This window comes from Fusobacteria bacterium ZRK30 (assembly GCA_024628785.1).
Classification (GTDB): domain Bacteria; phylum Fusobacteriota; class Fusobacteriia; order Fusobacteriales; family Fusobacteriaceae; genus Psychrilyobacter.
In genome coordinates this window covers 57,672-288,357 of sequence record CP102404.1, presented here as the reverse complement: position 1 = coordinate 288,357, position 230,686 = coordinate 57,672, and the positions used below count along the sequence as shown (strand labels likewise).

221 protein-coding genes, 6 tRNA genes, 2 rRNA genes, 6 pseudogenes and 5 riboswitches (2 of these 240 only partly in view) are annotated in these 230,686 nt (G+C 32.3%); of the genes and pseudogenes, 128 read left to right on the top strand and 107 right to left on the bottom strand.

Features of this window, described 5'->3' with window-relative positions; all coding sequences use genetic code 11:
* Positions 1-816: the 5' portion of an alanine racemase gene (locus NRK67_01450; GenBank protein UUV17523.1), read on the bottom strand. 297 nt of this gene lie to the left of the window's left edge; the window shows 816 of its 1,113 coding nt (coding positions 1-816); its start codon is at positions 814-816; the stop codon falls past the left edge of the window.
* Between the two features lie 175 nt (positions 817-991).
* Here NRK67_01450 and NRK67_01445 point away from each other — a divergent pair, with 175 nt between their 5' ends.
* Entirely contained in the window at positions 992-1,546 is a 555-nt protein-coding gene (locus NRK67_01445) for a helix-turn-helix domain-containing protein (GenBank protein UUV17522.1), read from the top strand.
* A gap of 122 nt (positions 1,547-1,668) precedes the next feature.
* Here the strand turns inward: NRK67_01445 and NRK67_01440 are convergent, their stop codons facing one another.
* Positions 1,669-2,601 carry an SAM-dependent methyltransferase gene (locus NRK67_01440; GenBank protein ID UUV17521.1) on the bottom strand — a complete coding sequence of 311 codons (933 nt, stop codon included), beginning with the start codon at positions 2,599-2,601 and terminating at the stop codon, positions 1,669-1,671.
* A gap of 114 nt (positions 2,602-2,715) precedes the next feature.
* Positions 2,716-3,480, bottom strand: a complete 765-nt coding sequence (locus NRK67_01435) for a GTP pyrophosphokinase (protein UUV17751.1) — start codon at positions 3,478-3,480, stop codon at positions 2,716-2,718.
* A gap of 176 nt (positions 3,481-3,656) precedes the next feature.
* Between NRK67_01435 and NRK67_01430 the strand changes: the two genes are divergently transcribed.
* From NRK67_01430 to NRK67_01405, 6 genes and pseudogenes are all read left to right on the top strand, one after another.
* Positions 3,657-3,753, top strand: a tRNA-Sec gene (locus NRK67_01430).
* 391 nt (positions 3,754-4,144) lie between these two features.
* On the top strand, positions 4,145-4,585 hold the full coding sequence (locus NRK67_01425; GenBank protein ID UUV17520.1) for a GNAT family N-acetyltransferase: 441 nt from the start codon (positions 4,145-4,147) through the stop codon (positions 4,583-4,585).
* Positions 4,586-4,973: 388 nt separating this feature from the next.
* Positions 4,974-5,051: transfer RNA gene (locus NRK67_01420), tRNA-OTHER, on the top strand.
* Positions 5,052-5,272: 221 nt separating this feature from the next.
* The gene (locus NRK67_01415; protein UUV17519.1) at positions 5,273-6,265 is read left to right on the top strand and encodes a hypothetical protein; all 993 of its coding nucleotides are present in this window, start codon (positions 5,273-5,275) and stop codon (positions 6,263-6,265) included.
* Between the two features lie 347 nt (positions 6,266-6,612).
* Positions 6,613-7,068, top strand: coding sequence for an SHOCT domain-containing protein (locus NRK67_01410; GenBank protein UUV17518.1), 456 nt, complete (start codon positions 6,613-6,615; stop codon positions 7,066-7,068).
* A 697-nt stretch (positions 7,069-7,765) separates the two neighbouring features.
* Positions 7,766-7,975: pseudogene (locus NRK67_01405) on the top strand (hypothetical protein).
* A 326-nt stretch (positions 7,976-8,301) separates the two neighbouring features.
* Here the strand turns inward: NRK67_01405 and NRK67_01400 are convergent.
* Positions 8,302-9,219: a DMT family transporter gene (locus NRK67_01400; protein UUV17517.1), complete on the bottom strand. Its 918-nt coding sequence runs from the start codon at positions 9,217-9,219 to the stop codon at positions 8,302-8,304.
* Positions 9,220-9,379: 160 nt separating this feature from the next.
* Between NRK67_01400 and NRK67_01395 the strand changes: the two genes are divergently transcribed.
* The 3 genes from NRK67_01395 to NRK67_01385 all read left to right on the top strand — a co-directional run bounded on the left by NRK67_01395 (position 9,380) and on the right by NRK67_01385 (position 12,715).
* On the top strand, positions 9,380-9,817 hold the full coding sequence (locus NRK67_01395) for a MarR family transcriptional regulator (GenBank protein UUV17516.1): 438 nt from the start codon (positions 9,380-9,382) through the stop codon (positions 9,815-9,817).
* 2 nt (positions 9,818-9,819) lie between these two features.
* Positions 9,820-11,181, top strand: a complete 1,362-nt coding sequence (locus NRK67_01390) for an MATE family efflux transporter (GenBank protein ID UUV17515.1) — start codon at positions 9,820-9,822, stop codon at positions 11,179-11,181.
* 184 nt (positions 11,182-11,365) lie between these two features.
* The gene (locus NRK67_01385) at positions 11,366-12,715 is read left to right on the top strand and encodes an alanine:cation symporter family protein (GenBank protein ID UUV17514.1); all 1,350 of its coding nucleotides are present in this window, start codon (positions 11,366-11,368) and stop codon (positions 12,713-12,715) included.
* Positions 12,716-12,827: 112 nt separating this feature from the next.
* Here the strand turns inward: NRK67_01385 and NRK67_01380 are convergent, their stop codons facing one another.
* Positions 12,828-13,265, bottom strand: a complete 438-nt coding sequence (locus tag NRK67_01380) for a YaiI/YqxD family protein (GenBank protein ID UUV17513.1) — start codon at positions 13,263-13,265, stop codon at positions 12,828-12,830.
* Between the two features lie 570 nt (positions 13,266-13,835).
* On the opposite strand from NRK67_01380, the gene adhE reads away from it, so the two are divergent.
* Positions 13,836-16,484 carry a bifunctional acetaldehyde-CoA/alcohol dehydrogenase gene (gene adhE, locus NRK67_01375; protein ID UUV17512.1) on the top strand — a complete coding sequence of 883 codons (2,649 nt, stop codon included), beginning with the start codon at positions 13,836-13,838 and terminating at the stop codon, positions 16,482-16,484.
* Positions 16,485-16,549: 65 nt separating this feature from the next.
* Here the strand turns inward: adhE and crcB (NRK67_01370) are convergent, their stop codons facing one another.
* Both crcB (NRK67_01370) and crcB (NRK67_01365) read right to left on the bottom strand, forming a co-directional pair.
* A complete protein-coding gene (crcB, locus tag NRK67_01370; GenBank protein UUV17511.1) occupies positions 16,550-16,924 on the bottom strand; it encodes a fluoride efflux transporter CrcB in 375 nt (124 codons plus the stop codon).
* A 2-nt stretch (positions 16,925-16,926) separates the two neighbouring features.
* A complete protein-coding gene (gene crcB, locus NRK67_01365; protein UUV17510.1) occupies positions 16,927-17,337 on the bottom strand; it encodes a fluoride efflux transporter CrcB in 411 nt (136 codons plus the stop codon).
* Between the two features lie 271 nt (positions 17,338-17,608).
* Between crcB (NRK67_01365) and NRK67_01360 the strand changes: the two genes are divergently transcribed.
* The 9 genes from NRK67_01360 to NRK67_01320 all read left to right on the top strand — a co-directional run bounded on the left by NRK67_01360 (position 17,609) and on the right by NRK67_01320 (position 26,343).
* Positions 17,609-18,745 carry a (Fe-S)-binding protein gene (locus tag NRK67_01360; GenBank protein ID UUV17750.1) on the top strand — a complete coding sequence of 379 codons (1,137 nt, stop codon included), beginning with the start codon at positions 17,609-17,611 and terminating at the stop codon, positions 18,743-18,745.
* 125 nt (positions 18,746-18,870) lie between these two features.
* Positions 18,871-20,400 (top strand): rhodanese-like domain-containing protein, encoded by a 1,530-nt coding sequence (locus NRK67_01355; GenBank protein UUV17509.1) that lies wholly within the window; start codon positions 18,871-18,873, stop codon positions 20,398-20,400.
* Between the two features lie 708 nt (positions 20,401-21,108).
* Complete coding sequence (locus tag NRK67_01350; protein ID UUV17749.1) at positions 21,109-21,783, top strand: TVP38/TMEM64 family protein; 675 nt, start codon at positions 21,109-21,111, stop codon at positions 21,781-21,783.
* Positions 21,784-21,795: 12 nt separating this feature from the next.
* Complete coding sequence (locus NRK67_01345) at positions 21,796-22,617, top strand: rhodanese-like domain-containing protein (GenBank protein ID UUV17508.1); 822 nt, start codon at positions 21,796-21,798, stop codon at positions 22,615-22,617.
* Between the two features lie 3 nt (positions 22,618-22,620).
* Entirely contained in the window at positions 22,621-22,743 is a 123-nt protein-coding gene (locus tag NRK67_01340) for a rhodanese-like domain-containing protein (protein UUV17507.1), read from the top strand.
* Between the two features lie 249 nt (positions 22,744-22,992).
* The gene (locus tag NRK67_01335) at positions 22,993-24,114 is read left to right on the top strand and encodes an ABC transporter substrate-binding protein (GenBank protein ID UUV17506.1); all 1,122 of its coding nucleotides are present in this window, start codon (positions 22,993-22,995) and stop codon (positions 24,112-24,114) included.
* On the top strand, positions 24,083-24,958 hold the full coding sequence (locus NRK67_01330; GenBank protein ID UUV17505.1) for an ABC transporter permease subunit: 876 nt from the start codon (positions 24,083-24,085) through the stop codon (positions 24,956-24,958). The genes NRK67_01335 and NRK67_01330 overlap by 32 nt, the downstream gene beginning before the upstream one ends.
* 26 nt (positions 24,959-24,984) lie before the next feature.
* Positions 24,985-25,737: an ABC transporter permease subunit gene (locus NRK67_01325; GenBank protein ID UUV17504.1), complete on the top strand. Its 753-nt coding sequence runs from the start codon at positions 24,985-24,987 to the stop codon at positions 25,735-25,737.
* A 24-nt stretch (positions 25,738-25,761) separates the two neighbouring features.
* Positions 25,762-26,343, top strand: a complete 582-nt coding sequence (locus tag NRK67_01320) for a CDP-alcohol phosphatidyltransferase family protein (GenBank protein UUV17503.1) — start codon at positions 25,762-25,764, stop codon at positions 26,341-26,343.
* Positions 26,344-26,423: 80 nt separating this feature from the next.
* On the opposite strand, the gene NRK67_01315 is transcribed toward NRK67_01320, so the two are convergent.
* Positions 26,424-27,206: a substrate-binding domain-containing protein gene (locus tag NRK67_01315; GenBank protein ID UUV17502.1), complete on the bottom strand. Its 783-nt coding sequence runs from the start codon at positions 27,204-27,206 to the stop codon at positions 26,424-26,426.
* A gap of 76 nt (positions 27,207-27,282) precedes the next feature.
* Complete coding sequence (fdhD, locus tag NRK67_01310; GenBank protein UUV17501.1) at positions 27,283-27,990, bottom strand: formate dehydrogenase accessory sulfurtransferase FdhD; 708 nt, start codon at positions 27,988-27,990, stop codon at positions 27,283-27,285.
* 250 nt (positions 27,991-28,240) lie between these two features.
* On the opposite strand from fdhD, the gene fdhF reads away from it, so the two are divergent.
* Positions 28,241-30,913, top strand: coding sequence for a formate dehydrogenase subunit alpha (fdhF, locus tag NRK67_01305; GenBank protein UUV17500.1), 2,673 nt, complete (start codon positions 28,241-28,243; stop codon positions 30,911-30,913).
* Positions 30,913-32,619 (top strand): [FeFe] hydrogenase, group A, encoded by a 1,707-nt coding sequence (locus tag NRK67_01300; GenBank protein ID UUV17499.1) that lies wholly within the window; start codon positions 30,913-30,915, stop codon positions 32,617-32,619. The genes fdhF and NRK67_01300 overlap by 1 nt, the downstream gene beginning before the upstream one ends.
* A gap of 92 nt (positions 32,620-32,711) precedes the next feature.
* On the opposite strand, the gene NRK67_01295 is transcribed toward NRK67_01300, so the two are convergent.
* Entirely contained in the window at positions 32,712-33,434 is a 723-nt protein-coding gene (locus NRK67_01295; protein ID UUV17498.1) for a sulfite exporter TauE/SafE family protein, read from the bottom strand.
* A 222-nt stretch (positions 33,435-33,656) separates the two neighbouring features.
* On the opposite strand from NRK67_01295, the gene NRK67_01290 reads away from it, so the two are divergent.
* Entirely contained in the window at positions 33,657-33,857 is a 201-nt protein-coding gene (locus NRK67_01290; protein ID UUV17497.1) for a hypothetical protein, read from the top strand.
* Between the two features lie 69 nt (positions 33,858-33,926).
* Here NRK67_01290 and NRK67_01285 read toward each other — a convergent pair whose 3' ends face one another.
* From NRK67_01285 to NRK67_01275, 3 genes are all read right to left on the bottom strand, one after another.
* Positions 33,927-35,348 (bottom strand): monomeric [FeFe] hydrogenase, encoded by a 1,422-nt coding sequence (locus tag NRK67_01285; GenBank protein ID UUV17496.1) that lies wholly within the window; start codon positions 35,346-35,348, stop codon positions 33,927-33,929.
* A 230-nt stretch (positions 35,349-35,578) separates the two neighbouring features.
* Positions 35,579-36,025, bottom strand: a complete 447-nt coding sequence (locus tag NRK67_01280; GenBank protein ID UUV17495.1) for a GNAT family N-acetyltransferase — start codon at positions 36,023-36,025, stop codon at positions 35,579-35,581.
* A gap of 3 nt (positions 36,026-36,028) precedes the next feature.
* Entirely contained in the window at positions 36,029-36,481 is a 453-nt protein-coding gene (locus tag NRK67_01275; GenBank protein ID UUV17494.1) for a MarR family transcriptional regulator, read from the bottom strand.
* Between the two features lie 194 nt (positions 36,482-36,675).
* On the opposite strand from NRK67_01275, the gene NRK67_01270 reads away from it, so the two are divergent.
* The gene (locus NRK67_01270) at positions 36,676-37,566 is read left to right on the top strand and encodes a nucleoside hydrolase (protein UUV17493.1); all 891 of its coding nucleotides are present in this window, start codon (positions 36,676-36,678) and stop codon (positions 37,564-37,566) included.
* A 120-nt stretch (positions 37,567-37,686) separates the two neighbouring features.
* On the opposite strand, the gene NRK67_01265 is transcribed toward NRK67_01270, so the two are convergent.
* The gene (locus tag NRK67_01265) at positions 37,687-38,046 is read right to left on the bottom strand and encodes a winged helix-turn-helix transcriptional regulator (GenBank protein UUV17492.1); all 360 of its coding nucleotides are present in this window, start codon (positions 38,044-38,046) and stop codon (positions 37,687-37,689) included.
* 220 nt (positions 38,047-38,266) lie between these two features.
* Here NRK67_01265 and NRK67_01260 point away from each other — a divergent pair, with 220 nt between their 5' ends.
* Positions 38,267-38,815 (top strand): nitroreductase, encoded by a 549-nt coding sequence (locus NRK67_01260; protein UUV17491.1) that lies wholly within the window; start codon positions 38,267-38,269, stop codon positions 38,813-38,815.
* 347 nt (positions 38,816-39,162) lie between these two features.
* On the opposite strand, the gene NRK67_01255 is transcribed toward NRK67_01260, so the two are convergent.
* The 9 genes and pseudogenes from NRK67_01255 to NRK67_01215 form a co-directional block, all read right to left on the bottom strand.
* The gene (locus NRK67_01255) at positions 39,163-39,714 is read right to left on the bottom strand and encodes a molybdenum cofactor guanylyltransferase (protein ID UUV17490.1); all 552 of its coding nucleotides are present in this window, start codon (positions 39,712-39,714) and stop codon (positions 39,163-39,165) included.
* Between the two features lie 83 nt (positions 39,715-39,797).
* Positions 39,798-40,463 (bottom strand): 4Fe-4S binding protein, encoded by a 666-nt coding sequence (locus NRK67_01250; protein ID UUV17489.1) that lies wholly within the window; start codon positions 40,461-40,463, stop codon positions 39,798-39,800.
* Between the two features lie 28 nt (positions 40,464-40,491).
* Positions 40,492-41,877, bottom strand: a complete 1,386-nt coding sequence (locus NRK67_01245) for a sodium:proton antiporter (protein ID UUV17488.1) — start codon at positions 41,875-41,877, stop codon at positions 40,492-40,494.
* A 62-nt stretch (positions 41,878-41,939) separates the two neighbouring features.
* A complete protein-coding gene (locus NRK67_01240; protein UUV17487.1) occupies positions 41,940-42,380 on the bottom strand; it encodes a MarR family transcriptional regulator in 441 nt (146 codons plus the stop codon).
* 85 nt (positions 42,381-42,465) lie between these two features.
* The gene (locus tag NRK67_01235; GenBank protein UUV17486.1) at positions 42,466-42,843 is read right to left on the bottom strand and encodes a VOC family protein; all 378 of its coding nucleotides are present in this window, start codon (positions 42,841-42,843) and stop codon (positions 42,466-42,468) included.
* A 67-nt stretch (positions 42,844-42,910) separates the two neighbouring features.
* On the bottom strand, positions 42,911-43,231 hold the full coding sequence (locus NRK67_01230; protein ID UUV17748.1) for a (2Fe-2S)-binding protein: 321 nt from the start codon (positions 43,229-43,231) through the stop codon (positions 42,911-42,913).
* Between the two features lie 15 nt (positions 43,232-43,246).
* A pseudogene (locus NRK67_01225) lies at positions 43,247-43,474 on the bottom strand (cupin domain-containing protein).
* Between the two features lie 53 nt (positions 43,475-43,527).
* Positions 43,528-43,842, bottom strand: coding sequence for a cupin domain-containing protein (locus NRK67_01220; GenBank protein ID UUV17485.1), 315 nt, complete (start codon positions 43,840-43,842; stop codon positions 43,528-43,530).
* A gap of 36 nt (positions 43,843-43,878) precedes the next feature.
* Complete coding sequence (locus NRK67_01215; GenBank protein UUV17484.1) at positions 43,879-44,694, bottom strand: AraC family transcriptional regulator; 816 nt, start codon at positions 44,692-44,694, stop codon at positions 43,879-43,881.
* Between the two features lie 336 nt (positions 44,695-45,030).
* Here NRK67_01215 and msrB point away from each other — a divergent pair, with 336 nt between their 5' ends.
* On the top strand, positions 45,031-46,044 hold the full coding sequence (msrB, locus tag NRK67_01210) for a peptide-methionine (R)-S-oxide reductase MsrB (GenBank protein UUV17483.1): 1,014 nt from the start codon (positions 45,031-45,033) through the stop codon (positions 46,042-46,044).
* Positions 46,045-46,064: 20 nt separating this feature from the next.
* Here the strand turns inward: msrB and NRK67_01205 are convergent, their stop codons facing one another.
* A complete protein-coding gene (locus NRK67_01205) occupies positions 46,065-46,355 on the bottom strand; it encodes a hypothetical protein (protein ID UUV17482.1) in 291 nt (96 codons plus the stop codon).
* 192 nt (positions 46,356-46,547) lie between these two features.
* Between NRK67_01205 and NRK67_01200 the strand changes: the two genes are divergently transcribed.
* The 8 genes from NRK67_01200 (at position 46,548) to NRK67_01165 (ending at position 55,578) form a co-directional block, all read left to right on the top strand.
* A complete protein-coding gene (locus tag NRK67_01200; GenBank protein ID UUV17481.1) occupies positions 46,548-47,510 on the top strand; it encodes an IS30 family transposase in 963 nt (320 codons plus the stop codon).
* Between the two features lie 197 nt (positions 47,511-47,707).
* Positions 47,708-48,730, top strand: coding sequence for a selenide, water dikinase SelD (selD, locus tag NRK67_01195; GenBank protein UUV17480.1), 1,023 nt, complete (start codon positions 47,708-47,710; stop codon positions 48,728-48,730).
* A 22-nt stretch (positions 48,731-48,752) separates the two neighbouring features.
* Positions 48,753-50,156, top strand: coding sequence for an L-seryl-tRNA(Sec) selenium transferase (gene selA / locus NRK67_01190; GenBank protein UUV17479.1), 1,404 nt, complete (start codon positions 48,753-48,755; stop codon positions 50,154-50,156).
* Positions 50,153-52,051 (top strand): selenocysteine-specific translation elongation factor, encoded by a 1,899-nt coding sequence (gene selB, locus NRK67_01185; GenBank protein UUV17478.1) that lies wholly within the window; start codon positions 50,153-50,155, stop codon positions 52,049-52,051. Before selA ends, selB begins: the two co-directional genes overlap by 4 nt.
* A gap of 52 nt (positions 52,052-52,103) precedes the next feature.
* Positions 52,104-52,697, top strand: coding sequence for a sulfurtransferase-like selenium metabolism protein YedF (yedF, locus tag NRK67_01180; protein ID UUV17477.1), 594 nt, complete (start codon positions 52,104-52,106; stop codon positions 52,695-52,697).
* Positions 52,698-52,781: 84 nt separating this feature from the next.
* Positions 52,782-53,054 (top strand): DUF3343 domain-containing protein, encoded by a 273-nt coding sequence (locus NRK67_01175; protein ID UUV17476.1) that lies wholly within the window; start codon positions 52,782-52,784, stop codon positions 53,052-53,054.
* Between the two features lie 13 nt (positions 53,055-53,067).
* Positions 53,068-53,165, top strand: a riboswitch (purine riboswitch).
* Between the two features lie 135 nt (positions 53,166-53,300).
* Positions 53,301-54,584 (top strand): NCS2 family permease, encoded by a 1,284-nt coding sequence (locus tag NRK67_01170; protein ID UUV17475.1) that lies wholly within the window; start codon positions 53,301-53,303, stop codon positions 54,582-54,584.
* A 358-nt stretch (positions 54,585-54,942) separates the two neighbouring features.
* Entirely contained in the window at positions 54,943-55,578 is a 636-nt protein-coding gene (locus NRK67_01165) for an HAD-IA family hydrolase (GenBank protein UUV17474.1), read from the top strand.
* Positions 55,579-55,660: 82 nt separating this feature from the next.
* On the opposite strand, the gene NRK67_01160 is transcribed toward NRK67_01165, so the two are convergent.
* From NRK67_01160 to NRK67_01135, 6 genes are all read right to left on the bottom strand, one after another.
* Entirely contained in the window at positions 55,661-57,262 is a 1,602-nt protein-coding gene (locus NRK67_01160; GenBank protein ID UUV17473.1) for a hypothetical protein, read from the bottom strand.
* Positions 57,259-58,842: an AAA family ATPase gene (locus NRK67_01155; protein ID UUV17472.1), complete on the bottom strand. Its 1,584-nt coding sequence runs from the start codon at positions 58,840-58,842 to the stop codon at positions 57,259-57,261. Before NRK67_01155 ends, NRK67_01160 begins: the two co-directional genes overlap by 4 nt.
* A 165-nt stretch (positions 58,843-59,007) precedes the next feature.
* The gene (locus NRK67_01150; protein ID UUV17471.1) at positions 59,008-60,723 is read right to left on the bottom strand and encodes an NADH-dependent [FeFe] hydrogenase, group A6; all 1,716 of its coding nucleotides are present in this window, start codon (positions 60,721-60,723) and stop codon (positions 59,008-59,010) included.
* A gap of 40 nt (positions 60,724-60,763) precedes the next feature.
* Entirely contained in the window at positions 60,764-62,026 is a 1,263-nt protein-coding gene (locus tag NRK67_01145) for an SLBB domain-containing protein (GenBank protein ID UUV17470.1), read from the bottom strand.
* Positions 62,019-62,498, bottom strand: coding sequence for an NAD(P)H-dependent oxidoreductase subunit E (locus NRK67_01140; protein UUV17469.1), 480 nt, complete (start codon positions 62,496-62,498; stop codon positions 62,019-62,021). The genes NRK67_01145 and NRK67_01140 overlap by 8 nt, the downstream gene beginning before the upstream one ends.
* Positions 62,499-62,887: 389 nt before the next feature.
* Positions 62,888-63,577 carry a YjjG family noncanonical pyrimidine nucleotidase gene (locus tag NRK67_01135; GenBank protein ID UUV17747.1) on the bottom strand — a complete coding sequence of 230 codons (690 nt, stop codon included), beginning with the start codon at positions 63,575-63,577 and terminating at the stop codon, positions 62,888-62,890.
* A 451-nt stretch (positions 63,578-64,028) separates the two neighbouring features.
* Here NRK67_01135 and NRK67_01130 point away from each other — a divergent pair, with 451 nt between their 5' ends.
* Entirely contained in the window at positions 64,029-64,955 is a 927-nt protein-coding gene (locus NRK67_01130) for a DMT family transporter (GenBank protein UUV17468.1), read from the top strand.
* A gap of 63 nt (positions 64,956-65,018) precedes the next feature.
* Here the strand turns inward: NRK67_01130 and clpB are convergent, their stop codons facing one another.
* The 4 genes from clpB to NRK67_01110 form a co-directional block, all read right to left on the bottom strand.
* Positions 65,019-67,610: an ATP-dependent chaperone ClpB gene (gene clpB / locus NRK67_01125; GenBank protein ID UUV17467.1), complete on the bottom strand. Its 2,592-nt coding sequence runs from the start codon at positions 67,608-67,610 to the stop codon at positions 65,019-65,021.
* A gap of 317 nt (positions 67,611-67,927) precedes the next feature.
* A complete protein-coding gene (locus NRK67_01120; protein UUV17466.1) occupies positions 67,928-71,365 on the bottom strand; it encodes a pyruvate carboxylase in 3,438 nt (1,145 codons plus the stop codon).
* Between the two features lie 93 nt (positions 71,366-71,458).
* Entirely contained in the window at positions 71,459-72,547 is a 1,089-nt protein-coding gene (locus NRK67_01115) for an alanine--glyoxylate aminotransferase family protein (protein ID UUV17465.1), read from the bottom strand.
* A gap of 148 nt (positions 72,548-72,695) precedes the next feature.
* Complete coding sequence (locus NRK67_01110; GenBank protein ID UUV17464.1) at positions 72,696-74,087, bottom strand: PLP-dependent aminotransferase family protein; 1,392 nt, start codon at positions 74,085-74,087, stop codon at positions 72,696-72,698.
* Positions 74,088-74,198: 111 nt separating this feature from the next.
* On the opposite strand from NRK67_01110, the gene pdxS reads away from it, so the two are divergent.
* Entirely contained in the window at positions 74,199-75,071 is an 873-nt protein-coding gene (gene pdxS / locus NRK67_01105) for a pyridoxal 5'-phosphate synthase lyase subunit PdxS (protein UUV17463.1), read from the top strand.
* Position 75,072: 1 nt separating this feature from the next.
* Positions 75,073-75,642 carry a pyridoxal 5'-phosphate synthase glutaminase subunit PdxT gene (gene pdxT / locus NRK67_01100; protein ID UUV17462.1) on the top strand — a complete coding sequence of 190 codons (570 nt, stop codon included), beginning with the start codon at positions 75,073-75,075 and terminating at the stop codon, positions 75,640-75,642.
* A 365-nt stretch (positions 75,643-76,007) separates the two neighbouring features.
* Here the strand turns inward: pdxT and NRK67_01095 are convergent.
* From NRK67_01095 to NRK67_01080, 4 genes and pseudogenes are all read right to left on the bottom strand, one after another.
* Positions 76,008-76,706, bottom strand: a pseudogene (locus tag NRK67_01095) (peptidylprolyl isomerase).
* A gap of 23 nt (positions 76,707-76,729) precedes the next feature.
* Positions 76,730-77,320, bottom strand: coding sequence for a peptidylprolyl isomerase (locus tag NRK67_01090; GenBank protein UUV17746.1), 591 nt, complete (start codon positions 77,318-77,320; stop codon positions 76,730-76,732).
* A gap of 160 nt (positions 77,321-77,480) precedes the next feature.
* Positions 77,481-78,149 carry a hypothetical protein gene (locus tag NRK67_01085; protein UUV17461.1) on the bottom strand — a complete coding sequence of 223 codons (669 nt, stop codon included), beginning with the start codon at positions 78,147-78,149 and terminating at the stop codon, positions 77,481-77,483.
* 38 nt (positions 78,150-78,187) lie between these two features.
* A complete protein-coding gene (locus NRK67_01080) occupies positions 78,188-79,405 on the bottom strand; it encodes an NAD(P)/FAD-dependent oxidoreductase (GenBank protein ID UUV17460.1) in 1,218 nt (405 codons plus the stop codon).
* A gap of 189 nt (positions 79,406-79,594) precedes the next feature.
* Here NRK67_01080 and NRK67_01075 point away from each other — a divergent pair, with 189 nt between their 5' ends.
* From NRK67_01075 to NRK67_01050, 6 genes are all read left to right on the top strand, one after another.
* The gene (locus tag NRK67_01075; GenBank protein ID UUV17459.1) at positions 79,595-80,146 is read left to right on the top strand and encodes an NADH peroxidase; all 552 of its coding nucleotides are present in this window, start codon (positions 79,595-79,597) and stop codon (positions 80,144-80,146) included.
* 464 nt (positions 80,147-80,610) lie between these two features.
* A 16S ribosomal RNA gene (locus NRK67_01070) occupies positions 80,611-82,128 on the top strand.
* Positions 82,129-82,218: 90 nt separating this feature from the next.
* A tRNA-Ile gene (locus NRK67_01065) sits at positions 82,219-82,295 on the top strand.
* A gap of 4 nt (positions 82,296-82,299) precedes the next feature.
* Positions 82,300-82,375: transfer RNA gene (locus tag NRK67_01060), tRNA-Ala, on the top strand.
* 185 nt (positions 82,376-82,560) lie between these two features.
* Positions 82,561-85,503 (top strand): 23S ribosomal RNA (locus NRK67_01055).
* Together the 16S and 23S rRNA genes with 3 tRNA genes alongside form the textbook arrangement of a ribosomal RNA operon.
* 79 nt (positions 85,504-85,582) lie before the next feature.
* Positions 85,583-85,658, top strand: a tRNA-Trp gene (locus NRK67_01050).
* 71 nt (positions 85,659-85,729) lie between these two features.
* On the opposite strand, the gene NRK67_01045 is transcribed toward NRK67_01050, so the two are convergent.
* Entirely contained in the window at positions 85,730-86,053 is a 324-nt protein-coding gene (locus tag NRK67_01045) for a hypothetical protein (GenBank protein ID UUV17458.1), read from the bottom strand.
* A 295-nt stretch (positions 86,054-86,348) separates the two neighbouring features.
* On the opposite strand from NRK67_01045, the gene NRK67_01040 reads away from it, so the two are divergent.
* The 11 genes and pseudogenes from NRK67_01040 (at position 86,349) to NRK67_00990 (ending at position 100,431) form a co-directional block, all read left to right on the top strand.
* Positions 86,349-88,019 carry a formate--tetrahydrofolate ligase gene (locus NRK67_01040; GenBank protein ID UUV17457.1) on the top strand — a complete coding sequence of 557 codons (1,671 nt, stop codon included), beginning with the start codon at positions 86,349-86,351 and terminating at the stop codon, positions 88,017-88,019.
* Positions 88,015-88,112: riboswitch (purine riboswitch) on the top strand. (Overlaps the previous gene by 5 nt.)
* 97 nt (positions 88,113-88,209) lie before the next feature.
* Positions 88,210-91,962, top strand: coding sequence for a phosphoribosylformylglycinamidine synthase (locus NRK67_01035; protein UUV17456.1), 3,753 nt, complete (start codon positions 88,210-88,212; stop codon positions 91,960-91,962).
* An 88-nt stretch (positions 91,963-92,050) separates the two neighbouring features.
* A pseudogene (gene purE, locus NRK67_01030) lies at positions 92,051-92,539 on the top strand (5-(carboxyamino)imidazole ribonucleotide mutase).
* 129 nt (positions 92,540-92,668) lie between these two features.
* Positions 92,669-93,379 carry a phosphoribosylaminoimidazolesuccinocarboxamide synthase gene (locus NRK67_01025; GenBank protein ID UUV17455.1) on the top strand — a complete coding sequence of 237 codons (711 nt, stop codon included), beginning with the start codon at positions 92,669-92,671 and terminating at the stop codon, positions 93,377-93,379.
* Positions 93,379-94,770 (top strand): amidophosphoribosyltransferase, encoded by a 1,392-nt coding sequence (purF, locus tag NRK67_01020; GenBank protein UUV17454.1) that lies wholly within the window; start codon positions 93,379-93,381, stop codon positions 94,768-94,770. Before NRK67_01025 ends, purF begins: the two co-directional genes overlap by 1 nt.
* Positions 94,771-94,804: 34 nt before the next feature.
* Entirely contained in the window at positions 94,805-95,806 is a 1,002-nt protein-coding gene (gene purM, locus NRK67_01015; GenBank protein UUV17453.1) for a phosphoribosylformylglycinamidine cyclo-ligase, read from the top strand.
* The gene (gene purN / locus NRK67_01010) at positions 95,794-96,369 is read left to right on the top strand and encodes a phosphoribosylglycinamide formyltransferase (protein ID UUV17452.1); all 576 of its coding nucleotides are present in this window, start codon (positions 95,794-95,796) and stop codon (positions 96,367-96,369) included. Before purM ends, purN begins: the two co-directional genes overlap by 13 nt.
* Before the next feature lie 32 nt (positions 96,370-96,401).
* Positions 96,402-97,895 carry a bifunctional phosphoribosylaminoimidazolecarboxamide formyltransferase/IMP cyclohydrolase gene (purH, locus tag NRK67_01005; GenBank protein ID UUV17451.1) on the top strand — a complete coding sequence of 498 codons (1,494 nt, stop codon included), beginning with the start codon at positions 96,402-96,404 and terminating at the stop codon, positions 97,893-97,895.
* 147 nt (positions 97,896-98,042) lie between these two features.
* Positions 98,043-99,293: a phosphoribosylamine--glycine ligase gene (purD, locus tag NRK67_01000; protein UUV17450.1), complete on the top strand. Its 1,251-nt coding sequence runs from the start codon at positions 98,043-98,045 to the stop codon at positions 99,291-99,293.
* 202 nt (positions 99,294-99,495) lie between these two features.
* On the top strand, positions 99,496-99,735 hold the full coding sequence (locus NRK67_00995) for a hypothetical protein (GenBank protein UUV17449.1): 240 nt from the start codon (positions 99,496-99,498) through the stop codon (positions 99,733-99,735).
* A gap of 108 nt (positions 99,736-99,843) precedes the next feature.
* Positions 99,844-100,431, top strand: coding sequence for a class I SAM-dependent methyltransferase (locus tag NRK67_00990; GenBank protein UUV17448.1), 588 nt, complete (start codon positions 99,844-99,846; stop codon positions 100,429-100,431).
* 230 nt (positions 100,432-100,661) lie between these two features.
* On the opposite strand, the gene NRK67_00985 is transcribed toward NRK67_00990, so the two are convergent.
* The 3 genes from NRK67_00985 to NRK67_00975 form a co-directional block, all read right to left on the bottom strand.
* Complete coding sequence (locus NRK67_00985; protein UUV17447.1) at positions 100,662-100,871, bottom strand: hypothetical protein; 210 nt, start codon at positions 100,869-100,871, stop codon at positions 100,662-100,664.
* Positions 100,872-101,000: 129 nt separating this feature from the next.
* Positions 101,001-102,386: a sodium:alanine symporter family protein gene (locus NRK67_00980; protein UUV17446.1), complete on the bottom strand. Its 1,386-nt coding sequence runs from the start codon at positions 102,384-102,386 to the stop codon at positions 101,001-101,003.
* Positions 102,387-102,480: 94 nt separating this feature from the next.
* Positions 102,481-102,574: riboswitch (glycine riboswitch) on the bottom strand.
* 432 nt (positions 102,575-103,006) lie between these two features.
* The gene (locus NRK67_00975) at positions 103,007-103,150 is read right to left on the bottom strand and encodes a hypothetical protein (protein ID UUV17445.1); all 144 of its coding nucleotides are present in this window, start codon (positions 103,148-103,150) and stop codon (positions 103,007-103,009) included.
* A 255-nt stretch (positions 103,151-103,405) separates the two neighbouring features.
* On the opposite strand from NRK67_00975, the gene NRK67_00970 reads away from it, so the two are divergent.
* The 6 genes from NRK67_00970 to NRK67_00945 all read left to right on the top strand — a co-directional run bounded on the left by NRK67_00970 (position 103,406) and on the right by NRK67_00945 (position 107,426).
* Positions 103,406-104,092, top strand: coding sequence for a phosphatase PAP2 family protein (locus tag NRK67_00970; protein ID UUV17444.1), 687 nt, complete (start codon positions 103,406-103,408; stop codon positions 104,090-104,092).
* 107 nt (positions 104,093-104,199) lie between these two features.
* Positions 104,200-104,481 carry a DUF1540 domain-containing protein gene (locus NRK67_00965; GenBank protein UUV17443.1) on the top strand — a complete coding sequence of 94 codons (282 nt, stop codon included), beginning with the start codon at positions 104,200-104,202 and terminating at the stop codon, positions 104,479-104,481.
* A gap of 82 nt (positions 104,482-104,563) precedes the next feature.
* Positions 104,564-104,851, top strand: a complete 288-nt coding sequence (locus NRK67_00960) for a hypothetical protein (GenBank protein ID UUV17442.1) — start codon at positions 104,564-104,566, stop codon at positions 104,849-104,851.
* Positions 104,852-104,942: 91 nt separating this feature from the next.
* Positions 104,943-105,344, top strand: coding sequence for a DNA-binding protein (locus NRK67_00955; GenBank protein ID UUV17441.1), 402 nt, complete (start codon positions 104,943-104,945; stop codon positions 105,342-105,344).
* 27 nt (positions 105,345-105,371) lie between these two features.
* A riboswitch (purine riboswitch) is annotated at positions 105,372-105,471 on the top strand.
* 73 nt (positions 105,472-105,544) lie between these two features.
* Positions 105,545-106,537, top strand: a complete 993-nt coding sequence (gene add / locus NRK67_00950) for an adenosine deaminase (protein UUV17440.1) — start codon at positions 105,545-105,547, stop codon at positions 106,535-106,537.
* Between the two features lie 262 nt (positions 106,538-106,799).
* Positions 106,800-107,426, top strand: a complete 627-nt coding sequence (locus tag NRK67_00945; GenBank protein ID UUV17439.1) for an MBL fold metallo-hydrolase — start codon at positions 106,800-106,802, stop codon at positions 107,424-107,426.
* A gap of 56 nt (positions 107,427-107,482) precedes the next feature.
* Here NRK67_00945 and NRK67_00940 read toward each other — a convergent pair whose 3' ends face one another.
* Positions 107,483-108,169, bottom strand: coding sequence for a TetR/AcrR family transcriptional regulator (locus tag NRK67_00940; GenBank protein UUV17438.1), 687 nt, complete (start codon positions 108,167-108,169; stop codon positions 107,483-107,485).
* Between the two features lie 765 nt (positions 108,170-108,934).
* On the opposite strand from NRK67_00940, the gene NRK67_00935 reads away from it, so the two are divergent.
* From NRK67_00935 to NRK67_00895, 9 genes and pseudogenes are all read left to right on the top strand, one after another.
* Complete coding sequence (locus tag NRK67_00935; GenBank protein ID UUV17437.1) at positions 108,935-110,260, top strand: glycine/sarcosine/betaine reductase component B subunit; 1,326 nt, start codon at positions 108,935-108,937, stop codon at positions 110,258-110,260.
* Positions 110,261-110,275: 15 nt separating this feature from the next.
* The gene (grdH, locus tag NRK67_00930) at positions 110,276-111,589 is read left to right on the top strand and encodes a betaine reductase selenoprotein B (protein ID UUV17436.1); all 1,314 of its coding nucleotides are present in this window, start codon (positions 110,276-110,278) and stop codon (positions 111,587-111,589) included.
* Positions 111,590-111,648: 59 nt separating this feature from the next.
* A complete protein-coding gene (locus NRK67_00925) occupies positions 111,649-113,220 on the top strand; it encodes a BCCT family transporter (protein ID UUV17435.1) in 1,572 nt (523 codons plus the stop codon).
* 576 nt (positions 113,221-113,796) lie between these two features.
* Complete coding sequence (gene trxB / locus NRK67_00920; GenBank protein UUV17434.1) at positions 113,797-114,738, top strand: thioredoxin-disulfide reductase; 942 nt, start codon at positions 113,797-113,799, stop codon at positions 114,736-114,738.
* Positions 114,739-114,751: 13 nt separating this feature from the next.
* Positions 114,752-115,072 carry a thioredoxin family protein gene (locus NRK67_00915; GenBank protein ID UUV17433.1) on the top strand — a complete coding sequence of 107 codons (321 nt, stop codon included), beginning with the start codon at positions 114,752-114,754 and terminating at the stop codon, positions 115,070-115,072.
* A 130-nt stretch (positions 115,073-115,202) separates the two neighbouring features.
* Positions 115,203-115,673, top strand: a complete 471-nt coding sequence (gene grdA / locus NRK67_00910; GenBank protein UUV17432.1) for a glycine/sarcosine/betaine reductase complex selenoprotein A — start codon at positions 115,203-115,205, stop codon at positions 115,671-115,673.
* Positions 115,674-116,099: 426 nt separating this feature from the next.
* Positions 116,100-117,634: pseudogene (gene grdC / locus NRK67_00905) on the top strand (glycine/sarcosine/betaine reductase complex component C subunit beta).
* Positions 117,635-117,647: 13 nt separating this feature from the next.
* On the top strand, positions 117,648-118,817 hold the full coding sequence (gene grdD / locus NRK67_00900) for a glycine/sarcosine/betaine reductase complex component C subunit alpha (protein UUV17431.1): 1,170 nt from the start codon (positions 117,648-117,650) through the stop codon (positions 118,815-118,817).
* A gap of 954 nt (positions 118,818-119,771) precedes the next feature.
* A complete protein-coding gene (locus NRK67_00895; GenBank protein UUV17430.1) occupies positions 119,772-119,942 on the top strand; it encodes a hypothetical protein in 171 nt (56 codons plus the stop codon).
* Positions 119,943-120,268: 326 nt separating this feature from the next.
* Here the strand turns inward: NRK67_00895 and NRK67_00890 are convergent, their stop codons facing one another.
* The 3 genes from NRK67_00890 to NRK67_00880 all read right to left on the bottom strand — a co-directional run bounded on the left by NRK67_00890 (position 120,269) and on the right by NRK67_00880 (position 123,094).
* Positions 120,269-120,451: a hypothetical protein gene (locus NRK67_00890; GenBank protein ID UUV17429.1), complete on the bottom strand. Its 183-nt coding sequence runs from the start codon at positions 120,449-120,451 to the stop codon at positions 120,269-120,271.
* A gap of 1,712 nt (positions 120,452-122,163) precedes the next feature.
* Complete coding sequence (locus tag NRK67_00885) at positions 122,164-122,487, bottom strand: DUF2321 domain-containing protein (GenBank protein UUV17428.1); 324 nt, start codon at positions 122,485-122,487, stop codon at positions 122,164-122,166.
* A 316-nt stretch (positions 122,488-122,803) separates the two neighbouring features.
* Positions 122,804-123,094 (bottom strand): hypothetical protein, encoded by a 291-nt coding sequence (locus NRK67_00880; protein ID UUV17427.1) that lies wholly within the window; start codon positions 123,092-123,094, stop codon positions 122,804-122,806.
* 172 nt (positions 123,095-123,266) lie between these two features.
* Here NRK67_00880 and NRK67_00875 point away from each other — a divergent pair, with 172 nt between their 5' ends.
* The gene (locus NRK67_00875) at positions 123,267-123,545 is read left to right on the top strand and encodes a hypothetical protein (GenBank protein UUV17426.1); all 279 of its coding nucleotides are present in this window, start codon (positions 123,267-123,269) and stop codon (positions 123,543-123,545) included.
* 381 nt (positions 123,546-123,926) lie between these two features.
* Here the strand turns inward: NRK67_00875 and NRK67_00870 are convergent, their stop codons facing one another.
* Complete coding sequence (locus tag NRK67_00870; protein UUV17425.1) at positions 123,927-125,090, bottom strand: replication initiation protein; 1,164 nt, start codon at positions 125,088-125,090, stop codon at positions 123,927-123,929.
* A 297-nt stretch (positions 125,091-125,387) separates the two neighbouring features.
* Here NRK67_00870 and NRK67_00865 point away from each other — a divergent pair, with 297 nt between their 5' ends.
* From NRK67_00865 to NRK67_00825, 9 genes are all read left to right on the top strand, one after another.
* The gene (locus NRK67_00865; GenBank protein UUV17424.1) at positions 125,388-126,908 is read left to right on the top strand and encodes a glutathione ABC transporter substrate-binding protein; all 1,521 of its coding nucleotides are present in this window, start codon (positions 125,388-125,390) and stop codon (positions 126,906-126,908) included.
* 146 nt (positions 126,909-127,054) lie between these two features.
* Positions 127,055-127,975 (top strand): ABC transporter permease subunit, encoded by a 921-nt coding sequence (locus NRK67_00860; protein UUV17423.1) that lies wholly within the window; start codon positions 127,055-127,057, stop codon positions 127,973-127,975.
* A gap of 13 nt (positions 127,976-127,988) precedes the next feature.
* Positions 127,989-128,837 (top strand): ABC transporter permease subunit, encoded by an 849-nt coding sequence (locus NRK67_00855; protein UUV17422.1) that lies wholly within the window; start codon positions 127,989-127,991, stop codon positions 128,835-128,837.
* 10 nt (positions 128,838-128,847) lie between these two features.
* Positions 128,848-129,822: an ABC transporter ATP-binding protein gene (locus tag NRK67_00850; GenBank protein ID UUV17421.1), complete on the top strand. Its 975-nt coding sequence runs from the start codon at positions 128,848-128,850 to the stop codon at positions 129,820-129,822.
* Positions 129,823-130,800: a dipeptide ABC transporter ATP-binding protein gene (locus tag NRK67_00845; protein UUV17420.1), complete on the top strand. Its 978-nt coding sequence runs from the start codon at positions 129,823-129,825 to the stop codon at positions 130,798-130,800.
* A gap of 9 nt (positions 130,801-130,809) precedes the next feature.
* The gene (locus NRK67_00840) at positions 130,810-132,294 is read left to right on the top strand and encodes a M81 family metallopeptidase (GenBank protein ID UUV17419.1); all 1,485 of its coding nucleotides are present in this window, start codon (positions 130,810-130,812) and stop codon (positions 132,292-132,294) included.
* Between the two features lie 141 nt (positions 132,295-132,435).
* Complete coding sequence (locus tag NRK67_00835; protein ID UUV17418.1) at positions 132,436-133,737, top strand: PTS transporter subunit EIIC; 1,302 nt, start codon at positions 132,436-132,438, stop codon at positions 133,735-133,737.
* Between the two features lie 81 nt (positions 133,738-133,818).
* On the top strand, positions 133,819-134,439 hold the full coding sequence (locus NRK67_00830; GenBank protein UUV17745.1) for a copper homeostasis protein CutC: 621 nt from the start codon (positions 133,819-133,821) through the stop codon (positions 134,437-134,439).
* A 62-nt stretch (positions 134,440-134,501) separates the two neighbouring features.
* Positions 134,502-135,458 (top strand): ROK family protein, encoded by a 957-nt coding sequence (locus NRK67_00825; protein ID UUV17417.1) that lies wholly within the window; start codon positions 134,502-134,504, stop codon positions 135,456-135,458.
* 277 nt (positions 135,459-135,735) lie between these two features.
* On the opposite strand, the gene NRK67_00820 is transcribed toward NRK67_00825, so the two are convergent.
* Positions 135,736-136,491 (bottom strand): Cof-type HAD-IIB family hydrolase, encoded by a 756-nt coding sequence (locus tag NRK67_00820; GenBank protein UUV17416.1) that lies wholly within the window; start codon positions 136,489-136,491, stop codon positions 135,736-135,738.
* Between the two features lie 441 nt (positions 136,492-136,932).
* On the opposite strand from NRK67_00820, the gene NRK67_00815 reads away from it, so the two are divergent.
* The 9 genes from NRK67_00815 to NRK67_00775 all read left to right on the top strand — a co-directional run bounded on the left by NRK67_00815 (position 136,933) and on the right by NRK67_00775 (position 145,119).
* A complete protein-coding gene (locus tag NRK67_00815; protein ID UUV17415.1) occupies positions 136,933-137,973 on the top strand; it encodes a LacI family transcriptional regulator in 1,041 nt (346 codons plus the stop codon).
* 10 nt (positions 137,974-137,983) lie between these two features.
* Complete coding sequence (locus NRK67_00810) at positions 137,984-138,862, top strand: N-acetylneuraminate lyase (protein ID UUV17414.1); 879 nt, start codon at positions 137,984-137,986, stop codon at positions 138,860-138,862.
* A 29-nt stretch (positions 138,863-138,891) separates the two neighbouring features.
* Positions 138,892-139,893: a sialic acid TRAP transporter substrate-binding protein SiaP gene (locus NRK67_00805; GenBank protein UUV17413.1), complete on the top strand. Its 1,002-nt coding sequence runs from the start codon at positions 138,892-138,894 to the stop codon at positions 139,891-139,893.
* A gap of 54 nt (positions 139,894-139,947) precedes the next feature.
* Positions 139,948-140,427 (top strand): TRAP transporter small permease, encoded by a 480-nt coding sequence (locus NRK67_00800; protein ID UUV17412.1) that lies wholly within the window; start codon positions 139,948-139,950, stop codon positions 140,425-140,427.
* A 1-nt stretch (position 140,428) separates the two neighbouring features.
* Positions 140,429-141,709, top strand: coding sequence for a TRAP transporter large permease (locus NRK67_00795; protein ID UUV17411.1), 1,281 nt, complete (start codon positions 140,429-140,431; stop codon positions 141,707-141,709).
* Positions 141,710-141,766: 57 nt separating this feature from the next.
* Entirely contained in the window at positions 141,767-142,210 is a 444-nt protein-coding gene (locus NRK67_00790) for a YhcH/YjgK/YiaL family protein (GenBank protein ID UUV17410.1), read from the top strand.
* A 19-nt stretch (positions 142,211-142,229) separates the two neighbouring features.
* On the top strand, positions 142,230-143,162 hold the full coding sequence (locus NRK67_00785; protein ID UUV17409.1) for an ROK family protein: 933 nt from the start codon (positions 142,230-142,232) through the stop codon (positions 143,160-143,162).
* 123 nt (positions 143,163-143,285) lie between these two features.
* On the top strand, positions 143,286-143,945 hold the full coding sequence (locus tag NRK67_00780) for an N-acetylmannosamine-6-phosphate 2-epimerase (protein UUV17408.1): 660 nt from the start codon (positions 143,286-143,288) through the stop codon (positions 143,943-143,945).
* 868 nt (positions 143,946-144,813) lie between these two features.
* The gene (locus tag NRK67_00775; protein ID UUV17407.1) at positions 144,814-145,119 is read left to right on the top strand and encodes a type II toxin-antitoxin system HicB family antitoxin; all 306 of its coding nucleotides are present in this window, start codon (positions 144,814-144,816) and stop codon (positions 145,117-145,119) included.
* Between the two features lie 168 nt (positions 145,120-145,287).
* Here the strand turns inward: NRK67_00775 and NRK67_00770 are convergent, their stop codons facing one another.
* Positions 145,288-145,485, bottom strand: coding sequence for a hypothetical protein (locus tag NRK67_00770; protein UUV17406.1), 198 nt, complete (start codon positions 145,483-145,485; stop codon positions 145,288-145,290).
* A gap of 549 nt (positions 145,486-146,034) precedes the next feature.
* On the opposite strand from NRK67_00770, the gene NRK67_00765 reads away from it, so the two are divergent.
* On the top strand, positions 146,035-146,580 hold the full coding sequence (locus tag NRK67_00765; GenBank protein ID UUV17405.1) for a GNAT family N-acetyltransferase: 546 nt from the start codon (positions 146,035-146,037) through the stop codon (positions 146,578-146,580).
* Positions 146,581-146,643: 63 nt separating this feature from the next.
* On the opposite strand, the gene NRK67_00760 is transcribed toward NRK67_00765, so the two are convergent.
* Together NRK67_00760 and NRK67_00755 are read right to left on the bottom strand one after the other, a co-directional pair.
* On the bottom strand, positions 146,644-147,093 hold the full coding sequence (locus tag NRK67_00760) for a thioesterase domain-containing protein (GenBank protein UUV17404.1): 450 nt from the start codon (positions 147,091-147,093) through the stop codon (positions 146,644-146,646).
* Between the two features lie 297 nt (positions 147,094-147,390).
* The gene (locus tag NRK67_00755) at positions 147,391-148,113 is read right to left on the bottom strand and encodes an SDR family oxidoreductase (GenBank protein UUV17403.1); all 723 of its coding nucleotides are present in this window, start codon (positions 148,111-148,113) and stop codon (positions 147,391-147,393) included.
* A 169-nt stretch (positions 148,114-148,282) separates the two neighbouring features.
* Between NRK67_00755 and NRK67_00750 the strand changes: the two genes are divergently transcribed.
* Positions 148,283-148,636 (top strand): hypothetical protein, encoded by a 354-nt coding sequence (locus NRK67_00750; GenBank protein ID UUV17402.1) that lies wholly within the window; start codon positions 148,283-148,285, stop codon positions 148,634-148,636.
* Positions 148,637-149,194: 558 nt separating this feature from the next.
* Here NRK67_00750 and NRK67_00745 read toward each other — a convergent pair.
* Positions 149,195-149,842 (bottom strand): GntR family transcriptional regulator, encoded by a 648-nt coding sequence (locus NRK67_00745; GenBank protein ID UUV17401.1) that lies wholly within the window; start codon positions 149,840-149,842, stop codon positions 149,195-149,197.
* A gap of 229 nt (positions 149,843-150,071) precedes the next feature.
* Between NRK67_00745 and NRK67_00740 the strand changes: the two genes are divergently transcribed.
* The 9 genes from NRK67_00740 (at position 150,072) to NRK67_00700 (ending at position 157,873) form a co-directional block, all read left to right on the top strand.
* Complete coding sequence (locus NRK67_00740) at positions 150,072-151,181, top strand: pyridoxal-phosphate dependent enzyme (protein ID UUV17400.1); 1,110 nt, start codon at positions 150,072-150,074, stop codon at positions 151,179-151,181.
* Positions 151,182-151,310: 129 nt separating this feature from the next.
* The gene (locus tag NRK67_00735) at positions 151,311-152,693 is read left to right on the top strand and encodes a Na+/H+ antiporter NhaC family protein (GenBank protein ID UUV17399.1); all 1,383 of its coding nucleotides are present in this window, start codon (positions 151,311-151,313) and stop codon (positions 152,691-152,693) included.
* A gap of 84 nt (positions 152,694-152,777) precedes the next feature.
* Positions 152,778-153,506 carry a sulfite exporter TauE/SafE family protein gene (locus NRK67_00730; GenBank protein ID UUV17398.1) on the top strand — a complete coding sequence of 243 codons (729 nt, stop codon included), beginning with the start codon at positions 152,778-152,780 and terminating at the stop codon, positions 153,504-153,506.
* 35 nt (positions 153,507-153,541) lie between these two features.
* A complete protein-coding gene (locus NRK67_00725) occupies positions 153,542-153,922 on the top strand; it encodes a RidA family protein (protein UUV17397.1) in 381 nt (126 codons plus the stop codon).
* A 202-nt stretch (positions 153,923-154,124) separates the two neighbouring features.
* Complete coding sequence (locus NRK67_00720; protein ID UUV17396.1) at positions 154,125-154,337, top strand: hypothetical protein; 213 nt, start codon at positions 154,125-154,127, stop codon at positions 154,335-154,337.
* Between the two features lie 440 nt (positions 154,338-154,777).
* Positions 154,778-156,388, top strand: a complete 1,611-nt coding sequence (locus NRK67_00715) for a nitrite/sulfite reductase (GenBank protein ID UUV17395.1) — start codon at positions 154,778-154,780, stop codon at positions 156,386-156,388.
* Positions 156,389-156,426: 38 nt separating this feature from the next.
* Positions 156,427-156,825 carry a hypothetical protein gene (locus NRK67_00710; GenBank protein UUV17394.1) on the top strand — a complete coding sequence of 133 codons (399 nt, stop codon included), beginning with the start codon at positions 156,427-156,429 and terminating at the stop codon, positions 156,823-156,825.
* Positions 156,826-156,924: 99 nt separating this feature from the next.
* The gene (locus NRK67_00705) at positions 156,925-157,278 is read left to right on the top strand and encodes an SH3 domain-containing protein (GenBank protein UUV17393.1); all 354 of its coding nucleotides are present in this window, start codon (positions 156,925-156,927) and stop codon (positions 157,276-157,278) included.
* A gap of 445 nt (positions 157,279-157,723) precedes the next feature.
* Positions 157,724-157,873 carry a hypothetical protein gene (locus tag NRK67_00700; protein UUV17392.1) on the top strand — a complete coding sequence of 50 codons (150 nt, stop codon included), beginning with the start codon at positions 157,724-157,726 and terminating at the stop codon, positions 157,871-157,873.
* Positions 157,874-158,150: 277 nt separating this feature from the next.
* Here NRK67_00700 and NRK67_00695 read toward each other — a convergent pair whose 3' ends face one another.
* Positions 158,151-159,959, bottom strand: a complete 1,809-nt coding sequence (locus NRK67_00695; protein UUV17391.1) for an ATP-dependent endonuclease — start codon at positions 159,957-159,959, stop codon at positions 158,151-158,153.
* Between the two features lie 484 nt (positions 159,960-160,443).
* Between NRK67_00695 and NRK67_00690 the strand changes: the two genes are divergently transcribed.
* The 3 genes from NRK67_00690 to NRK67_00680 are packed head-to-tail and all read left to right on the top strand — an operon-like array spanning position 160,444 to position 161,535.
* On the top strand, positions 160,444-160,755 hold the full coding sequence (locus tag NRK67_00690) for a hypothetical protein (GenBank protein ID UUV17390.1): 312 nt from the start codon (positions 160,444-160,446) through the stop codon (positions 160,753-160,755).
* Between the two features lie 19 nt (positions 160,756-160,774).
* Positions 160,775-161,173, top strand: coding sequence for a hypothetical protein (locus tag NRK67_00685; GenBank protein ID UUV17389.1), 399 nt, complete (start codon positions 160,775-160,777; stop codon positions 161,171-161,173).
* A gap of 8 nt (positions 161,174-161,181) precedes the next feature.
* A complete protein-coding gene (locus NRK67_00680) occupies positions 161,182-161,535 on the top strand; it encodes a hypothetical protein (GenBank protein UUV17388.1) in 354 nt (117 codons plus the stop codon).
* An 87-nt stretch (positions 161,536-161,622) separates the two neighbouring features.
* Here NRK67_00680 and NRK67_00675 read toward each other — a convergent pair whose 3' ends face one another.
* The 29 genes from NRK67_00675 to NRK67_00535 form a co-directional block, all read right to left on the bottom strand.
* On the bottom strand, positions 161,623-162,084 hold the full coding sequence (locus NRK67_00675; protein UUV17387.1) for a hypothetical protein: 462 nt from the start codon (positions 162,082-162,084) through the stop codon (positions 161,623-161,625).
* Positions 162,085-162,092: 8 nt separating this feature from the next.
* Complete coding sequence (locus NRK67_00670; protein ID UUV17386.1) at positions 162,093-162,467, bottom strand: M15 family metallopeptidase; 375 nt, start codon at positions 162,465-162,467, stop codon at positions 162,093-162,095.
* Positions 162,464-162,763: a hypothetical protein gene (locus NRK67_00665; GenBank protein ID UUV17385.1), complete on the bottom strand. Its 300-nt coding sequence runs from the start codon at positions 162,761-162,763 to the stop codon at positions 162,464-162,466. The genes NRK67_00670 and NRK67_00665 overlap by 4 nt, the downstream gene beginning before the upstream one ends.
* 15 nt (positions 162,764-162,778) lie before the next feature.
* Positions 162,779-163,306, bottom strand: a complete 528-nt coding sequence (locus tag NRK67_00660; protein UUV17384.1) for a hypothetical protein — start codon at positions 163,304-163,306, stop codon at positions 162,779-162,781.
* A 37-nt stretch (positions 163,307-163,343) separates the two neighbouring features.
* Complete coding sequence (locus NRK67_00655; protein ID UUV17383.1) at positions 163,344-164,147, bottom strand: hypothetical protein; 804 nt, start codon at positions 164,145-164,147, stop codon at positions 163,344-163,346.
* Positions 164,148-164,687 (bottom strand): YmfQ family protein, encoded by a 540-nt coding sequence (locus NRK67_00650; GenBank protein ID UUV17382.1) that lies wholly within the window; start codon positions 164,685-164,687, stop codon positions 164,148-164,150.
* A complete protein-coding gene (locus NRK67_00645; GenBank protein ID UUV17381.1) occupies positions 164,680-165,771 on the bottom strand; it encodes a baseplate J/gp47 family protein in 1,092 nt (363 codons plus the stop codon). The genes NRK67_00650 and NRK67_00645 overlap by 8 nt, the downstream gene beginning before the upstream one ends.
* Positions 165,768-166,208, bottom strand: a complete 441-nt coding sequence (locus tag NRK67_00640; protein ID UUV17380.1) for a DUF2634 domain-containing protein — start codon at positions 166,206-166,208, stop codon at positions 165,768-165,770. The genes NRK67_00645 and NRK67_00640 overlap by 4 nt, the downstream gene beginning before the upstream one ends.
* Entirely contained in the window at positions 166,209-166,688 is a 480-nt protein-coding gene (locus tag NRK67_00635) for a DUF2577 domain-containing protein (GenBank protein ID UUV17379.1), read from the bottom strand.
* Positions 166,688-167,638 carry a hypothetical protein gene (locus NRK67_00630; protein ID UUV17378.1) on the bottom strand — a complete coding sequence of 317 codons (951 nt, stop codon included), beginning with the start codon at positions 167,636-167,638 and terminating at the stop codon, positions 166,688-166,690. Before NRK67_00630 ends, NRK67_00635 begins: the two co-directional genes overlap by 1 nt.
* The gene (locus NRK67_00625) at positions 167,638-168,045 is read right to left on the bottom strand and encodes a hypothetical protein (GenBank protein UUV17377.1); all 408 of its coding nucleotides are present in this window, start codon (positions 168,043-168,045) and stop codon (positions 167,638-167,640) included. The genes NRK67_00630 and NRK67_00625 overlap by 1 nt, the downstream gene beginning before the upstream one ends.
* A complete protein-coding gene (locus NRK67_00620) occupies positions 168,046-170,214 on the bottom strand; it encodes a hypothetical protein (protein UUV17376.1) in 2,169 nt (722 codons plus the stop codon).
* Positions 170,215-170,346: 132 nt separating this feature from the next.
* Positions 170,347-170,727 (bottom strand): hypothetical protein, encoded by a 381-nt coding sequence (locus NRK67_00615; protein UUV17375.1) that lies wholly within the window; start codon positions 170,725-170,727, stop codon positions 170,347-170,349.
* Between the two features lie 75 nt (positions 170,728-170,802).
* Positions 170,803-171,210: a phage tail tube protein gene (locus NRK67_00610; GenBank protein UUV17374.1), complete on the bottom strand. Its 408-nt coding sequence runs from the start codon at positions 171,208-171,210 to the stop codon at positions 170,803-170,805.
* Positions 171,211-171,283: 73 nt separating this feature from the next.
* Complete coding sequence (locus tag NRK67_00605) at positions 171,284-172,387, bottom strand: phage tail sheath protein (GenBank protein UUV17373.1); 1,104 nt, start codon at positions 172,385-172,387, stop codon at positions 171,284-171,286.
* 32 nt (positions 172,388-172,419) lie between these two features.
* Positions 172,420-172,869: a hypothetical protein gene (locus tag NRK67_00600; GenBank protein ID UUV17372.1), complete on the bottom strand. Its 450-nt coding sequence runs from the start codon at positions 172,867-172,869 to the stop codon at positions 172,420-172,422.
* A gap of 13 nt (positions 172,870-172,882) precedes the next feature.
* Positions 172,883-173,308 carry an HK97 gp10 family phage protein gene (locus NRK67_00595; GenBank protein ID UUV17371.1) on the bottom strand — a complete coding sequence of 142 codons (426 nt, stop codon included), beginning with the start codon at positions 173,306-173,308 and terminating at the stop codon, positions 172,883-172,885.
* Between the two features lie 6 nt (positions 173,309-173,314).
* Positions 173,315-173,650, bottom strand: coding sequence for a phage head closure protein (locus NRK67_00590; GenBank protein UUV17370.1), 336 nt, complete (start codon positions 173,648-173,650; stop codon positions 173,315-173,317).
* Positions 173,643-173,924 carry a head-tail connector protein gene (locus NRK67_00585; protein ID UUV17369.1) on the bottom strand — a complete coding sequence of 94 codons (282 nt, stop codon included), beginning with the start codon at positions 173,922-173,924 and terminating at the stop codon, positions 173,643-173,645. Before NRK67_00585 ends, NRK67_00590 begins: the two co-directional genes overlap by 8 nt.
* 18 nt (positions 173,925-173,942) lie before the next feature.
* Positions 173,943-175,142, bottom strand: a complete 1,200-nt coding sequence (locus NRK67_00580; GenBank protein ID UUV17368.1) for a phage major capsid protein — start codon at positions 175,140-175,142, stop codon at positions 173,943-173,945.
* 13 nt (positions 175,143-175,155) lie between these two features.
* Positions 175,156-175,860, bottom strand: coding sequence for a Clp protease ClpP (locus NRK67_00575; GenBank protein UUV17367.1), 705 nt, complete (start codon positions 175,858-175,860; stop codon positions 175,156-175,158).
* A 3-nt stretch (positions 175,861-175,863) separates the two neighbouring features.
* On the bottom strand, positions 175,864-177,132 hold the full coding sequence (locus NRK67_00570; protein UUV17366.1) for a phage portal protein: 1,269 nt from the start codon (positions 177,130-177,132) through the stop codon (positions 175,864-175,866).
* A 20-nt stretch (positions 177,133-177,152) separates the two neighbouring features.
* Positions 177,153-178,886: a terminase large subunit gene (locus NRK67_00565; protein UUV17365.1), complete on the bottom strand. Its 1,734-nt coding sequence runs from the start codon at positions 178,884-178,886 to the stop codon at positions 177,153-177,155.
* A gap of 15 nt (positions 178,887-178,901) precedes the next feature.
* Positions 178,902-179,354, bottom strand: coding sequence for a phage terminase small subunit P27 family (locus tag NRK67_00560; GenBank protein ID UUV17364.1), 453 nt, complete (start codon positions 179,352-179,354; stop codon positions 178,902-178,904).
* A 127-nt stretch (positions 179,355-179,481) separates the two neighbouring features.
* The gene (locus tag NRK67_00555; GenBank protein ID UUV17363.1) at positions 179,482-179,895 is read right to left on the bottom strand and encodes a hypothetical protein; all 414 of its coding nucleotides are present in this window, start codon (positions 179,893-179,895) and stop codon (positions 179,482-179,484) included.
* 14 nt (positions 179,896-179,909) lie between these two features.
* Positions 179,910-180,587: a hypothetical protein gene (locus NRK67_00550; protein ID UUV17362.1), complete on the bottom strand. Its 678-nt coding sequence runs from the start codon at positions 180,585-180,587 to the stop codon at positions 179,910-179,912.
* A gap of 209 nt (positions 180,588-180,796) precedes the next feature.
* Entirely contained in the window at positions 180,797-181,918 is a 1,122-nt protein-coding gene (locus tag NRK67_00545) for a hypothetical protein (protein ID UUV17361.1), read from the bottom strand.
* 247 nt (positions 181,919-182,165) lie between these two features.
* Positions 182,166-182,348, bottom strand: a complete 183-nt coding sequence (locus tag NRK67_00540; GenBank protein ID UUV17360.1) for a hypothetical protein — start codon at positions 182,346-182,348, stop codon at positions 182,166-182,168.
* A 10-nt stretch (positions 182,349-182,358) separates the two neighbouring features.
* Positions 182,359-182,652 carry a hypothetical protein gene (locus tag NRK67_00535; protein ID UUV17359.1) on the bottom strand — a complete coding sequence of 98 codons (294 nt, stop codon included), beginning with the start codon at positions 182,650-182,652 and terminating at the stop codon, positions 182,359-182,361.
* Positions 182,653-182,707: 55 nt separating this feature from the next.
* On the opposite strand from NRK67_00535, the gene NRK67_00530 reads away from it, so the two are divergent.
* Complete coding sequence (locus NRK67_00530; GenBank protein UUV17358.1) at positions 182,708-182,908, top strand: hypothetical protein; 201 nt, start codon at positions 182,708-182,710, stop codon at positions 182,906-182,908.
* Positions 182,909-183,169: 261 nt separating this feature from the next.
* On the opposite strand, the gene NRK67_00525 is transcribed toward NRK67_00530, so the two are convergent.
* The 4 genes from NRK67_00525 to NRK67_00510 all read right to left on the bottom strand — a co-directional run bounded on the left by NRK67_00525 (position 183,170) and on the right by NRK67_00510 (position 186,646).
* Complete coding sequence (locus tag NRK67_00525) at positions 183,170-184,048, bottom strand: helix-turn-helix domain-containing protein (protein UUV17357.1); 879 nt, start codon at positions 184,046-184,048, stop codon at positions 183,170-183,172.
* A gap of 143 nt (positions 184,049-184,191) precedes the next feature.
* Positions 184,192-184,392 (bottom strand): hypothetical protein, encoded by a 201-nt coding sequence (locus NRK67_00520; GenBank protein UUV17356.1) that lies wholly within the window; start codon positions 184,390-184,392, stop codon positions 184,192-184,194.
* Between the two features lie 408 nt (positions 184,393-184,800).
* A complete protein-coding gene (locus NRK67_00515) occupies positions 184,801-185,880 on the bottom strand; it encodes a hypothetical protein (protein UUV17355.1) in 1,080 nt (359 codons plus the stop codon).
* Between the two features lie 85 nt (positions 185,881-185,965).
* The gene (locus tag NRK67_00510) at positions 185,966-186,646 is read right to left on the bottom strand and encodes a LexA family transcriptional regulator (protein UUV17354.1); all 681 of its coding nucleotides are present in this window, start codon (positions 186,644-186,646) and stop codon (positions 185,966-185,968) included.
* A 171-nt stretch (positions 186,647-186,817) separates the two neighbouring features.
* Here NRK67_00510 and NRK67_00505 point away from each other — a divergent pair, with 171 nt between their 5' ends.
* Genes NRK67_00505 through NRK67_00495 form a run of 3 tightly spaced genes read left to right on the top strand, consistent with a single transcriptional unit; the run spans position 186,818 to position 187,709 of the window.
* Positions 186,818-187,273, top strand: coding sequence for a hypothetical protein (locus NRK67_00505; protein ID UUV17353.1), 456 nt, complete (start codon positions 186,818-186,820; stop codon positions 187,271-187,273).
* A 16-nt stretch (positions 187,274-187,289) separates the two neighbouring features.
* Positions 187,290-187,505, top strand: coding sequence for a hypothetical protein (locus NRK67_00500; protein UUV17352.1), 216 nt, complete (start codon positions 187,290-187,292; stop codon positions 187,503-187,505).
* 3 nt (positions 187,506-187,508) lie between these two features.
* Positions 187,509-187,709, top strand: a complete 201-nt coding sequence (locus tag NRK67_00495; protein ID UUV17351.1) for a hypothetical protein — start codon at positions 187,509-187,511, stop codon at positions 187,707-187,709.
* 128 nt (positions 187,710-187,837) lie between these two features.
* Here the strand turns inward: NRK67_00495 and NRK67_00490 are convergent, their stop codons facing one another.
* Positions 187,838-188,164 carry a YjcQ family protein gene (locus NRK67_00490; GenBank protein UUV17350.1) on the bottom strand — a complete coding sequence of 109 codons (327 nt, stop codon included), beginning with the start codon at positions 188,162-188,164 and terminating at the stop codon, positions 187,838-187,840.
* Between the two features lie 90 nt (positions 188,165-188,254).
* Between NRK67_00490 and NRK67_00485 the strand changes: the two genes are divergently transcribed.
* On the top strand, positions 188,255-188,422 hold the full coding sequence (locus NRK67_00485) for a hypothetical protein (protein ID UUV17349.1): 168 nt from the start codon (positions 188,255-188,257) through the stop codon (positions 188,420-188,422).
* 154 nt (positions 188,423-188,576) lie between these two features.
* Here the strand turns inward: NRK67_00485 and NRK67_00480 are convergent, their stop codons facing one another.
* Positions 188,577-189,143, bottom strand: coding sequence for a hypothetical protein (locus NRK67_00480; protein ID UUV17348.1), 567 nt, complete (start codon positions 189,141-189,143; stop codon positions 188,577-188,579).
* A 134-nt stretch (positions 189,144-189,277) separates the two neighbouring features.
* Here NRK67_00480 and NRK67_00475 point away from each other — a divergent pair, with 134 nt between their 5' ends.
* The 4 genes from NRK67_00475 to NRK67_00460 all read left to right on the top strand — a co-directional run bounded on the left by NRK67_00475 (position 189,278) and on the right by NRK67_00460 (position 192,609).
* The gene (locus tag NRK67_00475) at positions 189,278-189,448 is read left to right on the top strand and encodes a hypothetical protein (protein ID UUV17347.1); all 171 of its coding nucleotides are present in this window, start codon (positions 189,278-189,280) and stop codon (positions 189,446-189,448) included.
* Positions 189,448-190,164 (top strand): ParA family protein, encoded by a 717-nt coding sequence (locus NRK67_00470; GenBank protein ID UUV17346.1) that lies wholly within the window; start codon positions 189,448-189,450, stop codon positions 190,162-190,164. Before NRK67_00475 ends, NRK67_00470 begins: the two co-directional genes overlap by 1 nt.
* Positions 190,165-190,854: a hypothetical protein gene (locus NRK67_00465; GenBank protein UUV17345.1), complete on the top strand. Its 690-nt coding sequence runs from the start codon at positions 190,165-190,167 to the stop codon at positions 190,852-190,854. It begins immediately after the preceding gene.
* 354 nt (positions 190,855-191,208) lie between these two features.
* On the top strand, positions 191,209-192,609 hold the full coding sequence (locus NRK67_00460) for a recombinase family protein (GenBank protein ID UUV17344.1): 1,401 nt from the start codon (positions 191,209-191,211) through the stop codon (positions 192,607-192,609).
* 66 nt (positions 192,610-192,675) lie between these two features.
* Here the strand turns inward: NRK67_00460 and NRK67_00455 are convergent, their stop codons facing one another.
* From NRK67_00455 to NRK67_00445, 3 genes are all read right to left on the bottom strand, one after another.
* Positions 192,676-194,829, bottom strand: coding sequence for a PHP domain-containing protein (locus NRK67_00455; protein ID UUV17343.1), 2,154 nt, complete (start codon positions 194,827-194,829; stop codon positions 192,676-192,678).
* A gap of 195 nt (positions 194,830-195,024) precedes the next feature.
* A tRNA-Leu gene (locus tag NRK67_00450) sits at positions 195,025-195,110 on the bottom strand.
* Positions 195,111-195,208: 98 nt separating this feature from the next.
* Positions 195,209-196,642 (bottom strand): sodium:proton antiporter, encoded by a 1,434-nt coding sequence (locus NRK67_00445; GenBank protein ID UUV17342.1) that lies wholly within the window; start codon positions 196,640-196,642, stop codon positions 195,209-195,211.
* A gap of 223 nt (positions 196,643-196,865) precedes the next feature.
* Between NRK67_00445 and NRK67_00440 the strand changes: the two genes are divergently transcribed.
* Positions 196,866-197,210 carry a hypothetical protein gene (locus tag NRK67_00440; protein ID UUV17341.1) on the top strand — a complete coding sequence of 115 codons (345 nt, stop codon included), beginning with the start codon at positions 196,866-196,868 and terminating at the stop codon, positions 197,208-197,210.
* 73 nt (positions 197,211-197,283) lie between these two features.
* Here NRK67_00440 and NRK67_00435 read toward each other — a convergent pair whose 3' ends face one another.
* The 4 genes and pseudogenes from NRK67_00435 to NRK67_00420 form a co-directional block, all read right to left on the bottom strand.
* Positions 197,284-198,651, bottom strand: a complete 1,368-nt coding sequence (locus NRK67_00435) for an MATE family efflux transporter (protein ID UUV17340.1) — start codon at positions 198,649-198,651, stop codon at positions 197,284-197,286.
* A gap of 21 nt (positions 198,652-198,672) precedes the next feature.
* Entirely contained in the window at positions 198,673-199,086 is a 414-nt protein-coding gene (locus tag NRK67_00430; GenBank protein ID UUV17339.1) for a MarR family winged helix-turn-helix transcriptional regulator, read from the bottom strand.
* A gap of 386 nt (positions 199,087-199,472) precedes the next feature.
* Positions 199,473-200,111 (bottom strand): MATE family efflux transporter, encoded by a 639-nt coding sequence (locus NRK67_00425; protein ID UUV17338.1) that lies wholly within the window; start codon positions 200,109-200,111, stop codon positions 199,473-199,475.
* Positions 200,071-200,580 (bottom strand): annotated as a pseudogene (locus tag NRK67_00420) (MATE family efflux transporter). The gene NRK67_00425 and the pseudogene NRK67_00420 overlap by 41 nt, the downstream one beginning before the upstream one ends.
* Positions 200,581-201,039: 459 nt before the next feature.
* Here NRK67_00420 and NRK67_00415 point away from each other — a divergent pair.
* The 4 genes from NRK67_00415 to mnmA all read left to right on the top strand — a co-directional run bounded on the left by NRK67_00415 (position 201,040) and on the right by mnmA (position 204,548).
* Entirely contained in the window at positions 201,040-202,428 is a 1,389-nt protein-coding gene (locus NRK67_00415) for an amidohydrolase (GenBank protein UUV17337.1), read from the top strand.
* Positions 202,429-202,485: 57 nt separating this feature from the next.
* Positions 202,486-202,725 carry a hypothetical protein gene (locus tag NRK67_00410; GenBank protein UUV17336.1) on the top strand — a complete coding sequence of 80 codons (240 nt, stop codon included), beginning with the start codon at positions 202,486-202,488 and terminating at the stop codon, positions 202,723-202,725.
* A gap of 72 nt (positions 202,726-202,797) precedes the next feature.
* Entirely contained in the window at positions 202,798-203,409 is a 612-nt protein-coding gene (locus tag NRK67_00405) for a LysE family translocator (protein UUV17335.1), read from the top strand.
* Positions 203,410-203,450: 41 nt separating this feature from the next.
* Entirely contained in the window at positions 203,451-204,548 is a 1,098-nt protein-coding gene (gene mnmA / locus NRK67_00400; GenBank protein ID UUV17334.1) for a tRNA 2-thiouridine(34) synthase MnmA, read from the top strand.
* A gap of 76 nt (positions 204,549-204,624) precedes the next feature.
* Here mnmA and NRK67_00395 read toward each other — a convergent pair whose 3' ends face one another.
* A complete protein-coding gene (locus NRK67_00395) occupies positions 204,625-204,795 on the bottom strand; it encodes a hypothetical protein (protein ID UUV17333.1) in 171 nt (56 codons plus the stop codon).
* 268 nt (positions 204,796-205,063) lie between these two features.
* A riboswitch (FMN riboswitch) is annotated at positions 205,064-205,176 on the top strand.
* A gap of 181 nt (positions 205,177-205,357) precedes the next feature.
* On the opposite strand from NRK67_00395, the gene ribE reads away from it, so the two are divergent.
* From ribE to NRK67_00375, 4 genes are all read left to right on the top strand, one after another.
* Positions 205,358-205,822 carry a 6,7-dimethyl-8-ribityllumazine synthase gene (ribE, locus tag NRK67_00390; GenBank protein ID UUV17332.1) on the top strand — a complete coding sequence of 155 codons (465 nt, stop codon included), beginning with the start codon at positions 205,358-205,360 and terminating at the stop codon, positions 205,820-205,822.
* A gap of 62 nt (positions 205,823-205,884) precedes the next feature.
* On the top strand, positions 205,885-206,979 hold the full coding sequence (gene ribD, locus NRK67_00385; protein UUV17769.1) for a bifunctional diaminohydroxyphosphoribosylaminopyrimidine deaminase/5-amino-6-(5-phosphoribosylamino)uracil reductase RibD: 1,095 nt from the start codon (positions 205,885-205,887) through the stop codon (positions 206,977-206,979).
* Positions 206,980-206,990: 11 nt separating this feature from the next.
* A complete protein-coding gene (locus NRK67_00380) occupies positions 206,991-207,647 on the top strand; it encodes a riboflavin synthase (GenBank protein UUV17331.1) in 657 nt (218 codons plus the stop codon).
* A gap of 119 nt (positions 207,648-207,766) precedes the next feature.
* Positions 207,767-208,963, top strand: coding sequence for a bifunctional 3,4-dihydroxy-2-butanone-4-phosphate synthase/GTP cyclohydrolase II (locus tag NRK67_00375; GenBank protein ID UUV17330.1), 1,197 nt, complete (start codon positions 207,767-207,769; stop codon positions 208,961-208,963).
* A 67-nt stretch (positions 208,964-209,030) separates the two neighbouring features.
* Here NRK67_00375 and gltB read toward each other — a convergent pair whose 3' ends face one another.
* Both gltB and NRK67_00365 read right to left on the bottom strand, forming a co-directional pair.
* On the bottom strand, positions 209,031-213,266 hold the full coding sequence (gene gltB, locus NRK67_00370; protein ID UUV17329.1) for a glutamate synthase large subunit: 4,236 nt from the start codon (positions 213,264-213,266) through the stop codon (positions 209,031-209,033).
* 169 nt (positions 213,267-213,435) lie between these two features.
* Positions 213,436-213,894 (bottom strand): FUSC family protein, encoded by a 459-nt coding sequence (locus NRK67_00365; GenBank protein UUV17328.1) that lies wholly within the window; start codon positions 213,892-213,894, stop codon positions 213,436-213,438.
* A 231-nt stretch (positions 213,895-214,125) separates the two neighbouring features.
* Between NRK67_00365 and NRK67_00360 the strand changes: the two genes are divergently transcribed.
* The 3 genes from NRK67_00360 (at position 214,126) to NRK67_00350 (ending at position 216,900) form a co-directional block, all read left to right on the top strand.
* Positions 214,126-215,067 (top strand): ABC transporter ATP-binding protein, encoded by a 942-nt coding sequence (locus NRK67_00360; protein ID UUV17327.1) that lies wholly within the window; start codon positions 214,126-214,128, stop codon positions 215,065-215,067.
* A complete protein-coding gene (locus NRK67_00355) occupies positions 215,064-215,807 on the top strand; it encodes an ABC transporter permease (protein ID UUV17326.1) in 744 nt (247 codons plus the stop codon). The genes NRK67_00360 and NRK67_00355 overlap by 4 nt, the downstream gene beginning before the upstream one ends.
* A 136-nt stretch (positions 215,808-215,943) precedes the next feature.
* Positions 215,944-216,900, top strand: a complete 957-nt coding sequence (locus NRK67_00350; protein ID UUV17325.1) for a MerR family transcriptional regulator — start codon at positions 215,944-215,946, stop codon at positions 216,898-216,900.
* Positions 216,901-216,943: 43 nt separating this feature from the next.
* Here NRK67_00350 and istB read toward each other — a convergent pair whose 3' ends face one another.
* The 3 genes from istB to NRK67_00335 are packed head-to-tail and all read right to left on the bottom strand — an operon-like array spanning position 216,944 to position 219,037.
* Entirely contained in the window at positions 216,944-217,678 is a 735-nt protein-coding gene (istB, locus tag NRK67_00345; GenBank protein ID UUV17324.1) for an IS21-like element helper ATPase IstB, read from the bottom strand.
* Entirely contained in the window at positions 217,678-218,505 is an 828-nt protein-coding gene (locus tag NRK67_00340) for a hypothetical protein (protein ID UUV17323.1), read from the bottom strand. The genes istB and NRK67_00340 overlap by 1 nt, the downstream gene beginning before the upstream one ends.
* The gene (locus NRK67_00335; GenBank protein UUV17322.1) at positions 218,471-219,037 is read right to left on the bottom strand and encodes an NUMOD1 domain-containing DNA-binding protein; all 567 of its coding nucleotides are present in this window, start codon (positions 219,035-219,037) and stop codon (positions 218,471-218,473) included. Before NRK67_00335 ends, NRK67_00340 begins: the two co-directional genes overlap by 35 nt.
* Before the next feature lie 152 nt (positions 219,038-219,189).
* Here NRK67_00335 and NRK67_00330 point away from each other — a divergent pair, with 152 nt between their 5' ends.
* The 4 genes from NRK67_00330 to NRK67_00315 all read left to right on the top strand — a co-directional run bounded on the left by NRK67_00330 (position 219,190) and on the right by NRK67_00315 (position 223,605).
* On the top strand, positions 219,190-219,465 hold the full coding sequence (locus tag NRK67_00330) for a hypothetical protein (protein UUV17321.1): 276 nt from the start codon (positions 219,190-219,192) through the stop codon (positions 219,463-219,465).
* Positions 219,466-219,583: 118 nt separating this feature from the next.
* Positions 219,584-220,819, top strand: coding sequence for an MFS transporter (locus NRK67_00325; protein ID UUV17320.1), 1,236 nt, complete (start codon positions 219,584-219,586; stop codon positions 220,817-220,819).
* Between the two features lie 221 nt (positions 220,820-221,040).
* The gene (locus tag NRK67_00320) at positions 221,041-222,054 is read left to right on the top strand and encodes an MFS transporter (protein UUV17319.1); all 1,014 of its coding nucleotides are present in this window, start codon (positions 221,041-221,043) and stop codon (positions 222,052-222,054) included.
* Positions 222,055-222,615: 561 nt separating this feature from the next.
* Positions 222,616-223,605: a YhdH/YhfP family quinone oxidoreductase gene (locus NRK67_00315; protein UUV17318.1), complete on the top strand. Its 990-nt coding sequence runs from the start codon at positions 222,616-222,618 to the stop codon at positions 223,603-223,605.
* A 79-nt stretch (positions 223,606-223,684) separates the two neighbouring features.
* Here the strand turns inward: NRK67_00315 and NRK67_00310 are convergent, their stop codons facing one another.
* The 5 genes from NRK67_00310 to NRK67_00290 all read right to left on the bottom strand — a co-directional run bounded on the left by NRK67_00310 (position 223,685) and on the right by NRK67_00290 (position 229,445).
* Complete coding sequence (locus NRK67_00310) at positions 223,685-225,277, bottom strand: diguanylate cyclase (GenBank protein ID UUV17317.1); 1,593 nt, start codon at positions 225,275-225,277, stop codon at positions 223,685-223,687.
* Positions 225,278-225,700: 423 nt separating this feature from the next.
* On the bottom strand, positions 225,701-226,576 hold the full coding sequence (locus tag NRK67_00305; protein ID UUV17316.1) for an alpha/beta fold hydrolase: 876 nt from the start codon (positions 226,574-226,576) through the stop codon (positions 225,701-225,703).
* A 184-nt stretch (positions 226,577-226,760) separates the two neighbouring features.
* Entirely contained in the window at positions 226,761-227,027 is a 267-nt protein-coding gene (locus NRK67_00300; protein ID UUV17315.1) for a DUF2087 domain-containing protein, read from the bottom strand.
* Positions 227,028-227,296: 269 nt separating this feature from the next.
* A complete protein-coding gene (locus NRK67_00295; protein UUV17314.1) occupies positions 227,297-228,604 on the bottom strand; it encodes a rhodanese-like domain-containing protein in 1,308 nt (435 codons plus the stop codon).
* A 541-nt stretch (positions 228,605-229,145) separates the two neighbouring features.
* Positions 229,146-229,445 (bottom strand): PTS lactose/cellobiose transporter subunit IIA, encoded by a 300-nt coding sequence (locus tag NRK67_00290; protein UUV17313.1) that lies wholly within the window; start codon positions 229,443-229,445, stop codon positions 229,146-229,148.
* A 428-nt stretch (positions 229,446-229,873) separates the two neighbouring features.
* Here NRK67_00290 and NRK67_00285 point away from each other — a divergent pair, with 428 nt between their 5' ends.
* Entirely contained in the window at positions 229,874-230,185 is a 312-nt protein-coding gene (locus NRK67_00285; protein ID UUV17312.1) for a hypothetical protein, read from the top strand.
* A gap of 82 nt (positions 230,186-230,267) precedes the next feature.
* Here NRK67_00285 and NRK67_00280 read toward each other — a convergent pair whose 3' ends face one another.
* Positions 230,268-230,686, bottom strand: the 3' portion of a protein-coding gene (locus NRK67_00280) for a prepilin-type N-terminal cleavage/methylation domain-containing protein (GenBank protein UUV17311.1). Its footprint extends 124 nt past the window's final position; only the last 419 of its 543 coding nucleotides appear in the window; its start codon lies beyond the right edge, outside the window; its stop codon occupies positions 230,268-230,270.

Genomic DNA, 230,686 nt, shown 5'->3' with positions numbered 1-230,686 from the left:
ACAATCTAAAATAAACAAATCTTCAGTTGGATGAGAAACTATGGTACTCATAACTGTAAGGGAGCACTCCTCCACTGTGGCAGCTCCTAATGCTACCTGTATCGCATCACAGAATACATAATTTCCAGGTCTGGATGCTGTTATATATGGTGATTTTATAGTTTCAGAGAATGTAGGGGTGGTTCCTGTGGCTACAATATCACATTCATAGTCTGATTTTTTCAGATTTTCAACAGCCATCTCAGTGGAATTAAGCTCCATCTCGATTATAGAACCTACTTCTTTTTCCCCTGAAACTCCATAAACCTGGCCTGTATGTGTACAAATCCCTGAAAATTTTAAATTTTTATAACTATCTATTATTTTTACTGCTGAAACTACTTTATCAGCTTTTACTCCAAACCTTCCTAATCCTGAATCTAAGATGAGGAGGTAGTTTATTTTGTTACTGCCTAAAGCTTCTGAGATCTCTCTGGCTCCCTCTTTTCCGTCAAGAGCTATATAGACCTCAGCTTTATTTTTTAATTGAACTATCCTCTTTATATTAGCTTCCCCTAAAACCGGATAAGCTAACATTACTTTTTTTACACCAGATTTTTCAACTACAGCTTCTGCTTCATCGATGGTTCCTGTGAGTACACCAGTGGCACCTGCTTCTATCTGCATCCTAGTTATCTCTGTGCTTTTATGAGTTTTGAGCATAGGCCATAATTGTGTTTTAGTTTCATCGGCTAACCTTTGAAATTTTTGGATATTTCCCTCTAAAATATCCAAATTCAATAAAAAACAAGGTGTCGTTAAATTATCTATATTCATAATTTTCATCTCCTAAATTAAATGTGATTAAATATAATTTGATTAGTTTAATTATATTTAATGTATTGTAATCTAAAAGATGTTTTTTTTCAACTATCTTTTGAAATTTAATTTTTATTGCTGACTATATTTTTATGATATAATATTTTATAGATGGTTATATTTGGAGGGAAAAGTGAGCGGTATAAATATTGGAAATAAAATAAAAGAATTTAGAAATTTAAGGGGAATGAGTTTGAAATCACTGGCAGAGATAACGGAAGTTTCATCTTCTCTTTTGAGTCAGATAGAAAAAGGCAGTGCTAATCCATCGATCAATACGATAAAAAATATATCGGAAAAATTAGATATTCCTTTATTTTTATTTTTTAAAGAGGAGGCTCCGAAAGATGATTTTATAGTAAGAAAAAACAGCAGGAGAAGGATGACATTTTCAAAGGAAGAGGGGATATCCTATGAACTTCTGACTCCTGACCTTTCAGGAAGTATTGAATTTATGATCCTTACCCTGACTTCGGGGATGGAGTCCTCTGAAAAAAGAAGGGAACACAAGGGGGAAGAGGTGGCCTATATATTGGAAGGAGAAGTTTCATTAGACTTAGAAGGGGATAATTTTACCCTATCCAAAGGAGACAGTGCCAAGATAAATTCATATATGAAACATAGATGGAAAAACAACGGGAAAAAAACAGTGAAGATAATTTTTGCTATCAACCCTCCGTGTTTTTAAAAATTAGATAAAAAAGCAATGTGACGGTTGCATCCAGGGATACAATCTAAATTTTTATAAATTTATAGATTATAAGAATAAAAGCCTCCTATAACTTAATTAAGTTATAGGAGGCTTTTATTCTATTCACAGACTAAGATATATCTTTTAAAGCTGCCCTTGGTAACGGCACATCGGTCAACTATCTTAAAACCTGATTTTTCAACCATATAATCCAGATCTTCAAAGGTTATAAGGATCATTTTTTTAGAGATTCGTCTGGCAGTGTCTATTATATCCTGCTGCTGGTCTTTGGTAATATGACTGAATAATCCATAGGGAATATCCACTATAGAACTGTCATAACTTTCTTTTATTGTATGCATATCCTGGTGGGTAACTCTGGGTTCCAGATTAAAAAATCCTAAGTTTCTTTTGGCATTATTGGTGTTTTTTTCACTGATTTCAGTTCCCTGAATTTCATAACCCATAGACAGCCCTTCTACAATTGTAGTTCCTACACCGCAGCATGGATCTATAATCTTTATATTTTTATCTCCGTTAGATGCTATATTTACTACACTTTTGGCGACTCTTACACTGAGAGAATTGGAGTAGCTGCAAGGTTTTTTTTCATGGGTAATCCACAGGTTATCGTTTTTTTCATGGATACCAAAGACCCATTTTTCATTGTGTTTACCTAAGGCTAGAACCAGTTTAGGAGATTTAATATCTGGGATTCCCATAATTTTATCTCCAATTTTACTGAGATATCCAAATCTTTCACTGAAAGGAACATCTGCTTTTAAGGCTTTTATAAACTCCAGCCTAAAATCATCTAATGTTATTATATCTTCTTCCAATGCTTTTAAAATATCTTCAAAATTTTCTTCCTCATGGAAAACTTCCAATCGACTTTTAATAAATGTGCTATCAGAGGGATTAAATTCTAGATGAGATATTAAAATTTTGTCCTTTGGCTCGGTATTAAAAATAGATCTCATCTCTAACATACAAAGTTCTTCTTCAAATGTAGGATAGTTAATAATATATATAAATTTTTTTGATTTTTTCATTCTGTTCAACTCCATTTGGGGGTAATGTCCCATTGCTTTTTATTTGTATAGTATTATATCATAGATATAAAAAAAGAGCTTTTAATTAAAAAGCTCTAATCTATAAAATATTTTTTATTTAAATTTTAAATCTAGTTCCCTTTTACCGCTGTTTCCCACTTCAGATTTTAATTTTTTTATAAACATCCCCATCTCATCAGCACTTCCGGCAATTCTGTTAAAAATGGCAAGATATTCAGTGAGGATAGGGTTATCTGTATCGTATGGATATCTGATAATGTGATCGATCTCACTCCAAGCCTCCTCAAATACTGTTCTGGCTTGGATCTCTATAAAAGTCTCTTTAGATTTTGAGATATGGGCTCCGATAAGGTAGTGTACAGATCTATAACCGTATTCCCTTATAATAACTTCACAGTCGATATCTTTTAATTGATCCTCTAAATTTTCCATATTGTAGTCGCCACGTCTAACGTTTAGCTGTGGGATCTCTTTGGTTTCCCAAATATCTGTGATACTCCTGTGTAAGTTTATCCAGTCATCTTTGAATAGGTGTAAAACTCTTATACCGATTAGATCGGTAACTATTTTTATGTAGTTGGTTACGTCGATATTCAGGTCATGATATTTTTTACCTTTTCTAATGATCTTTTCAACTAGATGGCTGGGCTCTTTGACCCTTCTTCTAACAGAATGAACTAAAGGTACATCTATTAATTTAGAAACTATATGTTCGGCTTCTTTTTCTAATAGAGGCACTATTCTGCAATAATCAGCATAGATTTCATTTAAATTATCCCACTCTAATCCTGTAGAGGTAAAATATTCATCTGAAATCTCAAAGGTTTTAAAAAATTCTTCTTTATTTAATTTATGTATTTTTACTTTTTTCATTAATTTTTCACCCCATAATAACTTTTTTTAAATTTATTTGAAGCTATCCACCCCTTGTTTTGTCTAGCTTTCAGCTTGATTAAACGTCAACTTACAACTAAAGTATAGCATAAATCAAAAAAAAGGGTGCATTTTTTTAGATTATGTAGTATAATCTTTTTGGAAGTAGATAGGTAACTGGTGTGCCTACCGGTCTTCAAAACCGAGTTTTGGCGTTTAGTCGTCATGGGTGGGTTCGATTCCCACATACTTCCGCCAATATAAATTGTAAACATCCTACGGGATGTTTTTTTTATAAAAAAGTCCCTAAGAAGCATTTTTAGGGGCTTTTTCTGTAAGTTTTATTTTAAATAGATTATGTTTTGAGAAAAAATAAAGTATCATTAAAATATGAAAGAACAATTATTTGGAAGAATAGAGAAAATGTTGGTGTTATTAGGGAAAAAGGGGAGAAAAAAATGATATTAGAGACAAAAAGTGATAGATCGAGTTAATATGAAAAAATATGATGAAGATGTTGAATATATCTGGTTTAGAGTTGATAAAAGGTAAAGTTTTATATTTAACGTAGTTAATAACAATGCCTAATAGACTAGTTAGTAAAATTTGTTTTCTAGTATTGAATATTAAAAAATGATGGGGGTATGACATGAGAATTCAAAAATTAGATGAAAAGCATTTGAAAGAGTGCTCAAGAATGTATGTTCAGACATTTAATAGGGAACCATGGAATGACAATTGGAATGAAATTACATCGTATAAGAGATTGAAAGACATTTATGATACTCCGGGATTTTTAGGACTAGTAGTACTTGATCAAGATCAATTAAAAGCGGCTGTGTTAGGAAATATAGAACAGTGGTACAAAGGAGATATGTATAATTTGAGAGAGATGTTTGTAAATCATGAGGATAAAGGTAGTGGAATTGGAAGTTATTTAATTGTGGAATTAGAGAAAAGGATAAAAGAACTAGGAGTAAATTCAATAAGTTTATTTACCAGCAGGGGCGATTTCACTGAGAAGTTTTATATAAAGAACGGCTTTATTACCGAAGAAGACATGATAATGATGTATAAAAATATCTGGTAATTACAAACTGAATTATTAACGGTATATAAAAAATGCTAGAAGAGGTAAAGTGTATTTACACTTCTTTTTGCATATAAAAGTGATTCTGATTTTCTAACAAATCCTAAAATTAAAACACGACTTCAAAATCGACACTTGAAAAATACATACTGCCCAATAAAAAAGAAAATAGCTTAAAAATTTATACAGAAGTAGTTCAGGATATGTTTGGAAATACAAGTTATACTAATATTGATTTTAATGGATATAAAGATGTTAAGTTGAATGGGAAGTATAGCTACAGTATTCAACTAAATGAAGATGGTAATAACAAAATAGAAATTTATCCTAGTACTTATTAAACAAGTTAATCTTTATTACTTAATACTAATAATTCTAGATAGGTTTTGGAAATTAAGCTTTCTTCAAAACCGAGTTTTGGCGTTTAGTCGTCATGGGTGGGTTCGAATCCAACATACTTCCGCCAATATAAATTGTAAACATCCTACGGGATGTTTTTTTTTATCCGAAAATAAAAGCCTATAATAGGCGGTTTCCTCCAAACTCATGAAAGATCCTATGAACACCGTATATCCCCTAAACTTTACTTGACAGTGTTAAATTTATAATGAAAGATATATTATGAGATATATCTAAAATTAAAAAATAGTAATAACATAATAAATTATATTGGGGAGGGCAGATTATATGAAAATATCTTTTCGAACATGGTGGAGAAATTGCGCCCTGGAAGCTGATTCGGAAATTATGGACATAGATAAAATGGAAGACCGTATAGCTCCCATTGATCCAAACATAGCGAGGGTTCGAGAACTCATTTCAAGTCTCGAGCTATGCCACCACAAAGCCGAGCGATGGGTCGAGAACATCATCGAAGCTATCGGAGAGGGAGAAACAAATAAGGGGTTGGGTACCCGTTCGCTTGGTCAGCCGCACCCCGTTGAAAAAACCTGGCAGAATGCCTGCGTTGCTCTCTCAGCATGGTGTGCAGGATGTCCCAGTACAAAGGTTGATTTGTGTATCGGTACCGTACCGGCCTCTCAACTCCTTGCTAGACTTGGGGAAAGGTCACCTTTGAAGGAATGGCAGGTCCAACGGGTGATTGAAAAAATCCGTAGCATAATCCATTGGCTACAATCGCGTGATGATCCAACAGCCCGGTATATATGGCTTCTCTTAAGTGGAGGTGAATATGAATGTACTTATCGCAATGACTGCCCTGAGGACTACAAGGAACATGAAGATTTCTGGCTGAGAACAGTTCGAACGATCCTTCATGACACTGAAAATGAGCATGGGGCAGAACTCTCCTTGGGTCTTGCCATCGATATGCTTATGCCCTGCCACTGGAGGTTTATGACAAATCTTCAAATTGTTCTAGAGGCAATAGGAGGAAAACTCAATTTGGATAAGCCCTTTGCTGCGTGTGGGAGAAACATCGCTCTGGTACCGATTCGCAGCCGGATGACAATTGTTTCTAACACTCTAAAGGTGTTCTGTGGAGACCCGGAGTTAAGCCAGGAAGTTGATAGGGATTTGCTAGCCTTACTTGGGGAACCCACAGAAGTAAAAAGGTGGCTTGCCTCTTCCTTGGATAAAACCATAAGGCTTCAACTGGATCCGCCGGCTGAACTACAGGCAATCTCTGCCCTAGCTGGACCTGGCTGGATAAAACTGTAAAACTCCAGTTAAACTTATGAACAGTTGTAAGGAGACCACCCAACAAGGTACTGTGCTTGATCACAATTTTGAATAAATTTAGATTAGTGACAGCTCGCTTCCACCAACAAATATATGACTGCAAAATTTACGGTTGTTTAGATAAGAAAAAGAACTAAGATTTACCTTAGTTCTTTTTTATTTTATATTTAAAATAGATTTTTTTTGAAAGAAAATGAGGTAAAACATTAGATCTGTTATTATATACACTTGATTTTTTTACCTTTTTAAAGTACTATTTTAAGGAATTATTAAGATTCGTCAAGTTTTTTAATTTTTAAAAATGATTTATTACATAAGGAGGGGATATGATTTTTTTAGTAAAAAATGGAGGGACAAAAGAAATTCCAACAGGCTTTTCATGGACAACATTCTTTTTTGGTTTTTTTCCTGCACTTATAAGAGGTGACATCAAATGGGGAGTTATAATGTTAGGACTAGCATTAACAACAGGCGGATTGAGCTGCCTTATTTTCCCTTTTATCTACAATAAAATTTATATAAAAAGTTTAATCGAAATGGGGTATAGACCTAAGGGATCAAGTGATGAGAAAATACTAAAAGATATGGGAGTATATGATGAAGACTTTTTAGATAATGCAATAAAAACAGTTTCAAATATTGGAACTAACAATACAACTATTCAAAAAACAGAGTCACTTCATCCTGTAGATGAATTAAAAAAATGGCAGGAGCTTTATAAGGATGGAGCTATAACAGAGGAAGAATTTAAATTAAAGAAGTCGCAAATTTTAAATTTATAAATATTTTAATCGATATAAAAATAGATAGAAAAATTCAGATACTTTTAATTTTTATTGAATCTCAAAAAAAATTTAAATTTAAACTACAGGAGGAACTACCATGTTTTTAGCAAATGTTACTTTAATAGCTTTTATAGGAACAATAAGCAGCATATTTCCATTATACAGGTTTTTAGATATTCCGGATAAGTTGAGGTCTTTTATTTATGCTATTCCTCAGCTCACATTAGTTTTCTGGTTAATTACTGTATCCATAAAAAATAAGGATAAGGATAATTTGAAAAAAATGAATATAGCGGCAATGTGCAGTGCTTTAATTTTTTTGGTTATGAGAGGTTATTATATTTTAGCGGATTCATTTGAATCTTTAAGATATATTTTTTCTTATCAGCTGCTAAATTTTGTGTATGATATTGGTTATATAGGCCTTATATTTTTCTTATACTGTATTTACAGAGGAGTAAAAAATAAAAGGCTGGAAATATTAATTATAATAAATATTATAATAAAAATTATTTTATTAGTATTAAACAATTTAAATAATTATTTATTTTATTATAGCTTTACAAATGTAATAAATTTTATTTATATAATAGAAGCAATTTCCTTTGCTGTTTTACTGTTTTATATACATATCCTAGTGAAAGAAGACGGGACTTTAAAAATAACAGAAGATAAAGAAAGTGTTAAAATTAATCTGGAAAAAAATGGAATACTTAAAGAAGCTCCTGTGGGGTTTTCATGGACAACATTCTTTTTTGGTTTTTTACCTGCACTTATAAGAGGAGATATCAAATGGGGAGTTGTAATGCTGGTAGGATCTGTATTTACCAGTGGAATAAGTTCCCTTGTATTCCCCTTTATCTATAATAAGCTCTATATTAAAAACTTGATAGAAAATGGTTATATACCAAAAACTGAAGAAGATGTTGACTTATTAAACCAAATGGATATAAGATATCAAAAAGAGGGGAAACAAAAATCAGAAGCTTCTATTATAAATTCTGAAAAAGAAAATAATACAATCCATAGGGCTGATGAACTAAAAAAATGGATGGAACTTTTTAAAGATGGCAGTATAACTAAAGAGGAGTATGACTCAATAAAAGCAAAAATCCTTCAAAATAATTAGATATTATAACTAGGATAGATTCTACAAAATAAAATTCCAAACATCCTGTGTGGATGTTAAAAAAGTCCCTAAATATTTTTTAGGGACTTTTTCTATAAGATTTATTTCTTACTTTTTAAGGTTATGATTACTCCTGATATGATCATAAAACCTGCTAAGACCTTTGGAAGTGTAATAACTTCTCCTAAGATAAAGTATGCCATTATCATGGAAAACAGAGGAACTAAGTTAACGTACAGGGAGGTCTTGGAAGGGCCGATCCTTTTTACCGATACCTGCTGGATTAAATATGCTATAACCGAAGCAAAGATAGACATATATATTAAACTGCTCCATCCTGTCCAGGTAGTTTTAGGTAAAAAACTCATTGGATTCTCATAGATTACCATGGGTATCAAAAGGATTACACAGAATAAAAATACATAAGATGTAAGTTTTATAGGTGCTACACGTCCTACGATTCCCTTTAAAACTATAAAATATAGGGAAAAAGACAGGACAGCCAGGAGCATATAGATATCTCCTACATTAAAATTCATATTTTTAATAACATCGATAGAACCGTTGGTAACGATCATAGCTACTCCTAAAAAGGAGATAAGTATTCCCCCCACTGCTTTTTTAGGAAATCTTTCCTTTAAAATCAGGGATGCCATAATAGTAGTCATAATTGGATTCGTAGCTGCTATAAGAGATGTGTTTACGCTGCTTGTATACTTTAACGCTGTAAAAAAGAATACATGGTAGCCTACCATACCAAGGAGGGATAGGAGGAGTATTCTGGGAATATCTGTTTTTTCCAGAGTTAAATCTTCTCCTTTTTTCCACATGATTAAAAATAAAACCACAGCTGCTATTAAAAATCTAAAAAATGTCAGAGAATATACCGGAAATTCCGCTATGGAAAATTTACCTGCTATAAAAGCCCCTGAAAAAAATACAGTTGCAATTACCATTAAATTCTTATCTATCAATTCTTTCATCTTATTTTTATTTAAACTTATAACCTCGTTTTTCATCTCACTCCCCCCTGAATTTATTGTAATTAGATATATTCTAGCAATAATAATTTTTTTTTACAATAGTCTTTAAAATTAATATAGTTGACTTACCAACTATATCGTGTTATTATACTTAAATGAATAAAGTTGGTTGACCAACTATTTTAGGAGGAGAGAGATGAAAAAACCATTGGGAAAAGAGATAAATGAACTGGCAAGAGACATAAAAAAGTTTCTTCACTACCATTTAGACGGATATTCTTTAGGAGACGGGCAGTTTGGGATATTGTATGATGTTTTCCATAATCCGGGAATATCCCAGGAAAAACTGAGTAAAACAAGAAATGTAGATAAAACAACCATAGCCAAAGCTGTAAAAAAACTAATAAATAATGGATATATTCAGAGGGAAAAAGATAAGACAGATAAAAGAGTTTACTGTCTTTTATGTACTGAAAAAGCCGTTGAATTAATGCCGAAAATAGAAAGAGTTATAAAATTAGAAACTGAGGTGTTAACTGAAGAGTTTTCTGAAGATGAAGTGAAAATTTTCAGGAAAATGATGGAAAAAATGACAAAGAATATTGACAGACATTTAAAGAAAATGGAGGAATAATTATGGGAGCCTTGAGAAGATTGGAAACAGAGAAGATCTCAAAACTTTTAATGGAATTTTCTATTCCTGCCATAGTGGGAAGTCTTGTATTTGCCCTATATAATATTGTAGACAGGATCTTTATTGGAAAGGGAATAGGAGCATATGCTATGACAGGGTTAAGTATTACTTTTCCTATATTTACACTTTATATTGCTATAGGGATGCTTATAGGCCAGGGGGGAGGAAGTATTGTATCTCTGAGGCTGGGTGAAGGCAGAAAAGACAAGGCAGATAAAGCTTTGGGTAATACGGTTACCTTATTTACCATATCCAGTATCCTCCTTATGATCATAGGAAGGATATTTTTAGATGACCTGCTTCTTTTGTTTGGAGCTACTGAAAATACCTTAAGCTATGCCAGGGATTATATGAGTATAATAAATTTACTTGTGTTTTTTAATTTTATGGCAATGGGAATGAATAACCTCATGAGGTCAGAAGGTTGTTCTAAACTGGCTATGAAATATATGGTTACAGGAGCGGTTATTAATATTATTTTAGATCCTGTTTTGATATTCTGGTTTGACATGGGGATAAAAGGGGCTGCCATAGCCACAGCACTTTCAAATGTTATTGTAACAATTGCTGTATTTTATCACTTTATATATAGTAAAAACAGTCATATAAAATTAAAAAAAGAAAATCTTATTTTGGATAGTGAAACTGTAAAAGAAATATTTAAAATAGGGGTATCTCCATTCACTTTGCAGGTTACTACAAGTTTAGTGGCAGTGGCATGTAATAAAACTCTCCTTGCATATGGAGGAGACCTGGCAGTAGGAGCAATGGGGATAGTAAACAGCATATATATGTTTATGTCTATGATTATTTCAGGGATCAGGGCAGGGAGCCAGCCTATTATCGGCTATAATTATGGTGCCGGTAAATTTGACAGGGTAGTTGAAACACTAAAAATATCTCTGGTGGGATCTATGCTTATCGCTGGTTTTATTACCCTGATTGCATTTTTCAGAGGAGATGTTTTAATCAATTTATTCAATGACGGGAATGAAGAGATCCTTCGTATAGGAGAAAGGGGATTAAAGATATGCCTGTCTATGGGAATTCTTAATGCCTTCTATATAATAGGAGCAAATTATTTTCAGTCTCTAGATCAGGCTGTAAAATCTGTTATTTTAAATCTCATAAGACAAGTCGTACTTTTTGTACCGCTATTTATAATTTTGCCAAAATATTATGGGATTGATGGAATATGGTTAATTTGGCCCATCAGTGATATTGTTGTATTTTTCTTTACAGGATATTTTATAAGGAAAAATATTAGAGAGCTAAAGGCAAGACAGGTAGGGATAGTTTATTAATTTTCTAGAATTTTATTTTAATTATTTACAATACAACTGAATTGTATTGTATTTTCTTAACGGATATGTTAACATTCTAGGACGGTATGAAGGGCCGTAATTTCCTAATCGATTTTGGAAGATGTTTGGGAATAAAAACATCTTCCTTTTTTATATTAGGAATATAATTAAGGAGTGTGGTAGTGTGGAAATGTTGAAGAGAGTAATTGATAGTCTCAATGGTTTTTTATGGGGGACTAATTTACTGGTTGTAATGTTGTTAGGTGTAGGGATCTATTTTACGGTAAAGACCAGGTTTGTGCAATTTAGGTTGTTTAAACACATGGTGAAACTGCTGGTAGATAAAAGTGAAAAAACTACAGGAGGAATTTCATCCTTTCAGGCTTTTTGTATAAGTACAGCCTCTAGGGTAGGAACAGGAAATTTAGCAGGAGTAGTAGCGGCTATCTCCGTAGGAGGACCGGGAGCTATATTCTGGATGTGGATAGTTGGAATGTTAGGAGCTTCTACAGGTTTTGCAGAGGCAACTTTAGCTCAACTATATAGGACAAGGAAAAAAAATGGAGATTTAACAGGTGGATCGGCTTATTATGTTGAAAAAGCCCTGGGAAACAGAAAATTTGGAATATTGTTTGTATTAGCTGCAATTTTTTGTTTTTCAGGAGTAAGTGCAATTACAGCTAACTCTGTGACTGTATCTTTTAACAATGCTTTTGGAATAGATAAAACTATCATGAGTTTTTTATTGATAGCATTTACCGGGATACTTACCTTTGGTAAAGCCAGTAAAATCCCTCAGATTTTGGAAAAACTGGTACCTATAATGGCTGCAATCTATCTATTGCTGGTATTTGTGATAATGTTTAAAAACATAGGGATTATACCTAGAGTTTTAGGAGAGGTTGTTCAAGGAGCTTTTGGTTTTAAACAAGCTATCGGCGGGGGAATTGGTGCAATAGTCATGGCCGGTGTAAAGAGAGGATTGTTCTCTAATGAGGCAGGACTTGGAACTGCTACAGCAGTAGCAGCAACAGCAGAGGTAAGTCACCCGGTAAAGCAGGGACTGACCCAGGGCTTAGGAGTTTTTGTGGATACTTTGGTAATCTGTACTTCTACAGCTATGATTATGCTATTAGCTGATAAGGGAGCCGTAGAAGGTTTATCCGGGATGGAACTTTTACAGGGAGCTATGAGCTATCATTTTGGAGCTTTTGGGGTAAACTTTATAGCCTTGATCTTATTTTTATTCTCATTTAGTACGATTTTGGGGATTGGATATTATGCCCAGACAAATTTAAACTATATCAGTGATAAAAACTATTTGAAGATAGGATATAAGATTTTAGTTTTGATCATGATCTTATTTGGAGGAGTCAGTCAGAGTGCCATAGTATGGTCTTTAGCTGATTTGGGATTAGGATTTATGGGAGTTATTAACTTAACCGCTTTATTTATCTTGAGAGGACAATGTTTGGAATCTTTAGAAGATTATGATCTAAATATATTATCTAAGAAAAAATGGGTAGTGAACTAAAAGGTCGCGGCGACACTTTTAAAGGCAGAGAAAATTTCTCTGCCTTTTTTTTTATTACTATAAATATAATAAATAAGTGATTATATAGTAAAGGATTATAATCACTTATTTATTATAAATTTTGGAGAAGATTTAAAAGAGTTTCTCTAAATTCTGCGTCATTGTTGGCTTTTCTTTTTTTAGGACCCTTGGTTCTTCCTCCGGAAGCTCTGATCTTCGCACTCATATGTCTGGAGAACATCAAGGAATCGATGTTGAACTTATTGTAGATAAATCCATTGGGATGGATAACACTATGGGTTTTTTCTAGGATAATAGTGGCTAAACCGTAATCTTGAGTAACGACTATATCTTCCTTTGTGGATATTTTCATAATTTCTAAATCTACAGAATCATCTCCTTTTTCTACTTGGATAACTCTAAAGTTCCCCTTTAACTCATGGGCTGTGTCTACCACCATGATCAATTCTAAACTATATTTTTTAGATAACTCCATACATATTGATTTAACACCCTTTGGACAGGCATCAGCATCTATTATTATTCTCAATTTTGTTCCTCCTACATCAATATTATCTATCTAAATAATATCATATTATAGAAAATAATCAAAAGTTGTAAAATGGTTCTTACTTTATCATCACTTATTAACTATAAGATTGAAACTATATAGAGATCAACCTTATTTTGAGTTATACATATATAGAAAAAGTTATTTTGAACTGAAAGAAGTTTAATTTTAAATTTTTTTCCAGCAGTTCTTGATTAGAAATCTTGTCTGAAGACAGATAAACTTTAACAGGAGAAAAAGGGGGAACTATTTTTCTGTTAAAAATTAACCATATAAAAGTTAAAAATTTCTCATACTTTGACCGTTACAATTTATATGGAATATAGTTTAAGGAACGAATAAAAAATAAAAAATATTTTTTATAAATATTTTTGTGTTTCAATTATATTCAATAAATTTAGTTGTTGAATCTGGTGTTCTGATTTGATATGAAATTCACATAGAGTTTTAGAGGAGATCAAAGATTCATCGAAATAGTCATTTGACATAAAAAAAAGTAGTTGCTATACTCAACCCATGAGAAAAAAATAACTAACTCGGAGGATTTTTATGAAGATAACAAACGTAAAAGAATTACAAGAGTATTTAAAAACTATGAAAAAAGCTCAAGAGGAATTTGCTACTTTCCCTCAGGAAAAGGTAGATGAAATTTTTAGAGAAGCAGCATTAGCTGTAAATAGACAAAGAATAGAATTAGCTAAAATGGCTGTTGAAGAAACTAGAATGGGAATAGTTGAAGATAAAGTAATCAAAAACCATTTCGCTTCAGAGATAGTATATAACAAATATAAGGATACAAAAACTTGTGGAGTTGTTGAAAAAGATGCAGCTTACGGTATTGAAAAAATAGCTGAACCTATCGGAATCGTAGGAGCTGTTATACCAACTACTAACCCTACATCAACAGCAGTATTTAAAGCATTAATAGCTTTAAAAACTAGAAATGCTATCATATTCTCACCACATCCAAGAGCTATGAAGTGTACTGCAAAAGCTGCCGAGATAGTTATGGAAGCTGCAATAAAAGCTGGAGCACCAGAAGGAATAGTGGGTTGGATAACTAAGCCATCTATGGAATTATCTACTTACCTTATGCAAAATGTAGATATTATATTAGCTACAGGAGGACCGGGAATGGTTAAGGCTGCTTACTCTTCAGGAGTACCTGCAATTGGAGTAGGAGCTGGAAACACACCTGTAATCATCGACGAAAGTGCACACATCAAGATGGCTGTAAGTTCTATCTTAATGTCTAAAACATTTGATAACGGAGTTATCTGTGCATCTGAGCAAGCCGTATTAGCACCTGCTTCAATCTACGAAACAGTAAAAAAAGAGTTTGCTGATAGAGGAGCATACTTCTTAAAGGGAGAGGAGTTAGATAAAGTAAGAAAGACTATCGTAATAGATGGACACTTAAACTCTGAAATAGTAGGACAAACAGCTCATAAGATAGCACAATTAGCTGGTGTAGATGTACATGTAGATACAAAAGTATTAATCGGAGAAGTTGAATCTGTAGAATTAGAGGAGCCATTCTCACATGAAAAATTATCTCCAGTATTAGCTTTCTATAAGACAACTGGATTCGAAGAATCTTTAAAGAAAGCAGATAGATTGATTCAATTAGGTGGGATGGGACATACTTCTATCATGTATGCTAACGAATTAACTGCTACTGAAAGATTAGAAAAATTTGGTAAAACAATGAAAACAGGTAGAACTTTAGTAAATATGCCGGCTGCCCAGGGTGCAATCGGAGATGTATTTAACTTCAAACTAGCTCCTTCATTAACTTTAGGTTGTGGATCATGGGGAGGAAACGCAGTTTCTGAAAACGTTGGAGTAAAACATCTTTTAAACATAAAAACTGTAGCGAAAAGGAGAGAAAACATGCTTTGGTTTAGAATTCCAGAAAAAGTATACTTTAAATTCGGTTCATTACCTGTAGCTTTAGAAGAATTAAAGGGAACTAAGAAAAAAGTAATGATAGTTACTGACTCAGTACTAGCTTCATTAGGTTATACAAACCATATCACAGATGTATTAGATGAAATCGGTGTAGATTACAGAATATTCTCTGACGTACAAGCTGATCCTACATTAGCTACAGTAAGAAAAGGTGCAGAGATGATGAAGTCATACCAACCAGATGCTATCTTAGCATTAGGTGGAGGATCTCCAATGGACGCGGCGAAAATCATGTGGGTTATGTATGAGCATCCAGAAGTAGTGTTCGAAGATCTTGCTATGACATTTATGGATATCAGAAAAAGAATAGTACAATTCCCTAAGATGGGTAAAAAAGCTGATTTCTGGGCTATTGCTACATCAGCAGGAACAGGATCTGAAGTTACTCCATTCGCAGTAATCACAGATGAAAAGACTGGAACAAAGTATCCGTTAGCTGACTACGAATTAACTCCAAATGTAGCTATCGTAGACCCTCAATTAATGTTAACAATGCCGGCTTCATTAACAGCTGCATCAGGATATGATGTATTAACTCATGCATTAGAAGCATTTGCGTCTGTATTAGCATCAGATTATACAAACCCATTAGCTTTAGAATCATTAAGATTAGTATTTAAATACTTACCTGAATCTGTAAAAGGTGGAGCTACAGCATTAAAAGCAAAGGAAAAGATGGCCAATGCATCTTGTATGGCTGGAATGGCGTTCTCAAATGCATTCTTAGGTATTTGTCACTCAATGGCACATAAATTAGGAGCAGCTTTCCATATTCCACATGGAACAGCCAATGCACTATTAATAGAGGAAGTAATCAGATTTAACGCTACAGACAGACCAAATAAGATGGCTGGATTCGCTCAATATAAGTATCCAAATGCTAAGGCAAGATATGCTAAAGCAGCAGATTTCTTAAGCTTAACTAAAGGAAATGAAACTCCAGAAGAGAAGGCTAAGTTACTTAGAAAGGCTTGTGTAGAGTTAAGAGAAGCAGTAGGGATCAAGCATACTATCGCTGACTATGGAGTATCTGAAGCAGAATTCTTAGGTAAATTAGACCAAATGGTAGAGGAAGCTTTTGATGATCAATGTACAGGAGCTAACCCGAGATATCCATTAATGAAAGAATTAAAAGAGATGTATTTAAGAGCATACTATGGTGCAGAAAAATATCAAAATATGAAAAAAAATGAAACAGCTAAAAAAGTTAAAGAAAAGAAAAACTAATAGGATCTTATAACTAATGGTCTATATAAAAAACTGGGAAATTTTCCCAGTTTTTTTTAATTTTATTATAAAAACTTCCCTAACTCCGATCCAGCCAATGCCATCAACATCCCTAAAATATTATTTAGAAGAATATTTAAAAACCCTTCTTTTGTCTTTCCTTTTTCAAATAATTGAAATGTATGAAGGGCATAACTGGAAAAAGTAGTGAGAGCTCCTAAAAATCCAATAACAATAAAATGTTTTAGATCTTCAGCTACTATATGGTGTTCAAAGATTCTGTAAGAAAAACCGATTATAAATAAACCCAGAAGGTTTACTCCTAAAGTCCCAAAGGGGATACTGTGCTTTATTACACTGGAAATTTTCCTATCTATTTTATATCTGGAGATAGCTCCAATGCTTCCTCCAACAGCTACCAAGATAATATTTAAAATCATAGTTATTCATCTCCTTTAAATTTATGATTGAAATGTTTTTTGACAACAAAATCAGTGACCTTAGCCCCTAAAAATGCAAATAAGATACCCAAAACATTATTTCCCAATAAATTAGAGCCTGCCAGGAGATATTTTCCTTTTTCGAGGAGGATCAAGGTAGTGTAGGCATAACTGGAAAATGTAGTCAATGCTCCTAAAAAACCTGTAACAATAAAAGGATTGAATCTAGTATGGACAATTTCGTGATAAAATATTTTAAATGCAACTCCAATGATAAAGCAGCCGATAAGGTTAACAGTTAGTGTTCCCAGTGGAAAATGCATAGGATAGTATTTGGTGATAATAAAATCAATAAGGTATCTAGAGAGAGCCCCAATGGCTCCACCTGTTCCGATAAAAATTAGTCGCGACATAAGACCTCCTAAAAATTATAATTATTGTGATATAATTTATTCTACCAAATTTTTATAACTTTTATTTACTTTATATAAATTTATCTATAAGTTATGAAGATTATCACATGAAAGCTATAACTGAATTGCAATTTAAAATTTACTGTTGCTGATGAAAAAGTTGACACTTTGTATTCAAAGTGTTATGTTTTTGAATAAACAGACAGGTAAAAAATATAAATAAAAGTCAGGAATTTAAGACATTATAATCAGGATAAAGAAGGTGAAAATTATGATTTCTAAAGAGATCAAAGAAAAAATGGAAGAAATAATTGAGGGATGTTTAGAGTGTAAATCTAAACCCTGTATGAAAAATTGTGCTATGTTAAATGATTTTGGGAAAGATCCAAAATCAATTTTCAAGGGGTGTATAGAGAAAAATAAAATATTAGATAAATTATCATATTCTTGTAATATGTGTAGTCAATGTACCATTGCCTGTCCAAAAGATTATAAGATACAGGATATATTTATGGAAAGCAGGAAGCTGAAGGTAGAAAAAAATAATGGGAGATCACCTATGAAGGGTCATAAAGTAGTTGAAGCTCACCAATATTTGGGGAATTCTAATTTTTTTAATACTTCCAATAAAGCTTTAGGAGATAAAAAGACTGTGAGAGTCTTTCTTCCGGGGTGTTCCCTGTCATCATATAACCCAAAAGCTGTGGGAAATATCTTAGATTATCTCCAGGAAAAATATGAGGGTGAGGTAGGTTCGATCTTAAAATGCTGTGGGAAACCAACCAAGGATTTGGGACAGGAGGAGAAATTTAAGAAAAGATATACCTCAGTCCAGAGATCTATGGATGAATTAGGTGCAGAGGAGATCATCGTAGCATGTCAGTCATGTTATGAAGTTTTTAGAAAAAATAGTCCCAATCAAAGGGTAAGATCTCTATGGGAGGTCCTTCCTGAATTAGGATTACCTGAACATGCCAAAGGAATAGGGAAAGATTCAGATGTAATATTTGGTATTCATGACTCATGCCCTACCAGGTACAACAAGAAGATTCAAGATGGGATCAGATGGATCCTAGCTCAAATGGAATATGAAACTGAAGAGCCGTTGCACACAAGGGAAGATACAAGGTGCTGCGGGTTTGGCGGGATGGTAGGGCCAGCCAACCCTAAAATGACTCATACAATTAGAAATAAGAGAGCAGCAGAATATAACACAGACCATATAGTAAGTTATTGTGCTGCGTGCAGAGGAGCTATGGAAAGTGCAGGAAAAGATTCAGTACATATTTTAGACTTAATATTTGGAGAAAGATATACTAAAGATTCTGCAACTAAAAGAACTCAAGGGACAAGTGTGCAATGGATGAACAGATTTAAATCTAAAAAAGAACTGAATAAAAGGAAATAATAGAATACAGCATATATTTACTGTGACTATAATAAATTAATTTTATAAAGATTATATTAGGAATAAAAAATAATGTTAAAGAGTGAAGACCTGTACTTCCTCTGAATATAAAAAGGGAGAATATAATGAAAAAACTGCTAACCGTTATAATGTTTATAGCAATTTTTATGGTTGGAATGGCTAGTTCTCCAATCTCAAAAGATAACTCCGTATATGCAGGCAGTACCTTAGTAAATCCAGAGATGGCAAAAAAGATGGTAGAGTCTGAAAATGATTTAGTAATTTTAGATGTAAGAAAACGAGAAGATTTTGAAAAAGAACATATAGAAGGGTCCTATCAGATTTGGGAATCTGATTTTTCTGCTGATAAAGGGGAGTATAAATATGATGGTATGAGAGCTGCTCCTCAAAAGATAGCCGAAACATTGGGTTCATATGGAGTTACGACTAATACCCACATCCTGTTATTAGGTGGAGGGGAAGGCAGCGAAGCATATAGATTATGGTGGATATTGGATATGTATGGGCATAGGAATATATCCATGATCAACGGTGGGATAGACGGGTGGAAGTCAGCTGGACTAAAGGTAGTAGAGGGAGCTATGGCAAAACCAATGATTCCTGCAGTATATGAATTTGCGAATTCGGTAGATCTGTCTAAGTCGGCAAATTTAGAAGAAGTTAAAGCTGCCATAGCAGATGGTGGAGTGATATTAGATACAAGAACCTACCTTGAATCTGACGGGTTCATTCAAGAGGAAAAAATATTTGCTGTGGGAAGAATCCCAGGTTCATATAACATTCCCTGGGATTTGACGATAGATAAGGATAAAACATTTAAATCATATAAAATGATAAAAGGAATTTTTGATGAACAGGGAATTACTAAAGATATGCCGATTATTTTATATTCTCGATCAGGGATAGAGTCTGCCCGTATGGTTTTTGTATTGAGAGAGTTATTGGGATATAAAGATGTTGAAAATTATGATGGTTCATGGATCCAGTGGTCCTACGAATTGGCCCGGGGAAACGTTGAGATTGAGAAAGATAATACTTTTAAAGTTTTATTCAGCTACCTTGCAAAGAGGGAAAAGTTAGAAAGTGTAATTACTATGCTGGGAGTATGGGGACCCCTTGCTTATATATTGATGTATATCTTTATAACCCTTACGATTTCACCTGCTTTGCCTATAACAATAGCCGGAGGGATAATCTTTGGACCAGTAATGGGAGTTGTCTATACGGCTATTGGGGCAGGTATAGGACTTTCCTTATCTTTCTTAATCGCGAGATATGTTGCAAGGGAAGCTATTGAGAGAAAGTTTGGAAACACAGCTGTCTTTAAAAAGATAGATGAAGGGGTAAAAAAGGATGGATGGTTTATTTTAGCTGTAACGAGATTAATACCTATCTTTCCCTTTGGAATTCAAAATTATGTATATGGATTAACTTCTATTGGATTTATAAAATATGTTGTATTATCTATAATATTTATCCTTCCGGGAAGCTCTGTATATGTTATGTTGGCAGGAGCCTTTACATCTGGGGATAAGGCTATAGTTTTAAGATATTCAATCACAGCATCACTTATCTTTATGGGACTTATGGTGGTAACTAAGATTATCAAAAAAAAGATAGAACTTCAAAATTAAATAATTAAAATTTTGAGATATTAGATCTATTGAAAGTTAAAGAATTGTCTGCCTTTGGTAGGCAATTTTTATTTGTTGATAAATTAGATAAAAAATGGTATAAGTTATGTAAATAAATTTTTAAAGGAGAGGAATTATGTTTAAATTAAGATCTAATTGAGCCTGAGCAGCCGAGAAACTTCTGGATGAAGTTATAATGGAACTTTTAGAATCTGAAAAAGGATATATTAGGTAGTTTTTACTGCTTCAATATTATGAACATTTATTCTAATTCACTCTTTAACTTCCAACCTATTTTAAAATTATGATGGATATAAATAAACATATTAACGAGATATTTTGACCTTAATATTTTATCTATTCCTAAATAATTACTTTCGGAACTGTTCTGTTCCAACTAACAATCATTGTAAAAAATCAAGAAAATAAAAATTTAATTCTTAATGTATAAATATAATCTCCTTGATAAAGCAGGGGGACATTTGTGGTGTATTAAATTTGAAGTATTTTTAAAATTATTGATTAAAAACCTTCAAACCACAGATAATTCTAGAAAAAGGGAGATAAGATAGATTAAATTTAATGAGCCTTAAATGATGACAGGCATATAAATTTACATAAAATAAAGATGATTAATATATATAATAAAAATTATACTGGTATATGGAGGTTAATTAATTGAAGTATAGAAAAGAAAAGGGTATAAAAATAGGAGTTTTGATAGTCGTAATAGGGCTGTATTTATTAATACCAGCAGTTAAAATAAACGTCAATCAAGCTGTTTTTATCCTTAAAAATGTAGATGTTGATTTGGCAAGAGGTTATATCTTAGGATTTGGAATATGGGCACCAGTTGTATCATTTTTACTGATGATTCTTCAATCTATAGCAGCTCCTCTTCCTGCCTTTATAATAACTTTTGCAAACGCGGGTTTATTTGGGTGGGTAAAAGGGGCTATTCTTTCTTGGACAAGTTCTATGGCAGGGGCAGCTCTTTGTTTCTTTATTGCAAGGTTTTATGGTAGAGCAGTTGTAACAAAATTAACTGGTAGATATGCACTAGATAGTGTAGATGATTTTTTTGATAGATATGGGAAATATACAATATTAATAGCACGTTTATTACCATTTATTTCTTTTGATATTGTCAGTTATGCTGCCGGATTAACTTCTATGAGTTTTTTCAGCTTTTTTGTTGCAACGGGTATAGGACAACTTCCAGCAACGATAGTTTATTCGTATATTGGAAGTATGTTAACAGGGACAACTAAAACAATAGTAGTGGGACTACTTATGTTATTTGCAATAAGTACATTGATCTTTTTACTTAAAAAAGTTTGGAACGACAAAAAAGAAGCAAAAGATATAATTGATCTAAATTAAAAGGGGGAAGAAATGAAGAAAAATTACATCAAATTTGGACTGCTTATTTTATGTACGTTAACATTTATTTTGTTTAGTAGTTGTAATAAAACATCGACTGAGAAAATAAAAGAAATAGATCTATCGATATATGAAAAAGGAGATTATTTTATCAGTCCGCAAGAACTCAAGCCATTGTTGGGATCAGAAAATTTAATATTATTAGATTGTAATAATCCTAAAATATATGCTAAAGAACATATAAAGGGAGCAATCGGAATCGGGTTCCATGCTTTTTCAGAAAAAGTTGGGAAACCAGGAGACCCAGGTTGGGGGACTATAAAATCAAATGAGGAGTTAACTAAAAAACTTATTTCATTGGGAATAGATAATGAAAAAACAGTGGTACTTTACTCAGATCTATTTAAAGGTCCTGGTGCAGATGGCCGTGCAGTCTGGCAGTTAAGGTTAGCAGGACTGAATAACGTTAAAATCCTTCATGGAGGATCTAGTTATTGGAAAGAACTTGGCTATGAAATGACAAATGATATTACAGTTAAACCAAATCCTAGTTCGGGTATAACTTTAAAAGATTATGATAAAAGTTTTATGATAACAAAAGATGATCTTTTTGAAAATTTAGATAAAAAAATAGTTATTGATGTAAGAACTAAAAAAGAATTTGATGGGTCTCAAAATGCAGGGGAACCTAGAGGTGGTCATATAAAAGGAGCGAAGCATCTTGTTTGGACAGATCTATTAAATAAAAATGGGACTTTAAAGACACCAAAAGAAATAGAAGAGATAATGGGTAAGATGGGAATTTCTAAAAAAGATGATTTTACACTTTACTGAACTATGGGAATAAGATCGGGTTATGCAACTATGATCCTCAGAGCCGGGGGCTTTGAAAATGTGAAAAACTATGAAGGTTCTATCTATGAATGGAGTGGTGATAAAACTATGCCAATGGAAAAATAGAATTTAATAAGCTACTTTTGATATTTGGGCTGTAGATATATTTCTACAGCTTTTTTCTAACTTATCTCTAATAATCAGGCGTAGATATATTAGGTATGAAATTAAAATATCTAAAAAAATTATTAATAAATATTATGTTACTGATACAGTCTAAATATTTATTTAAAGGGGAATAAACACTCAGAATAGAAGGTATAATTATGGTATAATAGTGGAAAGAGCACAATTATTTAAAGGGGGAGAAGAGAAATGAAAAAATTAATGTTTCTATTAATATTAGTGAGTTTTTTATTGATAGGTTGTGGGAAAGAGGAAGAAGTATCCAAAAAAGACGTTTTGAACATGAGCTGGGAAGAGATTGAAAAAAATGCCGATGGACAGAGTGTTTCCATAACAATGTGGGGAGGAAGTAAGGAGATCAATAAATATTATGATGAATTTATAGCTCCTAATCTGAAAAAAGAATATAATGTAACTTTAAAGAGGGTACCGGTTACAGATATCAGACAGCCTCTGAATAAACTGGTTATCGAGAAAGAAGCCAATAAAATAAATGGAAGTACCGATGTTATCTGGCTCAATGGAGAAAATTTTAAATTTGCTAAAACCAATGGGATTTTATTGGGAGATATCAACTCTAAGTTACCAAATATAGAGGGAGTAGACCCAAATGCCTTAAGAAGTGATTTTGGTGAGCCGGTAGATGGACTGGAAGCACCTCTGGGACAGGCTAACTTTATAATGATAACAGAGGTAAAGAATCCTCCTAAAACAGCAGCAGAACTCCGATCATGGGTAATAAAAAATCCGGGAAGATTTACCTATTCCAACCCCAATGATTTTGTGGGAAATGCTTTTATAAGGACATTGGCTGTAGATATATTGGGAAGAGATGATTTTACAGTGGATGAGATGGGACCAGTATGGGATTACTTAAATGAAATAAAGCCCTATCTATGGAGGGAAGGAAAAACATATCCTGAATCTTCAGAAAGAAACCATGAATTATTTGTCAGTGGAGAGGTTGATTTTTCCATCAGCTACACTCCTAGTATTGTAGAGAATAAAGTGGCTTTAGGGGAGTTTCCTAAGGATACATATCCATATGTAATGAATGTAGGGAGTTTTACAAACAATCACTATCTGACTATAGCTAAAAATACACAAAATCCAGAAGCAGCTTTGGTTTTTATAAACTATATGATCTCCAATGCCCCTCAAGAGGAAAAGATGAAGTCTTCAGTCTGGGGAGACGGTGCAGTTACCAAAAAATTGAAGGAAGAGTTGTTTACACCTCAATTGGAGGAGTTATCTCCAGAGGTAACAGAAGGGATAAAAGATGAATGGTATGAAAAAGTGGCAAAGGGTTAAGAAACATCTGGGAATCCTGCCCAGCATCATTGTGATGTCGGTATTATTTTGGAGCGGAATATTGAAGTCTTTTCAGCAGATATTTAACTATAAATTGCTGGAAAAAGTAATAAATAAGGGAGAATTTTTAAATTCTCTGGTTTATACAGCTAAATTAAGTCTGTGCTCCATAATTTTAGTGGGAGTAATATCTCTTTTGGGGATATATGTACTCTACCTTCTCAGTACAGAGGTCGATCTGGCAAAATTAAATGGGATTAAGATGTTTATTCTGTCACCTATGTATATTCCCTATCTCTTAGGAGGATATATGATCTCGACCCTGATTGGCCAGAGTGGTATGATCTCTACTCTATGTTATAGATTGGGATGTATTCATAAGATGGATGAATTTCCGATTTTGGTCAATGAGAGTCATGGATATTCAATCATATTAACCTATGGGTGGAAGGCCAGTCCCTTTGTGATCCTTATGGTTTATTCAACGATGATAAAGATAAACAATGAGTGGCTGGATGTAGCTAAAGTGTATGGGGTAAATAGATATCATTTTTTTAAAGAGGTAGTATTTCCAATAATTTTCCCTATCTATTTGAGTTCATTGTTTGTAGTTTTTGCTCATATATTTGCTTCATTTGAAGTTCCATATCTTTTGGGAGTAACGTACCCTAGGACTCTTCCGGTTTTAGCCTATGAAAAATATGCAAGAAATAGTATAGTTCACAGGGGAGAGGTAATGGTCATAAATAGTATAATCATATTGTTAACAGTCGGTGTGGCACTAATTATCTATAAACTAAATAGATCACTGGGAGAAAGGGTGGAATTAGAATTAGAAAAATAATTATAATAGCAGGACTGGTATTTATATTGGTAGTTTTATTCCCGTTTATCCCCTTGGTTCTAGGTTCTGTATCTAGCGGATGGAGATTTGGAGAGATACTGCCTTCTAATTATTCCATGGATGGATATGAATATGTATTAAAAAATAGATCCACGTGGGTTGGGATGGGATATAACTTATCCATTGCCTATACAGTGGCTGTAATCAATCTGTTTCTGGCTATACCTGCAGCTAGATTTTTATTCAGAAAAAAAAGCAGATTTAAAGGAATTTATATGGTAATTTTATTTGCCCCCCTAATAATCCCATCTCTGTCATCTGTGTTGGGAATCCATTACAGTATGATAATTTATGGATTAACAGACAACTTATTAGGAGTGATCCTGGTCAACATAATACCTAGTTTTCCCTATGTACTTCTAAGTCTTTATGGGAGTTTTAAAGGATTTCCCAAAAGACTGGAAGAATCGGCACTTATTGATGGTGTCTCGAAATTTCAGATGTACAGGTATATTATCCTGCCCATATTGCTTCCCGGGATATTGATCGGTTCAACAATATCGATATTGATATCTCTGTCAGAATATATACTGACCCTTCTAATAGGAGGAGGAGAGATAATTACTCTGCCAATCTTGATGTTTCCATATTTAAGCAGCGGAGATAAGGTTGTGGGGGCGGTATATGCTATCCTATTTATCCTATTTAATGTTATTGGGATTTTAGTGTTTGAATTGGGAATAAGGTTTGGATTGAAAAAAATTACAAAGGTAAGGTAGTAGAAAGTTATTGAGGGAGGAAAGATGTTAGATACACACGGAAGAAAATATGTACAACCAATAATTAAATCTTTTGCAGCTGGATTTATAAAGGCAGGGGTCAGTGCCAATCAAGTTACGGTTATGGCTCTAGTATTGGGGCTTAGTGTCCCCCTGTCTATATACTTAGGTTATTCATTGGTAGGAGTGACTCTGTTATGGATGTCGGGACTTTTAGATGCTGTAGATGGGACCATTGCCAGATCAAAGGGATCCAACCTTTTTGGAGCACTTATGGATATTACCTTTGACAGGATAGTGGAGATTGGAATAATGTTAGCCCTAGCCATGAAATATCCAGAAAGTAATTTTTTATTTTTTCTCCTTGCATCTAGTATCATAATCAGTATGACTATATTTTTAACGGTGGGAACGCTGTCTACAAAAATAAGTGAAAAATCTTTTTATTATCAGGCTGGTTTAGCAGAAAGAACGGAAGGTTTTATATTTTTTTCAGGGATGATCTTATTTCCCCAATACTTAAATATCATAATAACTATATTTATCTTGATAATAATTTTTACTGCCGGCCAGAGGATGGCAGAAGCCAGAAAGATATTAAAATAAGTAAATTAAAATATAAAAAAGAGGAGTATCTATCCAAAAATTTGGGAGATACTCCTCTTTTTTATATTTTTTTTTAAAATCTATTCAACTATGAATAGAGGCATTTTGAATTCTTCTACCCCGTATGTAGAGATAAGTTTTTTAGTTTCCTTAGATGTGATCCAGTTCATAAATATTTTAGCATTTTTATAGTTGATCATCTTATTTTTATCTGGATTTATAGTAATAACACTGTATTCATTTATTAAGTTTTTGTCGTTGTTTACTTTGATATCTAAATTTAACTTGTCCTTAAGGTGAAGGTAAGTAGACATGTCTGTAAGGGTATAACATCCTTTTTCACTGGCAATTTTAAGGGTAGCAGCCATACCATTTCCACTTGACATATACCAGTCTTTATCTGTATTTATACCTTCGTTTTTCCAAAGAGAAATTTCTTTTTTATTTGTACCTGAGTCATCTCCTCTAGATACAAATTTATATTTATTTTTATCTATCTTATTAAGTGCATCGTGTAAATTTTTGAATTCTTTTCCATCTTCAGGTCCTACAACAATGAAAAAGTTGTGCATGAATTGAATTCTATCTATTCCATGTCCGGCTTTGATAAATTTAAGTTCAGATGTTTTAGCATGAACAAGAAGAGCATCTACTTCACCGTCTTCTCCCATCTTAAGAGCACGACCTGTACCAACTGCTACAAATTTAACATCAATTCCAGTTTCTTTTTCAAATTCAGGTAATATATAGTCTAAAAGACCACTATCTCTAACACTGGTAGTAGTTGCTAACAGAAGTTGATCTGAAGCTCCAAAACTAGCTAGTGATATTAATAACAAAAGTGTAAAAATAATTTTTTTCATGGTATCCTCCAATAAAATAAGTACGACAATAAAATGGCAGAAATATTTTTGACTGTATCTATAAATTTAGTTTGTACTACTTTAATATTCGATCTTCATTTACATAGATAATGGGTTCGCTGGCCATTATTCTTCCAATGACTGTAATCCCATTTTGCCTGGCTAATTCTAAAGCTGAACTTGTAGGAATACTCCTGGTTACAACTACAGGAATTTTTGCACCGGCACATTTTAATACCATATCGGTAGATATTCTGCCGGTAGAAATGATTGCACTATTTTCTAAATCATAGTTTTTAATGAGACAAGCTCCTATGATCTTATCTACGGCATTATGCCTGCCTACATCTTCAATAGCTATTATATCTTTTTTTGCATTGTACACAGCGCAGCTGTGCATCCCCCCTGTTTCCTGGTGTTTTACTGCTAATTTAAACATTTTTATGGTTGCATTTTTTAATGCTTTCAGATCAAAGGAGGTATGGGATTCTACAACTTGATCTAGTTTCAGATTAAAGTTTGGGGAACTGCCGCATGAGCTCGATAATACCGTGCTTAAAGAAAGATCCTCCTTCAAAGAGATAAATTCAGATGTGATATAGATATTTTTTAAACTATTACAAACTCTGATAGAATCGATATCATCGATATCTGCAATAAGATTTCGTGTGTACAGGTGACCTATAGCCAATGCCTTTAAATTATCGGGAGTACACATAAAGGTTATAAATTTTGTATTGTTTATAAACATGGTGACATTGATTTCTTCGCAAACTGGATACATAGTTTTATTTTCCCCTTTTTTATTTTTGGTAATTATACCATTTTTAAGGTATGAATGTTAAATTAAATTAAAATAATCTTAAAAAATACGAAAAAGTGTTAAGCTGTATGCAAAAAATGTTAATCTATATGCAAAAAAATATTGATTTATTTTAGTCTAGGAGGTAAACTTATCTCTGTGAATGTGAAATTTTTAAGTAGCAAAGGAAAAATTAAATTGTTTTTTAAGTTTTATAGGAGGATATCTTAAGATGGTTAAGATTAATATCAATGGTCAAGAAGTAAAAACTTCAAAAGATACGACCATTTGCCAGGCGGCAGAATCAGCAGGACACATTATACCAACATTCTGTTATGATGAAAGATTTGAAACAGAAGATAAGTGCGGGATATGTGTTGTAGAGTGTAATGGTGAAATAGTAAAGGGATGTTCTGTAGAAGTAGAAGAGGGATTAGAGATAAAAACTCATACTCCGGAGATCATAGAAAAGAGAAGAGAGATATTAGAATCGATAATAGTAGATCATCCATTGGACTGTCTGGTATGTAAAAAATCAGGGCATTGCAAATTACAGGATTACTGCTATGAATATGGGGTAGAACAAAGACATAATGAATGCAGAGAGGAACTTTCTTTAGATAGAAGTAATCCATTTTATGATATAGATCCAAATAAATGTATCTCATGTGGAAAATGTGTAGAGGTATGCAAAACACAACAATGTAACGATGTATTAACTTTAGATAGTGATAAAAAGAGGGTAAAGGTAGCAGGAGGCACAGTAACAAATAATTCTGACTGTGTATTTTGCGGGAACTGTGTAAGTGTCTGTCCTGTAGGGGCTCTTCAGGCCAAGGAAAAGACAAAATATAGAAATTGGGAAGTAAAAAAAACCCAGACAACTTGTTCATACTGTGGAGTCGGGTGCCAATTTGATCTTATTACCAAAAAAGATAAGGTAGTAGGAGTAGAACCGGTACTTGCCAGCCCCAACGATGGATTATTGTGTGTAAAGGGGAAATTCGGGTATAAATTTATAGATCATCCAGAGAGATTAAAGACACCTTTAATCAAAGAAAATGGTGAATTTAGAGAGGCTACCTGGAAGGAAGCATATGAATTATTCGTATCTAAGGCCAATGGAATAAAGGAAGAATTCGGTCCCGAAGCACTTGGAGGATTAGCTTCTGCCAGATGTACCAATGAAGATAACTTTTTATTTCAAAAATTAATGAGAGTTTCAATGGAAACCAATAATATAGATCACTGTGCCCGTCTCTGACATTCTGCAACAGTTGCCGGGCTTGCAACTACATTAGGAAGTGGAGCTATGACAAATAGTATCCAGGAAGCAAAAGATTCGGATTTAATCTTTATAATTGGATCAAACCCAAGGGAAAATCATCCTGTAATAGGAGCTAAGATAAAACAAGCAAAGAGAAATGGATCCAAAATAATATTGGCTGATCCGAGGGAAATAGACCTGTCGGAAGAGGCTGACGTATATATGCAGGTAAATGTAGGAGCTAATATAGCTCTTATAAATGGAATGATTCATGTAATTATTTCAGAGGATTTAGTTAATAATGACTATATTAAAAACCATACAGAAGGGTATAAAGAGTTAAAGGAAATGGTGAAAAAATATACTCCTCGTATGGCTTCAGAAATATCTGGAGTAGCTCCTGAAAAAATAGTAGAAGCTGCCAGACTGTATGCAACAGGGAAAGCTTCTTCAATATATTATGCCATGGGGATAACTCAGTTTAAAACTGGTACAAATGCTGTAATAGCACTATCAAACCTGGCTTTAATAACAGGACAGATAGGAAGACCTGGAACAGGAATCAACCCTTTGAGAGGACAAAATAATGTACAGGGATCATGTGATATGGGTGCATTCCCAGATACGCTCCCTGGATATAAGAGTATTAAGGATGAAAAGTTCAGGAAATTATATAAAGAAGAGTGGGGTGTTGAACTACCTTCGAAAGTAGGGTTAACTATAACGCAAATCATGGATGCAGCTCATCATAAGGATCTTAAATTCTTATTTATTATGGGGGAAAACCCGGTTGTATCTGATCCGGATACAACTCATATCATTCAATCCTTAGAATCTTTAGATTTTTTGGTAGTTCAGGATATCTTTATGACAGAAACTGCTAAATATGCAGATCTTATCTTACCGGCACTGTCATTTGCTGAAAAAGACGGTACATTTACAAATACCGAAAGAAAGGTACAGAGGGTAAGAGCTGCTGTAAAAGGCCGTGGAAAAGCCAAGGCTGACTGGTTAATATTTATGGAGCTTATGAATGAATTTGGATATGATGTTCATTATGACAGTCCCGCAGATATTATGGATGAGATGGCCAGACTGATACCTCAATATGCAGGAATATCTTATGACAGGATAGAAAAAGAAGGATTACAATGGCCTGTAAAGGATAAAAATCATCCTGGGACGCCTATCCTTCATGTAGACGGACCTATGAGAGGTAAGGGATTAATAGTTCCTGTAGAATATGATCTGCCAGCAGAGATAGTAGATGAGAAATATCCATATGTATTGACTAATGGTAGAAATCTATATCACTATCATACTAGAACTATGACTGCCAAAACTGAAGGGCTCCATGAAAAATCACCGGAATCTTATATCGAGATAAACCCGTTAACTTGTGAAGAGATAGGGGTAAAAGACGGGGAGATGGTAACTGTAACCTCTAGAAGGGGTGCTGTTCAGACAAGGGTTCTTGAAACTAAAAAGATCTTAAAGGGAACTGTATTTATGCCTTTCCATTTTGCAGAAGGGTCAGCAAATATGTTAACAGGAACAGAAGCTTTAGATGAAAAATCCGGTGAACCGGAATTAAAATTAGTAACTGTATCTATAGAAAAATATGAGGTGAAAAAATAATGGAAGTAAAAGTTATAATAAATCAAAAAAAATCTATATTTGATACAGAAAAAACTCTTCTACAAAATATAAATGAAATGGGAATAGAGATCCCCACTCTATGTCATCATGAAGACATAAGTCCTGCAGGAGTATGTAAGGTCTGCTCGGTAGAGGTTGTAGGAAGAGGACTAGTTACAACTTGTGATAACTACCCTGAAGCCGGAATGGAATTAAACACTCATTCAGATGAGGTGGAAGAATATAGAAAAGACAGGATTAAAGAGATCTTGAAGGATCATTCCAATGACTGTCTGACTTGTGAAAAAGCAATGGGAGACTGTGAGTTACAAAATATATCCTATGAATATGGTGTAGAAAACAGGGGAGACGGAACCCGTGAAAAGTTAGCTATAGACAATTCATCAGATGCATTTGTCAGAGATATGAATAAATGTATAAAATGCCAAAAATGTGTAAAAGTATGTGATGAGATCCAGGGAATTGGAGTTTATTGTGTAGAAGAGGACGGATCTATAGGAATGACCCACGGGAAAGTGGCTGAAACTGATTGTATCTCATGCGGGCAGTGTGTCAAAATATGTCCAGTAGGAGCACTTCATGAAAAGATAGATCTAAAGAATTTAAACTATGATCTTAAAAATCCTATGAAACATATAGTTGTTCAAATGGCACCGGCTATTAAAAATACCATAGGAGAGGAATTTGGTATCTTACCGGGGACTGATATAACTAAAAGAATGGTGGCAGCTCTAAAAGATCTGGGATTTGACAGAGTTTTCTCCACAGATTTTAGTGCTGATGTAACTATTATGGAAGAGGGGACAGAGTTTTTAGACAGGTTTACAAATGGCGGAAAATTACCTATGTTTACATCTTGCTGTCCAGGGTGGATAAATTATGCTGAGATCAACCATCCTGAATTTTTAGATAATTTATCTTCTTGTAAGTCTCCTCAGCAAATATTCGGGGCTCTGTCTAAAAGTTATTATTCAAAGATATCAGGAGTAGAGCCTTCTGAGGTATATTCAGTATCTATAATGCCTTGTACTGCTAAAAAAGATGAAATTATAAGGGATACAATGGTAGATCATGATGGAAATAAAGATGTTGATATGGTAATAACAACAAGGGAACTGGCAAAATTATTCAGATTGAACAAAATAAATTTAGCTGACTATGAAAAGGAAGAGGAATTTGATCAGCTCCTTGGAGAGGGAACAGGAGCGGCTAGGATATTTGCTTCCACTGGTGGAGTAATGGAAGCAGCTCTTAGAACAGTTTCCGATGTATTGGGAGAAACCACTCATTCATTGGAATATAGAGAGGTAAGAGGATTTGAAGGGGTAAGAAGAGCAAACCTTGTCTTAGCAGGGAAAGAAGTAAATGTTGCAGTAATAAATGGAATTAAAAATGCAACTCCATTTTTAGAATCAATAAAAAAAGGTGAAACAACAGTTGATTTTATTGAAGTAATGGCCTGTGTCGGAGGATGTTTAAATGGGGGAGGAGCCCCTGCCCCAGACAATATGAGAGTTGTTGCAGACAGAAAAATAGGGTTATATGATTCAGATGAAAAATCTGCTTTAAGAAAATCTCATGAAAATATAGAGGTAAAAAAACTTTATGAGGATTATTTGGGTAAACCTGGGGGACATAAGAGTCACCACCTGTTACATACCCACTATAAACCTAGAAATAAATAAATTTATTGAAAGAGGGCTATATAATATAGCCCTCTTTTGATTATATATATTTCCATCTCTATTTTTTAAAATAAGTGTATTGAATTTACTATCTATCCAAATAACTTCCATACTATATTCAATCCCATCACTGGTATAGCAAAGTTAATTACTCTCTTAAAGAGTCTTTCCTCCACTTTTGTTGAGGCATATACCCCTATTGCAGTGCCAATAATCACATGGGGAAGATAGGTCCAAATTATCTTAAGATTTTCAGGAGTATAAAACCCCTTATAGACATAGGTAAGGATAGCTACGATATTTAGAGTAAAAAAGTAAGATGACAGTGTTGCCTTAAACTGGGATCTGTTTAGATCTATATTTGACAGGAATACCAGAACCGGAGGTCCTGAAATACCGCCAATTCCATTTAAAACTCCAGAGACTGCTCCTACAGGGAGATAGTACTTTTCTGGTTTTTTAAAATTAATTCTTATTCCGAAGTTATTGATGATCCCTACTATTATAAGTAATACCCCGATAACCAGCTTCAAAATATACTCATTTATAATCTGAAGGTAGGATACCCCTAGAAAGGTAAAAATAATTGCTGAGATTAACAGGGGAACTATCTTTTTCAACTTAGTATCTCTATAGTATTTTCTAACGATAATTCCATTTATTACAAGGCTGTAGGTCACAGTTATAATTATGATTAACTTGGTATCTAAAAATAGTGAAAGTAATGGAATTGCTACTAAAGAAAACCCAAAACTGGTAAATCCCTGAACAAAGGTTGAAAAAAAGAAGGTTGCTCCAATATATACAAATTCCATAATATCCTCCCAAACAATTTAATTAAGATAAATTATATCATATTCGTTTAATTTTTTATATTTCTTTTGCCTCTGTAAGTTTCTAAATGAAATTTTCTAGTAGTTTTTAAACCCAGTTAATTACACAATTTAAAATTGGAATAATTTATATATTTAAATGAAAGGAAATAGAATATATATGAATATAATAGCACTAGAAAATTATATTAAGGGGGGGGATATATGTTTTATTTTATCAATGTAAATAACCAGGAGGTGCATCGAAAGGACTATAGTTGTCTGCTTATAGGTAATAAGGTAATTTTAAGTGAGTTTGCATCTTTAGGTGAAGCGGTTACGGGAGCAAAAAAACAGGGATATCATAGGGCAAAAAGTTGTTACTTTTGCTCCGATACACCTATGATAAAAGCAAAATTTCTCTGATAGGAAAATTAGAAATTTAGAATACAAAAGAGGCTTCCATATGGAAGCCTCTTTTGTATTCACTAATATCTATCTTTTTAATTTTGTAAGCATTGCTTTTGCCACGAGAGGTTTTTGAATTACACTTGGTCCGCATATACATCCACCTTTACATCCCATACCCTCCAACAATGTATTTGACTTAGCTAATCTAAATTGTTTAAAGGCTTGAGCACCTTCCTTAATTCCATCCATTTGAATTAATTGAAGTTCCTTTTCACACTTGTTTACCACAGCCTGTGCAACTCCTCCACTTTTAGCAAAATTCCAACCATCGTAACTTCCTTCAATTTTATCACTTGCCAAAGTTTTAATATCAATTCCTCTGGCATCTGTCCATGATAATATATCTGTAAAAGTTAACACGTTGTCTACTACCCCATATTTTACAGCCTCTACCTTTTTAGCAGTACAAGGTCCTATAAATACTATCTTATATTTAGGATCTTCCTCTTTAAGTTTTTTAGCCAGAGCCATCATAGGAGAATCTACATGTGATATGTATTTTGCCATATCCGGCTGATGGAGTTTTATATATTCATAGAAAGCCGGGCAGCAAGAAGTAGTCATTTTTTCCTCTCTTCTCTCCATTTCACTGGCTTCTTCATCAATGACCATATCTGCACCCAGTGCTACTTCAACTGATTTGGTAAATCCAAGCTCTAGAAATAATGATTTTATTTTTTCTAAAGTAATACCTGCACCAAATTGTGTAATTATTGAAGGTGCAAACATTGCAACAACTTTATTGTTATTTTTTATATGAGATACAACATCTATCAGATGGGTTGGGGACTCTATAGCACCAAATGGACAGGCAGAATGGCATGCTCCACATGAAACACATTTGCTTCTATCTATACTAGCTACACCTTTTTCGTTAGCTTTTATAGCTCCCACACCGCATGCTTTTTCACAAGGTCTTGATAGTTTAACTATTGCAGAATAATCACATGCTTTTTCACAAAGTCCGCAGCCAACACATTTTTCTGCATCTATTATAGCTCTTCCATTAGAAAAGGTAATTGCATCTTTAGGACATACTGCGTCACAAGAGTGAGCTATACAATTTCTACAAAGATCTGTTGCATAATATTGACCACTTGGACATTGATCGCATGCCTCTTCTATAACTTCCACAGCGTGGTCTCTTCCTTCATACTCAGCAGGAATTTTTTCACAATTAAACTTCTTTTTTAAAAGGTCTAATAACTCAAAAAGTTCCATATCTCTAACTTTATAGATATTGAGATTTAAATATACTTTTATTCTCTGTTTTAAAACCTCTCTTTCTCTGTAAATTGAATCTCTATAGGTTGGTTTTTCCCCACTTAACAGCATCTTAGGCAATTTAGTAAGTTCTTCTAATAACACTCCATTTTCATAAAGATCTACGATTGCCTGCAGAGTAAGCTTCCTTAACTCCTTAACTGAATTTAATTTTATGCTCATATTTCCTCCCAATTATTAAAATATTTGTATTTATTGTAATTATATACTCATTTAAGAGTTGTGTAAAGTAAAATTAAAAAATAATTAAGTCAGACTTAAATGGTTAAAGGGAGAAGTTTTTAAGTGTTGTATTTTTTTAATAAAAAAAGACCTCTTTACGTTAAGAAATCACCATTTTGGTCACAACTTAATATGAAGAGGCTTGGATAGATCTAATTAAAAATTAGAGTTTATTTCTTACTATACGTCATATCTAAATGGGGAATCCCATCCTCTGAATAAACTTCAGAAACGGCTTTAAAACCTAAACTTTCATAGAAATTTTTCAAATAATTTTGGGCTCCTATGGTTATTTTATCTTCATTCCAGTTATTGATTATATAATCTATTCCGGCACAAACAATTTTTCTGGCTAAGCCTCTATTCCTTGCTTCAGAAGTTACTAAAACTCTTCCTATAGAAGCGTCGTTATATGAAATTCCTGGTTTTATAATCCTTAGATAGGCTATAATTTTATCATCTTCTTCGATCATAATATGAATAGATTCGATATCTTTACCATCTTCATCGTTGTAGACGCAATTTTGTTCCACTACAAAAACTTCTGATCTTACCCTTAGTATTTCATATACTTCCCTTCCTGTAAGTTCGTCAAATTTTTTAATCTTTAAATTCATCTTTTAATACCTCCTTTTATTTCCCTTCTTTATATCTTTCCATTCTTTTTCAATATTTACTCTCATCCTATGGAGAAGTTCAAAAATCATCTCTTTTTCCTCTGTACTCATTCCTTCCATGGCTGACTCTACTGTATATTCTTCCTCTCTTTGAAGAAAGGGATAGATCTCCTTTCCCTTGGAGGTACAATAGAGTTTTAGTTCCTTTTTATTGTTTTCACTTTTTGTTTTTTTTACTAATTCCATTTCTACCAGTTTTTTTATTGCTTTGGCTGCAGTGGTCCTGTCCACTTTGAGCATATCGGCCACCCTTTCCTGAATAATCCCCGGATTTTCATATATCCTCACTAGATACAGGTACTGTCCCTTGGCAAGATTGATCTCCTTAAATTCAATATCGCTAATGGTTGCGGTGCATCGGGCTATCATTCCGATCTCTCTAAATATTTTTTTCATGAAATCTCCTTTCTATTTTTTATTTATTAAAATAAGATATCATATTTTTGTTGAATTTTCAACAAAAAAGTTTTTTTAATATAAACATTTGAGGAATATAAAAATAGAATTTTTTAAATTAAAATCTGAATCTGGATTTATTGAGAAACAAACTTTGATATGATACTATGTTATAAAAGAAAGAGGAGGATTATATGCAAAAAATAATATTAGACTGTGACCCTGGGATGGATGACGCCTTAGCCATTATAATAGGCTTAGCAGATAAGAGTATAGACATGCTGGGAATAACTACGGTGGCAGGGAATGTAGAACTTTCTCATACAACAAGAAATGCATTAAATCTTTTGGAATATTTAAATGAAGATATAGATGTGTACAGTGGATCAAAAAAACCATTGACAAGAGATCTACATACTGCGACTGAATTTCATGGGGAAACAGGGATGGGAGATATAGAACTGCCAAATTCATCTAAAAGAGTCTTTGAAGGATATTCGGAATTTTATTTGAAGTGTGCCAAAACATATCCTCAGGAGGTTGAACTAGTTGCAGTGGGTCCACTAACAAATGTTGCCAATGCATTGGTTAAATATCCGGAATTAAAAAAACTTTTAAAGGGTATAACTATTATGGGAGGATCCCTTTGTGGCGGAAACATAACTCCCTATGCAGAGTTTAATATATTTGTCGATCCAGAGGCGGCTAATATAGTATTTAATTCAGGATTAGAAGTAAAGATGATTGGATTAGATGCTACTATGAAGGGGCAGTTTGCAGCTGATGAATTGGAGGAGATCAGAAAATCTGATTCTAAATACAGCAGGGTAACTATGGAAATTTTTGACTCAATGTTTAGAGTGAGGGAAAAAATTGGGATGACAAGTGTGGTATTCCACGATACTATAGCCTTGATTGCACCTATATATAATGAGGCTTTTAAGTTTGAAGAGAAAAAAGTATTAGTTGGAATAGAGGAAAAGAGGGGAGAAACTGCTGAAAATTTTAAAGGTGGGAAAATACAGGTAGCAGTTGATTTTAATAAAGACTGGTTTAAAAAATATTTAATTGAAACATTAAAATAAAAAAAAGGTAGTTTTTGTATTCTGCAGAAACTACCTTTTTTTATATACAGCAATATGGTATTTTGTAAAATCATCTTACTATATTTAAAAATTAAATAAGTTATGATACTGTTTCTGATTTTACGATTTTATATCATTGTCAGTTACTTCAACTCCATTCTTGATCATATGCCTAAATGACCATTCGTGCATTTGTTTAATGAATGGAATGACTGTTTTCCCGTACTCTGAAATTGAATACTCGACTCGGGGTGGCACCTCGTCATAAGATTTTCGTGTAATCAGTTCGTCCTGCTCAAGTTCTTTTAGCTGTTGTGCCAGAACCTTAGCAGAAATTTTAACGCAACGTCTTTTAAGTTCTCCAAACCGCTGGCTACCATCCATCATAAGTGTCCATAACAAACGCATTTTCCACTTTCCGCCGATAATATCCATCATAAGATCGATAGTACAGTTATAATCTTTTCCACGTATATGCATTTATTTCACCTCCTATTAACAGCAGATCAGGTAAAACTCTACTTGCATGCAGAGCTTGATTTTATTGTGTTAGATCCATTTGTCCGACCTATGGCTTGGCCTTATAAGTTACTTTGAGGTAACTTAATTACTCTATTGTGCCTACTTGTCAAAATTATATCATAGGTATATGATAATTGTAACGAACAACATTATAGTTTGAAAAATTTGGAGGATAATTATGAATAAGGTGATCGAAAATATTAAGAGTAGAAGAACAACACGTAAATTCACAGACACACCTGTAGAGAGAGAAAAATTGGAGATTATTATCGAAGCTGGTATGTGGGCTCCTAGTGGTAACAACAAGCAATCGTGGCATTTTACAGTTGTTCAAGATGAACAATTGTTGAAGCGTTTAAACATGGCTTCCAAAGAAAATGCATCAAAAAGTGAGGATGAATATATTCGTAACGCGGCAAAGAATATGCCAGATGTTTTTTATGGTGCTAAAACCGTTATTGTCGTATCGGCGTCAGAAGATGCCCATACTCCAATTGAGGATATTTCTGCTGCAACACAAAATATGCTATTAGCTGCAGAAAGTATGGGGGTAGGTACATGTTGGAATGGTATGAGGTTTTTATTTAATTTTATGCCTGAGCACGATGTTATTAAAGACCTTCAACTTCCAGAAGGTGTTAAACCATTTCATGCAGTGGTCGTAGGTTATAAGGGAATTGAGGGAAAGGCGCCTAAGCGTAAAGAGGGTGTTGTTCAATTCTTGTAAAGTCATACGGATGAAAATGGAAACCTTAGTATATTTATTACAATGAAAGACGGATATACAGCACTTATATCTCAAAACAAAAATTATATTATAATTTTATAAGAGATTACCCTGTAGTGGAGAGCCTTATAAATCTTTGTAAGTTGGATTTATGTAAAATAAAAGCTGCTGTTTTATAGTATAATCCCTCTTAAGTAGATACAATAAAAACATCTACGATTTAATAGCTTAAAAATGTTTGCTTAGGAGGGGATTTTGTCTGAAAAATGTAATAAATATACTAAAGAAGTTAAAAAATATTTTTTGAAAAATCTGACTATATTTTATATCTACCTAATAATAAAAAACTAAATAGTCAATGCCCTGTATTCTTCCGGAGTATTTATATTTACAAATAACTTATCGTCATCTATCTCTACAAATTTAACCCTGGCTTTTTTTAAAGGGATCATTATCTTGAGGTCATCGTTGTCTATAGCATCTTTTATATATTTGAGAACACTTATATTATAAAGAGCACAGAGAGGCTGGGGACGATTTTTGTAGATTGGGATTACAGCATCATAATTATCTAAGTCGTTGTAGAAATTTAAAATCTTTTCCTGACTTAAAAATGGCATATCACAAGCCACAATAAAACAGCTGTCATTAATAGATGAAAGAGCTGTGTAGATCCCTCCTAATGGCCCCTTGTCTTTTACAAGGTCTTCAAATGTCTCAATTTGATATTCTTTATATAGTTTTTTTTCATTGGATATGATTACTGTCTTATGGAAATCATTGAATTCATTCAAAACTCTTTGTAGAAAATACTCATTTTTAAATTTTAAAAAAGATTTAGTAAATCCACCCATACGGGAGTTTTTCCCCCCTGCAAGAAGGGCAATATTTTTTTTCATAATCAGGTACTCCTAAAATTATAGATTTTATACCTTCTATAATATCATATGGAGTTTTAAAGAGATACCCTTAATAAAGATAATTACCTTTCTTTGATGGCATCTACAGGACAGACTGTAACACAGTCTCCGCATATATCGCACTTTTTGCTGTTTATAGTATAATCTTTGTTGATCTTTTCGACGGCTTTAAAGGAGCATCTTTTAAAACACTTTCCACATCTTATACAGTTATTCTTAATTTCCAGACCAAAGACCTTATCACAAAAATCGTTAAAGGAAAAATTTGTCCGCAATAATTTATGATCACGGAACTTAGTCTCAAAATCAAAATCGAAAACCTCTCCCTTACCTCTATATAAAACAAAAATTCTCATTGCAGGGTACTTTTCCACATCTTTTATTCCCACATCAAAAAGCTCTTTATTTATAGATTTTTTTTTAATTTCTTCTAAAGAAACTTCCTTAATATCACCTGTTACTCTAATAGTATATCCAGGTTCAAACTCCGGCAACCCATCTTCTCCATGAGTTACTTCTGTAGACCCGTATAAACCGCATACAGATATTTTTTTTATCTTCTTTAATTGCTTATAAAAAGGTTTTGGAAACATTGTTCTGAAATATAAACCATCCTCATCGTGAGCAAAAAAATGTGCTATTCTTGTTTCTGGATATCCTTCATTGATTGTAGCAAATGTCAATGATCCGATTGCATCAAATTTTTCATAAATTTCTTTGATATTCATTTTATCCTCCTATTTTAATTTATATATTTTATATGAGAAGTACTCCCATTATTAAAAATCCTGCCATTGAAGCTCCCCCTGAAATAAGGGCATAGGGTATCTGAGTTTTTACATGGTTCATCACAGGGACTTCTGAGATCATGGAAGCTAAGATTGTAGAGTCCGATATGGGGGAACAATGATCTCCGAAAACAGCACTGGATACGACAGCTCCTATTGTCAGGTGGATATCGACTCCTAATTTTGCAGCCATGGGGATAGCGATGGGGATAAGAATTGCAGCTGTTCCACCGCTGGTCCCAGTAGCAAAAGATATAATGGATCCCATGAGAAAGATCACTGCCGGTAAAAGCACGGGATTCATATCTGTACTCATTTCGGCTATATAGGAGCCTAAATTTAATTTTTCCATTAGACTACTTAAGGCAAAGGCTAAAACCAGTATAATTGTGATTTGAAGGAAATTGGCCATTCCTTCTATACACCAATCTATATATATTTTGGGTTTTACTATTCCCTGAAAAACATAGTAGATACCGGTTAAGATCAAGGTTATTATTATCCCATTAAATATTGCTTCGGCTCCGTCCCCGGAAGATATATTACCTTTTCCGGTGATATACAAAATTCCAAAAATACTGGCGATTAAAAGAAATGTAGGTAAGATCATGTTTCGTGCCCTTGGTTTTTTAAAATGATCATGTTTTTTTGAAACGGTCTCTATAGTTGTTAAATCATCAGCTGTGAAACTGCTCATAACCTTAAGGTCTTTTCCTGTAATAATTGTGATTCCAACCAGGATTATTGCAAAGATACTATAAAGCTGAAAGGGCATTGATTTTAACACATAAACAAAGGGATCTCCTGTAATAGTCCCGGCAGAAATTTGAGATCCTATCATGGTCATAAGAAACGCCCCTGCGGCATTTATAGGGAAAAGCCAGGCTACAGAAGCAGATGTAGAGTCTGTGATATAGGCCAGTTTTTCCCGGGGGATACCGTATTTATCAAAGAAAGGTTTAGCAGATATACTGGATATAACTGTAGAACTGGTTGCTTCTATGAAGATGAGCAGTCCGATTATATAGGCTATGAGTTCAGCTCCCCTTCTGGATTTTACTACTTTTTTTTCCTCTGCTAAAAATATGAGAAGACCTCTTATTCCTCCGGAAGCTTCTATTGTGTGTACAAATGATCCGATCATTAGGCAGAACAATATTGATCTGACAGCCCAGCCGTTTAGGAAAACACCTGCTATACTATTCAATCCTATAAAAATACTTTCTCCGTGATAACTTAGGATCAAGCCGGAAGAAATAATACCGGATAGTAGGGCAGTAAAAACATCTTTTGTGATAAAAGCTAATGTAATAGCGATAATTATAGGCAGGAGTGAAATCCATCCATAATCCATAAATTCAACCTCCAAGTACTTGGATATCCAAGTATATTTTTAAAAAAATAGAATTAGTATCACTAATTCTGATTTTCTTGTTTAAAATTATTATATATTTTGATTAAAATATTTCTAAAAATTTCTTTTTCTTCCTCTTTTAGTCCTTTAAATTGAACGTTGTATAATTTTTCAGAAATTTGATTAAAACCTTCCTCTAACTCCTTCCCCTTAGGTGTAAGAAATACGAAATTTGATCGCTGATCGTTTTCGTTTTTCTTTGTGGCTGTAAAGCCAATTTTATTCAACTTTTTTACCAAGGTAGTAACGGTTGAACGGTCTTTGTTGATTTTTTCTGCAATTTCAGTCATGGTCAGTTCCCTATGTTTTATCAGTGTGACTATAATGTCACCGTGGGAAGGGACAATTCCTATTATTCCTAATTTTTCTAATTCAGAAATAATAAACATGCTGGAAATCTCTCTGATTTTACTTATTAAATTAATCGTATTATCATATCTCATAAATCTATTTTACTTGGATATCCAAGTAATGTAAAGAAAAAAATTAAAATATATCATCTTATAATAAAACTATTAATTTAAATTTTTACCCTCTAAATTCTATTAATTCTCCATCAGGACCGATAAAGACTACTCTACGCCATCCTTCTTCTCTTGCCTCTCTTGCTTCAACAGGGTGAGGTTCGGTATCTACAGGAACACCGGCATTTATCAGACGGGTATAGTCTTCGTCAAAATTATCACTTTCAAGACAGAAATGAAACCCTTGATTTGTTGAATCGGTGTTTAGGTGCACCATCTCTAAAATAGTATCCCCTAGTTTAAGATAAACTATTTTTTCTACTGCAGGCACAGGTGCATCGTGTTCAAAATATTTTTTAAATCCAAAATTTTCTTCATAAAAATGTATAGATTTGGCTCTATCCTTAATGGTAAATGCGATATGGTCGATTCGTTTAAACATAGGTTGTTCCTCCTAATAATATTTAATATATATTTTATTTTATCTTTTATACAAGAGCAAAGCTCTATTACTTCTTTGTGTCAATTATGTTTTGCAATAGAGCTTTGCATTTTCTGCATCCACTACCTGCCCCTGTTGCTTTCTCAACTTTTTCAATTGTATCTGCTCCACCTTTAACTGTGTTAACTACTGCTTCTATAGAAACCCCTTTGCATCCACAGGCTACTGCTAATATTTTTTTTACTTCTTCAATGCATCCGCCGCAACCTGTCCCTGCTCCTGTGATTTCTTGTATCTTCTCTACAGTACGAGCGCCGCCGACCATCGCTCTCCTGATATCACCAAAACTCACTTGTTTACAGTGACAAATAATTTTATCTACAGGGATAAGAATAGCTACCACATATAAATCTTTATCACTTCTCATAGAATGCATTGTCCCGGCAGGAACAACAAATGTATCTCCTACATTTAATTCTACTTCCCCATCTTCTAAAATCCCAAAACCGGAACCTTTTATACAATAAAATATTTCATCTTGATCTGCATGTTCATGCATAGGAACCTTTGTATCCAAATGGATCTCATATACCTTTGTCTCAATAGATTCTTTAATTAAATTTAAATTCATGTCTTTACTCCTTTTGTTCTTTTTTTATTATATTCAATGTTATTTAACTCCTGTCAAATTTGCCGCTCATCTACGACGGGAATAAGAAAAGCTGTAACATAGAGATCTCCATCACTTCTAAGGGAGTGCATTATTCCGGCAGGGGCAATAAAAGGTTTGCCTACCGTTAACTCCACTTCTCCGTTCTCTAGTACGCCAAAACCAGAACCTTTTATGCAGTAAAAGATTTCGTCCAGATCTTCATGTTTGTGCAGTGGAACCACTGCTTTGGAAGAGATGTGATATACATTTTCCTCGATAGATTCGGCAATACTATTTAATTCTATATTTTTGCTATTTAACCAGCTGTTTTTGTCATGTCTTACCATATTTCTAAATTCACTGGGGCTGGTTTTTGTATTCTTTTAAAAAAACCTAGTCATGTTTGATGGTTCTGTAAACCCTATTGTATAAGCAATCTCATTGATGCTTTTTTGTTCGAAACTGAGTTTAAGTCTTATTTTTAATATTAATTGCTGAATAATATACTGTTTAGCCGACATATCAATAGCTTTTCTTGTCATTAAATTAACCGTTTTTTTTGAGACATGCATCATATCGGCATACTCTTTCACAGTTTTGATATTATTGATATTTTTTTCAACTAATTCAGTGAACTGTACAAATGTCTCATTTTTTTTATATCTGGATCTGCTTTCTCCTAAACCACTGTTGGACAGTATTTGTGTAAAGGTGTTAAAAGCTGAAGCAATTACCTTGTTATCTATAAATTCATAAGCATTTTTATACATATCATTTATTACATTTAAAAGTGTTATTAATGTTTCTGTGTATAAATCCAGGTAATCAATATGCGGATTTAAATAACTCAGTTTAAATAAATCCTTTACCTCAGAAGTTTGACTGCTTAAAAATTCACATAAAAACCCCTCTGTAAACATGATTAAGTATCCCTCTAAGTTTTCGAATTTACTATATCTATGAACACGATCTCTGGATACTATTAAAAGATCACCTGCTTTAATGGTGTATTCTAAGAAATCAATTTCATGGGATCCCCTGCCTTTAGTGATAAATATTAAATTGTAAAAAGAGGTACGGTATGGTGTTTTAATAAAAGATTCATCCACAGATTCAAAATAACTCTTCAATGATGTGATCTCAAAACCTTTGATTTGACCCTTCTTATTAATAAACTCAATCTGCTCTATATTACTCATAATACCTCCCATAAACCTATATAATTTTAAAATATACTGAATACAAGTAACTATAATTAGTATAAATCCAATTTCAAGATTTTACAATGTTATACCTAGACCAAAAACATTCATAATGAAACCTTTAATTATTTTGGCAGGATATGGATAATTTCCTTTTTTTAGGAGTATTGACTGTTCTCTCTACATTTAGTAACTGTTCTAGTAACTTTTTTTGTTTTTTATCAGATTATTTTAAAGGTTTTATTTACCTTTTTCGGTATTTAGTATATTAGATATTAAATAAGTTATTTTAGTTACTTTAAGTCGATAAAACCTATTGAAGGAGAGATGGTTATGAAAAAACTGATAACACTATTAATTACTTTAATGAGCTTCGCCCTGTATGGAGCCCAGTATGAAAAAGCTGTCTTTGCAGGGGGATGTTTTTGGTGTATGGAATACCCTTTTGAAAAGATGGAAGGGGTTAAATCTGTAATGTCTGGATACACAGGGGGAACTACCAGCAACCCAACCTATGAGAACTATGGTTCAGGAGGGCATATTGAAGTTGTAGAGATTATCTATAATCCATATGAGATCACTTATGGGGAGCTTTTAAAGATCTATTGGAAGCAGGTAGATCCAACAGATTCAGGGGGACAATTTACAGACAGGGGGCATGGATATACTACAGCAATCTTTTATTTTAACGATAACCAAAGAAAGGAGGCTGAGTTGTCCAAAAAAACCCTGGAAAAAAGAGGGGTGTATAAAGGTAAAATAGTGACTCCTATCCTGCCTGCTGTTGCTTTTTATAGAGCTGAAGAGTATCATCAGGATTATTATAAGAAAAGTTCATTGAAGTACAAATATTATAGGAGAAGATCTGGAAGGGATAAATTTTTAGATGAAATTTGGGGAAAAGACAGAAAAGACTGGGGGAGGTATGAGTTGAAGAAAAAATTAACGGATTTAGAGTTTAAGGTAACACAGGAAGAGTTTACAGAACCACCATTTAACAATAAATATTGGGATAATAAAAAAGATGGGATCTATGTAGATCTTATCTCTGGGGAAGCGCTTTTTAGTTCTATAGATAAATACAAGTCTGGAACAGGGTGGCCTAGTTTTACCAAACCACTGGTTCCAGAAAATATTGTAGAAAAAGAGGATACTAAACTTTTTCAAAAAAGAACAGAGATTAGGAGTAAGGCCGGAGATGCTCATTTGGGGCATCTGTTTAATGATGGTCCTGAGCCTACTGGTCTGAGATATTGCCTGAATTCAGCATCCCTAAAGTTTATCCCTGTAGAAGATTTAGAAAAAGAAGGGTATGGGGAATTTAAGAAGTTGTTTGAAGGTAAGTAGGATTAAAATAAATCGTAATATTATTTAGGGATATGTGGTGTGAATGGTGGAGTTACCTGATTAACTGCTGAAGTAGAAATAATAGACATTCCTATGGGAGTTGTATTTATATCAGGTTCTATGGAAGGATCTGGAGTTTTATTGTCTATATCTTCAGCAGTTTCAACTTTCATACCAAAGGCAGTCATAAAAGAATTTGAAAGGTTATCTGGTGAGATAGCAGTTGGAGTAGTAATGCTTTCTTTCTCTTGACCATTTACCAAAATACTCATTAAAATAATAAAAGTAATAATTAAAATTTGTTTTTTCATAATAATTACCTCCTCTTATAAACTCAAAATATGAAACTTATTGCCGATACACTAAAAAAATTAATAGAACCTTCTTTTTTTCTCCCTTTCTCTTTTTTTACAACTTGAATTGTATAATTAAATGCAACAAAAAAAATTCATAAATATTTCCTTGGTATAATGTAAGTGCGACCAAACATTAAAGGAGTATTTATGAATCATAAACATTTTACCATTGAAGAAAGAGAAAGTATATTTAAATTTTTAGCGCAAAAAAAATCAATTAGTTTTATTGCAGCTAAATTAAAGAAAAATAGAGTTAGTATTTATAGAGAAATTAATAGAAATTCAGTTGATGGTGAGTACACTCCTAATAAAGCCCAGTTTTTATACAAAAAAAGAAAACAACTTTGTGGAAGAAAGCACAAATTAAGAGATTCGATCCTTTTGGTAGATATTCAAGAAAAGTTAGAATCAGGTTGGAGTCCAGAACAAATATCAGGAAGAGCTAAATTAGACAACCAATATTCTATTTCATTTAAAACAATTTATAGAGCAATATATCTTGATTTTCTTACGGAGAGTACTAAATACCTTTTAACTAGAAAAGGCAAACAAAAGCCTAGAGGATTGAAAGAAACAAGGGGTAAAATCCCTAATAAAAAGATGATAGAAGAAAGGTCTGAAGAAGCGAATGATAGAAGTGAGATTGGTCATTTTGAAAGCGATACTATCGTTGGCGCAGGAAAAAAAGGTGCTATGATGACTTATGTTGATAGGAAATCAAGATATCTTGTAGCGGAGCTAATGATTAATAGAAAATCAGATACTTTTAATGAGGCAACAATAGAGAATTTTAAATATATACCTAAAGAATACATAAAAACATTTACATCGGATAACGGGAAAGAATTCTCTAAATTTAAAGAATTAGAGGAAGCATTAGGTATTAAAGCTTATTTTGCTAACCCTTATCACTCATGGGAGAGAGGAACAAATGAGAATACAAACGGTTTATTAAGGAGAACTTTCCCTAAAGGGACTATTTTTAGTAAGATAAAGAGATGTGAATTTTATAAAGCGGTAAACAAAATTAATAATAGACCAAGGAAGTGTTTAAATTGGAAAACCCCAAAAGAAGTATTTTGGGGTGAAATTGAAAAGTGTTGCATTTAATTTGACAACGTAAGCAAAATAATAATAGAATTTTATCTCTATGGAAATTATTTTATGCCAATGTGTTTTTATTAATTATTTTGGCAGGATATAGATAATTTCCTTTTTTTTTTTGGATATTGACAGCTTCTACCACTCTTACATTGAATAAACATGGGAAAAATGTTAAAATGAAAAAAAATATGGGAGGTAATAAGATGAACAAATTTGAAAAATTTTGCAGTGGTGGAGGCTGAACTTCTAAAATAGGACCGGGTGTTCTATCTGAAGTATTGGCTCATATTCCAAAAGTATACGACGAAAATCTGCTTATCGGGTTCGATAGTGCTGATGACGCTGCAGTATATAAGGTGAGTAAGGATATGGCCTTGATTCAAACGTTAGACTTTTTTACTCCCATAGTTGAAGATCCATATACATATGGAAAGATAGCGGCAGCTAACTCTCTCAGTGATGTATATGCAATGGGTGGGGATGTTCTTACAGCATTGAATATAGTATGTTTTCCAGAAAAATTAGATCCTAATATATTGGGGGAAATTTTACGTGGTGGAGCTGAAAAAGTAATGGAATCAGGTGGTATTTTAAGTGGGGGACATTCTGTTAATGATGAAAATCCAAAATATGGATTATCTGTAACAGGAGTAGTTCATCCTGATAAGGTAATAGCCAATAATACATGTAAGGCAGGAGATAAATTAATTCTGACAAAACCCCTTGGGATAGGTATAGTGACTACAGCTCATAATGTGGGAGAAGCCAACGAACGTTCTTATAAGGAAGCAATAAAACTTATGGAAACACTGAACAAATATTCAGCTGAAAAGATGAAGAAATATGAAGTAAATGGATGTACAGATGTAACTGGATTTGGATTTTTAGGACATCTATCTGAGATGTTAAATGACGAAATCAGTATAGTGGTAGACAGTAAAAAAGTACCTTATATTGAGGAAGCTTATGAATATGCAGAAGAATTCTTGATTACCTCTGCCGGACAAAAAAATAGAAAACATCTGGGAGATAAAGTAGTCTTAGAGGGAGTTCCATTTCCTATGGAGGAGATATTGTTTGATCCGCAAACTTCAGGAGGATTACTCATAAGTGTAGCAGGTGAAGATGCAGATAAATTTTTAGCTGACTTGGAGGAACTGGATATAAAATCTAGTCTTATAGGAGAAGTCGTGAAAAAAAGTACGTTTAGAATGAAAGTTATATAGGGAATAAAGGGGGATTTAAAAAGTGAAAAGATTGTTATCTAATCTACCTAAGGTAGATGAATTTTTAATAAGTAAAAAGTTAGAAGCATATAAAGACAGTGTTCCATATAATATTTTAATAAAATCTATTAGGGAAGGAATTTCATTCTACAGGGAAGAGATTTTAAATCAAAGATTTACTGATATGGAAATAGCTAAGGAAGATCTAAAATTGGAGATTACCAATAAGATAATAAAATTAATTGAATCAAAGAACCAATTAAACCTTAAAAGGGTAATAAATGCCACAGGAACAATCATTCATACTAACTTAGGAAGATCTAAGTTGATAGAGAGTAGTGTAAAAAACATAGTAAATATAGCTAGTAACTATAATAATTTGGAATATGATATATCTACCGGTAAGAGGGGAAGCAGATATTCTCATATTGAAAAATTAATCTGTGATATAACAGGAGCAGAAGGTGCTATAGTAGTAAATAACAATGCAGCAGCTGTATTATTAGCCTTAGATACATTGACTAAAGATAGTGAAGTAATAGTATCTAGAGGGGAATTAGTAGAGATAGGTGGATCATTTAGAATACCTGCTATAATGGAATATAGTGGTTCTAAGCTGATAGAGGTAGGAACAACTAATAGAACTCATAAGAAGGATTATTTAGAGGCTATAACACCTGAAACGAAAGCACTTCTAAAAGTACACACTTCTAACTATAAGATAATGGGATTTACGAAGGAAGTAAAAAATGAAGAGTTATCTAAGATGGCCAGAGATAAAAAATTAATCTCCATTGAAGATTTAGGCAGTGGAGTATTGATCGACTTCGCTAAATATGGATATAAGAAGGAACCTACAGTTCAGGAGAGTTTAAAATCTGGTATAGATGTAGTTACATTTAGTGGGGACAAACTTTTAGGAGGACCTCAGGCTGGAATCATAGTTGGAAAAAGACAATATATTGAAAAGATGAAAAGAAACAATCTTTTACGTACTTTAAGAGTCAGTAAGTTGACTATAGCTGCCTTGGAAGTTACTTTAAGGGAGTATTTAGATGAAGCGGAAGCTGTAAAGAATATTCCAACCCTTAGAATGATATTAGAGGGGAAGGATGAGGTTGAGAAAAGAGCTCATATTTTATATGAAAAGTTAAAAACTTTAGAAACTTTAGAAGCGGATCTGGTTGAAACTAATGCAATGATCGGAGGAGGTTCTATGCCTACGGAACTTATGGATAGTTTCGGGGTAGCGATATCTTATAAAGGACATAGTATTGTCAAATTAGAAAGAACTCTTAGAAATAATCCACTATCTATAGTTGGTAGAATTCAAGGGGGAAAACTAGTTTTTGACTGCAAAACTTTGAATGAAAATGATATGGATAGTATTTATGAAATTTTAAGTAAAGGGATTGATAAAATATGAGTATAGTAATTGGAACGGCAGGACATATAGACCATGGTAAAACTACGTTGATAAAAAACCTTACAGGGGTAGATACCGACAGATTACCTGAGGAGAAAAAAAGGGGGATCTCTATAGATCTAGGATTTAGTTACCTCAATCTAAAGGGAGAAAAAGTAGGAATAATAGATGTTCCGGGACATGAGAAGTTTGTAAAAAATATGATGGCAGGAGCTACAGGAATAGATATAGTTATGTTAGTAGTAGCTGCTGATGACGGGATAATGCCTCAGACTCGTGAGCATTTTGATATAGTTAGACTTTTAGGGATCCATCACGGAGTTGTAGTTATCACTAAGTGTGATAAGGCAAGTAAAGAAAGGGTATTAGAAGTAAGAAATGAAATAGAAGAAGAATTAGGAGGGAGTTTTTTAAGTGGAGCTCCTATGATTGAAACCTCTATAGATAACCCGGATTCTTACCAAGAGGTAAGGGACTCATTGAGTGATTTAGTAAAAACTATCAAAGATGAAGAGCAGGAAAAAATAGTTTTTAGAATGTCGGTAGACAGATCATTTAGTGTAAAGGGATTTGGAACAGTTATTACAGGAACATCTCAGGGAAAAGATCTGAAAGTAGGAGATTCACTGCAGATATATCCAGGTGACAGGGTAGCTAAGGTCAGAGGGATCCAAAATCATGGTATAGGTGTAGACACTCTCAGTGCAGGGAATAGATGTGCTATAAACCTTGCAGGGATAGATAAGGAAGATATAAAGAGGGGAAGTGTAGTAGCTACTCCTAACTCTCTTTCTGTAACTAGACTTATGGATGTAGAGATAAATTACCTGTCTTCTAACACCAAAGTTCTAAAGAACAACCAAAGGGTTAGATTTCATCATGGAACCAAGGAGATCATCTGCCGTATAAAATTGCTGGATCAGCAGGAATTAAAAGCCGGGGACAGCGGTTATGCACAATTGATCTTAGAGAAGGAATTGGTTGGATTTACTGGAGACTTAGGGATACTTCGTAATTATTCCCCTATGTTTACCATTGGAGGAGTAACGATTCTAAATCCGTTGGCTACAAAGGCTAAGAGATTTGATGAAAAATTAATCCAAACATTAAAGGGTGGAAAGAGCGATAACAGTGTTAAACTATCCAGTGTAATTGAGGAATTAAGTTCTAAATATCCATCTTTTGAAGATATCAAATTAAATTTTGGAAGTGCTGAAGATATAACTGAATCTTTGAAAAAGTTGGTTAAGAATAAGGAAGTTTTAGAGTTAACAGCTTTAAGCGAAACTATATATATGCATAAAAATTTCTTAGAAGGTAAAAAAGGGGAACTTTTAGCAATCCTAGAGGATTTCCACAGTAAAAACCCACTGTTAATAGGAGAAAATACTTCTACTATTAGAAATAAGATTTTTTCTAAAAAATTTAAGAATAAAAATTATTTAGAAGTTTTATCAAAATTAGAGGATGATAAAGTTATTAAGGTAAATTCTAGTTTAGTTTCCCTCTTTGATTTTGAGATAAAACTAAGTAAAAATCAGGAAAAAATTAAAGAGACAATCTTGAAAACTTATAAAAATAATGGTTACAAACCTCCTAAATATGAGGAACTATCAAAATTAGCCGGGGATCCTAAAGAATTAAAGAGGGTTTTCGATATGATGGTATTGTTAGGAAAATTAAAGTTTATAGAAAAGGATGTTTTCCTATTGGAATCAGATTATAATAATCTAATGATGGTAATAAATCAGTTGGGAGAAGGTGGCAAGGAAATAGCGCTTCCTGATGTTAAAGCTAAGATAGAAACCAGTAGGAAATATTTAGTTGCCTATTTAGAACATTTAGATAAGGTAGGAGTAACTAAGAGGGTAGATAACTCAAGAGTATTAGTGTAAGTTAAACAAAAAGTATTATTAGTTTCGCTGTAAGCGATAAGGGGGATTAATTTTGATAAAAATAGATGCTATGGGACTGGCTTGTCCATTACCTGTAATTCAAACTAAAAAAGCGTTAAGAAATATAGAGGAAAACGGTAGTGTAGAAACTATGGTGGACAATGAATCTTCTATGGAAAATCTACTAAAAATGGCTAAAGAGATGGGATTGGAATCCAGCCACGAAAAAATAGAGGATCACAAGTACAGAGTAGTAATCACTAAGGGTGAAGGTGGAGTAGTAGCTGATTCAAATGATGCGGCATCAAATGAAAAGATGGTTATAGCTGTCTCTTCAGATAAGATGGGAGAAGGGATCGATGAATTAGGAGATGTATTGATGAAGGGATTTATCTATACATTGACTGAGATGGACCTTATGCCTGCTACGGTTTTATTCTATAATGGAGGCGCTAAACTGACAGTAGAGGATGCTCCTACACTGGAAGATTTAAAAACTTTAGAGGAGATGGGAGTAGAGATATTAACTTGTGGAACATGTCTGAACTACTATAATTTAGGAGATAAATTAGCAGTAGGAGAGGTAACTAATATGTACACTATTATGGAAAGACTGCAGGGTGCAGATAAATTAATAAGACCATAGAATTCGACCCTCTTTCTTTTTATATTTTCTCCCTACCAGGGAGAAAATATAAAAAGTTTGAAAGGGTAAAAAAGAGAGGATAAAATGAAAAAAACAGAAGAATTTAACCTTATCTCCTTTGAGTCCACTCATATGGCGATAAAGAGTGAAAAATTATTGAAAGAAGTAAATTTAGATATAAGAATAATTCCTGTACCTAGGGAGATAACGTCTAGTTGTGGTCTATCACTACGTATAAATCCTACGGATTACAAAAGGTCTAGAGAGATTTTGGACGAAAATAAGATAGAATTTTCAGGATGTTATATAGTAAAAAAAACAGGATTGAAAAAAGAAATTCTTGACATCACCAATTAAGTTATTGTAATATTAGTTATAAAATATTTGAACCCATATATTCTCATAATTTGGTTGAGAGTTTCTACGAGTCACCGTAAATGGCTTACTATGGGGTTAATTAATTGTAATTTCTTCCATGGTTTTGTTAAAGCTTTCAGAAGTTTTTCTAACTATTATGATTGGATTATAAATAATGAACCCCTTGTGTATAGCATGGGGTTTTTGTATTTTTAACAATTATATTATTAAAAAAGGGAGAAACATATGAAATTTTTTCAATTGGAAAAGCATGGAACAAACGTAAAACAGGAAGTAGTAGCTGGAACAACTACGTTTTTAACGATGGCTTACATTATATTTGTAAATCCTGGGATATTAGGTGAAACTGGGATGGATAAGGGAGCATTGATTACTGTTACTTGTTTGGCGGCTTTTATAGGAACTATGATAACTGCTCTTTGGGTTAACGCACCACTAGCTATGGCACCTGGGATGGGATTAAATGCATTCTTTACTTATACCTTGGTATTTGGAATGGGAGCCACTTGGAATGTAGCTTTGGGAGTAGTATTTATATCAGGAATCGCATTTTTATTACTTACAATGACTGGATTTAGAGAAAAAATAATAGATGCTATACCTATTCAGCTTAGATTAGCTGTAGGAGCGGGAATTGGATTATTTATTGCATTTATTGGAATGCAAAACTTAGGATTGATTGTAGCTAACCCGGCAACACTAGTAGGATTAGGACCTCTAAGACCTACTGTAATCTTAGGATTGATAGGACTTGTAATTATGGGTGGATTAGAAATAAAACAGGTAAAGGGTGGAATCTTAATAGGAATAGTTATAACAACTGTCTTAGGGATGGTTTTAGGGTATGTAGAGTTACCAAGCGGAATAATGTCTACTCCTCCAAGTATAGCACCAATAGCCTTTAAATTAGATATATTAGGAGCGTTAAAAGTTACTATGATAGGACCTATATTTTCATTTATGTTTGTAGACTTATTTGATTCAGTGGGAACTATTGTAGCTTGTGCAAATGAAGCTGAGATGATAGATGAAAAAGGAAAGATTGAAAATGTAAGTAAGATATTAGAAGCTGATGCAGCAGCTACTGTAATAGGATCATTATTGGGAACGAGTACTACTACTACATTTGTAGAATCTGCTTCAGGGATTGCCCAAGGTGGAAGAACAGGACTTACATCTGCTACAACAGCAGTATTATTTTTCTTAGCTATGTTTTTCACTCCGGTAATAGGAGTAGTTCCGGCATTTGCTACAGCACCAGCACTAATCATTGTAGGAGTGTACATGTTTAAAAATCTTATAGATATTGACCTGCACAAGATAGAGGTAGCTATACCAGCATTTTTAACAATAATTTTAATGCCACTAACATATAGTATCAGTACAGGTATTACCTTTGGATTTATTTCATATGCAGTTATAGAGATTTTATCAGGAAAGGTAAAAACAGTAAGACCTACTATGTGGGTAATTGTTGCACTATCTACAGTAGAATTATTATCTAAATAAATTTAATAGATGGCAGTTTTAAAGGGAGAGTCCTTTAAAACTGCCTTTTTTATTACCTAGAAAAGTATAGCTGCAAAGGTGTCACTAAAATACTATCAGCGAGCAGCATTATCAATACTTCTACTCGATAAAGGGGATCACCAAAGTATCTAGAAATTTGCGATGTAAATTAAGAACTTTGGGCTAGTAGTATACTTAGTAAACAGAGAATTTTGTGATAAAATTTATCGATAAATTAAAGGTTATAATTTTTTTATTATGACTGATTGGATACAGCATCATGTTGCTTTTTTATTCTAAAAAAAAACGTTTTTTATGTGGTATAATTATGTTAGGGAATAGAGAAGGGGGAATGATTATGAAAAAAACTATGTTTGTATTCGATTTTGACGGAACCATAGCAGACTCTTTACATATGGGAATAGATCTATACAACAACCATATAGCTAAAAAACTAAAATGTAAGAAGATAGAAAAAGATGAAATAGAAGATTTAAAGGGAAAACATATCTATAAATTATTAAAAGATCATGATATTACTCTGATTAAATTTCCGATTCTTCTGTACAAATTAAAAAAATTGATGTCCCAGAAAATGGAGGAGATTCCTCTTATAGATGGAATGAAGGAAGCCTTGATATCACTCAATAAAATGGGATATAAAATAGGAGTACTGACTTCTAACAACAAAAAAAATGTGGATGCTTTTTTGAACCACTATGAGTTAAGGAATTTATTTGAATTTATCTATTCTGAAAAAAATGTATTTGGAAAGGATAAAGCTATAAATAAGATGATGAATATAGAAAAATTAGACAGAATCATATATGTAGGAGATGAAACGCGGGATATAGAGGCATGTAAAAAAGTAGAAGTGCCTATTATCTCTGTAGGATGGGGATTTAATACATCTGCTAACTTAAAAAAGCATGATCCGGATTACTTTATAGAAGAGCCAAAGGAACTTCTTGAGATAGCTAAGACTTTGGTGTAGAATAAAAAAAGATGACTTTTGTTGAATACACAAGTCATCTTTTTTTATCTATTGATTTTTATTATTCCTAAAAGAGTTAACTTTATTTATTGAATTTTTTTTCTCTTCGGTGAATGGTATTGAATTTTTCTACCCACCTGCGACCGGTTAACTCTATCTTATAATTAACTATTTTATCACTATAAGAATCATTTTCCATACGATGGCTGATAGCCAGTGTATAGATTTTAAAATTTAAAGTATCTCTTTTTGTATTTAAATATACTAAAAAAGGATTATCTATTTTAGAGAGACCATCTGTAATCATTAAAATATCAGCCAAAGAATAATTATTTTTTTCAATTAAACCTATAGCTTTTTTCAATGGAGAAGTATAGTCTGTCCCGCCTGAAAACCCTTGTTGTAAAAATTTTATTAAAACAGAAAAATTAGTTTTTTTAGTGATCTCCATCTCTATTAATTCATCGGTACTGCTAAATATTATAAGGTAGAGTTTTCTTTTCTCCTTCTTGCATATGTTATATAGCTTGATGATGACTCCCTTACTGATTTCCTCTGGGATACCCTCCATACTGCTGGAAGTATCGACACAGGCTATAATAGGACCCTTCTCATCCTTTAAATTTAACTTTCCAACTCTTTCATCTTTGTCATTTTCTCCAGAGAGTTGATATTGAATTAGTTTTTTTTCCAATAATTTAGAATAAAAGAGATTTTTTAGGTTTTTATTTTTTAAATTAACTAATTCAGAGGGCAAAATTCTCGAAAGATCATATCCCTGGTTGATACCTAAGAGTTCTTTAGGAGAATCATTTTTATTTTCAAGATATATGGGGTTGTCTTTATTTATTCCGTGATATTTTGTTATGTGGTTATGATTTGAACTTCTTCCTAATTGATCGATTAAAGCAGTCAGTTCTGGTTTGTTTTTTAGAGACTGACTTATTTCCAGAAATTTATTTAGATCTCTTTGAGACAACTTTCCCTTTCCTAAATCCCATCCTAATCCAGGGATTAGATTGGGATCATTGAAAAGCTCTTTTGCAATTTTTAGCTGGTGAAAGTAATCATAAAAATAATCTTCCATTGTTTTTTGAAGTTTTGCCCAATGTGCCTTATATTTCTCTATCTCTTTTAGAGTAAGGTCCAATTTAGAACGACTCTCTATATTATCTGTAGAATTTTTATAAGATTGAAGAATACTTTTTAATAGGTCAAGTTCATTTTCACTGAGTTTTTTTTGAGATTTTATTAGATCGCTCTCCTGGTGTTTATAGAGATTTTTTTTTCTTTTTAACTGTCTGAGTTTAGTCTGGAGTTTGTCTATTCCAAATTTTTTAATTGGGATATTTTTCATAGCAAGATTTTCAGCATCTTTTTTTATGTCTTTTAAAGGAATTATCCCATTCCAATTTTCTCTCAATTTCAAGAAAAAATCTCCTACAACTTTAGAAGTAAGAGCAGAATTATTTTGGGTGAATTCCTTAAATGGCAGGAGTATTTCCATACTATCCTCCAAAGAAGAAGAAGTTATTACTTTTTTGTATGTTCTCTCCTCATAGTATAAAAACTCCCAAATATTTTTAGCAATTTTTTCCCTTATCTCTTTTGTTTCTGGATAATTTATCCAAATCAACTCCATAAATAAAAAATCTTTTAAGACTTTGGTAGTGAATATATTCATAGATTATCCCCTAGTAGAGCAATGATTTTGTTGAAGAGGATAGAATATTTTTCTACCAAATTTTGGGTGACGTTTATAAATTTATCTAGTTTTTTTAATAGTTCAGTTTTTTCAGAGCAGCAGATCCAAATATTATCTTCATTTTGAAGGAGTGCCAATTTTGTTTTACTTAGGTTTTTCAGATAATTCTGAAGAGATGTTAATTCTGTTTCTAAATTAGATTTTATATTTTTAAAATCAACTAAGTTATCGACCTTTACTGTATCTTTTTTTTCTAAAAATTCCTCAAAATCATCGATAATAACAGGTGGAAGATCTCCATTAACGGAAAGGGGACTCCATCCTTCTAAAGTTCTTTCAGAGGAAGAAGTAACCTTAGTTGATGAAGATTCATAGTACCAGATCTTCTTTTCGTCTTTTAACTTATACCCGGTTTCTATAAATCCTAAGTTCCATTCACTCTGAGAAAATGAAGCAGTGATGTATTCCCTATGCCCCTTAAAAAATAAGAAGTTACCTTTGGAATCCTGCAGGTGGATCTCTCCATTGGTAGCAGTGACTTTATTTTTATCTATATCATAGTAGAGAAGTTCATTATTGCTGCTTCTTTCTTGAATTTTAAATTTTTCATCGAAGATCTCTTCCCACCTTTTATAGATTTTATTGGAAAGATTGATTCTTTCAGAATCTATACCTAGTATTTCCCCCTCTAAAATATCTACTATGGAAGAAAAATTTTCAAAATTATTCCAAAGAGTATGCTTTAAAAGGAGAAGATCGATAACCTCTACCTTGTCTTTTCCCGAAGTATAGGCTGCTGTTTTTAATAATTTACCTAATTTCATTAATTTTCTATCTGAAATATTTTCTGGAAAGAGAGAATCTGTCGGAAGGAGTTCAATCTTATTTTTAATTTTTAAAATTTTAGGTAGGATCTCAGGAGAAAAAACTATATTATTACTTTTTTTTGTGATTTCCTCAAACTCCATAGTCGAAAACTTTAATTTTTTATCTATTCCTTCATAGACAGAGTGATTTAAGAAAAGTAAACTAGGGTCTTTTACATAGTCTATCTGAACCTTAGTTAAAAACCTGTCATAGAGGGCATAGAGTTCCGATTCTTTGGTAGGAAGCTCATTAGAGGCTCCTATGATGCTTCTTGTGCTTGCTTTTTCTCTAATAGAGCCATTATGGTAGACCCCTTCATTGATAATCGTCAGAAGAGAATTTAGGATGGAAGAATTAGCTTTAAAGATTTCGTCCAAAAATCCTATTTTAGATGTAGGAAGATATCCTATGGTATTTCTCTTGAATATATCATTTTCTAATTCCTTTAAAGAGATAGGGCCAAATATTTCTTCCGGAGTGGTAAATTTAGTCAATAAATATTCAAAATATTCATTTTCTGAGAATATATCTGAAATTCTTCTGGCAACTTCTGATTTAGCGGTTCCAGGAGGACCTATAATAACCATATTCTCTCCTGTCATTAGAGTTAACAGGCAAGTTTTGATAACTTCTTCCCTCTCAATTAACCCTTTATTTAATTCATTTAGTAAGTTTTTTATTTTGTTTTTCATGTCGCACCTCTATTCTTTACTTTGTTTGTAAAGTATTGTACTACAAACGACTCTGTTTGTAAACTTTATAAAGATGAAATGATTTCAAAGAAATGAAAAAACAGGAGAAAATCTCCTGTTTTTTAGTAATTATTTTTAATGTCTATAATATATCAAATTGAGATATTATAATTTTATTCCCTTATATGTTGTATGTAAGAGAACATGAGCTTTATGCCCGTTAGGCTCTCCTAAGAATTCCTCATATAGTTTAGTTATTGTTGGGTTCTTATGGGAAGATCTATGTTCCTTACCATTATCTATAGTGTATAGTGCATCCATTCTTTTTTGTTTTGTTTCTTTAGTTTTTTCTATTGGCTGACCACCGCCACCGATACATCCTCCGGTACACCCCATTATTTCAACGAATGTATAGTCAGATTTTCCTTCTCTGATCTCTTCCATTACTTTTTTAGCATTTCCTAGCCCATGAACAACTGCCACCTTTACTTCGTTGCCATTTATATTTACAGTCGCTTCTTTTATTCCCTGCATACCTCTTACTTCTTCAAATTCTAATTTTTCTAATTCTTGTTTAGTAAGTATTTCATATACACTTCTAAGAGCAGCTTCCATTACTCCTCCACTGGCTCCAAATATTGCCCCTGCTCCTGATGCTATTCCAAATGGAGCATCAAATGCTTCTTCTTCAACATTTGCAAAATCTATTCCCTGAGATTTTATTAGTCTACCTAATTCTCTAGTTGTTAATACAGCATCTACATCTGGGAATCCGTATGAATTCATCTCTTCTCTGTTAGCCTCAAATTTCTTTGCTGTACATGGCATTATTGATACTGTAAATATCTTAGATGGGTGAATACCTAATTTTTCTGCATAATAAGTCTTAGAAATTGCCCCGAACATTTGTTGGGGAGATTTACATGTAGATAAGTGTCCTAATAGGTCTTCTCCATGTCCTTCTACATAGTTTATCCAACCAGGACTGCATGATGTAATCATAGGTAGTTTCCCGCCATTTGTGATTCTGTCGATCAATTCATAACCTTCCTCAATGATAGTCAGGTCTGCCGAAAAATTGGTATCGAAAACCCTTTCAAACCCTATTCTTTTAAGACTTGATACTATCTGTCCCTCTGTTATACTTCCAGGTTCTAAATTAAATAGTTCTCCTACACTGACCCTTACTGCAGGCGCTATCTGAACTATTACATGTAATGCTTCATCATCTATAGCAGTCAATACTTTATCTATACTAGACTTTTCATAGATTGCTCCAACTGGACAGACCTTTATACATTGACCACAGAATACACATTCTGTTTCATGTAATTTTCTATCGAATCTAGGTATAAATTCATATTCTGCCCCTCTGTTAGTTGCAGCTAAAACATCTACATTTTGCACTTCTCTACAGACATCGGCACATCTTCCACATTTTATACATTTAGAATAATCTCTTACGATAGAACAGTTAAAGTCATCTATTTCATGAGCTTCTACTATATTTTCATCTAAACTGTTGTTTGAAATATTAAATCTCTCACATAGATCCTGTAATTCACAGTTACCATTTCTATCACATTTTAGACAGTCTTGATTATGATTTGCTAATATTAACTCTAAAACACCTTTTTGAGTATCTCTTACAAATTTTGTATTTGTCTTTATCTTCATTCCCTCTGATACTTTTGTAGAACAAGCTGCTACCAATTTACCCCAGTCATTTTCAACTAAACATATTCTACAATTTCCTTTTACAGTTTGATCTGGATGGTGACATAGGCTAGGTATTTTGATATGTATTTTCTTTGCTGCTTCTATTATTGTTGTACCCTTCGGTACTTGAACTTCTTTATTATCTATAATAAGGTTTACCACTTATTAGACCCCCTTGGTTTATAATTAACTTAATGTAAATTTATAATGCCTTCATTTCATCTATCGAACTACAAAGTTCCGGTGAAAAATATTTTATGGCTGTAAGCATTGCAGTAGCTGCTGTTTGTCCCAACCCACAGAAAGATGCATCTGTCATTATCCTGGAGATTTTTTCTATATTTTTTAGATCTTTAGTTGTTGCAGTTCCTTTAGACATTTTATCTATTAATTTTTTCATCTGTCTTTTTCCCTCTCTACATGGAGTACATTTTCCACAAGATTCATGGAAGAAGAAGTAACTAACTGATTCTAAAAATTTAATAACACTTTTAGTCTCATCGGCTACTAAAATAGCTCCTGATCCAATCCCAAATCCTTTGGCTTCTAAATCTTCATAGGTATATCTTGTATCCAGGTATTGTTTAGGCATTAATGGTCCTGATACTCCACCTAGTTGTAAGAATTTAATGTCTTTATCTCCTACAATTCCTCCACCGATATCGTATATTATCTCTCTTAGACTCATTCCAAAAGGAATCTCATATGATCCAGGTTTCTTTACATTTCCGCAAAGACTGATCATCTTAGTTCCTATACTTTTTTCTGTTCCATATTTTGCATAATTAGAAGCTCCCATCTTTAAAACGGTAGCAACTATTGCTAATGTTTCAACGTTGTTAGATTGAGTTGGTTTTCCCATATATCCCACAACACCTATTCTTGGTGGTTTCATTCTAGGTCTACCAGCTTTACCCTCCATAGACTCTATTAAAGCTGATCCTTCACCACATACATATGCACCGGCACCTGAAAATACTTTTATGGAGAAATCAAATCCTGTACCTAAGATATTTTTTCCTAAATATCCATTTTCTTCTGCTAATTTTATAGCTTTTCTTATCTTGTCATGTAAGAATTCATATTCTTCCCTTATATAGATAAACCCTTCACGAGCTCCAAATGTATATCCGGAGATAGTCAGTCCTTCGATTACCTTATATGGGTCTCTAACCAATAACTCTCTGTCTTTAAAAGTTGCCGGTTCTCCCTCATCTGCATTACAAAGCACATATTTTACATCAGCGTGATTTTTTCTTCCGCCATTCCACTTTTTACCTGTAGGATATGCTGCTCCTCCCCTTCCACGAAGTCCGGAAATATTAAGTTCATCTATTATGAAATCTTTTCCTTTTTCCAAGGCGTTTTTTAATCCTTGAAATCCGCCATTTTCAATATATTTCTCAATTTGATCCACTTTATATGTATTAAAATTTTCAGTAATTACTTTCTGAATTCTATTCATGGATATCACCTCTTAATTTGCTAACTATACTTTTTATCTTACTTTCTGTTAAGTTTCCATAGACAACTTTATTGACTCTCATAGCTGGTGAAACATCACAGGCACCGAAACAAGGTGTATACTCCAATGTAAACATCTTATCTTGAGATGTTTCCCCTACTTGAATTCCAAGTTCATTTATCAAAGAATTTTCAATAGTTTCCTTATCTGTTATCTCACATACTGTACTGTTGCAAAGTTGTATGAAATATTTACCCTTAGGCTTGTCATTTAATGCAGAAAAGAATGTTATCACTTCATAGATTCTAGTCTTAGAAATTTCCATTTCGGTAGCTACATATTTTGCCATCTCTTCAGAAATATACTTTTCCTCATTAAGTTTTTGTACTTCTTGTAATATAGGTATTAAAGAACTATCTTTATACTCATATTTTTTTAATATTTTGTTTACGTCTTGAATATCTGCTGTCACTTGCTGCCCCCTTGGTTAAACTCTTTATTTGATATCTTGCACAATAAAATAATTTAAGATTAAAATTTAGTCTTTTTTTATTCTGGAAAACACTAAAACGACTCTTTTTGTTTCATAATAGATCGGTAAGAACGAAAATAAGAGTGAATATTAGTCGAATTTTAATATTTCTACTTTCTGTTATATACCATGAAAATAAATTTGTCAACTACGATTATGTTTTATTTGAAAACTTTTTGTCTTATTAGTTGGTATAGGCAGTGATTTTTTTTAAGTTTATTTTTAGAAATAAAAGTCTTTGCATACTTATTATCACAGGGGATTGCAAAATAAAAAAAGCTTTCTGTCATCTGGATAAATCCAGTTGAAAAAAGCTTTTTTTTATAAATTTATTTTTTTAATATATCTTTTAGTTCCATTAAATCAGAGATAACGTAGGTCGGTTCTATCCCTACATTGTTTAAGTTCATTGTTGGGTTAAACCAGCATGTATCTATGCCAAAATTTATTCCACCCTGGATGTCAGATGTCAGGCTGTCTCCAACGATTAATACCTTATTTTTATCGGTATAGTTAATATTATTTAAAGCATGTTGAAATATTTCCGGATTTGGCTTGGATATACCAATCTCTTCAGAAACTACTATATCCTCAAAATATTCGGCAATGATAGATTTTTTTATCCTATTATCCTGGACTGCACTAAGACCATTTGTAATGATAGTGAGTCTGTAGTTTTTAGTTAAGTTTTTAACAAGCTCCTCACTCTCCTCATATAAAAAAGATGCCTGTGACAGGTATTTCATAAATAATTTTGCAAAGTCAACTTCATTAAATTGAATATTTAATTTTTTTGATAACCGTTTAAATCTTTCTGTTTTTAATTTTTTCTGTGTGATAAGTCCATCCTCAAGCTCCTTCCAGATGGCTGTATTTATTTCCTTATATATTTTAAAGTGGTAATTCTCCTCGTATTCTATGCCAAAATCAATGATAGTACTTTCAAAAGCTTTCTTTTCGGATTTTTTAAAGTCAAATAAAGTTTCGTCTGCATCAAATATTATAATTTCATATTTTATGATAATCACCCCATATAGTTATTTTTATAAATTATAACATAATAAGGATTGAAAAGAAAAATTAAGATTTCTAAGCCGGTAACTAAAGTTACATATATATATAGTAGAAGATTGTGTAATTTATAACAACATTGGAATGTCGAAGGAAAAGTCTGACCGATTGCATCTAGTTACAATGTCTAAAATTTGTTTTGTATAGGAGTGTTCTTTACGGAGTAAAAATAAAACTTAAGACCCTTCATTAATTATCATTGGTTTTTATAATTTAATAAAAAAGCCAAATTTAAATATTTATTGTCATACTGCTATCTAAATCTCTAAAGATGTTATATAATCTAAATTAAATTATTTTATTTTTTAAAAATAAGGCTATATATTATATCAAAATAATATTTTTACTTTTCTGAAATAGAGAATAAAAAGCTATAAAGGAGATGGGAGGAAATTTAAGATGGAAGAGAAGGGTTATGGGTTTGCATTTTTAGCGGGGATAACTTGGGGAACTATTGGGATCATATCATATTATTTGGGACAAACAGGAGTCGGCCCCTTTGAAATAACATTTTTAAGATTATTTTCTGCATTTCTTCCCATGTTTATTTTTTATATGGTCAGAGATAAAGAAAAATTAAAGATAAAAAAAGAAAGTATTAAACATGCTCTTTTAATTGGAATAATAAGTCAGGGCATAATGGGGATAGGAATGTATCAGTGCATTGTGAGGACCTCTGTAACTGTTGGTGTAATAATGTCATGTACAGGTCCGCTTTTTACAGCTCTCCTATCCAGGATATTTTTTAATGAGAAAATAACTTTATTTAAAGGGATATCCTTAACTCTGGGATTTTATGGAGCATTTTTAATTGTCACAGGGGGAGATATATCAGTTTTAAATACAAATGGATTTGGCCTTCTTATGGGGGCAATCTCGGGGTTGTCCTATGGTTTTTTTCCTATATTAAGTAAAAGAATCCCTAAAGGTTCCAACTCTTTAGGAATTCTCATATATAGTTTCTTGATTGGGGCTGTTTTTGTAGTCCCTATGTTGGATATAAAAATTTTAATAAAAGCATTAAGCTTTGAAATGATAGGCTTTTCTCTCATGTTAGGTATTATTTCCACTATTTTAGCTTATGTTTTTTATACTAAAGCACTCCAATTTATCAGCCCTACAAAGGCAGCTATTGTATCTTTAGTAGAACTTCCTACTGCTGCTGTTATAGGTCATTTTTTCTTAAAAGAGTACCTTTATCCTATAAATATTCTGGGAATATTTATTTTATTGACAGGGGTAATAATTTCTAAAATAAAATTTCCTGCAAGAAAAAACATTAAAAGGAAAAGTTTTTTTCATACCCTGATGATCATATTTCTATAATATACAATTTAATTTGTATAAATTTAAACCCTATATTTGCTGTAGAATCATTAATTTAAATTTTTAAGAAGAAATTTTATCTTTTTTGAGAACTTTAAAAGTTAAAATTTCTTCAACAACACTTACCATCACTGTATCCCCTTCTGCCACATCTCCCTGTAGGATCAGTTTAGCCAAGTTGGTTTCTACTTCTCTTTGGAGGAATCGTTTGACAGGCCGGGCTCCAAATGTCAGATCATACGATTTTTCTATAATATAATCCACAGCCTCTCCTTTAAATCTCAGCTGAATATATTTATCTTTGAGTCTTTCATTGATCTCTTTTATCAATAACTTTATTATATTTCTTACACTGTCTTTATCTAGTGCTTTAAACACTATGATATCATCGATCCTATTTATAAACTCAGGTTTAAAGCCTGCCTTCAATCTGTCGGTTACAATTTTTTTAGTTTCTGTTCCTACCTGAGGATCTTTGACTATATATTCACTTCCTAAATTACTTGTCATTATAATAAGGGTATTTTTAAAATTAACAACCTTTCCCTTACTGTCGGTGAGACGACCGTCGTCTAACAGCTGGAGGAGGATATTAAATACATCTGGATGCGCTTTTTCTATCTCATCCAACAATATCACAGAATACGGCTTTCTTCTGACTGCTTCTGTGAGCTGTCCCCCCTCCTCATACCCCACATAACCCGGAGGAGCTCCTATAAGCCTGGTTACAGAAAACTTATCCATATATTCACTCATATCTATTCTGACTATATTACGCTCATCATCAAATAGATTTAAAGCCAGAGTTTTGGCCAAATAGGTTTTTCCCACACCTGTAGGACCTAAAAATATAAATGACCCCAGAGGTCTGTTAGGGTCATTGAGCCCTGCTCTGGCTCTGATAATAGATTCGGAAACACTTTTTATAGCTTCTGACTGTCCAATTACCCTTGATTTAATACTGTCTTCTAAATGAAGGATCTTTTCTTTTTCCCCCTCCATCAATTTTTTTACCGGAATACCAGTCCAAAAGCTTAAAGTTTCTGCTATTTCATCTCTATCCAAGACCTCTTTGACCATCCTGCTGCTTGTTTTTTTACTGGCCTCCATCTTTTCTTCTTCTGCTTTTAAATCTTTCTCCAACTGAGGCAGTTCTCCATACTGTAATTCAGCCAGCTTCTGTAAATCGGCTTCCCTGTTGGCTTTATCTATCTCCAGTTTTGCCGCTTCTATCTGCTCTTTTATTTGCTGCACCTTGGTTACATCATTTTTTTCTAAATTCCACTGAGCTTGAAGGACCGATTTTTTGTCATTTAATTCAGCCAGTTCCCTCTGAAGATTATTTAGTCGTTCCTGACTGCCTTTGTCTTTTTCTTTTTTTAGTGCTTCCTTTTCTATCTCATACTGCATAGCTTTTCTGGTGAGTTCATCTAATTCTACAGGCATAGAATTCATCTCTGTTTTTATTTTACTGGCGGCCTCATCGATTAGATCGATTGCTTTATCTGGTAGATTTCTATCTGTGATATATCTGTCACTAAGTATTACAGCCGATACAATGGCACTGTCGCTTATTCGAATTCCGTGATATACCTCGTATTTTTCCTTCAATCCCCGAAGTATAGATATACTGTCTTCTATTGTCGGTTCATTAACCAGGATCGTCTGAAACCTTCTTTCCAGTGCACTGTCTTTTTCTATATATTTTCTATACTCATCTATGGTAGTGGCACCTATTACATTTATTTCCCCCCTGGCCAGCATGGGTTTTAATAGGTTCCCCGCATCCATGGCTCCCTCTGTTTTTCCGGCTCCCACAATGGTATGGATCTCATCTATAAAGAGTATAATGTTCCCCTCACTGGCGTCTAGTTCTTTAACCACAGCTTTCAATCTCTCTTCAAATTCACCTCTAAATTTTGCTCCGGCTATTAGTGCTCCCATATCCAGGGAAAACACAGTTTTTTCCTTTAAGTTATCGGGGACATCTCCCTTTACGATTCGCTGTGCCAGACCTTCTACCAGAGCTGTTTTTCCAACACCGGGATCTCCAATAAGCATTGGATTATTTTTAGTCCTTCTAGACAAAATCTGTATGGATCTTCTTATCTCAACATCTCTTCCTATTATAGGATCTATCCTGCCTTTTCTGACTTCTTCACATAGGTCACTGCCATATTTGTTGAGAACGTCATAGATACCTTCAGGGTTTTGACTATTTACTTTTTGATTTCCCCTGACTTCTTTAAGGGTTTCTTTAAAATTTTCAATGTCTATCCCCTCTTCTTTTAGTATTTTATTTTTAATCAACGCCATAAACAGATGCTCAACACTTATATAACTGTCTCCCATATCTTCTGCTATTTTTTCTGCTTTGTTGAGGTTAGCAGTCAGATCTCTATCCATATAGATATTACCTGGGTTGACTGTATCTACAGTGGGGAAATGATTGAGGTTTTCCTCGACCTTGTTTATTAATGCTGAGTTATTTTTCCCCATCTTTTCCAATAACTTTGGTATAAGTCCATTCATCTGGCTGATTAGAGCCAAGATCAGATGCTCATTTTTTATATTGGTATGTTTATACTTCAATGCAAATTCATGGGCTGCTGACAGTGCTTCTAGACTTTTTTGTGTAAATTTTTCTGAATTCATGTTCTGACCTCCGTAAACTTTAAAACATCTTATTAATTTTATTTCTAAAAAAAACCTCCAATTTTTTTGTACTCTCATTGAAGTAAAAATCCTTTTCTTTTTTACCTTTTTTAGATTTTAAAAGGGGTGTGAAAAGGTGGAAACCTCTTTCATGTATAGGTATAGATGAGGTAAAAAATTGATGTTAGTATAAAACAAGTTTAACGATAGATAAAAATAGATGAAAAAAAGTATAAGTATAAGAAAAATAAAAATGACGTAGAAATTAATCTACGTCAAAATATTTAAGAATATGTGTTTTTTAAATTATTTTAGTTTTATTTAGAAAGCTGAATGAGAAGCTCACCTGATTCTACTATTTTACCCTTTTCTATGAAAATTTCTTCTACAATTCCCCCTGTTTTTGCGGTGATGGTTGTTTCCATCTTCATAGCTTCCATAATAACTAATTTTTGATTCTCCTCTACCTTATCCCCTTTGTTAACAAGTACCTCTATGATAGCCCCAGGGATACTAGCCCCTATTTGCAATTCGTTGTCAAGATCTACCATTTTTGTAATTTCAGTGGACATAGAAGAAGCTGACTGAGTTTTATCCTTGATCCTTGTTTCCCTTCTGTTACCATTTACTTCAAATGTTACAGTTCTATAACCTTCGTTGTCAAGTTTAGATATCTGTAGGAGTGTTACAACCATTATTTTACCCTCTTTAAGGCTGATTTCACAAGTTTCTCCCTCTGCAAGACCATGGAAGTATATATCGCTTCCTAGTTTGCTGAAATCACCATGTTCTTTTATGTATTTTAAGTAATCTTCAAATACAGTTGGATAGAGAGCATAGCTCAGTGCATCCTGCATAGTGGGTTCTATTTTATGTTTTGTTTTTAGATATTCTTTGATTGCATTAAAATCTTCAGAAGGTAAAAGTTCACCTGGTCTGCATGTTATGGGTTCTTCACCTTTAAGAACTATTTTTTGAAGACCTTTAGGGAAACCGCCTTCTGGCTGTCCCATCATACCTTTGAAGTATGCAAATACTGAATCAGGGAAAGCAAGATCTTTTCCTTTTTCAATAATATTTTCAGGAGTAAGGTTATTTTGAACCATAAATATAGCAAGGTCACTTACCATTTTTGATGATGGAGTTACTTTTACTATGTCACCTAGGAGCAGATTAACGTTCTTAAACATCTTCTTGATCTCACCGAATCTATGTCCAAGACCAAAACTTTCGATTTGAGGTTTTAGATTTGAGTATTGTCCTCCAGGGATCTCATATTTATAAATCTCTGTAGAACCGGATTTCAATCCAGACTCAAATTGGGCATATACAGGTCTCACTACATTCCAATAATTAGAGATCTGTTGAACATCATCCAGATTTATTTTTGTATCTCTTTCGGTATTTTCTAGAGCTGCAACTACAGAGTTTAGAGAAGGCTGACTTGTCAGTCCAGACATAGCGTCAAAAGCGGTGTCTATGATATCTACCCCTGCTTCGGCTGCCATTAGGACAGTTGCTACTCCATTTCCTGTAGTATCATGTGTGTGCAGATGGATAGGAATAGATATATTTTCTTTAAGTGCTTTTATAAGCTTTTCTGCTGCATATGGTTTTAATAGAGCTGACATATCTTTGATCCCAAGGATATGTGCTCCCATAGCTTCTATCTCTTTTGCTTTTTTTATATAGTAGTCAAGGGTATACTTAGTTTTGGATTTATCCAGGATGTCTCCTGTATAACAGATACATACTTCAGCAATTTTACCATTTTTAATAACTTCTCTGACGGGAACTTCCATCCCTTTAATCCAGTTTAAAGAATCAAATATTCTGAAAAGGTCGATACCACTGTCAGAAGCTTCTTTTATGAACTCTTCAACTACGTTGTCAGGATAGTTTTTGTATCCCACTGCGTTGGATCCTCTTATAAGCATTTGAAGAAGTACATTTGGGACTCTTTTTCTTATTTCTTTTAATCTTTCCCAAGGAGATTCCTTTAAAAATCTGTATGAAACATCAAAAGTAGCTCCTCCCCACATCCCCAGAGAGAAAAGGTCTTTTCCAAGTATAGATGTATCCCTTGCTATTTTTAGCAGGTCAGTTGTTCTTACACGGGTAGCCATTAACGATTGATGAGCATCCCTCATTGTTGTATCTGTAAGAAGCAGTTTGTTTTGGTTTTTAATCCACTCAACTACACCTTTTGGACCTTTTTCTTCAAGTATTTGTTTTGTGCCAGAAAGTTTTTCAGGTTTAGGAGCGTTAGGGATATGTGGTACGTCGAACTCTGTTTTAACACCATGGGTTTCATTTACAACTTTTTCAGCTATAAACTTAAGGAAATTTCCTTCATTGTCTCTTTTTACAGAGATATCGAAAAGTTCCGGGTGTTCAGGTATAAATCCTGTTGTGAAGTCCCCCCTTGCAAAGTTAGGGTGATTCAATACATTTACTAAGAAAGCGATATTTGTTTTTACACCGGTAATTTTAGACTCTTTTATAGAACGAAGAGCTTTTCTGATGGCATCTTTAAATGAATTTCCATGAGATATGACCTTAACAAGTAAACTGTCGTAATAAGGACTTATAACGGCACCAGCATATCCATTTCCACCGTCAAGACGGATACCTATTCCAGATCCAGTTCTGTAAATGTCTATTTTACCTGTGTCAGGTGCAAAATTATTTACAGGATCTTCAGTGGTTACCCTGCACTGGATAGAGTATCCTCTAGTTTGAATAGCATCTTGAGAAGGGATTCCTACCTCTTCTGAAGTTAATGGATATCCTTCAGCAATAAGTATTTGGCTTTGAACTAAGTCGATACCAGTAACCATCTCAGTGATTGTATGCTCAACCTGGATTCTGGGATTCATCTCGATGAAATAATGGTTTCCGTGTTTATCAACTAAGAATTCCAAAGTACCAGCGTTTACGTAACCGACTTCTCTTGCGATTTTTAGTGCATCGTTGCATATTTCCTGCCTTTTTTCTTCGGCTAATGTAAGTGCAGGAGTTATCTCAATAACTTTTTGGTGTCTTCTTTGTATAGAACAATCTCTTTCAAAAAGGTGGAATATATTCCCGTGTTTGTCCCCGAGAATTTGAACCTCAATATGTTTAGGCTGTTCAACATATTTCTCTATAAACATATCATCTATACCAAAAGCTTTTTTAGATTCACTTTTGGCACTTCTGTAAGAAGAGATAAGCTCTGATTCCTCCCTTACTATACGCATTCCACGTCCGCCTCCACCGGCGGCAGCTTTTAGCATTATAGGGTATCCACAAGTTTCTGCAAATTCAATTGCTTCATCTTCGGAACCTACAGGTTTATCTACACCAGGAATAGTAGGAACTCCAGCTCTTGCAGAAACTATTTTTGATTGTATTTTATCTCCTAAACTTTTCATCATTTCAGCAGTTGGTCCTATAAATTCTATCCCTGCTACAGTACATTTCCTTGCAAATTCAGGATTTTCAGAGAGGAAACCGTATCCAGGATGGATTGCGTCTACCCCTTTTTTTAGAGCAAGTTTAATTATTTCATCCATATCAAGGTATGCCTCGATAGGTCCCTTACCTTTACCTATTTGATAAGATTCATCTGCTTTTGTTCTGAAAAGAGATGTTTTATCTTCTTCAGAATAGATAGCAACAGTTCTTATTCCCAGTTCTTTACATGCTCTTATAACTCTTATTGCAATTTCACCACGGTTTGCAATTAAGACTCTTTTAAATCTTCTACTCATTCCAACCTCCATCTATAATAAAACTTTTATTATTGTCTAGGAAATTATAAATTAATATATAACCTAAATTTTATCAAATCTTTAAATTAATGTTTATCTAGATGCAACGTCACGTTGCTTTTTTATCTCTTTTATCGTTCTATCTATATCTGTTTTCGTTATTTTCCCAAGACATCCTATTCGAAGGAGTTTTCCGGAATATTTCCCTTGTCCCCCTGCGATGCTGACTCCATTTTTATCAATTATTCCCCTAAATTCATCCATATCTTCAATTTCTTTATGGGTCACTGCAACCAAGGTATTTCCTCTGGCATTTTCATCTTTTACAAAATATTCAAACCCCAGCTTTATAAGTTCTTCTCCTAGATATTTTCGAAGTTTTGTATGCTTTAATTGGATGGAATCTAAGCCCTCCTCCAAGAGCATATCACAGGCACATTTAAGACCAACCACCAATGAAATGGCAGGTGTATAAGGGTTTTGTTGTTTCTCTTTTAAAAATTTGATATATTTTTTTAGATCAAAATAAAATTTAGGTAAGTTTGATATTTCCATAGCTTTTTTTGCTTTCTCACTAAGAGCTACAAATGCCAGACCTGGAGGGAGTAAAAAACCTTTTTGACTTCCGGCAATGACGCAGTCAAGGGACCAATCGTCAAATTCCAGTGGGTTTACAACCATACCGCTGACAGAATCTACAACTAAAAGGATATCTGTATCCTTTGTAAGAGCTCCGATACTCTGAATATCGTTTAAAACCCCGGTAGAAGTTTCACTGTGGGTAATGAAGATTCCCTTTAGATTGGGATTACTAAGGATTATCTCCTTGACATCCTTTAGATCATAGGTAGAACCCCATTCATATTTTAAGTCAATAACGTCAAGGTCGTAAGTAGTTGCAATCTCTACAAATCGCTGTCCAAAATTTCCTGTATTTATTACCAGCACTTTTTCTTTCTTTGAAAATAAATTTACAACAGCAGCTTCCATAACTCCGGTACCTGAACAGGTTAAAGTAAGAACTTCCTGTTTGGTTTTAAAAAATTGTTTCAGATCTTCACTGACATCGTTAAATAGTTTTTTATAGTCTGCCATCCTGTGGTGGATGACATCTTCAGCCATTTTTTTTCTGATCTCTTCAGGAACATTGGTAGGTCCTGGTGTCATTAAAAGTTTTTTCAATATGATCTCCTCCAAAATAAAATATATAATAAATGATGTTCACTTATAGTTCAATTAAATTCATTCTTATTATACTAAAAAAAAAATGGTAAGAAAAATATCTAAATAGTCTAATATTTAGACGAAAAAAATATAAATTATAGAAAAATTATAAATTATAGAGCTCTTCTACAGATTCTTTTAAAATCTTTAATCCTTTTTTTATCTCCTCTATTTCTACGTCGGCAAAACAAAGTCTTACCCACCCATCGCTTTTTTCATCCAGTTTAAATATAGATCCAGGGAGGATTCCTACTTTTTTTTGCAGAGCTTTCAAAAAAAGAGCTTCACTGGAGACTTTATCCAGTTTTACCCAGAAATACAAGCCTCCCTGGGGAACTGCAAATAATTTAAGATGCTCAATTTTCTTGAGTAGATCGTAGGCTACTTCGAATTTTTTCTTATAGATAGATCTTAATTTTTTAGTATGTATCTCCCATGAATCTGAGCTCAGGTAGTGTTCAAAAGCTCTCTGAATCAAACCAGGAGTCGATATATCTGTATGAAATTTAGTAAATGAGATATATTTTAATTTATCCTTGGGAGCGATGAGAAATCCTAATCTGAGACCTGGCATAAATATTCTGGAATAACTTTTGATGTATATTACCCTTTCATCTATATCCATAGATTTTAGTGAAAAAGGTTTATCTTTATAGTAAAGATCTGAGCTGGAGTCATCTTCAATTATATAAAAATCATGTTTTTCTGCTAATTCTAAAATTTTTAATTTCTTTTTTTTAGAGTAGGAGATCCCAGTGGGGTTATGAAAATTTGTCATGAGATATAGATATGATATTTTTTCTTTAGCCAGTATTTTTTTTAGACTCTTTAGGTCTATACCATCTTCTAATAGTGGGACATCTATAACCTTGGCTCCTCCTCTTTTAAAGGATGTAATAGCTCCGGAATAACTGGGATTTTCAATGATTACATTGTCTCCCAAGTGAATTAAAGACTTGGTTATGAGATCGATTCCCTGCTGGGCTCCAGAGATTATTTGAATATCTTCAGGATGGGTCATTATTTTTTCACCTTCTAAATGTTTCGAGATAATATTCCTTAATCCTGCATAACCCTTTGGATCTTCGTAGGCAAATATTTTTTCCTGATCTCTGTCTATTACAAAATTTATGCAATTTTTAAACTTTGTAATGGGGAAATAATTCCCGTTGGGATTACTATTGGCGAAGTTAATCTCCCCCTCTACATCTAATTTACCATATTTAAAGGTTTCCATAAGGATCTCTTCCTCTAAGATGTTTTTTTTTATATTGAGGTTGTTTACATAGACCCCGCTCCCCCTTTTTTTATAAACATATCGGTCTTTTTCCAGGGTATCATAGGCTTTTACAATGGTTATATTGTTGACTCCTAATTTTTTAGCCAAATTTCGAATAGATGGGAGTTTTTCGTGTTCTGCATATTTATTTTCGATAATATCATGTTTGATTGTTTCGTATATCTGAAGGTACAGTGTCTGCTGATTATCTAAATTCATCTTATCTCCTCCTTAATTGTATCGGTACACTTTTTATAGTTATGATTGAATATATTATATATGAGGCGTATGATAGTGTCAAAGAAAAAACATTATAAAGGGGGATAAAGTATGAGATATGAATTGAATAAAAATTTAGCACAGATGTTAAAGGGCGGAGTTATAATGGATGTAACCAATGCCGAGGAAGCAATAATAGCTGAGCAGGCAGGAGCTTGTGCGGTAATGGCCCTTGAGAGAGTTCCGGCGGACATCAGAAAGGATGGAGGAGTAGCTAGAGCCTCAGATCCTGATATGATCAAAAAAATTCAAGCTGCTGTATCTATACCTGTTATGGCCAAGGTAAGAATTGGTCACTTTGTAGAAGCACAGATCTTAGAAGCGTTAGAAGTTGACTATATCGATGAGAGTGAAGTGCTGACACCTGCTGATCCTGCACTTCATATAAATAAATCAAACTACAGTGTGCCATTTGTTTGTGGAGCCAAAAATCTTGGAGAAGCTCTCAGGAGAATCAGTGAAGGGGCATCAATGATCAGGACTAAAGGTGAGCCTGGAACGGGAGATGTTATAGAAGCTGTAAGACATATGAGGATGATGAATAACGAGATAAGCAGAGTTCAGGGACTTTCAAAAGATGAACTTTACAACGCAGCCAAGGAACTGGGGGCTCCCATAGATCTGGTGGAATATATCCATGAAAACGGTAAACTTCCAGTTGTAAACTTTGCTGCTGGTGGTGTAGCTACACCTGCCGATGCAGCTATGATGATGCAGTTAGGTTGTGACGGAGTATTTGTAGGATCGGGGATATTCAAATCTGGTGATCCGAGAAAGAGAGCTGCTGCTGTAGTTAAGGCTGTAACTCATTATAATGATCCTAAAATTTTAGCTGAAATTTCTACCAATCTTGGAGAAGCCATGGTGGGGATAAATGTTTACTCTATAGATACCAATGAATTAATGGCTCACAGGGGATATTAAGGTGAAGTGTATAGGTGTTTTAGCACTCCAAGGTGCTTTTCGTGAACATATAGATATTATAAAAACTCTTGGCTATAAAGGGGTTGAAGTTAGAAAAATTGAAGATTTAAACTCTGTAGATGCTCTTATTCTTCCTGGTGGGGAGAGTACCGCCATGGGTAAACTTTTGGTAGATTTTAACCTGAAAGAAATTTTGATTCAAAAGATCAGAGGGGGACTTCCTGTTTGGGGAACCTGTGCCGGGATGATCTTATTGGCTAAAGAGATAGCTGATGATAAGGTAATCCATCTGCCCCTTATGGATATTGTGGTGAGGAGAAATGGTTATGGTAGACAGCTGGGAAGTTTTAAGATAGACGGTATTTTTAAGGGGATAGAGAATAAAATTCCCATGGTCTTCATACGGGCACCCTATATAGAGAGTGTGGGAAAAAATGTAGAAATACTAGGGAAAGTAGATGGAAGGATAGTGGCTGCAAGAGAAAATAATTTGCTGGTAACATCTTTTCACCCTGAATTGACAGATAATTTAGAGATGCATAGATATTTTATAGATATGCTAGGTAGATAGTAAAAAAGGAAAAGAGCTTTCTTAATTGAAAGTTCTTTTCCTTTTTATAAAATTTATTACTTTGTTTCTGGTTCTTCAGGTTTATCTGAAGATTCAGAACTGCTCTCTGTAGAAGTTTCAGTAATAGTACCTGTGTCATCACTGGTAACTACAGATACATCTTCGCTTGTTACGTTGTCAGATTTACTGACAGTAACAGAAGTAGCTATAACGGAGAGGTTGTCTTCGTTACGTTCTTCTAATCTTTCGCTAGAAGAAACTTCTTCTTTCTTTTTAGCAGCAGTATACTTATTATCTATATATCTTATCCAAGCTGGAATAAATTTTGGATCATAAGGTTTAGATGTTTTTAATTTTGTCTCTTGGATTCTTTCTAGTTCATCCTTATAGTTAGTATAAGTTTCAGTAAAAATTGGATCAGTAATATCTTTTACCGGATATTTTTTTAAATCTGGAAAATTTCTGTCTAAAGTCTCATTCCAAAAATCAACTCTGTCTTTTTCAAGTGCCAAGAAGAAATCTATATCTCCTTCGAACCTGATCTCTCTGATCCTGTCTCCTATTTCCAACTTTCTAATAACACCTAGATCAGCATCGGAGATAACTTCTCCAAATACTGTATGTTTCTGATTTAACCAGTCAGCTGCGTACATTGTCATGAAAAATTGAGAACCACCAGTATTAGGACCTGCATTTGCCATAGCCAACATACCTGTCTGGTAGAAATCCAACCACTCTACAAATTCATCTTCAATCTGATAACCGGGGCCACCTAAACCTGTTTCTAAAGGGTCTCCTCCCTGAGCCATAAAGTTATCTACAACTCTATGGAATTTTAGGTCATCATAAAAACCTCTTTTAGCTAGGTTTATAAAGTTTGCTACTGTAACAGGAGCAGCTTCTGGATAAAGATAGAAGTTGATATCCCCTTGAGTAGTAACTATTGTTGCTTTGATATTATTGATTTTTGCGACTTCTCCGGCTCTCATGGCTCTTCTGATAGATGAGCACCCTCCTAAAACTAGAAGTAGGAGGAGTGCAGAGATAAGTGATATTTTTTTCATGTGTATACCTCCGAATTTTAGAATTATTTTAAGTTAGGGAAATCTTTAGCTAACTCTTTATTTAATTCAGCTAAAAGTTCCTTGTTTGCTTCTAAAAATGCATCTACATCTCCAGTGATCTCAATAGTTTCTATGATATCATTTTGAGCTACTTTGTTAACTACATCTTGATCTTCAGAAGATACAACTTCTCCGAAGATAGTATGCTTATGGTTTAACCAAGAAGTTTCTGTATGAGTGATGAAAAATTGAGAACCATTTGTATTTGGACCAGAGTTAGCCATAGCTAAGATTCCAGGCTTATCGAATACTAATTCTCTTACGAATTCGTCTTTGAAGTTATATCCAGGACCACCCATTCCTGTACCTTGTGGGCATCCACCTTGAATCATAAAGTCAGCGATAACTCTATGGAATTTTAAGTTGTTGTAGTACCCTTTCTTAGATAAGTTTACGAAGTTAAGTACTGTAAATGGTGTTTCATTTGGAAATAATTTTATATTGATATCTCCCTTATTAGTTTTGATCTTTGCAATTAAATTTGTGTTTGACACGATTGTTGCCTCCTTTTGTATTGTAGTTGAATTTTTTACGTTGTTTGCTCTTCTTTTCATTACAAAAAATATGATGATTAAGATAACTATCACATTTATTGCTATTCTAGTTCCTGTATTCATATCGAAATATACCTCCATTTTAACATAGTAATTTGACTTGTGCAATATCTAGTGAAAACTAGATTAATCCATCTTTTTACTGTGAATATTAGTAATTTTATTTATTTTTCATTTGAGCACTGAAAACTTTTTTAAGTTCTTCCTGAGGGATAGTACCGTAGATATCATAGGTCCATTTTTTTATCAGAGAGTCCTTTAACCCGTCCAATGCTGATTTACACTGGATGGTTTTCTTTTCCAGAGTACTCCACTTACTTCTAACAACAACTAGTTGATCTAAGATCTTCATCTGATCATCCTCTTGGATGGCGTCCCTTAACTCTGCTTCTAGTTTTCCTTCATTGTCTAAGATGGTATCGGCTTGTGTTAATAATTTTTCCATCTTTGATTCTAATTCTTTGATTTGATATTTAAATAATTTTTCAACAGCTTCCGCACCGGATTTCCCCTTTAATTTTTCCCTTTTTTCCATCTCGTCTAAGATATAGTCAATATTTATATTGTGAACCTTCATAATATCATTGACAATACCCATTAAAGATTCTATTTTTTTGTCATCTAGATCATCTAGATTTTCTGAGATATCATTGGAAAATTCAAGATATAATTTTTCATATTTAGGAATAAACTCCAATTTAACTTTCTGCATCCCATCATAGTCATCTAAATTTTGATAGTTTTGGTAGTCTTTGTCCATCTTCATCAAAACTTTTAATATCACCTCACTGGCAAATTTTTTAAATTCTTTAACTTTTTCTAATTTCATATTTAAATTGTCCTCCTATTTTTTTATTTTATCGATTATTAGCTTTTAGCTATACTCCTTGCGGCTAAGATCCCTGTTGATATTGCAGCCTGGATATTATATCCTCCGGTATCACCGTCAATATCCATGATCTCACCTGCAAAATAAAGTCCTTTAACCAGTTTGGATTCCATAGTTTTAGGGTTGATCTCCTTTAAGTTGATTCCGCCGTTAGTAGCCATTCCTATATCGATACCACCTAATTTAGTTATCTCATATTGATAATCGGTGAGAAGCTTTCCGAGATCATCTCTCATCTTTTTAGTTAAGCTGGAGATCTTTATACATTCACATATTTCAGCTTCAAAAAGCATATTTTTAATAAATCTTTCAGGCAAATTATAAGTGTTTAAAAAAGTTTTAGTTAAATTTTTGCCATGAGCATTGGTATATTCGATGAAATCTTCCTTGAATTCTTCTGCAGTCATATCTATAAAATTAAATGAAATCTGATTTCCTTTTTTCATATATCTCGAGTTATCTAAAATTCCCGGGCCGCTAAGATTTTTATGGGTAAATAGTATATCTCCCTTGGAAGAATTTATTTTTTTATCCCTGTCAAAGACACTGATCGATATATCTTTAAAAGAGATCCCTGCTAATTCAGTGAAGGGATAATTCCTTATGTATACCGGTGTAAGACATGGTTTTGGTTCTACTATTTTATGGCCTAAAGTTTTGGCGAACCTGTATCCCTGACCATCGCTCCCTGTTTGAGGGAATGTGATTCCACCAGTAGAAAGTAAAATATTTTTAGAGTTGAATTCTCCTAAACTGGTATTTAAATTAAAGTTATTATCGTGTGTTATAGATAATACCTCACACTCTTCTATTATATCAACACTGTATTTTTTACACAGGGTATAGAGGAGCTCTACAACGTCTACAGATCGTTTAGTTATAGGGAATATTTTACCGTCTTCCCTGGGAACTAGTTCCAACCCATTATCTTTAAAGAAACTTTGCAGATCTTGGGGAGAATATTTATAGATTGCTGTTCGCAAAAATTTACCGTGGTCTCCGTATTTAGTTAAAAAATCTTTGACCTCTCCAGTATGGGTTATATTGCATTGACCTGAACCGGCGACCAATATTTTTTTTCCCATCCTATTTTTTTTTTCTAAAATTGCAGTTTTTACCCCGAAGCTTCCTGCATATATTGCAGAAAATATACCGGCGGGTCCTCCACCTACAACTATATATTCATATGTTTTCATAAAGTACTTCCTTTTTATAATTATATTTAGATTATATAGTATATCACAATAGATAAATAAATTTATAATTAATCTTTAAAAATATTTATAAAAAAATGTTGACACTTTATTTAAAATAGGTTATTATTATTTTGTAATAAATACAAATTTGAAATTAAAATAAATTGAAAATATAAGGAGTGAAGTGAAATGGCTAAAATGAGATGTACAGTATGTGGGGAAATATTAGATGCAAATGTTGAAGTCTGTCCAGTATGTAAGGCTGGAAAGGATAAATTCGTAGCTTATGATGAGAATGCAACTGAAGAGTGGGCAACTGAACATAAGTTAGGAGAAGGATTAGCTTGTGGAGATGCAGAGATCATTGAAGGATTAAAAGCTAACTTTGCTGGAGAGTGTACAGAAGTTGGAATGTATTTAGCAATGTCAAGAGTAGCAGATAGAGAAGGGTACCCGGAAGTAGCAGAAGCATACAAAAGAATTGCATTTGAAGAAGCAGAACATGCAGCTAAATTTGCTGAGTTATTAGGAGAAGTAGTAACTAACTCAACAGAAGAAAACTTAAGATTAAGAGTAGCAGCAGAATATGGAGCTACATCTGGTAAATTTGAAATTGCAAAAAGAGCTAAGAAATTAGGATTAGATGCAATTCATGATACAGTACATGAGATGGCTAAAGATGAAGCTAGACATGGAAAAGCTTTCAAAGGTTTATTAGAGAGACATTTTGAAGGAAAATAATTAAACCCATAAAATAATTTTTAAATATAAAAAAACGACTATATTATTCCTTTTGGAATTTAGTCGTTTTTTTATTTTTTTATGTTGATCATATATAAGGTAAGTTTTGTATGGAAAAAAAGTTGTGTTTTGTTCGAAAAATGTTTATAGAGACCTTCATTTTTAACCGTATTTCCTGGTTTTTTTGATGTTTTTTTTGAAAAAAATAAAAGAAAAACAAAAAAACTCTTGACGTAGAATAATAAGTGCGGTATACTTCTTCTTGTCCGCGAGGGAAACCGAACGAGACAGAGAAGGACATTGAAAGTTGAATAGAGAAAGAAAGTGTAAATTAAAAACTCAATTGTCGTTTGAAATTTTGTTTTCAAACAATCGATTAAGGTGTACAGTGGAATGAACCACTATAAAAATAATTATCTTTTAATAGATAGCTAAACTTCATTTATGAAGTTAGGATATAAATTTGAATGTAGAGTTTGATCCTGGCTCAGGATGAACGCTGACAGAATGCTTAACACATGCAAGTCGACTGGAATTCTTCTTCGGAAGATAGTACGGTGGCGGACGGGTGAGTAACGCGTAAAGAATTTGCCCTTCAGACCGGGACAACTAATCGAAAGGTTAGCTAATACCGGATATTATGAGATCTTGGCATCAAGAACTTATGAAAGCTATATGCGCTGGAGGAGAACTTTGCGTTCCATTAGGTAGTTGGTAGGGTAATGGCCTACCAAGCCGACGATGGATAGCCGGCCTGAGAGGGTGAACGGCCACAAGGGGACTGAGACACGGCCCTTACTCCTACGGGAGGCAGCAGTGGGGAATATTGGACAATGGACCAAAAGTCTGATCCAGCAATTCTGTGTGCACGATGAAGGTCTTCGGATTGTAAAGTGCTTTCAGGTGGGAAGAAGAAAGTGACGGTACCACCAGAAGAAGCGACGGCTAAATACGTGCCAGCAGCCGCGGTAATACGTATGTCGCAAGCGTTATCCGGAATTATTGGGCGTAAAGCGAGTCTAGGCGGCTTGTTAAGTCAGATGTGAAAATGCGGGGCTCAACTCCGTATTGCGTTTGAAACTGGCAGGCTAGAGTACTGGAGAGGTGGGCGGAACTACAAGTGTAGAGGTGAAATTCGTAGATATTTGTAGGAATGCCGATAGTGAAGACAGCTCACTGGACAGATACTGACGCTAAAGCTCGAAAGCGTGGGGAGCGAACAGGATTAGATACCCTGGTAGTCCACGCCGTAAACGATGTTCACTGGGTGTAGGGGGTCGAACCTCTGTGCCGAAGCTAACGCGATAAGTGAACCGCCTGGGGAGTACGCACGCAAGTGTGAAACTCAAAGGAATTGACGGGGACCCGCACAAGCGGTGGAGCATGTGGTTTAATTCGACGCAACGCGAGGAACCTTACCAGCACTTGACATACAACGAACTCGTCAGAGATGACTTGGTGCCGCTTCGGTGGAACGTTGATACAGGTGGTGCATGGCTGTCGTCAGCTCGTGTCGTGAGATGTTGGGTTAAGTCCCGCAACGAGCGCAACCCCTATCGTATGTTACCATCATTAAGTTGGGGACTCATGCGAGACTGCCTGCGACGAGCAGGAGGAAGGTGGGGATGACGTCAAGTCATCATGCCCCTTATGTGCTGGGCTACACACGTGCTACAATGGTTGGTACAGAGAGCAGCAATACCGCGAGGTGGAGCAAATCTCAGAAAGCCAATCTTAGTTCGGATCGCAGTCTGCAACTCGACTGCGTGAAGTTGGAATCGCTAGTAATCGCGAATCAGCAATGTCGCGGTGAATACGTTCTCGGGTCTTGTACACACCGCCCGTCACACCACGAGAGTTGGTTGCACCTAAAGTAGCAGGCCTAACCTTTATGGAGGGATGTTCCTAAGGTGTGATTAGCGATTGGGGTGAAGTCGTAACAAGGTATCCGTACCGGAAGGTGCGGATGGATCACCTCCTTTCTAAGGAGCACTTTATGAGATCAGTTAACTGATCTATATAAAGAATATTTACATACTTCTTTCTCTATATGACTTTTATATTCCTTATATACGCCTATAGCTCAGCTGGTTAGAGCGCACGCCTGATAAGCGTGAGGTCGGTGGTTCGAGTCCACTTAGGCGTACCATTTTGGGGATATAGCTCAGTTGGGAGAGCGCCGCACTTGCACTGCGGAGGTCAGCGGTTCGACCCCGCTTATCTCCACCAAAACAATTTGGACATTGAAAACTATATAATAATGAAATAATAAATTAACAATTTTATTAGATCTTCAGTTACACGAGAGTGTAACAATAATTAACGAAGAGTTAGAAATAACTGAACGATAATTAGATTTCAAAAATTCTAAAAACAAATTAAGCAAAAAATATTAAAATTCTATTTTAATAATAGGTTAAGAAATTAAGGGCGCACGGAGAATGCCTTGGTAGTAAGAGCCGATGAAGGACGTGATAAGCTGCGATAAGCTAAGACAAGCTGCAATTGAGCGTAATAGTCTTAGATTTCCGAATGGGTAAACCTACTAGTTTGAAGAACTAGTGTGGAAACGGGAACCGGATGAACTGAAACATCTAAGTAATCCGAGGAAGAGAAAGTAAAAACGATTCCCTAAGTAGCGGCGAGCGAACGGGGAAGAGCCCAAACCGAACAAGTGTGATAGCATGCAGGCGTTGCTTGTTGGGGGTAGTGGGATACAGAGCGGCAGAACTGCAAGGTATGCGCTTGACTAACAAAGGTACTAGAATGAACTGGAAAGTTCAACCGTAGAAGGTGATAGTCCTGTATAGGGAACTTATGTTAGCAAGTCACTGTAATCCCAAGTAGCACGGGACACGAGAAACCCTGTGTGAATCAGCGAGGACCATATCTCGTAAGGCTAAATACTCTTACTAACCGATAGTGAATAGTACCGTGAGGGAAAGGTGAAAAGAACCCCGGGAGGGGAGTGAAATAGAACCTGAAACCGTGTGCTTACAAGCGGTCAGAGCAGAGCCTTCGGGCGTGTGATGGCGTGCCTTTTGGAGAATGATCCTGCGAGTTACGATCAATGGCGAGGTTAAGTATAACGGAGCCGAAGGGAAACCGAGTCTGAATAGGGCGAATTAGTCGTTGGTTGTAGACGCGAAACCTGGTGATCTATGCCTGTCCAAGATGAAGCTGTGGTAAGACACAGTGGAGGTCTGAACCCACCGTCGTTGAAAAGCCGGGGGATGAGGTAGGTATAGGGGTGAAAAGCCAATCGAACCAGGAGATAGCTCGTTCTCTCCGAAATGCATTTAGGTGCAGCCTTGATTGTTTAAATATGGGGGTAGAGCACTGAATGGTCTAGCGGGCATATTGCTTAGCGAAATCAATCAAACTCCGAATACCATATTTCAAGAGATCAGGAGTGAGACTATGGGTACTAAGATCCATGGTCAAAAGGGAAACAGCCCAGACCACCAACTAAGGTCCCAAATTATATCTAAGTGGGAAAGGAGGTGGAGATTCTGAAACAACCAGGATGTTGGCTTAGAAGCAGCCATACATTTAAAGAGTGCGTAATAGCTCACTGGTCGAGAGTCTCTGCGCCGACAATGTAACGGGGCTAAGATATAAACCGAAGTTGTGGAGTATACACTATGTGTAGACTGGTAGGAGAGCGTTCCGTAGGCCGTTGAAGGATAAGGGGTAACCCAATCTGGAGGTATCGGAAGTGAGAATGCAGGAATGAGTAGCGAGAAAGAGGGTGAGAATCCCTCTCGCCGGAAAACCAAGGTTTCCAGAGTAAAGCTTGTCTTCTCTGGGTAAGCCGGGACCTAAGCCGAGGCTAGATTGCGTAGGCGAATGGAAAGCAGTTTAATATTACTGCGCCACTGTAATTTGTTTGAGAGATGGAGGGACGCAGAAGGGTATGTGCGCAGACTGTTGGATATGTCTGTGTAAGCATGTAGGATGGAACCGCAGGAAAATCCACGGTTTTAGATCTGAGGTGTGATGCGGAGTGTTTGTAATGAACACGAAGGTACAAATCCCACGCTGCCGAGAAAAGCTTCTATTGAGAATTATAGTGCCCGTACCGTAAACCGACACAGGTGGTTAGGATGAGAAATCTAAGGCGTACAGGCTAACTCTCGCTAAGGAACTCTGCAAAATGGCCCCGTAACTTCGGAGAAGGGGTGCCATTAAAGGTGATAAATACACGCGATTTTGAGCTTTTGATGGCCGCAGTGAAGAGATTCGAGCAACTGTTTAGCAAAAACACAGGTCTATGCTAAGCTGAAAGGCGATGTATATGGGCTGACACCTGCCCAGTGCCGGAAGGTTAAGAGGAGGGTTTAGCGACTCAAATTGAAGCCCCGGTGAACGGCGGCCGTAACTATAACGGTCCTAAGGTAGCGAAATTCCTTGTCGGGTAAGTTCCGACCTGCACGAATGGTGTAATGACTCGAATGCTGTCTTGGCGGGAGGCCTGGTGAAATTGTACTACCGGTGAAGATACCGGTTACCTACAGTAGGACGGAAAGACCCCGTGGAGCTTTACTATAGCTTGGTATTGGGTTGAGATGTTATGTGTATAGGATAGTTGGGAGACTGTGATTATATGGCGCTAGCTGTATATGAGTCGCTGGTGGAATACCAACCATATAACATTTTGATTCTAATCTGTGATGTGTAATCATGGAGACAGTGCTAGGTGGGTAGTTTGACTGGGGCGGTCGCCTCCGAAAGAGTAACGGAGGCGTTCAAAGGTTCCCTCAGGTTGGATGGAAATCAACCGAAGAGTGCAATGGCATAAGGGAGCTTGACTGTGAGATAGACACATCGAGCAGGTGCGAAAGCAGGACATAGTGATCCGGTGGTTCCGAATGGAAGGGCCATCGCTCAACGGATAAAAGCTACCCCGGGGATAACAGGCTGATTTTGCCCGAGAGTCCATATCGACGGCAAAGTTTGGCACCTCGATGTCGGCTCATCGCATCCTGGGGCTGGAGAAGGTCCCAAGGGTTGGGCTGTTCGCCCATTAAAGCGGTACGTGAGCTGGGTTCAGAACGTCGTGAGACAGTTCGGTCCCTATCCACTGTAGGCGTAAGAATATTGATGAGATCTGTCCTTAGTACGAGAGGACCGGGATGGACAAACCTCTAATGTACCAGTTGTCATGCCAATGGCATAGCTGGGTAGTCACGTTTGGAATGGATAACCGCTGAAAGCATCTAAGCGGGAAGCCAACTCAGAGATAAGTATTCTATCATTGATAAGTCACCTTCGAGACTAGGAGGTTGATAGGTTGGGGGTGTAAGGGCTGTGAAGTCTTTAGCTGACCAATACTAATATGACGAACACTTTACCTAAAGAAAATGATTTTTAGAAAGTTAATTTATGAAACATTATTATATAGTTTTGAATGTTTAATAACAATTAAATATTTATAGTTCAGTGGCTCAATTGGTAGAGTAACGGTCTCCAAAACCGTGGGTTTAGGGTTCGAGTCCCTACTGGACTGCCATAAGAAATTTTATCCGGATATTTTATTCGGATTTTTTTTATTTACAAAATAAAAAAAAGATATTCCCTACACTAGGCAGAGATATCTTTTTTATGGTTACATATTTTACACGGAACATATCCCTCTTTTTTAGCTATGTCTAAAGGGATTTCAGACATAGTATCGTTATAATATCGACATTTTCTGGTGTGGTATTTTTTTGAATGAGGTGATACAAATACATGGTCTATCTTGTTATTTTTTAGGTCATTTTGGATCTTTTCTTTTAAAACTTCCTTATTTTTCATTGCAAGTTCATCTTTTTCATTAATTGTTTCATGAGAATCTTTTGTTTTAGATCCTTTGAGTAAAAAAATAATAATAACAACTCCGATCAATATGTAAAATCCAATCATAATCTATCACACTCCTTAATTATAAAAATGTATTATTCTATTACAAGTATGCTATATTATTTAAGGAAAACCAAATTTTTTTTATGAAGACGACGACTATTTATTGCTTTTTAAAAAATCTTATGGTATAGTATCCTCAAATAGAACAATTATAATTCCTCAACATAGGAGGAAGTGGGGGAATGAAATGAGGTATAAGACGAGGTTATTAAAAATAAAAAAAGAAATTAATCAATAGTCCTAAGTCCGCATTGGAATAAGTGTGTACTTAGGATTTTTATTTTAAGGAGGCAGAATGAAAACAGATATTCAAATTGCTCAGGAAGCGAAGATACTCCACATTAAAGAGGTAGCAGCGAAGATAAATCTATCGGAAGATGACTACGATCAATATGGAAAACATAAAGCAAAATTAAATTTAGAGATATTGAAAAAAAACAGTGATAAAAAAGACGGTAAATTGATCTTGGTAACAGCAATTACCCCTACACCAGCAGGAGAAGGAAAATCTACAGTTACTGTAGGTCTGACTCAGGCTATGAACAAGTTAGGAAAAAAATCTGTAGCAGCATTGAGGGAACCATCTCTTGGTCCTGTCTTTGGAATGAAAGGGGGAGCCACTGGTGGTGGACATTCTCAGGTAATTCCAATGGAAGATATAAATCTACACTTTACAGGAGATCTTCATGCAATAGGAGTGGCACATAACCTTATCTCAGCATGTATAGATAACCACATAAAACATGGAAATAAACTGGATCTAGATGTGACTAAGATAGCTTTTAAAAGGGTTATGGATATGAACGACAGATCTCTAAGAAATATAGTGATTGGAATGGGGGGGATTGCCAATGGGATCCCTAGAGAAAATTCATTTCAAATAACTGTAGCTTCAGAGATAATGGCTATCCTTTGTTTATCAGAATCTATAATGGATCTGAAAAACAGAATCAGTGAGATAGTATTTGGATTTAACAGAGCAGGAAAACCACTAAAAGTAAGTGATCTAAAGATAGAGGGTGCTATAACAGCTCTTCTAAAGGAAGCAATCAAACCAAACTTAGTTCAAACATTGGAAAATACCCCGGTAATAATCCATGGTGGTCCATTTGCCAATATAGCTCATGGGTGTAACTCATTATTAGCTACTAAAATGGCTCTTAAATTATCTGATTATGCAATAACAGAAGCTGGATTTGCAGCAGATTTAGGAGCAGAAAAATTCTTAGATATTAAATGTAGAAAAGGTGGATTGAAACCTAATGCTGTAGTTATTGTAGCCACAGTAAAAGCTCTTAAGTTACATGGCGGAGCGAATCCTAAAGAATTAAAAGAAGAAAATTTAGAAGCTTTAACTAAAGGAATAGAAAATTTAGATAAGCATATAGAAAATATGAAAAGTTTTGGATTGCCAGTTGTGGTAGCGATAAATAAATTTGTTACAGACAGTGAAGCTGAATTAAACTTCATTAAAACTCACTGTGAAACACTAGGTGTACCGGTAGCTCTATGTGATGTATGGGCTAATGGTGGAGATGGTGGAATAGAACTAGCTAAACTAGTGATAGATGAAGTTGAAAATAAGGAAAATAATTTTAAATATCTTTATGAAACAGAAGAGTCTATTGTGGAAAAGATAGAAAAAATAGTAAAAAATATCTATGGTGGAGATGGAGTAATATTTACACCTAAAGCTAAAAAGATGATAAAAACATTAAATGAATATGGATACGACAAATTACCGATCTGTATGTCGAAAACTCAAAAGTCTATCTCAGATGATCCTAAATTGATGGGAAGACCAAGTGGGTTTACAGTTACAATAAATGAATTGAGATTATCAGCAGGAGCAGGATTTATAGTAGCAATGGCCGGAAGTATCTTAGATATGCCAGGATTACCAAAAATACCTTCGGCAGAATTGATCGATATAGATGAAGATGGAGTAATCTCAGGATTGTTCTAAAAAAATTAAATAAACTTATATATACCCATAATATGGTTGGGAGTCTCTACGGTTTACCTTAAATAAACCGCTATAAGTAAATGAAAGTACTTGGATAGATCCGGGGGCTATTTTTACTTATTAAAAATAGTTCCTGGATTTTTGTTATTAGTAAGAAAATTATATTTATTCATAAAAATTAGGAGGAGTCATGAATCACCGTGTCTATGTAGAAAAAAAAGAAAAATTTGCTGTAGAAGCTAAAAAATTAAAGGCGGAATTAAAGGAAAATTTAAATTTAGCTCATTTGGAGGAGGTCAGAATAATAAATATATATGATCTTTTCAATGTAAAAAAAGATGAAATATCTACAATAAAAGAAGTGGTGCTTTCAGAAACTGTAGTAGATTTTACCTACGATACTTTAGACTTAGAGGATAGAAATTATTTAGCTGTAGAATTTTTACCTGGTCAATTTGATCAGAGGGCAGACTCAGCCATCCAATGTATAAATTTAATTTGTGAAGAGAGTCAGGATATATCGGTGAAAACAGGAAAACTAATTATCTTTTCTGGAGACCTCTCACCTGAAGATATGAAAAAAATAAAAAAATATTATATAAATGAAGTTGAGATGAGGGAAAAAGATTTGTCTAACATGGTAGAAGATGAGATAACTCCTCCAGAGAAAGTGGAAATCTATAGTGATTTTAACTCTTATAGCGAGGTTGAATTAGAAAATTTTAGAAAATCTTCTGGCTTAGCTATGACTACAGCCGACATAGTACATATTCAAAAATATTTTAAAGATGAAGAGAAGAGGAACCCCAGCGAAACTGAGATAAAAGTATTGGATACTTATTGGTCAGATCACTGCAGACATACTACCTTTGAGACGATATTAGAAAAAATCACCTTACCTAAAGGTAGATTTAAAGAAAGTTTACAATCAACATTTAATGAATACTTGGAAAGCAGAAGAGATGCCCATGGATCAAGGATAGAGAAAAAACCGATGACTCTTATGGATATGGCTACCATATCAGCAAGAGAGATGAGAAAAAATGGTCTTTTAGATGATTTGGAAGTATCGGAAGAAATAAATGCCTGCTCTGTATACATAGATGTGGATATAGAAAAAGATGGGAAAAAGAAAATAGAAAAATGGCTATTGATGTTTAAAAACGAAACTCACAATCATCCTACTGAGATTGAACCATTTGGAGGAGCTTCTACTTGTATAGGGGGAGCAATAAGAGATCCATTATCTGGAAGATCATATATATATCAGGCTATCAGGGTGACAGGGTCGGCGAATCCATTGGAAAAATTAGAGGATACTCTACCTGGGAAACTATCTCAGAGAAAGATAACAACTGGTGCAGCTCATGGTTATTCATCTTATGGTAATCAGATCGGTGTAGCGACATCCCATGTGGCAGAGATATATCATCAGGGATATAAAGCTAAAAGGATGGAAGTAGGAGCAGTAGTAGCGGCTACCCCGGCAAGTAATGTACGTCGTGAAACTCCAAATGCCGGGGATAAGATAATCTTATTGGGAGGAAAAACTGGTAGAGATGGATGTGGAGGAGCTACTGGTTCATCTAAAGAACATGATATAAACTCTATAACTACCTGCTCTGCTGAGGTTCAAAAAGGGAATGCCCCAGAAGAGAGAAAGATCCAGAAATTATTCAGAAATCCAGAAGTAACTAAATTGATTAAAAAATGTAATGATTTTGGTGCCGGGGGAGTATCGGTAGCAATTGGAGAACTAGCAGACGGATTAATAATAAATTTAGATAAAGTACCGGTAAAATATAAGGGATTAAATGGTACAGAATTGGCTATTTCTGAATCGCAGGAAAGAATGGCAGTGGTAGTAGAGGATAGGGATGTAGAAAGATTCTTGGAACTATCTGACATTGAAAACTTAGAGGCAGTAGAGGTAGCAGTAGTTACAGAGGAAAGAAGATTGATAATTAATTGGAAAGGAAAATCTATAGTAGATCTCAGCCGTGATTTCTTGGATACCAATGGTGTCACTGGATATATGGATATAGAGGTAGAAACACCTGATTCAGAAAGTCCGATGGAAACTCCTAACACAAAAGGCTTAACACTGGAAGAAAAAGTTATGAATAGGATAAGTTCACTCAATGTAAGTTCTCAAAAGGGACTTATGGAGATGTTTGATTCAACGATTGGAGCAGGAACGGTACTTATGCCATTTGGTGGAAAATACCAGCTTACTCCTACAGAGGGATCGGTTCACAAGATACCGCTGCTGGAGGGAACCACAGATACAGCATCTGCTATAACCTGGGGATATAATCCATTGATTACTAAATGGTCACCGTATCATGGTGGAGCTTATGCAGTGGTAGAATCACTGGCTAAGATAGTCGCTATGGGAGGAGATTACAGAGGTGTAAGACTATCATTCCAAGAGTACTTTGAAAAATTAGGGTCTAATCCTAAAAAATGGGGTAAACCATTCGCTGCATTACTGGGAACACAATACATAATGAAGAATTTCAATATCCCTGCTATCGGTGGGAAGGACAGTATGAGTGGAAGTTTTAACGATATAGATGTACCGCCTACATTGATCTCATTTGGAGTAACTAAGGTTTTGGCTTCTAATGTGACTTCACCAGAGTTAAAAAATAGCGGGAATAATCTATACCTGATAAAACACAATATGAATGAAGATCTTATGCCTAATCTGGAGGAGTTAAAAACTAACTTTGAATATATCCATGAAAATATAAAAAATAAGAAGATTATATCAGCAATGACCATAAAAGCTGGAGGAGTAATTGAAGCTATCTCTAAGATGAGTTTTGGAAATATGGTAGGAGCCAAGATCACAATGAAAGAAGATGAGTTGTTTAAAATGGGATATGGATCGATCCTGGTTGAAACTCCTCATATCTTAGAAGATGATAATACACTCTTAGTAGGGGAAACAATCCCGTCTAAGGAACTAATTATAAATGATAAAGCAATTAAATTAGATGAATTATTAAGTAAATGGAAGGGAACTCTAAATGAAATATTCCCTGAAATAGTAGAAGGAACTTCAATTGAAAGTGAAGATCTAAATATTGAAACTTGTGAGAAAAAAGAGGCAGTAAAACCCAATGAAAGGATAGAAAATCCAAGGGTATTTGTACCAGCTTTTCCCGGGACTAACTGTGAATATGATTCTATGAAAGCCTTCGCTAAGGAAGGAGCACTACCATTTACAATGACATTTAGAAACTTAACTATGGATCATATAACAAAATCTATAGATGAGATGACAAGTCATATAGATAACTGTGAAATTCTAATGCTTCCAGGGGGGTTCTCAGCAGGAGATGAACCAGAGGGATCAGCTAAATTTATAGCAACTATCTTAAGAAATGAAAAGATAAAAGGTGCAGTAGAGAGATTATTAGATAGAGATGGATTGATCTTAGGAATATGTAATGGATTCCAAGCACTTGTAAAATCGGGACTCCTGCCTAATGGAGTAATCGGAGACTTGGATAAAAATTCTCCTACTCTGACTTATAACGACATCAACAGACATATATCAAAAATTGTAACAACTAAGGTTGTATCCAATAACTCACCGTGGTTCAGTGATATTGAAGTGGGATCAAAACATCAGATAGCTGTATCCCATGGGGAAGGAAAATTTGTTGTAGGAGAGGAAAAACTAAAAGAATTAATAGAGAATGGCCAGGTAGCCACTCAATATATTGACTTAGATGGAAGCCCGACTAATCATGGAGAATATAACCCCAATGGATCTGTCTATGCAATCGAAGGAATAACCTCTAAAGATGGAAGGATTTTCGGTAAGATGGGACATTCAGAAAGAACAGGAGAAAATTTATATAAAAATATCATTGGAGATAAGGAACAAAATATCTTTAGAAATGGTGTGAATTATTTCAGAAACAGATAATTGTATAGATTTCATGTCTGCCAAAGGTAGATATATATATAATAAAGGCAAGATATTGGTGTAATAAAAAAAATTTTTACATAAAAGGAGAGAGATTATGAAGGTAGCTATTATATTTGGAAGTAAATCAGATACAGATGTTATGAGAGGGGCAGCAAAATGCCTGAGAGAGTTTGGGATTGAATTTGAAGCACATGTATTATCAGCCCATAGAGTTCCAGAGAAATTGGTAGAAACATTAAAAAGATTAGAAGCAGAAGATACACAAGCGATAATTGCAGGGGCAGGATTAGCAGCACACCTGCCGGGAGTGATAGCTTCTAAAACGACACTGCCAGTTGTAGGCGTACCTATCAGAGCAGCATTAGATGGGATGGATGCACTGCTGTCAATTGTACAGATGCCAAAATCTATCCCGGTAGCTACAGTTGGAATCAATAATTCCTATAATGCAGGGATGTTAGTGGTACAGATATTAGCATTGAAATATCCTGAAGTTCAAGAAAAATTAGTAGGATTTAGAGAAAATATGAAGAAAAATTTCATTGCAGATAATGAAAGTGGAGTAGAGCTATAAAAGTTGTCAGTTAATAGTTAGAACTGATAATATAATGATGGAATTAGTAAACGTTGAGACTAGGTTGAATATACAGGATTTGTATAATTTATGAGAAAAAATTGAATTTGAATAAATCGGAGGCAGAAGATGGAAAAGAGAGAATTTATATATGAAGGTAAAGCTAAACAAATATATGCTACAGACAATGAGAACTTGGTAATAATTCATTATAAAGATGATGCTACTGCTGGAAATGGAGAAAAAAAAGGAACAATTTCTAATAAGGGAATGATAAATAATGAGATCACAACTATCTTATTTGAAAATTTAGAAAAAAACGGTATCAGAACTCATTTTCAAGAAAAATTAAATGAGAGAGATCAATTGTGCGAAAAATTGGAAATATTTCCATTAGAAGTAATAGTAAGAAATATAATAGCCGGATCTATGGCTAAGAGGGTAGGAATTGAAGAGGGAACTAAACCTGAAAACACTATCTTTGAAATATGTTATAAAAATGATGAATTTGGTGACCCCCTTATCAATGATCACCATGCAGTAGCTATGGGGTTAGCTACATATGATGAATTAAAGAAGATATACGAGATTACAGGGGAAATTAATACTCTATTACTTAAAGCCTTCGGAGATGAAGGGATAGATTTAGTGGATTTCAAAATTGAATTTGGAAAAAATGCTGCCGGAGAGATAGTTTTAGCCGATGAAATTTCACCGGATACCTGCAGGTTATGGGACAAAGCTACAGGACAAAAACTAGATAAAGACAGATTCAGAAGAGATTTAGGGAGTATAGAGGAAGCATACATCGAGATATTAAAAAGACTAGGAGCAAAATAATGGTTGTATATAATGAATCAGAGAAGATGGAGGAAGAATGTGGAGTATTTGGGATCTATTCTAAGGAAGATAAAAAAGATATAGCGGGACTTATCTACTATGGGTTGTGCTCACTACAGCACAGAGGCCAGGAAAGTGCAGGAATGAGTATATCTAAAGATGAAAAGATAAAAACCTATAAGGGTCAAGGACTGGTTTCAGATGTATTCTCAGAAACAACTTTAAAAGAAACAGTAGGAAATGTAGGGATAGGTCATGTAAGATACTCTACAGCCGGGGGATCATGTGAGGGGAATGCACAACCATTACAAAGACATTCTAAATTAGGAGATATAGCTGTGGCTCACAATGGAAACCTTATTAATCCTATGATAATCAAAGAATTATTGGAAGATGCAGGGGTGGTGTTCCAGACTACTACCGATTCAGAAGTTATTATAAATATGATGGCCAGGAGATCTAAAAATGGATTGAAATCAACATTGGTAGATACTATATCAGCTATAAAGGGATCTTTTGCCCTGGTAATAGCTGTACAAGATAAATTGATTGGAATAAGAGATCCCTATGGGATTAGACCACTATGTATGGGTAAGTTAGAGGATGGAAGTATTGTACTGGCATCTGAATCATGTGCTTTAGACTCTGTAGGAGCAGAATTAATCAGAGACATAAATGCAGGGGAGATAGTAATAATAGATGAAAATGGTGTAGAAGCGATCAACTACAACGAACAATCTCATAAAGCTCCCTGCTCATTTGAACATATTTATTTCGCCAGACCGGATTCTGTGATAGATGGATTGGATGTATATAAAAGCAGATATGAAACAGGGGTAAAACTATGGGAGCAGGGAAAGATCGAAGCAGATATCGTTATAGGGGTTCCAGATTCCGGGTTACCGGCAGCTCAAGGATATGCAATAGCTTCTGGGATACCATTTGTGACTGGGTTAGTAAAAAATAAATATATAGGCAGGACATTTATAAAACCATCTCAGGAACTTCGTGAAAGAGCTGTAAGGGTAAAATTAAATCCAATCAGGTCTATGATAGAGGGAAAAAGAGTTGTAGTAATAGATGATTCATTAGTTCGTGGGACTACAAGTAAAAAATTAATAGAGATGCTGAGGGGGGCGGGAGCTACAGAGGTTCACTTTAGATCTGCCAGCCCGGCAGTGATGCATCCATGTTATTTTGGGGTAGATATAGCGTATAGGAAGGAACTTCTAGCTGCAGAGATGTCTGTAGATGAGATATGTGAATATATCGGTGCAGATAGTTTGGATTTTTTAAAGCTGGATAATCTGACTAATACTTTGGGAAGTAAAAGTTTCTGTATGGGATGTTTTAACGGAATATACCCCATGTCTACAGTAGCGAATATGTAAGAAAACATAATATAAATAATATCAGGAGGCTGTAATGTCAACAATTTCATATAAAGATGCAGGGGTAAATAAGGAAGAGGGATACAAGTCAGTAGGGCTAATGAAGGATCTAGTAAAAAAAACACATAATAAAAGTGTACTTACCGGCTTAGGCAGCTTCGGGGCAATGTATCAATTGGGACAGATGAAAGACCCAATATTGGTATCTGGAACAGATGGCGTAGGAACAAAATTGGAGATAGCATTCAAAACTAAAACTTATGACACTGTAGGAATTGATTGTGTGGCTATGTGTGTAAACGATGTATTGTGTCATGGGGCTAAACCATTATTTTTCTTAGATTATATGGCTTGCGGGAAGTTAGAAGCAGATGTCGCGGCGACACTTGTAAGCGGGATAACAGAAGGATGTCTACAGTCTGATGCAGCACTGGTTGGAGGAGAGACAGCAGAGATGCCTGGATTTTATAAGGATGGAGACTATGATATAGCCGGATTTACAGTGGGAGTAGTTGAAAAAGAAAATCTTATAGATGGTTCAAAGATAGAAGAGGGAGATACAATCATAGCATTGCCTTCATCAGGAGTACACAGTAATGGTTTTTCCCTGGTAAGAAAATTAGTAACTGATTATAATGCAAAATATGGGGATAAGACAATAGGAGAGGAACTGCTTACTCCGACAAGAATATATGTGAAACCTATCTTAGAACTTATTAAAAAGCATAGTGTAAACGGTCTGGCTCATATGACTGGTGGGGGAATAATCGAAAACTTACCTAGAGTAATACCGGCAGGATTAGAAGCTATCGTTGATAAATCAGCAATAAAGATACTCCCTATCTTTAAACACCTAATGTCATTGGGTGTAGATGAATCTGAGATGTGGGGAACATTTAATATGGGAGTAGGATTTATAATAATAGCTAATCCCAATGAAAAAGATGGAATAATCAAAACTTTGGAGGAGTTGGGAGAGGCTCCCTATGAGATAGGAACTATATCTAAAGGAGATAATGGAATATGTTTAAGATAGCAGTTTTGATATCTGGTGGAGGAAGTAATCTGCAATCTATAATTGATACTGTCTCTATATCAAAAGTAAAATACGAAATATCTTGTGTTATAGCAGACAGAGAATGTTATGGTATTGAAAGGGCAAAAAAAAATAATATAGTGACAAAAATATTTGATAGAAAGATATTAAAAAAAGATATCTCTAAAAAGATAGATGAATATTTAGGAGATCGAGTAGATCTAGTTGTTTTAGCAGGGTTTTTATCGATCCTGGATGAAGAATTTATAAATAACAGGAAGGGGAGGATAATAAATATCCACCCTTCTCTCCTGCCTAAATTTGGTGGGCCTGGAATGTTTGGGATGAGAATTCACCGGGCAGTGATAGAAGCCAAAGAATATGAATCTGGCTGTACAGTTCATTATGTAGATGCAGGTATAGATACAGGAGAGATAATAGAGCAAATAAAGGTAAAAGTTGATTTAGGAGACACCGCAGAAATTTTACAAAAGAAAGTATTGGTGGAAGAACATAAATTGTTGCCAAAAGCTATTGAGCAGGTACTATATAATTTCAAATAAAAAGTTGTAAAAACACATAGGAGGGTATACAAGTGAAAAGAGCATTGATATCAGTTTTTGATAAAACAGGGATAGTGGAATTTGCAAATTTTTTAATATCGCAAGGGGTGGAGATAATCTCTACAGGTGGAACCTATAGACATCTAAAGGAAAATAATATAGCTGTATTAGATGTAGCAGAAGTAACACAGGCAGAAGAGATGTTAAATGGAAGGGTAAAAACTTTGCATCCAATTATCCATGGGGGTATCTTGGCTGTTAGAGATAATGAGGAGCATATGAAAACTTTAGAGGAGAGGGAGATAACTACAATAGATATGGTAATAGTTAATTTATATCCATTCTTTAAAGAGGTACAAAATGATATCTCATTTGAAGCCAAGGTAGAATTCATAGATATCGGCGGGCCTACAATGCTCAGATCTGCTGCTAAGTCATTTAAAGATGTAGTGGTAATTTCTAATACTTCTGACTATAATGTAGTAAAGGAAGAGATGGAAGCAGGGAAAGTAACTTTTGAAACTAAGAAGAGACTGGCAGGAAAGGTATTTAACCTGACATCAGCTTACGACGCAGCTATATCTAACTTCTTATTGGAGGGAGAGATGCCGGAATACTTGAGTACATCTTATGTTAAGAAGATGGATCTGAGATATGGTGAAAACCCACATCAAAATTCTGCTTATTATGTATCTACAACTGAAAATGGAGCTATGAAAGACTTTGAACAATTAAATGGAAAGGAATTATCTTTTAATAATATAAGAGATATGGATGTGGCATGGAAGGTAGCCAATGAATTTGAAGTATCTGCATGCTGTGGTCTGAAACATTCAACACCTTGCGGGGTAGGAATTGCAGAAAATGTCTATGATGCATATATGAAGGCCTATGACTGTGACCCCATTTCTATATTTGGAGGGATAGTAGCTTTCAACAAGAAGGTAGATGGTAAAACCGCTGAGGAGTTAAAGAAAATATTCTTAGAAATAGTAATTGCTCCTGACTTTACAGAGGAAGCTTTAATGATACTAAAGACAAAGAAAAATTTAAGAATCATAAAAGCGTACCAAAAACCATGTGATAATATAGAGTATGTAAAGGTAGATGGTGGTATCTTAGTACAGGATAGAGACATCGCATTCTCTGATGATTTTAAAGTGGTAACTGAAAAATCTCCTACAGAATCAGAGATGACAGATTTAGTGTTTGGAATGAAGGTAGTAAAACATGTGAAGTCCAATGCCATAGTAGTAGTAAAAGATGGGATGGCTAAGGGGATAGGAACAGGAGAAACCAATAGAATATGGGCTACAAAACAAGCTATTGAGAGAGCAGGAGATGGTGCGATCTTGGCATCAGATGCCTTTTTCCCATTTAGGGATGTAGTGGATGCCTGTGCAGCAGCAAAGATTGGTGGGATAGCCCAGCCTGGTGGATCAATAAGAGATCAAGAATCTATAGATGCATGTAACGAACACGGGATATCTATGGTACTTACAGGGATAAGACATTTTAAACATTAAGATATTGGATGCAACGTCACGTTGCTTTTTTATAGATGAGATTAAAAATTAAATTTCATAGTCATAGGCTGTAAATAAAGGAGAGAGTATTTAAAAGTTGTATGATAAAAAATTAAAAACTAATATTTAAGATCAGGGGAGTAAATTATGAAAATTTTAATTATAGGTAGTGGCGGTCGTGAACATGCTATTGCATGGAAATTTGCTCAAAACAGTAAGGTGGAAAAAATATATGTAGCACCGGGGAATGCCGGGACTGAACTATTGGACAGATGTGAAAATATAGATCTATCCAATATTGAAGAGATGGTAGAGTTTGCAGCAAAGAATAAGATAGGACTTACCATGGTGGGATCTGAGGAGCTACTGGTAGAAGGAATAGTGGATAAATTTGAAGAAAAAGGATTGACTGTATTTGGTCCGGATAAAAAATCTGCAATTTTAGAGGGGAGCAAGGCTTACTCTAAAGACTTTATGAAAAAATATGGAGTAAAAACAGCTGCCTATGAGATCTTTACTGATTATGATAGTGCTGTAAAGTATTTGGATGAGATAGAGTACCCCACTGTAGTAAAAGCCAGTGGTTTAGCTGCAGGAAAGGGTGTAATTATAGCTCAAAATAAAGATGAGGCAGTGGAAGCAGTGAGAGATATGATATTAGATCATAAATTTAGTGAGGCTGGATCTGAGATAGTTATAGAGGAATTTCTTGTAGGAGTAGAAGCTTCCATCCTGTCTATCACCGATGGTAATACCATAGTGCCGTTTATATCTGCCAAGGATCATAAAAAGATCGGTGAAGGTGAAATAGGTTTAAATACAGGAGGAATGGGAGTAATAGCTCCTAATCCATATGTGACATCTGAAATAATGAAAGGTTTTATTGATGATATTATGACTCCTACTTTGGAAGGATTAAAAGCAGAAAAGATGAAGTTTAATGGTGTGATATTCTTTGGATTGATGATAACGGAAAAAGGAGTTTACTCACTGGAATACAATATGAGACTGGGAGATCCTGAAACTCAGGCTGTATTGCCCCTTATGGAAAATGATTTTCTGGAAATTTTAGAGATGTGTATAGATGGGAACTTGGATAAAGTTAAGATGGACTGGAAGGATGCATCTGCATGCTGTGTTGTAGGAGTATCTGGAGGATATCCTGAAAATTATAACAAGGGATATGAGATAACAGGTCTTTCAGATGTAGACGATCTGGTATTTATTGCAGGGGCTAAATTGGAGGAGGATAAACTCCTGACCAATGGGGGACGTGTAATAAATATAGTCAGTTTAGGAGAAAATTTAAAAACTGCCTGTGAAAATACATATAGTTCTATGGATAAAATAAATTTTGAGGGAGTATATTGTAGGAGAGACATTGGAAAGATAGATTAAACTAGAGTTATTATTTGAAATAATAAAAAGATGATTTCTATATTAGGAATCATCTTTTTTTATATATTAATATGATTTACCAGAGACTCTGATGGCAGATAAAAAAATATTGATTTATGAGCTTGGAAGGTATATAATTTATAACTTAAATGAAGTATACTTATAAGAGACTGAGTTATTCTATACATTCAGGAGGGCACCAATGAGCAAAAGTCTAGATAAATTCCACGATGAATTAAATAAACTTGAAGAATTGTTATTGCCGCTATACTCAGACCATGCAGAATTATTTGAATATATGGATTCTATTAATAGTTCCAGAGATGTTCATGAAAAAATGAGGTCCATTAATAAGGTTCAGAAATATTGTGAGTCGCAGTCAAACCTGATAGACCGTGATATTCTTAATCGAGTAGACCATTTAAAAGATCTTTTAAGATAATTTAACGTTTTTACTGTACAGAATAACTCAGCAGTTTATAAGGAAGTTTTGAATATGTAATGGGCCTAAATTAAAAGGGTATGATTAAATTTATAATTAAGGAGATATATGAAAATTCAGAATAATAAAGAATATTTTAATAAGAATGTAGATAAATGGGTTGATTATTTAACTGATGACAGAACCTTTGCTATTAAAGAAAGTTTAAAATTAATGAACATTGATAAGGAAAACAGTGTTTTAGAGATTGGTGCAGGGACAGGAACTTTTTATTCTTTTTTTAATACCAATAAATCGGAAAACTATTTGGGAATAGATATCTCAGAAAAGATGTTAGAAGAATTTAAAAAGAGGTTCCCTGAAGCTGTAACCTGTTGTATGAACTTTGAGAAAAAGATAAATTTAGACAGAAAATTTGATATCGTTGTATTATTTGACAGCATTCCTCACTTTGAAAGAGTAGATCTTCTATTTGAAAATGCTGCTGAACTCCTCAACGATGGAGGAGTTTTTTATATAATACATTCTAAAACAAGAAATCAATTGAAAGAACATCATAAAAAAATAAATTATAGTTTAAACAGGGATGCAATTCCTAACGATATAAGTTTAAAAAAAGAGTGTGTAAAATTAAATTTAAAAAATATTGTAATAAAGGATGAAAAATTTTTCTTTTTCAGCTGCCAAAAAAAGTAATTATTTCTTTTAAAGGAAATATTAATAGGTTTAATTTTTGAAAGAATCTGGAATAAAAGAATAAAGTAATATGGGATTTGAGAATAAGTTTTTTTGCTATATATATAATGGTCTAAAAATTAAAGGTTCCATATCTTCTATTTCTATGAAATTATCATTGATAAAAAAAAGGTTTCCATATTTTGGAAACCTTTTTGAATTAATAAAAATATAAAAAGTAACTAGTTTATTTATAATTCTATATTGATATTGTTAGTAGTCTGACCTTTATAATGAGGATTTTTAGGGTTTTTATGCCCAAATGCGTTCCCATTTGATTTGTTTTTTTTGTTATTATTATTATTATTTATTTGAATACTTCCAAACTTTCCCTTTGTAGTAATTGAGTCACATCCTGTAAAAAATATAACCAATCCAAGTATACATAAAATTTTCTTCATTCTTTCCTCCTGATAAAAAACATTTACAACCATTATACCATAATTTTAAAATTTATCTTATAGTTAATATAATTGAAAAGGCTTCCAAAATTTGGAAGCCTTATTTTTGATATTCCACTTGTTTTTTCTCTAAACCGTTTTTGTCTTTTTTTCTTTTGCCTTTAATTCCTCAAAATAATCTTTCGTTTCTTTTATGATTACTCCACTAAGAGCAATTAAACCGATTAAGTTTGGAATAGCCATAAGTCCATTAACTATATCAGCTACAACCCAAATGAGTTCTAGTCTGATAAATGGTCCTATGGCAATCAAGAATATAAAGATTGCTTTAAAATATTTTATTCCTTTTACACCACAAAGATATACAGTACATCTTTCACCATAGTAATTCCAACCAAGGATTGTAGTGAAGGCAAAGAAAATAATACCAATGTTGACAATAAGACCACCAATACCTCCAAATGTAAGAAGGTTATTAAATGCGGCGTTAGTAACTTCTGCTCCAGCAAGGTTTGCATGGTTCCAGAATCCAGAAGAAATAAGTACAAGACCTGTCATAGTACAAACTACAATAGTATCAAAGAACGTCCCAGTCATAGAGATTAGTCCTTGTCTTACACAAGAATTTGTTCTAGCAGCAGCAGATGCAATAGGAGCTGATCCTAAACCAGATTCATTTGAGAAAACTCCTCTAGCTACCCCTGCTTTTAATGCTAGAGCTACCCCTGCACCTGCAAATCCTCCTACAGCAGCATGGCCATTAAATGCACTGCTGATAACTAAATTAAATGCAGCAGCAGTAGCACTTCTATCCATAAGAAGTATTATTGTTGCTCCAAAGACATAAAATAGTGCCATAAATGGAACTACAATCTCTGAAACTCTAGAGATACTCTTTATTCCTCCTACAGTTACAGCAGCTACACTAAGTGTTAAAAGTACTGCAACTATTATTCTTGGAACTCCAAATCCGCCACTTACTCCTGTAACGATGGCATTTACCTGAGCAAAAGTTCCTATCCCGAAGAATGCAACTCCTATCCCAAATATAGCAAAAGATTTCGCTAATATCTTACCAAGCTTTTTATTTTTAAGCCCCCCTTCTAAATAATACATGGGCCCTCCAGCTTGTTGTCCATTCTCGTCTTTTGTTCTATATTTGATGGCTAGAAGTCCCTCTGAATATTTCGTTGCCATTCCAAAGAATGCCGCCATCCACATCCAGAATAATGCTCCCGGTCCTCCTAATCTAATAGCCGTTGCTACTCCTACAATATTTCCGGTACCAATAGTTGCTGCCAGTGCTGTACAAAGTGCAGCAAAACTACTTACGTCTCCCTCACCAGAATCATCGCTATCCTTTACAAAAAGATATTTCAGTGCCAGGGGAAGTTTGAAAATTTGTAGTAATCCCAGTCGAACCGTCAGATAAAAACCTGTTCCTACCAATAGTATTAATAGCGGTGGTCCCCATACAAAGTTATTTATTGCTTGAAAAAAATTAAGTGTATCCATTTTTAGTGCCTCCCTTTTATTTGTAGGGAATTTAATTATATGTACAGAAAAAAACTATATATAAAAATACGTAGTTTCACTGATATATATATAATTAAACTCCTCTGTCCCTTTTACCTGAGAGTTTCGCCCGTTAAGGGTTTGCTCCTTCGGTGTCCATTATTTTGGATCTCTCCAGAGGTTCGTCCAGTATAGGTCCCACTTTTATTAAATAAAAGCACCTGAAAGTTTTACTTCTTCGGCGATAATTTCTTATCTTCTCCCTATACCTTCAACCGATTTTTAACTTATATATTATACATAATAAAAAATTCTGAAAAAGCAATTTTTTAAGATGAAAATTATATCCATTAAAAGACATCTTATGTGGAATATCCCTATGATATTAGCATATATTTTTTGAGAATACAATAGGCAAGTGAAAAAAATCGCGATTAGTTTTTTAATTAATAATTAATTTTTTTTAATTAATAATTAATTACAATGTAATGGAAGTGGAGGTAGGGGAATAGGAGGAGAATTCTTATTCTTTTTATCATTCTGAATTATAAAAAAGTTATATATTTTTTCATCTAAAACAGGCTGATTAAATTAAGTTTATAAGAAAAAAAAGCAGGATATTATCCTGCTTCTCCCTCATCCTGTATCTCTTTTATCTTTATCTTTCTTTTAACATTTGCTTTTATAAGTGGCTTACCCAGTTTTTTTCCTTTGTTTTTGTTTTTTCCTTTTATTTTAACGGCTTTTGTTTTTCCTTTCTTCATTTCTACCTCCTTTAATAAAAATAAAAACTTCCAGTCTGTAAGTTTTTACAATATACCTCATATTATATCATATATTGTGAGATTAAAATGATATGTCTCTGATAGTTTTCTCTATGAATATATAATTTCTTATATTATGGTTTTTTTACAAATTCATATTATTTATATAAAAAAAACTAGGAATATCAACAATTGTTTAGAATAGTATAAAAAATATATTATCGTTTTAACGTTATTTAGTATATAGGAGGCTCTATGAATTTCTTTGACTTTGAAATAATGACTTACCTGAATCAATTTTCTCAGCAGTCAAAAATATTTGATTACTCTATGTTGATTTTATCAGGGAACTCTCTTTTAAAAGCCAGTGTTTTTATGTTTATTCTTTGGTATGGATGGTTTAAAGATGAAAAGAATCGTCAGCAGATCATCTCAATTCTTATTAGTTCGATTATTGCAATGTTCTTTGCAAGGGGGCTTGCATTAATACTGCCATTTCGGCTTAGACCACTGCATGAAAAAGGATTGGATTTTTTACTGCCACATGGGATGGTTAGTCTTCATTCTTCTGGCTGGAGTTCAATGCCAAGTGATCATGCTGTTTTATTTTTTAGCTTGGCAACGGGGATTTTTTTTATATCCAAAAAATTAGGATTATTTACATTTTTTTATACGACATTATTTATAGCTATTCCAAGAATATATTTAGGTTTGCACTACCCAACCGATATTATCTTCGGTGCCATAGTTGGAATAGTAATTGCTGTACTAGGAAATGTATATATATCAAAAAGTAAATATATAAATTCGATTGTAGTTTGGTCAGATTTTAAGCCGCATATCTTTTATCCCTTATTTTTTCTGATCACCTACCAATTTACGGATATGTTTAACAGCAGCAGGGATTTAGCTAGGGTATTTTTTAAATTTTTATTTAATTAATAAGTATATTGTTCTATAAAATACTTTCAAAAAATATTTACTTAATTGAAGGAAGTTAAGAGGAAGATAGTATATAAAACAAGGGAGGGAGTTGTGGAGGATGAAATATGGAAATTACAAAAATATTTGATTGTAATGCTGAAAGTTGTGTATATAATAAGAATAAACAATGCCATACTCCTGCTATAAATATAGGGGACGATATACCATGTTGCGATACATTTATGGCTGGTTCTAAGAAAGCCGGATTTAATGATGTTTCCGGTGGAGTAGGGTCATGTAAAGTAGATTCATGTTCTTTTAACAGTTCTTTGGAATGTACTGCATCTGGTATTCATATGTCGGTTGTAGGAAATGAGGTAGACTGCCAAACTTATCGAAAAAAATAATGAACTTTCTCTCCCTTAGCTGCCTCTGAGGCGGCTTTTTTTATAAAAACTTAAAAAATATCTAGAAATATAACAGAGGAGGATGATAGATTTGAAACTAATCGATGAAATCAGAGAAATATTGGAAGGAGCTGGCTATGAGTTTATAGATTCAGGATCAAATAAAGCTTTGGAACATCCCAAGGAGATCCGGATTCGCTTTGTCAGTAATGAGGCAGTTGAATTGGAACCTCATATATTTGAGGCAAATGACGTAAAAAAATATTTAAAAGAGTTTAAAATTATAGAGCATGATCCGGATGTGATTGATATTAAGACTGGAAATCCCCACAAATCATATTATTCGATAATTATAGAAAAAAGCAGTTAAAGAGATCAAAGAATAAGAAATTTTTTAAACTTGTATCTTTTATTCAAATGTAGTAGCATTAACCTTAGAATTAAATAATAGAGGAGATAAGATGAAGATATATGCTGTTAGATTAACTGAGGGTATGGATTTAAAAATTGAGATACAAAGGATAGTTAAAGAAAAAAAGGTAAAGGCAGGGACAATACTTTCCTCTGTAGGTTGTATATCAAGGGCTAGGTTTAGAGTAGCTGATGGTATAACTATTAAGGAGATTGATAAAAATATGGAGATCCTTTCATTGAATGGAACTCTCTCTCCTAAGGGTGTCCATCTTCATATAAATTGCAGTGACCAAGATGGTAATAGTTTTGGAGGTCACCTTGTAGAGGGAAATATTGTTAATACAACATGTGAATTAGTGATAGGGATATTAGAAAGTTATAAGTTTGACAGGGTGATGGATTCGGACACAGGTTATGAAGAGTTGACTGTTGAAACACAAGAGTTATAATTGACAGAAAGGAAAATAATTGTTAAAATATTATAAATAATTTAATATCGTATAACTCCAATAATATGGTTTGGAGGTTTCTACCAGGTACCTATAATTCCTGATTACGAAGAGGGTCTGTTTATACAGCGTTCTTTGTAATGGGAATTTTTTAATTGCTTAGAAATCTATATATCGGATCAAATAATAGGAGGAATAAAATGAATTATAAAGAAATGCCAAAAATTGATCTACACTGCCATTTAGATGGAAGTTTAAGAGCTGAAACAGTTTTGGATATAATAAAAAAAAATAGGCTGGAATTAACTCAAAATTTGGAAGATATAAAAGAATGGCTGACTGCTCCTTTAAGCTGTAGTTCATTAGATGAATATCTTAGATGTTTTGATTTGCCAATAGCTGTGATGCAGACTAAAGAAGATTTAGAAAGGGTATCTTTTGAACTTATGGAAGATGCTGCCACGGAAAATATAAAATATATAGAGATAAGATTTGCTCCTCAGCAGCATACGGAAGATGGATTGACTACGAAAGAGATAATAGAGAGTGTACTGTGTGGGATGAGAAGAGCAGAAAAAATATATGATATAAAGGGAAACTACATCTTATCATGTATGAGACACCTGTCAGCTGAATCAGCTATGAAGATAGTTGAGGAGGGAAGCTCATTCATAGGAAAAGGAGTTGTGGCAGTGGATCTTTGTGGTGGAGAAGTGGCAGGATTTTGTCATAAATTTATTGAGCCCATGAAAAAAGCCAGAGAATATGGATATAGGATAACTATCCATGCAGGAGAAACAGGGATAGGTGAAAATGTTGTCGATGCAATTGAACTTTTAGGAGCAGAGAGAATTGGACATGGGGTATTTATAACTAATAGCAGGAAAGCTTATAATCTGGTAAAGGAAAAGAAAATTCCTTTGGAAATATGCCCTACAAGTAATGTACAGACTAAAGCTGTAAAAAAATATGGGGAACATCCAATATATGATTTCTATAATGATGAAATTATGATAACATTAAATACAGACAATAGAACTGTTTCAGACACTACTATGACTGAGGAATGTGTTCAAATAGAGAAGGCTTTTGAGTTGAAAAAAAGCGAATATATAGATATATATTTAAACAGCATAGAAGCAGCTTTTATCTCAGAGGATGAAAAACAAAAGTTAAGGGAATATTTAAAATAAAAAAGCAGCGTGACACTGCATCCAGATAAGCATAATTTAGATCTTTATAATCTTTTATTTATTCCATAAATTTTGTGAGTTCTTAAATAATAAAAAAGATTAAAAATATAGTTTTGGATGAATTTTAACCTTTTAAAGAAATAGCAAAAATGGATTATTTATTATTATTTTGGAAGAAATGTCTATCTTTCCTCCCATAGTAGTGTCAGTAGAATTATAGTCTGAAATTAAAATGAGCAGAGACAAAGATTGTGGAGGAGTTATGAAGATAAAGAAAATTACTTGCGGAATAATTGCAAATAATAATTATATTTTAATAAAAGGGAATGATTGTTTAATTGTAGATTTAAGCGATTTTGATAATATTGATAAGTTTATAGAAGACTCTAAGTTGAATGTGTTGGGAGTTCTCTTGACTCATACCCATTGGGATCATTTGTTAGGAGTGGAAAAATTTGTAGACAAATATAAGGTTCCGGTCTATCTCAGTTCTAATCGTCCTAACTATATAATGGATGCTAATTTCGATTATACTATAAAAAAATATGGAATAAGAACAAGGTTTGATATAGATAAGATAGATATCAAATACTTAGATGAGGGGAAACAAAAAATAGGAAAATTTGAATTTTTTGTAATAGATACCCCGGGACATACTACCTGTTCAATTGTGTATTATTTTTTAGCAGAAAAAGTAATGTTTACAGGGGATTTTTTGTTCAAAAAAACTATTGGTATAACCAATACACAACTGAGCAATAAGGAACAGATGAAGGAAAGTCTGAAAAAAATCAAAACTTATCCCGATGATATAGCTATCTATCCGGGACACGGAGAAGATACCAACTTAAAATATGAAAAGATTCATAATAGGTATTTGAATAGGTAAATATAATAATTAGTAAATAAAAATAGGGGGTAGTCTTAGACTACCCCTATTTTTATTTACTTTAATAATCTACAATCCTGTAAGACAAATAATTTTAAACAGTTTTTTATGTATTTGATAGCTCTATTACATAAAACTTTACGTCTATAAATATTTTCAGGTTTTGTAGCTTCCTCTAATAGTCCCTTATACATAAGAACCTGCATATCATTGATAGTGGTTATATTACTCGGAGAAATCAGTTTTTTTCGAGCTGTCTTTATCAAAAGGATCTTATTTCTTTCATAGATATCTAATTTTAAGATCATACGGTGAAATTTTGCAAAGGAGGTTGTTATCTCCTCTGGATAAATTTTATAAAATTCCTTTATCTCGTAGTAATTTTCAAAATCTTTTCTGTTAAAATCTAAATTAGAAAAAAATATAGATTTGTATATCTCTGGTCTTTCGAATGAGCATTTACAGAAAAACTCCCAAATGAGGATAGATTCCTCCAATGGGTTTTCAGCTTCTTCAGTATAAGCATCTAATCCAGTGATATATTCATTTAAAAATTTCATACAAGCTAAAAGAATTAAGTGATCTAAATTCTTAAAGTATGTATAGAGGGTCGCACTGTTGTAACCTGTGATCTTGGCAACTTTTCTTATACTAACCTCTTCTAAGCCTTCTTCTTGAATAATAGTCATGGTAGCATCTATAAAAAGTCGTTTTACATTTAATTTTCGTTCTAGTCTGGTCATCTTTTCCTTCTCTCCTGTAAATTAATCTAGTTATTAACTAAGTATATAATAAAAACGCCAAAAACAAAATTTATTTTTTTATTTTATTGAGGATAACTAAATCTTTGTAAAAATAGAAAAAGTGGATTAAAAGACCTTTTCATCTTGATATCTCTATGAATTATGATTTTACGTCGAAATTGAATAAACTTTGTAACCTTTTTTAGTATCGTAATAAATAGGAAAGTCTGACCTGTGAAGATGAAACAACAACATATGTATCATAATTTTTAATATTACATTGTTTTTTTCGGTTATTTGTACCTTATATATTATAAAGTACTAATTAAACAGATGATAGCCTTTATTTTTTTTAAAAATCAAAAAATAAAAATAAAAAAATCACAAGCGTATAAAATTTTTAGTGATATAAAAGAGAATATATATATATAATTATATTTATTGGATATTTATTAATTTTATTTCACTTTAACACATTATAAAGAGTGAATGTATTCCGAGATAAAGCGTTAAAATATTACACGAAGTTTCAAAAACGAATCTTTTTTTTATTTTTCGTTTTTTTTAATGAAAACGTTGGCTTCAGAAAGAGATTGATAAAAAAATAACTTTTTATTTAAAAAAAAGAGTTGACTTATAGAATTTTATAGGTTATAAATTACGTATAGAAGAAATTAATCGCGATTAGAAAATAATCTTGGTTACTAAAATAACCTATACGATTAATTAACCTTAATTAAAAAAAAATGAAAAAGAGGTGAAGTAATGAAACTTGAATTGGGAAATTTTTATGTTAAAGATGTTAAGTTTGGGGATACTACAGCTTATGCGAATGGTATTCTTACAATTAACAAAGATGAAGCCTTGGCTTATGTTATGGAAGATGAGCATATTACCGAAGCAGATATCGTTATCGCTAGACCTGGTGAAAACAAGAGAATTGTTCCTGTAAAGGAAGCTGTTGAGCCTAGATGTAGAGTAAATGGAAATCCAGTATTTCCAGGTGTAACAGGTGGAATGACTCCTGCAGGTAATGGAAGAACGCATGCACTTAAGAACACAAGTGTATTAGCAGTAGGAAAGCACTGGGGAAGTTTTGGAGACGGAATGATAGATATGAGTGGAGAAGGAGCAGATTTAACTTATTTCTCTAAACTAATCAATGTTTGTCTTGTAGCTGACACAGATGAGGAATTTGAAAGATATGAGCAACAAAAGAAAAATAAAGCTCTTAGATGGGGTGCAATGAGACTTTCTGAATATTTAGGTAATGCAGTTAAAGAAATGGAACCTGAAGAAATAGAAGAGTTTGAATTACAGCCAATCATTAAAAGAGATGAAAAAATAAAAGCACTTCCAGCAGTTGTATATGTAATGCAACCACAATCACAAATGGAAGAATCTGGATACAATGACTTAGTATATGGATGGGATGCAAATAGAATGGTTCCAACTTTCATGAATCCAAATGAAATTTTAGATGGAGCAATCATCAGTGGTTCATTCATGCCTTGTTCATCTAAATGGTCTACATATGATATGCAAAACTGTCCTACAATTAAAGAGTTATACAAAGCACATGGAGAAACTATTAACTTCTTAGGAGTTATCATGTCTAACTTAAATGTAGCAATGGAGCAAAAAGAAAGAGCAGCAGCATTCGTAGCTCAAATGGCTAAGTCATTAGGTGCAGATGGAGCTATCTTAACAGAAGAAGGATACGGAAACCCAGATGCAGACTTTATTGCATGTTTTGATGCTTTAGAAGATGTTGGTGTAAAAACTGTAGGAATCACTAATGAGTGTACTGGTAGAGACGGTCAATCTCAACCATTAGTTGTACTAAGTGAAAAAGCTAATGCAATTGTTTCTTGTGGAAATGTATCACAATTAATTAAATTACCACCAATGGAAGAAGTAATCGGTGAATTAGCAGCATTAGGTAGAGATGGTTTAGCTGGTGGATGGGAAGGCGACGAGAAATTAGGTCCTTCAGTTAGAGAAGACGGTTCAGTTATTTTAGAAAATAACTCAATGTTCTGTGGAGATCAAGTACTTGGATGGTCTCAAAAAACAATGAAAGAATATTAAGGAGGATTAATCAGTATGAAAAAAGCAATTTTATATATAAATCAATTTTTCGCTGGAATTGGTGGGGAAGAAAAAGCCGATCATGCTCCAGAAATTAAAGAAGGATTAGTAGGTCCTTCACTAGCGTTAGACGCAGCACTAAAAAATGCAGAAGTAACTCATACAGTAATTTGTGGAGATAACTTCATGGGTTCTAATCAAGATGAAGCAGTTGAAAGAATTTTAGCATTCTTAGAAGATAAAGAATTTGATATCTTCTTCGCAGGACCATCTTTCCAAGCAGGAAGATACGGAAACGCTTGTGGAGTAATCTGTAAAGCTGTTAAAGAAAAATTTGGAGTTCCTGTAATTTCATCTATGCATGTTGAAAATCCAGGAGTAAACATGTTTAAAAAAGAAGTTGTTATTTTCCCAGGTGGTAGAAGTGCCGCTGCAATGAGAAAAGACACTAAGAAAATGGCTGCTTATGCAGACAAAATTTTAGCTGGAGAAAAAATTGGAACAGCTGAAGAAGAAGGATTCTACGTAAGAGGAATCAGACATCAAGTAATTGACTTTACAATGGAACCAGCAGCAGTTAGAGGAGTTAAAATGCTTCTTAAAAAATTAGCTGGAGAAGAATATGTAACTGAGTTACCTATTCCAAAAAGTGATAGAGTTGAGATAGCACCAGCTGTTAAAGACTTATCAACTTCAAAAATAGCAATAGTTACTACAGGTGGAATAGTACCAGTAGCAAATCCAGATAGAATTCAATCTGCATCAGCTACAAGATGGGGAATGTATGATGTAAGTGAAATGCCAAGATTAGAAGCTGGAGTATTCAAAACTATCCATGCAGGTTATGATCCAGCAGCAGCAGATGCAGATCCTAACGTATGTGTACCTTTAGATGCATTGAGAGCATATGAGACTGAGGGGAAAATTGGAAGTTTAGATACACATTTCTATACTACAGTTGGAACTGGAACTACAGAAGCAGAAGCATCTAGAATGGCTGAAGAAATGGTACCATTCTTAAAAGAACATGGTGTTGACGCCGTTATCATGACTTCTACATGAGGTACTTGTACTCGTTGTGGAACAACGATGGTAAAAGAAATAGAAAAAGCTGGTTTCCCAATTGTACAAATGGCAAACTTAGTACCGGTTGCGAAAACAGTAGGTGCCAATAAGATAGTTCCTACAATTTCAATTCCTTACCCACTAGGAGATCCTAATACTTCTAAAGAAGAACAATGGAAGTTAAGATATCATAGAGTTGGAGTGGCATTAGACGCTCTTGCTACTGACATTGAAGATCAAACAGTATTTGAAGTTAAGTTTTAATTCATAGGGGAGCAAGTATGCTCCCCTATTAATCTATTTAATCGATAGAAGGGGGATTTATGAAAGCGGATACAGGTGTAATTAAAGAAACTAATATAAAAAAAAGTGATGCGACATTTTATATATCTATAGGTCTAACTTTAGCCATTGTATTATGGGGGCTAGTTTTACCTGCTAGTTTTGAAAAGGCAGGAAATGCAACTTTTGGTTATCTTGTGAATAATTTCGGATGGTTATATACTATCTCAATGTCATCATTTGTGGCATTTTGTGCATACTTAGCATTCAGTAAATATGGATCGATAAAATTAGGTCCTGACAATTCTAAACCAGAATATACTCTAATATCATGGTTTGCTATGCTCTTTTCAGCAGGAATGGGTATAGGATTAGTATTCTGGGGAGCAGCAGAACCTATGAATTTCTATGTTAATCCAATTATAGGGATTGAGGGAGGAACACCTAGGGCAGCAGCTTTTGCTATGCAGCATTCATTTATGCACTGGGGTCTTCATCCATGGGCTAACTATTCAGTATTAGCCTTAGCTATGGCTTATATGCAATTTAGAAAAGGTAAGCCAGCTCTTGTAAGTAGTGTATTCATTCCAATTGTGGGAGAAAAAGCTGTTAAATCATGGTTTGGGAAGATGATAGATGTATTTGCAATTTTTGCAACTGTTGCAGGAGTAGCTACATCTTTAGGACTTGGAACTTACCAAATAAATGCAGGATTAAACTATTTATTCGGAGTACCTGAAACAAAATTAGTTCAAATTTTAATTGTAGGAATAATAACTGCTATCTTTATGTTATCAGCAATGGCTGGAGTGGATAAAGGTATGAAATTTATATCTAACTTAAACGTAGGAGTAATCCTTTTAATGTTAGTTGTTTGTTTCTTAGTGGGACCTACATTATTAATATTAAAAGTATTTGTAGAATCTTTAGGGAACTATATGGGTGGATTTGTAGGTGCCAGTTTCGAGATGGGAACATTTACAAATGACTCTTGGTACGGAACTTGGACAGTATTCTACTGGGCATGGTGGATAGCATGGGCTCCATTTGTAGGAAGTTTTATTGCTAGAATATCTAAAGGAAGAACTATCAGAGAATTTATTACAGGAGTATTATTAGCTCCTACATTAGCTTCATTTATCTGGTTTTCAGTATTTGGAAGTATGGGATTAGCACAAGGATTAGATCTTGCTAAAGAAGCTATAGTTTCTACTCCTACAGCACTATTTGTAGTTTTAAGTAAGTATCCAATGGGAATGGCAGTATCTGTAATCGCAGTAGTTTTATTATGTACATTCTTTATCACTTCGGCAGATGCAGCTACGTTTGTATTAGGTATGTTAAGTTCTAAAGGGGATTTAAATCCACCGGTTGGAAAAAAACTTCTTTGGGGTGGAATTCAATCTGGATTAGCATTAGCTCTAATGTTAGCAAGTGCAAATGGACTTAAAATGTTACAGACAATATCTCTGGTCGCCGCCTTCCCGTTTGTATTCATAATGATCTTTGCTATGATTTCATTGATGAGATCATTAAAAGCTGAGAAGAATTGGAACAAAGAAGAAGTGGCGGAGACAGAAGAAGTAGAAATAGAGCAAATAAAAGAAGCATAAAAAATAAAAATTTATCTTTCAATTAATAGGCAATGTCCTATTAATTGAAAAGTAAATTGTTTTTATTGCTTAGAAAAATATACCCGTAGAAGTATCACCAAGACTTCTACTCGATAAAGAGTATCACCAAAGTATCTAAAAATTTACAGTGTAAATTAAGAACTTTGAGATAAAGATTATTACATAATCTAAGAACCTTGAGATAGTAGTTTACTTAGTAGACATAGAACTTTTTGGAAAATTTTTTTGAAAGGTTAAAGTTTATAAAAACTTTGATTGTTTTATTTTTATAAAATAATTTCAAAAATATTTTGGAATTTTTTTTGTTCTGTTGTATACTTTTGGAATAAGATTGAAATACAATGAGTATACAAGAAACAAGAAAAGGATATTCAAAGTGGAAAAAGTGATTTTTTTGGTGTTTAGTAGTTAAGTAATAATCCAATAGTTAAAGAAAATCTGGAAAAATAGAACAAAGAAGAGGCAGAACAATCAGAGAGAATAGAAATAGAACAAATAAATTAAAAAAACATTGATATAATATTAAAAATGGAATAGAATGAACGGGAGGATACAATGTCAAAAATATACGACCTTATAGTAGTAGGAGCAGGGCCAGCAGGATTATCATCGGCTCTATATGCAGGAAGATCAAAATTATCTACATTAGTATTGGAAAAGAGTAAAACAGGAGGACAGATTGTTATAACTCATGAAGTAGCAAACTATCCTGGATCTGTAAGAGAAGCTACAGGACCATCTCTAATCGCTAGAATGGTAGAACAAGTTGTAGAATTCGGTGCAGAGATCAAATCTGACGATGTAATAGATGTAGATTTTTCTGGAGACATCAAAATTGTTAAAGGGGAAAAAGAAGAATATAAAGCTAAATCAGTTATTATAGCAACTGGAGCTACACCTAGAAAGATGGGTTGTCCTGGAGAAGCTGAATTTACTGGTAAGGGAGTTTCATACTGTGCTACATGTGATGCTGACTTCTTTGAAGATTTCGAAGTATTCGTAATCGGTGGAGGAGACACAGCAGTTGAAGAAGCAATGTACCTAACTAAATTTGCTAGAAAAGTAACTATAGTACATAGAAGAGATGAATTAAGAGCAGCTAAATCTATTCAAGAGAAAGCATTTAAAAACGACAAGTTAGAATTTATGTGGGATTCAACAGTTGAAGAATTAAAAGGTGACGGAATATTAGAAACAGCAGTATTCAGAAACTTAAAAACTGGAGAATTAACAGAATTCCATGCAGATGAAGAAGATGGAACATTTGGATTATTCGCATTTGTTGGTTATGTACCACATTCAGATACATTCAAAGGTCATATCGAAATGGATGACTGGGGATATATCAAAACTGATGACGAAATGAGAACAAATGTAGAAGGAGTATTTGCAGCAGGAGATATCAGACCTAAAGCACTTAGACAAGTAGTAACAGCAACTGCTGATGGAGCAATCGCAGCAACGTTAGCTGAAAAATATATGGAAGAAAAATTTTAAGGAGGATCAATTTATGTTAGTAGTAGATAAGGGAACATTTGAAGAAGAAGTACTAAATGCAGAAGGTTATGTATTAGTAGATTATTATAGTGACGGGTGTGTACCGTGTAAAGCGTTATTACCTGAATTAGAAGTAATAGCTGAAAAAAATGCTGATAAAGCTAAATTCGTAAAATTAAACACAAGTAAAGCAAGAAGAATGGCGATAAAGCAAAAAGTATTAGGATTACCTACAATCACTTTATATAAAGGTGGAGAAAAAGTAGCAGAATTAACAAAAGACGATGCAACAGCTAAAAACATTGAAAATATGTTAGCAGAAAACATCAAGTAACAATAATATATCGATCTTTACAGATTGATAATTATTATATAAATAATTTAGGAATCAAAGAAATGTTATTTTTATAAGACTAATGTATTCATTAAAAAAAGTATTAGAAAATATTAGGAGGAAATTAATTATGTTCGAAAATAAAAAGTTAATAATAGTAGGAGATAGAGACGGTGTACCTGGAGAAGCTATAAAAGCTTGTGCAGAAACAATCCCTTCAGTAGAGGTAATATTTGCTTCTACAGAATGTTTTGTCTGAACGGCAGCAGGAGCAATGGATTTAGAGAATCAAAAAAGAATTAAAGATTTCGCAACTGAATATGGAGCAGAAAACTTAGTAGTTATATTAGGAGCAGCAGAAGCAGAGGCATCTGGATTAGCTGCAGAAACAGTAACAATGGGAGACCCTACATTCTCAGGAGTACTAGCTAACGAAGCGTTAGGATTATCAGTATTCCACGTATTAGAAGATCAATTCAAAGGTTCTGTAGATGCAGACGTATTTGAAGAGCAAGTAGGAATGATGGAAATGGTATTAGAAGTAGAAGAAATCGTAGAAGAAATGAACGAAATCAGAGGAGAAGGTTGTAAATACCTTTAATTTCTCGCAAAACTTGTAATAACTAAACCAGCAACAAAAAATAACTAAAAAACTAAGAAATCATATTCAAAAACCGTGTCTTATGCGAGGCACACAACAAATCTTTAATCAAAAATAATTCTTAAAAAATCCATTGAACACATGGCTCAGGATGAGCCTATATAACAGTAATAAAATAATTCTTCCTTATTAATAAAAATTGAGGTAAGAACTATCGGTAGCAAATTTAAATTTAAAAATCTTATAAAAATAATAACAACTTTCTTAGATTATTAAAATCAATAAATCTTCTAATTGAAAAATATAGAAGACAAAAAACAAAATAATTAAACCTAAATAAGGGGAAGAGTTATTGTCTCTTTCCCTTATTTTTTATAACTTTAAAAATAAATAAATAAATATATAATAAAATCGGAGGAATAAAAGATGAATTTTGCAGTTTTAAAAGGAGCAGCATATTGTTTAGTGCATACTCCAGACATGATCTTACACAATGGAACTACTCAAACAGTTGAAAAACATACTAACCCGGATTCTGAATATTTAAAAAATATCAGAGACAGCTACAGAACTTATGAAGAAGTAGTAAACTACGGACCTAACCAAACTTACATCGGAAACCTTACTCCTGAAAAATTAAAAGAAGTTGGAATGCCATTCGTAGGTAAAAATATTGAAGGTTCTTCAAACAAAGGTAAATTTGGAGAGATCTTAGCTCAAAAAGAATTTATCGTAATGGTTAAATTAGCTGACGTTTTCGACTTAGTATTATTAGAAGAAAAATTCTTAGCTGACGCAGTAGAAGCATATAGAAACTATGAGTTCTATTCAGAAGCTGACGAAGCTCAATTAAATAAAGGTCATGAATTCTCTGTAATCGAAGCTTTAGTAAATGAAGAGGGAGCAGAAGGGTTATACCATGAAGATAAATTAGTTGGATGTGTAAAGAGAGCCCATGATGTAGACTCTAACTTAAGTTCACATGTAATATTTGAAAACTTAGTTGTAAAAGCATCTGGAATCTTAGCATTTAAAAACTTAATTGCAAGAAACAACATCGATCCTACAACTATCGACTATGTAATCGAATGTTCAGAAGAAGCTTGTGGAGATATGAACCAAAGAGGTGGAGGAAACTTCGCTAAAGCTATCGCCGAAGCATCGGAGCAGTAAATGCAACTGGATCAGACCTTAGAGGATTCTGTGCAGCACCTACTCATTCATTGATCAACGCAGCATCATTAGTAAAAGCTGGAACATACAAGAACGTTGTAGTTGTTGCAGGTGGAGCTACAGCTAAGTTAGGAATGAACGGTAAAGACCATGTTAAAAAAGACTTACCTATCTTAGAGGATACATTAGGAGCATTCGCTATCTTAATCTCTGAAAATGACGGAGTTAGCCCGGTAATCAACACTGATTTCGTAGGTAGACATACTGTAGGAACAGGATCTTCACCTCAAGCAGTTATCTCATCATTAGTAATCGAGCCATTAGAAAAAGCTGGATTAAAGATTACAGATGTAGATAAGTACTCAGTAGAGATGCAAAACCCAGATGTTACAAAACCAGCAGGAGCAGGAGATGTACCAGAAGGAAACTACAAGATGATCGGAGCTTGTGGAGTTAAGAAAGGACATATCGAAAAGAAAGCTATGAAAGATTTCGTTGTAAATAACGGAATGGTTGGATGGGCACCTACACAAGGTCATATCCCTTCAGGAGTACCTTACTTAGGATTTGCTATGGATGAGTTAACTAAAGGTGACTTAAACAGAGTAATGGTAGTAGGAAAAGGATCATTATTCTTAGGAAGAATGACTAACTTATTCGATGGTGTATCTATCATGGTAGAAAGAAACACAGGTGTTACAGAGGAAGCAGGATCAGTTTCTAAAGATGAAATTAATACAATGATTGCAGAAGCTATGAAAAACTTTGCCTCTCAATTCTTAGGTTAAGGGGGGATTTCTTATGTCTTTAGATATTAAACAAATGATAGGTGAAACTTTTTTAGATATAGCCAATGCCATGGAAACAGGGTCGTTTGGTAAGAGAATATGTGTAGGAATAACTACAATAGGTAGTGAGCATGGAGTAGAAAACATCGTTAAAGGTGCAGAAAAAGCAGCTTTAAGTGGTGACTTTGATGTAGTTTTAATTGGACCTAAGGTAGAGACAGCTTTAAGAGTTGTAGAAGCTAACACTGAGGAAGAAGCGCATAAAAGAATGGAAGAATTAATCGATTCAAAAGAGATCAATTCAGCTGTAACTATGCATTACAGTTTCCCAATCGGTACTTCTACAATAGGTAGAGTAGTAACACCTGCTTTTGGAAATGACATGTTAATAGGAACTACAACAGGAACATCAGCTACTAACAGAACAGAAGCTATGTTTAAAAACTCACTTTATGGAATAGCAACAGCCAAAGCAATTGGAATAGCTAATCCTAGTGTTGGAATCTTAAACGTAGACAGCTCAAGAGCTGTAGAAAGATCTCTTAGAAAATTAGCTGACAACGGTTATGCAATTAACTTTGGTGAATCTAGAAGAGCAGATGGTGGAACAATCATGAGAGGAAACGACCTTTTAATGGGATCATCAGATGTAATGGTAACAGATAGTTTAACTGGAAATATTCTTATGAAGATGTTTTCTTCTTACTCAACAGGTGGAAGTTATGAAGCAAACGGATATGGATATGGTCCAGGAGTATCATTTGATATGAAGAGAACTATATTAATCTTATCTAGAGCATCAGGAGTACCTGTAGTAGAAGGAGCAATAAAATATGCTGCACTATTAGGGAAAAATGATCTTGCTGCAATAGTAAGCAAAGAATATGAGATGATAAAAAAAGCAGGATACGAAGAGATCTTAGCTGGTTTTGTTGAAGCACCTAAAAAACCAGTAGAAGAATTTGTAAAGCCTGAAAAAGAAGTAGTAACAGCGCAAGTATCAGGGATAGATATCATGGACTTAGATGATGCAGCACTAGAACTTATGAGAAATGGGATCTATGCAGAAGCAGGAATGGGTTGTACAGGACCAATCATCTTAGTAAATGAAACTAACAAAGAGAAAGCAATTGTTATCTTAGGAGAAAATGAATATATCGCAGTAGAAAAAACAAGCTGCTAATATTTAATCTAAAGAGAAGTCATCAAATTATTGATGACTAAGAACATAGAAATGAACTGCAACTATTAGACCAGTGTTTAACCTAAAAAGGAGTCATCAATTTATTGATGACTCCTTTTTTTGGTTGCCTTAGACCACAGGTTAAAGATTCTGCTGAATACTTATATGCCTTCATTTCGTAATTTTTGAAATATTTTAAAAGATTTATATTTTTTCAGCTAGTTTTACTTACTCTAGATTTCACTTTCATCATTCATAAAATGTGAAAAATAAACTTGATTTTTTTTAATTTATAATTAAATTTTTCCAAGTTTAATCATTGTATGTGTATATTTTTATTCTGATACTGTAGTTGGTCTGTTTTATATTTGTGTAGATTATACCTTAATATTTTTTAGAAGTTGTTATTGCATTTATATCTAATGAACTTCCTTAAATATAAATATTTAAAAATTAAAAGGTTTTTTCAAAAAAAAAAATGTACATTTTTTTTGACTTTTTGTATTTTTTATAGTAATAAAAATAATAGTATTAATATTTCTTCAAACCAAATATTAATATCACATCTTTAGTAAGAAGTTCTCGTTGACTTTACGGGAACTTCTTACTTTTTTTTACAGGAAATCACTATCACCTAGATAATTTACTCTCTAACTCTTCCCTCTAAAATTAATAAATCTTCAGCTGATTTTTCTATCTGCTAGAATTAATTATCATATACATCTTCTCAAAAAAATTAAAACTAGGAAGGACAATGGAAAATGTTGCCGTGAAACGTTAGGAAGTATTCTTTCCTAATTTTAGTGAACCTTTTTTAAGTCCCTATTTTATGTGCTATACTCTTATTAGATGGGGATAATCTAAGGGGGGCTTAGTATTAAAATTCAAATAAATCAAGCATTAAGAAAATTAACTGAAGAATATACTCTAGATATCGGTTTTGATACCCAGATTATGACACATATTAATGTTATAAAAGCTAGCCTTTATTATTCCACTTCAAGTGGAAACTTAGTCCTATCTAGTGGTTATAGCCATATAGATGACTATGCGAATATTTCTAAACATTCAGAAAATGCAATTGTTGATGCAATAAAAAATATTGATATAACTTTGATAAAATAATTGAAATCCCCCATCTGACTTTCCTATCATTTTATCACTTCGATTTCGTTATTTACAAAATATGAGTCTTAAATTTGCTTTTTTTTTTAATTTATGGGAATACTTTGAATAAGAAGTTTTTTTGATGTTCATATTAGTTACCATTTAAAAGCCTTGACTTGGGAAGTTAAGGCTTTTATTATATAAAAATTACTATACTGTTATTGTTGTTGGTTTATTTTCTGCATCTGTATTTAGTGTAGTTTCTGTGAGAAAAAATAGCTTTTGAATTGATAATTAAGCGATCTGTTATCATCACTATATTGTTAGAAGATATATTTACATTATTAAGATCTTTTATAAATATCTCCCAAACAATTAACTTCCAACAGGTGTGTCTCAAACTTATATTTAATCTTAGTTTCATCTGGAAAGATAATATATTTCATCTTACCGGCTCTTTCCACTGTAATAGCTCCATAAAATAGAGCCTGTACCAGATGCATGAGGTAAAATGAGGCATATAACATTCTCCTTTATATTAGGCATCTGTATTCCTATGATCCATTAAAACTTTTAAAGGTTTAGATATGGTTCTAGGAACATCACTAAACTCTACCCTTGTTGTATCATCTTATAACTTATAGAGGATAGCTTTCAAGTCCTTAAAAACTTAAACTCCATTAAAAGTCTAACCTCCTCTTCATATCTGAACTACTGATATATTCCTTGGTAATGGAAGCTATTAGATAGAAATCATCGTACCTTTAAATTTTAAAATTTTAGTTGTGAGACCTGCTAAGTATTTCAGTCTTCTTATATGAGATATTTTTATCTTTGTTTCATTTTTATTCGGATTTCTAAGAATCTTTTTTTGTCGTTCGTTTAAAATTTTTTCTTGTTTTTATTTTATAGAAAGAGCTCGTAGGAGCTCCATATTTGCTTTTTAACAGTTCCCCTTGGAATGTGTCAGTATCTTGCATTATAGATATTTAAATCATCGTAGTGGATTTTATACCCCTTTAAGATCTATAGCTATGCCTATAGTATCTGATATTTTTTAAAAAGACAGGTCATCTATTGTAAAAGTCCCATATTTTAAGATTCTGTTATCTCCTTCATTCCTCTTTTTATTTTTAAGTTGACTTTTAGTATTTATTAAGGTATTAATACTAGTGTATTGATATTTTAAGCTAGTAAATGTTAATGCCGTATGTTTCTTTCCTCAAAGAGTTCTCGTTGATTTTACGAGAACTCTTTGTTTTTATAGGAAATCATCATTTCAACCTTATTAGTTCAAAATCCAAAAGACTGCTATAATCTACTTCTCTTTTTATATATTAATAGAAATACTGCAATAGCGGTTTGTTTTAGGAGGTCCACTTTATTACAATATTTTTAAAGATATAGAAAGATGTTATTTTATCTTTGTGTAGCCCTTTAATTTCAATGTTTTATTTTTTTTAGTTGACTTTAGTGTTATTTTAAGGTAAAATTAATCTACAGTGAGCATACCAATGTATACATTGCTTATCCCAGTTGTAATGTATATAGCTCATTAGGGTAAATTTATTTCGGACAGTAAATTTACTTATTTTTTCCTCTGAGCCTCTAGTTATTTAAGAATTAGAGGCTCTATTTTTTTATTTTAGATGATTAATATGTTATATTTGACTTTCGAAAAAAAGTTAGATATACTTAATTTAGGTGGATTTAAATTAGATATTATCTAATAAATTTAATAAATTGTTGTTAATACCAAAATTGCTTTTTTAAAATTTTAAATCCACCTAAAAAGACTTTTTTATTTGATTGTCTTTTATATATTATTCGTATGAGATCTCTATTTCTGTAGAGATCTTATTCTTTTTTTTCAACGTTAAAAAAAATTAATATTTATATTGACTTTTATTTTAATTCAATATAAACTTGATTCAAGTGGATAGAATACGGTCAAAAGTGTTTTTATTTTTAGTAATTAAACTATTGATTATCCACTGAGCAGAGACTTTTATTTTATACGTCTTAAGTTGTATTCTTTTCATAGGTGCTCCTTTCAGTTTTGGAAGGAGCACCTTCCCCATTAAATTTTTTTACTTTCCTTATACAATAATTTTCTATTTCCAACCTTTTCTAGCAAGCTCCTTTCTTAGTAGTAATATAAATTATTTTAAATAAAAAAAAAGAGTAGAAATATATCTACTCTTAAAAGATCAGTGATAATCAAGTTTTTTGATTAGAACTATAAAATATTCTTATATTTTTCTAGAAATTTTTCAACCCATGGATAGGCTTTACCGCAGTCGTGGCAGTAATTTGGGACTTTTTCACTCTCTATATATCGCGGTTCTCGAACATTAGTAAAATCAGGTCTGGCATTTATAGCTAAGATACCGCCTTTGATAGGTGAGCCACATGTACAGTGAGTTAAAACTTTACTATTACACTTGATACATAGATCACCACAAAAATCCTCTACTCTTTCAAGTGTAGAAGTTTGAAGGTGTCCTTTTTCACATATAGCAGACATTAAATTTTTTACTTTTACTTTTACTAATTTTTCCATTGAAGCTCCCCCCCTTTTTTAAACTTTGGATAGATAGTTCAAGAATATCCAAAATAGATTTTCAGTTTTCTTGGACAGTACTATTCAGAATTTTATACCATATTGTTGTACTTTGAGTATACTCTAAAAATTGTAAGTATTCAATATTTCTAGAGTAAAAAGTATAAAATTTTATAAAAATAAAATTAGGAGGAGGATAAACTAGATTCAGCTCTATCTTTAGAGCTTGAAGAAAGTATGAATATGCTGTCAGCTGGAGAAAAAAATTGAAGGTAGAAGCCGAAGGGTAGGTTAGTTATAAAGAGTCGGGATAGTTTTATTTTATTATAGCTGTTTCATCAATTATTGTTTTACCAGTAATAGTATTAACTTTGCCATTAATAATTCCGGTTATTTTAACATAACCTCCACTATTGGTAATGGTTCCTTTTAACATACCATTTACTTCAAGTTTCGAGTTTGGAGTACAATTGATTGTACCTTTATGCATTCCGTTAATGATTACACTGCAGTTATCTAAAGTAAGGTGCCCTTTAGAGGTTCCGCCGATTAAAGTATCGGTGCTTATTAGCCCGCTATACTTTATTTTCTTATTAAAAATTTTCATAACTCTCCTTTTCCGACTCTAATAAAGTATAGCACTTAACTCTCTTTATAGAAAGTAATCTAGAAAATTTATTTAAGAAGAACAAGAAAGTGTTTTAACAACCGGGGATAATTATTCGAAACAAACAAAAATCCCTTCTCATAAATATAAATTGGATATTAAAAGCTGGATAATGTGTGTACTTGCTAAAGAAGAAGCGGGGATAATTATAAAAAAAGAAACAATTTTACCTATTCAAGTTATGCATAGAAAAAAACCTTTTGAAGAAAGAATTGATTATTTTTTAGAAACTGTTACTTGGGAAGGAGAAATAAGGAATATGGAACCTCACAAGTGTGATAAACTAGAATGGTTTGAAACAGATAAACTCCCTGATAATACGATTCCTTACATAAAATATGCAATAGAAAATTATAAAAAAAGAAACCCATTTACAACTTTTGGGTGGTAAATAAATCTATGATCACTATTTTACTTTTATTATCTTATTTATCTATAAATATTTTTTCCTGTGCTGTTTAGGGTTTTATTTTTAGCATATACTTTAATTTCTTGATTTATTTATCTCAAAAAATAAAAAAATGATTCCTGTAAAGCACAGGAATCATTAATATATTTTAATTAAAATGTAAAGTTTACTTCAAAATAATATTGTTGTTTAATCATGTCTTCATCACCGAAGTGATTAGTGTCAAGTTCACATGCAACTGCTTTAGTTCCCAGTTCTAATCCTCATCTGCTCCATCTAACGCATAGAGGGAAGATGCCCTACCTTTAATTTTTACCTTACTCTTATCTATCTAAATTGAATAGCTATCTCTTCATATTCTATTTACAGACTTTTTTGCTTAGTCCCCTCAAAATAAAATTTAAGTATGGATACACTATTTTTTTCATAATGAATTTCTACCTTTACTCCCTTACCACAACAAATTATACTTTCTCCATCTTTTAAATTATAGATCTTTAGTAAAAATTGGGAATTGAAAAGGTAGATAGAAGCGTAAGAAGTACCCTTATTGAATTTTTTTATTGTACTCAATACTTCACTATGAAGTTCAAATAATGTTTTGTATTTTTTCTTTATTATATAATCTGGCTCTATTATTACCTTTGGAATCACATTTATTTCTTGGGATAATATTCTACTTAAAAATAGATCAAAGCTAACTCTTAAATCATTGTAATTATAGTGTTTAAGTGCATAGTCAACTTCCATTTTAACATGTTTTACACCTCTATGAGCTATAGCTTTTTCAATAAGGTCAAATATATATGTAAAATTTTCAACTTTTAATTTTATCTCTGTCATTATCTCATTAATGACACTATTAGTTATATCTTTTACAACTTTTTTCTCTATAATAATTGCAGTAATTTTAGCACTTTTAAACTCCCCATCTTTTATTTTAGTATATTCTAGAGACAGACCTCCTATGTCTTCTAAATCTTTAAAAATAGGTTTTAAGAGGTTTTTTTCTATATCATAAAATCTTTTATAAGTATCTTTTATCTCTAATAGTTCTCTCAATTCTTTCATACTTATTTCTACTTTGTCAAAAAGATTTCTTTTTATATGTTGATAAAATCTGTAGGTAAACTTTTCTTTAAAAGTTATAATTTTATTTATTCCTAATTTTTCATAACTACTCCCAATTTCAAATGAATTGATAATTTGACTTGAGAATTTTAAATGAATGTTTTCACCTATAATATGAAACATTTCTAAAATACTAACAAAACTAAAATAAGAGGCTTGATCTGAAGTTAACAATAAATATTTTGTCATAAATTTGGAGAGGATTTTTTTTATTTCCTCTATTCCTTCTATTTCTAAGATTTCACACATTTTTTTTATAGAAATTGATGCAGAATCTTTTTCATCAATAATTGTTTGTATAATTTTTTTTTCTTTTTTAGTCAACCGACTAGAAAATTCTACTGTAATATCTTTTTTTAATCTTTTAATTTGTTCAAAAGTTAAAATGTTTTCCATAAAACCCCCTTAATTTATTTTTTTTCAATATATTTTTTCTGGATTTTAACGATATAGAGTATTTCGTTATTTCGTTATAGTCGATTATAACTTATATTTGTTAAAGTTTCAAATAATATCGATTTTAATTAAAACTATATAAACGAAATAAATACATTAAAAGTGTAAAATTGACATTATTATAGATGGGAGTAGAATGATAATATAATTTTGTTTTGAGTTTTAATTCAACAAAACAGATTTGTAATAGTATGGAGTATTTTTAATGCTAAACAATTTAATTTAAGGAGGCAAAAAATGAAAAAAAGAATGGTGTTCTTACTGACAGTTTTAATGTTTGTAATATCGGTAACAGGATTTGCAAAAAGTAAAGAATTGGTGATAGCAGTTAATGCTAATTTTATTTCTTTAGATCCACATAATTTGTCAGATACATTATCTGGAACGGCAAGTGCGACTATGTATGAAGGGTTATTAAAGTATGAAAATGATATGTCACTAAAACCTCTATTAGCAAAAAGCTATAATATTTCTAATGATGGGTTAACTTATACTTTTAAAATTAGGAAAGGGATAAAATTTAGTGATGGAACGACTTTAGACGCTAAAGCTGTCAAGTATAACTTTGATAGAGTTATGGATAAAAAGAAAAATTTAAGAAGACGTAGAAATTTTTTGGCAGTAGAAAAAGTTGAAGCAATTGGAGCAGATACTGTAAAAATAATTTTAAAAACACCTTATTCACCAATGCTTAATAGAGTTGCCTCTTTAAAAATTATAAGTCCGGAAGCTCTAAAAAAATATGGTGACCAGGGAATTATTACACATCCTGTTGGAACAGGTCCATATGTTTATGATAAATGGGTTCAAGGCGATAAATTAGTTATAAGAAAAAATAATTCTTATTGGGGAGAAAAGCCAAAAGTCGATAAAGTAACATTTAAACCTGTTATAGAAAATGGATCTAGAATTGCGATGCTTCAAACTGGGGAAGCTGATTTTATTTATCCTATGCCTACAGAACAAGTTAGAAGAATAAAAGGGAATAAAGATATTGAAATTATGACTGGTTTTTCTACTATATCTAGATATGTTACTTTGAATACAACTAAAGATGTATTCAAAAATAAAAAAGTTCGTCAAGCAATAAACTATGCAGTTAATAAAAAGGCTTATGCACAAGTAGTAAAATCAGGGTATTTAGTTCCTTTAACATCACCTGTACCTGAAGCTTTAGAATATCATGTTGATCAAACACCATATGCTTTTAATTTAGAAAAAGCAAAAAAATTAATGAAAGAAGCAGGGTATCCTAATGGTTTCACAACTTCTATTTGGGGGTCTAACAATACAGAAGATATGAAAGGGATGCAATTTGTTAATCAACAATTAGCTCAAATAGGAATTAAAGTTGAAGTTATGCCAATGGAAGAAGGAACTTTAGCTAATTCAATTTATAGCGCTCAAACTTCTGAAGAGGCTAAAATTAATATGTGGTATGTAAACTGGTCTTCTTTTGATATCGATGGTGCTACTAAAAACTTATTCCATAGTCACTTCATACCTCCAGTATCTGCTAATACAGCTTATTATATGAATTCAAAAGTAGATAAAATGATTGACGATGGTGCAATTGAAACTAACTCTAAAAAGAGAGCAAAGATCTATGCAGATATGCAGTCTGCTATCTGGGATGATGCTCCTTGGATTTTCTTAGGTTCTGATCAATTAGTTTCTGCTAAAAGGAAAACTACTAAAAATGTATATGTTATGCCTGATGGTTCGATTAATTTAGAGAAAGCTGACACAAGTAAATAGTTAATAAAAAAGAAATGTAGTATTACTACATTTCTTTTTTAGAAAAATTCATATTAAGTTTTAGATGGATTAATAAAAATAATATATAGGATTATAAAAAATAAGGAGGGTATGATGAAACCTATATACTTATCATACAGAAAAAAATGAGACATTATATTTTAAAACGTTTATTAAATACTATTCCGATAATAATAATAGTTTCAATCTTAGTATTTTTATTTATACATTTAATCCCTGGAGATCCAGCAAGGTTATTAGCAGGTCACCAGGCAACATTAGAAGAAATAACAATTATGAGAGAACAATTAGGGCTTAATGACCCTATGTATCTACAATATTTTAATTTTTTAAAAGATTTTTTTAGTGGACATTTAGGAGTATCTATAAAAACAGGCTTACCTATAAAGGAAATGCTTATTCCAAGATTTAAACCAACATTATATTTAGCTATTTTTTCAATTGTTTGGGCATCAATTTTTGGAGTGGTTACTGGTATTATATCTGCTGTTAACAGAGGAAAGGCTCTCGATTATTTTGTAATGATTGGAGCTATTTCTGGAATTTCCCTACCCCTATTTTGGTTAGGACTTATGCTCATTCAAGTGTTTTCTGTTGATCTAGGATGGTTCCCAACAGGAGGAGTAGATGGATTTAAAAGTTATGTACTTCCTTCTATTACACTTGGGGCCGGGATCATGTCTATGATAGCTCGTTATACTCGTTCTTCTATGATAGAAATTTTAAGAGAACCATATATTCGTACTTCTAGAGCTAAAGGGGTTTCAGAGATGTTGGTAGTTGGGAAACACGCTCTTAGAAATTCACTGATTGACGTAGTAACAATAGTTGGCCTGCAATTCGGATTTTTACTTGCAGGATCAGTATTAGTAGAAACAGTTTTTTCAATACCAGGTCTGGGGAGATTGTTAATAGACTCGATCTTATTTAGAGATTACACAGTAATTCAAGTGATTTTATTAATATTTACCCTTCAATTTATAATTGTAAATCTAGTTGTAGATGTAATGTATGGAATATTAAATCCTAAAATAAGATATGAATAAAGGAGAGTTAAAAATGAATGACGAAAAAATAAAAAAACCTTATAAAGAATTTGTTAAAAATTTTACGCGAAGAAAAATAGCAGTATTATCACTATTATTTATTGTAGTGCTAATACTAGTAGGAATCTTTCAACCAATAACAATAGATCCGGATTTTGCTGATTATGATAACCTTTTAGCAGCACCAAGTTCCGCTCACTGGTTTGGAACAGATGAGTATGGAAGAGATCTTTTTAATAGAGTAATAGTCGGTACCAGACTTTCTCTGGGAGTATCTCTTAGTTCAGTTTTTATAGGAGCATTAATAGGGACTTTATTAGGATTAATTGCAGGGTTTTATGGTGGGAAAATAGAAAGTATCATAATGAGAAGTTGTGACGTATTATTTTCATTTCCGGGGTTATTGCTAGCAATAGGAATTGTAGCAATTATCGGGCCAGGTATTATAAATGTTGTAGTAGCAATTTCAATATATGGAATACCTTCCTTTACTAGAATTGTAAGAAGTTCAACATTATCTATAAAGAAACTTCTTTATATAGAAGCTTCTAAATCTATTGGTGTCGGTAATTTTAGAATATTATTTGTTCATATTTTCCCTGGAACTGTTCCAACATTAATAGTTACTTTAACAATGAGAATAGGGACAGCCATAATTTCTGCAGCATCACTTAGTTTTTTAGGATTTGGAGCAAGCCCGACAACGCCAGACTGGGGTGCGATGTTATCTACGGGAAGAGATTATATTGGATTAGCACCTCACATGCTTTTTTATCCAGGACTCATGATATTTCTAACTGTTCTAGCATTTAATCTATTAGGAGATGGCTTAAGAGATACCTTGGATCCAAAATTAAATTAAGGAGATAACTATGAAAAATTTATTGAGAATTAATAATTTAAAAACAGAATTTAAAAAGGATAAAAGTAGTGTTACTGCTATTGAAGGGGTTTCATTTAATATAAAAGAGGGTGAAATTATAGGTCTCGTTGGTGAAAGTGGAAGTGGTAAATCAGTTACCTCACTTTCTATAATGAGACTTTTAGATGAGCAGGGAAAGGTAACAGAAGGGGATGTAGAGTTTAAAGGAATAAATATACTAGATTTAGGTAAAAATGAAATTAGAAAACTCAGAGGTGGAAAGATGTCTATGATTTTTCAGGATCCTATGTCTTCTTTAAATCCAGTTTTGAAAATTGGAGATCAGCTTATGGAAAGCAGTAAACTCCATTTAGGACTTTCAAAAATAGAGGCTAAGAAACATTCTATAAAAATGCTTGATCTTGTTGGAATACCTAGTCCAGATAATGTTTTAACTAGATATCCTCATCAGTTAAGCGGTGGAATGTGTCAAAGGGTTATGATTGCTATGGCCATGGCTTGTAACCCAGAATTACTTATTGCTGATGAACCAACAACTGCTTTAGATGTGACTATTCAAGCTCAAATAATGGAATTACTTTTAGAATTAAAAGAGAAAAAAAATATGGGAATTTTACTTATTACTCATGACCTTGGTGTTGTTGCAGAAATGTGCGATAAAGTTTTAGTAATGTATGCAGGTAGAATTGTTGAAAAAGCTGATGTATTAGATCTATTCGAATCTCCAAAGCATCCATATACAAAGGGATTAATTGCTTCAGTTCCAAAATTAGGAAGTGGAAATAGTGAATTACCTTTTATAGAGGGGAAAGTGCCTAGTTTAGAAAATATGCCAAAGGGATGTAAGTTTTCTCCTCGGTGTAATGCTGCAAGAGACATCTGTTTTACTAGAGAACCTAAATTAGTAAAAATAAGCCAAAGTAGAGAATGTCGTTGTCATCTTACAGAAGAAAAGGAGAATTAGATGAAAGAAGTAATTTTAAAATTAGAGGGTGTTCATAAAAAATTTATTGCAACAAAGAAAACATTTGGAAAAAAAGCAACCTTTGTACATGCATTAAATGATGTTTCTTTAGAGGTTTATAAAGGGGAAACTTTAGCCATTGTAGGAGAAAGTGGCTGTGGGAAATCCACTTTAGGCAGAGTTGCTAATAAAATTTTAGACGTAGAAGAAGGTCAGGTTTATTTTGATGGTAGCAATATAACTCGTCTCAATACTAAGGAAATGTTAAAGTATAGAAAGAAGATGCAGGTTATTTTTCAAGATCCTTACGGTTCTTTAAACCCTAGATTAAAAATAAAAGACTTAGTAGGAGAACCTCTTTTGATTCATAGTGGTATGAAGAAAGTGGAGCGAGAAAATAAAGTTAAAGAGTTACTTAATATTGTAGGATTAAGTGAAGAACACGCAATTCGTTATCCCCATGAGTTTAGTGGTGGTCAAAGACAAAGAGTTGGTATAGCCAGGGCTCTTTCTGTTAATCCTAGTTTGATCATCGCAGATGAACCTATCAGTGCTTTAGATGTTTCTATTCAGGCACAAGTGCTTAATATCTTTAAAGAATTGCAAGAAAAATATGATTTAACATATGTATTTATATCTCATGATTTAAGTGTCGTAGAAATGATTTCAGATAGGATTGGAGTAATGTATCTAGGAAAATTAGTAGAAATTGCAGATAAAAAAAAATTGTATAGCAGCCCTATGCACCCATATACAAAGGCATTATTATCAGCCATCCCTGTGACGGATCCAACTAGAAAAAAGAATAGAATCATATTAAAAGGTGATATTCCTAGTCCTATTAATGCACCAAAAGGATGTCCTTTTTCAACAAGGTGTCCCGAAGTTCTAGATATTTGTAAAGATAAGATGCCAAAATTAATTAAACTAAGTAATAGTCATAGTGCAGCATGTCATTTAATTGAAAAAATAAAATAGGAGGAATTTATGAAAAGGATCTTAGTTGGAGGAATGCGTCATGAATCAAATTCTTTTAATCCAATAATAGCTGATGAAAAAGACTTTAATGTGGAATATGGGATGGAAATATTAAACTTTGAAAGTAAAAATGATTCCCTTAAGGGAATAGTGGATACTCTTATTAACCAGGGTTATGAAGTAATACCTGCTGTAAATGCTAGAGCTGTTCCCAATGGAGAAGTTAGCTTATCTTTTTATCAAGCAATAAAAAAAGATTTTCTAAAAAGAGCTGTTATTGCTAATGAAGAGAAAAAAATTGATGCAATTAATCTTGCACTGCATGGATCCATGAGAGTTAAAGGTTTAGGAGAAGCAGAAGGTGATTTACTGATTGCTTTAAAGGAATTGTTCCCTGATATTCCTGTAGTTTGTGCTTTAGATATGCATACAACAATGACGGATAATATGCATCAAAATTGTGATGGATATGTAGGGTATAAATTTGCTCCTCATACTGATTGTTTTGAAACAGGAGAACACTCAGCAAAAATGTTAATTGACATATTGGAAAATAACACTAAATTGACAAAAGCATGGGTAAGATTACCTACTCTTATAGCCGGAGAAAAATCAGAAACATCTACAGAACCTATGGTTTTCCTCATGGAAAAATTAAGAAAATTAGAAAAAACAGAAGACGTTTTGGCAGCTTCTTACTTAATGGGTTACCCATGGGCAGATAGTGTCGAAGCTGGCGTCGCTGCATATGTTGTTACCTCAAATAATCAAGGATTAGCTGATAAATTAGCATTGGAGTTGGCAGATGAGTTTTGGAGTTTAAGAGATAGTTTTAAATTCCATACAGAAACTTATCATCCTCAAAAATCTATAGATAAAGTATTTGAAGCTGTTAAAGAGGGAAAATTCCCTATTTATTTATCTGATTCTGGAGATAATCCAACTGCTGGGTCATCTTCTGATTGCACTGAACTACTAGAATTGATTTTAAAAGATGAAAGAAGATGGAAATTAAATAGTCCTATTATCTATGGAGGGATTTATGATCCAGAAGCTACACTTCAATGTGAAGGGGAAGTGGGTAGAACTATAGAAATAACCATAGGGGCTAAATTCGATACCTTAACAACAAAACCTTTGATCATTAAAGGTACTGTAATGAATTATTTAAAATCATGGGGTAGTTATAAAAGTGATTTAGCTCTTATTAATTCCAATGGTGTAGATATTATTGTTTCAGAAAAGCATGTGGGATATATTACCCCTGAAATGTTTACTGATTTAGGGCTTAATCCCTCAAAAACAGAGATTATTGTTTGTAAGTTAGGATACCTTACTGCCCCTCATAAAAAAATTGCTAAAAAAACAATAATGGCACTTTCCAAAGGAAGTACTAATGAAGACATTGAAAATATTAGATATGAAAAAGTTTTAAGACCTATTTACCCTTTGGATAAAGATTTTGATTATGATCCAAAGAAAAATTTAAAATAATTTTTTAAATATATCTCCTAAAGATTTTAAATATGGTGTATCTAAGATCATGTTAATTCTTGAATTTTGACTCTTGAATATCTAGTAGTATAATACTATATTAAGAAATATTTTATGAAAATATCTAATGAGGAGAATTGTATGAAAATTATTAATACTTTAGAAGAAAAGTTAGTTCCTATAGCAGTTTGGATAAACCAAAATAATTATATTAATGGAATTAGAAAAGCATTTATTATCTTGATGCCCCTACTTATGATTGGGTCTATATTTTTGGTTATTTCGGTGTTACCTTCAACTGTATATCAAGATTTTATGTATAATAAATTTGGTCCAAGCTGGAAAAGAACTTTAGAGATTCCTATTAATGCAACATTTTCTCTAATTGCTGTCTATGTGGCATTTTTAGTAGCTCAACAATTAGGTAAGCAATTTAAGCTTGATAGTATCGCGGTTGGATTGCTCTCACTAGCTTCATTTTTAATATTAACACCTTTAAAATCTACAACTACCCTTGGACAGGTAATTACCTTCACATGGCTTGGAAGTAAAGAATTATTTGTTGCGATGATTGTAGGTATTGTTGTTGTTAAAATATTTAAATGTTTTGTAACTCATAATATATTGCTTAAAATGCCTGATGGTGTTCCTCCTGAAGTCACAAAATCTTTTGAAGCATTAATCCCGGGAACAGTTATTCTTTCTTTAGCGCTGCTCCTTAGAGTCACAATGATGAATACTGATTATGGTACTATTCATGATTTTATCTATAATATTTTAGCGTTACCATTAAAATCTTTAGGAACTTCATTTGTTGGGTCATTTTTAACTGTTTTATGTATCTCGCTTTTATGGTCCGTAGGGATTAATAGTGGATCCATGATAAATGGATTGATAAGACCATTTTGGTTAGAAAACCAAGTTGACAATATAAATGCTTTAAAAGAAGGATTACCGTTACCGCATATAATTACAGAACAGTTTTTTGATCTTATTTGGATGGGAGGAGCGGGAAGTACACTTTCTTTACTTTTGGCAATTCTACTATTTGCTAGAAGTAATCATATTAGAAGTGTTGGAGGGATTGGAGCTATACCTGGAATTTTTAATATCAATGAACCTGTATTATTTGGTTTACCGATTATACTAAATCCAATTATGTTGATACCATTTAATATTGTACCGTTAGTAATACTAACTACTCAGTATGCAGCGATGTCTATTGGATTAGTTTCTAAACCTTTAGGAGTCCCATTTCCCTGGCCTACCCCTGCACTTATAAGTGGGTTTATAACAGTAGGAGATATTTCTGGGTCCTTGATGCAGATTACAAACTTAATTATTGGAGCATTAATTTATCTTCCATTTTTAAGAATTTTAGATAAAGCTAGTAAATATGAAGAGGATCAGGTAAAAGCTTTTGAAAAGGAACAACAAGAATAAGGATAGAGAAATATTAGGTGATCTAAACCAAATCTATCCTAATTTTAAGTGAATTAATTTAATTGGAGGTCTAGAAATATGATAATAAGAGAAGCCTGTGTTGGAAACTTTATAGAGGCTGAAAATGCTGAAAAATCTGGTGCTGAAAGGATTGAACTCTGTGAGAATCTGTATGAGGGGGGGACTACCCCATCATATGGGACAGTAAAGAAAATCTTAGAAAAATTAAAAATACCAACATTAGTTATGATAAGGCCTAGAGGAGGAAACTTTTGCTATTCTCCTACTGAGATTGAAATTATGGTAGAGGATATCAGATTATTTAAAAAATTAGGTGTAAAAGGTGTAGTATTAGGAGTTTTAACTTCTAATAATAAAGTTGATTATCCTGTTTTAAAGAGACTTTTAAAAGAAACTAATGGTATGGAAGTTACCTTTCATAAAGCCATAGATGAAGTTATAAATCCTGAAAATGAGATAGAAAATTTAGCTCAATTAGGAGTTAAAAGAATCCTTACTTCTGGAGGTCGTAAGACGGCCTTAGAAGGAGCGGATATATTAAATAAGATGATTAAAATTGCTGATAATAAAATCAAAATTGTTGTTGCTGGTGGAGTTACTTTAGAAAATTATGAAAAAGTAAAGTTAAAAATATCATCTACTGAATTCCATGGGAAAAAAATCGTAGGGAATTTAGCCTGAAAAAATGGGTGAAAAACCTTTACCTCAGAGAATAGAAAAAAATTAGGGGGGATAGAATAAGTATGAAATATTTATTTGGAGTAGATCTTGGCGGTACAAATACTAAGATTGGGTTGCTCAACATAGAAGGGGAAATATTGTTAAAAGAATCTATAAAAACCAGTTCAGAAGCAGGTTTTGATGATTGTTTTAATAGAATTGCCGAAGTAATAAAAAAAATGAGTGTTGAAAAAAATATTGATAATAAAGATATCCTTGGAGTAGGAATGGGAATCCCTGGTCCTGTACTTCATCAGGAAATAGTAAGTTTTTTCGCTAATTTTCCTTGGAAGAAAAATCTTAATGTGGCTAAGATATTAGAAGAGAAAACAGGATATAAAGTAAAGGTAGATAACGATGTTAATGTAATTACTTTAGGAGAAATTTGGCAGGGCTCAGCTAAGGGCTATAGTGATGTTGTTGGAATGGCTCTAGGGACTGGAATAGGAGGGGGAATAGTAACCAATGGTAAATTAATTGGTGGAGTTAAAGGTGCAGGTGGAGAGATTGGTCATATGACAATAGTTCCTAGCGGAAAACTCTGTGGATGTGGGAAAAAAGGGTGTTTTGAAGCATATGTTTCTGCGACAGGAATCGAAAGAGAAGCTCAGTCAAGACTGACTATAAATAAAAATAATAAACTTTGGGATATTATTTCAAGTAAAGAGGGGCAAAAAATAGAAGCTAAAGATGTATTTGATGCGGCAAAATTAGGAGATAGCTTTTCCTTAGACATAGTTGACTATATTACGGAATATATAGCTTATGGACTATCGATCTTGTTACATGTAACTAATCCAGAGGTAGTAGTAATAGGAGGAGGAGTGGCTCTTGCAGGAGATATTTTATTTGATGGAATCAGAAAGAAGATAAAAAAATATAGCCTGCTAGCATGTATTGATGGTTTACAAATTTTACCTGCAAAATTAGGTAATGAAGCAGGAATAATAGGAGCAGCAGCTTTGCTTGCTAAGTGTTAAATTTTCATAAAACGTATAAAGATAAATGAAATTGTAATAATTTATATTATCATAATTGATTATTGAAAGAGTCAACCTAACCAGTCGACTCTTTCTTTCGTTTTAGTCTTAAGGATATGGATGTTTTTTATTTATTTTAAATTTTAGTAAAGGAGTAAAAAAAGACAGCTGATATGACTGCCTTTTAGATTTAATTTTATCTTTAACCTCTTGATATTGTTCCTTTGTAATCTCTCCTTTTGCATATTTTATTTTTCCTGAATTATCAAATACATTTCTAAATTAATCCAAACTTTTTGCATGCCTTATAAATTCCATCATTGGATGCTGTGTCAGTTATATGATCTGCGACTTTCTTTAATTCTACTTTTGCATTACCCATAGCCACTCCAAGACCTGCATATTTTATCATCTCCAAATCATTTAATCCATCACCAAAAGATACTATTCTCTCTCTTTCTATTCCTATTCTTCCGGCGATCTCTTCTACTCCTATAGCCTTTGATCGACCAATTTTCAAGAGATCAAACATACCATTTCCCCAAGGTCCCAACTCATAATTTTTTTTTAGAGGCTTAAAGTGTTTTCCACCGTCTTTAGCAAAAAGAATTATATTTTCGACTTCTCCCTCTAAGTTTTTAAGAAGCTTTATGCTGTCTAACATGTGATGAACTTGTTCTTTTCTTATTGTTTCTATATCAGATAGATAAAGTCCCTTTCCATTGGAAAACCCGTAGCAATAGCCTTTATTCTCACAGATCGTCCTTATTTCCTCTAGGACATCTTCAGGGTAGGTGTATCTATATATTATTTCATTTTTGTATTTCACATATTGGCCATTACATGCTATATAATTATCTATCCCTGTTATATTTAGGATCTCTTCTAAATTTTCCCTTTCTCTCCCTGTAGCAATGAGACATTCGATACCATTTTCTTTCATTTTTTTTATTGCCATAAGAGCGGTTTTTGGGATCTCATTTCCTTTAACTGTTAGGGTTCCATCTATGTCAAATACTGCGAGCTTATACATGAATCTCCTCCTTTAATGTTTTTATTACCCTTAATAATAGTCCATTTTTTTAATTTTTCCAAAATTTATATTTTCATAGGAAGCAAATAAGAGTTTATTTTTATGCTTGAGGATTAGCACTGCTAAAATAATTAAAAATTAACGTAAGTGATGAAGTTAAAATAGCGATTATACATCAGGTAATATCTAAAAATTCTTTTATTTTTGTCCGCGATTTTTTAATTAATTCCCATAGAGTCTATTTAGTATTGGTTTTCTGTTGTTGATATATAAATGTTCTCGTGTATTTTAATAAGTATAAAATAATAATGATATTGACCTTAAATTAAAATTTTTGTACTTAAATAGGTCTAAATAAGACGAAAAACATTTGACAAATAGAAATTTATGATCTATATTTATAATGTACACGGGAACAAAAGTTTGAAAAGGAGTGAAATTATGACACAAAAAGAAATAGCTTCCATGTTAGGTGTTTCTAGAACGACAGTAGCTAGAGCCCTCAAGGGAGATGAAAGTATAAAGCCTGAGACTAAAAATAAAATATTGAAATTATGTGAGGAAGTAGGCTATAAAAAAAATTATGTGGGAAGCATCCTGGCTAATCAAAAGGACAGGAAGATCTATGCCTTTTTGGTGAAATCTAAAAACCAAAAATACCTGGAAGAGATAATAGAGGGGCTCGAGATGCTTAAGGAAGAGACATCTAAATACAATGTTTCTTTAGAGATAATCGTGACAGATATAGCAAAACCAAAGGAACAAATTATAAAGCTGAATACAATTTTAGAATATAATAATGTAGATGGAATAATAATTACTCCTATGCTAAAGGAGGAAGTAGTGACTTCTCTTAAGAAATACCCTCATATTCCTCTGGTAAGTTTGGACAAAAAAATAAATGATGAAATATCATTTATAGGATCGGATTACAAAAATTCAGGAAGAATTGCAGCAGGGATTTTAACTAAATTGGCTCGAGCAGAAGACAAGGTAATAGTATTAGATTCAGATGACGATAAGATATCTTCTAGTGTTTATATGGAAGGATTCCTAGAAGAGTTAGATGCTAGTAATTTAAAAGATATTAAAGTAAATTATATAAAAAATCTAAACAATAATTTAGATGAGATATTAAAGATAGACAGTATAGATGAAGCAAAATATATTTATACATCGAGGTATGTAGATAAGGTAGCGAATTTTTTAAAAGATGCAGGACTAAATAATATTAAATTAATGGCCAATGGAATAGACAAAGAAACTATAAATCTTATAAAAAAGGATCAAATTGTAGCTACAACAAAAGAAAATTATTTTTTACAGGCTTACCTTGCAGGAAAGATTATTTTTAATAAATTAAATGGGAAAAAGGAAAAGATCGGATATACGACTAAAACTGAGATAGTTTTTAAAGAAAATCTGAATCAGATAGAAGCAAATCATGAAAGAGACATATTTAAAAACTTTAATATATTCTAAGGAGGGAACAATGAAAAAAGAATTAGGAGGAGTATTTAGTGCTCTAATGGTAGCTTATGATGAAAATGGAAAGATTAATGAGACTGGCACTAGGGAGATAATAAGACATAACATCGATATCATGGGAGTAGATGGGTTATATGTAGGAGGCAGTACAGGGGAAAACTTTATGCTGGCTACTGAAGATAAAAAGAGGATCTTTAAGATTGCAATGGATGAAACTAAGGGAGAGGTAAAGTTAATGGCACAGGTAGGATCAATAAACCTGGATGAATCTATAGAACTTGGAAAATATGCAAAAAATTTAGGATATGACTCATTATCAGCAGTGACACCATTTTATTATAAATTTGATTTTGAAGAGATAAAATACTACTACAACGCTATAATAGAAGCTACTCAAATGGATATGGTAATTTATTCTATTCCGTTTTTAACTGGTGTAAATATTACTATAGATCAGTTTGCTGAACTTTTTGAAAATAAATATATAATTGGTGTTAAATTTACAGCGGGAGATTTCTTCCTTCTTGAAAGAATGAGAAAATATTTTCCAGAACACCTTATCTATGCAGGTTTTGATGAAATGATGCTTTCAGCAACTGTACTGGGAGTAGATGGGGCTATTGGCAGTACTTTTAATGTAAATGGAGTAAGAGCTAAGAAGATATTTGAACTAACAAGGGAAGGGAAGATTGCTGAGGCGAGGGAGCTGCAGCACATAACCAATGACCTTATAGAGGAAATATTGAACAACGGCCTATATCAGACTATTAAGGCGATGCTTCAGGAACAGGGAGTAGATGCAGGTTATACAAAGCAGCCAATGAAGAAACTGTCTATGAAAAAGATAGAGAAAGCAAAAGAGCTTTCTAGAAAATATATTTAAAAAACTAAAAATAAAAAGGGGGAAAGGCAATGAAAAAAATTATGGGATTGTTGTTGACTTTAGGAATGATTATGACTTTAGTAGGGTGTGGCGGAAACAAGGAAGGTGCAGCAGAAAAATTCGAATTAAAATTTGGACTGACACCTGGTGTTCAGTCAAATGAATATAAAGCTGTGAAGGGACTGGCAGATTATGTAGCTGAAAAGAGTGGGAACAGACTAATAATAAAAATATACCCTGATTCACAGCTTGGAGACGACAGAGAGATGCTTTCACAGGTAAAGGAGGGGTCTTTAGATCTTGTTCTTGCTGAAACAGGACGTTTAGGTCTATGGGTAAAGGAAGCGGAAATATTTCAGTTACCATACGTATTTGATAACTATGACCACTTGAGAAATAGTCTTTTTAAAACTGCTGAAGGTAAAAACTTATTAAAGAAGTTTGAAGAAGAAAATAACTGGAAGATTCTTACAAATGCCTATAATGGTTCTAGACAAACAAGTTCAAATAAACCAATAGAGAGTATTGAAGATATGAAGGGGATGAAACTAAGAGTACCTAATGCTCAAGCTAACCTCGACTATGCAAAGTTTGTAGGGGCTTCACCTACACCTATGGCCTTTACAGAAGTTTATCTTGCACTTCAGACTAATGCAGTGGATGGTCAAGAAAATCCGCTTTCAGCAATAAAGAGTTCTAAATTTTATGAGGTTCAGAGTTATATAGCAATGACAAACCATATAATCAATGATCAGAACTACATTGTAGGGAAAAGTACTTGGCAAAAGCTTCCAGAAGATCTTCAGCAAATATTAGCTGATGGAGTAGAAAAAGCAGGAAAATCTCATACTGAAATGTTTATGAATGATGAGAAGAACCTAATAAATTACTTCCAGGAAAATGGTGTAACTATTACTGAGCCTAATTTAGACGCTTTCAAAGCAGCACTTAAGCCAGTACATGATGAATACGTAAATAAAAACGGTGAATTAGGTAAGAAGTTATTAGAAGCTATAAATTCGGCAAGATAATATTAATAAAAGGCCAATACTATTGGCCTTTTATTCTACCATAAGGAGTATTATATGAAAAAAATATTGAAATATTATGAGGAATATCTGGGTGGAATTCTATTCTCGGTAATGTTTATAACACTTATCATACAAATTTTTTCAAGGCAGATATTAAATAAACCTCTTATCTGGACTGAGGAAGTAGCAAGATTAGTATTTGTATATATAGCTATGCTTGGAGTTACACTGGGGATAAAATATGATCAACATGTGGGAATAGAGGTTCTCTCAGACAAGTTTTCTCCAAGGGCAGCTAAAGTTATGGATATAGTAAAAACTATATTAACAGGGATAATCATTGTACTTCTTATAGTAATAGGCTTAGGAATAACCAAAAGAAAGGCCTCCCTTGATTTGATATCACTTGGAATATCATCGGGATATCTGTATGGAGCTTTACCGTTAGGGGGAGTTATGATGGGAATAAGATATATAGAGAAGATATATTACAGAAGAAAAGCAAAAAAGCTAAATGAAGTAGAGGTGAGATAATATGTATGTAGGAATTATGTTTGGGGTGTGGCTTGTACTATTGGCTATAGGATTTCCAGTAGGATTTTCACTAATAATCTCAGCCCTTTTATTCTTTTTTATAACAGGAGACTGGAATTTAGTATATTTTGCAGGTAGTCAGTTTGTAGACCAGTTAAATAGTTTTAGTTTACTTGCCGTACCGTTTTTTATTCTGACAGGGATATTGATGAATAGTTCAGGGATTACAGATAGGATATTTAACTTTGCAAAATCAATGTTAGGTCACTATACAGGGGGGATGGGCCATGTAAATGTAGCTGCAAGTTTATTATTTTCCGGAATGAGCGGATCTGCTCTTGCAGATGCAGGAGGACTTGGTCAGCTGGAGATAAAGTCTATGAGAGATGAAGGATATGATGATGATTACAGCGGGGGACTAACAGCAGCTTCTTGTATAATAGGACCCCTTGTACCTCCTAGTTCAATTATGGTTATATATGGTGTTGTGGCCAATCAGTCGATATCTAAACTTTTTTTAGCAGGATTCATACCTGGAATGCTGACGGCAGCTCTTTTAATGATAACGGCTTATCTTCTAGCTAAAAAAAGAGGGTATAAAAAAGCACCTAAGGCAACATTTGCAGAGAAAAAAATAGCTTTTAAAGAGTCCTTTTGGGCATTATTAACCCCTATAATTATTATAGGTGGGATATTCTCCGGATTCTTTACTCCAACAGAGGCCTCGGTAGTAGCAACGGTATATTCAATATTTTTAGGTGTATTCTTTTTTAAGGAGCTTACAATAAAAAAATTGTTTGAAGATTTTATTGAAGCTGTAAAAGTATCTGGAGTAACTTGCCTTATGATAATGGGAGTAGGAATCTTTGGCCAGGTAATAGCTAGAGAACAGACTGCTATAAAAGTAGCGGAATACTTTATTTCTATAGCCAATAGCCCATTGATGCTTCTTGTGATGATAAACCTGACACTACTATTCTTAGGAATGTTTATAGATGCCTTACCTTTAATAATCTTGGTTGTACCAATATTTGTACCAGCAGTAATGAGTGTTGGAATAGATCCGATATTCTTTGGTGTAATGGTTATATTTAACCTGATGATAGGAATCTTAACACCTCCAATGGGAACAGCGCTATTTGTAGTTTCCCGAGTAGGAAATATTCCATCCCATGTAATAATAAAGGGGATAATTCCATTTTTAATACCACTGCTGATAACATTAGTGATCTTAACATTGTTCCCGCAAATTATAATGTTTTTGCCAAATTTATTGGGGTAGAAAACTTAAGAAAAGGACTAGTATTCTAGTCCTTTTCAATAAAAAGGAGTATAGATTGTGATAAAGGGAAACTTAAAAAGCTTAGATAAAAACTTAGATAAAGATATTTATACGATATTAAATAAGCTAAAAGATGAGGAGTTATTGTCTAAAGAACTGGGGTTACATAAGTTAGATGGAGAAGATTTCTTTGTTAGAACTGAATATGAAACTAAAGATTATGAAGGTTCATTTATAGAGGCACATAAAAAATATATAGATATTCATGTCACTTTATGCGGATCAGAAGTAATTGAGGTAGAAGATATAAGGAAACTCCAGGTTGAGAAGGAGTATGATGAGGAGAATGACTGTTTAATATTATCTGGGAAAACTTCTCAAAAAATAATATTAGAAAAAAATGATTTTTTAGTTTGTTATCCTAAGGATGCACACAGAGTTGGAATTAAAAATATAGATAAGGAAAAAATAAAAAAGATAGTTGTAAAACTTTTAGTTTAAAGGAGAGCAGGAGGGAAAGGTGAAAATTAGAAAATTTGCTTTATTTGATATAGGAGGCACAAGTATCAAGTATGGAATAACGGATAGTAATGGAAATTTTTTATTGAAAAAAACGATTCCTACATACCCGGAGAAAGGAAGTAGAAGCTTACTAGAACATATCAAAAGACAGATAGACAGCTGTAAAAAAATATATGATATTTCTGGAATAGGAATTAGCGCTACAGGACAAGTTAATTATAAAGATGGAATAATATCAGCAGCAACAGATTTAATTCCGGGTTGGGTTGGTACGAACATAAAAAAATATTTTATGGATGAGTACAAATTACCAGTAGCAGTAGAAAATGATGTTAATTGCGTTGCCCTAGGAGAGATGTGGAAAGGGAATGGTAGAGATTTGAATAGTTTTATTTCTATAGCTCTAGGAACTGGTATAGGGGGAGGAATAATCTTAAATAGGAGTTTATTCAGAGGAGCACATTATTCCGCAGGGGAATTTGGACACTTAAAAATTAAGGATAACGGTAGAAAATGTAAGTGTGGTGATTACGGATGTTACGAAGCTCATGCTTCTACCTTGGCTCTTGTATCTATTGTAAAGGAAGTAACTGGAGAGGAGGATATAACAGGAAAAGAGATATTTGAGTATGAAAAGTTAGGAAAAGAACCATATAAAAACTTAGTTTCTAAATGGATAAGTGATATTGGTGATGGTTTAAAAAATATTATTGTATCATTCAACCCTGAAGCATTAATTATAGGTGGTGGAGTATCTGCCCAAGGTGATTATTTACTAGATAAAATAAAAAATGATTTAAAGGAAAAGCTGCAAATTAATTTTTATGAAAATTTAGAGATTAGAATTGCTGACTTAAAAAATGATGCAGGCATGTTGGGGGCACTATACTTAATAACTCAAGAACTTCCAAAAGAAAGTAAATTATATTAATAAAACAACTTCAATTATTTCCAGTGATTAGAAGAGGTCTAAAAGAGTTACTAAATGGTTATATAGTAAAATGTAGATAAAAATATAGTTCCCTCAAATTAAGATATTAAAGGAGTAGAATAAATGAAAAAAGGATTAATAGTTTCGTGTCAGGCACTGCCATCTGAGCCTTTGTACAGTTCTTTCATTATGGGAAGAATGGCAAGAGCAGCGGCAGAGGGAGGAGCTTCTGGAATAAGAGCTAATACTGTAGAAGATATAAAGGAAATAAAAAAGGAAGTGGATCTTCCTATAATAGGGATAATAAAGAAAAACTATGGAGAGTGTCCTGTATTTATTACTCCGACGATGAAGGAGGTGGATGAACTCTATAGAGAAGAGGTAGACATAATAGCCATAGATGCAACTAAGAGAGAAAGGCCAGATGGGATATCTATGGAAGAATTTATAAAAAATATAAAAAATAAGTATCCAGATCAACTTATCATGGCAGACATTTCCTGTGCAGAAGAAGCAGTAGCAGCAACAGCAGCAGGAGTAGATATAGTAGGTACTACCCTTGTGGGATATACTGAATATACTAGGGGATTTGTGCCATTGGAAGAGCTCGCTAGAGTACTGGATAAAGTGAAGGTTCCTGTAATAGCAGAAGGCAATATAGATACTCCATCTAAGGTAAAGAAAGCTCTTGAACTGGGGGCCTCTTCTGTGGTTGTTGGGAGTATTATAACAAGACCTCAGTTCATAACTAAAAGATTTGTAGAAGCTATTAAGGAGGGATAGATTACTCCTAGGAACAGAGGGACCTGGTAAGCTTCTTATAGCGATTTTCTGCCCGCTAGAGGAAGAGTAATACGATGTCCATAAAAATCAAGAGAAAATAAAAAAGATCCAGGAGAGAAGCCACACGGCTTCTCTCCTGGATCTTTTATTTCTATTTTTATCTTTTCCACTTCCCTCTAAATCAGCAATTATCCTTCCTATTTTGAGAACCTTATTATATCAAGTTTATTTTGTTCCCTCTACCATAATTAGTTGTATTTTTTTTACCTGTTTCTGTTAATTTATCTCCTGTATTCCCACGAGTCTTTCTATTAATTTTCCCTCTTATCAAGAAATAGCTTTAGACTAAAAATCTATTTCTTAATCTTTTAATCTCTATAATACTATTATTATAAAATAAGAGATTCAACTAATATTTTTAAGTAAGATAAAAATATATAATTTACTATTAATAATTTTAGGTATCAATGGAATTAAAAAATCTTTTTCAATACAGAAATCTTCTTTTATTTTGATAGGGATCCTTGACAAAATATTGTAGGTGATTACTCCAATTATAAAATTTATTCATGAAAGGGATTTAAAAATTAAATAAATTAGAGGATAAATATTATTTTCACGTATAGCTAACCAAAGGCACTATCATGATTGTGGAGGTGGGGAGTTAAATCAAATAACTTAGTTAAGATCATTAAAAACAATGAATGGCATCTTGTGAATATAAGAGGTTTATACCATAAATTTAAACATCTATCTACAAATGCTAGGGTTACAATACCATATCATTAAAAAAGATCTTAAAGGATCTGTAAGAAGTATTCCAAAAAAAGCAGGACCTTAAATTAGTGACTCAAAGGAGATGATTTAGATGAAAGATATTTATATTTACCCGGCAATTTTTTCATATGCTGCTATTGATGATGATAATGATGATATTTTGGTAGAATTTCCTAATTTAGATGGAGTTTTTACTTTTGGAACTACACCAAAAGAAGCTCATTATAGAGCTAAAAACTGTTTGGAATCATACCTTTATAGGCTGGAAGAATATGGAAAAATTATTCCTGAACCTCCTAAAAAAACTGATATAAAACTTAAAGAAAATCAAGCTATAGAAATGATTAAAGTCGATATGAAGTTACTCAGAGATGAAATGTACAATAAGGCAGTATAAAAAGTTTTCTATAATATTAAAATTTGCATTGATGCACAAATTAGAAAATTACAATTAAATACCTTAAGAATCCTCCAGTTTATTCTAGGGGATTTTTAATTTATAAAAACAAATAATATTTATTTTGGTTAAAATGATGAATTATTTCCAAGTCTCTAATTATAAAGATTAAAAGTGAAACCAATATCTTACTATAGGAATATTATAACATTTAGAAATGACAGTACTTTCATGTTTAAAACCATTGTTTTCAATAATTTTGATAGAGGCTATGTTATCTTGATCTGCAATTATTAGCACTTTATCAATAGATAATTTTTTAGCTTCTTGATAAAATTCAGCATTAGAGGGATCATTTTTTTTCATAATCATTGAGCATTGTCAAAAACTCTTTTTTTCTGTTAAAACTAGGGATTTCTATTTTCATATAGCTCCTTTATAATCATCATAAATAAACAATAAAAGAATAACTGTGGACAGCATAATAAATCTTTCGTATGAGTATAGTATATTTTTAAGAAAAGTCAAAATATTAATAATAAGAACTTGTTAGGAGATATTAATTAAAAAAAGCTCCCAAATTGGGAGCTTTTAAAAATCTAATTATATATTCCATTTTAGAGGGGATATGTGGTGCATCAGTATGAATGACATCTTTTCCCTACTATATGAATTGCACCTTCTTTACTTATTTTTAAAATAGTTATTTTAATTCTGCTTCGATCTCCTCAATACTTAGTAAAGATGATTTAAATTCTTTAGGAAGAACTTGAGTTAATTTATACTGTCCTTCTAAGCTTAATTTTATTAACGTAAATTATGAGTGTTACAATAACTCTCGAAATGCTTTACCGTGTTATTTAAAAATGATAAGATGGTTATATTCAATATTTAAGCAACAATGGGGGGAGCTAAATGAAAGATCTAAAATTAGAAAGTGAAAGATTAACCCTGAGAAAAATAAAAAAAGAAGATTTTGATGAGATATCTATAATTTTAAAAGATAAAGAAGTTATGTATGCCTGGGAAAAAGGATTTTCAAATGACGAAGTTAATCAATGGATTGATAAAAATATTGAAAGATATAAACGTGATGGTTATAGCTATTTGATAGCCCATGAAAAGGAATCTGGAGAATGTATAGGTTTAATGGGTCCATTAATTGAAACTATAGATAATAATAATTTTGCTGGGATAGCATATATTTTAAATAAAAAGTGTTGGGGAAAGGGATATGCTCTAGAAGGAACAAAAGTTTGTCTAGATTACCTTTTTAAAGTTATTAAAGTTGAAGAAGTTGTTGCGCAGATTAAATATAATAACCTTTCATCAATAAAAGTTGCGAAAAATTTAAAAATGTCAAAGAAGGGCCAGTATAATAGAATTTATGATGATAAGACCATGCTTCATTATGTTTACTCAATTAGCAAGGATGAGTTCTTAAATGATACCATAACTTAAAATAATAAGTTGCTATTATAAAGTAGTATAGCAAATAAAAAGACTCTCAAAAGAGTCTTAATTTTATTTTTTTATTGCAACAAATTCCCCTGTAAACTTAGCTAAAACCTCACATGAATTTTTATGTTTTAAAACAGCATTGACTATAATCCTGCCTTTACCGAATTTATTATATACTTTTTTTAACTTTGCTATATCCTTTTCCAGAAGAGGTTCTGTAATTACGACATAGTCTTCGACTACAGGTTTTATGAAATCAGTGCTATTGCTCTTTATAAGAATGACCGCATTATTATCAATATCTTCTATTAAAATTCTAACTCTACCCCAACCTGCTAAAGTCATCACAGAGGAAATACTTCCTCCAAATACAGAATTAGTATGATTGATGTGTTTTTTATATTCTCCTGAAACAACAACTTCGTTATTCCCTATATTTTCAATAACAAATCCCATTTCCTTTACGATAGGTATATTTTCTATAATATACTTTTGAAGTTCAACCTTATCCATGATATCCTCCCTGATAAATATAATTAAACTATTATACTACAAATATATCTATTAAGAAGAGATAAATCTAAAATTATTTCTTCTTGATTATCCAATGTTTTACCAGTACTTTTTTTCTAAATAATAGAACTCCTACAAAATCATTTACCTCTTCTATAAATGCTTCTTTTAACCCTGCCTTTAAGCAAGATGATTTATTTCTATTTATTCCTATTTTAAACAGAAAAAAGACTAAAAAAAGACTGTAAACTTAATCGTCTACAGTCTGAATACCCCTGATTTTAGGAGTACTTTTTATTATGCATCTTGCTTTGTGTCTGTAATTACAATTTCTCTTAAAGATACTGATTGGGGTAGTTCATAAGCATATTTAATAGTCTTTGCTACATCATTTGCCGTTATATTTGTGGCTCCTACTGCCTCTTTCCAAGCTTCATATCCGTTAATAATATCTTTATCTGTAGTATGGCCTAATAATTCTGTTGCGACTGCTCCTGGACAAATAGATAATACTCTTACATTGTGAGAGGACATCTCTTGTCTTGCAACCTCTGTAAGACCTGTCACTCCGTATTTTGTTGCACAATAAGCAGCATGACCACCAAATGGTTTTAATCCTGCTATTGAAGATAAATTGATTATTGTACCAAATTGTCTTTCTTTCATATCATTCATTACTATCTGCATCCCATTCATTACGCCCATTACATTTACATTTAACATAGTTTGCCATTCATTGGTATCTTGAGTTGCTATATCTCCTAAGAGCATCATTCCAGCATTATTTATTATTAAATCTGTTTTCCCGTATTTCACTTCAGCTTCTCTTATTGCATTTTCAAATTCAACTTTGTCAGTTACATCTACTTTTTTGCACATTGTGTTTGGTAAATTAAGTGCTTCCATTTTTTCTACTCTTCTTGCTAATAGTAGTGTAGGATATCCATCTTTTGAAAATTCCTTTGCTAACTCCATACCAAATCCACTACTTGCTCCTGTAATTACTACTAATCTTTTCATTCTATTTCCTCCTAAAGTTTTATTATGAAATTAGTATATATGTTAAACCATGGTTTAATGCAAACTTTTTTATTTTTTATTCTTGAATCATATTTTCTTTCAGTTTCACATGAATTTCACACTATTGTTTTATACTTTAATTAAATTAAATAAATGGAGTGTGAAAATTATGATAAAAAGAGAACTGAATATAAATAAAGAATTTTATGATATTAGTAAATATATTGGGATAGTCAATCCAAATGAGGATATTTATGAAAGTTATTCTTTAAAAGAAAAATTAATAGTTTTAACTTTAAAAAGATTAATGATTATTGAAAAAGATATAGTTGATATAGAATTAAATTTTTCATCTATTACTGGTTATGACTTTTTCTGTAGTAATCTCAAACCAAATAACTTATGTGTAAAACTTAAGACAGATGAAAAAATAATAACTCTTAATTTTAAAGAAAAAAAGAAATATTTTCGCTTTATATCTAACTTGATGGTAGGACTTAAAAATCAAGGACACTTAAATTAATTTGCTTGCAATTGAGTTATATAGAATCTTATTTTTTTATAATTGTTACAGCAAAATTGTTTTTAATTATAGAAGAAATTAAAAAATAAAAATATATAGGGGAGAGATCCCTAGAAGGGAGATAAACAAAATAAAATTTGAAGAAGAAAATTTAATAGATTACATTATAACAGAATACACACCTAAAGAAATAAACGAAGCCAAAAAAAAAGCTATGAAAGATGAAGATAGGAGAGCGTTTGTATTAATGCATAAAGGAAATACTTTAATAGGTTATTTAATATGTCATGAATACCTATGAGCGTTTCATATAAAAGGCATGGCTATGTTTCAAGATATGAACTCAGTTGGATAATTTTTACTCCAGCAAGAGCATGTGTTGAAACTAAAATAGTAAGAAAATAATTATTAAATCCCATTCAAATAAATCCCTTTATATAAATTACTTTTTATTAACGAATCATTATTATCAACTTTTGCTAAAAAAGTTATAAAATATATGCTGAAAAATAGAAAAATCCCAGAAATTCATAAATTCTGGGATTTTTTTTTACAACTTTATTCGTTCGATATTTGGGATTCCTCATTAATTGTCTCACAAATATTTTTATAACGAGTATGGATCCATTCATCCAATAAAGTTAAATCTTTTTTTATTAATGCTTTCTGTAAAAATCGAGAATTTATTATTGATTTTTGCAGACCTTCTGAAGATTCAAAAGTTTTTTTTATCATTATTTCGATTAGATTGTTATATTCTACTAATAAATTAATAATAATGTCATAACTAGAAAAATTATACAGGTTTTCAAAAAAATACTTAGTTTCTTTAAAGGCATCTTCCACCAAATTATTTTCTAAAAAAATGGCTTTACGCAATGCTGAATTTGCTAATAAATCGATATTTTCTTGTGACGTATTTTTTATAACATCTTTTATTATCGTTTTTTCCAAGACTTCTCTAAGTTTTGCAATTTCTAAAAAATATTTTTTTGAAATTCCTATAACAGAATATCCTTTTTTAGGGGTATATAAAACTAAATTATCATCTTCTAATTTTTGCAGTGCTTTTTTTACATGTATCCTGTTAACCCCAAAGGTTTCAGATATTTTTCGTTCAATTAATCGGTCACCTTTTGAAAGGGTATTATTATAGATTTTATCTTTTATATCTTTATAAATTATATCCATTTTATTATTAATCAAATTTAAAGCCTCCTGATATCTAGTAAGGTTATTATACCTGTTTTTGTTAAAGCGTTCAATGACTATTTAATAAAAAATTAATACTAAAAATATAGTACAAAATGAAAAAAAATAAACCTGTTAAAAAAAAACGTTCTAAAATTTGACAAAATGATTTCAAAGTGGTATTACTATATTAACAATTCTGGTTAACCAAAAAAAGAAAAGTTAACCAAAAGGAGGATTTATTTTGAAAAAAGTTTTATCAGGGAAACAAATTGAAAGTTTATTAGAAAAAATACCTAAAGTTAAAATTGGTTTTTTTCCTACACCGCTGCACAAGTTAAAAAATATTTCTAAAGAGTATGGAGTAGATGTCTATATTAAGAGGGAAGATATGTCGGGGCCAAGTAGTTTTGGTGGAAATAAGGTCAGAAAAATAGAGTATATTGTCGGAGAGGCTATAGAAAAGAATTACGATACATTAATGACCGTAGGAAGTTACCAATCGAACGCTGCGTTACAATTAGCTCAATACTGCAATATTAATAATCTAAATGCTATTTCAATCTTGGGGGATACTAAAACAGAGGGAGAACCTAAGGAAAGAAAAGGAAATTTATTATTAAATAGTTTTTTAGGAACAGACATACATCTGGTACATAGAGATGAACCTAAAGGTAACTATAATATGAATCCATTGTGGGTGAAAGTCGATAAAAAATCTGAAGAAGTAAAAAAAGAATATGAGAAAAAAGGACATAAAGTTATGCAGGTCCCTGTTGGATGTACCAGTCAGGCTGGATGGGTGTCTTATATAACTGTATTTAAAGAAATTGTAGAACAAATGAAATCTTTTGATAGTGAGTTGGATTATATATTTCATGCTAATGGTTCGGCAGGTTCTATTCCTGGGTTAATTGTAGGGAAATTTTTAATGGGTGCTAAGACTAAAATGATTTCAATTAACAATAGAAGATATGGTCCTGGTGAATTAGTTAGTGAACAGGATATTTTTGACAGGGTAAAGTATTTATTTAATAAATTAAATATAGAGGCTCCTGCTGATGACAAAATATGGGCAGAAATAAATATTGACCAAGATTATTTAGGTAAAGGATATGGACAGCCTACAGCTGCAGGTAGTGAGGCAATTATAGAAGTTGCTAAAAAAGAAGGACTATTTTTAGACCCTGTCTATACAGGAAAAAGTTTTTCAGGACTGCTTAATTATATAAGAAGCGGAAAAATCCCATCTGGAAGCAAGGTTGGATATATACATACAGGTGGCACCGGTGGACTCTTTATTGGAACAGAAACTTTCCACGAAGATTTAAAAAAGCATATTTATAAAAAGTAGATAGATGTAGAATTAAAGTTTGGTGTATATTGGTGGTTCTGGGAGATTCTTCATTGAATAGAAACTTTTTATGAAGATTAAAACCACATTTATTAGAATAAATATATAAATTTATAGGGGGAATATTTTATGGAGGTTAAGAAGAAGTCAAGTTTTTTTGCATTAATACCAATTTTAATATTTTTAGCTTTAACACTTGGATTTGGGATAGTGTTGGGAAGTTCAAAGGTTGTAGATGCTCTCGTATTTTTTATGATAGCTGCATTTATTTCTATTTTTATGAATAAGGATAAACCTATTATGGAAAAAATTGATATTTTTGCTAGAAATGCTGCAAATCCTAATACAATAATTATGATTGTAATATTTTTATTAGCAGGAGCATTTTCTGCAGTGGCAAGAGATGGAGGTGCAGTTAATAGTGTAGTAAACCTTTTTTTAACATTTGTACCTAGTAATTTATTGGTTTCAGGAATATTTTTAATAGCGTGTTTTGTCGCATTATCGCTGGGAACTTCAGTAGGGACAGTAGTAGCGTTGGCACCAATTGCAGTTGGTTTAGCAGAGGCTACAAATCTTCCAGTTGCTATGACTGTTGGGGCAGCATTGGGAGGAGCAGCCTTTGGAGATAATATGTCTGTTATTTCAGATACTACTATTGCGGCTACTAGGTTATGTGGCGTTAAGATGACTGATAAATTCAAAGTAAATTTTTTAATAATATTACCTGCGGCTATTTTAACTATGGTTATATTTTCTGTTCTAACAAGTGGTAGAACATTTGATTTTGTACCTGGAAGTTATAATTTATTGCAAATTCTTCCCTTTGCAGTAGTGTTGGTATCGGCATTAATGGGAGTAAATGTATTCTTTGTTTTATTATCAGGAATAGTTCTTGCTGGTGGAGTTGGAATGTATTTTGGATCTTTCACTTCTCCCCAGGGATATGGACAACTTATTGCATTGCTTCAAACTATTCAAAAAGGTATGATGGGAATGGCTAAAATTTCTATGATAGTTTTAATTGTTGGTGGAATAATAGGGATGATAAAGTATAATGGCGGTATTCATTGGATTGTTGAAAAATTAGAATCTAGAATTGCTTCTAAAAAAGGTGGAATGGTAAGTATAGCACTTTTAACTATGATAGTTACTATCTTTGTTGCCAACAGTACTGTAGCTATTGTTACAGCAGCTCCCATAGCTATGGAAACAACTAATAAATATGGTATAGACCCCAGAAGAACAGCTTCATATTTAGATATTTTCGGTACAGCTACCATGGCTAATGTCCCTTGGGGCGGAATGATGCTTGCAGCGGCAGCAGCAGGATCTTCGGCTATGACAATTGGTACTCTTGAAGCATTCGAGATTATAAAATATTCTACATATTCACACTTAGTTTTTATCTCAGCATTTGCATCAATATATCTTAATCTTCCTAGATTAAAGCCAGTTAAAGACATTGATAAAGTTAAAGTAAATATCGATGAAGTGGAGATGGAAGTTTAAAAAATTAAATTAGTTAAAAAAATAAGAAAATTAAAGGTGGTGCTATATAATTTTTATATAGCACAATCTAAAATAGGAGATAATATGGATTTATTTACAAGTAGCGCATTATTTATTATAGTTTTAATTGGTTATTGGATACAAAGTATATCTGGTTTTGGGGCAATAATATTTGCACTGCCTCTTAGTTTATTTTTTATAGACAAAGCTTTGTTTTTACCAGTTGTATTATTAATGTCAGTTATTCAATCGTTAGCTGTGGCATATAAAGATCGTAAATATATAGATAGAAAAAAGTTCATAATTATGCTAGCCTTAGCAGGAGTCGGAACGCCACTTGGAATGATAATCACCGATTATTTGGATGTCAATATAGCAAATTATTTATTGGGATGTTTCATAATTTTTAATTCCGGATATTCTTTGTATGTAGATGCTACAAAAAAAGAAGTAAACAATGAGATGAAGATATATCACTATCTATATCCTATATTTAGTGGGTTACTACAGACTGCGTATGGAGTAGGAGGACCACTGATTGGAACGTATATGGACACACAGACTCAAGAAAAAAGAACATATAGAGCAATGATTTCATTATACTGGTGTATATTAAATCCATTCATAATTATCGGGTATTTTTTAAGAGGAAGTATTGGTATAGGACATCAAAAATTATTTTTATTACTTTTTCCAGCAGTAATATTAGGATATTTACTTGGAAATTTTACAGTTGATAAAATAAGTCAGAAAAAATTTAAATATATGACTCATATAATGCTTATAAGTATAGGTTTTACATTGTTTTTTTAAAAATTAAAATTAATTAAAATAAAGGGGGAATAAAAATGTCAAAAAAAATTATTCATACGAAAAATGCACCAGCAGCAGTAGGACCTTATTCACAGGCAATGGAGGTAAATGGTACATTATATGTATCAGGTCAAATTCCTTTTATCCCAGAAACTATGATTTGTATCTCTGATGATGTACAGGAGCAGACAAAACAATCATTAGAGAATGTAAAGGCTATCCTTGAGGAAGCGGGTTATACTTTAAATGATGTGGTAAAGGCAGGAGTATTTATTAAAAATATGAATGACTTTCCATTGATCAACGAAATTTATGCTCAGTATTTCAATGAAAATAAACCAGCTAGAGCTTGTATTGAAGTGGCAAGACTTCCAAAAGATGTAAAGATTGAAATAGAAGTAATTGCTGTAAAATAAATTAGAAATTAAAAAAAAATACAACTTAGAGAGATCAATATTTTGAAGATTTCATCAGGAGAATAGAAAAAAGAGCTTTTCGATTGAAAAGCTCTTTTTATATTATTATTAATATATTAAAACTTGATTTATAAAGATAATTTAAGTATTTGTTGGTATTCCAATTAATAGTTTAGAAGAAAACGGTAATAAAACTCAAAATATGGCCCAAAGAGTAAAGGAGATGACTAATGGAGAAATAAAAAAAATAAATATAGGATATGAAATATTTAATACATCTGAAGATTATTATGATAAATTTTTCATCATAAATAATAAAGTATCAATTGAATATAATATCGAAGATGGTAAATTAAAAAAATATGAACATCTTAAAAATAATGAAGGAAAAAAATTAAAAGATTATATATTTTAAATAAAAATATAACATCATTAGCGAAAATTCCTTAATAACTATTACAAAAATTTCGTAATAGTTATCTTTATTAACTACAAACCATGTCAGTTTTAACCTAACTGTAAAGTATATCAAAACTCATTAAAATAATAAATGAAATAATGTAATGTTTAGTATGCTAAATTTAACGAGCGATAAAAGTAACACCCTTATTTAATTTCATCTTTGAAAGGGTTGGTTAAATGTATTTAGGAATTAACGAATAGAATCATAAAAAATTAAAATGGATGGGAAATAGCTAACTAGATAATTAAAAATTATCTGAGATGATCAAAGTAAATATAATTTCAGTGATGTAAATGCCATAAGTAAAAGCTTATAGTTTCAATAAAAAAAAAGTATTTATCAAAATAATTTAAATTATGTATAATTAATTTTTATAAATTTAGGAGGCAATCATGATTTCAGAAGAAAAATTAAATTTAGAACATTTAGAAATAAAAGCAGTTATAGAAAAATATATTTTAGGTGAATTAAACGTTATGGATGTGAAGAAAATCACATCTGGATTCGGTATATATAGTACAAAAGACAAGAAATTTATGACAAGAGTAAGAAAAGTAGGGGGAGAGTTTACTACTGAAAATCTAAAAAAATTAGCAGATATAATGGAAAAATATAGTATTAAATTTGCTCATGTATCTACAAGGGACTGTATTCAACTTCAAGGAGTAAATCCAGAGGCGGTTTATGATGTAATCAGAGAATGTACGAAAAATGGTATGCCTTTTAAAGGAGGAGGAGGGAATTCTTATAGAAACCCTTTAATATCCCCACTTTCTGGAATATCTAAAGAGAGTATATTTGATGTAAGACCATATGCTATTCAAACAGATTTATTTGTACAAGGAATGAAAAAAGCTTTCAATCTAGGTAGAAAATTTAAAATATCATTTTCTGCAGAGACTGATGATTATGCAAATACCATTGTGAATGATTTAGGTTTTTTAGCTACAGTAAAAGATGGAGAAAAAGGATTTACAGTATATAGTGGAGGAGGACTAGGAAGAGGTCCTGCTATGGGCTCTATCCTTTTGGATTTCCTTCCTGCTAGAGAATGTATAAGAGCTACAGTAGCAATGATAGAGTTATTTCATGATCATGGTAATAGAGAACAGAGAACTAAAGCTAGACTTAGATTTTTAGCAGAAAAATTAGGTTTTCAAGAGTTTAAGGAATTATTTCTAGAATATTATTCAAAAGTTGAGATACCAAACGAATACTTGAGTTTTGAACCTGATAATTATAATGAAATAATAGATAAATTAAGTCAAAAAGAAACTTTTAATAACAATTCAAAGGAATTTGAAACTTGGTCTAATGTTTCTGTAAAAGAAACTAGGTTTAAAGATATCTCTTCAGTAAGATTATTTATAGGGAAAGGAAATTTTACAGCTAATCAATTATATAAATTAGCAGATGTAATGGAAAATATTGGTTGTTCAATTATTAGACTTACACTAGAACAAGATATTTATATACCTTTTGTTCACAAGTCGTATTTAGAAAATGCTTATAATATAATAATGAAAAATTTAGAGGTTCAAGGAGCAGCAGACATAAAATTTGAAAATCATTTAGTTACCTGTCTAGGAGCAAGTCTTTGTGGAATAGGTCTTTTAGATACTCCAGTAATTGGGGAAAAGATCTCTAAAAAATTAGATGAATTATTTCTAAAATACTCAGACAATAAAGATGTCTATAATGAAATAATAGATGGAATAAAGTTCTCAGGGTGTGGAAGTTCATGTGCTGGGAATCAGATTGCACCTCTTGGATTTGAGGGGACAAAAAAATTAATAGATAAGAAACTAACAGAATGTTTTAAAGTATATATTGGTGGAAGAATAGATTCTAAAGGAAAAAGACTTTCTAAAGAAGAAGAAAATCTTATAACTGTGATAGAAGCCCCTGAGTTTATAGTAGAAATTGTAGAAGAATTTCTCTTAGAATTAAAAAAATGCAGCTCACTTACTTTTGCAGATTACATGCAAGAATATAGGAAATAAATCCTAAATAATGTTAGACTAAATTACTCTTTTTGATATTGTCTACTGAGAATGGCTATATTATACTTAAATTAATAATTGTTATTATAGAACACGATAAAAATTTAGCCATAGTCATTCATACCAGAGCTGATTACTTTTTTCATTTAATTTATCAAATTTTTTCTATAGAATCAAAAGGTGAGATTTTAATAGAAACTTTATCAAAAGTTATTGAGGTTGATAAAATCGAAACTAATAGTAAAAAAGAGATTATAGCTATATGTCCAAAGTGTGGAAAGAATGTTTATCAAGGAAAGACGAAAATAGATAAATTAAATTACTCTTGTGAAGGATATAAAAATGGTTGTAAGTTTACTTTATGGGAAGAAGCAAAGCATTATAAAAATCCAATAAAAATTACAAAAGCAAAATTATTATTAAAGAAAATGGAGTAGCTAAATTTATGATAAGTAAAAGTGTAAAGAAATTAAATAGTGTGTTAAAGGTTATTTTATGAGTTATACTTATAGTATAAATTATTGTTGGAGGTTGTAATGAATAAATATTTAGTTAATAAAGAAAGAGAAACAGAATATCCAAACCCTATTAAAGTTTTGAAAGGAGAGAGTGTTAAATGTATAGAAGAGTCTAATGAAAATGGCGATTGGAAAGGTTGGATTTTCTGTAAAACTACTAATAATGAAGGGTGGATTCCACAACAAATTATTGATAAAAATAATGGTAAAGGAACTATATTAGAAAGTTATGATGCTACAGAATTTAATCTTGAAATTGGAGAAATTTTAGTTGAAGAAAAAGTTTTGAATGGATGGATTTGGGGTTATAAAGAAACAGAACCACAAAAGAAAGGGTGGGCTCCATTAAATCATATAGAAGTTATAAAATAAAATATTCAAGAATAAAACACACTATTAAATAGTGTGTTTTTTATTTATTAGGACAATTAAGAAATCGTTTAGGTGGTATTAATTAAAAAATCGAATATTAATTTTAAATCTGATTTATAGAGGATACTGCTTTAAAATCGACTCTCTAATTTGCTTATACAAGAGAAATTAAATGGTTGTTCGACAAGTAAGTCGAGAATTAATTGGAATGCGTAGAAACGAATTTTAGAGCCTCTGAGAGGGCGAAGATCGAAAGAGGTTTAAAAAAACACAAAATAAAGTTATTAAGTAAAAAAATAGAGGATATAAAAAAAAGAAATAATCAGATAAATAAATTCATCTGAACTAGGAGGGAATTATTTATGAGCAATGGGAGAAAAGTTAATATAGTGAAGTTATTAAAAAAAATGAGAAAGAGAGATGAAGAGTAAAAAAATTACAGGAGATGATGAGAGAGGGGGATTACAGGAATTACAAAATAATCTTGATAGAAAAAATACAAATATTGGATGAGAAAAAAGCAGCAATGAAAATAATTATGAGATATTGGAAGACGTGGTTAATAATTATAAGAGTTACAACTCTGATAGTTTAAAAAATCTTTTGAGGATAATAATAAAAGAGATCCTGTTTTCTGAGATAGAGAGTAAAAGGTATTTGATTATGAGATTATTCTAGTCTATAACTAAAAGGTGTATTATATATATTTCTTTTTTTTATAAAAAAAGCTCCCAAATTGGGAGCTTTAAAAGATCTAATTATATATCCCAATTTAAGGAAGATAACATGGTGCATCAGTATGAACGACGCCTTCCCCCTACTAAAGAATACTAGCTATTAGAGGCTTAGTTATTTTTATTCAAAAAAAATATCTAACTAGTGAAATAGTCACTTAATGCAGTTTCGACAACTGTACGCCATTTCTCATTAACATCTTCCCAATTTTCTCCCCATTGTGAAACTTGTGTATATGCTTTATATGGTTTATTTGACGAAGGAGCCTGATACCCCAGAACATCTTCAATGCATTCTTCCAGCATAATTCTTAAATCAGGATTTCCTATAGCACTAACAATGTGATCGTTAAATGATTCTGCTTTAACTACACCTTTATCTCTATCATGAATTACATAATAATTAATATTCATAGCATTTAAATATTTGGCTAAAGATATTATTATTGCTTTTCCACGAGCTCGAATGATTTGAACTTCTGATTTTACACGTTTTTTTACTTCTGAAGGCATTCTTTCGATAGTTTCTCTCATTACGATTTCTTCTGTATCACCTTCAACTATAATAATTTTTTTTGCAAAAAATACTCTTGTTAAATAATCATCCATTTTTAATAACATTTTTATATATAGCTGTTCATTTCCTTCGAGAGTTTTATATGCATGACTAGTATTGAAAGGAGCTACTTCAATATTATTTTTTACATTAGTCATATTATTAAGAATTTGTTTAGGTTTCTTGCTTAAATCGATCATAAAAGGGGAATGAGTTGTACATATTATTTGTGATTTAGCATTTGCTAAATCATAGATAGTATCTCTTATGGAATTAGCAGCATTTGGATGTAAATACAATTCAGGCTCTTCAAAAGCTATTATAATTGACGCTCTTTTACTCTCATCTTTTCTCAACTCTCTCTCATGTCTAAATTTTAATAGTGAAAATACCGCTGATCTGATTGAACCAGTTCCTTGGAATGATATTGGTGTTTTTACATTACTTGACATAGAAATTTTAAATTCTGGTTTTAAAGCATTATCTGGATTACTTAAATCAACATCTGTATGTATCAGCGACCCTGGAAAAACATCGGTAAATATACCATTTAATTCATTCATCATTATACCAAATTTACTAGTTGTATCATCTGGATTCATTTCTTTACTTAATGCATTTAAATAAACCTGTGCTTGTTCATAATTTTTAGATTCTGAGCGTACCTCAGAAAATAATTCTGACATTATATCCACTAAAGCCCCTTTTTTTTCACCCATTTCTTCTTTTTTATCTGATGCAGGAATTAACAATAATTTAGGAAGTTTCGAAAGTACGTTTTGCATTATTCCACCAGGATTATTGTGCCATTCATATTCATGTTCATTTATATCGTATAGTTCGTCTAACTCTAATAAGATTTTTTTCTGTGCTACTGTTAAGTTTTTATCTAATTTAATACCTGGAAATAATTCTACTAAAATACATTCTTCTATTCCATTAGTTATATAGTCATTAAGAGTTTTACAAGCGATAAATTCTTCTTTTAGAATTCTTTTAAATGATTTCATTTCTATTATAACGTTATTCTTAAAGGGATATTTTTTTCTATAAATAATTCCTAAGCCGGTATCCGCTTCATCGTCTGTATCGTAATTAAAAACACGACCTTTAAAACCTTTCCATGTTTTAGATTCTGTAGGTAAATTTCTAAATTCAGCAGTTAGCACTACTTCATTAGTAGGTTCACAAAGTGTACCTCTCTCATCACAATATTTATAGTAATTATCACCGCTCATTGTTCTTTCAGAATTTAATAGAAAATCTATCGATTTTAAAACAGTACTTTTACCAACATTATTTTCCCCAATGAGAAAAGTTGCGTCTTCAAAGAGTACTGAAGCACTTTTAATTTTTCTAAAATTTTCAATCTTTAAGCTATGTAATTTCATATATCCCTCCTTTAATTTACTCTACTTCTTCTTGTATACTACTTTTTCCAAGTAAAATCAATATTCCCTTAATAAATAGTATATAAATTAATTTTTACTAATATTTGAGATTTTTACTTACACGGAAAAACAAAAGAAAGTCTACCAATTAAGGTAGACTTTTTATTTTATGCTTCTTTTTTACCACTTATAGGGAACTAGATAATTTTATTTAAATTAAAAAATGCTTAAAAAAGTATAAAATATATATACGATAAGAGAAGTTTTAAATTGACTTTATTAGAATATAAATGTATAATTTTATTAAAATTAAGTTAAGTTTACTAAACGGGACATTACAATTAGACTTTATTACTTTTATAAGAGTTTACCTAGAGCTCTTAACTTAAAAAAATATGTAAGAGAGGAGAGGGGAAAAATAAATAGCTTTGGTGCAATTGTAATTGAAATTATTTTAAATTTTGGATTTTGGGGTATTTATTCTATGAGTTCTCAGGGAGAATTGAACAGTTATGCAATAAGTTCCTTTTTATTTGCAATTCCATTTTTAAAAGAAGTAGTAAAAACAGGGTATGGAACAGATAGTAATTTTGATACTAAATTTAAAAAAAGACTTTTTGTATTATCTATTGTAGTTTGTGGTTTATTAACTTTTTCATCTTTTATGATGCTTATAGGTTTTTATACTGAACCAACTATTGGAGTAGGTATAGCTTCAATAAAAATTTCAAATAATGTTTTTGCAGGTCTTTTTATAGCTTTAGTTCCTTTCCCTATGCTAAGTATATATTATTAAACAATAACAGGAGGTTATTATGCTAACAAAATTTTTATTATTAATAATATTTATAGTTTTTTACTTCTTATTAGCTACGTATAGTGAAATAAGATTTCTAGCAAAACAAGAAACAATTAATATGAATAAAATTCAAACTTTTAAAATTTTAAGAGAATCTATAAATTTTAATTTTTTAAAAAAATTATCAAAAATAAGTAATAGAAAAGAAAAAATAGAATTATTACATGAAATCGTAGTTGCTGAAACTGGATTTTCTTTATCTAGTAGTTTTTCTAATAAACCTTTAAAAATAGAAAAATTATCTATGGCAGGTTTAGTATTAGTCGCTGCTTTTTCAGTAAGTCATCAAAAACTCGATAAAAATACAAATATAGAACAATCAAAAAATATTGATTGTTTTGAGTTTAAGATTTAGGAGGGAAAATGAAATCAAGTATATCTAAATTTTGCTTAATGGATGAAAAGTTTAATAGGGAAGATGAAATTCCTTCAAAAAAAATGGAGATGGATCTTAATGTTCAAATGTGGTTAAATAGCGAAGATAAAACTTGTAAAGTTTCTGTAACTTTATTAGGGAAAATAAATAAAAAAATAATGTTTGATTATTCAGGGACATACCTCTTTGAGTATTTATGTAATCAAAAATTCGAAGATGTTGATCTTAATGTAAAAAATAAGACATTATTTAGTAAGGTTTATAATGAAAAATTGAAAAAAAGGTTAGGAGAAACTTTAGTTTTTTCTGGAATTGGCGGAGTTGAATTACCTAAAATGTAAAAAAAGAGCTATTAAAGCTCTTTTTTTTAATTACTCCTTTTATACTTAAAGAATAATTCCCTTATTGAATTAGACCTCCTAAAAATTTTATTTTTTCTTAATTTCGGAACTCCCGAAATAGAAACCTATTATCAGCATGGTGATATTAGTTATAGAGCCGACTACCATGCTATTCATCTGTTTGTCACTGCCTACTTCTCCCTTTAGGCTTATCCAGTACAGGTAGATACAAAACGACACCCATACAAGGGCAATCAGGGCACTTATATTCTTTTGGAGCCAGGATGAATTATCGGAGTCATTTATTTTAAAGTTCATCTCTCTTGCATTTTTCTTATCATCTAAGATAAATTTTACATATTCATTTTCCTTTTCTTTTAATTTCAAAACCAGCTGGGGATCTCCCTGTAAGGTTTTTAAAATTTCTGTCTCAGTAGATGATCCGGTAAGCCCTGTAAGAGTTGTTAATGCTCCTACAGGGTTCCCCATGACTGCCTGGGCTAGTGCCGGGAGTCCTTTATCTTTGAAAAAATTTATAATTTTATTCATGACCCCTCCTAATCCAGCTGGAAATGCGGATAATCTTTAAAATTCTTCCAGTCACCACCGTAAGTACATTTAAATCCCAAATGATTGGCCACTAATTTTAACTCCTCACCAACCTTTTTAAAGCTTTCTATGTCATCCCATCCATTAAAGGGATATGGAATAAAGTCTATCGCTTTCCCTGTTTGATGTTTAGATTTCTTATTGACTCCATCCAATTTACTGAACCCATTTTTAAATGCTTTTTGCTGGTCCTCTAAGCTCCTTAAACCACACGTAATAGTCAGGTCTACCTTCCCTCTGGCTAATACCATTCCAACTATTAGAGGTAATCTGGGATCTATTCCTTGGATATTTTTGATGCTTCTACTCGATATTTTATTCATGTTCTCCCTCCTCTGTTAAAGATCAAATCTACTATTCTCTGTGTTTCTCCTTTTTCAGATAGAAGGCCTAGAAGAGCTGCTATACCAAAATGAATAAAAGCCTGGGTTCCTTCTAGTCCTAATATAAACACAACAAGCATTGTAACCGATCCTGCAAATGCCCCACATATAACCCTGGCCCAGAATGGCTTAGTAGTTCCCTGGTCTTTATATGCCTGGTAACAACTTCCTATGGTTCCAAATGCTATTAAGACTATAATATAGGTTATTAAATCTAATGTAATATTGTATTCCAAATAATCCCTCCTAATTTAGATTAAAGTAAGTTCTTGAGAAGTATCAGCATGGAGCTGTAATAGTCTTACTATTTCAGAGTCTGGTTTAGATACTTTCATACCTAGTTTCTCTCTGGAATCTAATCTAGCCTGTTTATTTTCTAAATCAGTTTCAATTCCTTTAATCCTATTATTTATACTATTTATCTCCCTTTGTTTATCATAGATCCAGGTATTAGTATTCCAGGTATAAAACTCTCCAGGAGAGGGAATAATTTTTATCTTATTCCCTTCTAGGATTTCACCAATCCCAAGAGCTTTATATCCTTTTTCTATTTGCTCTCTATCATTTAAAAAATATAGAGTAAAATCAGGTTGAATTATATATGGTCCTGTTAGTTTACCTTCGTATACAAAATGAACTTCCGGATCATAATCATACGGGAATGCTTTTTCATATTTTCTATTGATTCTATTCTTATCCAAAGAAACAGATTTTATATGTTTTTCTTTGGCCAATTCCCATGTGTTAGCTGCTTCTTTTTTTAATAAATTGTATTTCATTTTTCACCTCTCTTTTTATCTATTGACCAAAACAAATTTAGATTTTATTTGCAGCTATATATGAATTATACCCCACCGAAGATGTTAGAGAATCCCCATCAAATGCTATAAAGTCAATTCCGTTCGTACATCTAAAACAACATGATTTACCTCCCGTTGAACTCTGTGAAGCTATGATGGTGGTTCTATAATTTCCTGTTTCTATATGAAACCCATTAGGTAATGAAAAAGCAATCTTACCATAGTATATGGTAGTGTTCAATGTATCTATTCCTATGAAAATTAGGTTACCAATTCTTCTTATATTTACAACTCCTGTACCAGTAGTCATATTTATATTTGTTTCTGAAATTTTAGAAAAATTCTCTATTTGTTCTGTATTATTTTGTATTGCATTTTTATTTGTATTAGTCAGCCCCAATATCTCGAGAGCTTTATTCCAAACAGTTTTAACTGCTTTTGCACTTCCAAATTTTAAACTAGATCCATCAGTTGTAGAATCAGTAATTGTATAATTAGGAACATTTCCTAATCCTACTTGACTCTTAGTAACTGTATGAGGATTACTAGTACTATTCCTATGATTTGTGAGAGCATCCCAGACTGTTTTTATAGCTTTTGCTGTAGCTAAGATTACAGAGCTGTTGGTAGTAACTGAGTCGGTTTTTTCTTTATTAAATCCACTATTTTTATTAATTGTAGGTTCTTTACCGCTTAGTTCAGTTTCTTTTTCTCCTGCCCAGGCATCTATTTTTTCCATATTTTGATCGAGAACTTCTATATCGGCTGTTCCATTTCTTCCTGGCTTAACCAAATTTAAATTTGGTGTAGTTCCATCCATCTATATAACCTCCTGCTTTAAGACTTGACCCCATGTGTATTGCATATAATATCCCCATGTTTTAGGAAGTAACATCCCCCAGGTACGATATTTAAATGTATAATTAATCGGTAAGTGTGCCGGCTTAGCTTCGCCTAAAGAACGTTTTAAAGCTTCTACATTATTTGGGATACCTATAATAGAAATAAAGGTGATTTCTATAACTGCATTGGTAAACAGGACTGAAACCTCACCATTCCTCCAGGAGTTAGCAATAATTTTTAATAGCTCTAAATCACATTTACCTGCTGTTTTCCATCTGGCTTCTAGCTGCTCCCTTTTTCCTTCTATGGAATCCCCGGTAGCTTTAAAATCAAGTTGATTTTCTAATACCGCTATACCTACAGGACTCATAGTATCAAAGAAAAACTCCTTTCCCAATTGATCTGTTTTATTTTCTATGTCATCTAACTGTTTCCCGGAGGCTTCCATTAAGTTTTTTATATAATTGTCGTTTCTGAAAATCTTATGCAGGTTTTCTAATAAATGTAATTTATTCATTTAAACTCACACTCTCTAAAACTGCCACTTCTTTTTCTCCTACACTTATATTCTTTGTTCCTCCATTTATGGTAAAAGATGACCAGTCACTAATACCTTCTACATTTAAAATTTTACTCGCTAGGATTGCATAGGAAACACTATTTTTTAGAAAAGCTATTTCCTTTAAATTTTTTTTCATAGCCTCATCTACCCATGGTTGCACTTGCTCTATTGTATAACCACTTTCTAAGACCAGTGTACTCGTAACATTTATATTTTTAGGAGCAGCACTTATCACACTGCAATAAGCACCTATTGGAGCTTCTCCATATCCTGCTCCCCAGGTAGAATTATTTTCACCTTTAGGATCTATATAGTTTTGAGTCCGCTCTATTAATTCTGTTGTTGCCGGGAGTTTTTCATCATCTATGATTACTATCTGAACTGTGTTGTCACCATTCCATAGGGGAACTATTTTAGAATCTCCTACCCCTACAACTTCCCTTGACCACTGCATATAGTGATATATATTCCCAGAGGTAGGTGGCTTTTGAATATCAATTAAATACCTCTCAACCAATGATTTATCTGTTTCTTGATCATATCCGTCTATGGTTGGGGAGGTGTTTGTAACTTCTGTTATCCCCTGAATAGTTATAGGAATTAAAGTAATGGTATTAGCTCCGACATTCCCCTTTAATCCGGGGATAACAGCTTCTATTTTTACATCTCCGCTATTAACTACTACGATTGTTTCGGCAGCCTTAAATTGAGTTCCAGATTCAGTTTCAAATAGATCTCCAATATTGATAGTCCCGTTTCCTTTTGCGGTAATAGTCCCGGAAGAAGCATTACTTTCTTTTCTTTTTATCCCTTTTCTCTGAAAAACATATCTTTCAAGTTCTGTACCATGATAATTATTTACATCTAATTTGCTGAATAAAAGTTCTATTTTTTTTCTTGCTTCATATGACTGTATAGCATAAGTTTTAGTTAGATCATTTGTGAATGTTCCAACCTCTTTTTCATAATCATTAGATATATCTTTTAACATACCGTTGTGTATATCTCCCACTGGTGGTGCTTTATATTCTTCATTCACTCTATAATCACCTCTTTCTCTAACTCTTCCTCAACTAGCTCTAAATTTAATTCTATCTTTAAAACATTGAAATCTTGAGAAATTTTTATGTTCTTTGCTAATATAATCTCTTTATGCTCTTCTAATTTTTCTTTCATTTCTCTTTTTAGTTCAGAAATACCAAAATTAGAAGCAAATATTTGATGGCCTCTGTATTCATATAATTTTGAAAATCCAAATCCTGTGTCTTTATACACCTTATATTTATTTACCGTAGTTCGAATTATTAGTTCGACCCATTGCTCTATTTTTTGTCTGTAAGTGCAATATACAATTTTCCCATCTATAGTTACTATTTGCTTTCTTTTAAAGTCAAAAAGAGGTTCTTTAGAGGATTTAAAATCTATTGCCTGCTGTTCTTCTTCAATTTTTAAACTTGTATTTGGAAATATACTCATCTATTCCCCTCCTAACTTTCTTACCTTAAAGTCTACAAACCATATCTGGGCAACTTCTGTGGGGGTAAGTTTTACAAGATCGCCTTTTTTTAATGTGTCTGTATTTACTATTGTCCCACTAGTTTTATATGTCCCTTTACCTTTCATAGCTCCCTTCCCTTTTACAGACCATGGTGGAGGCGGTGCAGGTGCAGGGACAAAAGGTAAAATAGGCGATTCTTCTATCTCAGTTACTTCATTTTTTTCTAAAGTTAAGTCAATTTCATAGACTTTCCCATCTATTTCAAATTTTCTTGTATGATCATCAAATAACCTGTCATTCATATAAAGCTGGGCAGGCTCTAATATTACACTGTTATTCCATATAGAAACTCTGAGATTTGGAGGAGGACTTATGACCTTTCCAATTGTTGATTCTATTATTTCTTGGTTTTCTAGTTCCTTCCAAAGTTTAGCTAACTTAGCTCCATATTCCCCCATTAGTTCACCTCTAAATTTAAATTGGTGGTATGATTACCTTTAGAATATTTGTGATTAGCACTTTTAATTAAGTATTTACTATTTAAATTAAATTCTTTATTTACCACTTCAATTATTCTTCCGGACCTCAATGAGTTATCACCTAAAGTTTGGACATTAACACTTGTAAATACTTTGTTTAACTCTTTGAGTCTCTTATTTGCGATATTTCGAACTTTTGAAATATCCTTTGGTTCAACTTCTACAATCTCTTGCAATCTCCCATATTTATCAATGCCGTCCTTGTCAATGGCTTCTCCCATTGTGTTAACATCATCCTGGTTGTTGGAAGTCACTAAAATAACATTTTTCATCTCTGTCATATCTTCATTTTTAGTTATATTTCCCCAAAATTTATATCTAGTTTTAGCTTCTATGAGCCTGTGTTTTTTTACATCCAATGCTCCGTTATTTATCTCTAACTTATATTTTTCTCCTGTTTCATCTAAAACTTGTACAAGAATATCCTTTATTATCTCTGCTACCGTCTTATTTTTATAAATCTTAGTGATAGAAGTTGGAATATTATCAATATCTCCTTTTTTTATACCTATCTGATCACACATATTTTTTATTGCATCAGATGCACCTATATTTTTAAATTGTTTAATCAGCTTATTTTTATTCAAATAAAAAGAAAAGTCTAAACATTTTATACTTTTCTTAAATTTTTCAATCCCTATTGTTATGATGATCCCGATGAAAACAATTTTTCCTGCGTTTTTAAATTCAATAAGATTACCAGCTTCTACAATTTCGGAAGTCGCGAAATTTGGGTCGTTAAAATTCCTGGCGATATCAAAATTTAAAGCAGCTCCTAAAGTATCTAAGCTGTCACTTAAACTTATATTTCCTGTAAGGTTGGTTATATCTATTCTTTTACTATCTCTGATTAAATTTAAAGTAACCACTAAAATACCTCCTTTGGATCTATATATTCTTTAATTTCTAAAGAGTAATTATAATCACCATTTTTTTTAGGTGCTACTGTGTAGTTTGATATAGTACACAACATATTACACAATGTCTCTTCCCCATTTACATAAACAATCCTTAATACTTTTTTTCTGTTTCTTTTAAAGAAATCCAGACATTCTGTAGAAAGTTTTGAATTAGAATTGAGCCATTTATATTGTTTTGTCGGGAAAAAACTACTTATACTGATAGTTCTATTCCCTCTATTCCCTACTAATGTTAATGTTTTGCCGTCTACAGTCTCAAATTCCTCTGTATTAAGGCCTTCACCAACTTGTATTTTTTCATTGACATAAGGCAATTGGAGAACCTCTTCTCCAATTGCAAAATATATTTCTCTCATCTAACTCCTCACTACATTTGATTTATTTTCTTGAATAATTTCATAAAATCCCCTAGCTAAAATTTCTTTAAAGTCTTCAAATCCATATACATCACCTGTAAATATTATCTTATAGTTATTAATAACTTTTCCAGGGTTACTCCCGCCTATTATGTTGTTAGCCTGCCCCAATAGATCTTTAGATCTCTTAGATTGATTAAGAGGTATGGCAATCTCTGCACCGGCTTCTCCAAATATACTTGGTTTTGTAGCAATCCCGCCTTTTGCATATTGCTCCATTTGTCTTCCAGGGCTGCCATTTTGAAAACCAATCTCAGAGTTTTCTTTTTTATTCATAGTTACATTGAACTCTTTATCTTTGTTATCTAAACCAAAGATCTTTTTAACCCATCCAAAAGCTTTACTGGCTGTTTCTTTGATCTTATCAAAGTGTTTAATTAATAGCAGCAGAGGTGCAATTGGCCCGGCTAATACTAGTACAAAATCACTTGTTTTACTTATCAGATTCTTTATCCAATCCCAAGCTCCTTTAAAGACTGCGATTATGGTATCCATGTGTCTCCATAATAGATATAATGCTCCGACCACTGCACCAATGGCGAGTGCTACCCATCCAAGAGGTGAAATTATCAAAGTTTTATTCAAAAGTCCTGTAACTATGTTTACAGCCATTACAATAGTCTGTAATGCTTTGAATGCTTTAATTGTAGTGTATATAACTCCTACAAATACTAGTGCTGATTCTATGATCCCTCTATATTTTTGAACAAAATTAAATAGTTTTTTAATAATATTTATTATTTTCATGACTGCATCGGTTACATTAGAAGCTATTTTTGTTATAGTCCCGTCTTCTTTCCATCTTAGGAGGGTATCGGTCACTCCTTTTATCTGCTCTTTTAATTTTTCATACATACTTCCTTGTTTAATAGTTCCGTCTTTTTGAATCCCCATTATTGTTTTTAATGATGATTTTATACTACCTGTTACTGTTGATAAAAGACCTTTCATTGTCCTGGCTTGCTTTTCTGCCCCGCCTTTAAATTTTTCTTGCATAAGTTCCTGGAGTACAGATTGCATCTTAATTTGATCGAGCATCTGCCCTTTGGCATTAAAAACTACCTTGTCTCCATACTTTTTAGCTGAGGCTGCCATTATCATATCTTTGGATATCCCAAATTGCTTTAACCTTTCAAACTCGCCTACATTTGCATCTACCATAGCCTCTGTAGCATCACCAATTTGTTTGTTGGTTGATCCAGCCATATCCGCTATATCTCTTAACCACCTAGTAGAAGAAAGACCGTACATTTCCATTGTAGCTGTAGCTTCTACAACTTCTCCAGTTTCAAACGGTGTTATATCTGCAAAATTAACAGCTCGACTCATTAACTTTCCCGCTTTTTCAGTGTCTTTAACAGCTGTTTCCAACTGCATCCTATACCCTTCCATATCCATAGCCTCGCCAAGACCTACTTTAATTCCTAGTGCTGCTACTGCACCGGTCATTACTGCTCCCAATTTAACAGTTCTGGCTATAACTTTATCTATGCTTTTAACAGCACCTTTTCCCCAACGGTTCAAAGCACTTTGTGCATCCTTTTGTGTGGCTATATTTTTTTTTATTTTTTTAGTATACTCGCTTATCTTATTATTTATAGATCCAATTTCCTTATTGTTAGCCTTTATACTTTCATTGTATTTTTTTACTGAACCGTTAGCATCTTTGAGTGATTTATTTATAGTGGAGATAGATCCGCCTAATTTATTGTATCTAGTTCTAGCTTCTTTTAATTTTTGATTGTTTTTAGCTATCTGTTTAGAAGTTAGCCCTGTCTGATTTTTATACTTTTCCATTTGTCCTGCTAGTTTTTTCATAGTCTTACTTTCTTTATTTTTCCTGGAAGTCAAAGCTTTTATTTTATCGTTTTGTTCTTTTAATCCTGCCGTTGCTTTTGTATTTGCAACCTGAAATTTTTTAATCTGATCTCTTGATTTTTTTACTTTTTCACTAAGTCTTTTGGTAGCTTCAGAATTTTTTTTGAGACCAGGGGACATTTCATCTTTTAATCTTAAGATGGTCTTTATGACTCTAGATATCTTACCCACCTCCCAAAACTTTAAAAAATAATTCCATTTTTTCAATGTCATATTTAACTTTTTTTTCATTTTCTATATTTATAGATTGTATATAGAATTTTTTTTCAATGCTGCTTAAATTTAACAGTCTTTCTAATTCATGTCCTTTTTGGAGATAATGGGATACCCAGTAAAGCTCCCCTGGGCTATCACTATCTCCTATTAGTTTTTTATTTCTTCCTCATTTTTCTTTTCTTCTTCATCCAACCCAAAGCCTTTCATGAACTTCTCCATAATGTCAGTAGTTTCATGGATACCAAATAAATCTGTGACCAAATCATAAGGATTATTGGGCTTAAACTCTTCTCGGACTTCTTTTTTTTGTAGTACAGGACAGTTCAGATATAACATTTCTTTGGTAAGGCCAAACATCTCTGTCACACTAAGGTCCTCTTTATCTGCTTTTTCCATATATTCCAATATTTTTTTGTTATCAGGTCTTGTGAACTCGACAGCCCCTATATCTTTAATCTCTATTTTTATCACTTTGACTTCGTTGTCTTTCCTTGCTCTTGCTTTATTTATAAATTCTTGTAATTGCATATTTAATCTTCTCCTATTAATCACTTAATTATTATATTCCCTCTCATTTAACTAATAGAAAGGGAATACAATATTTTAAACTAACTCTCTCATGTCTTCAGCTTGCCCTGACATCTCGATCTCTCCAACTTTACCCTTCTCAAATGCTTTTATTACAGTAGAATCAAAAGTTATTCCGCTAGCCTCTGTTGTTTCTACAACTGTAGTATTGTTATTCGTGTCAGTCATAATCATAGTGATATCATCTGATCCAAAATCGATTAATTTAGTTTCGAGGGTTTTCTTAAATGCAAACCCTACTTCTATTGTATGTCCCACCTCTACCCTTATTTTTGATCCGGGTTTAGTCGGGTGTGGGATTTCCTCATATTCAATTTTTTTTTCAATACTTGCCTTATAACAATTTAAAATTGGAATCCCATTTATCCAGATAGTCCCTTTATTTCCACTGTTATAATTATTCCCGCTGGCTTTTTTCCCCAAAATAATGACCTCCTTATTTGTCTTCTAAGACGTTTTTTCAATTTCTTTCTTGTGTTTATATGTTGAAAAATCGTTACATAAATATGTCCATAAATAAATCTTCCATGATACCTGATATTTTGAGGTTTGATCTCATATATACGTTTGTAGATACAGTCATTTGCATGATTTTTGTATCACTCCATTTATCTACAGCCTCCTGTCCATATTTTGCATAATTGGCTAATTTTTGTTTTTCTAGATAGATCTCTATCCGATTATCAAATTCAGGATCTAAGATATAGTCTAATGCTAATAATCCTAAATAAGCATTAATAGAAGATATTAATAAAATTTGATTGTTAAGAATATTAGGATATCTGCCTTTGAAATTGTTGTTCCATGCATTATAAATATCACAAAAAATCAAATCCATCTTTTCTACAGTGTTTATTTGCGTCATCTCTAAAGTTACATCCTGACCTAGTGTAACTAATGAATTTACTCCCCTTGCGACCTTTACTATCCCTTCATCATTGAATAAGATAAATTCTCCATTTGAAATAGCTTCATCTAGATCATCTGGTTCTGTTACGCATTTAAATTTAGTCAGTGGTTTTGCGATTGCTGACATGGATAGTGGAAGTCCTGCTAGGCAGCCCATTAAAAATGGAATAGCGTTATCCCCGGTAACTTCACCTCTATCATCTTTGAATGTTACTTTTTCTGTGGTTAAATTAGTTATTCCCTTATCATCTGTTGTAGTGCCCTTGTATGTAAATGCTTTATATCTTTTTTTATTATTTTTTCTCTGAGCTTTCACCCATGTTATTAGATCATCTTGATCTTTTTGAGTACTAGATGCGATTCCTATCCATGAATTTCTAGGTATAGCTCCTTTTAGTTTTAAAAGAGTAGCAGCTAAACCGGGAGTAGTTTTAGCTGTTGTTGCTACATATAACTCTAAAGGGATTCCTTCTAAAGCATCTTTTATAAATAAGGTATTCCCTGTTTCAAATTTAGCTTCTTCCTGAGATGTAAAATCTTCAATGGATCTATACTTAACTAAATAATCCGCAGTTGTATCATCAGGTAAGATCAACACAGCTGTACCCCTTTCTCCCCTGGCAACTGCACTTACTCCAAGTCCTTTAAAGATTATTTCTAATTTAGGCATTCCGTTATTTGTTGGACTCATATTTCCTCCTTCTAATTTCGCGACTTACGAAATTAATTAATTTCCAAGTTTTCCATTTTTTCATAATTATCTTCTCTGATATAATATTCATCCAGGTTTATATCAAATTGAAATTGTAATATATTTTTATTTTCATTAAATTTAGCATTTTCTACCTCTACCAAAACAGCCTCTCTGTCTTCTGTTTCAGGTAGTATTTCTATGTAGTTATTTTCTATAAATAACTCCTCAAGTGATTCCTGCATATCCAATAGCTCAACTTGATTAATATGTTTATCTTTTGGAAAATAAATTATTCTTACTGTCAGATCCCTTATTTTTGAAGTTTTCATAAAGTCATCAACTTTTATATTATCTAACTCTATAAAAAAAGATGGCCTGGAAAATCCTTCCTCAATATCTTGTGATTGTATCTCTACTTCCCCTGGAAGTGTTTCTAAATATTTAACTAATGCTGCTAATATATCTTTGTATTTTGTCATTTTTTACACCCACTTAAAATCCATTTTTAGCAAATAATTCATTTTTAAAATTCTCTATATTTGTTTCAAACTCTTCTTTATAGTCCTTAGCGGTATTATCGAATATATATAAACCTTTTTTGAACCCGTGAGTTTCTCCTTCAGATCCATCTTTTTTATTTCTGCCTTTTATAATGTGGCCGTTTTCTATCAGATGTGCTGCACTACTTGCAGAATAAGCATCTACAGATAACCCCTCCTCACTATCATAGACATTCCCGGCCTTTATAGATTTAAAGTAATTACCGCTATGGGCTTTTACTTTAGATTTAGCATTATTAAGAGTTTTGGTTTTTAATTTACCGGCTTCTTTTTTTAAAAACTTTTTAGCTTCTTTACCACTAGATAATTCCTCTGAAATTTTTAATAGATCACTGGCAAAATCATCTAAATCACTCATAAATATCTACTCCTCATATAAAAACACGTTTAAATCCAAATATTCATTACTATCATAATTAGGCAAAATATGGCTTATATCGTATCTTTGCCCTTTATGTATTACCCAATTAGCCTTTGAAATCTCTGTTTTTCTAATCATAATTTTCAAATTAACAGTACTTTTAGTAGTGTTAGCCTCTCCACCGCTAGAAAATCCATAGATAGGCGATATTTTACCCCATATCTTTTTTATAAGTTTTGGCCCATTTGTAGTGCCAAGGTCTGTTTTGACCTTGGCGTTTCCCCATATTTCAAGCCTATTATTCAGCCTGCTGGCTAAAGATTTCTTTTTCTTAGCCATTTTCCACCACCGAATATTTTAATTTACTATATAGACAAGAAAGAATATTATTTGGCTTAAATTCTTGGTCTTCAGAGGCTCTATTTTCATATCTATCTGCTATGATTATAAGTTGTGCTAATTTATAAGTTTCTGTTGGATTTTCTTCAACATATTCAACCCCTGTGGAGTTCTTTATTTCTTCTCTGCTGAATAGCTCTAATTGAGTGATTAATTTATCCTCTTCACTATCATCTACCCTTAGATAAAGCTTTATTTCGTCTAGTGTAAGCATTAACCCTCCTTTTCAAGTTTAAGATAATAAAGCCAATAATATTTTAACTGCTTTTTTATCCCCATTTATCTTTCCATCAAACCTAAATCCTCCTTTCATCTCTGTTGTATCATTTCTCCAAGCATCTCCACCGATCTTAGTTGACTCAATCAATAGTTGTTCCCTGTCATACATTGTGTATAATAATTTCAAGTCTCCAATTATAAACGGAGTGTAGTCTTTAGTATCTTTTGTAACAGCTGCTAAAAATTTAGTAGGAACTTTTACTATTTCTTTCCCTAAAAACGCATTACCTGATGCCTTTGTAGCGTCTGGTTGCAAATAGGACTTCTTATTCCCATCTTCTAAATTATCAATATGGTCATATCCATCGGAATTGGTGAAAATGACAATATTATCCGAATCTACCTCATCTAAATCTTTGTTGATAATAGATTTAAAGGTTTTTAAAGTTGGATTAGTTTCTATTTGTTGAACTCTTGATTCTAATTTCCCACCAGTGTCAATATTTTTCATAATTCCTTCTGCTGCTTTTTCCCCTGTTCCGTTGAATATTTGATAAGCATAAGTATTCAGCTCATTTTTAGCCATCCATTTTAGGATAAAAGTTAATAAATTTTCAGGTGTATCTTTTATTAATTCATTTGTGATAGGAATATATCCAGCATATTTTCTGATTGCATATTCTACTTCTCCTAAAGTCGGCTCATGTAACTTTTGTATTGCTGCCCCTTCATCTACAGAAGCAAATCCAGTATTTTCTGGTTCATTCGTAACTTTTGTTCTGCTCCCTTTGTCAACTGATGTTTTTTCGATTTCAACATATTTTCTTATATCAAAAGATCTTCTTTGCAATTCAATTATCTTAGTTTTGACGTCTTTTGGAACTAATACTCCTCCATTTTCTCCAACACCTTCCTGCATTAAATTTTTAATTTCTGTCAATTCTTCCCTTGTCGCAGTTCCTACAATAGCTTTTGCTACTATTTCTCCTAAATTCACGTCAGCTTTTGGTTCTGGTGTAACCGGTAATGGTGATGTTCCATCATTTTGTGCTTGAGCTGCTGCTTCTGCCTCTGATTTTTCCGCTAGTGCTAATTTACCCTCTGCTAAGTCTAGTTCTGCTTTTATAGCATTAAAAGCCTCAATTGTTTCTGCTGCTTCTGCATTTATTTTTAATTCCTCAATTTTCGCTCTAATTATGTCTGATTTTTTCATTTATTCCTCCTGGTTATCTTAATCTTAATTTTAATTTTGCTAATTTTAGTTCATTATTTACTTTTGGTTCAGGTGGTATTTTTTCAGAATTTACTATCCCTTCTTTATCTTTTAGTTCATTTCTAATCTTGTCTATAACTGCTTGTGGTAATGTCCCATCAGCTAAAGTCTGTGCAGAATTTACTATCTTGGTCTCAGTAAACATAATTTCATCTGCGAACTTATGATCCACTGCCTTTTTAGAATCAAAATATGTTTCAGCTTCCATTAATTCCAATAATTCATCATGTGACATTCCTGTTTTTAACTCATAGGCGTTAGCAATACCTGCATCAATAGTTTTTAATACCCCTGCGGTATGTTCTAATTCACTATGATTACCCCCTGTGTAAACTGCCGAATTATGGATCATTATCTGAGCTGTAGGTGACATCATTACTTTTGTCCCTGACATAGCGATTACAGACGCAGCACTTGCTGCTATTCCCACTATTTTTACAATGACATCCCCATCATAATCTTTTAGAGTTGTGTATATCTCAGATCCTGCATGTACAGATCCTCCTCCAGAGTTTATTATGATTTCCAGTTCTTCATTTTTCTCTGCTTTATTCATTAATTTTGAAACTGAACTTGGCGAGGTTGCTGGGATTCCACACCAATCATAGATCCATTGATCGCCATCAGAAATAATTGGTCCTTTTATATTTATTTTCACTTCTTAATCACCCCCTTTTTTATATTGTTTCCCTATATCTTCTAGCCCTATAGCACTTCCATTGCCTATCAAGACATCTCCTCCATCTATATATGGTAAATTAAGTTCCTCCCGGACTTCGTTAGGGGTCATTCCAAAGTTAGATAAATATTTACTGTAAACCTCTGATTGGGTCTTATTATCCATTTTGAATAGTATCTTTTCATTAATTTCTAACCTACACCCTTTTTTCAATTCATCCGGCCTGAGTAATTTATAACTTAATTCCTGTTGGTAATTACTAAATAAAGGCTGGAGTGTATTCACATAAAAATCTAATTGCTGTGTTTCTGAATTACTGTAAGATGATTTATCGTAATTATTTATTACATTTGGTTTAATCCCAAATGCTGCGGCCAATTGGAGAGCTGAAACCTTATTATTTTCAAAGAATTGTGCGTCTGCCAATTTCATATCTAATAATTGTGCCTGCATCCCCATAGGCATAGGAATAAATTTACCACTTCCTTGAGACTTAGAAAAATTTTCCAGTGATGTAGCTACATTTGCTTCGGCTTTTTTACTTAATTCCCCGGTATAATGAACTATTACCTTTGAGCCGAACATGTTGTTTTTATAAAGTTTATTTAAAAACCCTATGGAATTTTTCCCGGTATTTATTTGGGTTTTTAAATATTCTTTTACAGGTATCCCGGCTAATGCATTAAATGAAATTATTGTTTTAAAATGTAAAATTTCATCTTTTAAAAAAGTATATCTTTTATTTGTTTTTGGGTCAGTCCACACATACCATACAGCATTTTGATTGCCAATTAATCCCTTATCATCCACCCATATTTCTACCTGATCACTAGGCAACACCCATAGGTATTTAACAGCTCCCTTATAATCAGTTTCTACATAGGCATATGAGTTTCCATAATGCAGCTTATTTAACTCTATGGCAGCCCAAAAAGTAGAGGCTGAATAGTACGGGTTCGGCCGCATATTTAGGATTAGATCCAATGGACTATCAAAATCTTTTTCTTTCCCTTTTTTCTTAGTTCTAATTCTCCTTTCCCATGGCATTTTGGACATAGTTTCGGCCATATGTTTAAGACATATATAATAAATTGTCTCGGACATATCACTGGAGTTATCAATAGAATCAGGATCTATTCCTAATGTTTTCAAAACAGTTCTTATATTTGGGTCTGATAGTGTTGTTTCTTCATTTTTAGGGTTAAATTTTTCTTTTATTGCTTTTATTGCTCTAATTATTATTGTTTTCACCCCCTTCCATTAGCTAATAATTAACCATATAATTTATTTAAATTTTCCAACGACGCATATTTAGTCACATCAAATCCAAATTCATGATACATTGCCAGCTTAAACCCACAAAGTATTGCGTCTATGGGGTCAATTTTTTTCTTAGTTGCGTCTTTATCTATTTTTATCAATCCATTGTTTTGCCTGATTACTGCATTTCCCATGGCAAAAGTTAATAGTGGATTACGTAAATAATAGATATTTTCACTGTATACCTGCTCTCTAAATCCATTGGTACTTTCATTTAGAGATTTATATGATTGATATACTTCTACACATTCATACCCTTCATTTTCAGCATCTAACATTAATTTTGAACTATTAGCAGGGTCAAAACACAGAGTTTGAATATCTAGATTATTTTCCTCACAAAACTTCACGACATAGTTCATAACCTGAGTTTGATCTACAATAGGGGTATTGGTTACAGTAAGATAACCAGCTTCCTCCCATGCATCATATGGAACTTTATCCAGGTGTGTTCTTTCTATTAGTTTTTCCCTGTTTGGTATGAATGAATGGGTAAATATTGCGTATTTTGCAACTCCATCTATCATTATCGGTATTGTAAAATTTACACTGGTTAAATCAATCTTAGAGGACATATCAAAGCCCACATAGACATCTTGGTTTTGCCATTCGAAAGGTATTTCTTTGACTTCACACTTTTTCCATTTATCCATATCCATATAGCCCATATCTTTAGCTTGTACCCATTCATTTAAGATCTTAGTCCTGAATGAAATCATCTTTTCGGGGACTTCAACAGCGACCTTATGGGTTGTTTCAATTCTTTCCATCCCTTCTTTGTAGCTTGTTCTTATTGGATTGGCTTTCTTCCATACCCTTTTATCATTAAAATTATTTTTATCGTCCTTATCTATCTCACATATATCTGCAAAATATTCATCATTGACCACTTCTAAATTAGGATTTAATAAATTGGTCACGTAGGTATACTCGTTTGTATAGCATGGGTAGGATAGATCTACTCCGGCAGTGGTTATTATCATCATGAGTCCCTCTTTTACGTCTGATCCAATGAATAGATCATAAAATTCAGTTGTCTGATGCTGATGGTATTCATCCAGGACTAATACTGCCGGGTTGGTTCCGTCTCCTTTTTTCCCATCTTCTTTAGAGAGGGCTTTTAAAAAACTCCCGCTTTTTGTATGTGTTATGATGTTATTGGTTAATTTAAACTTAGGGGCTAATAAGCTCCCTCTAAGCATTAATTTTGCCTCATTAAATATTATTTTTGATTGATCTCTTTTAGTACCGGCACAATAAGTTTCATAGACTTCATTGTTTTTAGTAGCCTGTACTGACATTTCATATAACATACTCCCAGCCTGCATTTGAGATTTAGCATTCTTCCGACCCACTTCTACAAACCCGATTTTAAATCTTTTATTTCCAGTTTCTTTATGTCTCCATCCATATAGCTGGCACATGATAAATTTTTGCCAGGTTGTAAGGTGAATTGGTTGTCCTGCCAGTACTCCTTTGGAATGTCTCAAGTAGGAGAACCATTTAACTATCTTTTGAGCTTCCTCTTCATCCCAATAATATTCCCAATCTTTTTCTAGATCATCCAGGTATCTTTGACAAGCCTGCTTATGCTTCTTGCCTGAGATATAATCTTCATATTCTGATACATACACATCACCAATACAGTTATGGGTATACTCTATAAGTTCTTCTCTAATGGTCATATCTATGCCTCCGTTTTATATCCCAAAATCATCCTCTACTTTTTTATCTTCTTGATTAATCTTATTAGATCCCAAGTTCAGCCTGCTTTCAGAGGTCAATCCTAATAATGCTGAATATTTTTTTATTTCGTCAGAATATTTAATTTCCAGTGCTACTAGTGGATTGTGCTCACGTCCTACCATAACTCCCTGTTTAGTCAGGTTTTCACTTATCTTCTTGTATCTAATAAAAGCATTGCAATATAGTCCTAAGTTGTTATAATCCAGATTACTGATCATTGATTTCTTTCCAAATTGTTCAACTAGCCTAATCCACTCTTTTTTTCCTTCTTCGTTTACTAACCACTTTGGAGGATTTTCTAGCTGATCTCTTCCCACGTAGACCGCTTCTTCTTCTAACTTTTTTTTATTTATTTCAGATTTTGTATTATGTCTTGTTTGCACCTCCACAGGTTTTTTCCCCGCCATTCTCTTTTCAACTCCTTTTTTTTTGAAAAAATTTCAAATTTCGTAATTATCTCCAAATGGGAATTTTGCGTGAGAAATTCTCAGGCTGCGGTATTCCGCCTAGGTCCCTAAACTTTATTGATACCCCCTACCTTTCCCTGTTGTTCCATGTTTTTATTATCTTTAATAGTTCTGCCTGTGTAGCCTTCTTATCTGTCCTGTAGAGCTGGTGTATCTCTCTGTGTGCTTCATCACTCACAAGGATTAAATTGTCTATATCAAGAGCTTTATCCTTGCTATCCCTTAGCTCTATGATGTGATGGACTAGAGTCCCCGGAACTATCCTCTTATGCTTTATATAACTCCACAAGCACAAACCATCAAACCTGTTAATGCAAACTAATCTTAACTTCTTCCAGCTCTTAGAGTTATAGAACTCAGCATTACTTCTCTGATGGCTGTCATAGTAAGTGTCAGCTTCTTTTTTAGCCTTGGCTTTACATTTGTTGGGGCACTCTTCTTCATATGGATACTTAGTCTTACATCTGTCACAAAACTTCATAAATGCCATAATAATTACTCCTCATCCAGATACATTAAAGATGCCTGTTCTTTTAATCTATAATCAATTATCTTACCCTTTAGCTCTATTTTTTTCTGTTCAGTCTCGACCTTTATCCTTTCAATATCAGCCTTCTCCTTGCCCACATAGATATTGGCCACTTTATTCCTTAAATCCAATAATTTATCTACCGAATCTAATTTACTTACTATGAGAGGCGGCAATTTATTTTTATTTCTCGTTATAGCTTCCTCTATCCTCTGCTCTAACACTTCGTTAGCATGACAGGTGGCAGTGTCTAGATTCATTCCTTTAGCAGTATAAAAATCTACCAAGGTCATGTATTCATCATTGGTCATCCCTATATTTTGGCTTCTTGAATATTTTTTTAGTTCTTCCTCCCTTTGGATCTTCATCAATTCAGATATATGATCCAGTTCCTCAGTGGCTTCTTGGTTGTGAAGCTTTAACAGCATGGCTTTATGATCCTCTGTCTCACTAATAAAATCTTCATAGGACACTCTTTTTCTAAATCCTTTTATCCAGGGATCACCACTTTTAGCTGATACCTGTTTTCTGCTTTTTATAGTTGCCAGAGGAATTTTATATAGGACAGCCAGATCTTTTAAATTTTCTCCATACTCATATTTTGCTCTTATCTCAAATTCAATCTCTTTTGTAAATATAGCCATCTAATCACCTCCTGATTATTTTTATAAAATGCTGCTAAAATAGATGAAAAAAGTATCTGATTTCTAAAAGGATGAAAACTGCGTAATTATCTTAAAAGGAATTATAAGAGATTTATTCTGTGATCATTCCCACATCTACCCATTATTTTTACTGAGATGTATAAGTTATTTATAGCACTACATAATTTAGTTTATGTAGTTAAAAAAAATCACCTTAAATTTAATATTTCTAAAAACTTTTCAAATCGTTTTAAATGGTTAATTTCTCTATATTTATCTGATATTTGTTTATTGAATCGCCATCTATTTTTACTTTCTATTTCTTCTTGGACTATCTCCAGTAAAAAGTTATAATCAAATATCCATGATTCACTTTTCAAGTATTTAAATACCCCTTTTTCCTCTCTATATTTTTTTGGAACAGGCTCGTCATTTTCAATGTATTTCTTCCTAATTTCTCTCTTTGTTTTTTCAGTTCTTCTAAAATTAATAAATTCTTTACGTAAATTTTTTTTAATCACATTCTCAATGAACCTTAAAGGTTTTATTTTCACTTCTGGTATTAAAGCTCTAGTAAATATTTCATCTAATACCCAATCATTTTCTATTAAGTCATTTAAACTATTAGATATTTTTAAACCTTTAAAATTCCCTAGTTTAATCACTATTTCTCTATAATAATCTCTTCCTGCTGTTACTTCTGCTCTAGTCAGTTCCATATCTAATTTTGTTTTTTTTGTCCTAAAAAATTCAAAAGTTTTATCATAAAATTTTATCTCTTTACCTGTGATGGTCTTTTTTGAATTTAAAGTTGAATTAATATATAAACTTCTTTCTTCCCTTATTTTCCGTGGGATATTTTCATCCTGAAAAGAGTATAATCCTATTGATTTTTTTAAATTAGTTCTCCCAATAACTAAAAAAACTTCTTCTAATGACTTAAATGGATAATCTATAGTTTTATTTATCTCTAATGTTTTCACTTTAGCTTTTTCAAGATCTATCTCTACTCCTGACCTATTGAGAGTTTCTTTTAAAATTTCAACAGCCTGTTTTAATTCATTCCCTCTCACATTATAAAGATTATGACCTTCTAAAATTGTATTAGGGTTGAATTCTAAATCAGCTAAAACATATAATTCATTATTTGCCTTTAAATGTGTAGAATATCTAAGAGTAAATAGTTTTTCTTTAACCTCAACTAATTCTGAGATTTCTGTATTTGTATCAAGAACTTTTTTTTCTAATTCATCTAGATTTTTAATATTAAAATTATTTAGAACTACCCTATCTATCCCAATTTTATTTAATCTAAATCTATCTATTTTCAATGTCTATCACCTCCTAAATAATAAATTTGAACTTATATATTCATAAAGGTATTACAACAATCATTTTTTTTAGGAGGTTGACCAGACCATTCTATAATACCTATAAAAATATATAAAAACCCATATTGGGTTATCGAGTTCCCACCATCTCAATTTTTAAATAGTTTCCCAAAATAACTAATGAACTATTTCCCTAAAAAATAAAAGCCCTGTCTAGTATTTCTACTAAACAGGACTGCTTGAGTCGCTAAATTAAATTCTCTTGTATTTTTCCTTTTCTTACTTTCCCACAAATTCTACATTTTAGCTCATACTTTATAGGAGTCACTTTTGCTTTTGTCTTAATAGTGAATTCTATTTCTTTCCCATTAACTACTGCAAGAAGTTTATTACATTTTTTACACCTTATTTCTTTTCTTTCTTTATCCACTAATACCACCTCAACTTTTATCCAAACTATCCCATTTAGCTTTTCTTTCCTCATTATTTTGATATTTTTTAGCTATCTCTAGATACTCTTTTTCTAAGTAATCTTTTATGTAGTTATTCTTTTGTTTTATTTTATCCTTTAAAAATTTAGGCAGTTCCATCCAGCTCTTTAAAGCTTTTTGCAACAAGATCCTCTTATCTGTTTTATTCAGTAATTTTTTTCCAATGGCTACTAGTTTTTTCCTTTCTTTTTCCAGTGTTTTATTTAATTCTTTCTTTTGATTTTTGTCTAATAATTTTTTCATATTCCTCCTCTGATATGTTATTATTTATTTGGTTACGCTCAATTTGGAGGTATACATGAAACAACTTATAGAAACACTTGGAACTGTAATAGGTGAATTAGAGATGTTAAAACTAAAACATAGTGCACTTGCACAAGCTGTTGAAAATAGTCATCCAGAAATCATAAATGATGCAAATGAAATATTCAAAAAGAAACAAGAGGAACTAGATTTCAATTCTATAAAAGAAAAATATAATATGAATACTAAAGTTTAAACAAAATCTAGGCGTAACCAATTCTTTTGTTATACATATAATTCTATTTTTTTAAGTTGTTTTGATATTTCAATCGCTAGTTTTTTTTTAAAGTTGTCATTTCTTTTTTTATTCTGTACTATTTTTCTTTTTCTGAACTTACATTTTTTACAAGTCATAACTTATCATCTCCCTGATAAACTACTTAGTTAAACTTACCAAAGGGGGGCTTGATAAGTTTAGCTCAGGAGTTTATCTAGTTAAAAACAATAATTTTTCCCCCTAGTCCCTATAATTATTTTTAAACATGCTGCATAGGTGACTCTCTAAAAAAGTTTTTACATCCTCACTTTCTTTAGGAAATCCTGTTTCATCAGCAATTTCTTTTCTAAGCTTTTCTATTTGTTTAGAACCTAGTTCCTTTATCATAATTTCTGCTTTTTCTTTTCTGGTTAATTTTTTAGGTCTTTCTGCTTTTGGAACCAGATGATCTTTATCTCTTAATATGGCTATAAGGATATCAGGACTCATTGGTTTTCCCTTTGATTTCATATATTTAATTACTTTTTTAACCTCTTCCAAAGATCCGTCAGCAGATTTTTTTATATTTTTTATTGTATTTAGATTTAGGTTCTTAAAATTTGATGTTTCCAGAGTTTCTTTTAATTCTTTATCAAAATTAGAGTCCTCTTGGTTTAAATCTCCTGAGCTGGTATCATTTTTTTTATTCTGCTTATTTTTCTTATCTTTTTTTACTGTTTCAATTTTAGGCTCTTTTTGCTTTTCTTCTTCTTTTTTAGTTTCTTTAACACTTATCTCTATTACATCTGCTAGGGAATTAGTTAATACATAATGATTTCTATATCTCTGTTTAGGGTTCGTTCTCTCACTGGCAGGAATTAAATATTTTTCTACCTGGATAAGACCTCTTAGTTTTAACTCTTTTAATGCTTTATCGGTCCTGGACTCTCCCCATCCCAATAGATGATTTATTGTAGTTTTTTTAGGAGTAGCCTTACTCCCGTTAAAACTATGTGAGGCTAAAAATGCGTATAAAAGTTTAGCATTACTGCTAAGATCTCTATCACACATTATTTTTTTAGGGATCATCCCAAATCCATTTTCATAGACTGTCCCTTTAAATTGCTCTACTGTAAACATAAGCTACTCCTTTCAGCAGAGAAGTCTCGAGGTTCTCTACTTATTTTATTTTTTATAAATTTATTATTTCAAATCCGAGGTCAAGGATCTGACCTCTTGAGAACCTCGAGTTTCAAATAATAAATATTATTTTACAAAACAACTTATTGCGTATTCGCACTATGGTTTTCAAAAAAAATATAAGCCTTTTTCAAAATTTTATCTTTCTTTCTTTTATTTTTTAACGCAACTTTAAGTCCCCAAATTGAAGTATAGCCCATTTCCTTAGCGACTTCCAGTAACTCTAATTCTTTTATGATAGATAATGCTTTTATGTCTTTATATGAATTTATTGTTACCCACATATTCTCACCTCAAATGTAGTTTACTTTATTTTTTGCGTATTTGCAAGAATAATTTTTAAAAAAATTATAAAATAAAAAGCAGCAGCAATTTTTCTATTACTACTACTTTTTTTATTAAATATGTTTTTTATCTAAAAGCGTATATTATTATTACATGTATTTTATTTAAATATGTTTACTATTATTACCCCCCTTGGTTTGAAGGTATTCAAAGTGAATCCCTACAAAGAGAATGCATTCAATTTGAACCCCCTCAAAATAGATGGGTTCAAATATTGTTGATTTTTCGATATCTTTTTAGTTTCATCACTTCTACGTTATATTCGACTATATCCAAAAATAAGAAGGTGCTCCCGATAAAACTATAGAGATATGGTGAGAAGAGGTGTGCTAATTGATTATTTCCTTTTAGTCTACCCGTTGTAGTTTTAAAGTAGTATTATGGAGTTTTTGAATAAACTCATTAAACGTATTAATAGACTTTTCTGCATAATCTTTATTTGAAAATATAGGTTTTTCTTTCGGAACTTCTTCTTCATTTATTATTGTTAACATTGGAGAAACATGGATAATCTTGTGTCTAAATTTAATTATTTTTTGCAAGTTTTCTAATAAATTGGCAGTATAATCAATCTCTCCAAATTTAATTCCATAAGATTTAGAAAATGCTTGCTTACATTCTTGATAACTTTGAAAATTAACCATATTTGTTATTAATTCCTCATAAAACGAATTGCCTTTCTCCTTTGCCTTGATTTCATCATGTTTAGGATAGTCATTTTCTCGTTCATATGTTGAATAAACTCGTTTAACTAAAGAAGGAATATCTGGTTGAACTCCTTCTTTACTAATCTCAATGCACCTTTTCATAGCATATGTTTCGAATCCAGTTACAAGTGTTGAGATGGTTAAATTACTTAATACAACTTCATGTGAATAACCTTTCTCCGATTCACTACTTTGTAAAATTTTAATCGCATCGATAGTATTGTTCCAAGTTTCGATAGCTGTAGGTGCCAAAACACATTTTCCTTCTGACATAATCCTTGTACCCATAACAACTGTATTAGGACCTCCTATTTCTAATATATTACCGTCAATAACTCTATAACTTGTATCTGATTTTATGCCTATAGATGTAGTCAGGTCCTCGACTTTAATTAATGGAGCTGGAGAAATAGAAAGTTTTATTTCAGAAGTAGACCATCTCAAAATTATTAATACATTCGGTGATTTTTTGATTTTTTTTAAATCAATAATAGCGACTCTCGTTTCAGTTCCAGGTGAAAAATGTATAAACTTTAATTTAAAATCACAACTTTGTTGCAGTAAAAAAATGTGATCTCCTGTAATTACTTCAAGTATAGTACCGCCAGTTGATTTTGAATTAAACAACTCAGGATTTCGATATTCAAATGTTACAGTTCCTTCTGGTCTTTTCATATTAGACTTAATTTCTTCATATAATTCGTTAGGGATATTTTTCATATAAACTCCTCCAGGATTAGATTTATTATCTTATTTTTATTTATCTGTGCATAGTTTTGTATATTCTTTCAGATAAGTATTTTTCTTAATGATTAAAAACTCCTACTTTTTTTCCTACGATGTGAAATTCATCGGATTCATTTATTATGATAGGATCATAATCTTTGTTGTCGCTGGATAATATTACATCTCCACGATCTGTTTTTTTATATCTTTTTAATAATCCTTCATCATTTAAGATAAACGCCCCTACTTCTCCATTTTCAGGCATAACTTCTATTTTTATAAGGACTGTATCCCCGTCTTTAATATCAGGCTGCATAGAATCACCATCTACTCTAATCCCTATTACATCACCCTTAAACCCATTAGTTTGGGGTAATGGCATATGACCGATGATACCGCTTTTAGAACTCCCGAAACCTGCTGAAATAGAATCGTAGATAGGAATTTGTTTAAATTCAGTAATTGGATTATTCAAGTCTATATTCCCAATTTTTATTTTTTTCTTCTCTAGATCTTGTTCATTAAGATATTCTAATTTTTTATAAATATCAAAAATATCCAAATTATAAATTTTGCATAATGCCCCTATAATTTTAGCATCTACAGTTTTTACTTTTCCATTTTCCATTCTTGAAATGTTACTACTGTTAATTTCTATATTATAGTTTTGCTTTAAAATTTCTTCTACACTTTCAAGGCTATACCCTTTTTCTTTTCTTTTATCTTTTAAAAGTTTGAAAACTTCTTTATTTTTTAACATTATATACCTCCAGTAAATAATATATTTTACTCTTTTTTTTTGCGTTTTTACAAAAAATATGTTGCGTTTTCGCATATTATGAGTTATAGTTATTTTATAAGCTTGATTTTTTTATTTTTATTAATTATATTGCGTTTTCGCAATATTTATTTAATAAAAAGGGGAGGTATTATGGCAAGACCAGAATCAGCTCTATCATTGGAGCTAGAAAGAAGTATGAATATGCAGGTAAGGGTAGAAACATTTGAAGAACACCTGAGACATGGAGAGATTATCGACCAGTTAGATGATGAGAGGCGGATTAAAAGCTTTAATTTAGATAAATGGAATGAAGATATGCAGAAATCATTCGCTAAAACAAGAAAGGTGATTTTAAAACTGGATGATCTTACAGAAATTAAAGAAGCTTTAAAAGAGTTGGATAAAAAAGTAAACAGTTTTAATAAGACCTACTCTAAAAAAATAAAGCAGATCAGAGCCCTGGAACTTGAATATGAAAAGTCGGATGATGAACTCAGGATCTGGCTAATAGAATATGCAACGAAATGCAGGGAAAAGCTCAGAGGTGAAAACTCAGGTATTGAAAAAAAGATGATGGAAGAAAATATTTTGAAGCGATTTTTGTAAAGAGGAGGAGAAACAAATGATAGTTGAGAGTAGAGTTAAAAATTTTAAGGAAGGTCTTGAAAATACATTGGGTTCAATAAAATTCCACAAAGAAATAAAGAAGGTTGTGGATATTGACGATCAAGTGATAATTGACTCTATAGATTCCTTTGAAGAAGCTTGTAAGCAACATCTTGAAGGGATGAAAAAAGAGCTATTAGACAACTCTGAGAGGGAAGAAGAGAATTTATAGGGGGTGGTTAAAATTTTTAAGAACAGTGAAATACTTACTTTATCTTTAGGTCTCTTATTAGGAGTATTGATCATGATACCACTGATAAAAGCCCAAGATAGGCATATAAAATATTTAGAAGAATTAGTAGCATTAGATCTTGATATGTCAGTTACCAAAGACATATTAACTCAGTTAGAAATGCAAAAAAAAGAGAAGAAATAGTAATAGAGGAGGTCTTAGGAGGAGGAGTATGGGCGAGATAAAATTTAAAGAAATTATATTAATAATACTTGGTTTAATTTTTACAATTTTAGGCACAATAAAATTAATCCTTATAATTATGTTTTTATTTAGATCATTGGGATTGTTTCTTTAATTAATTTCATAAAATTTAAAGCTTTTTGTGTTTTTGAGAGTTCTTTATTATCTGATAGATATTGATGACCATCAAAAGTAGCAGTTAATTCAGAAATAATAACAGGTACCTCTGAGGCTCCCTCATAAACCATTTCTATGCCTCTAATATAGTCTTTATCAAATAAATTTTGAAGGATTAAATTAAATTCTAATTCATCGAGTTCTAATTCTTTTAAAGGGAAAGAATCAGCATTTTCAATAGGATTACCTTTTTTATAACATTCGTTAATATAATTAAGGATTATGTAATAAGTTTCCAAATGTGCCTCCTTGTGATTAATTTTATTGTGGTGATTTGATTATAACATAGTAGGAGGCACAGCATAAGAGGTAAATAGGAGGAATAAATAGTGAAAATAAAAGGGAAAATAAAAGATTGGGATGCTTTTTACAGGAATACTATTCCACAGCTAAAAACATTAACTTTTAGAGGTAAAACAGTTACTACAACAGATGAAATAGAAAGTGAAGCAATAGATGCTTTTTTACTCAATGAAGAAGTTGAATGGAGTTATTAGGAGGAATAATAAAAGGATGATTATCAAGAAGTGATGACGAAATCATGATAAGTTTAATATCGCAATAAAACCAAATGGAGTTTTGTTACTGAAAATACAAAAATCCCTGTTAAGGGATTTTAAAAATAAAGTTATTTTGAAATATTTTTTAAAGTTAATCAAAAGAGTTAAGGATACAAAGAAGATTTTCTTTTAAATCCTTGCGGTTTGCTGTAAGATGCATAACTCGTGTTTCTATTAGTGTTTCAAAGTTTTGAAGTACACTTTGATTTGTGGGGTCACTATTAAAAGAAATAAGTTGATCATTTAAATCATTTTTTAATCGATAAAGAGATATTAAAAAACAACATAGATAATCTATTTGTTTAGGTTTAAGAGATTTTGCTATAACCTCTTCATCTAAGTTTAGCTCGATTTTGTTAAGTATTTTAGATTGTTTTAATAGTAAATTGTAAAAATCATTGATTTCTTTATATTTATTATTTTTTTTAATCAAATTTATTTCTTTTTGGTATTCATTATTTTTTTTTACCAATTCTATTGAAGAAATCCATATTTTTTCAGATAGTTCCATTATTTTTTGAACTTTTAATGATAATCGAGCAATTACAAAATACCTTTCTCTGCGTAAATTAAGATAAGAAAAAAGAGCATGAGAAATGGTATAGAAAGATATGGCAATTCCTAATATAAGTGCTGAATTTTCCAGAAGAATTTTCATAAATTACCTCCTTAAAAGTGATTAATAATTACATAGAAAGCTTCTATTAGTTAACAAAGAAATTCTTAATCTATTTATACTAAATAAAGAGAAAAAACCTTTTATAATAAAATTAAAAAATTAGGAGGAAATAAATGAAAAAACAAAGATTAAGACCAAATCACCAGGAAATTATAGCTCTGAGTTTAGAGGATCTAAACTTCATATTAAAAAGTGAATATGTATTAACCAATAGACAGACTAAACAAATTAAATCAGAAATAAAGAGAAAAAGAAGATACACAGGGCATAAGGTGATTGTCTGATGGCTAAAGTTATATTATTTAAAAATAATAAAGGAGGAGTAGGGAAGTCATTACTATGTTTCTGGACTGCTCACATCCTTTCTACATTATCAAAAACAAGTGATGATAAGAAAAACAAAGTATTAATCCTTACATCTGATTCACAAAATAATATCATGCAGATGGCAGGAGCCAAATCAGGGTATGGTGATGGACTCCAAGGATATATCGATGGTAGAGGTTCAGATCTCATAAGATTAAGAGAGGATTTATTCTATGTGCCTCTTACATCTACCGGGATAAAGAGAACTTTTGAAACCAGGTTCCTGGATGTAATAGAAGTTTTTAAAAACCAATATGACTATATATTAATAGATGGATCACCGGTATTAAAGTTAGATAATATCTTTCTGGAAGTAAGTGACAAGGTGGTAATACCTACTTTCCTTGATAATGTGACTACTAAGGGAATGATAAACCTAATTGGAGAAGTAGGCTTTGATAAAGTGGCACTGATCGTGCCTAACAGAGTTGGGAAAAGTAAGATGGAACGAGAACACCTAAATAAATTAAAAGAGAGCCTTGAGGGTGTAGGAGCAGTTATAACTAATCCAATCTACCAGACTACAAAAATTATGCAGCTTACAGAAAAATCAAAAACAATTATGGAAACTAAGAGTAAACAATATAATGAAATAAAACAGATCTTTGCAAATATTGTAAGGAAAGTGATGTAGATGGATGTATTTGGAGAACTCCAGAAAGCTGTAAAAAAAGAACAATATACATCCAGCTTCAATTTCGAGAGTCGCGAAATTAGACACCTTGATAAAATTTTTGTGCAAGAAAGTGAGAAAAAATTATATAGAATATTTAAAAATGTGAGTTCAGAACTATATGAGATATGCTTTTTACTGAATAAAATAAGTCTTGTTTTTAAGAAAAGCAATGACTTTACAGATTGGTATGAATCCAATGGGCTTACGAAAGATAAGATATCTGAATACCGTAAAAGATATGTTTTATTTCAAGAATTTCCAGATAAGAAGGATTTTATCTCTTCCCTATCCGTTCAGGCGGTAAAATTTTTAACCCATAAAGATGTAACGGCAGATGCCAGGGAAAAGATAATTAACGGGGGAATTAAAAAAGCTGAAACAATAAAAGAATTATTAGCTCCTGTAAAGGATCAGAGAGCAATTGAATTTAAAGAGAAAAGTAAAAAAACAAGAACATATGTTGATTTTGTAAAACTTGATAAGATAAAAGATCAGATAATTAAAACTGAAGATAAAAAAGAATTAGATATATTAAAAGCAGAATTTGAAGGTCTTGAAAAATATGTTAATTCTATGAAAAAAGCAATTAAAAATAAAGAGAAAGAATGGGAGCATAAAAATAATTTGAAATTAATACAGGGTAAATAAAAAATAAAAAATTGTATCAAAAATGATGAAATAAAAATAAACAAATATTTATTTCAAATCTGATTTTTAGAGAATACTATGCAAAAATCGACCCTCTTATTTGCTTGTATAGGGGTTTTGAAGAAAGTGTCCAATAAATAAGTCGAGAATCGATTAAAATGCGTAAAAACGCATTTTAGAGCCTCTGACGGGTATAAGGCTAAAACGAAATTTTGAGGCAAGATTAAAAGTAAATTTGGGATATGAAAAAAATTAAAATTGATGCAGGAGGTATAAATATGAGTAATATTGAAAAAACAGAAATTTTAAAACTTTTAAAGAAAATAAAAAATAGACAGGATAGGAGAAAGAAAAATGCTTAAAGGAATTTTGTATTGCAGAGTTTCAACTGAGATGCAGGAAGAAAAAGAATCTTTAAAATATCAAATTGAAAAAGGAAAAAATTATTCGAAATCACAAAATATTGAATTGACTAAAATTATCACAGATGTAGAGTCAGGTGGCAGAGATGATAGAGACGGTTTTTTAGAATTGCAAAAAGATATAAAAGCCAGGACTTTTGATGTACTTGTAGTTTATGAAGCTTCCAGGATCTCCAGGAAGATGATTACAATGATCCAGTTTGTATTAGAGTTGCAGGAACAGGATATAAAATTTATTTCAATCTCTCAGCCTGATCTAAATACAACTACCGCCACAGGGATGTTATTTTTTCAAATCCAGGCATCGTTGGCCGAGTATGAAAGGAAACAAATTTCAATCAGGGTAAAGTCAGGGAAATATGAGAGAGCCAAGGTAGGGATGTTTACCGGAGGAACAGCTCCCCTTGGATACGATGTTATCGATAAAAAATTAATACCAAATAAAGATGCTGAATTAGTCAGTGATATTTTCTACTACTATATCAGTTGCCAGTCTATGGCCAAAACTGCGAAGAAGTTTAATAGAAATAATGAATCGATCAGGTGGATTCTTAAAAATGAAACATATATAGGAAAAAAGAAATGGGGACAAAAAGAAAAAAACTTAATGACCCATAAACAGGAAACAAAATTAGATTATGAGGTCTTTGATGGTGAACATGAAGGGATAGTGCCAGAAGAGATATTTGAAAAAGTACAGATAATACTAAAATTAAATACTAAGAGAAGGATTGAATTCTCAACTAGTGGAGCTTTATTTGCCGGATTGATTACGTGTGCCTGTGGAAATAAGATGTATAACTCAACTTTAAGAAATACTAAAAAAAATTATCATTATTATCAGTGTGATAATAAGTGTTGTAAATTAAAGATTCCTAGGAAGAAGTTAGAAACTAAATTATTAAAACAAATATATGCTTTAAAAGAACTAAAGGATTTAAATAATGCCGAAGGTCTTAAAGCTGCCAATTATGTATTAGAGATAGAGAGATTAAGAGTTAAAATATCTAAATCTAAAAACAAGAGAAAAAGAATAACTAGGAGTTATGCCTCCGGCTTAATAGAAGATGAAGACTTTGCCGACCTGGTAAAAGAGATTAAAAATGATATACTTATCTATGAAAATGAAATCAATGAATTAGAAGAGATAAAGGCTAATGAAAAAAACTTAGCTGTAAGAAATGATAATTTAGAATTGTTTATAGATGTTATGGAAAATTTAGAATCTGAAGATATTGATGATGCTAAAAAGATAATGAGGTTTATCATTAACAGGATAGAACTGCGTGATGATAATAAGAAGAATCCACAGTTTGATATATATTTTAATTAAGAAAAGCTCCCAAATTTGGGAGCTTTTTGGTTATCTAAACTGAAGAATAAAATGTTAATGGATTTACTATCCTTTAGAGTTCTTGCTTTTGCTTTCTTCTTCTTCTTCTTTAATTTTTTCTAAAGCGCCATAATCATAAATTTCTACATTATTTAAACCTTCATAAATTTCTTTAATTTCATCATCTTTTAAATTTAAATGCTTAAAAATAATTTCGTCTATTTCTTTACAAACGTTATCACCTTTAGAATTATGTTTAGTTATTTTACGGACAATTTCTGATTCTTTTGATCTTTTCTTTTCATTTACTTTTAAAAGCTTTTTCTCATCGAGTATTAAATTACTAGCTTTTAATGATATATTATTCAAATTTTCAATTTCTTTTAAAATTGGGAATCCTTTATTTTGAAAAGAATAAACCCACTCAAACACATCATTAAAATTATAAATTTTGCCAATATACCATTGAAAAAAGCTAGATTTTAAATACATTAAAAGATCATAAGGGTTATCATCTTTTGGTATTTCTAATATTAAAGCTTCGCAGTCTATTATTAAAGTTAAATCTTTTTCCGCGACAAAACATGCTCCTCTAGGGATTATTAATATTTCTCCTTTTTTTATTTCATTTTTTTTACATTCACAATTGAGGTTACTGATTTTAAAAGTTGGTAAACTTAACCTAGAGTAACTATTTTTTAATCGACCACCTTTTAAAGTGCCTGGGTTGAAGGAAATAATAGAATAATCACCTTCTGAGTTCCCGTTTCTTGGACCATCAGCTATTAAATTTAAAATTTCTTTTGGATGATCATTAAATGTTACTTTTCTAACTTTAAATTTATCATATGGAATTATACTATTTTCTACTTTATACGCTATAGCATATCCTAGTAAATTATTTTTAAGTCTTTTAGAGTGTTCATTGACTTTATGAAGAATTTTTTCTCCTGTTTTTCCAAATTTATAAAACATTTTTTTGGCGACAATAGATTGTATCTCATTAGAAGTACCTTTTCTTATTTCATTTTTATCTAAAATATAAGCAGATCCTTCATAAAGGATTAAATCTCTACCTTCTGGAAGTTTTAAAATAATTGTGCTTGAACCTTTTGTAAAATTAAAATGTGAAAGTTTAAAAATAGGGATATTGCCATCTAAACTTTTTGTGATAAATGTAGATAAGTCATTAGTAAAAGTATCGATGATTTCTTTTTCATTATTTGCTTTATTTAAAATGATTTTAAAATTTATGATACCTATTTCTGAATTACTTAATGCACAGACAGTTTTAGCTAATTGTTCTTTTTGGGAATCAAACCCACAATTATCAATGTCAAAGTCAAATTTTATTTCATTTTTTATTAATAATTCATATCGTTCTTTTGCTGTATCAACAGCAGTAGAAATTCCTTGATTTTTTTCAAAACTTTTTTTTATTAAATCAAAAGTTAATTTTTCATCATCTTCTCTAATAGTAAAATAAAAACTACCTAGTTTTTCACCAGGTTTCCCATGAAAATCTGAATTTTGTATAAATGCAATATTTTCTCTATTTGTTTCTGGTAGAAAATTTTTAATTATTTTTTGTTTTGTTTCTACTTTATTAAACTCTACTGCTTTAAGAAGCGGATCTGAAAGAATCTTTAATCTCGCTTCACCACATTGTTTTAATGTCTCGAAAAAACCAGAACTTGAATCAACATGCGCTCCAATAATTAGTGCATCTTCACCAAATGTTTCATATGTTTTAAGAAAAAATTGTTTTGAATTTAATGGAATAGAATATTTAGGATCACCAAACGTTTCGCGAGCTTTTTCATTATCTAATTCTGTTAAACTTATTAAGTATTCTTCAGCTTTTTCAATTGTAATATTTTTATTAAAAATAACTAAATAATGTATTCCTGGATCAACTTTAATTTCTACACCCATTAAAACCTTAACAGCTGTATAAAGTTTTTTTAATTTTTCAGGTTCTTCACCATAAAAACCATAACTTCTTGCAGTATCGATCATTTCAAGTAATTTTTTTTTCTTTTTATCATATTGGTCAAATCCTTTTACAGAAAAATGATCTGTAAAACATATCAAATCTAGTTCTGCTTCTATAGCTTCTTCTAAAACTTTATCTAATGAATTCTCTGATTTATCACCTTTAAAATCTCTAGATTCTAAAGTGTGAATATGTAAATCGATTTTAAAATTTTTTTTATTCATAACTCCCCCTTGTTTAAATTTATACACTACCTGTAATAATCTTTTATTGTTTATAATAAATTTAATAAAAGATAGTAAAATTTATTTAAGTTAATCATAATTTTTATAAAATACTTTATTTTTGTAAAACAAAAGCTTCCAATTTGGAAGCTTTTAAAATCTAATTATATAAATCCCTTTTGTAGGGGGATAGCGTGGTGCATCAGGGGGGACTTGAACCCCCACAGGAAAACTCCCATAAAGCCCTCAACCTTACGCGTCTACCATTCCGCCACTGATGCTTAACATAGGAAATTATATAGTAAACTCCTACACTTGTCAATTAATTTTTTTAAAAGAGATAAGTGGAATCAACTGGTTAACTCATCTTTCATGAATTTTAACTGAGATATCCTAGTATTATAAATATAATAGAACTTATTCCTGCGTTTAGGAGAGCATAAGGAATTTGAGTCTTCACATGATGTATATGGTCCGATGCTGTTGCCATAGATGACATGATAGTAGTATCAGATATAGGAGAACAGTGGTCTCCCATAATCCCTCCGGATATGGCAGCTCCTACAGCCAGATAGATATTTCCGTCTAGGATTACAGCAGTTTGAAGTGCAATAGGGATCATTATTGCAAATGTACCAAAGGATGTTCCAGTTGCAAAGGCCATTATTCCAGCCAGAATAAATACTATTACTCCTGTAAAGGCAGGATTTATTGAAGCTCCATTTAAAAGGTTGGCTAAATATCTTCCTGTTCCTAAGGCATTTATAGAATTACCGATTGCAAAGGCAAATATCAGTATGGATGAAACAGGGATCATTCCGCCGATACCCTTATAGAAATAATCCATATATTCTTTTAAGCTCATAATACCCTTACCTATATAATATACTCCTGTAAAGATAGTTACTGCAAATATTGCCCAAAATAATGCTGTAGACCCACTTCCCTTAGTTAGATCTCCTCCACCAGTGATATATAGTCCTGTTGGGACCATTATTACTAGGACTAGAATAGGAAGGATCATATGCCACATAGATGGTTTTACTCCCTTCTTTATAGGGAGATGGATAGCTTCTTTTTCGATTACAGGTCTGGCATCATCTGCTAAAACTTTACCATCATGCATAGCTCTGTCTTCAGCTTTTTTCATGGGTCCGAAGTGGTTTCCAGAGATAATAAAGTAGAAAACACTGAGGATAGTTATATATGAATACACCTGATATGGGATACTTTTTATAAGGATGGTTACTGGATTTATATCTATAACTCCTGATGCTACCTGGGCAGCCAAAACTCCTAAGATAGTAGCACCCCATCCATTTAATGGGATTAGTCCGCAGACAGGTGCAGATGTAGAATCACAGATATATGCTAACTTTTCTCTGGAGACCTTGTATTTATCGGCTAGGTCTCTAGTAATGGTTCCGGCTAATAAGATGGTTATACTAGATTCTATAAAAACTACTATTCCTATAAAATATGCCAGAAGCATAGTTCCGCGTCTTGATTTTATTATTCCTTTTTTCTTTGTCAGGTAATCAACGAATCCTTGTACTCCACCGGAGACTTGGATTAAGGTCATAATTCCACCTATTAAAAATACAAATATCAACGTTTTGGTAGCCCAGCCTTCACTAAATACATCTATAATTCCATTTAAACTATGATTTAATGAAGTGATCAGATTCCAGTCTGTTAAGATAAGGTTGCAAAAGACTATCCCTAAAAATAAAGATATTACCACTTGCCCTGTAGTTATAGCCAAAATTATGGTTATAATTGGTGGTATAATACTTAAAATTCCATATTCCATCTTATTCCTCCTAAGTTATTATTATTTACTTAAACAGTGTAACATTAGTTTTTTAGTTGTGAAAGTATCAGTCAATACTAAAAAATGTTCATATGAAACATAAAAAATCCTATATTTATAAAGATGACTATGCTTTATGTTGTTCACGTTTTTTGAATTGCTAATTTTTTTTAAAGATATATAGAAGTGATTTAATCTTTATTTGTTTACCGGCATTAATATATTGTTTAAATATGGTATAATAAGAAATAAAAAATTAAAGGAAGTGATTGAATTGGATAAAGAGATGAGAGAAAAATTAGATAGAAGAGTTGTGGCAATCGGTGAGAAGATGAAAGAGTTAGGTTTTGAGTTAGAAGAAGATATGAAAGAATTAGTTGAGATGAGAAAAGACATAGCTGAATTGATCTTAACAACAAAATTAAAGAAAATTGAATATTTTGTAGAAAAAGATGGAAATGGAGTAGGATTTTATTTAGGTGATTTTCAAATAACATTTTTTGTTGAATACGGAGAAGATGAAGAGGGACCATATTATGAAGCTACTGCAGAGATCTTAGAAGGATAAACTCAGGATATAAGATTTAAATTAAAAGAAAGCAAAAAGTGTCGCGGCGACACTTTTTGCTTTTTTTTAAAATCTATATTTCTATAATTGATTCTTCTAAATTTGATTTCTTTTTTAGAGATTGGAACTCTTTAATTACAAAATATGATGTAATTAAAGCTAGGGTGAAATCTGTAATAGGAACAGCTAACCAAACTCCATTTACACCGTAGTATTTAGGTAAAAAATAGAGGAGCGGAAGCATGAGGATAAACTGACGAATGATATTTATAGCTGTTGTTATTTTGGCTTTTCCAACAGTTTGGAAATAACTACTTCCAATCATATGAAATCCCATAAAGAGGGTCATACTGAAAAATATTTTAGTTGCATTTATTGTCAGTTCGAATAAAGTTTTATCGTTGTTGATAAACGGTGTAATTAACAGATGGGGCAAGAATATAGCTACAAAAAATCCTGTGGCTGAAATGCTCATAGCCACTAAAAGAGATAGCTTATATGTTTCTCTTACTCTTTTAAAGTTTTTAGCACCATGATTATATCCTAAAATAGGCTGACTTCCCTGATATATCCCTACAATAGGCATATACATGAGGACACTGATACTGTTAATTATTCCGTAAGCAGCAATAGCAATATCCCCACCGTAGATATTTAAGTTTTTATTTATAAAGATAACCACGATAGAATTGGACATCTGCATAATAAATGGAGCTATCCCGATACTGGCTATCCCTATAAGGATCTCTTTTTTTAATTTCAAATTTTTTAGTTTTAGTTTTATATTGCTGTTTCCCTTTAAGAAATGTCTGATTTGAAGTATTGCTACAAGTATATTTGAAATAACTGTAGCAATGGCAGCTCCTTTTATTCCCATGCCTAGTGTAAATATAAAGAGTGGGTCCAGTAAAATGTTTAATCCACATCCTATGATACTCATCTTCATGGCAGCTTTTGGATTGCCCTCTCCCCTCATAATATTATTCATTCCTATGAATAATAGTTGAAAGGTAGTAGCGAAAAATATGATAGACATATAATCTTTGGCATAATTGATGTTATTTGCTGTAGCACCAAATAGTAAAAGAATATCATCTAGGAACAATAGGCCAAAAATTGAAAATAAAATACCCATTCCAATAAATAAAGTCAGTGCATTTCCTAATATCTGTTCTGCTTTTTCCTTGTCTTTTTTTCCTAAGTTTATGGAGATAAGGGCTCCTCCTCCGACGCCTATGAATAATCCTGTAGCTAATATAAAGGTGAAAAGCGGCAAGGCTATACTTATTCCGGCAATAGCTAATCTTCCGACACCGAAACTTATAAAAATCCTATCAACGATATTGTATAGGATATAAACTAAAGTTCCTGTGATGGCTGGGATGGAATATTCCCATAAAAGTTTTGATATCTTCTCTGATTCTAGTCTTATGTTTTTCATACACTCTCCTAAATTTTCTTATTATTTGATAATCATTGAATTTTGATCTATCTTTTTCATAACTTTAAATAAGGTGTCAATTTCAGATTCTGATAGATCTTTTAAAATTATTTTTTTCCAGTGGTTGATAATATTTTTTAGATCTGGGATTATTTTTTCTCCATTTTTTGTCAAAAATAATTTTTGTTTTTGTTTATGGTGGAGATCATCTTCTTGGTATAGATAACCGTGTTCAATTAATTTTTTAACTCCCTTAGAGATCAAACTTTTATTTAATTTAGTTAATCTAGAGACTTCATTTTGACATATCCCGTAATTATTACTGAGACAGAGTAAAATAGGGTAATCACTATTGCCTATCTTATATTTTTTTAACTCCTCCCTCATATAATGCTGGTATTGTCTATAGGTTATACTGATATATTTTGAAAGCATAATCTCCTCCTAACTGTTTATGTGTAAACAGTATAGATTAATTTTTTTTAATTGTCAATAGAAATAAAAAATATAAATTATGAATAGAAATTTAACTGTTAAAATTAAAAAAAGTGTCGCCGCGACACTTTCTACTTTTAGTATTTGGGAAGGAGTGCCTCTAAAGGTTATGCTGTGATTAGTTTACGTTGTAGAGATAGAATTTCACGTAAAGGAGACACATAAAAGATTAGTAGACCTTTATATAACCCCTTTTTTCAACTTGATGTATTAAAGAGAAATTAACATCCATTAGAGCTATTTACAGTTTTCATATCACTTTGTGCATGCTCTTTTTCTTATAACTCTTAGTTAAAAAATATAATAATACCTATTTGGATGAGGGGTCACGTTCTTTGATCTTTATTAAAAGACTCTCTGGTTTTATAATCATTTTTTAAAAATTTAAACTCTCTGATTACGAAATATGATGTGATTATAGCTAGGAGAAAATCTGTAATAGGGATAGCTAACCAAACCCCCTTCACCCCATAGTTTTTAGGCAAGAAATGTAGAAGAGGCAGGAGAAGGAAAAATTGACGAATGATGTTTAAGATAATAGTTATTTTAGCTTTTCCTACTGATTGGAAATAACGGCTGCCAATCATATGAAATCCCATAAAGATAGTCATGCTGAAAAATATTTTTGTGGAATTTATTGTCAGCTCATATAAATTTTTATCGTTGTTGATAAATGGTGAGATCAATAGATGGGGGATAAATACAGCTATGATAAATCCTATAGCTGAGATACCAATACCCGCTAGAAGGGAAATTTTATATGCCTCGCTGACCCTTTCAAATTTTTTGGCACCGTAGTTATATCCTAAAATAGGCTGACTTCCTTGATATATTCCTATAATTGGCATGTATCTCAGGACACTGATGCTGTTGATTATTCCGTAGGCGGCAATGGCTATATCGCCTCCATAGATATTTAAATTTTTATTGATAGAAATAAGTATTAGGGAATTGGATATATGCATAATAGATGGTGCTATACCAATATTTGATATACCTAAGAGGATATCTTTTTTTAGTTTTAAATTTTAATTTGATATTACTCTCCCCTATTAAAAAATATCTGAGTTGAAGGTAAAATGCCAAGCTATTTGAAATTAAAGTAGCCATGGCAGCTCCCTTTATTCCCATATCTAATGTGAACATGAAAAATGGATCCAGTAAGATATTTAATCCCCAGCCTATGATACTTATTTTCATGGCAACTTTTGGGTTTCCTTCACCTCTGATAATATAATTTATTCCTATAAAGAGCAATTGAAATGGAATGGCAAAGAAAATAACGGACATATAATCTTTGGCATACATGATGTTGTTAGAGGTAGCTCCAAATAATAAAAGGATATCATCTAAGAATAAGAGACCAAAGGCTGAGAATAAAATACCTGCTATGCTGAATAAAGTAACTGCATTCCCCAATATCAGTTCTGCTTTTTCCTTATTTTTCTCTCCTCAATTTTAATAGGTGAAAATTTACTGCTAATTAAAATAGTGTAAGGTGAAAATTTTAAATTGTCAATAACTCTGTATAAATATATTAAAAACAAAAAAGTGTCGCCGCGACACTTTTTAGAGTTTTAGAAAATGTCTTTGCAGAGTTCAAATAATAAAATTTAGTTATAGATTAAGTTGATCCTGATTTGGAAAGAATATCACGTTCTTTTTTCAGGAAAATATAATCGTAAGAGACATTACCAGAGTATAAATAATTTATATTCTAAACATAGGATTTTTGAGAGAGGTCTCTGACTGAGAAGCAATTTAGAAAAGTATTAAAATTAAGCCTGTCTGGACAGGAGGATAAGTTTCTTTCTAAAATAATAGGGATAGAGAACTATCTATATAAAGGGTGGAATGATATAATAAATTAAATAGATTATATGGAGGGGAAATATGAAAAAATTGTTGTTGTTAGGATCACTTATATCATTGTTTGCTTTTAATAGTGCAGAAGTAAAGGCTGCAAAAAAAGTAGATTTAATAGTTAAAAATGGGATAGTTTTAACTATGAATGGGGAAAAAGAAATATTAGATGATGGTGTAATAGTTGTAAAGGGAAATAGGATAGTGGAGGTAGGGGATAAAAAAATACTGAAAAAATACTCTTCTAAAAAAATTATAGATGCAGATGGAGGGATCATCATGCCTGGGATGATAAATACTCATACCCATGTTTCTATGAGTGTATTCAGAAGTTTAGCAGATGACGTTCCAGACAGATTAAACAGGTATATATTTCCTCTGGAAAACAAGATGGTATCTCAAGAGATGGTTTATACTGGAGCTATTCACGGCTCTATAGAGATGGCCAAAGGCGGAGTTACAACTATGGTGGATATGTATTTATTTGAAGAAAGTGCAGCACAGGCTGTAAAAGAGATTGGTTTGAGGGGGATAATGACACAGAATATCATTAAATATCCTACAGCAGACGGAAAAGATGGAGACGCTAAGGTAAAGATGGCAATAGAATTTGTAGAAAAATATAAAAATGATGAATTGATAACTCCTGGATTTGGACCTCATGCACCTCATACTGTTAAAGAGGAAGATTTAAAAAGGATAAGAGATCTTTCTAAAAAATATAATGTCCCGGTTTCTATGCATGTAGCAGAGACTCAAAAAGAGTTTGACAAATTTAAAACCAAGTATAATATGACCCCTATTGAATACCTGGATTCTATAGGCCTATTGAATGAAAGATTTATAGCAGCACATTCTATTTTTGTAACAGATAGTGATATCGAACTTATGAAAAAAAGAAATATAGGAGTAGCTCATAATATGGTAGCCAATATTAAATCGGCAAAAGGTGTGTCTCCGGCATTGAAGATGTTTGATGATGGAGTTAGAATCGGGCTCGGGACAGATGGCCCTATGAGTGGGAATACACTTGATATAATAGGTCAAATGGGGTATGTGGCAAAATTGCATAAATTAACAAATAAAGATAGATCGGCAATGCCACCATATAAAGTGGTAGAGATGGCTACAATGGGAGGAGCTAAAGCTATCCATAGAGAAGACGAATTAGGTTCTTTGGAGAATGGAAAGCTGGCAGATATAGTAGTTTTAGAAACAAAATCTGTAAATATGCAGCCTATATTTGATCCGTATTCAGTATTGGTATATTCAGCTAACGCTTCTAATGTAGATACGGTAATTGTAAATGGAAAGATGATTGTAGAGGATAAAAAACTATTGACCTATGATGAAGAAAAAAATAGAAAAGCTATTCAGGAATTTTCAAAAAAAGTTAAAAAAATAGCAGAAACTTTATAGATAAAAATTAAATCTACTCCTTTTAGGGGTAGATTTAAATTTAGAGGAGGAGTTAAAATGGAAAAAAATCCAAAAAAGATAGTTGTCAAAGATAAAGGGCAGAATATAAAAAGTATTCAAGAGTACAAATATAATGAATATGGTGATCCGATTTTGTTTAAAAAAACAGATGGCTTGGGAAAGACTTTAATTCACTGGATATATGAATACAGATACGACAAATCTAAAAGGAAGACTATGATGAAAATATCTGATATAGGAGCAGAAAAAGAAACAATAATGGAGTACGAATATTAGAAGGAAAAAATAGATGGAGTATGATATAATATAATAAATTGTTCATATAAAATAGCAGAAGAGGAGATTTATGTGCATTTATTAGATGGAATTATATGTGGAATGATACTTTCATTACCTTTTGGTCCACTAGCTATATATTGCATGGAAAAGACACTATCTGAAGGAAGGTATAAAGGCTTTATATCCTCTTTGGGAATGATAACAGTAGATGTTTTTTACGGGCTTATTGCATTGTTTGGATTTAGATATGTAGAAGGTTTATTACGTGACTATCAAATAGAAATAAAAATAGTATCTGGAATATTGATATTAGGATTGGGATATAAAATTTTTAAAAATAGAAAAGAGATAAAAAATATTGTAGAAGAAGATCACTTTGGTTATATAAGGTCTTACATAACAACTATTTTAGTGGCATTTGCTAATCCCCTTTCGATCTTTACTTTTATAGGTCTTTTTGCAATTTTAGGTGTATCTACAGATGTAAAACACATTAGTTTAAAAATTGCTTTGGGAATACTTATCGGTGGAGGAACCCAGTGGTTCGGAATAACAGGAGCATTATCTCATTATAGAAAAAAAATAACATTTAAAACTTTAGAAACGTTGAGGCATTATGCCAGTGTAATAATTATGTTAGGCGGAGTGGCAATCACTCTGTCATCATTTATAAAAAACTAAGATATAGCTTTTTCCTATAATCTTAAAAAAGGAGTAGTGAAATGGTAAAAAATTTAGATTCATACTTAAAGTATGATCCAAAGAACGAAAATGTAACAATAGCAGTAGCAATGAGTGGAGGAGTAGATTCTTCAACAGTAGCTTACCTGTTAAAAAAACAAGGATACAAAGTTTTTGGAATCACAATGGAGGTCTGGACCAGTGGATCAGCATGCAGTACTAATATAGACTTAAGTGATGCAAAAAAAGTATGTGACGATCTGGGAATAGAACATCATATGATTCATTTAGGAGATGAATTCAAAGACATAGTAGTAGACAGTTTTGTAAACGACTATATGGAAGGAAGAACTCCTAATCCATGCATGGTGTGTAATAGATACATCAAGTTTGGAAGGCTGGTAGAACTAGCATTATCTCATGGAGCAGATTTTATAGCTACCGGGCATTATGCTAAGATAGAAAATGGGCTGTTGAAAATAGGTGACGATCCAAATAAAGACCAGGTATATTTCCTGTCTCAAATGAGAAAAGAAAATATAAAAAAATTAATGTTTCCAATAGGAGATCTTGAGAAACCTCAGGTAAGAGAATTAGCTGAGTTATTAAATATCAGAGTGTATGCAAAAAAAGACAGTCAGGAAATATGTTTTGTAGAGGATGGTAAATTAGGAGAATTCTTAAATGAGCTGACAGATGGTAAAGCCACATCTGAAGGAGACATTGTAACAACAGATGGAAAGGTAATAGGTAAACATAGAGGAGTTAGTTTTTACACTATTGGGCAGAGAAAAGGGTTGGGAATCAGTTACCCGACACCACTTTATGTTATTCAGATAGATAGCAAAAAAAATCGTTTGATAGTTGGAAATAATGAAGAATTATTCAGTACATATTTGATAGCCAATAAAATAAATCTTTTAGGATGTGAAACGATAGAAGAATTAAAAAATATGAAATTAAAAGCAAAGACTAGATCTAGAGATAAATTTCATCCTTGCAGTGTAAAGGTTTTAGAGAATGATAAGATAAAGATAGATTTCACTGAGGAGAAGGTTAGAGCCATAACTCCAGGACAAGGTGTAGTACTTTATAATTATAGTGGCGAAGTAATGGCCAGTGGATTTATAGTTAAATAAAAGAATCAAAAAAATAAAAATTATTTGAAATAATAAAGCCCAAGTCTTTAGACTTGGGCTTTTTAAATATGAAAAATTAAGAGCTAAATAATATCTGTCCGCTGCTATCCAGGGCCATGATAATTTTCATAGGATCATAATCACCAAAACTTTTATTCCAAGATATTATAGATGCTAGAAGTAATGTTTTGTTGTTAAATTTTTGCATTATTTTTTCACCCTTTTTTAATATAAGAAACACTTTCACCTTATACACCTCCTCAAAATAATTGTGGTAATAACTCCTTAATAGAGTATACCACCTATATGGATAGAAAAAAATTAAAACTTCATTAAAAGTTTTATAAATTTATAATCTGTAAATTAAAAAAAATTAATATTTGTAGACGCTTTATTAGACGTAAAAGATGTAAAAAAGTTTAAAAAAAGTTACTTATTTATATATTTTGAATTATTAATAAAAAAATGTTTGACAAGGAGAGAAAATTAAGGATATAATCAATTATAAAATTGAATAGAAACTTCGGGGCAGGGTTTGATTCCCTACCGGCGGTAAAAGTCCGCGAGCGTAAGCTGAACTAGTGAAATTCTAGTACCGACAGTATAGTCTGGATGATAGAAGTTATTTAATAAAATTTTAATTTATGGTTTAAAACATTTTTTTCTTTATGGTATATTCTGAAACAGAACTATATGGAAGTGTTTTTTTAGAAAACTATAAATTAAAAAAATTATTAGAAGTCTAAAGCCTCAAGTAAAACTTGAGGCTTTTTTTTTATAAAAAATAAAATATATGGGGGAAAAAAATCATGAGAACATTTGAAGGAAATTTTAACGGAGAAAATATCAGAGTAGGAATAGTATGCGGGAGATTCAATGAATTTATTACTTCTAAATTATTAGGAGGAGCTAAAGATGCTCTAGTTAGACATGGTGTAAATGATGAAAATATAGATACAGCATGGGTTCCAGGAGTGTTTGAAATGCCATTGATAGCTAAAAAAATGGTAGAAACTAAAAAATATGACGCAGTAATAGCTCTAGGAGCAGTAATAAAAGGATCAACTCCTCATTTTGATTATGTATGTGCAGAAGTATCTAAAGGGATAGCAACTGTATCTATGGATTCAGGAATCCCTGTGATCTTTGGAGTTTTAACAACTAATACAATTGAGCAGGCTATAGAAAGAGCAGGAACTAAAGCAGGAAATAAAGGTTTTGATGCAGGAGTATCAGCTATTGAGATGGTAAACTTAATTCAAACAATAGGATAAAATTTTAGAAATATACTTAAAAAATAAGATTAAAACATAAAGAGCACTAAGGAAAGGAGTTAATTATGGTGAATTTAGATGAAAAATATATGGAGTTAGCCCTGGAGCTGGCAGCCTTGGGAGAGGGAGATGTAAATCCAAACCCTATGGTAGGATCAGTAGTTGTAAAAGCCGGAAAAATAATCGGTAGAGGCTACCATAAAAAATATGGCGGTCCCCACGCAGAAGTTTTTGCATTGGAAGATGCAGGAAAAGGAGCAGAGGGAGCTACAATATATGTAACTTTGGAACCGTGTTCCCATTATGGGAAGACTCCTCCCTGTGCTGAAAAAATAATTAAGATGGGAATCAAACGATGTGTAATTGCGACTCTAGATCCCAACCCCCTGGTAGCAGGAAAAGGTGTTAAACTTTTAGAAGAGGCTGGGATAGAGGTAAAAATTAATGTTTTAGAAGAAAAAGCCTTAAAACAAAATGTTGTTTTCTTCAGATATATAGAAAAAAAGACCCCTTATTTATTTTTAAAGTGTGCCATCACCCTGGATGGAAAGATAGCCACTAAAAGCGGAGATTCCAAATGGATCTCCAATGAAATGTCGAGAACAAGGGTACAGGAATTAAGACATAAATATATGGGAATAATGGTAGGGGTAAACACACTCTTAGGAGATAACCCCAGGCTCAATGCAAGGATAGAGGGGGGGAATAATCCCCATAGAATAGTTGTGGATCCTGGATTAAAAACTCCGGAGGACTATAATTTTATCCAGAATAACAGAGATGATAAATCTATAATAGTTACCTCTAAAGGGAATATCCAGAGTGAAAAACATCTGAAATTTGAAAAAAAATATAATGTGAAATTTATATTTTTAGATGGTAATCGATTTTTAATGACAGAGATATTAAAAGAAATAGGAAAATTAGGGATAGATTCAATCCTTTTAGAAGGTGGGAATTCCATGATATCCATGGCTTTTAAAGAGAAGGCTTTGGATGGAGGAGAGATATTTATTGCTCCAAAAATCATAGGAGATAATAACGCCATACCATTTATAAGTGGGTTTAAGATAGGAACGATGAAAGAAAGTATAGAATTAAAAGATGTAAAGTTTAAAGTCTATAGAGATAATGTAGCAATAGAATTTAATTTATAAGGAGTAAAATTATGTTTACAGGATTAGTAGAGGAGATGGGGGAAGTAATCGGTCTGGAAACGGGAGATCTTTCACTTAAAATAACACTGAGGTGTGAAAAAGTAATCGAAGGAGCTAAATTAGGAGACAGTATTGCTACCAATGGAACCTGTCTGACTGCTACTAAGATAGGCAGCGACTATTTCGAGGCTGACATAATGCATGAAAGTGTCAAAAGAACCAATCTGAAAAGATTAAAGGTTGGAGACCGAGTAAATTTAGAAAAATCTATAACTTTGGCCACTCCCCTGGGGGGGCATCTGGTAACAGGCGATGTAGATGGTGAAGGAATGATATCTAATATCTATTCTGATGGAATAGCAAAAATCTATGTGGTAAAGGTAGAGCCGCGACTTATGAAATATGTTGTTGAAAAGGGAAGGATTACCCTGGATGGAGCTAGTCTGACTGTAGTAGATTTTGGAGATGATTTCTTGAGTGTATCTTTGATTCCTCATACCCAGGAGATGATAACTTTAGGAAGTAAAAGTATAGGAGATTACCTCAATGTAGAGACCGATCTCATCGGAAAATATGTAGAGAGAATGATGAACTTTAAAGAAAAAGCAGATGTCGAAAAAAAAAGCAGCATCACAGAAGGTTTTTTAGCTGAAAATGGATTCTATTAAAACTTAGTCATCGTTAAATATCAGTCTTCATCGACAATAATTTTTATTTGTTGTGAAAAATAAATTTTGAAATCAATAAAAGAGTTGTATTAAAAAATTTTGAAAAAGGGAGAATAACTATGTTAGATAATATAAAAGATGCAATTGAAGATATAAAACAGGGAAAGATGATAATAGTAGTAGATGATGAAGATAGAGAAAATGAAGGGGATATAGTAATGGCAGCAGATATGGTATCCTATGATGCTATTAATTTTATGGCTACTCATGCTAGAGGACTTACTTGTATTCCAATGGATAGAGTAAGAGCCAAGGAATTAAAGTTAGATCAAATGGTAGGAAATAATACCGATCCCCATGGAACAGCTTTTACAGTATCTGTGGATTCAAAAGATACTACTACAGGAATATCTATTAGAGACAGGGTACAGACTATAAAAGATCTGGCTGACAGAAATAAAGGTGCTGATGACTTTAACAGACCGGGACACTTATTTCCCCTTGTAGCAAAAGATGGAGGCGTTTTGATCAGAAATGGTCATACTGAAGCATCTGTAGATTTTGCACGTTTAGCGGGGTTAAAACCAATGGGTGTAATCTGTGAAATTTTAAAAGACGACGGTACCATGGCAAGATTAGATGACTTAAAAATATTTGCTAAAAAGCATAATTTAAAACTTGTAAGTATAGAAGATCTTATAAAATACAGAAAAGAAAATGATGTTTTAGTCAACGAAGTGGCAGTAGCTAAGATGCCTACACAGTGGGGAGAATTTAACCTTCATGCCTATGAAAACTGCCTGGATGATAAAGAACATATCGCCTTAGTAAAAGGAGATGTAAAGGGTAAGGAAGAGGTATTGGTAAGGATACATTCTGAATGTTTTACAGGAGATGTATTGGGTTCTCGTAGATGTGACTGTGGTTCCCAACTACATAAGGCTATGAAAACTATAGATGAAAAAGAAGAGGGAGTTATCCTGTATCTTCGTCAGGAAGGAAGAGGAATAGGGCTTTATAACAAGATGAAAGCCTATAATCTGCAGGACCAGGGATTAGACACTGTGGAAGCCAATGAAAAACTTGGATTTGAAGCAGATCTAAGGGATTATGTATTGGGATCTCAGATATTAAAAGACTTAGGAGTAAAGTCGGTTAAACTTATGACAAATAACCCTAAGAAGATAGAAGGATTAAAATCTTATGGGATAGATGTTGTAGAGAGAGAAAATATTGAAATTAGACCTAATGAAGAGAATAAAAGATATTTAAAAACTAAGAAAGAAAAATTAGATCATATGCTGGAAGAGGTATAAAAATCAGGTTTAACTGAGAGATAAAGAAGAAAAGACAGATATTAAAAAATATCTGTCTTTTTCTTCTTTATATATTTTTTGTTTTTTCCAAATATCTTCTAGAGGCTATCTTTATAAAGTTATTTTTGATTCCTACTGCCAGAAGATCTCCTGCAACCTTATTATTTGTATGATCCAGATGATTTTTCAACAAATTTTCTAGGATTTCCACATCATTTTCGTTGAGATCAAAGCACTCTACCATATCCATATTTATATTGGATTCTAAAAAGTTTTCTTTCAGCAGATAGGCTATTCCTCCACTCATTCCTGCTCCAAAGTTATTTCCTGTATTTCCTAGGATAACAACAAGTCCTCCAGTCATATATTCACAGCCATGATTTCCTATACCTTCTACCACAGCAGAAGCTCCAGAATTTCTTACTGCAAATCGTTCTCCAGCACTACCATTTAAGTATAATTCTCCCCCTGTAGCACCATATAATACTGTATTTCCAGCGATACACCCCATACTAGACGGGTAATCTGCCTCTTGGGGTTTTTTGATTATAATAGTTCCTCCAGAGAGACCCTTAGCGACATAGTCATTTCCATAACCTTCCAAGGTTATCTTCTGTCCCTCTACGGCAAAGGCTCCAAAACTCTGTCCAGAATATCCTCTGAGCTCTATATTTAAATCTGTTTTTTCATTATTGTGGAAAGCCTCTAACTGAGATTTTCCGGCTACTGTAGTCCCAAAAGATCTATTTGTATTATCAATTATTCCGTGATATTTCAAATATCCATGATTTGAAATTTGACATATCATTTTATTTAAAGGATCTACTATATTTATATTTCCACAGTATTCTTTTTGACTTCTGACCTCTCTGAAGATAGGATCAAAATTTAACTTAGATCTCTTATACCCAATACCTAAATCAGAAGATAAAAGAGAAGATCTTCCAATTATTTCTTCTATACTTTTAGCTCCTATAGATGCAAGGAGTTCCCTTACTTCAGATGCTATAAATTTTAAATATGTAAGGATATCTTCTGGTGACCCGGTGAATTTTTCTCTTAATTCCTCTCTTTGGGTTGTTATTCCTACAGGACATGAATTGGTATGGCATCTTCTACAGAAGATACAGCCTTCAGCCACAAGAAGTCCGCTTCCAAAGGCATATTCATCTGCTCCCAGAAGAGCTGCTACAACAATGTCGTACCCTGTTTTTATTCCACCATCTACCTGAAGTTTAACCAGATCTCTCAGCTCATTTTCACATAAAACCTTGTGGGTATCTGAAAGACCAAGTTCCCATGGGGTAGCTGTAAATTTCATAGATGAGGACACTGCTGCTCCTGTTCCACCGTCAAATCCTGATATAACTACCTTATCGGCTCCTGCCTTGACTGTCCCACTGGCTATTATTCCAACACCTTTTTCACTGGCCAATTTTACACTTACCTTGGCATTTGTATTTAAATTTTTCAGGTCAAATATCAGCTGAGCCAAATCTTCTATGGAGTAGATATCATGGTGGGGAGGAGGAGATATAAGATCTGTTCCCGGAACTGTATTTCTTACTTTTCCAATGGAATCACTTACCTTATGTCCAGGAAGATGTCCCCCTTCTCCAGGCTTTGCTCCCTGAGCCATCTTTATTTGAAGTTCTTTGGCATGGATCAGATAATTAGCTGTTACACCAAATCGCCCACTGGCAATCTGTTTTACCTGGGAGATCCTGTTATCCTTCAATCTTTCTGTATCTTCTCCGCCTTCACCTGAATTTGACATAGATCCGATGGAATTAAAGGCTATAGCTATAGTTTCATGAGCTTCCTTGGAGAGAGCTCCAAAAGACATAGCACCTGCCACAAATCTTTTTAATATACTTTCCTCAGATTCCACCTGGGACAATGGAATAGGGTTTTTATTCAGGATAAAATAATCCCTCAAAGTTCCCTTTATCTTATGAAAATCATGGGAATATTCCTTATATTTTGTGTAGTCATTTGAATAGATCGCTTCCTGAAGGTTTTTTACCATATCATATGAATTTTTATGGGATAATCCATTTTTTATAGATACAAACTCTCCGATACTTTTCTTATGGGAATATCCAGCCTCTTCTCTAAAAATAACTTCTCTTTGGATCTCTTCTATGTCTAGTCCGTCAAGGTCTGAAGATGTATTTCCCATATATTTATTGCAGAATTCACGGGATAATCCGATACTTTCAAAAATTTTGGCTCCTCTGTAGGATGCGATGGAAGAAATTCCCATCTTAGACATTATCTTCTGTATACCGCTATCTACTGCTTTTAAATATTTAACCGTATCGAGCTTTTTAACTGCAAGATATTCCAATACAAGGTATGGATTGACAAGATCCGCTCCATATCCGATAAGAAGGGCATAATGAGTAATCTCACGAATTTCACCACTCTCTGCAGCCAGGCCGATTTTCCCTCTTAATCCTTTTTTTATAAGGGCATGATGCACTGCAGAGACAGCAAGTAATATAGGGATAGATCTTTGGGTATTTCTATCGGTAAGGATGATATTTTTATTTAACTCTGCATTTGATATAGCTGTTTCTATGATATCTTCTAAAGATTTTTTTATATTTTCTTGAAATTCTGTTGAAATTACAGCTGAATTTTGTTGTTTTAACTCCTTTATATGTTTATTTTCTACTATGGGAGAGGTAAATTGGTATATAATTCCCCTGTCTTCAGTGGGATCCAAAAGATTTTTTCTTCCTCCAAAATTAGAAGTAATAGAAAATATTGATTTTTCCCTTATGGAATCAGTAGGTGGGTTGGTTACCTGGGCGAATTTCTGCTTGAAATAATCAAAGAACAATCTGGGATTTTTATCATCCAGTACAGCCAGAGGGACATCGTAATTTGTAGATGCCACAACTTCTTTTCCCTCATTGGCCAGATGTTCTATAGACATATCTATATCTTCCTTGGTATATGAATATCTCTCTAAAAGATCTTCTACTTCTTCTATTTTTAGATCAGCTTTTACTTCCCCTACTCTACTATATTTTTTTAGATTTTTTATCTCTTCATTGTAATCTGTCCCACTGACAATTTTTTCTATTATCTCATCCCTGGTGAGTAATTTTTTTTCTATAAGATCTAAATGCAGAAATTCCCCTGCACTTAACTTTCCGCTATAGGCAATCTTTGAAAATTCTGTGTCCAATACTCCCATTTCAGAAGAGATAATAAGTTTGTTATCCTTAGTTATGGTATATCTCATAGGTCTCAGACCATTTCTATCTAAAGATGCAAAGATCTCATCTCCATTAGATGTAATAAGTCCGGCAGGGCCGTCCCAAGGTTCCATTACTAGGGATTTAGCTTCATAATATTCTTTTAAATTTTTTTCTAAATTATTATTTTTTTCCCACGCCTGAGGAACCAGAGTTGTAACTATCTCAGGAAGTTTTTTTCCGGTATACATCATAAATTCTACTACACTGTCGAGATTGGCACTGTCTGAATTTTCAGGACTGGTAAGGGGAAATATTTGTTCTATTTGATTTTTTGAGTATTCTTTGGAATAAGTATCATTTTTTCTGGCTTCTATCCAGGCTGTATTACCATTTATTGTGTTGATCTCTCCATTATGTTCTAGAGTTCTAAATGGCTGTGCCAGATCCCATGAAGGGAGTGTATTTGTACTGAACCTCTGATGAATCATAACATAGGCTGATTTAAAACTTTCTTCAGAAAGATCTACATAAAATTCATTGAATTGTTTGGGGGTAATAAGCCCCTTATAAACTACTGTTTTATTGGAAAATGAAGCAAAATAAAAATCTTTTTTTAATATTCCTTCAGCAGAAATTCTTTTTTCTATACTTCTCCTCAGATTATATGCAGAAAAATTATTTTTATTTTGAGGGATCTCTATAAAATATTGATATATATATGGAAGAGATTTTTTTGCACTGGTTCCAAGGATCTCCTTCTTTACAGGAACTTCTCTTTCACCTGCCATAATACCTTCGGCTAAAGAAACCTCCTCTAGAATTATATCTATACAAATTTTTCTTAAGAGTTTATCTTTAGGCAGAAATGTCATAGCTACATGGTAATCTCCATCTATACCGACTTTTTCTTTAAAAAAGTCCTTTGGAACCTGAACTAAAAGACCGGCACCATCTCCGCTGCCGTCTCTTAGGGTTCCTCCACGATGCTCTAACCTATTCAATATTTTTATACCCTCTCTGACTATCTGGTGCTGAGGGACATTGTTTATATCTGCTACTACTCCTATTCCACAATTTGAATGTTCTTTCATAAATTCCTCCTTGATTTCAAGTTTCTACCTATATTTATAGTATAATAATATTATATTTATATAATTTGCATATATATACTGAATACTTCATTCATTAATGATATATTCTTTAAATGATAATGTCAATTATTATTTTATGAATACAAAATATTAAATTTTTATTCAGGAATTATTTTTTTAATTTATCTTCTAAAAATGTAAAGATAACAGTAACAAAGACTGTGGAGATGATCCCAACCCCAGTATCTATTATTCTGTGAAAAGCATAAAAGGAACTGGAAATTCCTCCTAAATTGATAGAGATAGCTAAAAATACTATTCCTGCCATATTTGAGGGGGCTTTTAAAAAATTAGAACAGATAAAAACTACCAGAAAAACACCTAAGGCATAGATATAGTTTGAGTGGGGAAGGCAGTGGTAAAAAAATAAACCCATAAGGGCTCCTATAATTGTTCCATAAAGTCTTTTTATTCCCAATTGAATAACTTTTTTATGGCAGGACTGGGACACTACCACTGCTGCAATACAAGCATAAAATAAAGAGTTAATGTGGAGGAGAGTTCCTATAGACAGGGCAGTTAATATGGAAATTCCTGTAATCAGTGACAGTTTTAAATTTTCTAGCATGTGATTCTCCTTTTTTAGAAAACGGTATCATGTTTACTGTAAATAATTTTCTATAAATAAATTTTATCATAATCAAGAAAACTTTGTTTGAAATAGAGGAGAAAACTGTGAAAAAAATATCGCTGCGACAATTTTGAAAATAGACAATATTGCAAAATAAAAACATTTTGTTGACAACTCAAAAGAATAATCGTATAAACATGTTGAAGCTAAAAAGGGGGACCATCAAAAATGAATTTAATGAACAATGAAGATCAATCAATTTATAGAATAAAAGATTTGAAAAAAAGCTACAGGAAAAAAGAAGTATTGAAAAATATAAATCTAGAAATAAAAAGGGGAGAGATTATAACTGTTATCGGAAAAAATGGAGCTGGGAAATCAACACTGTTAAAAACAATGATGGGGCTTATAAGTTATGATTCAGGAAGTATAAAGTTTAACAATAAAGAGGTTTCATCCTATGGACATAATCTCTACAAAGATTTGGGAGTCATTTTAGAAGGGCAGAATAATTTATATAATTATATTTCCGCAATGGATAACTTATATTATTATGGTGGTTTACTAGGTCTAAAAAAAAGTGAGATAAAAGAAAAAGGGGGAAGCCTTTTAAAAGAATTGGATCTTTATGAACATCGAAATAAAAAAGCTGGAGACCTTTCTACTGGAATGAAACAAAAGTTAGGGATTGGAGTAGCTCTATTAGGAACTCCTAAGGTTTTATTTTTAGATGAACCAACTTTAGGTCTGGATCTAATTTCCACTAAGGAATTAATAAAAAAATTGAAAGGATTATCTAAAAATCATAATATTTCAATAATCTTAACTTCCCATGAAGTATCTACTGTAGATGAGGTTTCAGACAGGATAGCTTATTTAAATAATGGAGAGATAGAGTTTTGTGCTCATATTGATGAATTCAAAAAGAAATTTGCAAAATCTAAAAAAGTAATCAGTGTGAAAGGTGCCTTAAAAGATGAAAAGGAGTTTATATCTTTAAAACAAAGTTATTTAAATGAGATTACTAAGATCTATATAGATGAAAAGAGTGATTCCAATGAAATTTTAACTGACCTTATAAAGCATAAATATGAAATACTGGATTTTTCTTTAACACAAAATGAACTTGAGAATGCAATTATAAACTTGAGTAAAGGAGAAAGCAAATGAGAATATTTTTAACTGAGTGCAAAAGGTGTACTTTAGAAATAAAGGCATACAGTGCCGGATATATCAGTGAGATGCTGATGACAGCAATTATATTTTTTGGACTTATGCAGGGATTAGGAGATCATTCAAAAAGTTATTATCTGACTTTTATTTATTGGTATTTAGCCAGCGGGATAATATCAAATGGATCTGTTTCTACATCTCAAGAGAAACAGACAGGAACTCTTCAACAGCTGCTTTTAAAGCCAGTCTCTTTTTTGAAAATAGTAACTTATCGGAATATTTTTTGGCTGGGCTTTGCACTACTTCAAATACTTTTTGTTATTTTACTAGGAACTTTGACTATTGATCTTAAGCTTTACTTTGATATAAAAATTTTATTGATAGGCTTTTCTCTCTTTATAGCTCTTCAAGGTCTTGGTTATATAATTACAAGTATGACAATAAAAACAGCAAAGATAGGAAACTTTGTATCTATTATTTCTTATATGCTTCTTTTCACCAGCGGTGGAGTTGTTCCTGAATCAAGCCTTCCTAAGATCATTCAATGGGTTAATAATTTTCAGCCTTTAGCATTAGCTATAAAAGCAACGAAAAGTATAATTGATTATGATAAAACCCCTGCAGATTTAATTATCAGGTTGATCTTTGTAAGTGTGATCTATTTTATACTGGGATTAGTAATATACAGAAAGATCTATAAAAGTGGTAAAAAATACGGGATAGATAATAACTATTAAAATCCAGATCTGTTTATGAAATCTAAAAAAAATGCAGAAGGAAATTAGCGGGTTATTTGATAAAATTATCTATCACAGTTATCATTTTTTTTGGAGTGAAAATAATTTTTATAAACATAGATATGAGGAGAGCTATATGAAAATAGGAAATTTTACAAGACAAAATAATCTTACTAAGGATACGATCAGACATTATATAGACCTTGGAATTCTTAATCCTAAAAAAATTAATAATCAATATAATTTTACAGAAAATGATCAAAATACATTAAATCAGCTTTTACATTTAAAATCTTTGAATTTTACTTTAAGTGAGATTAAAAGTATTCTTTTAACCAAAAGATTAGGAAATCTCGATTTAAAAACCAGCTCTTATTTGTATAAAAAATACTATCTTCAAAAAAGTAAAGAGGTAAAAGAAGAGATTAAGCATTTAAGAAAAATTGATAAAGGACTTGAAAAGGAAATCGAAAGCTTACTGTTACATGAGGAAAATTCTAAAATAAAGATAGGGATCCCTTTAAACTGTCTTCATCTGTTACAATGTCCTGTTTGTCAATCCAATCTCGAAATTTATAAGGGGAATATAGAGGATAATCAGATTTTAGAAGGAATTCTTAAATGTCATTGTGAAAAAGAATATATAATTACAGATGGGATTCTTATTATCTCACAGACTCCTTTTGAGAGTCGTTGTGATTATCCTAAAGATTTTTTATTAAACTATATTGATAATACCGAGGAGGAGCTGTTAGATAATATTTATAAAAACTCCCAGTGGTTTTCCAATATAATTCCCAATAATTTTTTAAGAAACAAGGTTCTATTGGAGGTAGGAAGCGGTATAGGTTTTTTTCTGAATAATATTTATGATAACCTCAGTGAAGATACTACCTATATTTCTGTAGATTTAAATTTGGATTCACAAGTTTTTCTAAAAAAAAGATTTGAAGGTAAAGGGGTTAAGAAAAATATTATTTTTATCTGTTCAGATGTTGAAGAGATACCAATAAAGATGAATAGTATTGATATTCTCATAGATTATCTAACCAGCTGTAAATGTCAATCAAGAATTGACCCATGTGGCAGTTAATTTTTGACCCACCTAAGGGTAATTAAAAAGTGACCCACCCTGCCTATTTCGCAGAGACCCTGTAAGAGTCACCATTCATGTTTAAAATATGTCCTCTAAATGTTACGCGATCTATTAAAGCTGTTGTTAACATTGTATCAGGGAAGAATTCTTCCCACTCTGAAAATGCTAAATTAGTAGAAATTATAATACTTCCCCTCTCACTTCTTTCTGAAATCACTTGAAATAGGAGTTCTGATTGATGTTTGTTAAAGGAGAGGTAGGAAAGCTCATCTATTATGAGTAGATCTAATCTTGCTAATTGCCTTAAGAATCTCCCTAAATTACTATTTTCTTGCGCTTCAACTAATTTATTTGATAAGTTAGCAGCTGTAGTAAAGTACACCTTATGTCCACAGTTGCAAGCTTTAAGTCCTAGAGCTATAGAAAGATGTGTCTTTCCAGTTCCTGGGTTCCCTATCATTATTATATTTTCTTTTTTTTTTTTGATAAACTCACAGCTGGAGAGTTCGCCTACTACTGAAGGTTTTAAATAGCTAAGACGTTTAACTTCAAACTCTTCTAGCGTTTTTTCAAAGGGAAATTTAGCTCCGCGCTTTAACCTGAAAAGTTTATTGTCTTGTCTAGTTAATACTTCCTTTTCTAATAGTGTAAGCAGAAATTCTTCATATCCTTGTTTTGAATTTATTGCTTGGCGCTGAACCTCATGATAGTCTTTGAAGCTAGATAGTTTTAAAGCTTTGGAAAAAAGTTTAATTTTTTCACTAATTACACTCATTAGATCACCTCTTGGGAAATTAAGTTATCATATTTACCTAAATTATTTCTTTGAACTTCTATTTGGTCGTTGATTTTAGGAAGACCGACTTCTTCTCTTAGATATTCTAAAAAGAGTTTTGAATCTCCTTTAGAGTGATACATTTCAAAAATTGCTTTAGGAATATTTTGTATAACTGGATCAGCATTAAATACAGCTCGCGGTTTTCTTTCTAAAGCTTTAAGATAGTGAATTAATTGATAACTATGCTTATTTTTTTTAAATATCCTCTGGTGAATTGCAACAACTTTACCTTTATGAAGAAATTGTATTTCTGAATGACCAGTTTTTAAAATCACCTCAGTTCCTACTAATTCACAGGGTAATGAATATTTATTAGTTTCAAAAGTTACAGTTGAAAACTTAGTGACTCTTTTATAGTCTCTTTTAGAAATATCTAGTGAATGGCTAGGAAGCTCTAAAAGGTTATTAGCTTCAATCTGGAATTTTTGTTTAACACTTAAGCTTTCACCGCCAACTTTATGATTTTCTAAGTAGTTATCACAAGCCTTTTTTATTTTGATATTTAACTCATTCAAACTTTTAACTCTAGGGATAGGAACCATAGTATTTCTTCTGATAAGTCCTACTAAATTTTCAACCAAACCTTTTTCATTTCCACTTCTAACATTGCAAAATTTAGGTTTAAAAGCATAATGAGCAACGAGAGTTTCATACCCTTTAGTTATTTTAGTTACATGTTTTCCATAGCCTTCTGATACAGCAACTCTGGCATTATCAAAGAGAACTTCTCTAGGAACACCACCAAAAAGCAGAGATGATCCCATCTAAAAAGCATTCTTCTCTTTCTGCGAAGTAGGCCTTAGTAAAGATATGAGCGCTATATGCTAACCGAGCACAAAAATATTTTATTTCCTGCTTTTCATCATTGAGAAAGATATGCGCTGAACCAAAATCAATTTGCATAGCTTCCGCAGGATTAAAGGTAAGTGGTAGAAAAACCTCTTTTGTTTTACCTTTTAATTCTCTAAATGCAACCTTAACAGAAGAATATGAACCAAGAAACCCAGCCTCTTCTTTGAGTCTAACCCAAACCCTATTAGCAGTGTGCCTCTGTTTTGAATGAGTATGCTCGTTATCTTCAAGAATACAAGCTTGAATAAAGTCTAAGACTTCTCTAGTCATAACTTGTTTTCTTCTAGAAGAAAACTTTTTTTCTCCAGGAATTGTATCTCCATTAATATACTTTCTAACAGTGTTTCTAGAAATATGAAGATCTCTAGAAATTTTTCTAATAGAAACCCCTTCAACTAGATGAAGTCGTCTAATTTTTTTATATGTATCCATATGAATTGCCACCTCAAACCTCCTGTACATCTCTTTAAAAAGATTGTACAGAGTAATATTAGGGTGGGTCAATAATTAGCTGCCTTTTTTATCTCAAAAGGGTCAATTTTATATTACCCTTTACAACCAGCAGTAATTTCTCCTTTAGAAATAAAGAGTTTCTTATGGAAAAAGTAGATAAATATTTAAAAAATAACTCAGCTCTTTTGAGCGGTTATATTATTTTTAAAAAATTTAAAAATAATTCACTTATCAAAGCAAATTTTAGAAAATATTTAATTTTAAAAAATATTAAAGAAAAACTAATTGAAATGAATTATAAAGTTTTATCTCAAAAACAGCTTCCTTCTTTTTTTATTAGTGGAGAGTTAGGAAAATATGAGGATTTTACCGTTCCCGGAGAAGTAATTTCGACGTATCTATATTTTGGTAAAAGATAGGGTTAACCCTACCTTTTATCATTTATATTATTAGATTTCTTTATTTTAGCTATTGATGTAGCCTTATCTCTAGATTCTATAATAAGATTAAGATAATAAAATATTAGGGAGGAAAGAGATGAATAGTTATTTAAAAAATAAATTGATATATTTTCCGGGGATATTTATATCTCTATTGGGATCGGTATTATTTTCATTTGCCACAGGGATGTATTTATTGGATGTAACCCATCAGGGTACATCATACGCTTTTAACATAATATTATATACAATACCAGTTGTTGTTTTATCACCGATTTTTGGGATATTTGTAGACAAGTATTCCAAGAAAAAACTTATAATCTTGGGAGATCTCTTAAATGCTCTTTTGATGTTTGGAATCTTCTACATGTGGAACTATATAGATAACATCACTTTAATCTACACAGGTACTGTACTTACCAGTATATTTTCTCTCCTTGTATCCATAGGGTTTGAAAGCGGGAAAGCTCAGATGTTTGAAAAGGATTGGCTGGTAAAGGCTAATTCTTTATCATCTATAATCAGTTCGGGGAGCAGGATAGCAGGGCCATTTTTAGGAGGATTGGTATATGCATTTATTGATATAAGAACCTTTGTTTTATTCAATGGAATTTCGTTCTTATTTTCTATGATTACAGAGATATTCTTAAGTATAGAGGAAGTCAAAACAGAAACAGAGAAAAAAGAGAAGATGTCTTTGACCAAAGGTTTCAGGTATATGATGTTAGATAAAAAATTAAAAAAATATGTTGTTTTATTAGTCATTTTAAATTTTTCATTTCCCATGGCAATAATAGTTCCTATTCCATATCTCATTACAAATTATTTTCAATATGGAAGTAAGGTCTTGGGTGGGATACAGTCTATGTTTTCCATAGGATTGATAATTGTAGCTATGATAATAGGAAAATTTAATCTCAAATTGACACTTAAACTAATAAAAGTATTATTTATTGGATTTATAGGAGTAAATATTTTATTCTTAATTCCAATATCTGTGAGTTTAGAGCAAATGATAACCACAATAATTTATGCCATAGGAATGTTCCTGACAGGAGGAGTGATTGCTTTGGTAGATATCCCCTTATTGACTTACTTTCAGAAGGAGATACCGGATAATATCAGAGGACAGGTAATAGGTCTATTCATTGGAATTATAAAAACAATAATGCCTATAGCACTATTATTATCTGGGAAGATCATTGATATGAGTACACCGGGTTACAGTATAATTTTAGGGGTAATTCCCATAGCAGTGTCACTGGTATTTTTACTGTTAACTCCTCAAAAAGAGATGGAAGTACAGGGAATATCTTTAAATAAAGGAGATTAAAAAAATGGTATATTCATGATGACTAATTTTGGTATATATATTGTAAAAATTAACAAATTCTAATTCCAAAAATTTAATGTTTTACAAAAAAATAGTTAAATTTAAGAAAATTGGATATACTTTAATAAAAAAAGAGAGTTGACGACTCTCTCTTTTTTTTGAAGGGAGGATAATATCAGTGTATTTATAAAAAACTTGATATTATAGGGGGAGTAGAGATTATGATCAGAGCAGTAGGAGAGATAATAAGCCAGAATTTAAAGGAAAAGAAATTTGGTTTTTCACAGGAGAGGGTGAATAAAAAATATATAATATTGGTTGGGGTTTCGGGGATATTAGGAGTTTTGTTAAACTCATTTTTAACACTATATCTGATTGAAAAGGGATTGAGTTTTTCTCAGATAGGGCTGCTATTTTCAGTATATTTAGGAACAACAGCTGTATTGGATTATCCCACAGGAGGGTTAGCAGATAAATACGGGAGAAGGAATATATATATCGTCGGGAAACTTTTTACCAGTTTGTCATATTTTATTTTATTTTTTGGTATTTCTTTCCCGGCACTTATTTTTTCCTATATTTTAAAGGGAATCGGAAGTTCCCAGCTCAGTGGTTCGCTGATAACCTGGCTTGGAGACACAGAAAATAAAGTGGTATATAAAAATACACTTTTAAGAACAAAATTAATTTCAAGTATTATTAAACTAATCGTTCCCATTGTATTTATTTATCTAAAACTTAAAAATATAGGCTATTTAATACTATTGACAGCCGTAGTTGATATAATTACTTCTATCTTTGTAATCATATTTTTTAAAGAAAATTACGGGAGTTCGGATAAGTTAAGGAAAACATATATGAATGTAATCCGGTTCACTTTCAAGGATGATAAGTTAAGGTATATCATCTGGATAAATATTGCTATATATACATTTTTTACAATTTTTATATTTGTCTGGCAGCCAATTGCAAAGGATATCTTAGGAGATATAAAGTATATTCCGATACTTTTTGGGATATATTCTATTTCTTTGAGTTTAGGTTCTTATTTTATTAAATTATTTCATGAAGACACTGAAAAAATCAGTTTATTTATATTTTGTAATATGGCTTTATCCTTTATTTTTTTTAGGATATCTAATACTGTGCAGAATATAGTCCTACTTGTGTCAGCATTGATTTTTTTCGGTCTGGGAAGCGGACTAGCTTATATTTATGAATTCAACGTATATTAATAACTATGCACCTTCAAAGTATAAAGCTTCAATTTTTTCTTTAGTGAGCAGTATAGCAACTATAGCAACTTTTTTTATTCAGATTATTTTAGGCTATATTATTGAAAAAAGTGGATTTAATAGTTCATTTTTTATAGGAATTGTCATTTCATCTCTACTGCTTGGAAATATTATTCGAAGAAAATTTAAGAGGAATTAAAAAGGGGAAGGTACAATCACAGAGTAAAAAAATATGAAAAGATTTTTATTTTTAATAGAAAAAGTCCTGACTTTAAAAATATTAAAGTCAGGACTTTTTTGATATATACAGCTGAAAAATAATAAAGGAGGAATGCTACTTCATACGTAAATTTTTATAGGAATATAGATATTTAAATGGTAAATAGAGTAGTTAGAATTAATAATTGTTGACATTTGTTATCATCTATTATATTATAACTATATATAGTACGGTATCGTACTATCTTCAAAATTAATTAAGACCCAGGAATCCCAGAAGGTAGTTGTTATGGAAGTTTTAATGAATAAAAATTAAATATTTAGATAAGAGGAGTTGAGGAGATGAGTTTTAAAGCTGTAAGAATTTTCGAAGAAGAGGGGAAGTATATTCCAAAAATTGTAGAAAGAAAGGTAGAGGATCTTCCAGAGGGAGATGTAGTTATTAAGGTTTTATATTCATCTTTAAATTATAAGGATGCATTGTCTTGTACAGGGAATAGAGGAGTAACGAGAAATTTTCCTCATACACCAGGAATAGATGCTGCAGGAGTTGTTTATTCATCTGAAAATTCTGATTTTAAAATCGGGGAAGAAGTTTTTATTACAGGATATGATTTAGGGATGAATACAGATGGTGGATTTGGTGAATATATTAGAGTTCCTTCCAGCTGGGTAATAAAAAAACCTGAAAATTTAAGTTTGAAGGAGGCAATGATCTACGGGACAGCTGGATTTACCTCGGCATTGTCTGTATATGAACTAATTTCAATAGTAGATCCTGAAGACGGACCGATACTGGTAACAGGAGCTTCTGGAGGAGTAGGAAGTCATACAGTTAAATTTTTGGTTAAATTAGGCTACGAAGTAGTAGGGGTAGTTCAAAATGAAGAAAAAAGAAATTTTTTATTGGAATTAGGAGCTAGCGATACTCTTACCAGAGATGAATTTAAAGATACGTCTAATAAAGCAATGCTAAAACAAACTTGGGCAGGAGTTATCGACACTGTAGGAGGAGATCCTTTGTCCACAGCTATCAGATCTTTAAAATATGGCGGAGTTGTCACGACTTGTGGGAATGTAGCGGGAGGAAATATTGAAAATATGAATGTTTACCCTTTTATTTTAAGGGGAGTACGTCTTATTGGAATTGATTCTGTGCAATGTCCTAAAGGAAAGAGAGAGGAAGTATGGAATATGTTAGCTGAGTCTTGGAAGGGGAACCAGTTAGAAAATGGAATTGAAGAAGTTCAATTAGAGGGGATATTAGAAAAAGTACAGGATATGCTCAATTCAAAATTAATAGGAAGGGTAATTTTAAAACATTCAAAATAAATAAAAAATCTCTAAACTGCACAGAAGTACAGTTTAGAGATTTTTTATATTAAACAACTGAAAACTTTCTAAATGGATATCAGAGTTCAAATATATATTTATTTCTGCCGCTTTCCTTTGCCTTATAGAGGGCTTTATCAGCTTCCTTTAAAAAGGAATAAGAATTTTGATTTTTAACTACCTTAGAACTTTTTATACCCATACTGACTGTTACTTTTCCAAAATAAGAATCTTCGTGTTTTAGATTACACATTTCTAATTTTTTCTGGAATTCGTTGACCAGACGTATAGTTTCTTTTAAAGGGGTCTGGTATAAAATTATTAAAAACTCTTCTCCTCCGTACCTGCCGGCTATGTCTCCCTCTCTTTTAAAAACTTTTTTTAGAAGTTTTCCAATTATTTTTAAAACCCGGTCACCCTCAGGGTGCCCATACCTGTCATTATATTTTTTAAAAAAATCTATATCGATCATAATGAGTGTTAATACACTGTCAGATCTTTTAGCACTTTTAAACAAAAGGTCATATCCCTCATCTAGAAATCTTCTGGTAGCCAGACCTGTTAAATAATCTGTGTATGCCAGCTTTTCTAGTGCAATTTTTTTATTTTTTATATCATTTTTTTGTTCTTCTACTTTAACCATGAAGTTATTAAATGCTCTGAGAACTTCATCCATCTCATTCCCTACCTCAGGATATACAAGGAGCTTATATTTTTGATTTTCTTTTATAGAAATAATGTGACTATAAAGGGATATAAGAGGAGCAATCAATTTTTTATTTAACCTATTTTTTATAACGAAAATAAATAGGAACGAAAAAATAATCGGAATCATTCCAATCCAAAAATTTAATAGGGCTCCCTTGGAAATCCGATCATCTACAGTGACTTTTATGATATATGCTATCTTATGAACACTTTTCATATAAGGGACATAGTACATTCTCTTCCCGTCTTCTATCCGGTGAGAGTAAAAATCCAATGCTTGTTTTGAATCAAGAATTTTCTCTATGAGTTTTTCGTTATTTTCATTGAGCATATAAATTTGCAGTGACAAATTATTTTTTATCTTTAAATCAAATATATAATCTTCATCTATTTCTTTAATAAATAGAAGGTGACCAACTGATTTTCCAGTACCGTCGTTGTGTAAAATAACATGGGAAAAAAACATATAAGCTTTTCCAGCTATATCCATATACCCTGATACTGTTTTGACTCGATTTATGCCATTTGGCTGGCTGCTGAAAAAATATTTTTTTCCCTTCAATGAGATGGCGTTTTTTATATTTGTTTTGGATATAGAATAATTAATAACTTCATTTTGCTCATCATCATAGATACCAATATAATCCAATCCAAAAAGTTTTAGTGAATCCTCTGCAAAAAGGTCATTTAAAAAAATTTCTTTTTCTTCATTACTCATAGATCCGTCCATACTTTCGTATAGTGTATCCCATTCGGAGTTGTCCTTTAGGATTGAGGAAAGGTGATCAAATTGTTGTGATGTAACTGAAAATAATTTATTTATATCCTGCTTATGTTTTTCTCTGGTAGCCCTTTTAAGAGCCGGAATAACAACCAAAATATAAGAACTTATATAAGTGACTGCCATTATACATACAAGAGAAAAGAACCATTTTTTTATAGAATTTTCTAGGTTTTTTTTCAACGAAATCCTCCATTATTTTTTAATTAATATCTTTAACTTCTAAAATATAAAATTTTATCGGAACTAATGAATAAAAATTACATAATAATTTTTAATGATCTTTGGAGTTTAATACCATAAATATTCCTTTATTCTATATTGAGTACTGTAATTATTATTATTAGTATACTACTTAATTTTTCAAAATTGAATAAAAAAATAGATTTTGAAAATATAACGACTTAAGTTTAAAGGGACAGAGGTAATCAAAACTTTATATAATGATAGAAAAAACTGAAAATAAAAAAAGATGACACCTGCACAACACAGAAATCATCTTTTAACAGTATCTTAACCATACCTTTTTTTAAGTGTCTTTGACAAAGGGTACAGTTTAATTTATAGCGCCCTTTTAAGGTCTATTTAACTGATATTTATATAGTTTTACAGGTTTTCCTCATACCATTTAAGCTGTTCACAGCTCACTGTATCAAGATCTTTACCTATATATATGTCATAATGAGTAGAATCTACCATAAGAAGCTTTTTCTTTTTAGTAGAAAGTTTATTAAAGATCTTTTCAGATTCTTCAGGACGATTTACCATGTCATTGGTAGCTCCTACAACTAATACAGGAATCTCTATCTTATGAAGGTAGTTTTCAGGCTTCCATTCATCGATATACTTAGTGGTAATAAAAGGTATTTTTGCTTTGAGAGCCTCTGGGAATAATGGGCTGTACTCCTCAAAAAACTTTTTAGACTGTGTATCTGAAAGAATCTTTTTTAATGGCAGCTTCATAACCTTATTCTTAGTTGTAGCAGCCAGTAAAGATTTATTTAGAGAGAGATTTCTTTTTTCTTTATCCTCTTTTGAGAGGTTATAGGTATTGTTTCTTTCCCCATCTCCAAATGTTATCTGTACACTAAGTGCCTTTACTCTGTCATCCACAGCAGAGGTCATAAGAGCATTGGCTCCTCCTAAAGATGTCCCCCATAATCCTATCTTATTAGAATCAACCTCAGTTTGAGAGCTGATAAAAGTTATTGCATTTCTTATATCTCTAACTTGTTCCTCTGGGATGATCTGTCCCTCTGGACCCTCACTGTCTCCAAAGCCCCTGTAATCAAATGTAAAAGCTGCATATCCCTTCTCTATAAATTTCAATGCATAGTTGGGAAGAAGGAGCTCTTTTACTCCTGCAAAACCATGACAGAGGAGGATAAGTGGAAGAGGTTTCTCTTCGTTGTACCCCTCTGGAAGATAGAGGTTTCCTTTAAGTTTATATCCATCTGAATAAAATTCTAATTCTTTTATCATCTTGTTCCTCCTATTTAAATTGTCCAAAAATAAATCATCATTATACTTTAATTTAAGAAAAAGTTCAATGAAAAGATTTTAAACCTCTGTTTGTGATTTGATTAGATCTCTTTTAAATCTAGTTTAAATTTACGATATATTTTTCTTTATGATATAAAACTTCCTTACTGATATTAAAGATTTATCATTCATGGTTTTCTAACATTTCATTCAGTGTATAAACTCTGCAATCCTTACTTCGATCTAAGAATTTAAAATCAACTAAATACCTTCTGAGAATGGCATAGTCATTGAATACTTCCTTTAAAATTTCATTGACCTCTTTTTCACTGTAAGTTGTATTTGCAGTAAATAACTTTGAGATCTCTTTAAAAATTTCTATTTTAAAAGAAAGTTTTTTAGGGATCTTTTCCAGTCGTCCATTTTTAAAAAATCTATTTATTATCTCCATATTTCCTCCATTTTATTATCTTCATTCTCGATTTCAAGTATACTTTAAAAATTTACAGTCTCCAACTTTTTTTAGAATTAAAGTATGAAAAAACAGCAAATCGGCAGATTAAACCAAGATGCTGTTTTTATTATTTTTTGAGATTTTTATCTTTTTCAAATTGATCTATCAGTTCAGCAGTAGCCACCACAATAGCACCATCATTTTTTTCTTAGCCGTATACATTGCAATATCTGCCCTGTAGAGAAAGTCTTCCTGGTTTTCTATCTTTATAATTTTGATAAGGGTGCATCATCGGGAACACCAATAGGTTTTCTAGGTGCATCTTTTTTCATATGCCACTCATACCATCCTCCGTCATAGACGTGGATGTTTTTCCAGCCCATAGCTTTAGCATAAAAATATGTCTCACTTGCTCTCCAGCCCGTACCGCAATGAAAACTGACTTCTTTATCTGAAGTAATCCCCCATTTTTTCCACCTTTTTCTTATGATATTGTAATTAAACATAGTGTTATCTATATTTCTATAATCCTGCATATGGTAGGGGTCACTCCCTGCATATCCAAATCTTGAATTTGCAATATCACCTTTTACATCTATATAAGTATAACCTGTGACCTTTCCTATATATTCCGGCCAGCTTCTTATTGACGCTATAACTGCAGCTGGAGAATTAACTAACTCTAATTCTTTCTCAAAATCGATTAAAACATCTTTATTTTTAGGGATTTCAGCCCCAAATTCTGAAACAGGAACAGGTTTTATATAACCTCTAACAAAAGGATAATTTTCTTTTTCCAGTCTTTTGGTACCACCGTTTAAGATACGGATATCTTTAACTCCGGCATACTTCATTACAGCGGCACACCTGTTTGAAGCCATTAAATTCGGCCCGTATAAAATAACCATTGTGTCCTTTGTAATACCTTTGGATAATAATATTTTTTCTATCATTTCATCCTTTGGTTTATTCCACATTTCTTCAGTTTCTAAAAATGAATAATCTATAAAAATAGAATTTCTAATTTTGTGACTTGATTTTTTTTTAGAATTAACTTCTAAAATCACATATTTTTTGCCGTCATAGTTGGGAACTTTTTTTCCGTCAATCAGATCATCAATCCATTGAGGATAAACATAGATCTTATATCCTTTTAATTTTTCAATTGGATATTTTAAATTATTCCATTCATTGATACCATCCTTTAAAATTAGAACATTATACCCCATTTTTGTTAGAGGGGTTTCTATTTCTTCTCCAAAATTATTATATAAGATTAAAGTTTTATTTTTAGTTATTCCACGTCTTATGAGTTCTTTTTCTAATTTTTTTTTATTGAGCATTGGAAACCATGTTATTGGGAAATCAACAGCCCCTTTGATATGTCCTTCTACTTCTATATTGATAGGCCATCCTATATACTCATCTACACTTCTGGTATCGATAAATAAATAATTTTCATTTGTTAAATATTCTAGAGCTTCTTTAGAAGATATCTTTTGTACTTCTTGTTTGGCAGATAAGCAGGTAAAGGTTAGTATAAATAGACCGATTAATATCATTGTTTTTTTCATTTTTTTCTCCTTAAGTTTTAATAGATTTGATCAGCTGAAAGTAATCCAGCTATATTAATTTTAAATGGCAATTTTTGCATGACAAAAAAATTGTAGATTTCACTTTATTCTTTTATGGTAAGTTTTTTGTACTAGCAAATGTTTTTATGTTCATTAAAAAATAATATAAAAAAGAGCGTTCTCCATTTTATATCAGTTATTTTTCATCTGAAAAAACCTCCTATAACCGGCGGCATAAAAATATGGATCCCTTTGGGATTTTAGTTCGTAAAAAAGCTGAGAGTTGTTAAAAAAAATGATCGTGCTGAAAAAAGAATAGGCATAGTCTGAAAACTACAGAGAAAAAGATATTAATCTAAACTAGTTTTATTTATATTCTCCATTTATAGCAGATCTCATTCCTTCCACCGGAAGTTTTAATTGATTGTCACTTTCATTGAATAGATCTCATATTTGTCCTCCTAAAATATATTTTATTGGTTAATTTCGTCTAATCTTACAACATACTAACAAAAATTGTCAACAATGATTTGAATTTTTCCTATATAAGATCCAGTAAAACTTCCACCAGATGAATAATTGTTTCAGCTGACATATACTGATCTTCTGCGTGGGCAATTATCAGATTTACTTCAACGACAACATTTTGATAATCCTTGCACTCTGTAGTTAAAAATTGGCAATGTACACTATGAGCCTTCAGAAGCAGGAGTTTAGCTTCTACTAAGCTGTTTTTATCTTTATTTTTTAATGCTTCCAATGCGATGTTTTTGGCTGCTCCAGCCATTATTATGACAGGCATAAATCCTTCAATTAATTCTTCTTTAGTATATTTAGACATTCATCTCCTCCTTAAATTTAAAGATTTATTTCAGCTGTAATTTTAAAGGTTCAGCGTTTCAAATAGTTATACTTAATATATTGGTTTTCTAAATTAATTGCTACAATAAAAATATAAAGCACCTTTAATTTTTTTAGAAAAAAAGTACTTAATGAAATGGAAATTTTAAAATATTATTATAGAATAAATAAAAATATAAATCAGAGAAAAGGATTTTTATATGAATAATCATATTAAATATAATATAAGGCTAGAATTATTTTATTTAGTTACAGTAATTAAATATTTAATAAAAAGGAGGATCTTATGTCTAAATCATTAAAATATGGAGTCAGATATAATTGAAGTATTTGAAGGGGTATATAATGAAGAGTTTGATACTATGGATAAATTACATAGTTATTTTATAAAATTAGGAGGTTGAGAATATGAATGGAGCGACTAGAAAAAAATTAGATGAAATAATTAAGCTACTGAAAGGTGGTGCAGATGAAAAAGATATATTGGATAAGAAATTTTCTGGAAGTAAAACTAAAATGGCTCAGTGGATAAATAGATTTTCCGGTGAGTTTACATCAGAAGAAAAAGAATTATTCTCATTTCAAAAATATGAGATAGTAAAACAGCCAAAAGAAAAAAATATAGGTATTCCTGTGGAAGCTTTAGAGATATTGGAACAACACGAAAAGAGATTAAGAGAGTTAGAATTGAAAGTAAAGGCTCTGCAGAAGGGGAAATAGCTCCTATGAAAAAAATCTAAATAAAGTGGAAATTATAAAGCCAGTATCTGTAAAAAAAAGGCCTCCAGCAAGGAGGCTTTTTTTAATAATCATATCTCCAATTTTTACCTTCGATACTGAAGTTTTTGTATCCTCCTGATTGTATCGGCAGGGCAAAATAAAGATTTTCAGCTTGTCGTGAAGGATGAGCTTCTTCTGTTTTACCGGTGTAATAAACAATATCGTCGTTACTTGTAAAAGTATCTTCAGCCCAATTTGCATTATTTTTAGAGAATATAAGTTTCCCCCCGTATGTTAGTTCTCCTTTAGAGGTTTCACGGGATCCTCCTATTGGAATATATGCTTCATTTTCAAAAATTTCATTACTCTTATTGTCTAATTTACTTTTTATATCTGAAAGTTTTATAGCTACGTTTCCATTGGAGTCTACATTGCCGCGTATAATTTTTTCTATTAATACTAATTCCGTGGCTGTTCTTGAAGAACCTAAAAGAGCTATAG

Bases quoted from the DNA above. Each gene is read 5' to 3' on its own strand.
- NRK67_01440 (UUV17521.1), bottom strand. From the start codon at position 2,601: ATGAAAAAATCAAAAAAATTTATATATATTATTAACTATCCTACATTT.
- NRK67_01425 (UUV17520.1), top strand. From the start codon at position 4,145: ATGAGAATTCAAAAATTAGATGAAAAGCATTTGAAAGAGTGCTCAAGA.
- NRK67_01415 (UUV17519.1), top strand. From the start codon at position 5,273: ATGAAAATATCTTTTCGAACATGGTGGAGAAATTGCGCCCTGGAAGCT.
- NRK67_01410 (UUV17518.1), top strand. From the start codon at position 6,613: ATGATTTTTTTAGTAAAAAATGGAGGGACAAAAGAAATTCCAACAGGC.
- NRK67_01400 (UUV17517.1), bottom strand. From the start codon at position 9,219: ATGAAAAACGAGGTTATAAGTTTAAATAAAAATAAGATGAAAGAATTG.
- NRK67_01395 (UUV17516.1), top strand. From the start codon at position 9,380: ATGAAAAAACCATTGGGAAAAGAGATAAATGAACTGGCAAGAGACATA.
- NRK67_01390 (UUV17515.1), top strand. From the start codon at position 9,820: ATGGGAGCCTTGAGAAGATTGGAAACAGAGAAGATCTCAAAACTTTTA.
- adhE (UUV17512.1), top strand. From the start codon at position 13,836: ATGAAGATAACAAACGTAAAAGAATTACAAGAGTATTTAAAAACTATG.
- crcB (UUV17511.1), bottom strand. From the start codon at position 16,924: ATGATTTTAAATATTATCTTGGTAGCTGTTGGAGGAAGCATTGGAGCT.
- crcB (UUV17510.1), bottom strand. From the start codon at position 17,337: ATGTCGCGACTAATTTTTATCGGAACAGGTGGAGCCATTGGGGCTCTC.
- NRK67_01360 (UUV17750.1), top strand. From the start codon at position 17,609: ATGATTTCTAAAGAGATCAAAGAAAAAATGGAAGAAATAATTGAGGGA.
- NRK67_01355 (UUV17509.1), top strand. From the start codon at position 18,871: ATGAAAAAACTGCTAACCGTTATAATGTTTATAGCAATTTTTATGGTT.
- NRK67_01345 (UUV17508.1), top strand. From the start codon at position 21,796: ATGAAGAAAAATTACATCAAATTTGGACTGCTTATTTTATGTACGTTA.
- NRK67_01340 (UUV17507.1), top strand. From the start codon at position 22,621: ATGGGAATAAGATCGGGTTATGCAACTATGATCCTCAGAGCCGGGGGC.
- NRK67_01335 (UUV17506.1), top strand. From the start codon at position 22,993: ATGAAAAAATTAATGTTTCTATTAATATTAGTGAGTTTTTTATTGATA.
- NRK67_01330 (UUV17505.1), top strand. From the start codon at position 24,083: ATGAATGGTATGAAAAAGTGGCAAAGGGTTAAGAAACATCTGGGAATC.
- NRK67_01320 (UUV17503.1), top strand. From the start codon at position 25,762: ATGTTAGATACACACGGAAGAAAATATGTACAACCAATAATTAAATCT.
- NRK67_01315 (UUV17502.1), bottom strand. From the start codon at position 27,206: ATGAAAAAAATTATTTTTACACTTTTGTTATTAATATCACTAGCTAGT.
- fdhD (UUV17501.1), bottom strand. From the start codon at position 27,990: ATGTATCCAGTTTGCGAAGAAATCAATGTCACCATGTTTATAAACAAT.
- NRK67_01300 (UUV17499.1), top strand. From the start codon at position 30,913: ATGGAAGTAAAAGTTATAATAAATCAAAAAAAATCTATATTTGATACA.
- NRK67_01295 (UUV17498.1), bottom strand. From the start codon at position 33,434: ATGGAATTTGTATATATTGGAGCAACCTTCTTTTTTTCAACCTTTGTT.
- NRK67_01290 (UUV17497.1), top strand. From the start codon at position 33,657: ATGTTTTATTTTATCAATGTAAATAACCAGGAGGTGCATCGAAAGGAC.
- NRK67_01285 (UUV17496.1), bottom strand. From the start codon at position 35,348: ATGAGCATAAAATTAAATTCAGTTAAGGAGTTAAGGAAGCTTACTCTG.
- NRK67_01280 (UUV17495.1), bottom strand. From the start codon at position 36,025: ATGAATTTAAAGATTAAAAAATTTGACGAACTTACAGGAAGGGAAGTA.
- NRK67_01275 (UUV17494.1), bottom strand. From the start codon at position 36,481: ATGAAAAAAATATTTAGAGAGATCGGAATGATAGCCCGATGCACCGCA.
- NRK67_01270 (UUV17493.1), top strand. From the start codon at position 36,676: ATGCAAAAAATAATATTAGACTGTGACCCTGGGATGGATGACGCCTTA.
- NRK67_01265 (UUV17492.1), bottom strand. From the start codon at position 38,046: ATGCATATACGTGGAAAAGATTATAACTGTACTATCGATCTTATGATG.
- NRK67_01260 (UUV17491.1), top strand. From the start codon at position 38,267: ATGAATAAGGTGATCGAAAATATTAAGAGTAGAAGAACAACACGTAAA.
- NRK67_01255 (UUV17490.1), bottom strand. From the start codon at position 39,714: ATGAAAAAAAATATTGCCCTTCTTGCAGGGGGGAAAAACTCCCGTATG.
- NRK67_01250 (UUV17489.1), bottom strand. From the start codon at position 40,463: ATGAATATCAAAGAAATTTATGAAAAATTTGATGCAATCGGATCATTG.
- NRK67_01245 (UUV17488.1), bottom strand. From the start codon at position 41,877: ATGGATTATGGATGGATTTCACTCCTGCCTATAATTATCGCTATTACA.
- NRK67_01240 (UUV17487.1), bottom strand. From the start codon at position 42,380: ATGAGATATGATAATACGATTAATTTAATAAGTAAAATCAGAGAGATT.
- NRK67_01235 (UUV17486.1), bottom strand. From the start codon at position 42,843: ATGTTTAAACGAATCGACCATATCGCATTTACCATTAAGGATAGAGCC.
- NRK67_01220 (UUV17485.1), bottom strand. From the start codon at position 43,842: ATGGTAAGACATGACAAAAACAGCTGGTTAAATAGCAAAAATATAGAA.
- NRK67_01215 (UUV17484.1), bottom strand. From the start codon at position 44,694: ATGAGTAATATAGAGCAGATTGAGTTTATTAATAAGAAGGGTCAAATC.
- msrB (UUV17483.1), top strand. From the start codon at position 45,031: ATGAAAAAACTGATAACACTATTAATTACTTTAATGAGCTTCGCCCTG.
- NRK67_01205 (UUV17482.1), bottom strand. From the start codon at position 46,355: ATGAAAAAACAAATTTTAATTATTACTTTTATTATTTTAATGAGTATT.
- NRK67_01200 (UUV17481.1), top strand. From the start codon at position 46,548: ATGAATCATAAACATTTTACCATTGAAGAAAGAGAAAGTATATTTAAA.
- selB (UUV17478.1), top strand. From the start codon at position 50,153: ATGAGTATAGTAATTGGAACGGCAGGACATATAGACCATGGTAAAACT.
- NRK67_01175 (UUV17476.1), top strand. From the start codon at position 52,782: ATGAAAAAAACAGAAGAATTTAACCTTATCTCCTTTGAGTCCACTCAT.
- NRK67_01170 (UUV17475.1), top strand. From the start codon at position 53,301: ATGAAATTTTTTCAATTGGAAAAGCATGGAACAAACGTAAAACAGGAA.
- NRK67_01165 (UUV17474.1), top strand. From the start codon at position 54,943: ATGAAAAAAACTATGTTTGTATTCGATTTTGACGGAACCATAGCAGAC.
- NRK67_01160 (UUV17473.1), bottom strand. From the start codon at position 57,262: ATGAATATATTCACTACCAAAGTCTTAAAAGATTTTTTATTTATGGAG.
- NRK67_01155 (UUV17472.1), bottom strand. From the start codon at position 58,842: ATGAAAAACAAAATAAAAAACTTACTAAATGAATTAAATAAAGGGTTA.
- NRK67_01145 (UUV17470.1), bottom strand. From the start codon at position 62,026: ATGAATAGAATTCAGAAAGTAATTACTGAAAATTTTAATACATATAAA.
- NRK67_01130 (UUV17468.1), top strand. From the start codon at position 64,029: ATGGAAGAGAAGGGTTATGGGTTTGCATTTTTAGCGGGGATAACTTGG.
- clpB (UUV17467.1), bottom strand. From the start codon at position 67,610: ATGAATTCAGAAAAATTTACACAAAAAAGTCTAGAAGCACTGTCAGCA.
- NRK67_01120 (UUV17466.1), bottom strand. From the start codon at position 71,365: ATGAGTAGAAGATTTAAAAGAGTCTTAATTGCAAACCGTGGTGAAATT.
- NRK67_01110 (UUV17464.1), bottom strand. From the start codon at position 74,087: ATGAATTTAGATAATCAGCAGACACTGTACCTTCAGATATACGAAACA.
- pdxS (UUV17463.1), top strand. From the start codon at position 74,199: ATGAGATATGAATTGAATAAAAATTTAGCACAGATGTTAAAGGGCGGA.
- NRK67_01090 (UUV17746.1), bottom strand. From the start codon at position 77,320: ATGAAAAGAAGAGCAAACAACGTAAAAAATTCAACTACAATACAAAAG.
- NRK67_01085 (UUV17461.1), bottom strand. From the start codon at position 78,149: ATGAAATTAGAAAAAGTTAAAGAATTTAAAAAATTTGCCAGTGAGGTG.
- NRK67_01080 (UUV17460.1), bottom strand. From the start codon at position 79,405: ATGAAAACATATGAATATATAGTTGTAGGTGGAGGACCCGCCGGTATA.
- NRK67_01075 (UUV17459.1), top strand. From the start codon at position 79,595: ATGGCTAAAATGAGATGTACAGTATGTGGGGAAATATTAGATGCAAAT.
- NRK67_01045 (UUV17458.1), bottom strand. From the start codon at position 86,053: ATGATTGGATTTTACATATTGATCGGAGTTGTTATTATTATTTTTTTA.
- NRK67_01040 (UUV17457.1), top strand. From the start codon at position 86,349: ATGAAAACAGATATTCAAATTGCTCAGGAAGCGAAGATACTCCACATT.
- NRK67_01035 (UUV17456.1), top strand. From the start codon at position 88,210: ATGAATCACCGTGTCTATGTAGAAAAAAAAGAAAAATTTGCTGTAGAA.
- NRK67_01025 (UUV17455.1), top strand. From the start codon at position 92,669: ATGGAAAAGAGAGAATTTATATATGAAGGTAAAGCTAAACAAATATAT.
- purF (UUV17454.1), top strand. From the start codon at position 93,379: ATGGTTGTATATAATGAATCAGAGAAGATGGAGGAAGAATGTGGAGTA.
- purM (UUV17453.1), top strand. From the start codon at position 94,805: ATGTCAACAATTTCATATAAAGATGCAGGGGTAAATAAGGAAGAGGGA.
- purN (UUV17452.1), top strand. From the start codon at position 95,794: ATGTTTAAGATAGCAGTTTTGATATCTGGTGGAGGAAGTAATCTGCAA.
- purD (UUV17450.1), top strand. From the start codon at position 98,043: ATGAAAATTTTAATTATAGGTAGTGGCGGTCGTGAACATGCTATTGCA.
- NRK67_00995 (UUV17449.1), top strand. From the start codon at position 99,496: ATGAGCAAAAGTCTAGATAAATTCCACGATGAATTAAATAAACTTGAA.
- NRK67_00990 (UUV17448.1), top strand. From the start codon at position 99,844: ATGAAAATTCAGAATAATAAAGAATATTTTAATAAGAATGTAGATAAA.
- NRK67_00985 (UUV17447.1), bottom strand. From the start codon at position 100,871: ATGAAGAAAATTTTATGTATACTTGGATTGGTTATATTTTTTACAGGA.
- NRK67_00980 (UUV17446.1), bottom strand. From the start codon at position 102,386: ATGGATACACTTAATTTTTTTCAAGCAATAAATAACTTTGTATGGGGA.
- NRK67_00975 (UUV17445.1), bottom strand. From the start codon at position 103,150: ATGAAGAAAGGAAAAACAAAAGCCGTTAAAATAAAAGGAAAAAACAAA.
- NRK67_00970 (UUV17444.1), top strand. From the start codon at position 103,406: ATGAATTTCTTTGACTTTGAAATAATGACTTACCTGAATCAATTTTCT.
- NRK67_00965 (UUV17443.1), top strand. From the start codon at position 104,200: ATGGAAATTACAAAAATATTTGATTGTAATGCTGAAAGTTGTGTATAT.
- NRK67_00960 (UUV17442.1), top strand. From the start codon at position 104,564: ATGATAGATTTGAAACTAATCGATGAAATCAGAGAAATATTGGAAGGA.
- NRK67_00955 (UUV17441.1), top strand. From the start codon at position 104,943: ATGAAGATATATGCTGTTAGATTAACTGAGGGTATGGATTTAAAAATT.
- add (UUV17440.1), top strand. From the start codon at position 105,545: ATGAATTATAAAGAAATGCCAAAAATTGATCTACACTGCCATTTAGAT.
- NRK67_00945 (UUV17439.1), top strand. From the start codon at position 106,800: ATGAAGATAAAGAAAATTACTTGCGGAATAATTGCAAATAATAATTAT.
- NRK67_00940 (UUV17438.1), bottom strand. From the start codon at position 108,169: ATGACCAGACTAGAACGAAAATTAAATGTAAAACGACTTTTTATAGAT.
- NRK67_00935 (UUV17437.1), top strand. From the start codon at position 108,935: ATGAAACTTGAATTGGGAAATTTTTATGTTAAAGATGTTAAGTTTGGG.
- NRK67_00925 (UUV17435.1), top strand. From the start codon at position 111,649: ATGAAAGCGGATACAGGTGTAATTAAAGAAACTAATATAAAAAAAAGT.
- trxB (UUV17434.1), top strand. From the start codon at position 113,797: ATGTCAAAAATATACGACCTTATAGTAGTAGGAGCAGGGCCAGCAGGA.
- NRK67_00915 (UUV17433.1), top strand. From the start codon at position 114,752: ATGTTAGTAGTAGATAAGGGAACATTTGAAGAAGAAGTACTAAATGCA.
- grdD (UUV17431.1), top strand. From the start codon at position 117,648: ATGTCTTTAGATATTAAACAAATGATAGGTGAAACTTTTTTAGATATA.
- NRK67_00895 (UUV17430.1), top strand. From the start codon at position 119,772: ATGACACATATTAATGTTATAAAAGCTAGCCTTTATTATTCCACTTCA.
- NRK67_00890 (UUV17429.1), bottom strand. From the start codon at position 120,451: ATGTTATATGCCTCATTTTACCTCATGCATCTGGTACAGGCTCTATTT.
- NRK67_00885 (UUV17428.1), bottom strand. From the start codon at position 122,487: ATGGAAAAATTAGTAAAAGTAAAAGTAAAAAATTTAATGTCTGCTATA.
- NRK67_00880 (UUV17427.1), bottom strand. From the start codon at position 123,094: ATGAAAATTTTTAATAAGAAAATAAAGTATAGCGGGCTAATAAGCACC.
- NRK67_00875 (UUV17426.1), top strand. From the start codon at position 123,267: ATGTGTGTACTTGCTAAAGAAGAAGCGGGGATAATTATAAAAAAAGAA.
- NRK67_00870 (UUV17425.1), bottom strand. From the start codon at position 125,090: ATGGAAAACATTTTAACTTTTGAACAAATTAAAAGATTAAAAAAAGAT.
- NRK67_00865 (UUV17424.1), top strand. From the start codon at position 125,388: ATGAAAAAAAGAATGGTGTTCTTACTGACAGTTTTAATGTTTGTAATA.
- NRK67_00860 (UUV17423.1), top strand. From the start codon at position 127,055: ATGAGACATTATATTTTAAAACGTTTATTAAATACTATTCCGATAATA.
- NRK67_00855 (UUV17422.1), top strand. From the start codon at position 127,989: ATGAATGACGAAAAAATAAAAAAACCTTATAAAGAATTTGTTAAAAAT.
- NRK67_00850 (UUV17421.1), top strand. From the start codon at position 128,848: ATGAAAAATTTATTGAGAATTAATAATTTAAAAACAGAATTTAAAAAG.
- NRK67_00845 (UUV17420.1), top strand. From the start codon at position 129,823: ATGAAAGAAGTAATTTTAAAATTAGAGGGTGTTCATAAAAAATTTATT.
- NRK67_00840 (UUV17419.1), top strand. From the start codon at position 130,810: ATGAAAAGGATCTTAGTTGGAGGAATGCGTCATGAATCAAATTCTTTT.
- NRK67_00835 (UUV17418.1), top strand. From the start codon at position 132,436: ATGAAAATTATTAATACTTTAGAAGAAAAGTTAGTTCCTATAGCAGTT.
- NRK67_00825 (UUV17417.1), top strand. From the start codon at position 134,502: ATGAAATATTTATTTGGAGTAGATCTTGGCGGTACAAATACTAAGATT.
- NRK67_00820 (UUV17416.1), bottom strand. From the start codon at position 136,491: ATGTATAAGCTCGCAGTATTTGACATAGATGGAACCCTAACAGTTAAA.
- NRK67_00815 (UUV17415.1), top strand. From the start codon at position 136,933: ATGACACAAAAAGAAATAGCTTCCATGTTAGGTGTTTCTAGAACGACA.
- NRK67_00810 (UUV17414.1), top strand. From the start codon at position 137,984: ATGAAAAAAGAATTAGGAGGAGTATTTAGTGCTCTAATGGTAGCTTAT.
- NRK67_00805 (UUV17413.1), top strand. From the start codon at position 138,892: ATGAAAAAAATTATGGGATTGTTGTTGACTTTAGGAATGATTATGACT.
- NRK67_00800 (UUV17412.1), top strand. From the start codon at position 139,948: ATGAAAAAAATATTGAAATATTATGAGGAATATCTGGGTGGAATTCTA.
- NRK67_00795 (UUV17411.1), top strand. From the start codon at position 140,429: ATGTATGTAGGAATTATGTTTGGGGTGTGGCTTGTACTATTGGCTATA.
- NRK67_00780 (UUV17408.1), top strand. From the start codon at position 143,286: ATGAAAAAAGGATTAATAGTTTCGTGTCAGGCACTGCCATCTGAGCCT.
- NRK67_00775 (UUV17407.1), top strand. From the start codon at position 144,814: ATGAAAGATATTTATATTTACCCGGCAATTTTTTCATATGCTGCTATT.
- NRK67_00770 (UUV17406.1), bottom strand. From the start codon at position 145,485: ATGAAAAAAAATGATCCCTCTAATGCTGAATTTTATCAAGAAGCTAAA.
- NRK67_00765 (UUV17405.1), top strand. From the start codon at position 146,035: ATGAAAGATCTAAAATTAGAAAGTGAAAGATTAACCCTGAGAAAAATA.
- NRK67_00760 (UUV17404.1), bottom strand. From the start codon at position 147,093: ATGGATAAGGTTGAACTTCAAAAGTATATTATAGAAAATATACCTATC.
- NRK67_00755 (UUV17403.1), bottom strand. From the start codon at position 148,113: ATGAAAAGATTAGTAGTAATTACAGGAGCAAGTAGTGGATTTGGTATG.
- NRK67_00750 (UUV17402.1), top strand. From the start codon at position 148,283: ATGATAAAAAGAGAACTGAATATAAATAAAGAATTTTATGATATTAGT.
- NRK67_00735 (UUV17399.1), top strand. From the start codon at position 151,311: ATGGAGGTTAAGAAGAAGTCAAGTTTTTTTGCATTAATACCAATTTTA.
- NRK67_00730 (UUV17398.1), top strand. From the start codon at position 152,778: ATGGATTTATTTACAAGTAGCGCATTATTTATTATAGTTTTAATTGGT.
- NRK67_00725 (UUV17397.1), top strand. From the start codon at position 153,542: ATGTCAAAAAAAATTATTCATACGAAAAATGCACCAGCAGCAGTAGGA.
- NRK67_00720 (UUV17396.1), top strand. From the start codon at position 154,125: ATGGCCCAAAGAGTAAAGGAGATGACTAATGGAGAAATAAAAAAAATA.
- NRK67_00715 (UUV17395.1), top strand. From the start codon at position 154,778: ATGATTTCAGAAGAAAAATTAAATTTAGAACATTTAGAAATAAAAGCA.
- NRK67_00705 (UUV17393.1), top strand. From the start codon at position 156,925: ATGAATAAATATTTAGTTAATAAAGAAAGAGAAACAGAATATCCAAAC.
- NRK67_00700 (UUV17392.1), top strand. From the start codon at position 157,724: ATGATGAGAGAGGGGGATTACAGGAATTACAAAATAATCTTGATAGAA.
- NRK67_00695 (UUV17391.1), bottom strand. From the start codon at position 159,959: ATGAAATTACATAGCTTAAAGATTGAAAATTTTAGAAAAATTAAAAGT.
- NRK67_00690 (UUV17390.1), top strand. From the start codon at position 160,444: ATGAGTTCTCAGGGAGAATTGAACAGTTATGCAATAAGTTCCTTTTTA.
- NRK67_00685 (UUV17389.1), top strand. From the start codon at position 160,775: ATGCTAACAAAATTTTTATTATTAATAATATTTATAGTTTTTTACTTC.
- NRK67_00680 (UUV17388.1), top strand. From the start codon at position 161,182: ATGAAATCAAGTATATCTAAATTTTGCTTAATGGATGAAAAGTTTAAT.
- NRK67_00675 (UUV17387.1), bottom strand. From the start codon at position 162,084: ATGAATAAAATTATAAATTTTTTCAAAGATAAAGGACTCCCGGCACTA.
- NRK67_00670 (UUV17386.1), bottom strand. From the start codon at position 162,467: ATGAATAAAATATCGAGTAGAAGCATCAAAAATATCCAAGGAATAGAT.
- NRK67_00660 (UUV17384.1), bottom strand. From the start codon at position 163,306: ATGAAATACAATTTATTAAAAAAAGAAGCAGCTAACACATGGGAATTG.
- NRK67_00655 (UUV17383.1), bottom strand. From the start codon at position 164,147: ATGGATGGAACTACACCAAATTTAAATTTGGTTAAGCCAGGAAGAAAT.
- NRK67_00650 (UUV17382.1), bottom strand. From the start codon at position 164,687: ATGAATAAATTACATTTATTAGAAAACCTGCATAAGATTTTCAGAAAC.
- NRK67_00640 (UUV17380.1), bottom strand. From the start codon at position 166,208: ATGAGTATATTTCCAAATACAAGTTTAAAAATTGAAGAAGAACAGCAG.
- NRK67_00635 (UUV17379.1), bottom strand. From the start codon at position 166,688: ATGGGGGAATATGGAGCTAAGTTAGCTAAACTTTGGAAGGAACTAGAA.
- NRK67_00625 (UUV17377.1), bottom strand. From the start codon at position 168,045: ATGAGAGAAATATATTTTGCAATTGGAGAAGAGGTTCTCCAATTGCCT.
- NRK67_00620 (UUV17376.1), bottom strand. From the start codon at position 170,214: ATGAAAAAAAAGTTAAATATGACATTGAAAAAATGGAATTATTTTTTA.
- NRK67_00615 (UUV17375.1), bottom strand. From the start codon at position 170,727: ATGCAATTACAAGAATTTATAAATAAAGCAAGAGCAAGGAAAGACAAC.
- NRK67_00605 (UUV17373.1), bottom strand. From the start codon at position 172,387: ATGAGTCCAACAAATAACGGAATGCCTAAATTAGAAATAATCTTTAAA.
- NRK67_00600 (UUV17372.1), bottom strand. From the start codon at position 172,869: ATGACAAAATACAAAGATATATTAGCAGCATTAGTTAAATATTTAGAA.
- NRK67_00595 (UUV17371.1), bottom strand. From the start codon at position 173,308: ATGAGTGATTTAGATGATTTTGCCAGTGATCTATTAAAAATTTCAGAG.
- NRK67_00590 (UUV17370.1), bottom strand. From the start codon at position 173,650: ATGGCTAAGAAAAAGAAATCTTTAGCCAGCAGGCTGAATAATAGGCTT.
- NRK67_00585 (UUV17369.1), bottom strand. From the start codon at position 173,924: ATGCTTACACTAGACGAAATAAAGCTTTATCTAAGGGTAGATGATAGT.
- NRK67_00580 (UUV17368.1), bottom strand. From the start codon at position 175,142: ATGAAAAAATCAGACATAATTAGAGCGAAAATTGAGGAATTAAAAATA.
- NRK67_00565 (UUV17365.1), bottom strand. From the start codon at position 178,886: ATGACCATTAGAGAAGAACTTATAGAGTATACCCATAACTGTATTGGT.
- NRK67_00560 (UUV17364.1), bottom strand. From the start codon at position 179,354: ATGGCGGGGAAAAAACCTGTGGAGGTGCAAACAAGACATAATACAAAA.
- NRK67_00555 (UUV17363.1), bottom strand. From the start codon at position 179,895: ATGAAGTTTTGTGACAGATGTAAGACTAAGTATCCATATGAAGAAGAG.
- NRK67_00550 (UUV17362.1), bottom strand. From the start codon at position 180,587: ATGGCTATATTTACAAAAGAGATTGAATTTGAGATAAGAGCAAAATAT.
- NRK67_00535 (UUV17359.1), bottom strand. From the start codon at position 182,652: ATGAAAAAATTATTAGACAAAAATCAAAAGAAAGAATTAAATAAAACA.
- NRK67_00530 (UUV17358.1), top strand. From the start codon at position 182,708: ATGAAACAACTTATAGAAACACTTGGAACTGTAATAGGTGAATTAGAG.
- NRK67_00525 (UUV17357.1), bottom strand. From the start codon at position 184,048: ATGTTTACAGTAGAGCAATTTAAAGGGACAGTCTATGAAAATGGATTT.
- NRK67_00520 (UUV17356.1), bottom strand. From the start codon at position 184,392: ATGTGGGTAACAATAAATTCATATAAAGACATAAAAGCATTATCTATC.
- NRK67_00515 (UUV17355.1), bottom strand. From the start codon at position 185,880: ATGAAAAATATCCCTAACGAATTATATGAAGAAATTAAGTCTAATATG.
- NRK67_00510 (UUV17354.1), bottom strand. From the start codon at position 186,646: ATGTTAAAAAATAAAGAAGTTTTCAAACTTTTAAAAGATAAAAGAAAA.
- NRK67_00505 (UUV17353.1), top strand. From the start codon at position 186,818: ATGGCAAGACCAGAATCAGCTCTATCATTGGAGCTAGAAAGAAGTATG.
- NRK67_00500 (UUV17352.1), top strand. From the start codon at position 187,290: ATGATAGTTGAGAGTAGAGTTAAAAATTTTAAGGAAGGTCTTGAAAAT.
- NRK67_00480 (UUV17348.1), bottom strand. From the start codon at position 189,143: ATGAAAATTCTTCTGGAAAATTCAGCACTTATATTAGGAATTGCCATA.
- NRK67_00475 (UUV17347.1), top strand. From the start codon at position 189,278: ATGAAAAAACAAAGATTAAGACCAAATCACCAGGAAATTATAGCTCTG.
- NRK67_00470 (UUV17346.1), top strand. From the start codon at position 189,448: ATGGCTAAAGTTATATTATTTAAAAATAATAAAGGAGGAGTAGGGAAG.
- NRK67_00465 (UUV17345.1), top strand. From the start codon at position 190,165: ATGGATGTATTTGGAGAACTCCAGAAAGCTGTAAAAAAAGAACAATAT.
- NRK67_00460 (UUV17344.1), top strand. From the start codon at position 191,209: ATGCTTAAAGGAATTTTGTATTGCAGAGTTTCAACTGAGATGCAGGAA.
- NRK67_00455 (UUV17343.1), bottom strand. From the start codon at position 194,829: ATGAATAAAAAAAATTTTAAAATCGATTTACATATTCACACTTTAGAA.
- NRK67_00445 (UUV17342.1), bottom strand. From the start codon at position 196,642: ATGGAATATGGAATTTTAAGTATTATACCACCAATTATAACCATAATT.
- NRK67_00435 (UUV17340.1), bottom strand. From the start codon at position 198,651: ATGAAAAACATAAGACTAGAATCAGAGAAGATATCAAAACTTTTATGG.
- NRK67_00430 (UUV17339.1), bottom strand. From the start codon at position 199,086: ATGCTTTCAAAATATATCAGTATAACCTATAGACAATACCAGCATTAT.
- NRK67_00425 (UUV17338.1), bottom strand. From the start codon at position 200,111: ATGCATATATCCAATTCCCTAATACTTATTTCTATCAATAAAAATTTA.
- NRK67_00415 (UUV17337.1), top strand. From the start codon at position 201,040: ATGAAAAAATTGTTGTTGTTAGGATCACTTATATCATTGTTTGCTTTT.
- NRK67_00410 (UUV17336.1), top strand. From the start codon at position 202,486: ATGGAAAAAAATCCAAAAAAGATAGTTGTCAAAGATAAAGGGCAGAAT.
- mnmA (UUV17334.1), top strand. From the start codon at position 203,451: ATGGTAAAAAATTTAGATTCATACTTAAAGTATGATCCAAAGAACGAA.
- ribE (UUV17332.1), top strand. From the start codon at position 205,358: ATGAGAACATTTGAAGGAAATTTTAACGGAGAAAATATCAGAGTAGGA.
- NRK67_00380 (UUV17331.1), top strand. From the start codon at position 206,991: ATGTTTACAGGATTAGTAGAGGAGATGGGGGAAGTAATCGGTCTGGAA.
- NRK67_00375 (UUV17330.1), top strand. From the start codon at position 207,767: ATGTTAGATAATATAAAAGATGCAATTGAAGATATAAAACAGGGAAAG.
- gltB (UUV17329.1), bottom strand. From the start codon at position 213,266: ATGAAAGAACATTCAAATTGTGGAATAGGAGTAGTAGCAGATATAAAC.
- NRK67_00365 (UUV17328.1), bottom strand. From the start codon at position 213,894: ATGCTAGAAAATTTAAAACTGTCACTGATTACAGGAATTTCCATATTA.
- NRK67_00360 (UUV17327.1), top strand. From the start codon at position 214,126: ATGAATTTAATGAACAATGAAGATCAATCAATTTATAGAATAAAAGAT.
- NRK67_00355 (UUV17326.1), top strand. From the start codon at position 215,064: ATGAGAATATTTTTAACTGAGTGCAAAAGGTGTACTTTAGAAATAAAG.
- NRK67_00350 (UUV17325.1), top strand. From the start codon at position 215,944: ATGAAAATAGGAAATTTTACAAGACAAAATAATCTTACTAAGGATACG.
- istB (UUV17324.1), bottom strand. From the start codon at position 217,678: ATGAGTGTAATTAGTGAAAAAATTAAACTTTTTTCCAAAGCTTTAAAA.
- NRK67_00340 (UUV17323.1), bottom strand. From the start codon at position 218,505: ATGGGATCATCTCTGCTTTTTGGTGGTGTTCCTAGAGAAGTTCTCTTT.
- NRK67_00330 (UUV17321.1), top strand. From the start codon at position 219,190: ATGGAAAAAGTAGATAAATATTTAAAAAATAACTCAGCTCTTTTGAGC.
- NRK67_00325 (UUV17320.1), top strand. From the start codon at position 219,584: ATGAATAGTTATTTAAAAAATAAATTGATATATTTTCCGGGGATATTT.
- NRK67_00320 (UUV17319.1), top strand. From the start codon at position 221,041: ATGATCAGAGCAGTAGGAGAGATAATAAGCCAGAATTTAAAGGAAAAG.
- NRK67_00315 (UUV17318.1), top strand. From the start codon at position 222,616: ATGAGTTTTAAAGCTGTAAGAATTTTCGAAGAAGAGGGGAAGTATATT.
- NRK67_00305 (UUV17316.1), bottom strand. From the start codon at position 226,576: ATGATAAAAGAATTAGAATTTTATTCAGATGGATATAAACTTAAAGGA.
- NRK67_00300 (UUV17315.1), bottom strand. From the start codon at position 227,027: ATGGAGATAATAAATAGATTTTTTAAAAATGGACGACTGGAAAAGATC.
- NRK67_00295 (UUV17314.1), bottom strand. From the start codon at position 228,604: ATGAAAAAAACAATGATATTAATCGGTCTATTTATACTAACCTTTACC.
- NRK67_00290 (UUV17313.1), bottom strand. From the start codon at position 229,445: ATGTCTAAATATACTAAAGAAGAATTAATTGAAGGATTTATGCCTGTC.
- NRK67_00285 (UUV17312.1), top strand. From the start codon at position 229,874: ATGAATGGAGCGACTAGAAAAAAATTAGATGAAATAATTAAGCTACTG.